Raw genomic sequence first — 230,686 nt, 5'->3', positions numbered from 1 at the left:
CCGGATCCCCGGAACAAGGAGCAGTGGAATGCGCATCACCCGCAGCGTTGCCGGTCGACGCCACAGAACCGCCCTCGTGGCCACCACGGGCCTCACGGTCACAGCCCTGCTGCTCACCGGATGCGGTGGCTCGTCCGACTCGGACAAGGGAGCCGACGCGGACGGGAACATCACTCTGACCGTCGCCGACTTCGGGCAGTTCGGTTACAAGGAGGCCGGGCTCTTCGAGAAGTACCACGAGCTGAACCCGAAGATCACGGTCAAGGAGGACACCACCGCCGAGGAGAAGAACTACTACCCCAAGCTCCTCCAGCAGCTGAACTCCGGCAGCGGCCTCGCCGACGTCCAGGGCATCGAGGTCGGCCGCATCAAAGAGATCGTCGACACCAAGGCGGACTCCTTCGCGGATCTCTCCAAGTCGATCGGCGTGGACGAGTGGGTGTCGTGGAAGGCGAAGCAGGCCACCGCCCCCAATGGCTCGGTCATCGGCGCGGGCACCGACATCGGCCCCATGTCGCTCTGTTACAACCGTGAGCTGTTCGAGAAGGCCGGGCTGCCCACCGACCGCGCCGAGGTCGCGAAGCTGACCGAGGGCGGCTGGGACGACTTCCTCGCGCTCGGTGAGCAGTACAAGAAGAAGGCCCCCGCCGGCACGTACTTCATGGACTCCGCGAGCGCCATGTTCAACGCCGTCGTCAGCTCCAGCCCCGAGCAGTACTACGACGCGAGCGGCAAGCCGATCTACGAGAAGAGCGCCAGCGTCCAGAAGGGCTGGGACCTCGCCGCCGAGGCCGCGTCCAAGAAGCTGACGCAGGGCCTGGCCCAGTTCGAGGACCAGTGGCAGGCGGCCCTGCGCAAGAGCACCATCGCCACCGTCGTCTGCCCCGCCTGGATGGCCGGCCAGATCTCCACGTACGCCGGTGACGCCAACAAGGGCAAGTGGGACATCACCAGCGCCCCCGGCAACACCTCCGCCAACTGGGGCGGCTCCTTCCTCGCCGTTCCCAAGTCCGGCAAGAACGTCGCCGAGGCCTCCAAGCTCGTCGCCTGGCTGACCGCTCCCGAGCAGCAGGCCGCCGTCTTCAAGGCGATCGGCGTCTTCCCGTCCAACCAGGGCGCCTACGAGCTGCCCGACGTGAAGAACGCGACCCTGCCGTACTTCAACAACGCCCCCATCGGCCAGATCTACGCCGACGGCGCGAAGTCCATCCCCGAGGCGGTCCTCGGCCCGAAGGACGGCGTGATCAAGGATCCAACATCAACCCAGACAACAACATCGGGAGCGGACACCGACCTGCCGACCGCCCACTCCCGCCGCCCCCTCCAGCCGCCCCTTCAGCCGCCCCGGCCGTCCGTCGGCGCACCCAGGGAAGGACTCCCCGCCCGTGGCAACCTCGACCTCCACCCGGGATGCGTACGCGAAAGCGCCCCGTGAACCGAAGAAGGAACCGCCCAGCGAGCGGCGGCAGTTGTGGCGCAGCCGACTGTGGCGGTTCGATGACAAGGCCTCCCCGTACGCGTACATCGCGCCGTTCTTCCTCGTCTTCGGCGCCTTCGGGCTCTACCCGCTCCTCTACACCGGCTGGATCGCCCTGCACCGGGTGGAGATGACCGGCCTGGACTCGATGGAGTGGGTGGGCTGGGAGAACTTCGACAAGATCCTGCACGACCCCGAGTTCTGGACCTCGGTCAGCAACACCTTCCTGATCGGCGTCATCTCGACCGTCCCGCAGCTCCTGATGGCGCTCGGCCTCGCCCATCTCCTCAACTACCGCCTGCGCGCCAGCACGTTCTGGCGGACGATCATCCTCACCCCGTACGCGACCTCGGTCGCCTCCGCCGCTCTCGTCTTCGCGCTGGTCTTCCGGGCGGACGGCGGACTGCTCAACTGGACCCTCGGGCTCGTCGGCTTCGACCCGGTCAACTGGGCCAACGGGCACTGGACGTCGAAGCTCGCCATCTCGATCATCGTGATCTGGCGCTGGACCGGCTACAACGCGCTGATCTACCTGGCGGCGATGCAGGCGGTCCCCAACGACCTCTACGAAGCAGCCTCGTTGGACGGCGCGTCACGCTGGCAGCAGTTCCGCAAGGTCACCATTCCCTCGCTGCGGCCGACGATCCTGTTCACCATCGTCATCTCCACCATCGGCTCCATGCAGCTGTTCGGCGAGCCGCTGCTGCTGGAGGGCGGCGCGCTGGGCGCCACCGGCGGCAACGAGAACCAGTACGAGACGCTCAGCATCTACCTCTACAACTACGGCTGGAACCTCGGGCACCTCGGCCCGGCCGCCGCCGTCGCCTGGGCGATGCTCGCCCTCCTGCTGATCATCGCCGCGGCCAACTGGTTCTTCGGCCGATTCGTCCGCAAGTCCGCGGTCTGACCGGGAGCGCATCCATGACCATGACCAGCCCCACGCACCCCGCCCCCGTGAAGCTCGCGCCGGCCCCGGACAGCCGTGCCCCGAAGCGCCCGAGCCGCTTCCGGATGGGCGCGGGACAGCAGCTGAAGGGCGGCCCGTTCGCGTACGTCGCGCTCGCCGTCGTCGGCTTCGGCTCGCTCCTGCCGCTCTACTGGACCCTGGTCGCGGCCTCCCGCACCCAGGACGAAGTCCTCGCCTCCACCCCGCCGTTCCTCCCGGGCGGCAAGCTGATCGAGAACATCCAGACCGCCTGGGAACAGGCCAACCTCGGCAAGGCGATCCTCAACAGCGTCATCGTCTCGTCCTCGATCACCCTCGCGACGCTCTTCTTCTGCACGCTCGCCGGCTACGCCTTCGCCAAGATGCGCTTCCGGGGCCGGGGTTGGCTGATGACCGCGGTCATCGCCACCCTCACCATCCCGCCGCAGCTCAGCGTCGTGCCGCTCTTCATGATGATGTCCGGCCTCGGCTGGGGCGGCCAGCTCGAATCGGTGATCTTCCCGACGCTGGTCAGCGCGTTCGGCGTGTTCTTCATGCGCCAGTACCTGATCGAGGCGCTGCCGTACGAGCTGATCGAGGCGGCCAAGATCGACGGCGCGAACAACTTCCGCATCGTGGTGAGCGTGGTGCTGCCGGTGGCGCGCCCCGCGATGATGGTGCTCGGGATGCTGACCTTCGTCCAGGCGTGGAACGACTTCTTCTGGCCCTACCTCGCCCTCAACCAGCAGAACCCGACCCTTCAGGTGGCCCTCGGCCAGCTCAGCGCCTCGTACACCCCCGACCAGTCCATCGTGATGGCGGGCGCGCTGATCAGCACGCTGCCGCTGCTGGTGGTGTTCGTGGTCTTCGGCAAGAAGATCGTCGGCGGGATCATGTCCGGCGCGGTCAAGGGCTGACCCGCCGGCCAGGGCCGACCGTCCCCCTGCTTCCCCCTTCTTCCTTCACCCCTCACCTCTCAGGGAGCGCTCCCGCATGACAGCCGTCCGACCCGACACGGTCCCGCAGCAGGCGTCCGCCGCCACGGCCCCCTTCCCGACCGGCTTCCTCTGGGGCGCGGCCACCGCCGCGTACCAGGTGGAGGGCGCGGCCGCCGAGATGGGCCGCACCCCCTCCATCTGGGACACCTTCAGCCACACGCCCGGCAAGGTCCTGAACGGCGACACCGGGGACGTGGCCGCCGACCACTTCCACCGCTACCGCGACGACGTCGCCCTGATGAAGCGCCTCGGCCTCCAGGCGTACCGCTTCTCCGTCTCCTGGTCCCGCGTCCAGCCCACCGGCCGCGGCCCCGCCGTGGAACGCGGCCTCGACTTCTACCGCTCGCTCGTCGACGAGCTGCTGGCGGCCGGCATCAAGCCCGTCGCCACGCTCTACCACTGGGACCTGCCGCAGGAGTTGGAGGACGCGGGCGGCTGGCCCGAGCGCGCGACGGCGGAACGGTTCGCGGACTACGCGGCGATCATGGCCCGCGCGCTCGGCGACCGGGTCTCGATGTGGACCACGCTGAACGAGCCCTGGTGCTCGGCCTTCCTCGGTTACGGCTCAGGGGTCCACGCCCCCGGCCGCACCGAACCGGCCGCCGCGCTGCGCGCCGCCCACCATCTCAACCTCGCCCACGGCCGGGCGGCCGAGGCGCTGCGCGCGAACCTCCCCGCTGCCGCGCAGACCTCGGTCACCCTCAACCTCCACCAGGTGCGCCCGCTGACCGACAGCGAGGCGGACGCGGACGCGGCGCGCCGGATCGACGCGGTGGGCAACCGGATCTTCACCGGTCCGATGCTGAAGGGCGCGTACCCGGAAGACCTGCTGGCCGACACCGAACGCCTGGTGAACTGGAGCGAGTTGGTCCAGGAGGGCGACCTCGCCGCCATCGCGGCTCCCATCGACGTCCTCGGCGTCAACTACTACACGCCGACCATCGTCTCCACGCCCGCCGACGGGGCCGGGGACACCCGCAACGACGGCCACGGCAGCAGCGACCACTCCCCGTGGCCCGGCTCGGAGCACGTCGCCTTCCACCTCGCCGAGGGCCGCCCGGTCACCGCGATGAACTGGTCGGTCAAGCCGGAGGGCCTGTACGACCTCCTCATGGACGTCTCGCGCGAACACCCGGACCTGGCGCTGATGGTCACCGAGAACGGCGCGGCCTTCGAGGACGCCCCCGACGCGGACGGCCGGGTCCACGACCCCGAGCGGATCGCCTATCTGCACGGGCACCTGGAGGCGGTCCGCCGGGCGGTCGTCGACGGCGCCGACGTACGGGGCTACTTCCTCTGGTCCCTGATGGACAACTTCGAGTGGGGCTACGGCTATGCGAAGCGGTTCGGCGCGGTGCACATCGACTACGCGACCCAGCGCCGTACGCCGAAGTCCAGTGCCCACTGGTACGGCGAGGTGATCGCCCGCCACGCACTGCCCCCGGCGGCCGCCCCGGACGCCTGACCTCGTGATCCAGCTGTGGGCCGGTCGCTCCCGACCGGCCCACAGCTCATTTCTCCCCCCGCTTGGGAGCGCTCCCAATACACTGTCCGTACGCTCGTCGAGGTGATCGATCCAGGACTTGGATTGACGTTGCGGCTGTGAGAAATTGACCGGGAACGGGGAGGCGGCCATGGCGGCAGCGCGAGTACGGAGCGGCGGGCGGCCCACGCTCGAAGAGGTGGCGGCCCGGGCCGGGGTGGGCCGGGGCACGGCATCCCGGGTCATCAACGGTTCGCCCCGGGTCAGCGACGCGACCCGGGAGGCGGTCGAGGCGGCCGTGGCCGAGCTGGGGTACGTCCCCAACCGCGCGGCCCGCGCCCTGGCGGGCAACCGCACCGACGCCATCGCCCTGGTGGTGCCCGAGCCGGAGACCCGCTTCTTCGCCGAGCCGTACTTCTCCGCGATCGTGCGCGGCGTCGGCGCGGCCCTGGCCGACACCGAGATGCAGCTGCTCCTCACCCTCGTCGGCAACGACCGCGAGCGCCGCCGCCTCGCCCAGTACCTCACCGCCCACCGTGTCGACGGGGTCCTCCTGGTCGCCGTGCACGCCGACGACCCGCTGCCGGAGCTCCTGGAACAGCTGGGCATGCCCTGCGTGATCAGCGGCGCCCGGCACGCGGCCGAGACGCTGCCCTCGGTCGACTCCGACAACTTCGAGGGCGCGCGGGCCGCCGTCGACCACCTGGTCGCCCGGGGTCGCCGTCAGGTCGCCACCATCACCGGCCGCCTGGAGGTCTACGGCGCCCAGCGCCGCCTGGACGGCTACCGCGCGGCCCTCTCCGCCGCGGGCCTGGCCCCCGACGAACGCCTCATCGCCCCCGCCGACTTCACCGAGGAGGGCGGCGCGCGGGCGATGCGCGACCTCCTGGCCCGCCGTCCCGACCTGGACGCGGTCTTCGTCGCCTCCGACGTGATGGCCGCCGGCGCCCGCCAGGTCCTGCGCGAGGCGGACCGCCGCATCCCCGAGGACGTGGCGCTGATCGGCTTCGACGACTCGGTGGTCGCCCGCCATATGCACCCGGCCCTCACCAGCGTCCGCCAGCCCATCGAGGAGATGGGCCGCCGGATGGCCCAGCTCCTCCTGGACGAGATCGCGGGCCGTGCCCCGGGCGACGAGCGCCCTTCGGTGGTGCTGCCCACGGAACTGGTGGTCCGCGACTCGTCGTGACCCCGTCCTCCGGGACGGCCTCCCCGACCGACTTTACGGTGGCTTGACCTCCGGATTTCACAAGTTCTTCACGCTCCCCGGCTCCGGCGGCTAATGTTCGCGGGGTACGGCGAATGTGTGACGCACCACACACGTCACACAGCGGGCTGCCGGAGTGCGTTCCGGGCGGCTGTGCATCTGGGGGGCCTCGTGCACGAGATGGTCAAGGGCGCCAACGTCGGTCTCGCGACGCTGAGCGAGGATGTCGGCTCCGTGGTGGTCAGCCTGGGGTGGAGCAGCGCCACGGGCGAGGGCGACGCCGACGTCTCGGTACTTCTGCTCGACGGCGACGGCAAGGTCCGCAGCGACGTCGACTTCTGCTTCTACAACAACCCCGTGGCCGGCAACGGAAGCGTGCAACTGCTCGGCAAGACGCCCACGGCGGACGGCAGCGAGGACCGGATCAGCTTCGATCTGGACGCCGTTCCGCAGGAGATCGACAAGGTCGTCGTCGCCGCCAGCCGCTACGCCGGCTCCCGCTTCGGCGAACTGGACGACCTCCGCCTCACCCTCGCGGACAGCACGGGCGACGGCCTGGTCCGGTTCGCCGTGGAGGGGACCGACGACGTCAGCGCGGTGATCTTCGGCGAGCTGTACCGGCGCTCGGGGGAGTGGAAGTTCCGCGCCGTCGGCCAGGGCTACGCCTCGGGGCTCGCCGGGCTGGCCACCGATTACGGCGTCGACATCGACGACGATGCGGCGGAGGAGCCGCCAGGGCCGGAGGCGGAAGCGGAACCAGGACCGGAAGCGGACGCGCCCGCGCCGCCCGCCGACACCGGGCCGGACGCGCCGGAGCAGCCCCCGGTGGTGCCCGCCCAGAGCCGAGGCGTCAGGGCGACGACCCCGGCCGCCGCACCGGCCGCACCGCAGGCGTCCGCCGCACCCCGGGCTCCCGCCGCGCCGGGACCCGCCGACCCCGCCCCCGTACCGAAGCCCGCGCGCCGCCCCCGTACGGCGAAGAAGAAGGTCACCCTTCCCCGTACGGCCAAGAAGAGCCTCGCCGACAACGAGTCGTGGCGGTCCGCCCGGCTGTTCCCCGTGTCGGCGCTCAAGAGCGACCGTGAGCGCGAGACGCGGGCCACCTCCGTCGTGCTCTCCGTGATGGCCCAGGTGCCGGAGTTCGGCCGCCGGCTCACCGCCGGATTCGGCGCACCGGCGGGCCGGATGGAGACGTACACCGAAGTGACCCTGCCGCACGGGGAGTCGCCGCGCCGCCCGGACGGGGTGGTCCGGGTCGAGCGGGCGGGCAAGCTGTGGACCGCGCTCGTCGAGACCAAGACCAACGGGAACGCGCTCAAGCCCGACCAGGTACAGGCGTACATGGACATCGCCGCCCGGCGCGGCTACGAGGCCGTGATCACCCTGTCCAACGACGTCGCGCTCGAAGGCAGCCCGCTCGTCGACGTGCGGATCGACCGGCGGCGCAAGCACAAGGTGGCGCTCTGGCATCTGTCCTGGGCGGAGGTCGTGCACCAGGCGCAGATGCTGATCCGCCACGAGGGGGTCGGCAACGCCGCGCACGCCTGGCTGCTCCAGGAGCTGCTGCTGTACCTCCAGCACGAGAACTCCGGCTGCCACGGCTTCCAGAACATGGGCGCGGCCTGGGTGCCCGTGCGCCGGGGCATCGACGACGAGACCCTGTGCCAGGGCGACGCCCGGGCCCTGGAGGTCATCGAGAACTGGGAGCGGCTGGTCCGGCAGGTGTGTCTGCGGCTGGGCGGCGAGCTGGGGCAGAAGGTCCTGCCGGTCCAGCGCGCCCGGCGCGGCTCCGACCCGGGCGCCCGCCGTGCCGAGCTGGCCGACCACCTCTGCGAGCAGGGCAGGCTGAACGCCGAGATCCGCATCGAGGGCACCCCGGGCGTCCTGGCCATCACCGCCGATCTGCGCACCGCCAAGCTCCGTACGTCCATCGAGGTGCCCGCCGAGGAGACGGGCTACCCCCTCACCCGGGCGAAGCGGCTGGTCCGGCGGCTCGCCGAGGCCCCCGCCGACCTGCACATCGAGACGCTCGTCGACGGCCAGGGCCCGGGCCCGCGCGGCACCCTGGAGCGGCTGCGCCCGGAGCCCGCCGACCTCCTCCCGAAGGACGGGGCGCAGATCACCGGCTTCCGGCTCTCCTTGTTCAAGGGCATGGGCAACGGCCGGGGCAGCGCCGAGACCGGCTTCATCCGCAGTGTCGACGAGGCCGTGGACCGCTTCCACGCCCAGGTCGTCGCCCATGTGGAGGCGCCGGCGGTCTGACCCGGGGCCCCGAACGGCCGGACGGCGGCCGTTCGGGGCCTTCTGCCGCCGTCTTCATTGGTATGGACATGACCATGATTCCGGCTCTAGCCTCGGTCTTGGTCTAGACCAAGCGCGGCGAGCCGTCGCCGGTCCGGCCACCGGTCCATCTGTCCGCACGCTCCACCCCTCACACAGGAGCACCACATGCGCAGAAAGATCACGTCCTTACTCCTCGGCCTCGGCATCGCCGGGGTCTCCCTGCTGGCCACCTCCGGCAGCGCACAGGGCCACGGGTACACCGACTCACCCGCCAGCAGGCAGCAGCTCTGCGGTGACGGCACCGTCCGCGGCTGCGGGCAGATCCAGTGGGAGCCGCCGAGCGTGGAGGGCCCCAAGGGCTTCCCGGCCGCCGGTCCCCGCGACGGTCTGATCTGCGCCGGGGGCAACCAGCGGTTCGCCGAGCTGGACGACCCGCGCGGCGGAGCCTGGCCCGCCTCCCGGGTGAGCGCCGGGGCCAGCCACACCTTCCGCTGGCGGATCACCGCCCGGCACGCCACCACCGACTTCCGGTACTACGTCACCAAGGACGGCTACGACCCGGCGAAGCCCCTCACCCGGGCGGACCTGGAGCCGCAGCCCTTCCTGACCGTGCCCTTCGGCGGCCGGCAGCCCGGCTCCACCGTCACGCACGCCGGCGCACTGCCGCAGAAGTCGGGCAAGCACCTGATCCTCGGCGTCTGGACCATCGCGGACACCGGCAACGCCTTCTACGCCTGCTCCGACGTCACGTTCTGACCCGACCGTCCGACCGTCCGAGCGCCTGACTGAAGGAGCGCATACGCGGAAGGGCCCCGGTCCGAAGACCGGGGCCCTTCCCTCAGGGTGAGTAACGGGACTTGAACCCGCGACATCCTGGACCACAACCAGGTGCTCTGCCAGCTGAGCTATACCCACCATGTCGTCCGGTCGTTTCCGACCGGCCGAGAAAAAGTGTACAGGGTCCGGGAGGGTGCTCGCGCCCCCGTTTCCCGGGGCCGGTCCACGGGCGCGTGCGCGCCCGTGACCAGCGGGTTCCTACGGTGCGGCCGGAGCCGCCAGACGCGCCGCGATCTCCTTGGCGCGCTCGGAGTCCGGGCCGGGCTGCGGCACGAAGACCGCCTCCCGGTAGTAGCGGAGCTCCGTGATGGAGTCACGGATGTCCGCCAGCGCCCGGTGGTTGCCGTTCTTGTCCGGGCTGTTGAAATACGCCCGGGGATACCAGCGCCGGGCCAGCTCCTTGACCGAGGACACATCCACGATCCGGTAGTGCAGATAGCTCTCCAGATCCCGCATGTCCCGCGCCAGGAACCCGCGGTCGGTACCGACCGAGTTTCCGCAGAGCGGGGCCTTGCCGGGCTCCTTCACATGCTCACGGACGTAGGCCAGGACCCGCTCCTCGGCGTCCGCCAGGGTGGTGCCCCCGGCCAGCTCGTCGAGCAGGCCCGAGGCGGTGTGCATCTGCCGCACCACCTCGGGCATGGTCTCCAGGGCCGCGTCCGGCGGGCGGATCACGATGTCCACCCCTTCGCCGAGCACGTTCAGCTCCGAGTCGGTGACCAGGGCGGCCACCTCGATGAGTGCGTCGTCCGCCAACGAGAGCCCGGTCATCTCGCAGTCGATCCACACCATGCGGTCGTTCATGAGCCCCACCCTACGGGGCACTCCGCTGTCCCGGCAGGGCCGGGCGACCGGGAACGTACGCGTCAGGACCCGGCAGGGAGTGCTCCCCGGGCCCCACCGACGCCGCCACGACGACGGGTGCGGAGGGCACGGGCGTGCCCCGGCGTCCGGACGGCGGCCCCTGGCTGGGCACCATCGTCTCGACCACCGTCGCGGCGCTCTCCGCCACCCCCTGCGGACGACGGGCCCGGTAGGCGGCCCGGTACGCGGCGGGGGAGGAGCCGAGCTGGCGGCGGAAGTGCCCGCGCAGCGCGACCGGTGAGCGGAAGCCGCAGCGGCCGGCGACCTCGTCGACCGAGTAGTCGGAGGTCTCCAGCAGCCTCTGTGCCTGAAGCACCCGCTGGGTGATCAGCCACTGGAGCGGTGCGCTGCCGGTGAGCGAGCGGAACCTGCGGTCGAAGGTCCGCCTGCTCATGTAGGCGCGCGCCGCGAGCGTCTCCACGTCGAACTGCTCGTGCAGATGCTCCAGCGCCCAGGCCACGACCTCGGCGAGCGGGTCGGACCCGATCTCCTCCGGTAAAGACCTGTCCAGGTAGCGCTCCTGCCCGCCACTGCGCCGCGGCGGCACGACGAGCCGGCGGGCGAGTGCCCCGGCGGCTTCCGTGCCGTGGTCGGTGCGGACTATATGGAGGCAGAGATCGATACCCAGCGTCGCGTACATGTGGTGGCCGGCCGGCCGTCCAGCAGGCCGGCGGCCGCGAGCACGAAGGCTCCCGTGCACAGACCGACGATGCGGGCGCCCTCCTCGTGGGCGCGCCGCAGCGCGTCCAGTGCCTCGGCGGGCGGCGGCGAGGTGATCGACCGCCAGGCGGGCACCACCACGGTGCCTGCTCTGCTGATCGCCTCCAGGCCGTACGGCGCGGTGAGTTCGAGCCCACCGGTCGTGCGCAACGGTCCTTCCTCGCCACCGCAGACCAGCAGGCGGTAGCGGGGAACTCCCGCGTCCTGCCGGTCGATTCCGAAAACGGAGAGCGGGATGGAGCTCTCGAAGATAGGGCCGCCGCTGAACAGCAGCACGGCAACGACTTCCCGGCGTCGCCGCCCGGTCAGCTTGCGTGCGGCCTCCGTCGCGGCGGCGGAGTCCTGGCTCATGACGCTAAGCCCCCCTCGGTGTTCGCGTCTCCCTGGTCCTTACGGGCCTGTCGCTCCTGCACGTTTCCCCTCGGTGTCGCACGTGTCCCCAGTCTCCGATTTCCAAGATCGAATCTACTGCGTCGCGTGGTCCCGCCGTGACACCTTCCCCCACCAGCTCAATGTCGATAAGGAAACGTGGCGTGAAGCGTTCGATCACGAAGCGTTTCACTCGCGAAGCGCACAGGGAAGTGCCCTTCGACAACGTGGCCCGTCCGCGTCGGGTGAAAGCGTACCGCGCGGTCCGTTCCTGCCTGGTGGGCGGTGGGGTGTCCGGCCATACGGCGAAGGGTTCGGGCCTCAGGTGAAGTTGGCTGAAAACCATCGGTTGTGTGTGCTGTATCCGGTCACGCCGGGCGCACAACCGGCCTGTGGCAGCCGCGCCGGTGCGCTCCCTGAACGCGGTGAACCATGGCGGGTTCGGGCTGCCGGGGGAAGGGTGGGGCGGGTTGTCGCGGTGTGGCCGGGGCCGCGGGCGGGGCGGAGTCACTCCTCGGGGTGATGGGCCGGCGGCGGTGTGGCCAACGAGGACCGGGTGCGGGTGTCGGAGGGCGGTGCGACGGGGGGCCGGAGGTCGTCGTGAAAAACAGGACGGCCGACGGTGTTCCAGGCCCCGGATGCGCGTGTACGACACATCCGGCATTGCCATCCCGGACAGCCTCGGGCATGCTCCCTCCAGCGTCGCGCACGCTTTTGCGGGGGTCTGGGCGGTGGAGGTATGACGCCGTACCCTTGGGGGTATGGGGTTGGGAAGATGATTCCCGGACAGAGCTTCACCACCTGCTGATGCACCTCTCGAAACCGTTCCCTCCTCACGAGGATTCTCTTCGCCGAGACACCGATGGCCGGTCACGAAATCCCTGAACCCAAAGACCGCAAGCCGCTAGCCGACCCCGGGTCGGAGCCGCGGACGGTCGAAGAAGCGCGCCATGCGTGCGATCCCGCCTTCCGGCACGGAGTCGTGGTCGGTTTCGACGGCTCCATGTCGAGCGAGCGGGCTCTCGCCTACGCCATCGGCATGGCCGGACGCTCCGGCTCCGGTCTGATCATCGTCCATGTCGCCAACCGGCTGCCGACCACGGTCTGGGCGGGCTGCGAGCCCCCCGTCTTCGTCGACGTCCCCGATCACCGCACCGAGGTCCTGGGCCTGGAGCTGGCCTGCGCGGACTATCTCTCCGAGGTGCCCTGGGTGCTGGTCGAGCGCGGCGGCGACATCTGCCACGAACTGGAGGAGGTCGGCCGGGAGTACGCCGCCGACGCCATCGTCGTGGGCTCCACGCACGGCATCGTCGGCCGGATCTTCGGATCGGTGGCCGGCCGCCTCGCCCGCCGCGCGCAACGCCCCGTCATCGTCATCCCCTGAGCGCCCCGCACGGGACCCGGGCGACCTGAGTGGCCGCCAGGAAGCCCTGGAGCGGCACGCGTTGGGCCCCGCACCGCCTGCCTGGCGGTACGGGGCCCAACGTCCGTGCGGAGCCGTCTACTCGACCGTCACGGACTTCGCCAGGTTGCGCGGCTTGTCGATGTCGCGGCCCATCGCGAGGGCCGTGTGGTACGCGAACAGCTGGAGCGGGATGCCCATGAGGATCGGGTCCAGCTCGTTCTCGTTCTTCGGCACGACGATGGTGTGGTCGGCCTTCTCCTGCACCTGGTGGGCGACGGCGAGGATCCGGCCGCTGCGGGCCTTGATCTCCTCCATCGCGGCGCGGTTCTTCTCCAGCAGATCGTCGTCCGGCACGATCGCCACGGTCGGCATCGCGGGCTCGATCAGCGCGAGCGGTCCGTGCTTCAGCTCGGACGCGGGGTAGGCCTCGGCGTGGATGTACGAGACCTCCTTCAGCTTCAGCGAGGCCTCACGGGCCACCGGATAGCCGCGCACCCGGCCGATGAACATCATCGACTTGGCGTCCGCGTACTCCGCCGCGAGCCGCTTGATCTCGTCCTCGCCCGCCAGGATCTCGCTGATCTGCTCCGGCAGCCGGCGCAGCCCGTCGATGATCCGCTTGCCGTCCGCGACCGACAGGTCACGGATCCGGCCCAGGTGCAGCGCGAGCAGCGCGAAGGCGACCACGGTGTTGGTGAAGCACTTGGTGGAGACCACGCAGACCTCCGGGCCCGCGTGGACGTACGTACCGCCGTCGGCCTCACGGGCGATGGCGGAGCCGACCACGTTGACCACGCCGAGGACGCGGGCGCCCTTGCGCTTCAGCTCCTGGACGGCGGCCAGCACGTCGTACGTCTCGCCCGACTGGGAGACCGCGACGTACAGGGTGTCGGGGTCCACGACCGGGTTGCGGTAGCGGAACTCGGAGGCCGGCTCGGCGTCGGCGGGGATCCGGGCGAGCTCCTCGATCAGCTGGGCGCCGATCTGGCCCGCGTGGTACGAGGTGCCGCAGCCGAGGATCTTGATCCGGCGCACCCCGCGCGCCTCCCGCGCGTCCAGGTTGAGGCCGCCCAGGTGCACGGTGGAGAACCGGTCGTCGATCCGGCCGCGCAGCACCCGGTCCACGGCGTCGGCCTGCTCGGAGATCTCCTTGTGCATGTACGTGTCGTGGCCGCCCATGTCGTACGACTCGGCCTCCCACTCCACGGTGGTCGGGGTGGCCGTCGTGGTCGAGCCCTCCGTGGTGTACGTACGGAAGTCGTCGGCCTTCAGGGTGGCCATCTCGCCGTCGTCCAGCGTGACGACCTGGCGGGTGTGGGCGACCAGGGCGGCGACGTCGGAGGCGACGAACATCTCCTTCTCGCCGATGCCGAGGACGACCGGCGAGCCGTTGCGGGCGACCACGATGCGGTCGTTGAAGTCGGCGTGCAGCACGGCGATGCCGTAGGTGCCCTCGACGTGGCGCAGCGCCTCGCGGACCTTCTCCTCCAGGGTCTCGGCCTGGGCGCGGGCGATCAGGTGGGTCAGCACCTCGGTGTCGGTCTCCGAGAGGAAGACGGTCCCGTCGGCGACGAGCTTGGCGCGCAGCTCGGAGGCGTTGTCGATGATCCCGTTGTGGACGACGGCGACCTTGTTCTCCGCGTCCAGGTGCGGGTGGGCGTTCTCGTCGCTCGGGGCGCCGTGGGTGGCCCAGCGGGTGTGCGCGATGCCGGTGGTGCCGGCGAACCGCTTGGGGACCTTGGCCTCCAGCTCGCGGACCCGGCCCTTGGCCTTGACCATCTTCAGCGTGCCCGGCCTGCCCGCCGCGGCCTTGTTCGTGATGACGATGCCCGCGGAGTCGTAGCCCCGGTACTCCAGCCGCTGCAGCCCTTCCAGCAGCAGCGGAGCGACGTCACGCTTCCCGATGTATCCGACGATCCCGCACATGGATTTCTCTGCCCCTCCATCGACGTACACGTATCTGCATGCGGTGCGGCGCCCCGCGCACGGGCGCCCGGCTCGCTCAGCCGTAGACGATGCGGCGCAGCTGGCGGAGCGAGAGCTCCGGCGGCGCCACGGCGCGGTGCGGCAGCTCGGCCGCGATCCGCTCGAAGATCTCCGTGTTGACCAGGCCGCCGGACTGCAGTTCGCGGTGGCGGCGGCGGACGAAGTCGTCGGTGCTCTCGTCGAAGTACGCCAGCACGTCGAGGATCACCCGGGCCGCCTCACCGCGCTGGAGCGCGGTGGAGCGTACGAGGTGGTCGATGAGGTCGTCGTGCGACGAGCGGCGTTCCAGCACCCGTCGATATTGCGTGCCGGGGCGCGCTTATGCAAGAAATCTGCCCGATTCCGGGCAGGGGGGTCGGGAAAGGCGCCCGGATCGGCTCACATGCTGCGCAGAACGGCCTGCTTCGCGGTGCTGAACTCCTCGTCGGTGAGGACCCCGGCCCGGTGCAGCTCGCCCAGCTCCCGCAGCCGCCGCAGCAGCGCGTCGTGGTCGCCCGCGGGCGGTGCCGCGGGCTCGGCCGCCTTGGTCAGGGCCGGGGGCGCCTCCGGGGCGGCGGGCACCGCACGGGCCCCGGGCAGCCGCGTCAGGACCGCCGCCGCGACCACGACCGCGGTGTACTCCTTCTTCGACATCCCCCACAGGTCCAGGGAGTACGTGTCGTACTTCGGCGGCGCGGAGGAGGGGCCCTCGGCCGGCTCGAAGCGCAGATAGCCGTTCTCCAGCCCGATCGCGGGCAGCCAGCGCACGCCCGCGATCCGGGACAGCGGGAAGGACGTCGGACCGGCCGAGGTCTTGGACTCCTCGGCCTTCCAGTTCCAGGTCAGCCGGACGGTCTCGCCGTCGAAGGACGCCGTGCCGTCGCCGCCCCCGCCGGAGACCGGCAGGGTGGGGCCGGGCAGCAGGAAGCGGTCCACGGGCCCGTCCGGCACCTGCTCGATCAGCAGCGCGTTGCGGACCTCGTCGACGAAGTACTCCGCGACCCCCGTGCGGTCCTTCTCCACGGTCAGGGCGTACGGGTCGGCGCCGTCCTTGAGCCGGCCGTCGGCGGCCCGCAGCACCGGGCAGGCGCCGCCGCGCAGCCGCAGCCGCAGCCGCCCGCCCTTGCGGTCCGGCTCGAAGGAGATGCCCGCCACCGCCTCCAGGGGCACGGCCGTCTCACCCAGCGCCTGCCGGACCGGGTGCGCCTTTCCGCCCGGCACGATGCGCACGGTGTCGCCGTCGAACGTCCACGTTCCGTCCCGCTGGATGATTTCCGCCATGGCCGCGATTCTGCCAGCCCGCCTCCGGGGCGCGCCCAAGAAGGTGAGCACCCGGGGGACCGTCCCCGGGCGCTCACCGGCCGGGAGGCCGCCGTGATCCGGCGGCCGGGCTCAGAACCCGGCGATCGGATTCTTCAGCCGGCCCACCAACTGCAGTGCGCCGGCCGGGTCGTTGAGATCGACCATCTGCTGGTTGTCGCGCAGCTGGAGGCGGTTGAGGCAGGAGAGCGCGAACTCCGCCTCGAACAGGTCGTACTGCTTGAACTTGTCCGCGAGATACGGCACCGACTCCTGGTAGTCGCGTACGCACGCGGCGACCGTCCGCCAGAAGGTGTCCTCGTCCAGGACGCCCTCGGTGGCCAGCCCCGCGCCCAGGAAGCGGAAGAAGCAGTCGAAGACGTCGGTGAAGACCGACAGCAGCTTCATGTCCTCGGGCACCTCGGCCCGGATCCGCTCGACCCGCGGCGGCAGCACCGCGTCCGGGTCCATCACCGCGATCTCCTCGGCGATGTCCTTGAAGATCGTCCGGGTGACGACCCCGTCCTCCACGACCAGGATCACGTTCTCGCCGTGCGGCATGTAGACCAGGTCGTAGGCGTAGAAGCTGTGCAGCACCGGCACCAGATAGGCGTCCAGGTAGTGCCGCAGCCACGCCTGCGGGTCCAGCCCCGACTCGGCGATCAGCGCCCCGGCCACCGAGCCGCCCTCGTGGTCGGTGTGGAGCAGCGAGGCCATCGTCGCGACCCGCTCGCCCGGCCGGAGGCCCGGCACCGGGCTCTCGCGCCACAGGGCGGCGAGCATCTTCCGGTACGGGGAGCCCTTGACGGTGGCCGCCTCGTAGGACCGGTGGTGGTAGCCGATCGCGGCCCGCTCCCGGATGATCGAGAACCGGGCCCCGCGCAGCAGGTCGTCGCGCTCGACGAGACCGGCCAGCCAGTCGTTGATCGCCGGGGTGGCCTCCATGTAGGCGGCCGAGAGCCCGCGCATGAAGCCCATGTTGAGCACGGACAGCGCCGTTTTCACGTAGTGCTTCTCGGGGTGGTCCGCGTTGAAGAACGTCCGGATCGACTGCTGGGCGAGATAGCCGTCCTCGCCCTCGCCGAGCACCACCAGATGCCGTTCGGCCAGCTCTCCGGCGAAGGTGACCGCGAGCTTGTTCCACCACTGCCAGGGGTGGACCGGCAGCAGGAAGTAGTCCTGCGGGTCGAGGCCGAGCCCGCGCAGCGCGCCGTCGAAGCGCTCCCGGGTCGCCTCGCTCAGTTCGTCCGTGATCAGCGTGTCGTAGTCGAGACCGGCGCCCGCGGTGAAGGTGGCCCGGTCCCGGCGGGCGGCCAGCCAGACCAGCCGGATCTCCGCGGCGGTCTCGGGGGCGTACGCCCGGTACTCGTCCACACCGAAGCCGAGCCGTCCGTTGTTGGCGACGAAGCACGGGTGGCCCTCGGTCATCCCGGTCTCGATGGCCTGGAAGCCGGCGGCGACGAGCTGGCGGGAGGTGGCCGGTTCCTTGGTGAGTTTGTAGGCGGTTCCGGCCAGGGTGGAGGAGACCTCCTCCAGATAGACCGGCAGGATCTCCTCGGAGATCCCGAGGGTGTGCCGCATCTCTGTGAAGAACTCCAGGGTGTCCAGCGGGAGTTCGGAGCCGTGCCGGTGCCGGGTGATGGTCTCGGCCTCGACCTGCCAGTGGTCCAGGGCGAAGAGGCGCGCGGTGAAACGGTACTCGGTGGAGGCGTCGTCGCTACGGACGGTGAAGCGGCCGTCGCCGATCGGGGTGGGAGCGAGTAGCCGTTCATGGCTGAATTCCGCCAGTGCTTTGCGTACCAGCAGTCGGTTTGCGGTGGCCCAGCGCTCCGGGGAGAGGTGGGCGACGCTGTCGGTGAGGGCGGTCGTCATCGGTCGTTACCTCCGGTTGCTGCTTCGAACTGCTCACGGGTGCAGGCGCTGAGCAGTGCGTCCTTCTCCGGTTTGGCGATCTCCCGGAGCACCTCGAAGCCGACGGCCTTGTTGAGGGCCTGGACGGCGCTGTTGGTCACGTCGGGCTCGACGACGACGCGGCGCACCGACGGGTCGGCGAACAGGAAATCCATCACGGCGGTGATCACGGCCCGGGTGAAGCCGTGCACCGGGGTGTCGGTGGGGGCGACGAGGAAGTGCATCCCGACATCGCCGGGCTCCGCCTCGTACAGCCCTTTCAGCTCGACTTCGGTGGGGTCGTACCGCTCGATCAGGAAGGCCGGCTCGCCGTCGTGCAGCCCGATGAACGCGTCGTGGTGCGGGTGGGCCGCGATGTCGCGGTACTCCCGCTCCACGTCCGGGAGTCCGGCGTCGCCCATCAGCCAGAACGCGGCTTTGGGGTGGGTCACCCAGCGGTGCACCAGCGCGGCGTCGGCGGCGGGGGCCAGCGGGCGGACGGTGAACGTGCCGAGTTCCTCGGCATGGCGTTTGTCGGGGCGGCTCATACGGCGAACTCCTGGAAGGCGATGGACTTCTCGACCGGGTAGTACTCGCGGCCGAGCAGTTCGCCGATGATGTACGCGTTGCGGTAGGCGCCCATGCCGAGGTCGGGCGAGGTGATCGAGTGCGTGTGCACCGAGGCGTTCTGGAGGAAGACCCCGCGCCCGGTGGTGTCGATGCTGTAGTTGCGGGCCACGTCGAAGCGGCCCCGGCTGTCGTGGCGCAGCCGGCCGGTGATCGGCGCGAGGAAGGCGGGCGCCTCGTAGCGGTAGCCGGTGGCGAGGATCAGGCCCTCGGTGGTCAGCTCGTAGTCCTTGCCCTGCTCCTCCTGGCGCAGGCCGAGGCTGTACGCACCGCCGTCCTCGTCGTAACGGGCGCTCACGAGGGCGGAGTTGGTGAGCAGCCTGGTCGGCACGGGGCCCGGCAGGTTCTTCTGGTAGAGCAGGTCGAAGATCGCGTCGATCAGTTCCCCGTCGATGCCCTTGAACAGCCCCTTCTGCCCCGTCTCCAGCCGGTGGCGGGTCTCCTCGGGCAGCGCGTGGAAGTAGTCGATGTACTCCGGGGAGGTCATCTCCAGCGTCAGCTTGGTGTACTCCAGCGGGAAGAACCGCGGGGAGCGTGTGACCCAGTTGAGCCGGTAGCCGTGGGTGTCGATCTCGGAGAGCAGGTCGTAGTAGATCTCCGCCGCGCTCTGCCCGCTGCCGACCAGGGTGATCGACTTCTTCTTCTGGAGTTCGGCTTTCCCGTCCAGATAACGGGAGTTGTGCAGGAAGTCGCCGCCGAGACCCTGGCAGGCTTCCGGGATGTGCGGCGGCGTTCCGGTGCCGAGGACCAGATGCCGGGACCGGAACGCCTCGCCGGAGACGGTGGTCACGGTGTAGAGCCCGTCGCCCTCGTCGTACGTCACCGTCTCGACGGTCTCGTCGAACCGGATGCTGCTCAGTTTCCCGGCGGCCCAGCGGCAGTAGTCGTTGTACTCGGTGCGCAGCGGGTAGAAGTTCTCCCGGATGTAGAAGGAGTAGAGCCTGCCGCGCTCCTTCAGGTAGTTGAGGAAGGAGTACGGCGAGGTCGGATCGGCCATGGTGACCAGGTCCGACATGAACGGCGTCTGGAGATGGGCCCCTTCGAGGAACATTCCGGCGTGCCACTCGAAGTCCGGCTTGGACTCCAGGAAGACGCCGTTCAGTTCGTCGATCGGCTCGGTCAGACAGGCGAGACCGAGGTTGAACGGGCCGAGCCCGATCCCGATGAAGTCGTGGGGTTCAGGAAGCGCGGTCAAGGGAGTCTCCCAGGTACTTCTCGGCGTGGCCGGAGATCAGGTCGAGGACCGCGGCGATGTCGTGCACGGTCGTTTCGGGGTTGAGCAGGGTGAACTTCAGGTACTGGCGCTCGCCCACCTTGGTGCCCGCGACGATCGCCTCGCCGGAGGCGAACAGCGCCTTGCGGGCGTAGAGGTTGGCGCGGTCGATGTCGCCCGGGGAGGTGACACCGGACGGGATGTAGCGGAAGACGAGCGTGGAGAGCCGTGGCTCGACGACCACGTCGAAGCGCGGATCGGCGGCGAGCAGCTGCCAGCCCTCGGCGGCCAGGTCGCAGACCTCGTCGAACAGTTCGCCGATGCCGTCCGCGCCCATGACGCGCAGCGTCATCCACAGCTTCAGCGCGTCGAACCGGCGGGTCGTCTGAAGGGACTTGTCGACCTGGTTGGGTATCCGCTCCTCGGCCATCCGGCGCGGGTTCAGATACTCCGCGTGGTACGTGGCGTGGCGCAGCGTGGCCCGGTCGCGGACCAGTACGGCCGATGAACTGACGGGCTGGAAGAAGGACTTGTGGAAGTCCACGGTGACCGAGTCGGCGTGCGCGATGCCTTCGAGGAGGCCGCCGCGGGCACGGGAGGCGAGCAGCCCGCAGCCGTACGCGGCGTCCACATGCATCCAGACGGCGAACTGCTCGCAGAGCGCGGCGATCTCGGGCAGCGGGTCGATGGAGCCGAAGTCCGTGGTGCCGGCGGTGGCGACGACGGCCATCGGCACGGCTCCTTCGGCGACGCACTGTTCCAGCGCGCGGGCGAGCCCCACGGTCCGCATGCGCTTGTCGCGGTCCACGGGCACGGAGACGACCGCGTCCGGGCCGAGGCCGAGGAGTTTGGCGGACTTCTGCACGCTGAAGTGGCTGCACTCGGAGGTGAAGATCCGCAGCCGGGTGAGGTGCTCCGGCCGGATCTTCGCCTCCTCCCGCGCCAGCAGCAGGGCCTGGAGGTTGGACTGGGTGCCGCCGCTGGTGAAGATCCCGTCGGCGGCCGGGCCGAGCCCGATCCGCTCGGTGGTCCAGTCGATCAGCCGGCGTTCGATGAGGGTGCCGCCCGCGCTCTGGTCCCAGGTGTCCAGGGAGGAGTTGATCGCGGAGAGCACGGCCTCGCCGAGCACGGCGGGTATGACGACGGGGCAGTTGAGGTGCCCCAGGTAGCGGGGGTGGTGGAAGTAGACGGCGTCGCGGAGGTAGACCTCGCCCAGCTCGTCCAGGGCGGCGGCGGCATCGCCCAGCGGCCGGTCGAGGTCGATCGCGTCGACGACGGGGGAGAGCTCGTCGACACCGACCCCGCTGAAGGGGCGATCGGTGGCGGCGAGCGTGGCCGCTACCCGTTCCACGCCTGCGGAGACGGTGCTCCGATAGTGCTCCGCAGTCGTGTTGTTGAGCAGGTGCGCACGCATAAAAGGGTCCTCCCGGGTGAGGGGAACTTCATCGCGGCCCTCCGGGCAGGAAGGGGGGACGAGGGCGCGATGCCGAAGTAAGGTGAGCCTAACCTAACTCGGAATCGATCATTCCCCGTGCCCTCTGGGAGCGGGCGGCTTGTCCGCTTTCCGCCCTCTATCCCTCCACTCGGCCCTCGCGTTTCCCTTCCGGCCGTTCCACGGCCCCGCTCCCGGCGGCCCGCGCCGTGGCGGCCGCCTCCCGCGACTGGTCCTCGCTGAGTCCGCGCCGCCAGTACTCCGCGCACGTCACCCGCTCCCGGCCGAAGCCCCGCTCCCGGATCAGGTGGTGGTCCAGTGCCCGCACCCCGGACGCCTCGCCCGCGATCCACGCGTACGGGGTGCCCTGCGGCAACTCGGCCGCGCGCACCGCCTCCACGCAGCGGGCCGCCCCTTCGCTCCGGACGAGCCAGCTGATCCGGGCCTTCGCCGCGGTGTTCAGCGCCTGCCGGTCCTCGGTGCACGGAATATCCAGCCAGACCCGGGCCGGCAGCCCCGCGGGCAGCCACTCCAGCGCGGCGGCCGCGGCGGGCAGGGCGGACTCGTCGGCCCGGATCAGCACCCAGTCGGTGTCGGCCGGCGGGTGGAAACGTACGGCGGTGTTGTCCGCCACCGCGGGCCCCAGCACCTTGAGCCGGTCGCCGGGCGCGGCCGTCCGTGCCCAGCGGGAGGCGGGCCCGCCGTCGCCGTGCAGGACGAAGTCGAGATCCACCTCGGTCGAACCGTCGGCCCGCAGCCGCTGGGCCCGTACGGTGTACGTGCGCATCACCGCCCGCTCGCCCTCGGGCAGCGCCCGCCACTTCTCGTGCCAGGTCCCGCTGTCGCCCGCCGGAACCACGGCCTCGTCCTGTCCCGGGCGGGGCAGCAGGACCGACAGGCTCTGGTCGCGGCCCCCGCCGCTGAAGCCCTCGATTCCCGCGCCGCCGAGCGTGATCCGCAGGATGGAGGGGCCCAGCCGCCTGGTCCGCAGAACGGCCAGGTCGAAGAGCCGGAACGGGGTGACTTCGGGGGTGGTGGCGGTCGTCGACGTCAACGGGGGCTCCTCCGGACGGGCCGGAGCGGCGGGCGGACGGGCCCGGCTTCCGACTGGGGCGATCCAAAGGAAGGTTAGCCTAACCTTGCTTCGTAAGGGGTGGTCGTCGACGCGCCTTCCTCAGACCCCGAACTCCGCCCGGCAGGCGTCGAGCCCCTCCACAGTCACGTCCACGCTCCGGTGCGCCTCCCACCGGGCCCGGTCCAGCCGCAGCCGCCGCAGCGTGACGGGAGCCCCGCGCACGACATCCGTCTCCAGGCCGTCGTCCGCGTATCCGAGCCGCCGCGAGACCCCCAGCGAACGCGGATTGTCGGTCATAGCAGCGGAGACGGCGTACCGCGCGCCGAGCCCGGCGAACGCGAGGTGCAAGGCGGCGGCGCGCATCTCCGTACCCAACCCCTGCCCCTGGTAAGGGAGTCCGAGCCACGACCCGGTCTCCGCCTGCCGCCGCACCCCGAAGCCGCGCGCCATCAGATCCTGCCGCCCGACGACCTTCCCCTCGTGCAGCACTGCCAGGCTGAGCGTCCAGTCGTCCACGGACCAGCCGGCCACGGTCCCCAGCAGATGCTGGAACACCGCCCGCCCCACGGCCTCGGGCGACCCGTCGGTCCATGCCACGCTGAACGGCATACGGTCCGGATCGTGCACCCCGTCGGCCGCCACGGAGGCCAGCTCGTCGAGGAGGTCGAGGCAGGGCAGGCGCAGTTCCAGGCGCGGAGTGCGCAGGCGGAGCCCGTAGAGCGGCCAGTGTCCGGGGGGGGTGGTCTCCCTGTGATCCATGACGGGACTCTGCCGGACGCGGGGGAGGGGTGTCGACCGAATAGGCGGCGACACGCGGTGGTGGGAACAGGCGGCGACACGCGGCGGCGGGGGCACGCCCGGATGGTCTCCGGCCGCACCCCCGCGCCCTTCAGCTCCTGCCTCCGCGCGTTCAGGCCCCGACCCCGGCGGGCTGCTCGACCCCGCCGGCATCGGCCGAGGCGCCGCTGCCCGGAGTCGTCGCCCGCCGCGTGCGCAGCCCGAACGCGCTGACGGCGGCGGCGACCAGAGCGGCGACCAGCGGGACGACCAGGGCCGCCCGGTAACCGTCGAGCAGTGCCGAAGGCGAACTCCCGTCCGTGGCAGCGATATTGACGGCGGCCACCGCGGACAGCCCCAGCGCGGCGCCGAACTGGAAGGACGTGTAGAGCAGACCGCCCGCCACCCCCTGCTCCTCCTCGGCGATGCCGTCGGTGGCCGTGATGGTGAGCGGACCATAGACCAGCGAGAAGGAGACCCCCAGGAGGAGCAGGCCCGGGAACATCGCCGCGTACGTCCAGTCGGCGGAGATCGGCAGGAACAGCGCGTACGACAGCGACGCGACGAGCAGCCCGCCGAAGATGACCCGGGCGTTGCCGAACCGGGCCACCAGCTTCGGGGTGAGCAGCGGCGAGAGGACCGCGTCCACACCGATGACGATCAGCGCGAAGCTGGTCTGCAGGGACGACCAGCCGCGCAGCTCCTGGAGGTAGAGCACGGCGATGAACTGGAAGCCGAAGAACCCGGCGGCGAACAGCAGCCCCGACACATTGGCGCGGACCAGCGCCCCGCTGCGGAAGATGCCCAGGCGCACCAGCGGCGAGGACGAGGCGCGCTCGATCAGGACGAACGCGAGGAAGAGCAGCAGGGCCGCGCCGATCGTGCCGACGGTCCAGCCGGCCGAGGCGTGCGTGGCCCGCTCGACACCGAGGACGAGCAGCAGGATCCCGGCGGTGACGGTGACCGCACCGGCCAGATCGACGCCCTTGCCGGTGCGGTCCGGGCGCGGCGGGGCGGGGATCAGGGCGAGCGCGGCGAGCAGGATGCCGAAGGAGAGGACGACCGGCGCGAAGAACACCCAGCGCCAGTCGACGGCGGAGAGCAGCCCGCCGACGACCAGGCCGATGGAGAAGCCGCCCGCGGCGGTGCCCGCGTAGACGAGCAGGGCCTTGTTGCGCTGCGGCCCCTCGGGGAATCCGGTGGTGATGATCGACAGGCCGGCCGGGGTCATGAAGGCCGCGGCGACGCCGGTGACGAACCGGGCGGTGATCAGCATCCAGCCCTCGGTGGCCAGCCCGCCCAGCCCGGAGAAGAGCAGGAACACCACGAGCCAGAGGACGAACATCCGCCGCCGGCCGAACAGATCGGCCGCCCGTCCGCCCAGCAGCATGAAACCGCCGTAGCCCAGGACGTACGCGCTCATCACCCACTGGAGCGTGCCGGTGGACAGGTCCAGATCCTCGCGGATCGCGGGCAGGGCCACATTGAGCATGGCCACATCGATGCCTTCGAGGAAGATCGCGCCGCACAGCACGAGCAGCACACCCCAGGCGCGCCCGGTCATGCGGTCGCTGCTCGATCTCGGAAGGGACGGTGATGAGGACACGGGACTTCTCCTTGGGCGCGGACGAAATGGGCATGGCGATCCGCCGCAACAGCGGTTGAATGAACAGGGGTTCGCGCGCGGAGGCCTCAAGCAGCGCGAGACAGAGTCGAGTTACCGGATCGCCGGTCGGTTCTCTCTTGTAACCACTCGAAGCTTGCGGCACCGTGGGGAGGTATGGAAGAAGGCACTTCGAAGTCACCGAGTCACTGCGCGGATACCGACGCCGGTCCGGACTACGACATCAGCCAGTGGGACGTCCGCGAGGGCTGCGAGGTGCGGCAGATCCTCGACCGCGTCGCCGACAAGTGGTCGCTGCTCGCCATCGCCCACCTGGAACGCCGCACCCTGCGCTTCTCCGAGCTGCGCCGGCTCATCGAGGGCATCAGCCAGCGCATGCTGACGGTGACCCTGCGCCAGCTCGAACGCGACGGTCTGGTGCGGCGCACGGTCTACCCCGTCGTCCCGCCGCGCGTGGAGTACGAGCTGACGGAGCTGGGCGCGACCCTGCACGCGACGATCAGGTCGCTCGTCGACTGGACCGAGAGCCACCAGCAGGAGATCGCGAAGGCGCGTGCCGACTACGACCGCCGTCAGGAGGCCGAGGCGGCGGCGGTCTCCTGAGGCCGCGCGGCAGCGCCATGTCCGTCCGGCCGCCGCCGCATTAAGGTGGAGCGGTGACCACACCTCCGCGAAGTGACTCGACGCGCGTGGGCGCGGACGACCGCGAGAGCGCGGTGCGGCGCGTGCGGGAGGCGTACGCCGAGGAGCGCATCGCGCACGAGGAGATGGACGATCGCCTGGGCCAGGTGCTCGCCGCCACGACCCGCGGCGAACTCGCGGCGGCCCTGGATTCCCTCCCGGCCGAGGACCCGGGCACCACATCCACGATCGCCGCCGCCGGTGGGCGGATCACGCGGCGCGGGGCCTGGCGGGTGCCTCGGGTCCTCAAGGTCGAGTCCGCCTTCGGGCGGGTGCGTCTGGACCTGTCCCGGGCGATCCTCGAACATCCGGTCATCGACATCGAGTTGAGCCTCGGCACCGGCAACGCGAACATCACGGTGCCGCGGGACGCGATCGTCGAGGTCGAGGACCTGACCACCGGCTGGAAGGACCTGCGCTACCGGCCCCGGCAGCCGTCCCGCCCCGACGCGCCGCGCATCCGCTTCTCGGGGGCGATGGGATACGGGCGGCTGAAGATCCGCCACGCCTGGCGCTGAGGCGTCCGGTCGGCCGGTGCGGAAGCCTCGGCGCCGCGCGCACGGAAGATCGCGGGAAACGGCCTGTTGGTCAGGGCTTCCCCTGGCGGCCCTCTCCGGGAAAACTGTGCCGAGCACTGTGGTGCACGCGCCCGGACGGGACCTGGACAACGTTGTCATCGCTTGACGTCGCTTGCCATCGCTGTCTAGCCCCCCGGCCCGGAGCGCGCGCTTCTGTCTGCTTCCGCCGCCCCCGAGAGGACCGCTCATGCGGGAACCCACCGCCGCCGCACACCCGCCGCCCCGGCCGAGACGGGGGCGGCTGCGCGCCGTCGCCGTGGCCGCGCTGACGTCGGGCGCGCTCGTCGCGGGCCTGGCGCCCGCCACGGCCACCGTCACCGCCCCCGCCGCGGACGCCACCCCGCGCGCCTCGGCCATCAGCCCGTACGACGCCGTCGACCCGTTCATCGGCACGGAGCTGGACCCGAAGCAGAACAAGGGCAACAGCGCGTACGGCAACACCTGGCCGGGCGCGACGACCCCGTTCGGCATGGTCCAGTCGAGCCCGACCACGTACCGCTCCTCGGACGGCGACCAGAAGGGCGGCTACGAGTACAGCGCCGACAAGATCCGCGGCTTCGGGATGACGCGGCTGTCCGGCACCGGCTGCGAGGGCCGGTTCAGCGCCTTCGACTTCCCGGTCCTGCCGTACACGGGCACGCTCGACGACGGCGCGCTGCCGACCAGCCCCGGCACGAAGATCGACCCGTACTACCTGGACTTCGACCACCGCGACGAGACGGCGGCGCCCGGCCACTACACGGTCGGCCTCGGCAACGGGGTGGAGACGGAGCTGACGGCGACGACGCGTACCGCCGTCAACCGCTACGAATTCCCGGCCCGCAAGGACTCCTCCACCCTCATCCTGGACGTCGCCGGCTCCAACAACCGGGTCTTCGACAGCGAGGTGAAGGTCGACGGCCGTACGGTCAGCGGCTGGGTCGAGACGGCGTCGGTGTGCGACGAGGGCGGCCGCTACCGGGCCTACTTCTCCTCGACGTTCGACCGCGCGTTCACCTCGTACGGCACCTGGCAGGGCGGCGAGGTCACCTCGGGCGCGGCGAGCGCGCGCGGCGGCGAGGCCAGGCACGGTTCGGGCGCGTACCTCGTCTTCCCGAAGGGCGCGACGGTCACCGCGCGGACCGGGCTGAGCTACGTCAGCGTGGCGAACGCGGCCCGCAACGCCGAGGAGGAGACCGGCGGTCGGACCTTCGACCAGGTGCGGAAGGCGACGGCGAAGGTCTGGAAGGACACGCTGGCCACGGTGAAGGCCACCGGAGGGACGAAGTCGGAGCGGGTGAAGTTCTACACGGCGCTCTACCACTCCCTCCTCCACCCGAACATCGCCGACGACGTCAACGGCCAGTACCCGGGCCACGACGGCACGGTCCGCAAGGTGGCGGCCGGCCGGCACCACTACGTGACGTACGCGGGCTGGGACATGTACCGGGGTCAGGCGCAGCTCATCGCGCTGCTCTTCCCGAAGGTCGGCTCCGACATCAACCAGTCCTTGGTGGACCTGGTGAAGCAGACGGGCGCGTGGCCCAACTGGCCGCATCTGAACCAGTCGCAGCAGAAGATGAGCGGCGACTCGCTCCAGGTGGTGCTGTCGTCGATCGACGCGTTCGGCAGTGTGGACTACGACCGCAGGGCGGCGCTGACGTCGATGCGGACGACGCAGTCGCTGCCCGCCGACACGACGAAGCGGGCGCACGCGCAGCAGTACTTCAGTGCCGGGTTCATCGACAACGGCAAGGGCGACTCGGCGACGTCGAAGACCCTTGAGTACGCGATCGACGACTTCGCGATCGCCCAACTGGCGGACCGCCTGGGCGAGAAGGCGACCCACGAGCAGTTCATGACCAGGGCGCAGAACTGGCAGAACCTCCTCGACCCGGAGACGGACCGGATCCGCCCGCGCGGTCGCAACGGCTTCGACCGGGGCTTCAACCTCGGTGAGCGCGGCAACCAGTTCGAGCAGGCGACGGGCTACCAGTACGGCTGGATGGTCCCGCAGAACATCGGCACGCTGATCGAGAAGCGCGGCGGCGTCGAGGCCGTCACCCGCGACCTCGACGAGCACACCAAGGCCCTGGACGCGGGCGTCTACAACACCACGGGCGCGTACCTCTCCAACCAGCCGAGCTTCTCGATGCCGTACGTCTACAACTGGCTGCGGCAGCCGCACCGGACGTCGGAGGTGCTGCGCCGGGCGACGGACGAGATGTACGGCACGACGCCGTCGGGCCTGCCGGGCAACGACGACCTGGGCTCGCTCAGTTCCTGGTACGTGTGGGCGAACCTCGGGATGAACCCGGCGGTGTACGGGACGGCGAACCTGGTGCTCAGCTCGCCGATGTTCGACAAGGTCACGATCGACAGCGCGGACAGCGACCGCCGGATCACGATCAAGGCGGCGGGCGCGGCGGCCGACAAGCCGTACATCACGGGCCTGAAGGTCAACGGAAAGCCCACGACGAAGTCCTGGCTGAACGAGGACTTCGCGCGGTCGGGCGGCGTACTGACCTACACGATGGGGGAGACCCCGAAGGCCTGGGGCACGGGTGCGGCCGACGTACCGCCGTCGTACACGGACGGCTCCGACGCCCGCAACAACATCGGCTCGACCCCCGACGGCCAGGGCAGGCTGGGCTCGCTCGACCTCAGCGACAACTCCCTCTCCCGCGAGAAGCTGGCGGCGGCGGGCGCGGCACCGGGCGCGAAGCTGCCGCTGGGCGACACCGGGGTCACCTTCACCTGGCCGAAGACGCGGCAGGCCGAGCCGGACAACTGGATCCCGCACGGCCAGCGCGTGGACCTCGCGGGCCGGAACGGCAAGGGCGTCAAGGCGACGGGCATCTCCTTCCTCGGCCTGGCGACGAACGGCCCCTCGCAGGGCCTGGCGACGGTGGAGTACGAGGACGGCTCGACGCAGAACGTAGCGGTGCAGTTCACGGACTGGACGCCCGGCACCAACTACCTCTACGGCAACGTCCCGTTGGTGGCCACGGAGGGCCGCAACAAGGTCAACGGCACGTCGGACACGACGCGCACGGTGGTCTTCGGCACGGTCCCGCAGGTGCTGGACGGTAAGAAGCGCGTGACGTCGGTGGTCCTGCCCCAGGGCACGGACCGCGGCATCATGCACATCTTCGACGTGGCGCTGACGACCGACCCGGACCTGGAAGCGCCGGGCGTGACCCCGGAGCGCATCGTCCTCACCCCGACGGAGACGCCCGCCACCTCCCAGGCCGTGACGTGGCGGACGGGCAGCGGCACGACGAGCGGCGAGGTGCAGTACCGCGAGAAGGGCTCCGACTCGGCCTGGCGCAAGGCGAAGGCGACGACGAACGAGGAGTTGCTGAGCAGCGGAGTCCCGACGCGGACGCACTCGGCGGTGATGGACCGGCTGAAGCCGGGAACGCCGTACGAGTACCGGGTGGGTACAGGAACCAAGCTGAGCGAGAGGTACACGTTCACTTCCGCAGGAAAGCCGGGCGAGGAGTTCACGTTCCTCTACTTCGGCGACGCCCAGAACGACCTGAAGGCGAAGTGGGCCCCGGTCGTCGACCAGGCGTACCAGCGCTTCCCGAAGGCGATCGGCAGCGTCAACGCGGGTGACCTGGTGGACTCGGGCGGCAACGACGGCCTGTGGGACGAGTGGTTCGGCGCGATGAACGGCCACAGCCAGACGACCAACGTGATCGCGGCGCCGGGCAACCACGAGTACAACGCGGACCTGTTCCTGAAGACGTGGAAGTCCACGTTCGCGTACCCGGCGAACGGCCCGACGGCGACACCGGCCAAGGACGAGTCACCTTCTGAACGCCAACGGGCGGCGTACGAGGCCCACATGGCGAAGTCGATCGTGGAGACGGCGTACTACACGGACTACCAGAACGTCCGCTTCATCACGCTCAACGCGAGCACGCACGACGCCCGCGAGCTGATGACCCCGCCGGACCTCCCGTCCTGCTCGGTCGACTGCCCGGACCCGCAGAAGCTGTGGCTGGACCTCCAGGCCCGCTGGCTCGACCACATCCTGGCGAACAACCCCAACAAGTGGTCGGTGGCCACCTTCCACCAGCCGGTCTTCTCGGCGGCGGTGGGCCGCGACGAGAAGCCGATCCGCGACGCCTGGCTGCCGGTCTTCCAGCGCAACGACATCGACCTGGTCCTGATGGGCCACGACCACGTGTACGCCCGCGGCTACGTCAACGCGGACGCGACGGACACCCCGGGCGTGACGACGGGCCCGGTCTACGCGGTCGCCATGGCCGGCCCCAAGTACTACGAACTGTCCCCGGCCGACGACAACGTCTGGACCCGCAACGGCGCGACCCAGGTGGCCCGCGCCGCCCACACGTCGACGTTCCAGGGCATCACGGTCTCGAAGGACACGATCCGGTACGAGGCGGTCATCGGCGCCAAGTGGGACGACAGGTCGACGACGGACAAGGAGGTGGGGGAGACCCTGGACGCGTTCACGATCACGAAGAACGACGCCGGCGTGAAGTACGTGACGGAGGACGGGGTGGCGGTTCCTCAGCCCATCGGGGCCCGGTAAAACGGAAGTTGACTGATGGTGTGGCCTCGCCGTTGATGTCTTCGGCGGGGCCACACCGCTGTGTGCCCGGTGCGGCTTCGCTCCGGTGCGTCGTTGCCGGGGTGACGGAGGGGCGGGTTGTGCGGTCGCGAACCCCATCCGTAGGGTGATGAGCTGATCCGATCAGGTGGTCCACGGGGGACATCGGTGTCAAGGACTGGGGCACGTTGAACCACCAGTCCAAGGACGACATCGGCGCCACGCAGCGCGAGGCGCGGCAGAGCTACATGGGCGGGCGTGAGCTCGCCTACGACGCTCTGCGCGAACGCAAGTAACAGGAGTGACGACCATGACCGGGCGAACAACACGGGTGCGCACAGCGACGATCCTTGCGCTGGTCTGCGCCGTCGTCATCGCCGGAGCAGGGCTGTTCGCCTGGTGGAACACCGACCTGCTCGGGCGGGACGACTTCTGTGCCGGTGCAGTGTCCGCCGACGACGCGGGAGCCGTACTGGACGGGCCCGGCCGGCTCACCCTCGCCTCGGCGGAGCCGCAGAAGGTGTCCGGCGACGCCTACGGTTTCGACTGCGTCGTCCAGCGCAGCAGCAAGCTCATCGGCGGCGATCAGGCCAGCCTCACCGTCGACCTGACGCGTCCGGACGCCACCTTCCCGTTCCGGACCCGACTGTGGAAGAACCCGGCGGCCATGTCCTACTTGGCCGACGGTGCGGCCGGTGCGGTCGACGACAGGCGGGCCTGGGTCATGCTGCCTGCCTCCTGCTGGGACAAGATCCCGTCGTCCGGCGCCAACGCCTCACCGGTGCTCGAACTGGAAGTGAGCAACGGGACGGCGGACCGGCAGGCACTGGCCGTCACCGCCGTGCACGCGGCCCGGCAGATCGCCGGGGACGTCGGTTGTTCGGCACCGGAGCTCTCCCGCCCGGTCCGCCTGCACGGCCCTGCGGAGAAGGGCGGGGCTGGCCGCACCGACACGGCGAACGCATGCGGGCTGAAGGGTTTCCGGCTGCCCGAGTCCGCGTTCTTCGACGGTGGAGCCACCCCGGGCAGCGAGCGTTTCACGGGGACGGGCGCCAGTGCGTGGGCCTGCACGCTCGACCTCGACGGGCCGGCCGAGCCGCAACTGACGTTCGCCCTCAGCCAGGACCGGACCCTGACGAAGTTCGCGGGCCGGGATCCGGCGGTCGCGGACCGGGACGGGGTCGCGCTTCTGGAATGCGCGGACGGCACCGCGTATGTGTCCATGCACCGCAATGACGCCTACGAGGACCTGTTGCTGGACAACAAGGTGCCGGGAGACCGCTGGAACGATCCCTTCCGTGCCTTCATCGACGCGGTGGCGAAGAAGCTGGACTGCGGCCCGGCGGCCGGAACATCGAGGTGACCGCCGTACGGGTCAGGTCGCCGCGGGCGCCGGGAACTTGCCGGTGAAGTAGAGCCCCGCAAGGTTCGCCTTGATCGTGTCCTTGTAGCTCTTGGAGAACTTGCCACCCGTCTTCTCACCGTAACGGGCAGCGTTCTCCTCGCTGTCCAGTGCCGCCGTGATCTCCTGCAGCAGCCGCTTCTCGTTGTCGTTCGCCTGTGCGGCCACATGTTGCTGCATGAGGTCCCAGAGCTTGGGGATGGGGGCCCAGCCGGCTTCCGTCATCCTGGCCCGCGTGTCCGAGGCGAGCGAGGAGTCGCCCCTTCCCGAGTAGAAGAAGCGGGGCTTCGCCTGGTCGTCTTCCGCGTGGGTCAGCACGTTCTCGTTGCAGATGATGTTGTGGTATTCGACCAGGGCCTTGCTGTTCGTCGTCTGGTCGATGTCGATGTTCCCCTCCTGCTGCTTCTGGTGGCCGAGCTCGTGCATGATCGTCTGATTCTTCGTGTAGTCGCCCGTCACCTCCTGGTTGATCAGCAGGATCCGATGCTTCTGGAGGTAGGCTCCGCCGCCCGCCGCGGAGACGATCTGTCCGGCGTCGGGTCCGTCCATGCCGGTGACCGTCTTCACGTTCAGGGCCGCGACCTCGGCGGTGAGGTTCATGCGGCAGTCCGCCGGATATTCGGAGAACGGCGTCTCCGATGACATGTCCGGCGGCACCTCGACGACCATGGGCGGGCTCTCCAGTCCGAGCCTCTCCTTCCAGCGGTCGATGTCCTCCGTGTTCAGAGCGCGTTGGACGGCCGCGTCCCCGGCCGCCGCCGGCCGCTGCTCCGGGGCCGGTTCCGAGGTCCGGCCGGTCCGAGGAGCGGGCACGGACATGACGCGGTTCGCCGTCGCCTCCGCCTCCCGTTCGAACCGGTCGGAGGGGTCGCTGACGCGTAGCCCGTCGCCCCGGGCGGTCCCGGCCACCGGCCCCCGGCGCTGCTGGATGACGTGGGTGAGTTCATGGGCCAGGGTGTGCTTGTCGGCGCCGCCGTCGCCGATGACGATGTTGCTGCCCGAGGTGTAGGCGCGGGCGCCGATCTCTCCGGCGGAACGCTGGGCGGTCGTGCCGGTGTGCAGACGTACGTCGGAGAAGTCCGCACCGAGGCGCGCCTCCATCTCCTGCCGCAGCGGCGTCGCCATGGGCTGCCCCGAGCCGCGCAGGACGTCGTGGACGGCGGAGCGCTGTACGGGCGCGGAGTCCTGCGGGTGGCCGCAGTCCGCGTCGTGCCGGTGCCGCGCCTCCTCGACCAGCCGGCTGACAGCGGCGTTGCCGAGTCTGCGCTGCAGGGCCGCGAGCGAGGCCCCGGGCGCACCTCCCTGCTGCCCTGCGGAGCCCGCGCCCGTACGGCGGCCCTTGGGTGCTCCGGGAGTCCTGTCCGAGTCCTGAGCGCGCATCAAGGGCCTTCCTGTGCAGTCGGGTTCGGGCCTATCTCCTGACTACATCACGGGCGCGTATTCACGGAAGTCCCGAAAGGGCAGCCCGGGGCGGCTGCCCGGGCAGTCCTGTCCTCGGACTCGGTGGGGCGAGGTGAGCGCGCCTGGCGCTCGTACCGCCGGAGGGCGAGAGCGAGGGCTGATCCACGGCCGACACGACGCACCCCGGCCGCCGTGAGCACATCCACGGCGGCCGGGGCGGCGGTCGGAGCGTCAAAGGGGCAAGGGGTCAGGTCGGCAGGCCCAACTCCCGGGCGATCAGCATCCGCTGGACCTCGCTCGTCCCCTCGCCGATCTCCAGGATCTTCGAGTCGCGCCACATCCGTGCCACCGGGTACTCGTTCATGAAGCCGTAGCCGCCGTGGATCTGCGTCGCCTCGCGGGCGTTGTCCACCGCGACCGTCGAGGAGTACAGCTTCGCGATGGCCGCCTCCTTCTTGAACGGTTCGCCCGCCACCAGGCGCGAGGCCGCGTCGCGCCAGCCGATGCGGGCCATGTGCGCGCGCATCTCCATGTCGGCGATCTTGAACTGGATCGCCTGGTTCGCGCCGATCGGCTTGCCGAAGGCGTGGCGCTCCGCCGCGTACTTCACCGACTCGTCCACGCAGCCCTGCGCCAGGCCCGTGGCCAGGGCCGAGATCGCGATGCGGCCCTCGTCCAGGATGCGGAGGAACTGGGCGTAGCCCCGGCCCTGTTCGCCCAGCAGGTTCGCCGCCGGGACGCGGACGTCCGTGAAGGACAGCTCACGGGTGTCCGAGGCGTTCCAGCCGACCTTGGAGTACGGGGCCGCGACCGTGAAGCCGGGGGTGCCGGAGGGGACGATGATCGCGGAGATCAGCGGGCGGCCGTCCTCCTTGCGGCCCGTCACGGCGGTGACCGTGACCAACTCCGTGATGTCGGTGCCGGAGTTGGTGATGAAGCACTTCGAGCCGTTGATCACCCACTCGTCCGTCGCCTCGTCCAGCACCGCCGTCGTGCGCGTGCCGCCCGCGTCCGAGCCGCCGTCCGGCTCGGTCAGGCCGAACGCGCCCAGCGCCTCGCCCGCGCACAGCTTCGGCAGCCACTGGCGCTTCTGCTCCTCCGTGCCGAAGAGATGGAGCGGCATCGCGCCCAGCGAGACCCCCGCCTCCAGGGTGATCGCCACCGAGGAGTCGACCCGGGCCAGCTCCTCCAGGGCGATCCCGAGCGCCAGGTAGTCGCCGCCCATGCCGCCGTACTCCTCCGGGAACGGCAGTCCGAACAGGCCCATCCGGCCCATCTCGCGCACGATCTCGTACGGGAACTCATGGCGCTCGTAGAAGTCGCCGATCTTCGGTGCGACCACGTCGTGCGCGAACGCCTCGACCGTGCGGCGCAGTTCCTCGTGTTCGGCGGTCAGCCGGTGGTCCAAAGGCATGGGTTGCTCACTCCTTGTGGGAGGCGGAAGAAGGGGGAGGGGTCAGGGCGCGGACCGTGCGGGATGGGCTCGGCCGGCCCAGGTGTTCGGCCAACCAGACGCTGGTTGCGGTCAGTTCGGCCAGATCGACGCCCGTCTCGATGCCCAGGCCTTCGAGCATCCAGACCAGGTCCTCGGTGGCGAGATTGCCCGTCGCGCTCTTCGCGTACGGGCAGCCGCCCAGGCCGCCCGCCGAGGCGTCGACCGTGGTCACCCCGTGCTGGAGCGCCGCCAGGGTGTTGGACAGCGCCTGGCCGTACGTGTCGTGGAAGTGGACGCCGATCGACGGGGTCGGGACTCCGGCCTCGTTCAGCGCCGACAGCAGTGCCGTCACGTGGCCCGGCGTCGCCACCCCGATCGTGTCGCCCAGCGACAGCTCGTCGCAGCCCAGGTCCATCAGCGCCTTGGCGACCTTCACCACCTGCGCCACCGGCACCGCGCCTTCCCACGGGTCGCCGAAGCACATCGAGAGGTATCCGCGCACCTGGACCTTGTCCGCCTTCGCGCGGGCCACCACCGGCTCGAACATCGCCAGCGACTCGTCGACCGTACGGTTCAGGTTGCGCGCCGCGAACGTCTCCGTAGCCGAGCCGAACACCGCGACCGACCGGGCTCCGAGCGCCAGCGCCCGGTCCAGTCCGCGTTCGTTCGGGACCAGGACGGGGAGGGATACGTCGCCCACGTCCGCGATGTCGCCGAGGAGGGGGAACAGCTGTTCCGCGTCCGCCAGTTGGGGCACCCACTTCGGGTGCACGAAGCTCGTCGCCTCGATCGTGGTCAGGCCCGCCACCGCCAGACGGCGGATGAACTCCGCCTTCACCTCGGTCGGGACGGTCCCCTTCTCGTTCTGGAGGCCGTCACGTGCGCCCACTTCGTGGATCCGGACCCGGGAGGGCAGACCCGGGGCCGGGACCTTCATGGGGAGTGCCGACGTGGTCATGCGTCCTCCCCGTCGGCGACCGGGACCACGACCGCCAGGATCTGGTCCATCGCCACCGTCGCGCCCGCCGTGACGTCCAGCTCGGTGACCGTCCCCGCGTGCGGGGCCGCGATCACGTGTTCCATCTTCATCGCCTCCACCACGAGCAGGCTCTGACCCGCCTCGACCTCGTCCCCGACGGCCACCTTCACCACCGTGACCGTGCCCGGCATCGGGGCCGCCAGCGTGTCCGCCCCGCCCCGGCCCGCCCCGCTCAGGGACGCCTCCACCGGGTCGTGGTCCTGGACGTGCCAGGCGTCGCCGTCCCGGCCGAGCCAGTCGCCGGAGCGGTGGAAGTGGACGACTGCGCCGTCCTGTTCGACCGTGACCCGGTCGGCCGTGACCGTCGCGGACGCCGGGGGGTTCTGAGTAACGGGTTCACGTCCCGCTACCCGCAGCGGGAACACCAGCGGCGCCCGCACACCCCCCGTCCGCCACCCGCTCGGCACCGAGAACGGGTCCGTCCAGCCGCCCGCGTCCGGCCGGGGCGCCAGGGCGTCGAGGCGCACCGCTGCGGCCGCCGCGTACACCTCGTCCGGAACGCCGTCCGGCACCAGGCCCTCCGCCTCGCGCTCCACCAGCCCCGTGTCCAGGTCGCCGGAGACCACGTCCGGGTGGGCCAGCAGGCGGCGCAGGAAGCCCGCGTTGGTCGGGACGCCCAGGATCACCGTGTCCTCCAGGGCCGCCCGCAGCTTGCGCAGGGCGGTCGCGCGGTCGGGGCCGTACGCGATGACCTTCGACAGCATCGGGTCGTACAGGCTGCCCACCGGCACGCCCTCGCTGAGCCCCGAGTCCGTCCGCACCCCGCCGCCCTGCGGCTCGCGCAGCGCCAGCACCGTACCGCCGGAGGGCAGGAAGCCGCGGGACGGGTCCTCGGCGCAGACCCTCGCCTCGATCGCCCAGCCGGTGAGCGTGATGTCCTGCTGGGCGTACGGGAGTCGCTCGCCGGACGCCACCCTCAGCTGCCACTCCACCAGGTCCAGGCCGGTGATCAGCTCGGTCACCGGGTGCTCGACCTGGAGGCGGGTGTTCATCTCCATGAAGTAGTACGAGGCCGGGTCGTTGCCCGGGACGATGAACTCCACCGTCCCCGCGCCGACATAGCCGCAGCTGCGCGCCGCCTGTACGGCCGCCTCGCCCATCGCCGCCCGGGTCTCCGCGTCCAGCAGGACGCTCGGGGCCTCCTCGATGATCTTCTGGTGGCGGCGCTGGAGCGAGCACTCGCGCTCGCCCAGGTGGATCACGTTGCCGTGGGCGTCGGCCAGCACCTGGATCTCGATGTGGCGCGGGCGGTCGATCCACCGCTCGACGAGGAGGGTGTCGTCGCCGAAGGAGGCGCGGGCCTCCCGTCGCGCCGCCGCGATCTCGTCCGCCAGCACCGCCGCGTCGCGGACCAGGCGCATGCCCTTGCCGCCGCCGCCCGCCGAGGGCTTCAGGAGGACCGGGGTGCCGATCTCCCGTGCCGCTTCCTCCAGTTGGGCGTCGGTCAGACCGCTGCCCGAGGAGCCGGGCACGACCGGGACGCCGTACGCCGCGACCGTCTCCTTGGCCCGGATCTTGTCGCCCATGAGCGCGATCGCCGAGGCGGGCGGGCCGATGAAGACCAGCCCGGCGTCCGCACACGCCTGCGCGAACTCCGCGTTCTCCGCCAGGAATCCGTACCCGGGGTGGACCGCCTGCGCGCCCGTGCGGCGGGCCGCCTCCAGCAGCGCCGCCACGTTCAGATAGCTCTCCGACGCGGCCGGCGGGCCGATCCGTACCGCCGTGTCCGCCTCCCGGACATGCCGGGCGTCCGCGTCCGCGTCGCTGAAGACCGCGACCGAGCGCACCCCCTGCTCCCGCAGGGTCCGGATCACCCGGACCGCGATCTCGCCGCGGTTGGCGACCAGAACGGTGTCGAACATCGTCATCTGTTCCTCACATCCGGAAGACGCCGAAGCCGGGGCCGGCCGGGTCCTTCTGGGGCAGCGGGGCATTGGCGCAGGCCGTGAGGGCGAGGCCCAGCACCTGGCGGGTGTCCACGGGGTCGATCACGCCGTCGTCCCAGAGCCGGGCGCTGGCGTAGTACGCCTTGCCCTGGGTCTCGTACTGGGCGCGGATCGGGGCCTTGAACTCCTCCTCGTCCTCGGCGCTCCAGTCGTCGCCGAGCTGGTCGCGCTTGACGGTGGCCAGGACGGAGGCCGCCTGCTCGCCGCCCATCACCGAGATCTTGGCGTTCGGCCACATCCACAGGAAGCGGGGGCTGTAGGCCCGGCCGCACATGGAGTAGTTGCCCGCGCCGTACGAACCGCCGACGACGACCGTCAGCTTCGGCACCCGGGTGCAGGCCACCGCCGTGACCATCTTCGCGCCGTGCTTGGCGATGCCGCCCGCCTCGTAGTCCCGGCCGACCATGAAGCCGGAGATGTTCTGGAGGAAGACGAGCGGGATGCCGCGCTGGTCGCACAGCTCGATGAAGTGCGCGCCCTTCTGGGCGGACTCGGAGAACAGGATGCCGTTGTTCGCGACGATCCCGACCGGGTGGCCGTGGATCCGGGCGAAGCCGGTGATCAGCGTCTGGCCGTACTCCGCCTTGAACTCCTGGAAGCGGGAGCCGTCCACCACGCGCGCGATCACCTCGCGTACGTCGTAGGGGGTGCGGGAGTCCACCGGGACCGCCCCGTACAGCCCTGCCGGATCCACCTTCGGCTCCTCGGCCGGCTCGACCGACCAGGGCAGCGGGGCCCGGTCCGGGAGGGTCGCGACGATGTTGCGGACGATCCGCAGCGCGTGCGCGTCGTCCTCCGCGAGATGGTCGGTGACCCCCGACGTACGGGAGTGGACCTCGCCGCCGCCCAGCTCCTCCGCCGTGACCACCTCACCGGTGGCGGCCTTCACCAGCGGCGGGCCGCCGAGGAAGATCGTGCCCTGGTTGCGGACGATGACGGCCTCGTCGCTCATCGCCGGGACGTACGCCCCGCCCGCCGTGCAGGAGCCCAGCACCGCCGCGATCTGCGGAATGCCCGCCCCCGACATCCGGGCCTGGTTGTAGAAGATCCGCCCGAAGTGGTCCCGGTCGGGGAAGACCTCGTCCTGCATCGGCAGGAACGCGCCGCCCGAGTCGACCAGATAGAGGCAGGGGAGACGATTCTCCAGCGCCACTTCCTGCGCGCGCAGGTGCTTCTTCACGGTCATCGGGTAGTACGTGCCGCCCTTGACGGTCGCGTCATTGGCGACGATCACGCACTCGCGGCCCGAGACCCGCCCGATGCCCGCGATGACGCCCGCGGCGGGCGCCTGGTCCCCGTACATCCCGTTCGCCGCCAGCGGGGCCAGCTCAAGGAACGGCGAGCCCGGGTCGAGAAGGGTGTCCACCCGGTCCCGGGGGAGCAGCTTGCCGCGCGCCTCGTGGCGGGCCCGCGCCTTCTCACCCCCGCCCAGCCGCGCCGTGGCGAGCCGTCCCGCCAGCTCGTCGGAGAGCGCGCGATGAGCCGCCTCGTTGGCCTGCCAGGCCTCCGAGGCGGGATCGGCCGCGCTCGCCAGGACCGGTGCCTGCTGCATCGTGTCGAGCCCCCTTGCCCGTACCGCAGTAGTGAAAAGCGTTGACGTGCTGTGACGACGTGCTGTTAATGAGCGTTAACGCGTTTCCCTCAGGTTAACGAGCGCTAACGACCCTGTCTAGAATGAATCCTCATGAGCACCCATGCCGCCGCCCGCGTCGCGGCCCCCACCCGCCGCGAGCAGATCCTCCGGGAGGCCGCCCGCCTCTTCGCCGAGCGCGGCTTCCACGGTGTCGGCGTCGACGAGATAGGCGCCGCCGTCGGCATCAGTGGCCCCGGTCTCTACCGCCACTTCCCCGGCAAGGACGCGATGCTCGCCGAGCTGCTGGTGGGCATCAGCGAACGCCTCCTGGCGGGCGGACGGCTGCGGGTGGCGGAGGACGAGGCCCGGGGCGACGGCTCCCCGGAGGCCCTCCTGGACGCGCTCATCGAGGGCCATATCGACTTCGCCCTCGACGACCGCCCCCTGATCACCCTCCACGACCGGGAGCTGGACCGGCTGCGCGACACGGACCGCAAGCGGGTGCGCCGGCTCCAGCGCGAGTACGTCGAGGTCTGGGTCGGCGTCGTCCGCGCCCTGTATCCGGCGCTGGCCGAGAACCGGGCGCGCGTCACCGTGCACGCCGTCTTCGGCCTGCTGAACTCCACCCCGCACCTGGCCCGCCCCGACGCCCTGCCCGGCCGGGCGGCGACCGCCGCGCTGCTGCACCGGCTGGCCCGGGGCGCCTTCGCCGCGGCGGAACCTTCCTGAGCAGCGGTTTCCTCGCGCGTACGACCCCGGGTTCCGGGCAACCACGGACGGGGTACGTACGTCTCTCCGGTCAACACGCTACGACCGGTCAACACGCTACGAATCGGGGAGCCGCACCGTGACCGTCTCACTGGGCGAAGAGATCATGCTGCTGTCGCTGGACGACGAGACCGGCGCGGCGAAGGGGGAGACCGCCGCCCGCTGGGGCGTGGCGGCCGGCATGCTCCTGGAGCTGGTCATGGCGGGCCGCGCCACGGTGAGGGGCGGCCGCGTCGAGGTCTTCGACCCCACCCCGACCGGCGACGCCCTCCTGGACGGCCGGCTCGACCGGCTGGCGCGCTGGGTCCACGGGGCCTCCACCAGCCGCAAGGTCACCGACTGGCTGACCCGGGACCACGCCAAGGGCTCGCAGGACGTCGTGGCGAGCCTCTGCGCCCGTGGCCTGGTGACCGAGGAGCGGCACCGGGCCCTCGGCGTCTTCCCGGTGCGGCGCTACCCGGAGGCGGACGGAACCGTCGAGCGCGAGCTGCGCGCCCGGCTGGCCGCCGTGGTGCTGCACGGCGCCGAGCCGGACGCCCGCACCAGCGCGCTCGTCGCCCTGGTGCACGCCACGGGCATGCACCCGCAGGCGTTCCCCGGTCTGCCGAAGAAGCAGATCGCCCCGCGCATGGCCGAGATCGCCGAGGGGCACTGGGCGGGCGTCAGCGTGCGCGAGGCGATCCGCAACCTTCAGGCGGCGATCTCCGCGGTGACCGTGGTGACGGTCCTCACCGTGGTGTCGTAGAACAGAGCCTGCGGGGTGCGCTCAGGCCTCCGGGCCGGGCAGGGCCCTAAGTGCGCTCTCAGGCCGTCGCCGCCGTCAGGTTCCGCTGTGCCCAGGCGGCGAACGAGGTCACCGGAACGCCGAGCTCCACGGCGTGTTCGGGGTAGGCCGGCTGTGTGATGGCGTTGCTCCACAGGTGACCGGCGCCCCAGGCCGGCATGCCCGCCGCGAGCGCCTCGTCGAGGTCCATCGACGGAGCCTCCACCGGTACGCCCCACGCGGCGGACAGCACCCCGGCCACCTGCTCCATCGTGAGCCGGTCGCCCGCGAGTTCCAGCTCCACCCCGTGGAAGCGGTCGGGCTCCTGTACGGCGTGGGCGACGGCCGCGCCGATGTCCTCGGCCGCCACCAGCGCCAGCGTGGTGTCCGGCCGGACCACCGTCGCCAGACCGCCTTCGGGCCCGTCGGGCGCCAGCTGGGGCAGGTTCTCCATGAAGAACGCGGGCTTGACCACGAACCAGCGGGCGAAGCCGGCCCCGCGCACCGTCTCCAGGATCGCCTGCTTGGTGTCGAAGTACGGCTCCATCGCCGCCCAGCGGCCCTCCGCCCAGCCCGGGGTCTCCGTGTGCCGGCCCACCCCGCTGGTCGAGGACTGGACGAACTGCGGCACGTCGGCGGTGCGGGCCGCCTCGATGAGGTTCGTCGCCTGCGCCAGCTCCCCGGCGAAGTCGACGCCGCTCTCGCTCATCGGCGGCATCTGCACCGAGAACACGGCCCGGACGCCCGCGCAGGCGGCGTCCAGCGAGGACCGGACGGTCAGGTCGCCGGTCACCAGCTCGGCGCCCAGCGCCTCGACGTCCTTGGCGCGTCGCGCCAGCGGGTCGCGCACCAGGGCGCGGACCGGCACGCCGGCGGCGAGCAGGGCCCGGGCGGTGGCCCCGCCCTGGCGTCCGGTGGCGCCGGTGACCAGTACGGGGGCGGATCGTGGTGCCATGGCGAGGTCTCCTGGGGGATCGGTGGCAGGACCGTGAACCGCAAAACGGCGGGGCCCGCCGTTTCGCCTTGGTTACGATATGGCGGGGCCCACCACTTAGCAACTGGAGAGAGAACGTGACCGGTCAGCGCTCGGACGCCCGCCGTAACTACAGCCGCATCCTGGCCGTGGCCGAGGCGGAGGTCGCCCAGCACGGTGCGGCGGCCTCGCTCGAACAGGTCGCCCGCACCGCGGGCGTCGGCTCCGCCACCGTGCGCCGCCACTTCCCCACCCGGCAGACCCTGCTCGAAGCCGTCTTCCAGGAACGCATCCAGGCCCTCTGCGCCCGCGCGGACGAGCTGGGCGGGGCCGAGGACGGCCGGGCCGCCCTGCTGGAGTGGCTGCGCGACTTCGTCGCGTACGCCGTTTCCGCCCGGGGCCTCGCGGACGCCCTGACCTACGAACCGCCCACCGACGTACCGGCCGACGCCGACGCGCCGCACTCCTGCGGCGCGGTGCTGGAGCAGGCGGCCACCCCGCTGCTCCACCGGGCCCTGCGCGACGGGGCGGTCAGGCCGGGCGTCACCTTCCACGACCTGATCACCCTCGTCGTCGGCATCGCCCTGGCCACCGAGCACCACGCCGAACCGTCGGTCCAGGCCGACCGCCTCTTCACCCTCGCCGTCGAAGGCCTCAGCCCGAGCCCGGGCCCGGGGCCGAACTCACCTGCCTGACCGAGACGGTAACGCGGTCGACCCGCACCGGGCGGCCGGCTCCGTCGCGGGGCCCGCCGTCGCGCCGTCCGCCTCCGGCGGCCTGCCGCCGATCGCCACGTTCAGGATCACGACAACAACCTCTCCCACCCCGTCGCCAACGGTGACCGCCACCGCCCGCCGCGACCGCCCGACGAGCAGGACGTCCGATGGCCGAGCGCTGCGGCGTCAACGACGACCCGGCGCACCGGCAGGGCCAGGACACCATCGACCCGGAGCTGACGGTCGACGGCCTGGAGCGGATGGCGGCCCGGCTGCGCAAGGCCGCCGACGGCCGCGAGCGGGTCCTGTTCGCCACCGGGCACCCGGGCGGCCTGCTGGACGTGCACCGGCAGACGGCGGACGCGCTGCGCCGCGCGGGCTGCGAGATCGTCCGCATCCCGTCCGGGCTGATCGCGGACGAGGGGCTCGTCGTCCAGTTCGCCGATGTCGCGATGCTGGAACGCGGCGCGACCCTCTGGCACACCCACTCCCCGGCCCCGATGGCCGCCATCCTGGACGCGATGGCCCACCTGGGCCGCCCGCTGCCCGACCTGGTCGTCGCCGACCACGGCTGGGCGGGCTGCGCCGGGCAGCGCGGCCTGGACGCGATCGGTTACGCGGACTGCAACGACCCGGCCCTCTTCCTCGGCGAGTCGGAGGGCACCCTCCAGGTCACGGTCCCGCTGGACGACCATGTCACCGACCCGCGCTTCTACGACCCGATGACGGACTACCTGCTGAACGCGGCGGGGCTGCTGGAGGAGGAGGCGGCGGAACCGGTCGCCGAGGAGCCGGCCGCGTAGGGACCCGGCCGGCGATGAGTTTCCGGCGCGGCGGGTGTCTGTACGGACAACAGCCGACGGAGACGAGGGGTGCGGGGCGCAAGGAGACCGGCATCGGCGGCGGTGACGCCATCGAGGTGGAGCTGACTCTCGACACCGCGCCGCGCACGGTCGAGCCGCCCGGGGACCTCGCGGCGGCACTGGCGGCGGCCCCCGGGGCGGCGGAGGCGTTCGCCGCGCTCCCGCCCAGCCGCCAGAAGGCGCACGTCACCTCGATCGAGGGCGCGAAGGCCCAGGAGACGCGGGAGCGCAGGATCGCGAAGACGGTGGCGGAGCTGACGCCGTAGGCCTCAGGATCTGACGCCGTGAGCCTCAGGGGCCGCCGCGCCGCATCCGCTGCGCCCGGCCCGGCGTCGGATCCAGATACACCCGCCGGACCGACGGGAACCGCTCGCGCAGCTGGGCCTCCGCCTCCTCGCAGGCCCACTCGACCTCCGCGGCGGTGGCCATGTCCCGGAAGTCGACCTTCGCGGCGATCAGGATCTCGGACGGCCCCTGGATCAGCGTGGTCAGTTCCAGTACGTCCACGATGTGCGGCACCGACAGCAGCTCCTCGCGCACCCCCACCCGCATCGCCCGGGGCAGCGGCCGCCCGATGAGCAGCTGCGCGTTGGCGCGGCCCAGCACCCACGCCACGTACACCAGCAACACCCCGATCAGGCAGGACGCGATGCCGTCCCAGACGCCGGAGCCGGAGAGCTGCCCGCCGAGCAGACCGCCCGCCGCCAGCAGCAGGCCGATCAGGGCCGCCGAGTCCTCCATCACCACGGCCTTCACCGCGGTGTCCGGGGTGTGCCGCAGGTAGTACGTGTCCGGCACCCGCAGCCGTGACGCCTCGCGTCGCACCTGCTTGACCCCGGTGCGCAGCGAGTAGCCCTCCAGCAGGAAGGCGACGCCGAGGACGATGTAGGAGACGAGCGGATCGCCCAGGTCCTCGCCCGCGACCAGGGTGTGCACCCCGTCGTAGATCGAGAAGACGGCCCCGCCGACGAAGGTGGCGATGGAGGCGAGCATCGCCCAGATGTAGCGCTCGGGGCCGTAACCGAGGGGGTGGTCCTCGTCGGCCGGCTTCTCGCTCCGCCGGAGCGCGGTGAGGAGCATGACCTCGGTGACGGTGTCGGCGACCGAGTGCGCCGCCTCGGAGAGCATCGCGCTGGAGCCGCTGATCAGCCCGGCGACGGCCTTCGCCACGGCGATGCCGAGGTTGGCGGCGGCCGCCACGATCACGGTGAAGGTGGACTCCCCGCCGTCGGCCGTTTCGTCGGCTTTCGCGTCACTCATGGTGGGGAGTATGTCGGAATCGCGGCTTAAGGGGCCGTTCATCCTCGCGGGATGCGCATCATCCTCGCGGGATACGGACCACGCCTTCCTGGATGACCGTGATCGCCAGGCGGCCGTCGGCGGTGTAGATACGGGCCTGGCCCAGTCCCCGGCCGCCGGAGGCCGACGGCGACTCCTGGTCGTACAGCAGCCACTCGTCCGCCCGGAACGGCCGGTGGAACCACATCGCGTGGTCCAGGCTCGCCCCGACCACGTCCCCGACCGCCCAGCCGCCCCGCCCGTGGGCGAGCAGCACCGAGTCGAGCAGGGTCATGTCGGAGACGTACGTGGCCAGGCAGACGTGCAGCAGCGGGTCGTCGGCGAGCTTGCCGTTCGTCCGGAACCACACCTGGGAACGCGGTTCGCGCGCCTCGCCCACCGTGGCGAACGGCGGCTCGTCCACGTACCGCAGGTCCACCGCCTGCCGCGCCTCGATCAGCCGGTCCACGACGCCCGGATCGCTGAAGCGGTCCGCGTACCGGGGCAGCATCTCGGCGGCCGTCGGCAGGGTCTCCGGGTCCGGGGCGGAAGGCATGGGGGCCTGGTGCTCCATGCCCTCCTCGTGCGTCTGGAAGGACGCGGAGAGGTGGAAGATCGGCTGCCCGTGCTGGACGGCGACGACCCGGCGGGTGGTGAAGGACCGCCCGTCGCGGATCCGGTCGACGGTGTAGACGATCGGCGCGCCCGGGTCGCCGGCCCGCAGGAAGTACGAGTGCAGGGAGTGGGCTCCCCTGTCGGCGGGGACGGTGCGGCCCGCGGCGACGAGCGCCTGGGCCGCGACCTGGCCGCCGAACACCCGGGGCACGAGCGCGCTGCGGCTCTCGCCCCGGAAGATGTCCCGCTCGATCTGCTCCAGGTCGAGCAGGTGGAGCAGATCGAGCAGGGGGTCGGGACTCTCGTTCATGGGGGAAAGGTAATCCCTTACAGGCCCATGGACTTGGCGATGATCGACTTCATGACCTCGCTGGTGCCGCCGTAGATGCGGTTGACGCGGTTGTCCGCGTACAGGCGGGCGATCGGGTACTCGTTCATGAAGCCGTAGCCGCCGTGCAGCTGGAGGCAGCGGTCGATGACGCGGTGCGCCACCTCGGTGCAGAACAGCTTCGCGGAGGCGGCCTCGGCCGCCGTCAGCTCACCGGCGTCCAGGGCCTCCAGCGCGCGGTCGGCGACGGCCTGGGCCGCGTCCACCTCGGCCTGGCAGGCGGCCAGCTCGAACTTGGTGTTCTGGAAGGAGGCGACGGTCTTGCCGAAGACCGTGCGGTCCTGGACGTACTCCTTGGCGAACCGGACGGCGGCCGCGGCCTGGGCGTACGCGCCGAAGGCGATGCCCCAGCGCTCGGAGGCCAGGTTGGTGCCGAGGTAGCCGAAGCCCTTGTTCTCCTCGCCCATGAGGTCCTCGACCGGGACCTTGACGTCGACGAACGCCAGCTCGGCAGTGTCGGAGACGCGCAGGCCCAGCTTGTCGAGCTTGCGGCCGACCGAGTAGCCCTCGGACTTGGTGTCGACGGCGAAGAGGGAGATGCCGAAGCGGCGGTCGTCCTCGCGCGGGGCGGCGGTGCGGGCGCAGACGATCACGCGGTCGGCGTGGACGCCACCGGTGATGAAGGTCTTGGAGCCGTTGAGGACGATCGGAGAGCTTGGCGGTGGTCTTCATGCCCGCGACGTCGGAACCGGTGCCCGGCTCGGTCATCGCGAGGGCCCACATCTCCTCGCCGCTCGCGAACTTCGGCAGCCAGCGCTTCTTCTGCTCGCCGGTGGCCAGCATCTTGATGTACGGGAGGCCGAGCAGCGTTCGGGAGCTCGACGCCCGCGACGTCGGAAGCTCGGTCATCGCGGGCTCGCCGCTCGCGAACTTCGGCAGCCAGCGTAGCTCGCCGGTGGCCAGCATCTTGATGTACGGGAGGCCGAGCAGGTGCCGCCGAAGGAGACGCGGGCGGTCTCCTCGTAGAACTCGTACTGCAGTCGATGCCCGCGAGGACCTCGTCGACCTCGATGCCGATGGTGCCAGCTCGCCCAGCTTGAGGTGGTCGCGCGGAACCTGGCCGCGGAACCACTCCAGGGCCTCCAGCGCGCGGTCGGCGACGGCCTGGGCCGCGTCCACCTCCGGCAGGCGGCCAGCTCGAACTGGTGTTCTGAAGGAGGCGACGGTCTTGCGAAGACCGTGCGGTCCTGACGTACTCCTTGGCGAACCGGACGGCGGCCTGGGCCGTACGCGCCGAAGGCGATGCCCCAGCGCTCGGAGGCCAGGTTGGTGCCGAGGTAGCCGAAGCCCTTGTTCTCTCGCCCATGAGGTCCTCGACCGGGACCTTGACGTCGACGAACGCCAGCTCGGCAGTGTCGGAGACGCGCAGGCCCAGCTTGTCGAGCTTGCGGCCGACCGAGTAGCCCTCGGACTTGGTGTCGACGGCGAAGAGGGAGATGCCGAAGCGGCGGTCGTCCTCGCGCGGGGCGGCGGTGCGGGCGCAGACGATCACGCGGTCGGCGTGGACGCCACCGGTGATGAAGGTCTTGGAGCCGTTGAGGACGTAGTGCGTGCCGTCCTCGGAGAGCTTGGCGGTGGTCTTCATGCCCGCGACGTCGGAACCGGTGCCCGGCTCGGTCATCGCGAGGGCCCACATCTCCTCGCCGCTCGCGAACTTCGGCAGCCAGCGCTTCTTCTGCTCGCCGGTGGCCAGCATCTTGATGTACGGGAGGCCGAGCAGCGTGTGCACGCCGGAGCCGCCGAAGGAGACGCCCGCACGGGCGGTCTCCTCGTAGATCACGGCCTCGTACTTGTGCGAGTCGATGCCCGCGCCGCCGTACTCCTCGTCGACCTCGATGCCGAAGATGCCCAGCTCGCCCAGCTTGAGGTAGAAGTCGCGCGGAGCCTGGCCCGCGGCGAACCACTCGTCGTAGACCGGCACGACCTCGGCCGCGATGAAGGCGCGGATGGTCTCCCGGAACGCCTCGTGGTCCTCGTTGAATACCGTACGGCGCACGGGATGCCTCCTGGGTCGGCGGTCGATGCGTGGAAATGCGCGGAAACTCGCGGAACATGGCTAAGCGCTTGCTCAGACTTCCTTCGAAGTTACCCGCCGGTTGCCGTCGCTGTCCAGGGTGATGCTCGGCACGCGACGGACCGGCGGAGGCCGAGGGACGGCCCGATTGTCAGTGGCGTGGGGGACTATCGGATGCAGACGGCGACGGACCACATCGGGGGAGCACCATGACGATCACGAACGAGCAGCTGGCGGGCCACACCTTCCTGGCCCTGCTGTACGAGGACGACTATTTCCCGGACCGCGTCCTGGACAAGGGCACGGCGATCCTGCGCGCCCTGTGCGAGCGGATCGAGACCGAGCGGCCCGCCGACCTCACCGCGCTGTACGCGCTGACCGCGGTGGCGACCGAGGCCTTCAACGACCTGGAGGCGGAGTTCGACGCGGCGGGCAGCGAGATCGAGACGGTGGCCCGCGAGGAGATAGGCGAGGCCTTCTGGGTCATCGCGACGGCGTACGGCTTCGCGGACGCGGACCCGGAGGAGCTGATCGCCGAGCGCGAGTGGTGAGTGGTCTGCGGAGGCCGGACCGGGCTTCGGCGGCCGTGGGAGGGTGCGGGACGACGGTGCGGGGAGGAAGGTGAGGGAGTGAGGCTGGAGGACCTGGTCCGGCTCCGTCGGGCCCGCGACCGCATGGACCGCGAGTACGCCGAGCCGCTCGACGTTCCCGCGCTGGCCCGCGACGCGCTGATGTCACCCGGCCACTTCTCCCGCAGCTTCCGCGCCGCCTTCGGCGAGACCCCGTACAGCTATCTCATGACCCGCCGCATCGAGCGGGCCAAGGCGACCTGCTCACGGACGCTGTTTCGCCGTCGGCGACCTCGTCGTCACGGAGCTGGTCGGCGAGACGCCGAGCGCCTGCTCGCCGCTCGGCACGTAGCGCATGGACATCAAGCAACTCGGATTCATGCGCGCCGCTTCACGAGACGTCCTGGAGGTCGGCGACGAAGCAGCCGACCGTCGGGTCTCCCGCGACCACCAAGGGGCTGCCCGCCACGCGGCCTTCGACGTCCTCCGGCGACCAGACGGCGTCCCATGCCCGCCTGCGTCCAACGATCTCACGCCGACCGGCTCCGCGCACCAGCAACGGCCAGTTATGGAGCACGAGCATCGGCCCCGATCCCGTCCGCGCACCAGCAACGGCGAACAACCTGAAGGATCACGCTGAAGGACGCCACGATCTCAAGCTCGGCTGAGTCCCTCACCGTCGACCGCCAGCAACGAGACCTACCCGCCTTCGTCCAGGGCTTCATCACCGTCGACGCGCGCAACGCCATGCGACCCGCGCTCCACCGTCGGCACCGACGCGCATGCCTTCAACGCGGTGACCGCACATCGCGACGTTCAGCCGCACCGGCGGCATGTGCCAGCGCTGCGAGGGCCGGGGCAGGGTCTCCGACATCGACCTCACCCAGCTCTACGACGACTCCAAGTCGATCGCCGAGGGCGCTTTCACCATCCCCGGCTGGAAGTCGGACAGCTGGTGGACGGTCCGGATCTACGCCGAGTCCGGCTTCCTCGACCCGAACAAGCCGATCGCCAAGTTCACCAAGCGGGAGATGCAGGACTTCCTCTACAAGGAGCCGACCAAGGTGAAGGTCGAGGGCTCCACCCTCACCTTCGAAGGGCTGATCCCGAAGATCCAGAAGTCGTTCCTGTCCAAGGACCGCGAGGCGATGCAGCCCCACATCCGGGAGTTCGTCGACCGCGCGGTCACCTTCGCCACCTGCCCCGAGTGCGAGGGCACCCGGCTCACCGAGGGCGCCCGCTCCTCGAAGATCAAGAAGATCTCCATCGCCGACGCCTGCTCCATGGAGATCCGCGACCTCGCGGAATGGGTCCGCGGCCTGGACGAACCCTCGGTCGCCCCGCTCCTCGAAGCCCTCCAGCAGACCCTGGACTCCTTCGTGGAGATCGGCCTCGGCTACCTCGCCCTGGACCGCCCCTCCGGCACCCTCTCCGGCGGCGAGGCCCAGCGCGTCAAGATGATCCGCCACCTCGGCTCCTCGCTCACCGACGTCACCTACGTCTTCGACGAGCCCACCATCGGCCTCCACCCGCACGACATCCGGCGCATGAACGACCTGTTGCTGCGCCTGCGCGACAAGGGCAACACGGTCCTGGTCGTCGAGCACAAGCCCGAAGCCATCGCCATCGCGGACCACGTCGTCGACCTCGGCCCCGGGGCCGGTACGGCGGGCGGCACCGTCTGCTTCGAAGGCACCCTGGACGGCCTCCGCGCCTCCGACACCGTCACCGGCCGCCACCTCGACGACCGGGCCGCCCTCAAGGACGAGGTGCGCAAGTCCACCGCCGCGCTGGAGATCCGCGGCGCGACCTCGCACAACCTCCAGAACGTCGACGTCGACATCCCGCTCGGCGTCCTCACCGTCATCACCGGCGTCGCCGGCTCCGGAAAGAGCTCACTGGTCCACGGCTCGATCCCGGCGGGCGAGAACGTCATCTCGGTCGACCAGAGCCCCATCAAGGGCTCCCGCCGCAGCAACCCGGCCACGTACACGGGCCTGTTGGAGCCGATCCGCAAGGCTTTCGCCAAGGCCAACGGCGTGAAGCCCGCCCTGTTCAGCGCCAACTCCGAGGGCGCGTGCCCCACCTGCAACGGCGCGGGCGTCATCTTCACCGACCTCGGCATGATGGCCAGCGTCTCCAGCCCCTGCGAGGACTGCGAGGGCAAGCGGTTCCAGCCCTCGGTGCTCGACTACCACCTCGGCGGCCGCGACATCAGCGAGGTCCTCGCGATGTCGGTCACGGAGGCCGAGGAGTTCTTCGGCTCCGGCGAGGCGGCCCTCCCGGCGGCCCACAAGATCCTCGACCGCCTCGTGGACGTCGGGCTCGGCTACCTCAGCCTCGGCCAGCCGCTCACCACGCTCTCCGGCGGCGAACGCCAACGCCTGAAGCTGGCAACGCACATGGGCGACAAGGGCGGCGTGTACGTCCTGGACGAGCCGACCACCGGCCTGCACCTGGCGGACGTGGAACAGCTCCTCGGCCTGCTGGACCGCCTGGTCGACTCCGGAAAGTCGGTGATCGTCATCGAGCACCACCAGGCGGTCATGGCCCACGCCGACTGGATCATCGACCTCGGCCCCGGCGCGGGCCACGACGGCGGCAAGATCGTCTTCGAGGGCACCCCGGCGGACCTGGTCGCGGCCCGCTCGACCCTGACGGGCGAGCACTTGGCGGAGTACGTGGGGGAGTGAGGCCCGGGCCTTCTCCGCCCGACTCCCGGGTCAGGCGGAGAAGGCCCCGCGCTTCACCGCGTCCACGAAGGAGGTCCACCCGGCGGCGGGGATGAGCAGGGCGGGCCCACCGGGGACCTTGGAGTCGCGGACGGGGACGGCGGTGGGGTGGTGGTCCTGGACCTCCAGGCAGCTGTCTTTGTCGGAGCCGCTGTACGACGACTTCCGCCAGTCGACGGGCGAGTTGGTGCCTTCACTCACGGTATCCGTACTCCTTCGCTGCTGCCCTGAGCACGTTCAGCGACTCGGCGAGGGGCAGTGCGTCGCTCATGGCCAGAGAGTATGCGCCCTGAATGGCCTCGACCAAGCTCGGCGCATCGTGCAACTTGGCCAACTGCGTGGCCTCGGAGTACGCCACCGGTGGCTGGTCAGCGAAGTACATCAGCGACACCATGCTCTGGTGCAGATTGCAGATGGGGCTGCCCAGGGGCAGCACATGGACGCGGATCCGGCCTCGTTCGGCCAGGCGTACCACGTGCATGATCTGCTCCGCCATGATGTCGGCGCTGCCTGCAACCCGCCGGAAGACGGCTTCGTCCAGCAGTGCCCAGACTACGGGAGACGTGGGGCGCTCCAGGATCTTGGCCCGCTCCAGCCGTGAGACAACGGCCTCGTCACGTTCCTCATCGCTGTACGGCGGAAAGGCGGTGCCCAGCACCGCATCCGCGTACCGGCGGGTCTGGAGGATTCCGGGAAAGTAGGCGACGGCGAATTCGCAGATGAACGTTGCCAGTTCTTCGAGTCTCCGGGCTCCCTTGAACCGTTCTGCGGTTGAACGGTCATCCTCCTGAGGCCGAAAGGTCGCCAGCACATCGCCCGTCCCCAGGGCCATGTCCAACCGCCGGGCATCCTCCTCGCTCGGCATGCGACGCCCCGCCTCGATGTGCGAGATGTGCGACCGCGTCATCAGTGCCAGGTCCGCGAGCTGCTGCTGGGTCAGGCCCGCCGCTTCCCGCTGCGCCTTCAACCATGTGCCATAGGTATTACTCACAGCCAACTCCCGTGCGACGAACGCGGTGTCACCACAAACCCTCTGGCGAGCCTAGCCGCGCCGATCGCACTCTGTGAGTGGATCGCTACGCAGCGAAGAATTCACCCCCACCGCACACGGAGTTGACGCCCTCATGAAGGAACAACCGCTGGACACCGTCCGCCTGCTCCCCTGGACCGGAACGGCCGGCAGGCCGTGTTACGTCGTCGGCAACGGCCAAGGCAAGGTCTCGCGCGAGGCCGACAAGGTCGAGGCCATGCAGCTAGGCATGGCGTACGAACTCCTCGACCACGCCGACGACATGGTCGCGGACGACGGGTCCACGGTCGTACAGCTCCGCCACGTCGCCGCCGCGCTGGCGCACTCGCTGCGGGACGTCCACCGGGTCGCCCGGAGCCGTGGTCTGAGGCTGGGCATTCCCGATGCGTTCGAGCCGGATCACCCGTCGGGCCCGGGGCTGGTCCGGCTGCGACCGTAAGGCGGCAGAGGCGGCAGAGGCGGCAGAGGCGGCAGAGGCGGCGGAGAGGGCCCGGTGCACGGGCCCTCAGACTCCGGCCGAGCAGAACACGCACACATCCCAGAACGGCAGCCCGTCCAGCACCCGGTGACGTACGCACGAGGCCATCGCGGCGCTCTGCGGCCCGGGCAGGACATCCGTACCGGCGTTCGCGGTCGCCGGGTCGAACTCCTCCACCATCGCCCGGTATGTACGCAGATAGCCCTCGGCCCGGGGCGGCTCGTACGTCAGCTCCTCCCACCGGTGGCGGGTGAGCGCCAGATCGAGGACGCGCAGCAGGAAGTCCTTCGCCGCGGCCCGCTCCCGAGGCGTATCGCCCCAGTCGAGGTCCGCCAGGTCGAAGCCGACGACCCCGCGCCCCATCATGCTCTGGTCCTGGAGCGTCAGCAGCGCGGCGAAGCGGAAGTCCCAGGGCTCGCGGGCCAGCGTGGACACGGAGAGCATCAGTACGTCGACGAACACGGCGGTACCGCCGTTGGTCATCTCCAGGTGGCGGCCGTCACCGCCGTAGAAGCTGTTCATGTTCCCGAGCGTAGAGAGCGCGAGCGAACGGCCTTGACGCGCGGGCTCGCCGCCGGGTGACCATGAGCCATGATCCGTACGTTGTCGACGCCTCCCGCCATGGCATCCGGCTGTCTCTCCCGTGCCCCGCAACCCGTGCTCCCGGCGGGCGGCGGTCTGCTGCTGCGCCCCTGGGAACGGGCCGACGCGGCGGCCTTCCTCTCCGTGTACCAGGACGAGGAGACCCGGCGCTGGCACACGCACCGTCCTTCTACGGTGGCCCAGGTGGAGGAGTGGTTCGACGGGTACCGCCTGGACTGGGAGCGCGAGAGGGGCTGTCACTTCGCCGTCGTCCGCGAGGACGGTGACGTGCTCGGCCGCGTGGCGCTGCGCGGCCTGGACTTCGACGACGGCGTGGCGAACGCCGCGTACTGGGTGCTTCCGGCAGCCCGTGGAGCGGGGGTGGCGACCCGGGCGCTCGCGGCGCTCAGCGCCTGGGCCCTGGACGACATCGGCTTCTGGCGGCTGGAGTTGGACCACTCGACGCGTAACGCCGCCTCGTGCAGGGTCGCGACCAAGGCCGGCTACCGGCTGGAGGGCACCAAGCGCAACGCGGCCGTGCACGACGACGGCCGGCACGACATGCATCTGCACGCCAGGGTCAGAGGTGACCGCTGATCCGGTCGCTCAGCCAGGAGTTGACGCCGTCGACCGCGGTGGCGGCCAGGGCGGTGGGGTGGCCGGTGAAGCCGTGGGGCGCTGCGGGGTAGACACGGAGGTCGACGTCGTTGCCGGCTGCCGCCAGCCGCCCGGCCATGGTCAGGTTGTCCTCCAGCAGGATGTCCTCGCCGCCGACGACCAGCAGCGCCGGAGGAAGGCCGCTCAGGTCGGCGTAGAGGGGCGAGATGTCGGGAAGGGTGCGGTCGCGGTCCGGCACGTGGCCGACGTACGCCTGGAGGAAGTACTCGTCCGCGATGAGGCGGCCGCTCGGGGTCCGCGCGCTCAGGTCCCAGGTGCCGAAGCGGAGAGCGGCCCCGGCGAACCGGTCGGCGACGCCCCGGTCCCGCAGCCGGAGCAGGGTCGCGAGGGCGAGGGTGGCTCCGGCGGAACTTCCGCCGATGGCGAGCCGCGAGGTCCCGAAGCGGGGTTCGGCCTGCTCGACGAGCCAGAGCGCCACGGCTTCGCAGTCGTCGGGGGCGGCGGGCCAGGGGTGTTCGGGCGCGAGCCGGTGGTCGACGCCGACGACGGCGATCCGGAGGGCGTCCGCGAGCGCGCGGTGGCGTGCGTCGTCCTGGGCGGAGGTGCCGAGGTAGAAGCCGCCGCCGTGGATGTCCAGGCAGACGCCCTGGGGCGGACCGTCGGCGGGCAGGAAGATCCGGACCGGAACGCGTACTCCGGCGGCCTCGACCGTCTCTTCGAGGGCCGGGGGATCGGCGGCGCGAGGTGCGGACGTCCTCGCCCGCACCTCCTTCAGCTCCTCGAAGCCGGCGGGCCCGCGGCCTGCGGCCCTGGCCCGGTAGAAGGCGCGGGCTTCGGCGATCTGCTCGGCGGGCACGTCGGCGAACAGTGCTTCCAGGGCGAATCGCACGCGTCGCTCCTCCTCCGCTTCTCATCCGCTCGGGTCTCCCCCGGATGCTAGCGGCGCTTCCGTGAGACCGGGCGGCCCTGCCGTACGCCCGGACGTGACGTCTGTCATGAACAGTGGTGACAGGGCGCACCGCTCTCCTCCGCCCGCGCGGGGCAGGCTGGGCGGAGACCCGCGCACCGGACGCCGACGGTTGGACAGAGGCCATGCAGAAGAAGAACGAGAACGAGAACGAGAGCGACCTGCTCATCGTCGAAGATCTGACGCTGCTGATGATGGACGACAAGTCCGGGGCCATCGCGGGGGAGGGCACGCTGTACTACACGCTGGGCGGCGCGGTCCTCGTGGAGCTGGGCCTCGGCGGTCACATCGCGGCCGACGAGAACGACCAGGGACTGAACGGCGTGAAGGTCCACGCCGTCAGCAGCCGTACGCCGTCGGATCCGCTGCTCCGGGCCGCTCAGGCGAAGGTCGGTGAGCGGGTGCGCGGCGTACAGACCCTGCTGATCGAGATCGGTACGGGGGTGGTGAAGCGGGAGACGGTGCTCGACCGGCTCGTGGAGCGGGGCATGCTGCGCCAGGAGACCAAGAAGACGCTGGGCCTGTTCCGTACGACGTCGACGACGGTCGCGGACACCGGGTACAAGAAGGCCCTGGTGGAGAAGGTCCGGGCCGTCCTGATCGACGGCGCGGAACCCGACGACCGTACGGCGGCGCTGACGGGACTGCTCTCCGCGAGCGGCACGCTGCCGACCCTGCACCGCTCCATCCCGTGGTCCGGCAAGGTCTACAAGCGGGCGAAGGAGCTGGAGCAGAGCAGTTGGGGCGCGGAGGCGGTGAACGCGGCGGTGATGCGGACGGTGGCGGCGATCTCGGCGGGGACGGTGGTCGCGGCGACCAGCTAGGGGTTGTCCGGGCGGTCAGGTGGCAGAGGCACGCCGAACAGCGTGCTCTCAGCCCGAACCGGCGACCAGTGCCTCGCCGAGCGGGGTGCGCCGGTAGAGCACCGACCGTCCGGACCGGGCGCGGACGAGCAGACCCGCCTCGCGCAGGATGGCGAGATGGTCGCCCACCGCGCCGGGTGCCATGGCGAGGCTCCGGGCGAGGTGGCTCGTACTGGCCGGGGCGTCCAGCGCCAGCAGCAGCCGGGCCCGGGCCCGGCCGACCAGGGCGGTCAGCGCGTCGGGCCGGGGGACGGTCTCCTGTTCGCCCCACAGGGCGGCGGTGCCGCGGGCACGGTAGACCAAGGTCCTGGGCCAGGGGTCGTCCATGTGGGCGGCGATGTGCCCGACGATGGTCGAAGGGATCACCAGGAGCCCGTCTCCGGCGAGGCGGACCGTTCCGCCCCGGAGGAAGCCGATCTCGATACCGCCGGCGCGCCAGGTGACGCCCGGGTGCAGGCTCTCGATGGCCGCGGCCCAGCCGTGTTCGCCGATCACTCCCACCCGGTGCACGACATCGCGCTCACAGATCGCGCGCAGTTGCGGCCAGTCCGCGGCGAGCAGTTCGTGCCACGCCCGGTCCATCGCCCCGGCGATCCGGGAGACGGCGTCCGGTGCGTCCAGCACCGCGCGTACGCGGGGATCACGGGCGGACGGGCCGGTCGCGTTGACGGCGATCTCGTGGCGGGCCGCTTCCAGCGGTGTGGCCCGGATCACGGCCAGGTCGTCGGCCCAGGTCTGGTTGAGGCCGCGCGGCGGCGGGGCGACGAAGTTCGGTCCGCCCCCGCGCTTGGTGTGCAGAGCGAGGACGGCGTTCAGTTCGGTCTCATGGCGAAGCCGTTCGAAGGCCGGCAGGAGCCGGGCCGCCCACGCTCGCGGCAGCGGCGGGTCCTGCCCGACGAGCGAGCGCAGCAGCAAGCAGAGGTCCAACGCGGGCGACAGCGCGAAGCGGCTGCGCAGCAGGTCCTCGACGGAGACTTCGAAGCGCAGCACGCGGCCATGCTACTGCGGGACGCCTGCTCGGATTCGTCCAGCGACGAATCATTGGTGGGTGGTGCGGGCGCACGGCGAGGCTGCGCGTCATGACTCCGACCGCCGGGCCCGCGCAGGGCGACCATCGAGCCACGTACCGCGAGGTGCTGGCCGAACCGCGCTTCCGGCTGCTGTTCTCGACCCGTACCGTCGCGATCACCGCGGACGCGCTGCGGATCACCACGTTCTCGGTTCTGGTCTTCTCGTCCACCGGCTCCGCGCTGCTGAGTGCGGTGGCGTTCGGCATCGGCTTCATCCCGCAGCTGTTCGGCTCGCTGCTGCTGGGCTCACTGGCCGACCGACTGCCGCCCCGCGCGCTCATCACCGGCGGCTACGCCCTGACGTGCGCCACCGCCCTGCTGCTCGCGGTGGTGCGCATGCCGGTCGCGGCGAGCCTCGGTGTCGTGGCGCTGGTTTCTCTCGCCACACCGGTGTTTCACGGCGCGTCGAGCCGGCTGGTCGCGCAGTCGCTGAAGGGCGACGCCTACGTACTGGGCCGTTCGCTGAGCAACATCGCCAGTGCGGGCGCGCAGGTGTTCGGCCTGGCGCTGGGCGGTGCGGCCGTCGCGGCACTCGGCCCGCGCCGGGCGCTCGCGGTCAGCGCCGTCCTCTATCTCGGCTGCGCGCTCGCCGTTCGACTCCGGTTGCCCCGGCTGCGGGCGGGGGAGACCGGCGGCACACCCGGCAGCACCGGGTGCGACAGCGGGGCCGACGGAGGGGGCGACAGCGGGGCCGATGGCGGGGCCGTCCGGGCAAGCCTGCGGGGTGCGGGCCTGCTGCTGCGCGACCGTACGGTGCGACGACTGATGGTGGCCCAGTGGCTGCCCGTCGCGTTCGTGGCGGGCGCGGAGGGCCTCATCGTCGCCTACGCGGGAGAACGCGGATTCGCGCCCGGCCGGTACGCGGTGCTGATGGGCTGCCTTCCGGTCGGCATGCTGGTCGGCGACCTGCTGGTGGGCCGATTTCTGCGGCCGCGTAACCGGGAACGGCTGGTGGTCCCGTTGGTCGCGCTGGCGGGGCTGCCTCTGCTCGGCTTCGCCGCCGAGCCCGGGGTGGGCGTCTCGTCCTGTCTGCTGCTGCTCAGCGGCCTCGGATACGCCTACGGACTCGGCCTGCAACGCCCGTTCCTGGACGCCCTGCCGGAGGACGGCCAGGGCCAGGCGTTCGGCTTGATCGGCTCCGGCAGCATGACGCTGCAGGGCGTCGGACCGGTCTGCCTGGGCGCGGTGGCCGCGGCCGGCACGGGAACAGGTGGCGCCATCGCCCTGGCGGGCGGCGCGGTGGTGCTCACGGCCGGCTGGATCCGCACCTGGCACCCGCGCACGTCCCCTGCCCCTTCGCCTGCCCCCTCACCTGCTCCTTCCCCTTCTCCCGCCGCTCACTGAACCGCTCGCTGGATCACTCGACAGAAAGACTCACGCCGCATGATTGATGACTTCGCGAAAGACAACCTGCACGGAAGGCTGCGGCGGGACCGCGCGACGCTGCTCTGGAAACTCGACGACCTGTCCGAGTACGACGCCCGCCGACCGCTGACGGCGACCGGGACCAACCTCCTCGGCCTGGTCAAACACGTGGCCACCGTCGAGGCCAGGTACTTCGGCGAGGTCTTCGACCGGCCTTCCCCGGAACCGCTGTGCCGGTGGCAGGACTCCGACGGCAGCGATCAGTGGGCGGCGGAGGACGAGACCCGCGAAGAGATCATCGCGTTCTACCGGCGTACGTGGGAACACGCGGACGCGACGATCGACAAGCTTTCCATCGACGCCCCCGGTCATGTGCCGTGGTGGCCGGAGCCTTATACCCACACGAACCTGTTCGCCGTCCTGGTGCATGTCCTCGGCGAGACCATCCGGCATACCGGGCAGGCCGACATCCTGCGCGAGGGCATGGACGGCAGGACCGGGCTGCGCCCCGAACAGGAGCAGCCGATCGACGAGGAAGCCCGCGCGGCCCACCGCACGAAGATCGAGCAGGCGGCGAAGGCGGCCACACGCGCACACTGACGCACGCGAACGACGTGGATGGTTCTCAGGCGGGGCGGCGGGCCATCCAGGTCTCGCGCGTGGACCGTACGACGAGGTCGTCGCGGTGGCGCACGTCCTCGGGCCCGCCGTCGACGAGCCGGTCGAGCGCGGCCAGATCCTCGGCGTCGACGCGCCCTTCGAGGGTGCCGCGGATCCGCTCGAAGACGAGGAAGGCGTACCGCCCCGCCCCCTCGGGCAGGGGCGCGCGCAGCTCCCACCGCTCGGCGCGCTCCTGCTCGACGGGGAGACCGGCGGCGGCCAGCAGGGCGCCCCAGTCGGCCCCGCGGTGCGGCATCCGCTCGGCATGCAGACCGTCGAGGGCCTCGCGGCAACGGGCCTCCAGCTCACCCCACGGTCCGTCCTCGGCCAGGAACTTCGGCATCCCGTCCACCTCGGCGACGGCCAGCAGCCCCCCGGGGCGCAGCGCGGCACGGATACCGGCGAGGGCGGCCGCGGGGTCGTCCAGGTGGTGCAGCGAGGCCGACGCCCAGACGAGGTCGGCGTCGACGACCCCGGGCAGCCCCGCACCGGCGTCGGCCTCCAGCGTGCGCACACGGTCGCCCAGCCCCCGGTCCCGGGCCGCCGAGGTGAGCCGCTCCAGCATGGCGGGCGAGCTGTCGACGGCGGTCACACGGGCGGTCGGGAACTGCTCCAGCAGGGCGAAGGTGCCGGTCCCGGTGCCCGAGCCGAGGTCGACGATGTGCCGGACGTCGTCACCGGCCAGACAGGCGATCCGCCCGGTGAGCGCGGTCAGATGCGGCGCGAAGAGGGCGGCGTCGAGGTCGAGGATCTCGGGCAGACCGTTGGGCGTCGCATCGGAGTCGTGGGCGTGGCTGTGGCCATGTCCGTGGGCGTTGCCGTGACCGTTGCCGTGGGTGTGGCCGTGATCGTGACGGTGGGCGGGGGCCGTGGTGTGTGCGTCGTGAGCCATGCCGTCGAGCGTACGGCTGGATTGCGTAAGGCGCATAGCGACTTGCCGATAACGCAAGGAGGAGGTGGTCGCGGCGGCCTCGCGCGCAAGGCGGGATACGAAACAGAGGGCGAGCCCGGTGGATCTCACCAGCCGGTACGGGGCGGCGCGAAGCTGTCGGTGGTCCGCTTCGGCAGCCGGTTGGGTCGAGGGGCTCCTGTGTGAGCGCCTAGGTGAGCCACCGGCGGACAAACGGAGCAGCCCCGAACACGAACAGGGCGAAAATGAAGACCCGTTGGAGCCCTGGCTCGACAAGAAGCTCGCTGTCACGGAGCCCGTATGTGGCGTACAGGTTGGCAGCCAGGTCTGTCGCCATGACCCCGCATGCGAGGTCGAAGCCGATCCGCTTGCCGCGCAGCAGAAGCACGGCGGCAAGCGGATCGAGGACGGCGAGCGACGACCAGTAGAGGTTGAGCCAGCCGGGAGCCCACGCATGGGCCCACAGCCCCTGGCGCGCGAGATCGCCGACATGCGCGACGCCACCCACAAGGATCAGCACGGCCGCGATCACCCAGATCACCACGACAACCGACCAGGGCGCCCGCACACGCCCCATCCACCCGCTGACGCCGGGCGCCGTTCCGCGTTCGCCCGCCCTCAACAACGCAGCCCGACAACGCCCCAGCCCCGCAGCTCCGCTTGGCTGATGACGTCGCCCCACCCCCGGAGCAGCCCGGCGAAGGTGTCGAAGTCATTGATCCGCCCGAAGTCGGCACGGGAGTGCTGATCGAACGGGCCACGCAACAGGCCCAGTTCAGGGCCGGCGGAATTCCAGAGAACCTTGAGTGAGGAGACGGCGGACGGCCGGCGCCACAACAGATGGCCGCTGTGCGCAGGAGCCTCGTCCGTCATCACGAGCGCCGGCGCCTCCCGGACGTCCTCCCGATCGGGCATGTACTCAAGCCCACCCCAGAAAAGAGGATCGATGAACCGGTCCACGCCCGACCGCAGCCCCGGCTCGACGAACGCCCGGATCTCCTCCCACCGCTCACCCGCCCAGAAGTGATCCTTGTACGAGGAGCCGACGACTCCGAAGTCGAACTTCCCGAACCAGCCGGGGGTCGGGGGAGTGGGCCAGAACCACTGGGGCTCGACGGACGCCGGCTGGTCCGGCCCGCTGGCCCACCACTCCTCGTCCACCGAGTCGGCGGCCTCGTACAGCACTGCGGAGTGCCGATCCTCCGGTACCGACATGAGGTGGTCCCAGTCGACGATCAGCACGTCCATGCATATGCCCATGACGGTAAATCGTAGACGGCGCACCACGAACCTATCCGCCATGCTGAACGTGATAGCCGGCGAAGTGCACGGAGAGTGAGGCCGCCCGGAACGGCAAGGACTTCCTGTCCTTCTTGAAGAAGGTGGTGAAACCGCACACCGGCAAGGATGCCCGTCCGCACGTCCACCCAGATCGAGATCTGGTTCGGAACCCTCCCCCGGCAATCGATCCGCCGCGTCATGTTTTCCAACGTCAACGTTCTGATCAAACAGATTCGCGAATACATCAACTCCTGGAACGAGAACGCCAACCCGTTCACCTGGGCTGCGGCCGCCGACGAGGTCCAGGCGAAGGTAAGAATCGTTGAGGTCAACGCGAAGAAACTCGTAAGTAACAACTCGGACTGGCGTGAACAGGATCGCGACCAGGAGGGAACTCAGGTGGGGAATTCGCCGATCCAGGTGCGTTCCAGGAGGTGCTTGGGGAGGTAGCCTGATTCGATATCGAGTGGGAACTCGGCGTCGGAGGCGAGGCAGGCGATGGCGAGGGGGCCGAGGGCGATGCTGCCGTCGATGTCTGTGGCGCGATCCTCGTTGAGGGTCCAGTAGGTCTTGTGGAGTTTGAGGGCGTCGGCGAGGGCGGAGGTGAATCCGTCTCGGTCGTTGCGGACGTAGTGGTAGAAGAGGTTGATCGGCGGGTAGAGCACCGCCTGGAGCAGATCTTGTGGTGCGACGCGGGCGATGGCTGGGTCGGATGCCTCGATGGTGGCGATGAGCTTGTCCGCGAGGCCGGGCCGCCGGAGCCACCAGCTCTGGAGGGTGTCGACCCAGTGGTAGATGTACTCGTCGTAGGAACCCTCGGGCGAGCGGAGCCGGTCCAGGGTGATCTCGCTGAGCTGGGTCATGCGTTCCTGGTCGCGGCAGATGACGGCCAGCCAGAACGCGGTCAGCCAGGTGCCGGCGTCGGCTGTGGACAGCGGGCCGATCGCAGGGATGGACCGCACCTTGCGGTTGATCCGGCACTCGACGGCGCCTTCCTGTATGGCTGTCACGGCGAACAAGGCTGAGCCGATCTGCAGGGCTTTGACCGTGGATTCCCATGTCTCGACGCCTGCCGCCCGGGGGTCGATCACGCACCTGGCGTGCAAGGTCAGGCGGGCAGACCCGAAGGCTGAGTCGATGAGTGCCGCCGTCTTCTCAAGATGAATAATTTCCTCGGCCAGATCTTCGTCAAGTCCTTCAGCGAGGCGTTCCGCATCGGCCCCGGTCGGCAGATCGTGGCGGGCAATCTCTACAGTCATTGGTAGGTTCCCATGTCCATTTCGGATCGCCCGATAAGGAGAGGTGCTGTCACAGTTCTACTGATTCTCATCCAGTGAGTCGAGATGGTCGGCGTCCAGAGAGGCAAGCGGCTGGCGATCGAGGTACTGATCCAGATTGGCCAGTCGGACGCGGTGGGCGACGAAGTCGATGAACCCATTTTCGATCCAGAATCCGCCACCTCGCTCGAAAAGGATGATCGGTGGTTCGAAAGGATCTGGGAGGTCAGATAATGTCGGGGGAGCTTCATCGGGAAGCGATACCCAATTCAAGGCGAAACGGCAGATCCGTCCAGTCAGTGGGTTGCTTGCATGTTCAGTTAGAAAACTATTCAACCGGAATGCGATTTCTGGATTTTAGGCTACCGAAGGATCTACCCGGCGTGCAATATCAACGAAGGGTCAGTCTTCGAATCGACCGAAACCGGAGATTGGGACTGAGGAACCCTTATTAAGCTCTTGTATCCGGATTGCGGATCGAAAGAGGCGCTCGCCCATAAGTAGAGCATGGGATGCGCCATGGATGAAACTACGTTCCTCCTTCAGTCGGCGAATCGCGAAGATTCGATCCGTGAGGGATTCTGTATCTATTTTCTTTATTGTAGACTAGTGCCCTTCGGCTTTTCATCGTCCCACTGGTCGTGGGCGATGATCCTGAGAATGTCAGGTCGTCAGGAACCAACCTCGCGCGCCCAACCGAAGTGGGAGGAACTCTCTCGTCAGGTAGTCCGACTCGACATCGATCGGGAATCCGCTGTCGTAAGCCATGCAGGCGAGCACCATGCGGCCGCTTGCAGAACCCGCAGTTTCCGCTGCGTTCGCTCGCCACCCACACGATATCGGTCTCTTTACGTAGGGAACTCTCCTGCCCAGTCCCGTTCCAGGAGGGCGATGGGGAGGTAGTCGGATTCCACGTCGATGGGGAGACCCAAGTCGTAGGCGAGGCATGCCATGGCGAGAGGCGGGAGGGCGACCAGGCCGGTAGCCTGGAGCGCGTTGTCTTCTGTGCTCCAGTACTCCTTGTGCCACTGGAGAGCATCGGTCAATGCTCTATTGAATCCGGCGTGATCGTCGCGGACCAGGCGGTGGAACATCTCCATCGGCGGGTAGAGGAGTTTCGCCGTTGTCTGAGAGTCGTTGAGCTGGCTGTTTTGGGGGTCCGTGCCATCGATTGCTGCCACCAATTTGGAACCCAGGTCTGGTCCACCGAGCCAGTAGGCCTGAAGGGTCTCTACCCAGTCGTAGATAAATTCGTCGTGAGGCGCCCCGGATTCCTTGAGCAGAGATACCGGTACCTGGCACAAGGTAGTCAGCCGGCCCTTCTCTCTGCAGACCATTGAGAGGTAGAAGGCCGTCAGCCAAGTTCCCGCGTGCGTGTAGCGCTGCGGACCAGTCGTTCGGAGTGTCCGATCCTTCTCCGCGATGCGGCAGTGCACCTCTTGTTCTGCTGTGTTCATTGTGGCGAACGTTGCGGAGCCTACCTGCATGGCGTTGACCCACGCCTTCCAGGTAGGCAGGAGGGATGCCTCGGTGTCCAGAAGGCAGTGTGACTTCGCGAGCGTGAGCGTCAACTGGAAGGCGTCGCCCAGGCGGGTGGAGTCGGCCTCCAAGCCTTCGATCAATCCTTCCGCGCTATTTTGGAGTACGGCAAGTCCTGCCGTCGCATTCCCTGTTCGGAAGGGGTGGCGGGAAACAGTGACCGTCAACGTACTTCTCCTCAGAAGATCTTGAAGTGCTTCATTTGAGCCCCAGCATACTTGCCATGGTTTTCTGTGGCCTGAACGAGAACGTACTGAAGGGATCTGTCCTCGATCGCGGCCCGAATCTCCGCGGCGTACTTGGCGTCAAGTGGGGATGTCAGGGCGCGTGATTCCATGTCGGCGAGGATGGTGCGGACGTATTCCAGGGTGCCCTGCTTCACCATGGTGCCACTGTCGAGATCTCCGCTGCCTTGTCGCCAGTCCAGGACGGCTTTAGGGCCCTTTGCCTCGACGATTACCAGTTTGCCCTCTTTGGTTCGCCAGAGCTGGTCGAACCTCTTGGAGCCATTAGGCGTTTGAGGAAGGTCTGTGACCTCCCGGGAGCCCGCGAACCTCTCCTGGAGCATGATGTGGCGACGAGCCGCCTCCTCGCCCAATGCCTCCCCTAGCTTGCTGTTGTTCGACACTCCTACGCCGACCGTTTCATCAAACCTTGCCTGTGCTTGGGCGAGCGCGTCGGCATTGCTGGTGGAGGGGTCGGTCTTGTAGTGCTCCTTCGCGGCGTTGAGATCCATGCCTGCCCTGCGCTTCGCTGAGACTTCGTCCAAGTGCTTCAGATCGTCGGGGCTGACGGTGGAGCGACCTCGGTGGATGGGTTCCAGCAGGAAGCTTTCCCCGCTCGCGTAAGGCAGGCCGTCCGCTGCCATCCAGCCGCCGCCCTCCCGGCGGGCGAGCTTGGGTAGGAGCTGGCCATCGACCTTTCGACGGGAACTCTCGCGACGGCCTATCTCGTCGTAGTTTTCGCGGAACCAAGACCCACCTTCGTTTGCCAGCCGTACGTGTTCCCGGGTGATTGCCGCTCGCTGTTCAGGTGTCCGGTCATGAGGAGGCACGTCGCGAGCCGCCTCATACTCCGCGATGGCCGCAGCTTCGTCCGGCGTTCGTGCGGGAACGTCGTGACCACGGGCATTCGCAGCCGACGCGTCCGGGACAGCGCTGTCAGTCGCAGCGCTGCCCGATCCGCCGTGACTGCCTCCTGCTGGAGGTATCTCCGCGTTGCCGTTGCCCGCGCTGGTGCCGTTTGTGTGGGATGCGCTGGACGTTCCCCCGTCCAGGCTGTTCGCCGGGACATGATCGCCCTGGCCGCCCCGCGGGCCACCGCCAGGCGTGCTGTTGTCCACGCTGTTGGTCGGCAGGTTGTTCGCGGTTCCGCCCGGTGACCTGTTGAGGTTCGAGGCGTCGTCGCCCGTACGGCCGAGGTCGTCGCCCACCCGCCCCGCGTCGCCCAGGTCCGAGCCCAGCCGTACCGTGTCGCTGCCGCCGCGTGCGCCCGCGCCGACGAGGGCCGACTGTTCGGCCGGGGTACGGGGCAGGGGGCTGTCCGCGTCCGTTCTGGCGGAAGCGCCGTCCGTCGGGTTCTCGCGTTGGGCTGCCGTGTGGTGCTGCTTGAGGGTGCCGTCCTCTCCGAGGATGTTGCCCTGGCGGTCGAGGTGGACGACGTTGCCGTCGGCGTCGACGCCTCTGAAGGTGCCCTCGGGCAGGGCGGTGGTGCCCTCCGGGAGCTTGAGGGCGCCTTCCTGGATCGGCAGGGAGCCCGCGGGCGGGGTCACGCCTTCGGGGAGGTGGTAGACGCCGTCGCCGAGGTCTACCGCTCCGGTGGGGATCTTCGCGCCGTCCGGGAGCTTGACCGAGCCCTTCGGGATCTCGAACGCGCCTTCCGGGGCAGCCGTGCCCTCGGGCAGATGCAGGGTGCCGTCGCCGAGTTTGAACGCGCCGTCCGGCAGCGTGATCGCACCGGGTGGCAGGGTCGGCACCTCGACCCGACCCATGCCCTTGATGCCGGCCATCACATCGCTGATCTTGGACATGCCCGCGCCGGCGCCCTTGAAGAGGTACGTGGTCGGGTCGACGACGCGGCTCGCCTTGTTCGCGAAGGAGATGGCCTTCGCCGCGGCGGCTGCCTTGCCCGCGCCGGAGACCCCGCCTCCCGCGCCGCCGGTGAAGATCGTTGTCAGGGCGTTGAAGGTGACCGCGCCGCCGGCCCGCGCCGGGTTCTCGCCCCACTGGTCGTAGGCGATCAGCGCTTTGCCGGTCTCCTTCATCGCGTTGCGCGCGTCCCGGGCGAAGCCCGGCAGGTCCTTCTCCGGGGTCAGCCACAGCACGTGCGGTGCGGCGACGGTGAGGATCACACCCGTGGCAAGGTTCCCCAGGCCGGTCCAGGCCTGCTTGGCCGTGTCCCAGCCCTCCGTGCCGAACAGGGTGCCCAGGCCCTTGACCGTGCCCCAGACGCCGTCGACGACGAAGCCCTTGCCGAAGTCCCAGACGTGTTCGTAGAACTGGTACCAGCGGGTCGACTCCTTGACCGGATCGCCCCAGGGCAGCCCCTTGGCCTGCTTCAGGGCCTCGGCGTCGTACCCGTACATGTGCTTGCCGTTGGAGCCGTCATTCGTCGTGAGCGGCTTGCCGCCCGGGACCATAGCGATGATCTTGTTGTAACAGGCGCGCTCCACCGCCTGGAACGCCGCCCAGGTTTCCCTGATCTCGTCGCGGCGGTGATTGTTCTCCTCGACCAGGTCGCCGTCCTCGCGCCACTTGTCGTCCGCGTTGACCTTGACGAGGAACGCACCCGCGTCCCGCTTGAGCTGCCTCAGCTTCTCGACCAGCGGGTGCGCCTCGTCCGAGTAGGCGCTCAGCGCACCGGTGATCGTGGCGAGGTCGGACTTCAGCGCCGCCCCGCGGTCGGCGACCGGTTTCGTCGTCGCGAACAGCTGATCGGCCTCGGGGGCCTGGTAGAAGGCCTGTAGACCGCCGAAGCTGCTGTGGATGTCGCCCGCGGCCGTGGCGATCTTCGCCCCGTCCTTGGTCAGCTCCTTGACCGTGGAGTCCAGCAGAGCGAGGTCGCCCGTGAAGACCGGGATGCCCTCCAGGACCACGGGCTGGTCATCACTCACTTCGCACCCCGAAGGTCCTTCAGCAGGTCCAGACGCACCGACTTCGCCGCGTTCTGCGCCTGCTTCGCCGTGTCGAGGTCGCCCTCCACATACTCGTTCGTCGCCGTCGCCGCACCCAGTACAGCCGCCTGGATCCGCTCCGACATCGACGTCAGCTGCGCCTGCCGCGCCGTCACGTACTCACCCAGCGCCGCCGCCACCGGCCCCGACGCCGCCCGCGACAACGGTGCCTGCCCCGGTGCCACCGGACCGTGCAGCGGTGTACTCGCAGCAGTTCCCGGAACCGCGGTCCCCGCCGACTGCGCGGCCTCCCCGAGGTCCTTCATCAGCGTGTTCAGCGCCTTCTCCAGCTCACCGGCATGCACCCCGACGACCTTCAACTGGCCCTGCACACCCTGCGGCTTGATATCCCACCCGGTCATCCCACATCCCCCGTACGCACACCAAAGCCGAGCCGCCCACCCGCACGACGGGCGGCAATACGAAGCCGGCCGGCGGTCAGCCGATGCTGTCGACGGCGGCCTTCGCCCGCGCCAGCGTCTGCGTGGCCGTTCCGTCGTTCTTCTCCAACGTCGTCCGCAGCAGCCGGATGATGTTCCGTACCTCCTGCGACGTCGCGTTCCACCGCAGTTCCTTGCCGTGGTACTCATCCGCCACGCCATCGGCCGCGAAATCGTTCATCGCCGCCTTCACCTGCGTGTCCCGCGCCGTGATCACCTGCTCCAGGCGACCGATCACCACCTGAAGCGCCGCCTGCACCTCCGTCGAAGCGCCCGTGTCGTACGAACGCCGGTCCGTGCTTCCCGCCATCACTCATCACTCCCCGTCAGACAAAAACCGTACGAAGCCCACACCGCGACCGGAGTCAGCGGCCGCCGAAACGTGCGGCGTCGAAATTCGCCGACGCCATCTGCGACTTCGCGTTCTCGCCCTGCTCCTGGTCACCCGAGCCGAACGCCGCGTCCATCCCCGACTGACCGCCCAGAATCCCCGACAGCGACGCGTTCAACGCCTTCGTGATCTCGTCCGAACGCGCCTTGAAGTCGTCGAACGCGACCTTCCCGGCTCCGTTGAACTTCCCCTCCAACGGCTCCGCGGCCGCGATCAACTGCTGGATCAGCGTGCCCAGATCCGTACTCGCGCCCTGCGAATCCGACAACAGCCTCGACAGGACCGAAGCCCCCATGTCGAACTTCATGACATCCCCCGCCCTACTGACACATCGAACGAACATGCGTATGCGTATGTCTCTGTCTATCAACCGCTACATCACTACTGCAATCTGCAATCAGCCAGATTGCGGCCGGTGAGCGTCTACGCCCCCTTGAGATGCCGCATCAGCCTCTCGAACTCCTGCCACCCTGCCAGATCCGAAGGGTCCCCCGGCAGCGGGTAGTACAGAGCAGGCCTGGTCCTCGGGCCGAGCCGCACCGGTTGCTCGGTCAGCGGCGTACGCCTCGCCCGGTCTCCCGGCATCGCGCGGACCTCCTCCGCGCCCAGCACGAAGGCCAGCGGGACCCCTGGTCCCTCGAAGCGTGGAGGTACGGCTACATCGCGGCGCGCTTTGCGAAGTTGTACGAGCATCGACTGGAGGTGGTGGCGTGTGGCGAGCGCCTCGGCGGCCGCGGGCAGGGCGTCCAGCGGAGGTTCCTCGCCGGCGCCGTAGCCGAACGCCAGCGTCACCTCCTCCTCCACGCCCGCCTTCGTCCGCGTGATGCGTACGGTCGCGATTCCCGGTCGCGAGCGGCTTCCGACCACCACGAGCCAGGTCGGTTCCGGCGCCCGCTCGTACGCCACGTCCGTCAGCCGACCGAGCGACCAGGGGAGGGTCGCAGGTTCCGATGTGCCCCAGCCGGCCGGCGGTTCGCCCGTCAGCTCCCGCCACACCGTCTCCAGGCCGCCGCCGAGCACCAGCCGCTCGTCCGCGGGGTGCACCATGCGGAAGGTCAGCCCCAGTTGGCGTTCTCCGGTGTCCCGGACCTCCCGGTAGGCGGCTGCCACCGGGGTGTGCGGGTCGTCCTCCGTGGCGTCGGGTGAGAGGACCGGGTCGAACGCGCCGTCCTGCCAGCGCAGTACCGCCCCCGTCAGGCCGTCGTAGTAGCCGTCGCGTTCGTCCTGGACGATCCAGCGGGACGGCCAGCCGCCCAGTGCGTCCCGTACGGCGGGGGAGAGCATGGTGCCCGCCGGGCTGACGATCTGAAGGCCCAGGCCCGCCTCCGCCGCCGCGCGGAACGCGTCCGAGAGCCAGGCCGTCATGGCCACCACCGGGCGGTCCTGGATGACGACAGCGACCTTGCCGGTGAGCACGTCGATGGCGGGCCGGTCCGCCACCGGTTCGGGGGCGACGCTCACGCCGTCGGTCTTCACCACGGCGATCGAGCCGGCCGCGTCCGGCGGCCAGGCAGAGCCGCCCACCAGCGAGGCCAGCCGGGCCGCGAACGTGCCCGCGAGCTGCTCCGCCTCCGCGACGCCCGTGGTGGCACGCGCCTCTGTCCACCAGTACGGGACCGGGGGCGCCGTGGTCCCGAGCAGCCGCTCGGCCTCGCCCTCGACGGAGACCAGCAGCGGCGCCTCCACGGAGACGAGTGGGCGGCCCTCCGCGTCGCAGAGCTGGATCACCGCCCCCTCGCCGCGGGTGCCCACCAGCTTGTCCGGGCCGCCCGAGAGCAGGCCCGCCAGTACGGCCCAGGGGTCGGGCATCCGAGAGGTGAGGGCGATGACGTCCTTGGTCATGGCGTGGTCGTCCGGTCCTTCGTCGATCGGTGGTGGGTGTGCGAGAGCAGTGCGCCGTGCCGTGGCCTCACATCGGCGCATACACCGTCTGGATCAGGCGGTTCGGCTGACCCCTGCGGATGAACACGCCCCGGCCGGGAGCTTGTTGAGAGGCGTACACGCCGGGGAACAGCTGGCCCTCGCTGCGGTCGCCCGCCATCAGCAGTGCCGAGGCCCCCGACTCCCGCAGCCCCTGCACCAGCGGCTCGTACATGCCGCGCGACGCACCGGCGACCCGCCGCGTCAGGACGAAGTGAAGGCCGATGTCGACCGCCGAGGGGATGTACGGGAGGAAGGGCGACAACGGGGACTGCCCGGCGGTCGTGAGGACGTCGTAGTCGTCGACCAGCACCACGATGCGAGGGCCCTTGCCCCAGTTGCCGGGTTCCAGGTCCTCCAGGCGCGCGTTCTCGTCGGGCAGCCGCTTCTCCAGTTCGGTGGCGATGCCGGCCGAAAGTCCCGCACAGAGCTTGGAGTTGTACGCGTAGCCTCCGTTGAACTCCTCCGGCACCACCCCGCGCAGCGAGCGCCGCGGATCCATCACGGCGAACACCAACTCGTCCTCGCCGTACCGGTCGATGAGGCCGTGTGCGACGGTCCGCAGCAGGTTCGTCTTTCCGCATTCGCTGTCGCCCAGCACCAGCAGGTGCTGATCGTGCTGGAACAGGTCGAGCAGTACGGGCGCGAGCGCCGACTGGTCGAGCCCGATCGGTACACGGGTGGGCTCGGCCGCCGGGCCCGGCAGCGAGTGCGGCTCCAGAAGGTGTGGCAACACCCGCACCGGCTGGGCCACTTCGCCGTTCCAGGTGGCCCGCACCGTGCGGGCCGTACGCTCCAGCACCGCGCCCAGGTCCGCGGTGTCGTCGACCCCGTCCGTACGGGGAAGTGCCACCTGGGCGAAGAGCTTCCCGTCGGTGAGGACGCGGCCGGGCTCGTCCGGCGACAGGGTCTCCGCGAGCTTGCGGTCGATGCCGGACTCGCCGGGGTCGTTGAGGCGCAGCTCGACGCGCGTGCCGAAGTTGGACTGGATGGCGATGCGCACGTCGTTCCAGCGCAGCATGCCCGCGACGACGTGGATGCCGTAGCCGCCGCCGCGCTTGAGGATGTCGGCGATCGCGTCGTCCAGCTCGTCGAAGTCGTCGCGGAGCGCGCCGAAGCCGTCGATGACGAGAAGGATCTCGGCCGACGCGAGTTCGGGCAGCCGGCCGGCCGCGTGCAGGGTGCGCAGTTGTTCGACCGAGTCGATGCCGTGCTCGCGGAAGAGGTCTTCGCGCAGCGCGAGCATCGTGCGGACCTCCTCGACGGTACGCGCCGCCCGTTCCCGGTCGGCGCGGCCCGCGATGCCGCCGACGTGCGGCAGACCCGACAGTGCCTGGAGGCCACCGCCGACGAGGTCGAGTCCGTAGACGCCGATCTCGCGCGGAGTGTGGGTGAGCGCGAGGGAGAGGACGAGAGTGCGCAGCAGTGTCGTCTTGCCCGACTGCGGTCCGCCGATCACCGCCGCGTGGCCGCCCGCCACCGTGAGGTCCAGGAACCACTGCCCCTGCCACTGCTTGGCCGGGTCGTCGAGCAGGCCGACGGGAACGCGAAGCGGCCTCCGGCGTCCTTCAACGGCCGCTCCGGTCAGCCGCATTCCGTGCGGCCCGATGTCCAGCGGACCGGCGACGGTGTCCAGCGCGGTGGCCGTGGGCAGCGGCGGCAGCCAGATGCTCCGTACGGCGGCGGCAGCTCCGGTCAACTGGTCGACCATGACGCCGAGTTCCGTAGGTCCTGTTTCGCGGCGGCGGGGCGCCGGCTCCGGGGACTGGCGTGCCTCGTCCGGTCCGGCCAACGTGTTGAACGCCTCGTACGGCAGCGCAAGAGGGCCGGTGTCCTCCTCGTCCCGGCTGCGGACCGGACCGCGGTAACCCCCCGACACGTAACCCGCTTTGAAGCGCGCGTAATGGCTCGTGTCGACCTTCAGATAGCCGAAGCCCGGCAGTGGAGGCAGGTGGAAGGCATCCGTGGTGTCCAGGACCGTTCGGGACTCGTCGGCGGAGAAGGTGCGCAGGCCGAGCCGGTAGGAGAGATAGGTGTCCAGGCCCTTGAGTTTGCCGCCCTCGATGCGCTGGCTGGAGAGCAGCAGATGCACACCGATGGAGCGGCCGATCCGGCCGATGGAGAGGAACAGGTCGATGAAGTCCGGTTTCGCGGTCAGCAGTTCGCCGAACTCGTCGATCACCACGAACAGGTGCGGCAGCGGGTCAAGGTCCGGCCGCTTCTCCGCGCGCAGAGCCGCGTAGTCCCCGATGTCCGCGACGTTCCCCGCGTCCTTGAGGGCCTGCTGGCGGCGCTTGACCTCACCGGCGAGGGAGGAGTGGACCCGCTCGACGAGCCCCGCCTGGTTCTCCAGATTGGTGATGACCCCGGCCACGTGCGGCAGTTCCGCGAACGGCGCGAACGTCGCCCCGCCCTTGTAGTCGACCAGCACCAGCGCCAGATCCTCCGGCGGATGCGTGGCCACCAGAGCGAGGACGAGCGTGCGCAGCAGCTCCGACTTCCCCGAACCCGTCGCTCCCACGCACAGTCCGTGCGGGCCCATCCCCAGCTCCGAGGACTCCTTGAGGTCCAGCAGCACCGGCTCGTGGGAGTCGCTGATGCCGATCGGGACGCGCAGGAAGGCGCGTTCGCCGCGCGGCGCCCACAGCCGGTCCAGGTCGAGCCGGGCCACGTCGTCGATACCGAGCATCGCCGCGAACTCCACCGGACCGGACAACGGCGCGTCCACCAGGGACTCGGCGGACAGCCGCAGGGGCGCGAGCATCCGGGCCAGCCCCTCGGCGAACGGAATGCCCGCCTCGTCGACCGTGCCCTGCGCCACCACCGGCTCCGGAGTCCTCAGGTCCTCGATGGTCACGTCAGTGCCGTCGACCGTGATCCGTACGCTGACCTGTCCCGGCTCCTGCACCCTCCGCTCCAGCAGGTGCAGCACGGTGACACCCATCTCGCGCAGACCGACGGCGTCGTCCGGGCGGGGCAGGTCGACGGCGTCCTCACCGTGTCCGTCGGTGACGACGAGCAGCCGGGAGTTCATGGACAGCGCGTCCCGGCCGGCCAGACCTCGGCGGACCTCTGCCGCGTAGGAGGCACGGCGACGCAGCTCCGCCCCGATCTGCCGGGCGAGCTGCGGGGCGGAGGGCGCGATGCGGCGGGCGGCGACAGGCCCGTCGTACTGCTCGGTGTCGAGCAGATGCGGCAGCCACTTGGCCCATTCCCAGTCAGCCAAGCGGTCGCCCGGCGCGGCGAGGGCGATCGCCACGTCGTCGGGGGCGTGCAGGGCGGCCGCCTGGACCAGCAGGGCGCGGGCCACCCGCAGGCAGTCCTCGCGGGGGCCGATCACACTGACATTGCCGATCCGGTCCAGCGGGACGGTGAGCGGTAGCTCGGTGCCGTTGCGGAACCGGTTCACCAGCGCCGACGCCTCGTTGAGCATGAACAGGTCGGGCGGCGTGAGCACCGTCGACCCCGGCTCGGCGATCTGCAGATCCCGTACGGGCATCTCGCCGGTGCCGACCCGCACCCGCAGGAAGTCGTCGTCGACCCTGCGCCGCTCCCAGAGGCGCGCCGGGTCCCGCACGATGTCGTACAGGGCGTACGGCGGTGGGTTGAGGACGTCGGCGCGCTCACGCCGTTCCCGCTCCTCGCCAGAGAGCTCCTCCCGCAGGTCCTCCACATAGGCGAGGTAGGCCTCGCGCTGGGTTCGGCGGGTGCGCTGGGCCTTGCCGCGCTGCGAGAAGAGCAGGGCCACGGAGCCGATGACGGTGACCACGAGGATGATCGCGCCGAGGGCGGCGAACTGGCTGTTGCGGATCACCGTCATCATCACGACGGACGACATGACTCCGGCGACCGGCAACAGCGACATCGCGATATTGCCCGCCTTCCCCTCGGGGAGGTTGGGCGGGGCCTCGATGGTGCGGGGAGCGGGCTCGGCCGGCGGCCGGGTGGTCCGGGCGGGGCGGTGGATCAGTCGGGTGCTCATGGGTGTTACCGGCGCTTCTGGGAGAGCTGGAAGACCTCGGCGGCCAGCCGGGTGGCGGCCAGCCGCGTCGGCCGGGCGAGCAGTTCGGTACGGAGTTCGCCGCCTGCCGCCAGATGCCGGTCGTGGGGAAGGACCTGGACGGCCGCACCGGTGGACCGGAGCTTCTCGGCGGCCGCCTCCACGTCGATGCCGGGTCGGGGCGTCGTACTGGTGAGCGCCACCACGGTCCCGGCGATCAGGTGGCGGGGCAGCCCCTGCATCCACTGGAGGACCGCGTATGTGCTGGTGATGCCGTCCAGCGTGGCGGGTGCGGCCAGCACCCGGGCCTGGGCGGCCGAGAGCGCGACCCGGGCGACCTCGGCGGGCAGCGTCTCGCAGTCGACGACAGTTACCCCGAAGTAGCGGCGCAGCGCCACCATGACCCGCTCGTACGCCGCCGTGTCCAGCATCGCCCCGATCCGGCCCTGACTGCCGGGCAGCAACCAGGCGTTGTCGGGGAGCTGGACGAGATAGCCGGTGACGTCGAGCAGCGACATCTGCGGCTCCACGAGCTCCGCCAGATCGGCCGTGGTCCAGCGCAGCGTCTCGGCGCCGAGACGCAGGGGCAGCGAACCGAGCGCCGGGTCGGCCTCGACGAGGAGGACCGGGTCGTGGCGGTAGTGCGCGTACGCCGTGCCGAGAAGGGCGGCCACCGTCGTTTTGCCCGCCCCGCCCCGGATGGAGGTGACGGCGATCTGCCGGCCCGTCGTCACCGGCTGCTGGAGCGCCTCGGCGGTCCGGGTGATCTCGGCGACCTCGCGCGCCGCGGACGAGGAAACGATCCGGCGTATCGCGCGCGATATGCGCGCGGCGGCCGGCTCGCCCTGCCGAGGGCGCCGTGCCGTACCGGTCAGCGCGCTGTCCACGACGGGGCGTGAGTCGGGGGAGCGGGCGGGCCGTCGGGCGCGCGCCGGGGGAGTGGCGGGGGCGCTCCCCCGGCTCGGCGGCTGCGCCCCTGAAGACTCCGTCGCCGTACGCTCCTGGGGCTGACGCTGGGGCTGGTGTTGCGCCTGCGCCGGGCCTTGCTCCTGCGCCGGGGCAGGGCCTTGCACCGAGCCGTGGTTCTGTGCCGGAGCATGACCGTGTGCCGGGCCCCGGCCCGTCGCGCTCTGCGGAGGCGTACCCCTCAGGTCGCGCAGCACATCACCCTGCCAATTGTCCGCGTTCGGCATGTCTGCCCTTCCCCTCCGCTCCGATGCCCCGACCGGAGCCGCCCGCGCATGAATGTCAGAACTTGTCGAGCAACTGGCCGTACATGCCGAACACGCCGATGGCGAGCGGGAACAGCCCCACCATGCCGATGGACTCGACCAAGTCGGCGGTGCGCCGCAGCCGCACCCGTACATGCTCGGGCGGCTCCACCGACAGGGCGAGCAGCGGCAGCAGCGCCGCCACACCGAGCACGACGACGGGGCCCGCACCCCCGGACGCCTGCTCCATCCACAGCATGACGAGGCGTACGAGGAGGACCGTCGCAGCGGCGAACAGCGCCACCACCTCGGCCACCAGAGGAAACGCACGGGCCCTCGACAGCAGGACCACCGCCACCAGCGAGGGCAGGAGCACGGTCCACACGGTCGGCCGCGCGGTCAGGGTGAGCAGCCAGCCCGCCGCCGTCGCCGATACCGCGGTGACCACGGTCGCGAGGGCGAGCCCGCGGTGCGTGGCGGCCAGGGCGTCGGCCACGTCGTGGCGGCTGACCGACACCCCGCCCGACCGCCGGTCGTCGAGTGCGGTGAGCCCGGACGCCATCAGGGCGAGCCGGGGCAGCATGCCGAGCAGCACCACGGAGAACACCGCCATCACGGCGCCCAGTCGGGCCGGATCCGACTCCACCGCGGCGACGGCCTCCCACACCGCGGCGACGGCCGCCGTGGCACCCGCGCCGATCAGGCCACCGCGGCCGAGCGGTGAGAAGAAGCCGAGCAGCAGCAGCGCCAGTGCCACCGCCGTCGCCACCGCGGCGAGCCGGGCCGGTCCCGACCAGTCGTACGCGTCGGCCGCGGTCCAGGCCGTGAGGACGCCCAGGCCGCCCGAGACGAACAGCAGAGCGGTCGCCAGTCCGCGGTTGCCCGTCCCGATGCGGGCGAACAGCGCGCCGCCCACCAGAAGGACGCCGGTGGCGACCGCCAGCGCGACGGCCAGGGTGTCGAGCGGAACCTCACGGCGGGCCAGCAGGGCGGCGATCACCGCGAGGGCCACGGTCGACGCCCCGGCGGCGACCCTGCGCGCGGCCGGACGCCAGCGCCAGGCCTGGAGATCGAGACTGTCGGCCACCAGGTCCGTGACGTCGTGGACCACCGGGGCGGGCGGCGCGGCGTGGGTTCTGACCAGGCGCAGCACGGCACCGTCGCTGACGCCGGCCGAGGCGAGGGTGCTGTCGTGCGGCAGGGCCGAACCGTCGGAGGTGATCAACTGCCTCGTCAACGGCTTCGATGCCGCCCGGTCATCCAGCAACTGCAGGATGTCCGGCAGCAGTTGGCCGATGGGGGTGTCCGAGGGCAGCACGATGTCGGCCCGGCGCCGCTCACCGACCAGGGTTACCCGGCTCAGTTCCGAGCGGGACGTCATTGCTGTGCTCACCACTTACGGAAACCTATCATCGTGATGTTCCGATATTTCGGGCCAATTGGGCAAAGTGCGTGGTGCGACAGGCGTATTTCCGAGTTCGGCGAAATATCGCCTGCAACGCGTATCCGGTGAATTTCCGGCCACTTGGTCGTCCTTCGGCCGTGTCTCGGCTGCTTCCCGGCCGGAGCTGATCAGGGGCCCTTCTCCGTGCCGGAAGATCCGGAGGGGCCGGAAGAATGCGGCGGCGCGTACCGCTGGGCTTGCCGCTGCTGTTGCTGCTTCTCCTGCTCAGCTTTCTGTTTGTCCAGCGTGTGCTGGAGGAAGGACCAGCCGACGCAACCGGCGCAGAGTACAGCGGTGATGGCGATGCCCGCGAATACCTTCCCGAGCCGCTCGTCGGCGGTGCGTCGTGCGCGCCCCGCACCGAAGAGCAGGGCATCTCGCATCCTGCGGCGGCGTACCCCCACCGATTCCAGCAGTTGACTGTCGTAATCCCGTGCCACGCGACCCCCCTTTGCCACTGCAACATACCGAGCGGTGGTCGCGGAGTACACACCAGGGGTACGGAGGCGAGGGTGCGCGGTGTTTCACGCCCGGCCGGGGCGCGTCCAGTCGCGGCTATCGCGTACGACGGTAAATCCGGCCGATCGGTAGAACGCTATGGCTGCGTCGTCGGCGGCCGGAGTCAGGACGGCCACAGCACTCGCACCCGCGCTCGGCGCGGAGCCAGTGCCCCGGTCCGGCCCCGGTCATCCGGCAATGCGCTCCTCCAGGTGGACCGTCACGCTGTCTCCCTCCTCCTTGCCGATCGCCTTGCGTACGTCCGCCTTCACCGGCAGCTTGTGCGTACCGTCGCCCAGGGCCATGAACGAGCTCCGGAACGGATGGCCGTCGATGGTGCCCCGGACCTTCACCAGGCCACGGGTGCCGAAGAACTCGGCCGACTCGGGCCACACGACGTAGGTCCAGCCGCCCTTGCTCGGACTCTTCCGCAAGGTCGCGGTGAATTGCTCGTCCATCGTCGATTCGCTTCCTTCCCTCATCGTGGTGTTCACCAGTAGGACGGGGGTGGACGCGGAAACTCATCGGCGGTCGCGGAGAGCGGTCGCAGGGCCCCTGTGTCCTGCGGGTTCAGCCTTGCCGCAGGGCGAACCACAGCTCCGTCCGTACGTCCATGTCGTCCAGGTCCATGCCCAGCAACTCCCCGCACCGCCCGATGCGTTGGCGCACGGTGTTGCGGTGAACGGCCAGGGCCACCGCCGTACGGTCCCAGTTGCCGTGGAGCGAGAGCCAGCAGCGCAGGGTGTCGGCCAGCGGCGCGGTGAGCGGGGCGAGGAGGGCGCGGGCGTGGGCGGCCGCCTGTTCGGGCGGGACCAGGGCGGCGAGGCCGTTCGCGGGGGCGTCCGTCGTCAGCGCGGCCCGGGTCGCCTGTGCGTGGGCCAGGGCGCGGGCGGCCTGGTGGTCGGCGGCGTCGAGGGCGGTGACCGGGGTGGGGGCGGATGCGCCGAGCGTCCAGCCGGGCTGTGGGGTGACCCGGGGCGGTTCGGGGGCGCCCGGCAGCAGTACCCGTACCGGTTCGCCGTCCCCGCGGCCCGCGTCGACCAGGGCCGTGCCCAGCGATGCGCCCAGGGCCCCGGCGGTCAGGGCGTCCGCCGGGGCGCCGTTCGTGCGGCGGGCATGGATCACCGTCCAGGGGCCGGTGGCGCCGAGGAGCGGGGCCGCCTCGGCGGGGGAGGCGCCCAGGAGCATGCGGACCAGGGCCGCCGAACGGCCCGCCGCGTCCGCGCCCTGGTGCGGGGCGGCCAGGAGCGAGAGGAGGACCACCGCGATGCCCGCCACCGTGTGGTCGCCGGGCTCCCGTCGCCGGGTCGCGAGCGCCAGGACCAGGCCTTCGGCGCCGCCCAGTGCGTATGCGGCCAGGTGGGTGTCGCCGTGGGTGTCGGTGGCCGAGGTGGGGGCGCCGGGGCGTTCGCGGGCCACCACCCGGGCCAGGCGGGTCAGGGCTGCCGTCGTCCGCGGTGCGGGGTGGCGTCCTGCCGTGGGGGTCTCCTCGGCCGGCGGGCGTCCTGCCACGGGGGTCCCCTCGGTCGGCGGGCGGCTTGCCGTGGGGATCCCCTCGGCAGGCGGGCGTCCTGCCGTGGGGATCCCCTCGGCAGGCGGGCGTCCTGCCGTGAGGTTCCCCTCGGCCGGCCGGCGGCCCGTCGCGGAGGTTGCCTCGGCCGGGGCGCGGCCCGCCGCGTGGATCTCCTCGCCCCGTGCCGTCAGCAGGGCCGCCCGGCCGCCGAGCTGCGCCGCGAGCTGGTGGAGCACCGCCGGTACGGGGTCGGGGCGGGCCGCGGCCGTCGCCAGGGCCTGCTGGGCGCGGGTCACCCGGCGCAGCTCGCGGTGGCGTGCCTCGGCCATCAGACGCCACACCGCCCGCGCGATCGTCGTGAACGGGGTCGCGGGCGGCACCTCCAGCAGCGGCAGGCCGTGCCGGTCGCACGCCTCGATCAGCGCGGCCGGCACCGTCTCGTGCACCGGGCGCACCCCGAAGCCCAGCGCCGCCGCGCCCGCCTCCACCAGCCGGCCGACGTAGTGGTCCGGGTCCGTCAGCAGCACCCCGGCGCTCAGCAGCAGCTCGCCGCCGAGGAGGTACGGATACGGGTCCGCCATCTCCGAGGTGTGCACCCAGAGCAGATCGGCGTCGGCCGGGCCCGCGATCCGGCGCAGGCCCAGCTCCTCCCGGGACAGGAGTTCCGCCAGCGGGATGGGCGGGGTCGGCGGGCCGGGCGGTGAGGCCGGGGGCGGGGTCGGCATGGATGGTTCGTCCATTCGGGGCGTCGTGAATGGAGGAAACGTACACTTCAGCGTCGGCTTTCGGCCACCTACCGTCTTCCTCGCACGTACATCTGTTTGCGCGAGACGGAGGGAAGCCCATGGCTGTCGACTACGCCGTGATCGTCGTCTACCTGGCCGGCATGCTCGCCATGGGCTGGTGGGGCATGCGCCGCGCCAAGTCCAAGAGCGAGTTCCTGGTCGCGGGCCGCCGCCTCGGGCCGGGCATGTACTCCGGCACCATGGCCGCGATCGTCCTCGGCGGCGCGTCCACCATCGGCGGTGTCGGGCTCGGCTACCAGTACGGTCTCTCCGGCGCGTGGATGGTCTTCACCATCGGCCTCGGGCTCCTCGCGCTCTCCGTCTTCTTCTCGGCGCGCATCGCCCGGCTGAAGGTCTACACCGTCTCCGAGATGCTCGACCTGCGCTACGGCGGGCGGGCCGGGATCATCTCCGGCGTCGTCATGTGGGCGTACACGCTGATGCTCGCGGTCACCTCGACCATCGCGTACGCCACCATCTTCGACGTCCTCTTCGACGTGAACCGCACCGTCGCGATCGTCCTCGGCGGCACCATCGTCGTCGCGTACTCGACGCTCGGCGGCATGTGGTCGATCACGCTCACCGACATGGTCCAGTTCGTCGTCAAGACCATCGGGGTGCTGCTGCTCCTGCTGCCCATCGCCGTCGTCAAGGCGGGCGGCTTCAGCGAGATGAAGGCCCAGCTGCCGACCGAGTACTTCGACCCGCTCGGCATCGGCGGCGAGACGATCTTCACGTACGTGCTGATCTACACCTTCGGCATGCTCATCGGGCAGGACATCTGGCAGCGCGTCTTCACCGCGCGCAGTGACACGACGGCGCGGTGGGGCGGGACGGTCGCCGGTACGTACTGTCTCGTCTACGCCATCGCCGGGGCGGTCATCGGCACCGCCGCCAAGGTGATGTACCCGAACCTGGCCAGTGCGGACGCGGCCTTCGCGACGATCGTCAAGGACGAGCTGCCGGTGGGCGTGCGCGGGCTGGTGCTCGCCGCGGCGCTGGCCGCCGTGATGTCGACCTCCTCCGGGGCGCTGATCGCCTGTGCCACGGTCGCCAACAACGACATCTGGTCCCGGTTGCGGGGGGTCGTCGGCGGGGGCGGGGGCGGCGACGAGCCGCATGACGAGGTCAAGGGGAACCGGGCGTTCATCCTCATCATGGGCGTCGCCGTCATCCTGATCGCCATCGCGCTGAACGATGTGGTGGAGGCGCTGACCGTCGCGTACAACCTGCTGGTCGGCGGACTGCTCGTGCCGATCATCGGCGGGCTGCTGTGGCGGCGCGGTACGGCGGCCGGGGCGTTGTCGGCGGTGTGCGTGGGGGGTGTGACGGTGGTCGGGCTGATGTGGCACTACGGGATCCTCGCCAATCAGCCGATCTACTACGGGCTGCTGGCGTCGCTGGCCGTGTACGTCGTGGTCTCGCTGGCCACGCCGCCTACGGATGCGGCTGTGTTGGCCGCGTGGCGCGAGCGGTTGGCGGGGCGCGGCGCCCCCGAGGCCGGGGCCGACGCCCCGGTCCCGGCCCACTCCAGCCCGTCCGCCACCTCCAGCCCGTCCGGCGTTTGAGGACGGAACCCTTGCGCCGGATCACCCCAGCCCGTCCGGCGTTTGAGGACGGAACCCTCGGGCCGGATCTGGCCGCCCTCAGAGATGCCCTCAATCGCCGGGCGGGCTGGGGGTGGACGTCCTCAAACGCCGGGCGGGCTTGGTTTGGCCGGGCTTGAGGGCGGAGCGGGTGCCGGGCGCCCCCGGCACCCCACCGCAACCCGCACACTTGACACCGTACGAAACCTGTACGAATCCAGAAACGAAAGGCACACCCCCCATGAGCAGCACCGATTCGCCGCGCGGCCCCATCGACTCCTCCCGCGTCCCGCGGTACGCCGGGCCCGCGACGTTCGCCCGGCTGCCCCGGCTCGACGAGGTCGGGCGGACCGATGTCGCCGTCGTCGGCGTGCCCTTCGACACCGGGGTCTCCTACCGGCCCGGCGCCCGCTTCGGCGGCAACGCCATCCGTGAGGCGTCCCGGCTGCTGCGCCCGTACAACCCGGCCCAGGACGCCTCCCCGTTCGCCCTCGCCCAGGTCGCCGACGCCGGCGACATCGCGGCGAACCCGTTCAACATCAACGAGGCCGTCGAGACCATCGAGGGCGCGGCCGACGACCTCCTGGGCACCGGCGCACGCCTGATGACCCTCGGCGGCGACCACACCATCGCTCTGCCCCTCCTGCGCTCCGTCGCCAAGAAGCACGGGCCCGTCGCCCTGCTCCACTTCGACGCGCACCTGGACACCTGGGACACCTACTTCGGCGCCGAGTACACCCACGGCACCCCGTTCCGCCGGGCCGTCGAGGAGGGCATCCTCGACACCTCCGCCCTCTCCCACGTCGGCACCCGCGGCCCCCTTTACGGCAAGCAGGACCTGACCGACGACGAGAAGATGGGCTTCGGCATCGTCACCTCCGCCGACGTCATGCGGCGCGGCGTCGACGAGATCGCCGACCAGCTCCGTCAGCGCATCGGCGACCGGCCGCTCTACATCTCCATCGACATCGACGTGCTCGACCCCGCGCACGCCCCCGGCACCGGCACCCCCGAGGCCGGCGGCCTCACCTCCCGTGAGCTGCTGGAGATCCTGCGCGGGCTCTCCTCCTGCCACCTCGTCTCCGCCGACCTGGTCGAGGTCGCCCCCGCGTACGACCACGCCGAGATCACCTCCGTGGCCGCCTCCCACGCCGCGTACGAGCTGACGACGATCATGTCCCGGCAGATCGCGGCCTCCCGGAGCCCCCAGAGCGCCGAGGACGCCAAGTGAGCCACGACCACGACGACCGGCCGCAGCTCACCGCCGCCCAGGCCGCCGCCGCACTGGATCCGCCGGCCGGCCGCAACGGCGGCGACCTCGTCGTCGAGTCCCTCCAGGGCCTCGGCGCGACCACCGTCTTCGGGCTGCCCGGCCAGCACGCGCTCGGCATGTTCGACGCGCTGCGCCGCTCCTCCCTCTCGTACGTCGGACTCCGCGTCGAGAACAACGCGGGCTTCGCCGCCGACGCGTACGGCCGGATCACGGGGGAGGTCGCGCCGCTGCTCCTGTCCACCGGGCCCGGTGCGCTCACCTCGCTCGCCGCGCTCCAGGAGGCGGCCGCCGCCTCCGCGCCGGTGCTCGCCATCTCCAGCCAGATCCCGACGGCGGGGCTCGGCGGCGGGCGGCACGGCTATCTCCACGAGCTGCGCGACCAGCAGGCCTCCGTCCGCGACATCGTGAAGTCCGTGCACACCGTGCGGACCGCGTCGCAGATCCCGTCCGCCATCGCCGCCGCCTGGGAGTCCGCGCTGACCGCCCCGCACGGGCCGGTCTGGGTGGAGATCCCGCAGGACGTGCTGCTGGCCGAGACCACGCTGCCCGTCGTCAGTGCCATGGACGCCACTCCGCGCGAGCTGTACCCGCGGCCCGAACTGACCATCGCCGCCGCGCATCTGCTGTCCAACGCCGAGCGGCCCGTGATCATCGCGGGTGGCGGAGTCGTACGCTCCGACGCCTCCGGCAAGCTCCTCGCGCTGGCCGAGAAGATCGACGCGCCGGTCGTCACCACCTTCGGCGGCAAGGGCGCGTTTCCCTGGGAGCACCCGCTGTCGCTGCGGTCCTGGCTGGAGGACCGCCACACCACCGACTTCCTGGAGGACGCGGACGTCCTGCTCGTCGTCGGCTCCGGGCTCGGCGAACTCTCCTCGAACTACCACACCTTCCGCCCGCGCGGCCGGGTGATCCAGATCGAGGCGGACGCCGGGAAGCTGGAGTCCAACCACCCCGCCCTCGGTATCCACTCCGACGCCCGTGAGGCCCTGGCCGACCTGCTGGAGGCGGTCGAGCGGCGCGAGGACGCCGGTGCCGCCGAACGCGTACGTACGGTGCTGGAGAAGGTACGGGTCCGGATCGAGGACCAGGAACTCACCCTGGAGCAGCAGGTCCTCGCCGCCGTCCGCGAGGCGCTGCCCGACGCCGCGCCCAGCTTCTGGGACATGACGATCCTGGCGTACTGGGCCTGGTCCGCCTTCGACGCCCGGCGCCCCAACACCATGCACTCCGCCCAGGGCGCGGGCGGCCTCGGCTACGCCTTCCCGGCGGCCGTCGGCGCGGCCGCCGCCGACCCGACGAAGCCCGTGCTCGCGGTCTCCGGCGACGGCGGCGCGATGTACTCCATCGCGGAGCTGGCCACCGCGCGTCAGTACGACCTGCCGCTGACCTGGCTGATCGTCGACGACGGCGGCTACGGCATCCTGCGCGAGTACATGACGGGGGCCTTCGGCGAGGCCACCGCCACCGAGCTGTCCCGCCCGGACTTCGTCGCGCTCGCCGAGTCCTTCGGCGTACCGGCCGTGCGTACGACACCGGAGTCGCTCGCCGCCGACCTGGGCAAGGCGCTGGCGGCCCCGGGGCCTTCGGTCGTCGTGCTTCCGGCGCTGCTGCGGATGTTCGAGCCGACGCATCTGTAGGCCGCTCGGCGGCTGTGAGGCAGGGGTGGCGCGCACCGCGTGCGGGCTACCCCTGCGCCGCCTGCGGGGTCTGGTCGTCGACGGCTTCGGACTCCTCCGGGCCGGAGCCCCGCCCGGCCGCCGCCTTCGGTGTGTCACCGTCGAGGTCGGTGAACGTCACGTGGCTGCTGCTCCCGAACAGCTCCATCCGGAACACCGCCTCCATGGCACGGGCCAGCCGTGCCAGCAGAGGCACGGTGGGCACCGTGCCGCCGAGCTCCAGCTTCGAGACCTGCGGCTGGGTCATACCGGCGCGCCGGGCCAGCTCGGTCTGTGAGATGCCGAGGGCGGTCCGTCGGTCGTACACGGCCTGCCCGAGGTCGAACGCGAGAGAGATCTCCTCGCGGCGCCGCTCCACCTCGGGGTCCTCGGCGATCCCCTGGGCGACCTTCTCGTCGCGGGCGAACTTCCAGCGTGCGTGGCTGACCATTACCGCTTCTCCTTCTCCTCGTCGGCTGTGCGCGTGTACACATCGTGAGCCGGTTGGTGCTCGGTCGCGCAGAGCACCTTGGCGCGCTTGGCACGGGCGACCTCGGCCGTCTCCCGCTGCCGGGTCTTGCGGAAGACGGTAAGCAGGACGATCCGCCGATCCGGTGCGAGCCAATAGGGAATCCGGGTCGCGAACCCCTGTCGGCCAAGGCTGAACCGCAGCTCGCGGACGCCGTCGCCGAGGTGCCGGGAGTACGGCTCCCCGAGCGTCGTGGGGCGCTCCCGCAACAGCTCGGCGACGTGTTCGACCACGAGGAAGTCGTTGAACGGCAGGTTCATCAGCCACAGCCGAACCTCGGGTTCGATCTCGATCACATAGGGCGTATCCATATATCGGAACGTATAGATACTCCAGTGTATGACGCCCGTCTTCCCGATGCAGTCACCCGCAGGGGTGATCTGCCCCGATCGGTTGTCGCACCTCGCCCCGCCCCGATTGTTGCGGAGGGATGAAATCCGCTCCCCGCCGTGTTGGTGCCTCCGGAAGATCGAACGGGACGGACCGAACGGGACGGGGAGGCAACGCGTGACGAGCGCAGAGCAACAGGGCTGGGGCCGACGGCTGACCGGGTACGCGTGGCGGTACCGGCGGAACGTCGTGCTCGCTCTCGGCTCGTCGCTCGCCGGTATGGGCGTCATGGCCCTCGTGCCGCTCATCACCAAGGTGATCATCGACGACGTGGTCACCGACCACACCCGGTCGCTCGTCGTCTGGACCGGCCTGCTCATCGGCGCGGCCGTCCTCGTCTACATCGCCACCTACATCCGCCGCTACTACGGCGGCCGGCTCGCCCTCGACGTCCAGCACGATCTGCGTACGGACATGTACGCCACCGTCACCCGGCTCGACGGGAAGCGTCAGGACGAGCTGTCCACCGGGCAGGTCGTCGGCCGGGCCACCAGCGACCTCCAGCTGATCCAGGGGCTGCTGTTCATGCTCCCGATGACCATCGGGAACGTCCTGCTCTTCCTCATCTCCCTGGTGATCATGGCGTGGCTCTCGCTGCCCCTGACCCTCGTCGCGCTCGCCGTCGCCCCCGCCCTCTGGTTCATCGCCCGCCGCTCCCGTACCCGCCTCTTCCCCGCCACCTGGTACGCCCAGAGCCAGGCCGCCGCCGTCGCCGGAGTCGTCGACGGGGCCGTCTCCGGGGTCCGGGTCGTCAAGGGGTTCGGGCAGGAGGACCAGGAGACCGGCAAGCTCCGCGAGGTCGGGCGGCGGCTGTTCGCCGGGCGGCTGCGCACCATCCGGCTGAACTCCCGCTACACCCCCGCCCTCCAGGCCGTGCCCGCCCTCGGCCAGGTCGCCATGCTCGCCCTCGGCGGCTGGCTGGCCACCCGGGGCGAGATCACGCTCGGCACGTTCGTCGCCTTCTCCACCTACCTCGCCCAGCTCGTCGGCCCGGTCCGGATGCTCGCCATGGTCCTCACCGTCGGCCAGCAGGCCCGCGCCGGCGTCGAACGCGTCCTGGAGCTGATCGACACCGAGCCCTCCCTGCGGGACGGTACGAAGGAGCTGCCCGCCGACGCCCCGGCCGGGATCGAGTTCGACGACGTCACCTTTGGATACGAGGACGACCGGCCCGTTCTCGACGGGTTCTCGCTCACCGTCGAACCCGGCGAGACCGTCGCCGTCGTCGGCGCCTCCGGCAGCGGCAAGTCCACCGTCTCGCTCCTGCTGCCCCGCTTCTACGACGTCTCCCACGGGGCCGTCCTCATCGGCGGCCACGACGTCCGCGAACTCACCCAGGCCTCCCTGCGCGCCGCCATCGGACTCGTCCCCGAGGACAGCTTCCTGTTCTCCGACACCGTCCGCGCCAACATCGCCTACGGCCTGCCCGACGCCACCCAGGAGCAGATCGAGGCGGCCGCCCGCGCCGCCCAGGCCCACGGGTTCATCTCCGACCTGCCGAACGGGTACGACACCACCGTCGGCGAGCACGGCCTCACCCTCTCCGGCGGCCAGCGCCAGCGCGTCGCCCTCGCCCGCGCCATCCTCACCGACCCCCGGCTCCTCCTCCTCGACGACGCCACCTCCGCCGTCGACGCCCGCGTCGAGCACGAGATCCACGAGGCGCTGAAACAGGTGATGGCGGGGCGCACCACCCTGCTCATCGCCCACCGGCGCTCCACCCTCCAGCTCGCCGACCGCATCGCCGTCCTGGACGGCGGGAAGCTCGCCGCGGTCGGCACCCACCAGGAGCTGGAGCGCACCTCCGCGCTCTACCGCCGCCTCCTCACCGACCCCGACGAGCTCGGCGGCACCTCGCCCGGCCACCGGCCGCCGCGCACCGGGACGGACCTGGAGGACGACCGCGCCCTCCAGGAGGAGCTGGACGCCGAGTTCGACGCGGAGCGCGGCATCACCCCCGAGCTGTGGATCCGCAAGGAGGAGGAGCGGGACACCACCGTCGCCGGTATGCCCGCCACGCCCGAACTGCTCGCCCAGGTCGAGGCGCTGCCGCCCGCCACCGACACCCCCGAGGTCGACGAGGCCGCCGCGGTGCGCCCGGAGGAGTCCTACGGGCTGCGCCGGCTGCTGCGCGGGTTCGGCGCGGCCCTGCTCATCAGCCTCGGGCTCGTCGCCGTCGACGCCGGCATGGGCCTGCTGCTGCCGGTCCTCATCCGGCACGGCATCGACGAGGGCGTCAGCCAGATCTCGATCGGCGCGGTGTGGGCGGCCTCCGCGCTCGCACTGGTCGTCGTGCTCGTCCAGTGGATCGCCCAGACCGGCGAGATCCGGATGACCGGCCGGACCGGCGAACGGATCCTCTACGCCCTCCGCCTGAAGATCTTCGCCCAGCTCCAGCGCCTCGGCCTCGACTACTACGAGCGCGAGCTGACCGGCCGGATCATGACCCGGATGACGACGGACGTCGACGCGCTCTCCACGTTCCTCCAGACCGGACTCGTCACCGCGTTCGTCTCCGTGGTCACCTTCTTCGGCATCATGGTCGCGCTGCTCGTCCTGGACATCCAGCTCGCCCTGGTCGTCTTCGCCACCCTGCCCGTGCTGATCATCGGCACCTTCTTCTTCCGGCGCAGCAGCGTCAAGGCGTACGAACTGGCCCGGACCCGCATCAGCGCCGTCAACGCCGACCTCCAGGAGTCCGTCTCCGGCCTCCGGATCGTCCAGGCCTTCGGCCGCGAGCACGACGGGGTCGCCCGCTACGCCGAGCGCAGCGACCACTACCGCCAGGCCCGGGTACGCGGCCAATGGCTGATCTCCGTCTACTTCCCGTTCGTCCAGCTGCTGGCCTCCGTCGCCGCCGCCGCGGTGATGATCGTCGGCGCGGGCCGGATCGACAACGGCACGCTGACCGTCGGCGCCCTGGTCGCCTACCTCCTCTACATCGACCTGTTCTTCGCCCCCGTCCAGCAGCTCTCGCAGGTCTTCGACGGCTACCAGCAGGCCACCGTCTCGCTCGGCCGCATCCAGGAGCTGCTGCGCGAGCCCACCTCCACCGCCGACCCGGACGAACCGCTCGACGTGCTCTCGCTGCGCGGCGAGATCGCGTTCGAGGACGTCTCCTTCGCGTACGGCTCCGACGAGGAGGCCCTCACCGGCGTCGACCTGCGGATCCCGGCCGGTCAGACGGTGGCGTTCGTCGGGGAGACCGGGGCCGGGAAGTCGACCCTGGTCAAGCTCGTCGCCCGGTACTACGACCCCACCGGCGGCCGGGTCACCGCCGACGGCACCGACCTCCGCCGCCTCGACATGACCGCCTACCGGCACCGCCTCGGCGTCGTCCCGCAGGAGGCGTACCTCTTCGCCGGTACGGTCCGCGACGCCATCGCCTACGGGCTGCCCGACGCCACCGACGCCGAGGTGGAGGCCGCCGCCCGCGCGGTCGGCGCGCACGAGATGATCGCCACGCTGGAGGACGGCTACCTCCACGAGGTCGCCGAGCGCGGCCGCAACCTCTCCGCCGGACAGCGCCAGCTCATCGCGCTGGCCCGCGCCGAGCTGGTCGACCCGGACGTGCTGCTCCTGGACGAGGCCACCGCCGCCCTCGACCTCGCCACCGAGGCCCTGGTCAACCAGGCCACCGACCGGCTCGCCGGCCGCCGTACCACGCTGGTGGTGGCCCACCGGCTGACCACCGCCGCCCGCGCCGACCGGGTCGTGGTGATGGACCACGGGCGCGTCGTCGAGGACGGTACGCACGACGAACTGCTCGCCCGGGACGGGCGGTACGCCCGGCTGTGGCGCACCTTCATCGGCGAGGGCATAGGGGAGGACGAACCGGCGGGCGTCTGAGCCCGCCGTGCAACCTCCCACCCGCCCGCTGCGTCGTAGTCAGGAACGCACTGGTGCGTACAGACGTCAGGTGGGGGCGAATGTGTTCGACATAGCTGCGGGACCGGCGAGACGGACGGCCGCGAAACCGGCGGACGTGCGACCGGCGGACGTGCGACCGGCGGACGTGCGACCGGCGGACGTGCGACCGGCGGCCGCGAGGAAGCGGTCGATGCCGGTCCGCCTCCTCGTCCTGCCCCTGCTGCTCGGACTCGTCCCCCTCCTCGGCGCCCCCGGCACCGCCCAGGCCGCCTCCGTCTGCACCGGCCGTCCGGCGAAGACGGTCGGGAGCTCGCTCGGGACAAGAGCGCGCCCCGTCTGCGCACCTCGCGCGGTGACCGTCGCGGCAAACGGCGGACGATGAGCGTCACGCTCCAGCCGCGCGGCGGACGCACCGTCTCCGACAAGGGCTCGTACACGAAGATGGCCGGCCCGGTCACGGTCAACGCGCTGAACCGCTGCGTCCGGGCCACCGGCGGGATCGGCAAGAAATCGGTCTCCACCGGATGGATCCTCTGCTGACATCCTGTGCTGACACGGACAACCAGGTCTGGCGTGGCGTGTGTTGCCCCGATAAGTTCACGGCGACTGTTGTGAATCAAGGGGAGAGTGCATGCGCAAGTCACTCACAGGGGTTCTCTCGCTCGCCGTGCTCATAGGTACGGTCGGAGCCACGGGGGCCTCGGCCGGTGCGGCCACCGCCGCGGAGCCGGCCGCGAAGCGGAGCAGCGGCGCCGTCGGCGGCGAAGCGGGCAACGAGGACATCAAGGACCGCATCCTGGCCATCCCGGGCATGAGTCTGATCGAGGAGAAGCCGTACGCGGGCTACCGCTACTTCGTCCTCAACTACACCCAGCCGGTCGACCACCGGCGCCCGTCCAAGGGCACGTTCCAGCAGCGCGTCACCCTGCTGCACAAGGACGTCTCCCGCCCGACGGTCTTCTTCACCAGCGGCTACAACGTCTCGACCAACCCCAGCCGCAGTGAGCCGACGCAGATCGTCGACGGCAACCAGGTCTCGCTGGAGTACCGCTTCTTCACCCCGTCCCGGCCGGCCCCGGCCGACTGGTCCAAGCTGGACATCTGGCAGGCCGCCAGCGACCAGCACCGGGTGTTCACGGCGCTGAAGAAGATCTACGACAAGAAGTGGCTGGCCACCGGCGGGTCCAAGGGCGGCATGACCGCCACGTACTTCGAGCGCTTCTACCCGAAGGACATGGACGGCGTCGTCGCCTACGTCGCGCCCAACGACGTCGACAACAAGGAGGACTCGGCGTACGACCGGTTCTTCCGCAACGTCGGCACCAAGGAGTGCCGCGACAAGCTGGCCGGTGTGCAGCGCGAGGCGCTGATCCGCCGGGCCCCGCTCCAGAAGAAGTACAAGGAGCAGGCCGCCGCCAACGGCTGGACGTTCAACACCATCGGTTCGCTCGACCGCGCCTACGAGGCCACGGTCATGGACTACGTGTGGGCGTTCTGGCAGTACAGCCTGGTCGCCGACTGCGTGGACCTGCCGGCCGACGCCAAGAAGGCCACCGACGACGACATCTGGAACTCCGTCGACGCCATCTCCGGCTTCTCCGCCTACGCCGACCAGGGCCTGGAGACATACACCCCGTACTACTACCAGGCGGGCACCCAGCTCGGGTCGCCGGACATCAAGCAGCCCTGGCTCGGCAACCTGAGCCGCTACGGCTACCAGCCCCCGCGCAACTTCGTGCCCCGCTCCATCCCGATGACGTTCGACCGGGGCGCCATGCGGGACATCGACAGCTGGGTCAAGCACAACGCCCGGCGGATGATGTACGTCAACGGCGAGAACGACCCGTGGAGCGCGGAGCCGTTCCGCCTCGGCCGCGGCGCGAAGGACAGTGCCGTCTACACCGTCCCCGGCGGCAACCACGGCTCGAAGGTCTCCGGCCTCCCCGAGGCGCAGAAGGCGAAGGCCACCGCCGACATCCTGCGCTGGGCGGGCGTCGCCCCGGCGGCCGTCGAGGCGGACCCGTCGAAGGCGAAGCCGCTGGCGAAGTTCGACAAGAAGCTGGACCAGCGCAACGGTGAGATCGAGCGCGACGAGGCCACCCTGCGCCCGTAGCGGTCAGCCGGTCCTGACGTGATCCGGCTCCGGAGTCGCCCGGTTCCGGAGTCGCCCGGTTCCGGCGTCGCCCGGATTCGGCGTCACCCACGTGGGCTGGGTCCGCCGGTCACCTCCCCGGTGACCGGCGGGCGCAGCCCACCGGCGTGTCCCCGCCCAGCGCGACGAACAGATCCGTGGTGCCGGGGCACTGCGCCCGCCGCTGCACCGCCGACTCCACCCGGTAGCGCGGGGCGCGGCCGCCCGCGTCCTCGCAGGCGGTCTCCGTGACCTGGCCCGCGCGCGACGCCGTGACGCAGTCCCCGACCACGGTCAGCGGACCGCCGCCCTGCCCCGGGTCGCCCGGATGCGGGGGCTCCAGATTCCGCATGCAGGCATAGCCGGTGGTGAGCCGGGAACGGGCCCCGGTGCCCGTCTCGGAGACATGCAGGACGAAGTCGGTGGGGCCCGGGCAGGGCGGGCCCGAGTCCGGGGTGCCGAGGTGCCGGGCCAGCACGGTGGCCGCCGCCTTCTCGCTGCGGCAGGACACCTCCCGGATCTCCGGCCCCCGCGAACTGCAGTCGCCGGGCCCGAGGAACACCACGCCGTACGGTGACGGGCCGGGCTGGGCGGGTACGGGCCCCCGGTCGTCGGTGACCGTTCCGTCGTCCGGGATCCGGCAGGCCGTCAGCAGGAGCGCGGCCACGGCGACGGCGACCGTCAGGACCGCGCCCAGGACCGGCAGCGGGGCGGGCGGCCGGCGCCGGGCCCCCGGGGAAGTGTGCTCGTCCATGAAGAAACCCCCGATACGTCCGTAAAGACGTACACCCGGCGCGGCCCGCCGGAGCGGGGCCACGCCAGGTGCGCGGGGAGCTTTGCGTCTGCGGCCGGATGGCGGTGCCGTCCGGCCGCCGTAGGGCTAGTACGTCAGTCCGTGGCCCACCGGATACAGCACCTGCGTCGGGTCGTCCGCGCGCTGCACCGGAACCGGGAGGGTGCCCTCCGGATCGGCGCGGCCCGCGATCACCCGGGCCGCGGCGCGCAGTTCGACATCGGTCCAGGAGTACGCGGCGAGGCTCGCCGCGACTCCGGTGCCGGTGAGGTGGGCGACGTCGTACGGGTTGCGGACGGCGACGGTGATCACCGGGACGCCGGTCGCCACGAGGGCCGTGACGAGCGTGCGCTGCGAGCTGGTCGCGGTGACGTTGTACGTCGCCACGACCACCGCGTCCTTGCCCTCGGCGGCGGCTACGGCCTCGGCGATCTTCGCCCGGTCCGGAGCCGTGCCGGTGGACAACGCCCGTGCGGTGAAGCCCAGTTCGCCGAAGGCGTGGGCCAGGGTGCCGGTGGGCGGGCCCGTCGTCCCGGACGGCGAGGCCGGATCGGCGCCCACCACCAGCAGCTTGCGGTGGGTGCGGCGGGAGAGCGGCAGCAGCGTGCCCGGGTCGGCGAGCAGGGTCGTCGTGCGCTCGGCGATCCGGTCGGCGGCGGCCCGGTGGGCACGGCTGCCCACCGTGCGCTCGACGCCCCGGTGGCTGACGAACGGGTCCCGGAACAGGCCGAGTCCGCTCTTCAGCCGCAGGATCCGCAGGATCGACGCGTCGATCCTCGCCTCGCTGATCTCGCCGTTCCGTACCGCCTCCAGCACGGCGTTCCAGGCGACGGAGAGGTTCGGCGGGTTCAGCAGCTGGTCCACGCCCGCCAGCAGGGCGAGGACCGGCACGCGGTCGTCGCCGTACTTCGTGCGCACCCCCTCCATGCCGAGCGAGTCGGTGACCACCACCCCGTCGTAGCCCAGCTCCTCGCGGAGGATGCCGGTGAGGATCGGCCGGGAGAGCGTGGCCGGGTCCTCGGACGGGTCGAGTGCGGGGACCACGATGTGCGCGGTCATGATCGAGTCGATCCGGGCCCGGATCGCGGCGCGGAACGGCGGGGCGTCCAGCTCCTCCCACTGGGCGCGGGTGTGGTTGATGACGGGCAGTCCGGTGTGGCTGTCGGTGTTCGTGTCGCCGTGGCCGGGGAAGTGCTTGGCGGTCGAGGCGATGCCCGCGCCCTGATAGCCCTTCACCTGCGCGGCGACCAGGTCGGCCACCGCGTCGGGGTCGGAGCCGAAGGACCGTACGCCGATGACCGGGTTGGCCGGGTTGACGTTGACGTCGGCGTCCGGCGCGTAGTTCTGGTTGATGCCGAGCGCGGCCAGCTCCGCGCCCGCGATCCAGGCGGCCCGCCGGGTGTCGGAGCGCGAGCCGCCCGCGCCGAGGGCCATCGCGCCCGGCAGCAGCGTGGCGGGTTCGCCGACCCGGCAGACGATGCCGTGCTCCTGGTCGGTGGAGACGAGGAGCGGCACCCGGTGGCGCTCGGCGAGCGCGGCGCGCTGGATCCCGTTGGAGAGGCCGGCGATCTGGTGCGGGTCGCGGGTGTTGTGCGCCCAGGTGAAGTAGATGATGCCGCCGACGTGGTACGTGGAGATCAGCTCGGCCGCGGTACGGACCCCGATCTCCTTGAGGTTCGCGTCGATGTCGGCCTGGTCGGGCTCGGTGGCGGAGTGCCCGTAGACCCGCATCACGAAGAGCTGGCCGACCTTCTCCTCCAGGCTCATCCCGGCGATGATCCGCCGCAGCCGATGGTCGGTGAAGCCGTCCGCGGAGTGTGCGGAGGCGGCGGTGGGGGCGGCGAGGACGCCGGTGGCGGCCGCCGCGGTGGCGGCGGCGGTGGCGGTGAGGAGGGTGCGTCTTGAGGTGCGGTGGGGCACGTGAGCTCCTTCCCGGGGTGAAAGAAACTTCCAAGGAAGTACGCTTATAGGGAAAGTAACTTCCGGTCAAGGGGCCTGGCCGGGACCGGGGGTGACGTGCCGCCAGAAGAGTGGGCGGCCGGAACCGGTGCGCGGGGGCGCCGGCCGGAACCGGCGGGCGGGGGTGCCGGCCGGAAGCGCCGCTCACACCAGTCCGGCCGCCGCGCCGTGGGCCCGCAGCGCGTCCACCGCGGCCGTGATCGCCGGCCGCCGCGCCGCCTCCGTACGCCACAGCGCGTACAGCCGGCGCTCGGGCACCGGGTCCAGCCGCACCGCCACCACCCCGTCCGGGAGCGGCCCCCGCCCCAGCCGGGGCATCATCGCGATGCCCAGACCTGCGGCCACCAGGGCGAGTTGGGTGTGGTTCTCCTCCGCCCGGTGCCGGATGTCGGGCTCGTGCCCCGCCGTGCGCAGCGTCCGCACCAGCCAGTCGTGGCACACCGTCCCCGGCGGCTGGCAGATCCACCGCTCGCGCGCCAGCTCCTCGCGCCGCACCCCGTCCCGCCCGGCCAGCGCATGGCCCCCGGGCACCAGCAGATCGCACCGGTCGACCCCGATCACCGCCTGGGCCAGGCCCTCCGGGGCGGGCAGCGGGGCGATGTCCCAGTCGTGCGCCACGGCCAGATCCACGCCCCCCTTCGCGGCCAGGTCCACCGACAGATGCGGATCCACCTCGTCCAGCCGGACGTCCAGCGCCGGGTGGTCCCGGTCCAGCCCGGCCAGCACCCCCGGCAGCAGCCCCCGCGCGGCCGAGGCGAACGCGGCGATCGTCAGCCGCCCCGTCGGCAGCCCCCGGCGCTCCTCCAGCTCCGTCTCCGCCTGCTCCATGATGGCCAGCAGCCGCTGGGCCGTGCCCGCCAGCCGCAACGCCTCCTCGGTCAGCGCCACCCCGCGCCCCCGCCGCTCCAGCAACGTCGTCCGGGTCTCCCGCTCCAGCTTGGTGATCTGCTGGGAGATCGCGGACGGGGTGTAGCCGAGGGCGGCCGCCGCACCCGCGACGGAGCCGTGGACGGAGACCGCGTGCAGGGCGCGCAGCCGGGCCAGATCGAGCACGGTGACCTCATCCTTCGGGGCGTCTTCCGGGGGAATTCTTCAGCAGCGCTGAATTCCATCATGAAGGAATCGGTGCTGGTGCTACACGGTCATCCTGCTGAATGCTCGCCCCATGCGTCCACGCCATATCGCCCTGGCCGTGCTCGTCGCGGCACTCTGGGGCGTGAACTTCGTCGTGATCGAGCTGGGGCTCGACCACTTCCCGCCGCTCCTCTTCTCCGCGCTGCGCTTCCTCGTCGCCGCCGTGCCCGCGATCTTTCTCCTGGGCCGGCCGTCGGTGGCCTGGAAGTGGGTCGTGGGCGTCGGACTGGTCCTGGGGGTGGGGAAGTTCGGGCTGCTGTTCATCGGCATGGACCAGGGGATGCCCGCCGGGCTCTCCTCCCTGGTCCTCCAGGTCCAGGCCGTCTTCACCGCCCTGTTCGCCGCCCTCGCCCTCTCCGAGCGGCCCGGCCGGGTCCGGCTGGCGGGCATGGCCGTCGCGCTCGCGGGCATCGGGGTGGCCGCCGTGGACGAGGGCGCGGGCGGCCCGGTCCTCGCGTTCGTCCTCGTGGTCGGCGCGGCGGCCTGCTGGGGCGTGTCCAACGTGCTCACCCGCCGGGCCGCCCCCAAGGACGCGCTGACCTTCATGGTCTGGGTCTCGGCCGTTCCGGTGCTGCCGCTGCTGGGCCTGTCGCTCCTCTTCGAGGGCCCGGACCGGGACGCGGAGGCGCTGGCCGCGCTCGACTGGAGCGGGGCGGGCATCATCCTGTTCGTCGCCTGGGTGAGCACGGTGTTCGGCTTCGGGGCCTGGGGCTTCCTGCTCCGGCAGTACCCCGCCTCGTCCGTGGCGCCCTTCACCCTGCTCGTCCCGGTCTTCGGGATGTCCTCGGCGGCGCTGGTGCTCGGCGAGGAGGTGAGCCCGCTGCGCTGGTGCGCGGCGGCGCTGCTGGTGGGCGGGGTGGCGCTGACCTCGGGCGTCGGGCCCGGCACCGCGGCGCGCCGGCCGGAGCCCGCCGCCGGGGGCGTGGCCGAGGGTGTCGCGACCGCCGCCGGCGCCGCCGCGACGACCGCCGGATCTGCTGCGACGCCCGCCGTCGGTGCCGCCGCGACGCCCGCCGCCGGATCCGCTACCGCTACTGCTTCGGTGCTCCGAGCCGCAGCAGATACTCACGCCCCGCGCCCAGCAGACCCGGCAGCTCCGCCGCCCCCGGGTGCCAGCGCTTCTCGTACTCCCAGCACACCCACGTCTCCGGATCCAGCCCGTCCAGGCACTCCGCCAACGGCAGCGCCCCGGCCCCCGGTGCGAGCGGAGTGAGGTCCTCCGCCGACGCGACGTCCTTCACCTGTACGTAGCCGAGGTGCGGGGCCAGCACCGCATGGCTCGCGGCCGGCTCCTCACCGGCGAGCCAGGTGTGCAGGACGTCCCAGATCGCGCCGACCCGGGGGTGCCCGACCGTGGCGACGACCCGGGCGACGTCGAGGCCCGCCCGGTGCGAGTCATGGGTCTCCAGCAGGATGCTCACGCCCATGTCGGCGGCGGCCGGGGCCGCCGCCCCGAGCCGCCGGGCGGCCGTCGCGTCGGCCTCCGCCTGCTCCTGGTCGCCGCCGCCGGGGAACACCCGGACATAGGACGCGCCCAGGTCGCGGGCGAGCTTCACCAGCTCGGCCAGTTCCGCGAGGACCGCCTCGTCGTCGCCCTCGGCGGCCGCCTTCACATAACCGGCGAGCGCCAGGATCTCCACCCCGCCGGCCTTGAACGCCTCGACCACATCGGCCCGTTCCAGCGAGGAGAGCCCCAGGTGCACCGGCTCCTCCGGATGGACGCGCAGCTCCACCCCCTGGTAGCCGTGGTCGGCGGCGAGCCGGACGACCTCGGCGACCGGCGTACCGGGCACTCCGAGCGTGGAGAAAGCGAGCTTCATCGTGCGTGTCCTTCCCTTGGTGCCGACGCCCCGCTCCTGCCCGCCGGGCCGGTGGCTACTCCCGGACGCCGGTGGCGCCGGTGACCTCAGCCGACGCCCCGCAGCAGTCGCTCCAGGCTACCCAGCAGTTTCAGCGCGTCCTCGCGCCGCGCACCCTCCAGCGCGCCCCCGGCGGACACCGCGCGCTGCTCGGCCTCGCGCACCCGCTCCGGCGTGAGCACCCGCAGGGCGGCGGCGGCCTGCCGGGCGAACATCGCGAGCAGATCCAGCTCCCGGACGCCCGACCGGGCCTGCGGGGACGGATCCAGCACCTCCAGGACGCCGAGGATCCGGGCGTCGCTGATGAGCGGGGCCGCCATCAGGGCGTTCGGCACATACGCGGTCGACTCCGCCAGCGAACGGTCGAAGGACGGATCGGCGCTCAGGTCGTCCACCACCATCGGCTCGCCGGAGGTCGCCACCCACCCGGCGATCCCGCGCCCGGCCGGGAACCGGCGGCCCACGAGGAACTCCTCGCCCTGCCCGGACACGGCCTGGAAGACCAGCTCGTCCGCCTCCTCGTCGAGCAGGAAGACCGAACTGGCCTCGGCCCCGAAGATGGCGCGGGCCACGTCGACGACCGACTGGAGCAGCTCGCTGCGCGGCGCGTCGGCGACCGTGGCGGTGGCGGAGAAGGAGGTGGCGGAATCAGTTCTCGGAGTCATCACGGATATCTCCTGCCGGAGTGGAAGAAGGACGCGGTGCGGGGCGCACATTGGCCGCGGACAGATAGAGGGCGTTCTTGAGCTGGAAGGCCGTCATCCGCGGATGCGCGGACAGGACGCGGGCGCAGAGCCCGGCGACGTACGGCGTGGCGAAGCTGTTCCCCGTGGTGCGGATCGTCCGGCCGCCCAGCCACGGCACGGTCACGTTCTGGCCCGGGCCGAAGAACTCCACCGGGGGATCCGGGTTGTACAGATGCAGTTCGGGATCGTCCTCCTGGTGGCTGCCCACCGAGATCACCGAGGCGAACCGCCAGGGGAAGCTCTCCACCGGGGTGTTGTGGGCCGAGGCGACGATCACCGTACGGGCGAAGTAGGCGCTGTCGGCCAGGCTGTGCAGCTCCTGCGCGAACCGGGTACGGGTCGTCGACAGACTGAGGTTGACCACGTCGAAGCGCTGCTCCACCGCCCAGCGCAGCCCGGCCATGAGGACGTCGCCGGTGCCGGAGAACCGCTCCCCGAGCACCCGCACACTGTGGATCTCGCACTCCGGGGCGGTCCGGCGGACGATGCCCGCGCACGCGGTGCCGTGGCCGCAGGTGTCCCCGGTGGTCGTCGGCTCGACCGCGATCTCGCCGCTCTCCCCGTCCTTGACGACCACCCAGGAACCGGCCAGCGGGCCGATCAGCGGATGGTCCCGCTCCACACCCGAGTCCACCACGCAGACGCGTACGCCGCGGCCGGTGGCGGGCCCGGTGGGGCGGCCGAGCGGGGGTCCGGCGTCCGCGAGCACCGGTACGTCGTCGGGGCCGCGCCCGCGCAGACTCCAGGTCAGGCCCTGCCCCGGGGCCGTACGCGCCCGGGGCCGTACCGATTCCGCCTGTGCCTGCGCCGGTGCCGGTTCCGTGGTCGTCATCGGTCAGCTCCTCTCCCTCGTCGTGGCCATGGCCAGAGGCGGGTGCGCGAGGAACCCGGAGACCCGGCGCACCCCCGGCAGATGCCCCTTGCCCGTGAAGTGCGCCCCGGCCGACCGGGCCGAGGCCCCGGCCTCCGGCCACCGGCCCAGGGCGGCGAGCGTGTGCGCCCGGTCCAGCTCGGCCGTCGCCTGCACCAGCGGTGAATCGGTGAGCAGCGAGGCCCGGACCGCCCGGTCCGCGTGCCCGGCCGCCTCCTCGGGGGCGGACCGGGCCGCCAGCCGGGCCCGCAGCCCCGCCAGATCCACCGCGTCCGCCCGGCTCAGCCCCGAGGTGTCGCCGACGCCCGCCAGCCGGGCGGCGGCCAGGTCCTCGCGGCCCTCGTCCAGCTCCAGGCGGGCCGCGTCCAGCGCCACCGCCGTCCGCATCCCCGCCGCACCCGTGCGCCGGGCCGCCGCGTCCGCCCGGCCCAGCAGCTCCAGCGCGGCGGCGCTCCGGCCGGACAGCGCCTCCACCGTCGCCCGGAACACCGGCAGGAAGACCTCCGCCTCCGCGAACCCCAGCTTCCCGGCCAGCCGTTCCGCCTCGGCCAGGCAGCCCCGCGCCTCCTCGGCCCGGCCCTGGAGCGCGTACAGCACCGCCAGCGGGCAGTTGAGGGTGATCCGGACCGTGGGCCGGCCCGCACCGTGCGCCGCCAGCAGCGTCCGGCAGCGAACCACCGCGGCGGGCACCGGAACCGGCCCGCGCCACAGCGAGATGCCGATCGCGCCGAGCGCCCCGGCCCGCTCCGGCTCCGCACCGGCCAGCACGGCGTGCTCCAGCGCCCGCGCCTGGTCCCGCTCCGCCTCCTCGTGCCGCCCGGACCGCTGGAACTGCTGGGCGAGCCGCAGATGCGCGCGGGCCCGGCCGGTCGAGTCGCCGGCCGCCTCGAAGACCGGCAGTACGGTACGGGCCACGGCGGCGGGGCCGGGCGCGGCGGCCGGATCCAGCACCGCGAGCGCGAGCCGGGCGTGCGCCGCCTCGACCGCGTCGGCCCCCGAGTCCCGTACCCGGCGCAGCAGTTCGGCCCCTTCTCCGGTGCGGCCCAGCGCGACGCGGACCTCGCCGAGCCGCCGTGCCGCCGCCGGATCGCCTGGGCACAGGTCCACCGCGCGTTCCAGCAGCCCGTGCGCCCAGTGCAGGTCGGACCGGGCGGCGGCCTGCGCCCCGGCCCGGCCCAGCGCGGCGGCGGCCCGGTCGCGCAGCCGCCGGGCCGCGTCGTCCAGCAGACCCAGCTCGGCGCGGTAGCGGTAGGCGCGCTCCAGATGGCCGCCCACCGCACCGTCGCCGGCGCGCAGCACGCTGGGCAGCTCCGCCGCCCAGGCATGGCGGTCCGCCTTGGCCCGCTTGGACAGCGAGGCGTACGCGACCTCGTGGACCAGCCCGCTGCTGAACCGGTACGCCGCCTCCTCCCGGCCGCCCGGCGGCCCCGACTCCACCAGCCGGCGGCGGCCCAGCACCGCCAGCGCCTCCTCGACGCGCCGCCGGTGTTCGGGGCCGGCCGCGCCCGTGAGCGGACCGGGGCCGTGGCCCTCCCCGGCCTGCACGGAGAGCTCCAGCCGGACCAGCTCCGGCGCGGTGAACTCCCGGCCGATCACGGCGGCCAGGTCCACCACCCCGCGCTCCGCCCGGGCCAGCGCCCCGATGCGGGCGCCGAGGAGGGCCTGGAGCGTGGGCGGCAGTTCCTCGCCGGGGGCCGGGCCGCCGCCGGGGCGGGAAGCGGTCGCCGGGTCCTCCCGGTCGCCGACCAGGAGCTGTTCCAGGTAGAGCGGATTGCCGCCGGCCCGTGCCAGGACCCGGTCGTCCACCGGGGCAGTCCCGCCGTCCGCACCGGCGAGACCGGCGGCGAGCCGGGCCGCCTCCTCGCGGGGGAGGCCGGTGAGCTGGAGGTGGCCCGCACCGGCCGGGGGTTCGCTGTCCTCGCCCGGTCCGTCCGGCCGCCCGGCGCAGAGCACCAGCACGCCCGCGCACCCCGAGCCGTCCGTCAGCCGGTGCACCGTGCGGACCAGCAGCGGGGCCGCCGCGTGCCAGTCGTCCAGCACCAGCACGACCGGGCGGATACGGGCGGCCCGTTCCAGGACCGCCGTCAGGGCCGCGCACATGTCCTCGAAGGGCGCGTTCGGCGTGCCGTCGCGCAGCAGGCCCCCGGAGAGCAGGGCCATCGCGTCGTCGACCGCCAGCCCGTCGACCGCCGGCCCGTCGACCGCCGGCCCGTCGGCTCCGCCCTGCGCTCTGTCCACTGCCGGATCCACCGCCGGACCCACCGCAGGAACCGCCGACTGACCCGCCGACCGACCTGCCGGAGGGCCTGCCGACTGACCCGCCGGGGGACCGACCAGTGAACGCACCGCGTCGGCCAGCGCCGCGAGGGTGCCGTGGTCCCCGTAACTGCGGCACCGCCCCGCCCCGTACACCAGCGCCCCGGACGCGGACCGCCCCGCCAGCCACTCCCGTACCAGCCGGGTCTTGCCGATGCCCGCCTCCCCGGTGACCCGCAGCAGCCCGGCGCCACCGCCGTCGACGGCCCGTTCCAGGGCGGCGTCCAGCGCCTGCCGCTCGGCGTCGCGGCCGACGAAGGGGACGTCGAAGCGGCGCAGCAGCTCGGGGTCGTCCGCGCCCAGCGCGAGCAGCCGGTAGGCCTCCACGCTGTCCCGCTTGCCCTTCAGCCGCAGCGGCCCGGTGGGCTCGGCGCGCACCGTCGGACCGGCGGCGAGCAGCGTCCCCGGGCCGATCAGGATCTCGCCCCGGCCCGCGTTCTGCTCCAGCCGGGCGGCGATGTTGACGGTCTCCCCGGAGACCAGGGCCTGCCGGGCGGTCGCGTCCGAACCCGCCACCACCTGACCGGTGTTGACGCCGACGCGGGTGGCCAGCTCGATGCCGAGGGTGGCGGTCAGCTCCTCGTTCAGCCGGGCCAGCGCCCGGCGCATCCCGAGCGCCGCCGCCAGCGCCCGGCGGGCGTCGTCGTCACGGACCACCGGCACGCCGAACACCGCCATCACCGCGTCCCCGATGAACTTCTCCGGAGTGCCGCCCCGCGCCACGATCTCCGCGCTCATCGCCTCGAAGTACCGCAGGGTCACCGTCCGCAGCGTCTCCGGATCGAGCACCCCGGACAGCGCGGTGGACCCGACGAGATCGCAGAACAGCACGGTCACCGGCTTGCGTTCGTCACCGGCCGGGGCGACGGCGGAAGCGGTCGCGGCGGCAGCCGGCGGGCCGGCGGTGTCCGTGGCACCCGCGGCGGTCGCGCACGGTGTTCCGCAGGAGGAACAGAAACGGGCCGTCGGCGGCAGATCCTGCCGGCACGCGAGGCAGTTCATGGCGGGTCCTTCTCTCCGATGTCGGGCGGGTACGGGCCCGCTACCGGCGTTCGATGGCCGGCTACGGGCCCGTACCGCTGATCGGTCGCCGGTCAGAACAGCGCGCCGCCGGCGATCTCGCCGTGCGCCTGTACCTCGGGACCGACGGCGTCCAGCCGGCTCTTCACATCGAGCAGCAGCGCCAGTTCCTCCGGCGTCAGCCCGCTCAGCACCTCGCGCTGCTCCTCGGTGAGGAGGTCCACGGGGAAGCCCGCTTCGTACAACGCGTCGGGCAGCACGGTCCGTTCGCCGTTCTCGGGTGGTCCGGTCATGGTGTGACTCCCATCGGTGGGACAGGTCCGGCTCCCCGCAGCGACGGCGCCGGTGCGGAGCGCCCGAGCCGGACGAACAGCCGGGTGAGCGCGTCGAGGGAGTGCAGCGCGCTGACCGCCACGGCGGCTTCCCGCTCCCGGCCGAGCGGCAGCCGGTCCAGCAGCGCGTACAGCTCGTCCAGGTGCTCCGTGTCGAGCACCGAGTGCTCCCGTACGGTCCGCAGCGCGGCGGCGGGCAGTCCGGTCAGCCGGGCGATGCGGCCGGTGAGGCCGGGGGCGGGCGCGTAGCCCTCCAGTACGGCGATGTAGCCGAGCAGGGCGACCGGGTGATGGTGCTCGATCCAGTAGTACTGGGACCCGACGAGCGAGGCGGTCAACGGCGAGGGCAGCGGGCCGAGCGCGTCCTCGGGCGTGCCGCCCGCCGCCCGGAGGTCGTCCAGCAGCCAGTCGTCGTGGCCCGCCTCCTCCCGGATGTGCTCCTCCAGATACGCGGCCAGCGGCGCCGCCAACAGGTCGCCGGAAGCATCCAGTTGGCGGGCTCGGCGCAGGGCCAGCTCCATCAGCGGGACGGAGGCGCGGATGACGGCGTGCATGGTGCACAGATACGTCCGGTAGCGCGGCAACAGCCCTTCGGTGCGCCACATGTGGTGCGTCGCGTCCCGGAACTCCGGCTCCAGCAGCAGGAGTTTGACCCGCAGACGTGCGGAGGCCCCGGTACGCCCGAGTGATGCGCCCGCGGAGGTGGGGGCGGGTGCGCTCATCGGACCTCCTCCGCTTCGCTCTCCGGCAGGGCCGGCCCGCCCGCGACGACCAGCGGTGCGTACGCCGCGCAGCCGTGGCGGCGCACGACGCCCTGCGCGCCCTCGCGGGACCCGCGCACCGCCGCCGTCAGGTCCAGCAGCGCACCGGCCGCACCGCCCGCCACCGCCTGGGCCCCGGCCATCGCCGCCTCGTCGCCGCCCAGCGCCCGGCAGCCGTCGCAGTAGGAGCCCGCCGGGGGGCCGGAGCCGTACCGGGCGGCCAGATGCGTGGGCCCGACCGTGCGGAGCATCCGCAGCACCGGGGACTCCAGCGCCCGGCGGCGTACGGTCGCCCAGTCGTCGGCGCCGATGTGCCCGAGGTCCAGATGGGCCGGGACCGGCCGCCGGTCGACGGTGTCCTGGTTGCAGCAGGCCAGCACGCGGCCGTCGAAGGCGACCACCGGCCAGGCGGCCATCGAGCACGGCGACGCCGCCGCCGGGTCCGGGCCGCTGCGGGCGGGCCGGGCCCAGGAGGCGGCCCGGCCGAACGGCCGCACCTCGTTGACCAGGCACGGGACCTGCCCGCCGAACTCCTCCTCCACCGCCCGGGTGAGGCCGGCGAGATACGGATCGGCCGCGCCGGTCCCGGTCAGGTGCAGGCTCACGGCCACGCCCTCCGCCCGGATCCGGTGCAGGGCGCGGAACACGTCGGCGCGCGGGACCTCGCGTTCGTGGTGGACGTCGAGGGAGGCCGAGAAATGGTCGACCGAGCGGATCGCGCGCAGGATCGCGGGAGGAATCGCCGCACCGCGCCGACCGCCGTACCGCCCACTGCGCCGCCGCCCGGTGCTCCCGTCCCTGGCGCTCCCGCTCCGGCCGCTTCCGCTCCGGGCGAAGAACATGCCGCTGAGCAGTGCGGTACGGGACCCGGCGCGGCGTGCCAGCGTGCTCAGCCGCTCCGCGAGCGCGGGCAGCAGCAGCGGCTCCCCGCCGGTGAGCATGACGACGTCGGGCCGGTTCTCCTCGGTGAACGAGCCGACGAACCGCTCCAGTTGACCGCCGTCCGGCTCCTGTCGGGTGAACAGGTCCGACCCGGTCGAGCAGTGCGCGCAGCGCAACGGGCAGCGCCGGGTGAGGCCGATGAGCAGACCGGCGGCCGGGAAGGGCCGCCGTGCGACGAGTTCGGCGAGTTCCATGCGGGCCGCCTCCTTCGGGGCCGGTGCGCGTCGGGCGCGTACCCAGGCTGTGCGGAACCGGTTCGCGGACGGTCCGGAATCGCTTCGGAGGCGGTATGGGCCCAGGTCGGGGCGGATGTCCGGACCGCCGCCGGAGGCTCGGGAGGCGGTCCCGGCCCGCTCCGGACGGGCCCGAACTGGCCCGATACCGACGCCATACCGCCGCCGAAGCGATCACCAGGCCCGGCTTCCTAACTTTCTCGGCAACGGCAGGCACCGGCCCGCCGCACCGGACACCGAGGGGCGTTCCCCACGGGCCCCGGTCCCGCAGTGACGAGTGGATGGAGACCACCATGTCCGAGAACACGAAGCCCGCCGCCGACGACGCCAACGAGACCCCCGAGGTCGAGGCGCACTCCGTCCTGGACCTCCAGGAGACCGCCGTCCACGGCGACCGCGACATCATCGCGCCCCCCGGCAACTGCATCAGCGTGCTCAGCGTCGTCGAGAACTGACCCCGCAAACCGGACGCCCAAGGCCCTTCCGCAGCCGGGGAGTCCGGTCGTTCCGCAGTGACCAAGTGACGAGTGGATGGAGACGACCATGTCCGAGAACACCAAGCCGGCCGGCGACGAGACCAACGAGACCCCCGAGGTCGAGGCGCACTCCGTCCTGGACCTCCAGGAGACGTCCGTCCAGGGCGGCGACACGACCGACGGCAACTGCATCAGCGTGCTGAGCGTCGTCGAATCGCAGCGCTGACCGCAGGCGCAACGCGGCGCCGATCGCGGCGCCGGGCACACCGGGCCGTGCGCCGCGGCGGGCCGAGGCCGACGCCTCGCCCCCGCGGCGCCCGGCCGGCGGACAGGCGGGGACAGGCGGTACGGGGCGGCTCCGCGAACACCGGAGCCGCCCCGCCGCGCTTCGTACGCCCCTGCCCCGCCACCTCACCCATGTCCTCACCCATGTCCTGACCCGCGTCCTGGCCCTAGTCCTGACCCGAGTCCTCGCCCATGCCCTGCAATGCCCTGTCCGCCGACCTCCGGGAGCCCCCGATGGCCACGCCGCTCCGCTCCAACCGGGATTTCCGGCTGCTCTGGATGAGCGGCCTCTTCGCCGTTCTGGGCAGCCAGATGGGCGCCCTCGCGCTGCCCCTGCTGATCCTCCGGGAGACCGGATCCGCCGTGCAGGCCGGCGCGGTGGGGACCGTGTCCGTCTGCGCCGTGCTGATCACGATGCTGCCCGGCGGGGTGATGGCCGACCGGGTCGAACGCCGCCGGCTGATGCGGCTGTGCGACGTGGGGAGTCTGGCGGCGGTCACCGCCCTGACCCTCGCCGTGTGGAACGGGCACGCCCCCATGGCGCTCGTCCTGCTCGTCGCGACCGCCGGCGCCGTGCTGAACAGCGTCTACGCCCCCGCCGCCTTCGGGCTGATGCGCGCGGTCGTGCCGCCGGACCAGATGGGCACGGCGACCGCCCGGCTCCAGGCGCGTACCTCCACGGTCCGGCTGGTCGGCCCGCTGGTCGGCGGTGCGCTGTTCGGCGTGCACCAGGCCCTGCCGTTCGTCGCCCAGTTCGTCGGACTGCTCATCTCGACCGTCTGCGTGGCCCTCGTGCGGACCCGCTCGGAGGCCAGGACCAAGGCCGGTTCGGTGTTCAGCCGCCGCGAACTCACCGCCGGGCTCGCCTTCCTGTGGCAGCTGCCCTATCTGCGCACGGTGCTGCTCGTCTTCGGCCTCGGCATGAACTTCGCGTTCGGCGCCCTCACCTTCACCGCGCTCGCCGTCTTCTCCGAGGGCGGGCGCTCCGGCCTCGGCGGCGGGTTCGTCATCACCTGCGTCTCGGCGGGCGCCCTAGTCGGCGCCCTGCTCGCGCCCCGGCTGGCGCCCGACCGCCATGTCCGGACGCTCATCGTCATCACCTGCTGGAGCTGCGTCCTGACGGCCGCCGCGCTGGCCTGGGTCAGCAGCCCGCTGCTGGCCGGCCTGCTCTGCGCGCTCTGCATGGGCCTCTCGACGGTCGCCAGCATCGGCTTCCTCTCCACCCTGCTGATCGTCACCCCGGAGGACCGGCTCGGCCGGGTGCAGAGCGCGGCCTCCTTCCTGTCCTCGGTGGTCCAGCCGTTCGGGCCGCTGGCGGGCGGCGCGCTGCTGACCGCCCTGGGCAGCAGCGCGGCCTTCGGGGTGACCGGGTGCGTGCTGGCCGTCTCGGCGGCCGTGGTGACGTTCGCCCCCTCCGTACGCGCCGGGGCGGTTCCGGTCCCCGGCCGCCCGGCGGAAGAGCCCCGACCCGCCCACGACACCGCCGGTCGTCCCGGCGCACTCTGAGGAGGAACGCCGTGCCCGGACCGCAGCAGACCCAGCTCTACTGCCTCGCCGACCGTACGTACTACGACACCCCGGCCCGGCTGCCGGACGAGGAGACCCGCTACCCGCTGGACTCGGCCCCGCCCCCCGAGGGCTGGTGCCGGACCCCGGGCGGCCTGTGGACCTCGATGGTGCCCGAGCACGGCGAACCGGCCGCGCAGGGCTGGAAGATCCATGTCTCCACGGTCCCGGAGGAGGCGGAGGCGACCCTGCGCGACACCACCCGGGTCTGCCTCGCCCACGGGGTGCCGTTCAAGTTCCTCCGCAGCGAGCAGGCGCTGCTGCTGATGTCCGGCAAGTACATGTCCCGCTCCGGCGCGGGGAAGTTCCTCACGCTCTACCCGCCGGACGAGACCGTCTTCCTGCGGTTGCTCGACGAGCTGACCCGGGTCCTCGCGGGCCGCAGCGGTCCGTACATCCTCAGCGACCTCCGGATCGGCGACACCCCGGTGCACGTGCGGTACGGGGCGTTCACCGCCCGCTGGTGCCGGGACGCGAACGGCGAACGGGTGCCCGCCCTGCGCCATCCGTCGGGCCACCTGGTGCCCGACGAGCGCGGCGTGGTGTTCCGGGTGCCGCCGTGGGTCACCGTGCCCGGGGCGCTGCGCCCGCATCTGGCCGCCCGGGCGGCCGCAGGCGACGCCGCGTTCCCGTACACCGTCACCAAGGCCCTCCAGTTCTCCAACGCCGGTGGTATCTACCTCGCCCGGCACCGGGACACCGGCCGGCAGGTGGTGCTCCGCGAGGCCCGGCCGCACTGCGGGCTCGACGGGGCGGGCGACGACGCGGTGACCCGGCTGCACCGGGAGCACCGGGCCCTGACCGCGCTGGCCGGACTGGACTGCGTACCGAAGGTGCACGGCGTGACGACCGTGTGGGAACACCACTTCCTGATCGAGGAGCACATCGAGGGGAACACCCTCCTGGAGGAGATCGTCGCCCGCTTCGCCCTCGTGCGCGGGGCGGGCACGGCCGCCGAACTCGCCCCGTACACCGCTTGGGTGGACTCGATCACCGCACAACTCACCAGCGCGATCGCGGCTGTTCACGCCCGGGGGCTGCGCTTCGGCGATCTGCACCCCAACAACATCATCGTCCGCCCCGACGGCCGTGTGGCCCTCATCGACTTCGAGTACGCCGTGGGCCTCGACGACGAGGACACCCCGCTGGCGGGCGCGCCGGGCCTCCAGGCGCCCGTCGGCACCCCCGGCGCCGAGGCCGACGGCTACGCGCTCTGGGCGACCTGGCTCAGCATGCTGATGCCCCTGATGGAACTGGCCGGGCACGACCGGGCCAAGGCCCTGACCCTGGAACGCTGGGCCCGCCGGAGGTACGGCCTGGCGTCCGACGCGGGCCCGCGCCGCCCCGCCGTCCTGCGGACCGTGGCGGACGACCGGGAGCGCGAGATCGCGGCCCTCCTCGACGGCCCCGCCCCCGACTGGGCGGGCCTGCGCACCCGGCTGCTCGCCGGAATCCACGCGGGCGCGACACCCGAGCGCGGCGACCGGCTCTTCCCCGGCGACCCCAAGTCCTTCGCCACCGGCGGCAGCGACCTGGCGCACGGGGCCGCCGGTGTCCTGTACGCCCTCCACCGCGTCGGCGCCCCGGTCCCGGACGCCTGGACGGACTGGCTGGTGGACGCCGCCCGCCATCGCGACCCGGCGTCGCCCGGCGGCCTGTTCGACGGATTGCCGGGCACCGCCGTGGTGTTGGCCCGGCTCGGCCGCCCGGACGAGGCGCGGGAGCTGTTCGCCCGGACCGCCGCCTCCGCGCACCCCTCCGCCTGCGCGGACCTGCTGACCGGCCGCGCGGGCACGGCCCTGGCCGCGCTCCGCCTGGCCACGGCCGGCACGTCGGCCCCGGGCACGGGCGCGGTGGACGGTGCTCCGGATCGGGCCCCGGCCCCGGACCCGGAGCTGCTGGAGACGGCCCTGCGCACCGCCTGGGATCTGGACTGCCTGGTCCGGGGCGAGGGCGGGGCGGGCGGCGGCCTGACCGCCCCGCCCTCCGCCGGACTGCTGCGCGGACTGAGCGGCGTTGCTTTGCTGCACCTCGAACTCCACGCGCTCACCGGCGAGGAGTGGCTGCTGCGCGCCGCCCGCACCGCCCTGTACCGGGACTCCGGCCACTGCGTCGCGATGCCCGACGGCACCGTCCAGGTCAAGGACGGCCGCCGCCACCTGCTCTACCTCGACCAGGGCAGCGGCGGCTTCGCCCTGGTCGCCCACGCCTATCTGGCCCGGCACGAGGCGCCCGCGCTCGCCGCGCTGCTGCCCGGGGTGCACAAGGGCTGCACCAACGAGTTCGTCCGGGAGCCGGGTCTCTTCACCGGCCGGGCCGGACTCGTCGCCACCGCCCGTCAGTTGGAGCGGGGCCCGGCCGGACCGGGGGTGCTCGCCTCCGTACGCAACCTGTCCTGGCACCTGATCGCCGACGGCGACCGGCTGCTGGTGCCCGGGGCGGGTCTGCGGCGCTGCTCCGCCGACCTGGCCACCGGGGCGGCCGGGCTGCTGCTGGCCCTGCACTTCCTGGCCGGTGCGGACAGTAAGGACGGTACGGAGACCGGGGGGACCACCCACGGAGCCCCCGCCGACGACCGCCCGCACGACCTGCTGAAGCTGCTCACCCTGGGCTGAGCGGACCGGCCGCCACGGCCGCACGGGCGGGCGCGGCGGCCCGGTCCGGTACGCCACCGGCCTGATCGGTTACGCCACCGGCGCCCGCCCCGCCGTCCCGTCCCGACGCCCCCCGCTCGCGGGCGTACAGGCCGAGCAGGCGCGGCACTTCGTACAGCGCGGCGTGCGCGGTGACCTCTCCGGCGGGCGAGGTCACCGCACCGGCGTCGATCAGCGACTCCACGGCCCGGATCGCCGTCCGCTCCTCGCAGCCCAGCGCCGTCGTGGCCCGGTCCAGGGTGAAGCCCCCGGCCTCGGCGAGCCCGGCCAGCCGGCCCAGCACCCACCGGTCGCCGTCCGCCAGGTCCTGCCAGCCGGACGCGACCCGGTGGCGTACGGAGACGTCCCCGGCGACCAGTTCGTCCAGCGCGGCCGACGGATCCTCCAGCCGGGCCGCGTACTCCGCCAGCGGGAGATGCCGCAGCACCGCCAGCCGCATCCCGCTCACCTCCACCGCGAGCGGCAGCGCCCCGCAGGCCCGGACGATCCGCAACGCCGCCGCCGGGTCGGTCCGCAGCCGCCCGATCCCGATCAGCTTGCCCAGCAGTTCCAGGGCCTCGCTGTCCGCCAGCACGGGCAGCGCGATCCGGTGCACCGGGGCGAGTCCGGCCAACTGCCCCCGGGCGGTGACCAGTACGGAGCACGCGCCCGACCGGGGCAGCAGCCCCCGTACGGACGCCTCGTCCGGTACGCCGTCCAGCACGACCAGCGCCCGGTGCCGGGCCAGCCACTCCTGCCAGGCGTCCTCGGGGGCGGCATTCCCCTCCGGCACCCCGCACAGCCGGCCCAGCTCCGCCAGGATCTCCGTCCGGCCGCGCGCCGTGCCGTCCTCCCGGCGCACCCGCACCTGGACGCGGCCGTCGGGGAACCGGTCGGCGAGCAGATGGGCCGCCCGGACCGCCAGCGCCGACTTCCCCGCACCGGCCGGGCCCGAGACGACCACCACACGCTCCTCGCCGCCCAGCACATCGAGCAGATCGCGCAGTTCCTCGCGGCGGCCGGTGAAGGCCCCGGTACAGGCGGGCAGCGCCACCGCGCTCACCGTCTCCCGGGCGGCGGCGGGCCGCCGGGCCTCGCGCCCCCGGCCGAGCATCGAGCGGTAGAGCGCCGCCATCGCCGGACTCGGCTCCAGGCCCAACTCCCGTGCCATAAGCTGCCGGTAGTCGTCGTACACCGCCAGCGCCTCGGCCTGCCGGCCGGACTGGTGCAGCGAGTTCATCCAGGCGGCCCGCAGCCGCTCCCGCAGCGGATGGCGCTCCACCAGGTCCCGCAGCCCGTCCACCGCGACGGCCGCCCGGCCCAGTTCGATCTCGGCCTCCGCCCAGTCCTCGTAGACCGTCAGACAGCGGGCCTCCAGCCGGTCCGCCTCCTCGGCCACCCCGGCGGAGTCCCGCAGATCGTTCAGCGGCGGCCCCTCCCAGAGGTCCAGCGCCTCCCGCAACAGCCGGGCGGCGGACCGCAGATCGCCCCGCCCGGCCTCCGCCCGGCCCGCCCGGGCCAGCGACCCGAAGCGCAGGGTGTCCAGCTCGCCCTCGGCGATCCGCAGCTGATAGCCCCCGCACCCGTGCACCACCCGGTCCCGGCCCCCGTCCTCGGCCGGACCGAGCAGGGCGCGGGCGGCACTGACGTACACCTGGAGGTTCTTGCGGGCGGTGCGCGGCGGGTCGTCCGGCCACACCGCGTCGGTCAACACATCGACCGGTACGGGGGTGTTGGGGCGGGCCAGCAGGGTGGCGAGGACCAGGCGCTGTTTTCGCGGGCCGAGCGGCAGCTCGCGGCCGTCCAGCCGGGCCGTGAGCGGGCCGAGCAGCGAGAAGTACACCGCACCTGCGGAACCGGTACGGGCGGGAGGTCGGGTCATCAGCGGGCCTCCGGAAACGGGGGACGGGCGGCGGAGTGGGCCGTACGCACGCCCCGATCCTGCTGCCGGTCCGGCCCCCGCACATCGGGGCCCCGCCCGCATTTTCCGCCCGCGTACCCGACCGAAACCGCCCGACGCCCCCATGTTGCCCGCGTCGGCCCCCATGGCCCGGGTGCACAGGTTCCGCCCGCCCCTGACGCGAGGCCTCAGACCGCCTCGCCGGCGCACTCGGCCGCGAACTCGCACAGCGCCGCCCGGTCCGCGCGCCCCGTCTTGCTGAGCAGGCTGGCCATGTGCTTCTCCACCGTGCGCGGCGAGATGGACAGCCGCCGGGCGATCTGCTGGTTCCCGGGCCGCTCCGGCAGCAGCACGAATACCTCGTACTCGCGCGGCGTCACCCCGCTGGTCCGCAGCGGCGACGGGATCCGGTCCCAGCCGCCCCGGTGCTGGCCCACACTCGCCCCGGCCTGCCGCAGCGCCGCCCGGCACGCGGAGGCGACCGGCTGCACCCCGGCCCCGTAGAAGTACTCCTCGGCGGTCCGCAGCCACGCCACCGGCTCGCCCCACCCGTCCGCGCGGGCCGCGTCCGCGACCAGCCGCAGCCCCAGGTGGTGGGCGACCGGGAAGGGCGCGGAACACGCCCCGAAGGACGCCATCAGCCGGGCCGCCCCGGCCGGGTCACCCGCCCGCCCCAGCAGCACCGCGTCGGCCAGCTCCAGGAACTGCCGGTTCCAGGCGAGGCAGCCGCCGGGCGCCGCCCGCGCCTCCTCCAGCTCCGCCCGGTCCGCCTCGCCCGCCAGGACCCGCAGCATCGGGCGCAGCCCGTACCGCCCGCTCAGGTAGTAGTAGCTCGGATGGTCCAACTCCCAGGCCAGCGCCTCGTCCAGACCGGCCACCGCCCGCTCCCGGTCCTCCTCCAGCAGCGCCCCGAACGCCCGGCACAGCCCCGACCGGAGCGGCACCAGCAGCGACTGCTCGCCCCCGGCCCGCCGGAACGCGGCCAGCGCCCGGTCCATCTCCCGCCGCCGCCCCCGGTGCGCGGCCATCGTCGCCCCGGCCAGCAGCAGATAGCGGTGGGCCGACAGATCGCCGACCCGGGCGCTGGCCTCCGCCGAGCGGTCGACGATCTCCTGCGCCTCCTCCCAACGGGCGCACAGCACCGCGTTCATGGCGAGCAGCCCGTCGACCGTACGGGTCAGGAGCAGCGCGCCCAGTTCGGTGGCGGCCGCCCGGGCGGAGAGCAGCCGGGAGGCGTCCCCGGTGCGCATGAACGCGTTGGCGCCGAGCCGCACCAGCGCCTCCACCCGCCAGACCGGCAGGGCGTGTTCGGTGGAGATCGACAGCATCCGCTCCAGTGCGGCGTCCGCGGCGTCGAAGCCCTCCTCGCGCCGCAGCAGCGCCAGCAACTGCCAGGCCTGGCAGGCGACCACGGGCAGCCCTTCGGCCTCGGCGGTCTCCGCCGCCTCCCGCACGGCCTGCTCGGCCTCCGCCGGGTCCGGGGGCTTCTGCCCGGGGCCGGGCTCATGGCCGGGAAGCAGGGACAGATAGCCGTCGACCACCGCGAGCGCGGCCCGGCGGCCGGGCGGCGGCGACGCGCCGAGCAGGGCCCGGGCCGCCTCCACCTGGAGCGCCGCGTCGGCGGTGCGCTCCGCCATGACCGCCGCCCAGGCCAGCTCGACATGGGTCCGGCCGCGCCGGGCGGCGGCCTCGGAACGCGCCGGAACCGGCGGCAGCGCGTCCGCCAGCGCCAGCGCGCCGTCCAGATCGCCGCCCTCGGCCCGGGCCACCGCCAACGACTCGGCGACGGCGGCCCGGTCGCCCTCGGCGGCCAGCGGGTGCGCCCGCTCCAGCAGCACCACGGCCGAGCCGTGCGCCCCCGAAGCGAGCATCCGTCTGCCCGCCTCCGCGAACTGGCGGGCCGCCCCCGTCCGGTTGCCCGCGGCCAGCTGCAACGACGCCACGAGCTGCCGCCCGTCCTCGTCCAGCGGCTCCCCGGAGTGCTCGATGGCCCCGGCGGCGCGGCGGGCCAGCGAGGCGCGTTCGGCCGGGGCCAGCGAGGAGATCAGGGCCTCGGCGGTGAGCGAGTGCCGGAAGGTGTAGCGGTCGGGGGCCGCGCCGTCCGGGGCGATGACACCGGCCTCCACCGCGGACCGCAGATGGGTGAACAGGGCCCGGTCCTCGAAACCGGTGACGGTCTGGAGCACGGTCACCGAGAACTGGCTGCCCAGGGTCGCCGACGCCAGTAAGAGGTCCCGCACCGGTTCGTCCAGCCGCTCCAGCCTGCGCGCCCAGCTGCGGACGATGTCCGAGGGGACCGCGGCGTCGGGCTGTTCCGCCGCCTCCCACCCGTCGTCGGTCCGCCGGAGCCGGCCGGTGTCCAGCAGGTCCGCCAGCAGCACTTCCAGCAGGTACGGGTTGCCCGCGGCGCGTTCGGCCAGCCGCCGGTGCACCGCCTCGGGTATCTCCTGGGGCCGCGCCTCCAGACAGGCACCGGTCAGCGCCCGCACCTGGGCGTCGGGCAGCGGGCCCAGCTCCCGCACGGTGGCGGTGTGGCGGCGCTCGGCGGAGCGTACGAGGTCCAGTGCGGCGCCCGGCTCCGGGCGCAGGGTGCCCAGGAACAGGATCGGCAGATCGGCGAGGTTGTCGATGACGTACTCGACGACCGCGACGGTCTCCGTGTCGCAGTCGTGCAGATCCTCCAGCAGGATCGCGCAGCCCGCCTCCCGGCCCAGCACGGACAGCAGCCGCAGCAGCGCCTCGGCCAGCTCGACGACCGTCTCCGGATAGCCCGGCGACCCGCCCTTGCGCCATTCCGGGACCAGCCGGGCCAGCGCCGGATGGTACGGCGCGAGCTCCGGATCGGTCGGGGTGCCCGCCGCCCGGAACCGCGAGGCCAGCGCCTCCGCGAGCGGGCGGAACGGGACGACGAGCCCGGTCGAGGTGGCCCGGCCGCGCAGCACCGGCATGCCCGCCCCGTAGGCCCGGTAGGCGCATTCGCCCACCAGCCGGGACTTTCCGATACCGGCTTCCCCGACGAAGAACAGCGCGCGCCCCGAACGCCGTTGTACGGCGTCCAGGGCGCTGCTCAGCAGTCCGATCTGCTCGTCCCGCCCGACGATGACCGGCGAAGTGGCTCGCATGGCCGCACATTACTGGAGTGACAACTCCCACGGCAGCGGACCAATTCGGCTCAATTGGCGTCGAGTTGGCTGGATCCGGTCACCAGGGGGCCGTCATGGTGGTCCAGGGGAGGTCGTGGCTGTAACCGCTCTCGCCCTCCGAGGCGCTGAGGAGTCTGCTGCGCGCACCGAGGCCTCCGGTGGAGCCCAAGGAGATCTGCCCGGCCGGGTGTTCGGGCGAGCCCTCGTGCGCGATGTCGCCGGACGCCTGCAGGGCCGATTCGCGGAACTGCTTCATCTCTGCCTCATCCTTTGTTGGTCGGTGCGGTGATCAGCAACGGTGCGTGGTCATCGGGAACGGTGGTCGGGGGTGGGTCAGGGCGCCCGGGAGGGGCGCAGGAGCAGGGCGGAGCCGATCCGGTCGGGGAACCCGGCCCGGAGCAGCCCGTGCCCGATCCCGGAGAGCCCGGTGAGCAGCCCCGGGTGCGGCACCCGGCCGGGCGTCCCGCACTGCGGTCCGGCCCGGTCCGCGGCGGCCAGCATCGTCCCGGCCCGGCGTACCCACGCGGGCCGTGCGGCGGGCAGCGCCCGGTGGCCGAGGAGTTCGAGCAGCCCCGACTCGCCGTGGCACAGGCTGTCGTCGGCGAGCGGACCGATGTCCGCCAGTTCGCCGGAGCGCGCCGCCAGCCAGCCGGCCAGCTCCGGGTCCGCCAGCGCGTCGTGGCTGTCCGCGATCGCCAGCGCGATCCCGGCCGCCCCGTCGCACCAGGCGGGCCCGGCGGCCGGAGCCGTGGGTTTCGCCGCCGCGGCTTCCGTCGGGGCGGCGGCTTCGCCGTCCGCTCCGGCAAGGGCTCCGGGGTTCGCCAGGGCGGTGGTACCGCCGGCCGCTCCGGCGGTGGCGCCGCCAAGGGCTCCGCCGGTGGCCCCGGGAACGTTCCGGCCTGCCGCCCCGGCTTCCGCGAGGGCCGTCGCCAGGCGCAACGCCCGCAGCCCGGCGTTCCGGTGCCGTACGTCGCCCCCGGCCCCGGCGAACCGCAGCAGCGCCCAGCCGATCCCCGCCGCCCCGTCGGCGAAGCCCGCGGAGTCGGGGAGCGGGGCGGCGGCGATCCGCTCGGCGCAGCGCTCGGCACCACGCCAGGCCTCCGGGCGGCCGGTGGCGCGGTACACCGCGAGCAGCGAGACCAGCCCGCCCGCCACCCCGCCGCGCACCCCGTACCCGTCCTCGGCCATGCTCGCCGCGCAGCTCAGCCGGACGGCCGGACCCGCGAGCTCCAGGACCTCCCGGTCGCCCAGCAGCGTGCCCACCTCGGTCAGCGCGTACGCGATGCCGCCGAGGCCCGCGAAGGCGCCGGAGCCCAGGGGGCCGAGCTCGTCGGCCCGCCCGTGCAGCGCGTCCAGCAGCCCCGGGACCGGGGCGAGCGCCTCACGGGCCGCCTCCGCGTACCGGGCGGCGCCGGTGAGCGCCGCCAGCTGGGCGAGGAAGAGTGCGGGGCCGGTGTAGCCGCCCGCGAGGTCCGCCGCCATCGGCGTCAGCCGCCAGTAGCGTTCGCCGAGCAGTTCGAGGCCGATCCAGTTGGTGCGGCCCTCGTGCCGGTAGGCGAGCGAGACGAGCTGGTCGCCCACCGACCGTGCGGCGGACAGCAGTTGCTCGGGCTCCGGCGCGGTCGCCGCGCTCGGGGCCCGGCCGCCCGGAACCGCCCGGTGCGGCGGCTCGGGCGAGGTGCTCACCATGGCGGCCCGGATGATCCGTTCCTGGTCCTGCCGGTCCACGGTGTCCATCGCGCGCACCTTCGCCTCGACGCGCGCCAGCCCGCTGAGGAGGGCGGGATCGTGCGGGGCCGCGGCAGGGCGGGGTCGGGCCGGGGCGGTGTCGTGCGAGGAGAGGCCGGGGGCCGGCCCCGCGACCGTACGGCCGGTGCCGCTCCACAGCTCCGTGCCGCCCGGCCGGGTGCAGAACACCGGCACATCACCGGACCACAGCTCCGCGATCTCCTCGTCCTCCACCCCGGGCAGCGCGGGCACGCCCAGGAGCGGGGTGCGCAGCAGCGACAGGACCTGGTGCCGTTCGGCGGCGTCCCGCATCAGATCGGGGTGGGTCGACTCGTCCAGCAGCGTCGTGTACGTCCAGGTCGGGCGCGGCACGACCCGTACCTCGTCGGCGCCGAAGAGCCACAACAGCCCTCCCTCGCCCAGGAGTTCGTTCCGGTGCTCGCTGATCGCGTTGTACCCGGCGCGGAATCCGTCGCAGAGGGCGTCGGTGTACGCGGAGGGGTCGGCCGCCACGCCGCCCAGCCGGGGCCGGTTGGCGGACTCGGTGAACCGGCCCGCCCGCCGCACCAGCCGCATCCGGTCGGTTCCGGGATCCGCCCAGTCGGCGGTCTCGATCGGCGACGAGGCGGCCCGGCCGCCGCCGATGGCGGACATGTCGAGCGCGGACGTGTCCCCGACGAGCAACTGCGGGAGCAGGCCCACCCGGTGGACCGAGTCGTGCAGGGCGCGGGCGGCCGGGTCGGTGGAACCGGCGGGCCCCAGCGGCGGGTGGAACAGGGTCTCCACGTCGACCAGGACCGGGTGCGGGCCGCAGGCGATCAGGTTCTCGTGGTGCAGATCCGTACCGTCCAGCGCGTGCAGCAGGGCCAGCAGGGCGCCCTGCCGCCGGTAGAACCGCCGGGTCTCCGTCACCGAGGCACAGGGCCGCTCCTCGACGAACTCGGCCCAGCCGTACTCTCCCCGGTCCAGCACCCGCAGCACCCGCAGCGCGGGGGCGCCCGGCAGCGAACCGAACCACTCGGCCAGGGTGTTGAAGTGCCGGTGGGCCGCGAGCGGGCGCGGCTTGTAGACCAGCCGGGTGCCGTCGGCGAACCGCAGCAGCATCACCGACCGGCCTCCGCGATGACTGTCGCCCGCCCCGGCCTCGACGCCGGTGAGCACCCCGGGTCCCGCGCTCCCGCCGAGCGCCCCGTCCGGAGCGCCGGCCCGGTGGCCGAGCACCCCGGCAGGGGCGAGCAGGTGCCGGTCGGCGGCGAGCCGTACGACCATCTCCGCGAACGCGTCGCCCGCGTTCAGGCAGGCCGTGGCGAGGAGGCGGGCCAGCACGGGGTAGCCGGTGACGAGTTCGGCGAGCCCGTCACGCCGGGCGGTCAGCCGCACGAAGTCCCGGAAGCGCTCCTCGGTCCCCGCCCCGCTCAACCGGCCCAGCCGCCGCGCCTCGTGCAGCTCCGTCACGAGGGTGCGCGCCGCGATCCGGCAGAGCCGACGCGTCAACTGCCGCCGGAAGTCGCCGAGTACGGTCGAGGAACCCTCCGGCAGAGGACCGTCCGCCACGGGACCGCCCGCCACGGGGCCATCCGTCACGGGGCCATCCGCCACGGGACCGCCCACCACGGGGCGATCCGCCACGGGACCATCCGCCGAGGGACTGCCCACCGCAGGACCGTCCTCCTCCGCGGGCGCCTCCTCGGCGAGCGTGCCGCGCAGCCGCTCCGCCGCCGCCTCGACGAACGGCGCGAGGACCGGCCCGAAACCGCTGAGCCCGGGGTACGCACGGTCGGCGACCACCACGTCGTGCGGGGCCGACGCCACGGCCTCCCGGGCGAAGACCGCCCAGCGGGGTTCGCCGGAGGGCCTGCCGCCGACGACACCGGGAAGCCACCACGGCTCTCCGGCCGCACCCTCGAACAGGGCGGTGGCGGGGGAGGAGACGGCGGAGGCGGCCGGGTCATCGCCGTACGCGACAGCGGCGGCAGCGGGGGCGAGGCGACGGCTCGTCCCTCTGTCGATCAGATCCTTCTCCGCCACCGCTCCGCACCTCCCCGCTCCTGGGCCCGGTCCCGGTCGGGCCGCCCGGGACCATCGTGCTGGGGGAGCGGCGCGGGCGCATGGGGGAGTCGCCCCCATCTTTCGCGTCCTGGCCCGCACGGCGTGCCAACGGACGGTGATTCAGGGCGAATCGGCCGGCGGCCGGGTCACTGTCCGGCGGCCATGGAGTCGAAGGTGTTTTGCATCGTGCGATCGATGCCGCCGGGCTGCCCGGCCAGGGAGTCGAAGAGGTCGGCGAGCAGCCACAGCACGAAGCCGTGCACCAGAGCCTCCTCCGGCGGAATCGGCCCGAACCGGTCGCGCCACTCCACGGTGTCCATGCCCATCGCGGCGGCCATGAGGACGCCGGTGGCCATCGGAAGCTGAGCCGGGTCGGCCGACTCGAAGGCGGGCAGCCTGCGGATCACGGCGGGGATCAGATCGCTGAGCGGATCAAGGCGGTCCTCGCCGCCGGACTGTTCGGCGATCAGGAACCCGGTCAGCACGCCCACCAGGAACACGGTCCCCCGGGACACCTCCGCACGCCCGTAGGCGTCCACAGCGGCCTGGACCCGCCGCCGTGCCTCCTGGCGTTCCCCGTCCGGAGTCCGCTTCTCCAGGACCCGGTAGGAGTCCCACGCCGCGCGGATGGCCTCAGGCGCGATTACGTCGTCACTGGTCATGAAGCCGACCGTAGACGAAGCGAGGCGAGACGAGATCCGCCGGAGAGCCGTCGCACACCGACCGGCTCACTCCGGGAGCCGACGGCCGGGCCTCACCCCCGAGGCGCGGCCGTCGACCCCCGGATCATCAGCTCCGCCGCGATCGTCGCGATACCGCCCGGCGGCGGGTTCTCCTTGCCCATCGCGAGCCGTCCCGCCCGCGCGCCCGCCTCGAAGAGCGGCAGCCGGACCGTCGTGAGGGCCGGTACCGCGTCCACCGAGAACGGCAGGTCGTCGAAGCCCGCGACCGAGATGTCCTGGGGGATGCGCATGCCCTGGTCCCGTACGGCCGCGCACGCGCCCAGCGCCACGGTGTCGTTGGCGGCCACGATCGCGGTCACGTCCGGTGCCCTGCGCAGGAGTTCGAGGGTGGCCTCGTAGCCCGAGCGCCGGTCGTAGGGCCCGTGCACGGTGAGCCGGTCCTGATCCCCGGAGCCGGCCGCCCCGCCCCCGGTTTCCGCACCGCTGTCGGACCCGGCTTCCGCCCCGCCGTCCGGAGCCGCGTCCAGCCCCGCCGCGCGCAGCGCCTCGCGGTGGCCCTCCAGGCGGTGCCGGGTGGTGGTGCGTTCCGGGGGCCCGGCGACGTAACCGATCCTGCGGTGGCCGAGCGAGATCAGGTGCTCGGTGAGCCGGCGTCCGCCGCCGCGGTTGTCGAACGCGAGCGCGGCGACGAGCGCGTCGCCCTCCGGCAGCGGGGGCCGCCCGCAGAAGACGATCCGGGTGCCCGCGTCCGCGAGCTTCGCCAGCTTCGCCGCCATAGCGGCCTGGTGCGCCGGGTTCTCGACCGCGCCGCCGGTGAGGACGACGGCGGCGGCGCGCTGGCGCTGGAGGAGCGTGAGATAGGTGAGTTCGCGCTCCGGGGAGCCGCCGGTGTTGCAGATGACGGCCAGCTTCTCGCCGCCCGCCCGTCCGGAACCGTCCCCCGGCCCGCCGATCTGCGTCTGGGCCGCCCCCGCCATGATCCCGAAGAACGGGTCGGCGATGTCGTTGACCAGGATGCCGACCAGGTCCGAGGTGGCCGCCGCGAGCGAACTGGCGGGCCCGTTGAGCACGTAGTCCAGGTCGTCCACCGCGCGCAGGACCCGCTCCCGGGTCGAGGCCGCCACCGGGTAGTTGCCGTTCAGCACGCGGGAGACGGTGGCCGGGGACACCCGGGCGCGGGCCGCCACATCCGCCAGGGTGACTGTCATCGCTGTCCTCCGTGAGGTCACGTGCGGCCCCCTCTTGTCCGGCCGCTGTCGGCAGGCTAGCGTCATCTCCGATAGAAAGCGCTTGCTACGGCTGTATGGAGGGACCTTCGTGACACGCAGGACAGTGCGCATCGCCATGAACGGCGTCACGGGACGCATGGGATACCGACAGCACCTGGTGCGCTCGATCCTCGCGATCCGCGAACAGGGCGGCCTGGATCTCGGCAACGGCGAGGTCCTGTGGCCCGAGCCCGTGCTCGTCGGCCGCCGCGCCCACGCCCTGGAGGAACTCGCCGGGCGGCACGGCCTGACCGAGTGGTCGACCGACCTGGACGCGGTGCTCGCGGACGACACGGTCGAGATCTACTTCGACGCCCAGGTCACCTCGGCCCGGGTGGAGGCGATCAAGAAGGCCATCGCCGCGGGCAAGCACGTCTACACCGAGAAGCCGACGGCCACGGACGTCGAGGGCGCCCTCGACCTGGCCCGGCTCGCGCGGGACGCCGGCATCAAGCACGGTGTCGTCCAGGACAAGATCTTCCTGCCGGGCCTGCGCAAGCTGAAGCGTCTGATCGACGGCGGCTTCTTCGGCGAGATCCTGTCCGTGCGCGGGGAGTTCGGCTACTGGGTCTTCGAGGGGGACTGGCAGGAGGCCCAGCGACCCTCGTGGAACTACCGCGCGGAGGACGGCGGCGGCATCGTCGTCGACATGTTCCCGCACTGGGAGTACGTGCTCCACGAGCTGTTCGGCCAGGTCACCTCCGTAACGGCCCAGGTGCACACGCATGTTCCGCGGCGCTGGGACGAGCAGGGCAAGCCGTACGAGGCGACCGCCGACGACGCCGCGTACGGCATCTTCCAGCTGGCGGGCGGGGCGGTCGCGCAGATCAACTCCTCCTGGACGGTCCGGGTCAACCGCGACGAGCTGGTGGAGTTCCAGGTCGACGGCACGCACGGCTCCGCCGTCGCCGGCCTGCGCAACTGCCGTGTCCAGCACCGCTCGGCGACCCCGAAGCCGGTCTGGAACCCGGACCTCCCGGTCACCGAGTCGTTCCGCGACCAGTGGCAGGAGATCCCGGACAACCAGGAGTTCGACAACGGCTTCAAGGCGCAGTGGGAGCTGTTCCTGCGCCACGTGGCCCTGGACACCCCGTACACCTGGGACCTGCTGGCCGGCGCCCGGGGCGTCCAACTCGCCGAGCTGGGCCTGAAGTCGTCCGCCGAGGGCCGCCGTTTCGACATCCCGGAGCTGACCCTGTGACCCGCGCGACCGGTGCGCCGCGCGGTCGGAGGACGCTGCCATGACGACCATCCACCTCCCGCAGGGCCCCTACACGCCTCGCACCACCCCGCTCGACCTCGCGCCGGGCGCGACGGCCCCCGCCTCCCGCACGGTCTTCTCGGCCGCCCATGTGGTCGCCGACCCGTACGCCGACATCGCCCCCGGCGACCCGGCGGCCGTCGACTGGGAGTCCACGCTCGCCTTCCGCCGCCACCTGTGGGCGCACGGCCTGGGTGTCGCGGAGGCCATGGACACCGCGCAGCGCGGGATGGGCCTGGACTGGGCGGGCGCGGCCGAACTGATCCGCCGCTCGGCCGCCGAGGCGAAGGCGGTGGGCGGCCGGATCGCCTGCGGCGTCGGCACCGACCAGCTCCCCGACGACGGCACCGCGCCCACCCTGGCCGAGGTCAGGTCGGCGTACGAGGAGCAACTGGCCCTGGCCGAGGAGCACGGCGCCCAGCCGATCCTCATGGCCTCCCGCGCGCTGGCCCGGGCGGCGAGCGGTCCGGAGGACTACCTCGCCACCTACGCCCACCTGCTGCGCCAGGCGTCCGAACCGGTGATCCTGCACTGGCTGGGCCCGATGTTCGACCCGGCCCTGGAGGGCTACTGGGGCAGCTCCGACCTGGACGCGGCCACGGACACCTTCCTGAAGGTGATCGCCGAGCACCCGGACAAGGTCGACGGCATCAAGATCTCCCTCCTGGACGCGGCCCGCGAGATCGACGTCCGCCGCCGCCTCCCGGGTGGGGTGCGCTGCTACACGGGCGACGACTTCAACTACCCGGAACTGATCGCGGGAGACGAACGCGGCTTCAGCCACGCCCTGTTGGGCATCTTCGACCCGCTGGGCCCCTTGGCGGCGCACGCGGTACGGGTCCTGGACACGGGTGACGTGGACGGCTTCCGGGCCCTCCTCGACCCCACCGTCGAACTCTCCCGCCACCTCTTCCAGCGGCCCACCCGCTTCTACAAGACGGGCGTGGTGTTCCTGGCCTGGCTGGCCGGCCACCAGGACCACTTCACGATGGTGGGCGGCCTCCAGTCGGCCCGCTCGCTGCCGCATCTGGCGAAGGCGTACGAACTGGCGGACAGGCTGGGCCTGTTCCCGGACCCGGAGCTGGCCGAACACCGTATGCGGGCCCTGCTGGCGGTCCACGGAGGCGCACGATGACGAACGACGACGGCGGCGGCGGCGACCTGTCCCGCCTGAGCATCAATCAGGAAACGCTCAAGCAGTGGTCGTTGCCCGAGCTGGTCGAGGGCTGCGTCAAGGCGGGCATCGACAAGGTGGGCCTGTGGCGGGCCCCGGTGCAGGAGTACGGCGTCGAGCGCACGGCACGGCTGCTCGCCGACGCCGGGCTCACGGTCACCAGCCTCTGCCGGGGCGGCTTCTTCACCGCCCTCGACCCGGCCGAACGCGCCCGCGCCCTGGACGACAACCGGGCGGCGATCGACGAGGCGGCCGGCCTGTCCACCGACACCCTGGTCCTGGTCTCCGGCGGCCTCCCGCCCGGCAGCCGCGACCTCCACGGGGCCCGCGAGCGGGTGGGCGAGGCGCTGGCGGAACTGGCCCCGTACGCGGCGGCCCGCGACGTGCGCCTGGCGATCGAACCGCTGCACCCGATGTACGCCGCCGACCGCTGCGTGGTCTCCACCCTCGCCCAGGCCCTGGACCTCGCGGAACGCTTCCCGGCCGAGCAGGTCGGGGTGGTCGTCGACACCTACCACCTCTGGTGGGACGACCAAGCGCCCGCGCAGATCGCCCGCGCGGGTGCGGGCGGCCGCATCCACTCCTTCCAGCTGGCCGACTGGATCACCCCGCTCCCGGCGGGTGTGCTGCTGGGCCGGGGCCAACTGGGCGACGGAAGCGTGGACTTCCGCGCGTTCCGCCGCTGGGTGGAGGACGCCGGGTTCGACGGGCCGATCGAGGTGGAGATCTTCAACGAGGCGCTGTGGGCCCGCGACGGCGCGGAAGCGCTGGCGGAAGTGGCGGACCGCTATGTGCGACATGCCTGCTGAGAGCCCCGCACACCACCAAAAGTAAAGAGATCGTAAAGGGCTGCAACCTTTGCGTACCCTCCCGTGTCACACATGGCGTCGGGACTTCCGGGGAGGGGTCCGGGGGGAACGGGAAGGCCCGACGGGAGGGGAAAGCGAGGGGGGTCCGGCCGCGAGGCCGGGCCCCATTCCGCTTTCCCGCCGTTCGTTAGGATCTGCCGCCATGACGCAGAGCGACGCAGCGGAAGCCTGGCCCGAACCTCCCCTCGCCGGTACGGAGGCGGCAGCCGTCCTCGGCGCGCTGGAACGCCAACGGGCCACGCTGGCCTGGAAGACCTCGGGCCTGGACGCGGCCGGGCTGCGGGCCACGGTCGGTGCGTCCACCATCACCCTGGGCGGCCTGCTCAAGCATCTGGCACACGTCGAGGACAGTCACTTCGCCCGCCTCTGGCTCGACACCCCGGTCGGCGCGCCCTGGAACACGGTCGACTGGGACAGCGACCCCGACTGGGCCTACCGCACCGCCGCCCAGGACACCCCCGAGCAACTGCGCATGCTGTGGCGGGAGTCGGCGGCCCGCTCCCGGGCCGTCGTCGACCAGGCGCTGAGCACCGGCGGCGGCCTGGACCAGCTCGGCGCGTACGTCACCCGCAACGGCGAACGCCCGAACCTCCGCCGTATCCTCCTGGACCTCATCGAGGAGTACGCCCGCCATGTCGGCCACGCCGACCTGATCCGGGAATCGGTCGACGGCCTGACGGGCGAGGACCCGGGGTGACCTGAGGGCCGGGGGTGTCCGAGGGCCGCCCGGCGGTCACCGGGCGGCCACAGGATCACGGGATCACGGGATCACAGCGCGAGCATCGCCCGGACGGGGATCTCCGCGTCCGCGAGCGGTCGCAGCGCCAGCCGGACGAGCGCCAGCGCGTTGTCGTCGCCCGCGATGCGGTTGGCGCTGAGCCGTCCGCAGGTGAGGCAGTGGTGGATGAGCATCCACTCCCCGTCCTGCCGCACCGACAGGCTCAGGGCCACCATCCGCCCACGGCACCCCGCCGCCCGGTCGCCCGGAACCCGGCCATCCACATGCAGGCTGACCAGGCAGGACGGGCAGTGATTACGGTGGGCGGTGCCCGGCGCCGCCAGCGGGACGTCGAGCCGGCAGCCGACGCACCGGAACGCGTCGCCGCGCGCCCCGGCCGGTCCGTGCAGCACGTCCTTGGCCCGCTGCGGACGCCGTCCTGATCCCCGCCGGGGCTTGCGCCGCGTCATCGGAGCCTCCCGTTCGCCCGGTTCACAGGTCACCGAAGGCTTCGAGCGGGAAGGGCGGCTGGGCCAGCGGACGTACGGCCATCCGCATCAGGATCAGCTGATTGTCGTCCCCGCAGACCGGGTTCGAGGTCAGCTCGTCGCACCGGGTGCAGCGGTGGACGACCATCCAGTCGCCGGTGCGCAGCACCGCGATGGAGATCGGGGCCATCCGGCCCTCGCAGTCGGAGCGGCCGCCCTCGACGTGGTCGACGAGGTGCTGCGAGTGCAGGCAGCTGGGGCAGTGATTGCGCCGGCTGCCGTCGGGCGCGTACGCGGCGACGGTCAGTCCGCAGCGCACGCAGGTGAAGGTGTCCAGTGAGGACATCGAGGATGAGGCGGACATGCCTGAGCGGTGCTGGGGGTTGTCGTGAGACACCCGGATACTCCTTGCCGAGGATGAGGAACGAAGCAGCAGGGAAGTACCGAGCACCCCTCGCGTCAGGGACGTACGGGGGAGCGGGGCCGGACGGCTCCGGGACGGCAGCCGGCCGTGAGGTGTCAGCAGTCGGCCGCGTACGGCGGCCGCGGACGGTCAGGCCCGGTCACCCCGACGTCACAGGCGCGACGAGGGAGGCTCGGAGTCACTGTCCGGGGCATACATCAACTGCTTTCCAGGGCTCACGCCCAGAGATCACCCGCGGTCGGAGCCCGCGGTCGAGGAGCGAGCACCGTAACAAGGGGGCCGAGGGACCGGCCACCGAATTAGCCGACGCCCGGCTCGTCCTCCCTTCCCCCCTCTCCTCTCCTGTCCTTTCCCTCCCTCCCTCTCCCCGTCTCAGCCCCGAAGCTCCGCCAGCCTGGCCAGCGCATCGCCCGCCAGGGTCTGCTGATCCGCGTCGAGTCGGACCGCCGCCGCTTCCTCCAGCAGCGCTGCCGCCCGTTCCACATCGCCCATCCGCTGGGCGATGTCCCCGCGCAGGACGAGCAGCCGCAGGCGCTGTACCGGGGTCGGCTGCTCGTCCGTCAGCCCCAGCACCCGGTCGATGATCTTCGCCGCACCCGGCAGATCCTGCTTGGAGTCCGCGAAGAGGTCCGCCATGTGCAGGGCGCGGGCGAACGTCTCCTTCGGGGCGGGCCGGTGGCTCGGGTCGTCGCTGATCGCCTGGCCGATCCGGATCGTGTTGCCGGTCGGGTCGGTCATCAGGAACTGCCGTACCCCGTACGACATGTCCTTCAGCGGGCCGATGCGCGGCAGCCCCCGCGTCGGGACGCGCCCGTAGGCCGCCTTGAGCCCCGCCCGGAACGCCGTATGCAGGCCGTCCACATCGTCGGTGAGGACGTAGCACCCGGAGTGGGAGGACGCCGGGTCGTAGTCCTTCATGCCGTACAGCTGGAGTTCGACCGCTCCCCGCTCGACGACGGCGTACGCGTACGGGCTCTTCTGCAGGTACGTCGTCTCGAAGCCCAGGGCGGTGTAGAAGTCGACGGCGGTCTCGATCAGCGAGGTCCGGCAGGGCAGCAGAGGGATCGTCGTCTCGGTCATGCGATGCACTCTAGTCAAATTTGAACAGTTAGCGCCAGTGTCGAGGGGGAGGGGGTCGGCCGTGCTCTGCGGGCTGGGCCCGTGGGCCCAATCTCGGTCCCAAATAGTGGTGGGGCGAGCTGTGTTGACCTGCTGATCTCCTTCTCGGTCGGCAGGTGCGACCTTGACGGACGGATGGTCGCGCCGGTTCTCTGGCGGCGAGCCCCCCACCCCTTCCGCGGGCGACGGGCGGCCTCCGCCCGTCGCCCGCGGGACTCATCAGAGGAAGCCCGATGCTCCCCAGAACCCCTCTCAGATCCCTCGGGCCGGCCCTGCTGGCCTCCCTGGCCGCCGTCCTCATGCTGGGAGCCCTCCCGGCCGTGGCGAACCCCGCGTCCGCGGCGGTCCCGGCGCCCGGTGCGGCCGCAGAGGTCTGCAACAAGCACTGCGACGCCCGCGATCCGGCGAGCGCCACCGCGGACCGGGTCCCCGTCCATGCCTCCGTCCATGGGCGTTCCATCGCCCTTCATCTCTCCGACAACGATGTCATGGGCTGGGCCTCCATCGACGACGGAGCGGCGGGCGACGAGACCTGGCTGGACCGCTCCTTCGACGGCGGCCGCACCTGGGCCTCCGGCAGCAAGCTCGGTGCCACCGCCGTGCCCTCCGGCCGCACCGGCTGGCGCTCGCAGATGTACAACGTGGACGACTGGAACACCGGCGGCATCGGCGCGCTCCGTGCCTGCGGAAAGGCGGGCGACCGGTCGGAGATCGCCTGCACCGGCTGGGCCCGCGTCAACTGGAACGCCGGAAGCCGGAGTACGGCCGCGGCGACGGCCCTGATGATGAACTACGACCGGAACTCGGGGAAGTTCGCCGGCTGGTGGACCTCCGCCACCGCGCTCACCTCGCTGATCGACAACATCCGGATCAGCCACATGCCCAGTTACACGTACGCGATCTCGAACACCTACGAGAAGCTCATCGGTGCCGAGGGCGGCGACTTCACCAACTCCTACCTGGACGACACGGGTTGGTGGGGCCTCGCCTGGGTGGCCGCGTACGACCTGACCGGCGAGCGGCGTTACCTGGACACGGCGCGCAAGGACGCCGACCACATGGCCGCCTACTGGACCGGCACGTGCGGCGGCGGGGTGCAGTGGGCGACCGACAAGCCCTACAAGAACGCGATCACCAACGAGCTGTACATCCAGCTCAGCGCCGCACTCCACAACCGTATCGCCGGGGACACCACCTACCTCCGGCGTGCCGAGGACGGGTGGAACTGGTTCAAGAGCAGCGGCATGATCTACTCCGGTAACACGATCAACGACGGCCTGAGCGAGAACTCCGACGGCACCTGCTCCAACAACGGCGACACGACCTGGACGTACAACCAGGGCGTCATCCTGGCCGCCCTCGCCGAACTCAACCGCGCCACCGGCGACGCGTCGCTCCTGGACAGCGCCCGCACCCTGGCCGACGCCTCCACGACCTCCTCCTACCTCAACCCCGGCGGAACGCTCCACGAGCCGTACGAGCCGGACTCCGACTGCACCACGGACGGTGACTCCTTCAAGGGTGCTTACGCCAGGGGCCTCGGCGTCCTCAACAAGGCGCTCCCCGACCGCCCGTACAGCGCCTATCTCGACCGGCAGGCCGACACCGCGCACGAGAAGAACCGCAACAGCCTCGACCAGTACGGCGCCCACTGGGCAGGTCCGCTCACCCGCACGGGCAACGGCTGCCAGCACAGCGCGCTCGACCTGATGAACGCGGCGCAGGACAGCTGAGTCCACGCCCGCCCGCGACGCCATGACATGAGACCGGTGGAGACCACGCGTGACCGCGTGTCCTCCACCGTCTCTTCCTCCCGCCCGTCCCGCCTCCTCCCTCCTCAAGGAGTCCCATGCCCGCAGTACGGCCGACCCCGCGCGGACGCGCCCTGCGCCGCGGCCTGACCGTCATCCTGTCCGCGGCCACCCTGGTCCTGGCCTCCGCGACCATGGCCCACGCCGCGCCGCCCCCGCCCCTCCCCGGCAACGCGGACGACCTGGAGCGGACCTTCCAGCCGGCCATCGACTACGACAAGGACGGCTGCTACGCCACCTCGGCCATCGGCCCCGACGGCACCATCGCGCCCGGCCTCAAGCTCGGCGGCGCGGTGTACGGGGACTGCCGTGACCGGTCCGACCTGGACAGCAGCAACGCCTACTCCCGCTCGACGTGCGACAACGGCTGGTGCGCCGTCCTCTACACGTACTACTTCGAGAAGGACCAGGTGGCTCCCGGCGGCCTCTTCGGCGGCCATCGCCACGACTGGGAGCACATCGTGGTCTGGGTGCACGACAACAAGGCCGAGTACGTGGCGACTTCGGCGCACGGGAACTTCACCGTGCACAAGGCGGCCGACGTCCCCTTCGACGGCTCGCACCCCAAGATCGTCTACCACAAGGACGGCGCGAGCACCCACTGCTTCCGCAAGGCCACCGCCAAGGACGAGCCTCCGGAGAACCACCTCGGCACCTGGCACCGCGCACCGCTGGTCGGCTGGAACGGCTATCCGGACGGCCTGCGCGACAAGCTGCTCGCCGCCGATTTCGGCAAGGCGACGATCGGCATCCGGGACGACCGTTTCACCGGACATCTGACGAAGGCGCTTCCGGAGGGGGTGCCGTTCGACCCCGCCGCCGGCTGAGCGGAAGGAGAGGACGGGCGCCGGACCGCCGCGAGCGGCCTTCAGACCTTCAGAAAATGAAAGTTCTCGCGGCTCCGGCGCGTTCTCGCAGGTCGGGGGCGACGGCACAGGTGTAGACCAAAAGGGCCCTTTACGCCTTTCTGTGCCCGTGCCTTACTCGTGACATGTGCATGGCATCCGATTATCGGATGCCACTCGGGTGCCATGCCGTGCGCATCCCGTCCTCGTCAACGTGCCCGGAGGTGGCCATGCTTGCGTACCGTTCTCCGTCCCGCCGACTCAAGAGATCCCGAGGAGCCCTGCTGGCCGGAGCCCTCGGCAGTGCCGTGGCGCTGATCCTGACCAGCCCGGGCACGGCCGCCGCCGCGCCGCCCTCGCCCGACGAGCCGGTCCGGTCCGGGCAGGCGTGGATGGGCGCCGGCACCCGCATCGAGCAGGGCCTCGCGGCCTCGGCGGCGGGCGGCGTGACGCCGATGGACACCAGCGGCGTCCAGGGCATCGACGTCTCGCACTGGCAGGGGTCGATCAACTGGGGCTCGGTGAAGGCCGCGGGCATCGACTTCGCCTACATGAAGGCCACCGAGGGCACGTCCTTCAAGGACAGCAGCTTCAACGCGAACTACACCGGCTCCTACAACGCCGGTCTGATCCGGGGCGCGTACCACTTCGCCCGCCCCAACGTCTCCAACGGGGCGACGCAGGCAGGCTACTTCGCGAGCAACGGCGGAGGATGGTCGAAGGACGGCAAGACCCTCCCCGGGGTGCTGGACATCGAGCACAACCCGTACGGAGCCATGTGCTACGGCCTCTCCACGACCCAGATGCGCACCTGGATCAACGACTTCTACAACACGTACAAGGCGCGCACGACCCGGGACGTCGTCATCTACACAACGGCCAGCTGGTGGAACACCTGCACCGGCAGCTGGACCGGCATGTCCGCCAAGTCCCCGCTCTGGGTGGCCCACTGGGGCACCAGCAGCCCGAACATCCCGGCCGGCTTCCCCACCTGGACGATCTGGCAGTACTCGGCCACCGGCCGGGTCAGCGGGGTCTCCGGCGACGTGGACCGCAACAAGTTCAACGGCAGTTTCGCGCGGCTCCAGGCCCTCGCCAACAACACGGCGTAGCCGACCCGCCCGGGCGGGCGGCCGGGTGAGACCGCAGGCGGCTCACCCGGCCGCACCCCCCACCGTGCGCCCACCCCTTCACACCAGGAGCCCGCCATGAACCTTCCGCAGCCGTCCCGTCGCCACGTCCTCCTCGCCGGTGCCGGAGGCCTGGCCGCAGCCGCCTTACCGGGCACGGCCCACGCCCGCGACGCCTTCGACGCCGTGGAACCGGACATCGACGGCACGGCGCAGTGGAAGGCCCGCGCGCCCCAGAGCCCGGTGAGCCTGGTGGGCAAGCGGCCGACGAAGATCATCGTGCACCACACGGTCAGCGACAACACCACCGACGTCTCCCGCGCCCAGGCCCACCGACACGCCCACTGGGTCCAGGACCTGCACATGGACCAGAACGGGTGGACCGACACCGGCTACCACTTCCTCGTCAGCCGGGGCGGCTGGATCACCGAGGGCCGCCACCGCAGCCTCAGTACGCTGCGCGGCGGCAGCGACTTCGTCCTCGGCGCGCACACCTCCGGCCAGAACGGCCAGGCCATCGGTATCGCCAACGAGGGCGCGTACCACGACGGCGCACAGCCGCCGCAGGCCCAGTGGGACGTCCTGGTGGCGCTCTGCGCGTACGTCTGCGGGCAGTACGCCATCGCGCCGAGCAGCCTGTACGGACACAAGGACTTCGGCGACACCCTCTGCCCGGGAATCTTCCACGACAAGCTGCCGCAGCTCCGGAGTGAGGTCGCGGCGAGCATGGGCTAAGCGATCAGGCGCAGAGGCGTCCGCTCTTGAGCGCGATGAGGAACGAGGACCAGCCGTCGACGGAGAAGACGACGGCCGGACCGTCGGCGGCCTTGCTGTCGCGGACGGGGACGGTGGCGTGCCCGCGGGCGACCTCAAGGCACTCGCCCTGGTCCCCGCCGCTGTAGCTGGACTTGAACCAGCCCGTGAGGGTGGACGCGTCCGCGATCCTCCGCCTACTGCTGACCATGTTCGTGCTCCTCCGCTGCGGCCCGTACGCGGGCCGCCGACTCCTGGTGCGACAACGCATCGCTCAGAGCAAGATCGTAGGCCGTGCGACTGGACGCGACCAACGTCGGATCATCCATGAAGTTGCCTGTCTGGAAGCCTTCGACGTACGCCACCGGAGCGGAGTCCGCGAAGCTCATCAGAGTCAGCAGGCTCTGCTGGAGAGAGTGGGCCCCGGCCGCGAACGGCAGCACATGCAACCGCAGCCGTCCGGCCTCCGCCATGTCCGCGATCTTCCGCAGCTGCCTGGCCATCACCTGGGGGCCGCCGACCTGCCGCCGCAGCACAGCCTCGTCCAGCAGGGTCCACACCACCGGATTCAACGGGCCGTCGAGGATGCGGGCGCGCTCTGTGCGAATGACAACCTCCTGGTCAACCTCTTCCCTGCGGTGGTTGGGCCGGTAGGCCTGGAACAGGGCCCGTGCGTACTCGTCGGTCTGCAACAGCCCTGGCACGAGCGTCAGCGCGAACTGCTGGATGAGTACCGCCTGCTGCTCCAAGTCCGCCACGGCGGCGAAGTGGTCGGTGTACTTGGTCTCCAGGTCCTGCAGCCACCGCTCGAAGAACCCGTCCGTGTCCAGCGCCCGGTCGATCCGCCGTGCGTCCTCCGGGCTCGGGAGCCGCCGCCCGGCCTCCCAGTGGCTGACGAGGGTCGGAGAGCAGACGACCTGTTCGGCCAGCGCATCCTGCGTCATTCCGGCGGCCAGGCGGCGCAGCCGCAGCTCGTCGCCGTACTTCTGCCGTGCCGTACGCGGCTTGCCGTTCGGTTTCATCCGCACCCAACTCCTCGCCCTGACCAGCGTGCTGTCATGCCCGACCCCCTGGCAGCGTAGCGACTCATGACCCCATTCTGTGATGGATTCGCTACGGAACGAAGCGAAGCCCGTACGTCGACGCACCCCGGAAAGCAGGCCCCCATGAAGCACACCGCCCACGCCGACGCCCCCACGATGCGGCTCCTGCCCTGGACGGGCACGGGCGGGAAGCCCTGTTACGTCGTGGGGGACGGCACCGGCTATGTGTCGCGGAAGGCCGACGAGGTCGAGGGCATCCAGCTCGACATGGCGGACGAGCTGCTCGGTCACGCCGCCGACCTGCTGGCCGACGACGAGTCCACCGCGCCGCAGGTCCGCTTCCTCGCCGGCCGGCTGACCGAGTCGCTGCACCAGATCGTGCGCGTGGCGGAGAGCCGTGGTGCGCGGCTGGACGCGCTCCTGCCGGCCGACGACATGCCGTGAGCCGGGCGTCCGCCCCGTCTTGTCCCGCGCGCCCATCCGCCGATCGGTACAAGTCCGCGTCTGCGACCGGTCGTTCTGTGCCGTTCGGCAGAGAGCCCGGCCGCATCCCACCCCCGTACGCTGATCGCCATGGGGGAATTGACCGGCCCGGCCGTCATGGTGCTCGGCGCCTTGCCGTCGTTCGCGGCAGCGGGCTCACTGGGGTGGGCCGTCGCCTGCCGCCGTTCCGTGGCGCGTCAGCGGTTCGGCCGCCTCGCCCACCCGGCCACGGTGTGCGCGGTTCTCTCGTTGACCACCAGCTTCGCTCTGCCGCAGGCCGGCTCCGGCTGGAAGCTGGTGGAGGCTGCTCTCCTGCTGCTCCTCGTGGCCGTGGTCACCCGATGGTCGCCTCTGCGTGAACTCGCTACGGCCCTCCCGGTGGCCGCCCTCGCGGTGACCCTCTGGCCGCTGCCGCTGGTCACCGGTGAGTCCTTTCTGGAATCCATCGGGATCGGCGCCTTCTGGCTCCTTCCCGTGGTCGGCGCGGTGGCGGTCGGCGCCTATCCCCGCCGCCAGGAACTGCGTCGTCGGCGTGCGGTGGCCGAGGCTCGCCGCACTCAGCGTCTTCAACTCTCGCGCGACCTGCACGACTTCGTCGCCCACGACATCAGCGGGATCGTCGTCCAGGCGCAGGCGGCCCGCTTCGTCGCCGCCACCGACCCCTCCCACGCGGTGCTCGCCCTGGAACGCATCGAGAAGGCGGGGCTGAGCGCCCTGGCCGCGATGGACCGGACGGTGCGGATGCTGCACGGCCCGGAGGCGGCCGCCACCGAACCGCTCCCCGATGTGTCCCAACTTCCCTTCCTCGTCGAAAACTTCACCGCGGCAGGAGCCACCGAGGCATCTCTCGACCTGCCCCGACCGGTCGCGGAGCGGCTCTCCCGCGAGGCGGGCTCCGCCGCGTACCGCATCGTCGTCGAGGCATTGACCAACATCCGCCGGCACGCCCCCGGCGCCTCGCGCGCCACCGTCGTGTTCACCCCCAGGGCCACGACGGTGGAAATCGAGGTCACCAACGACCGTGGCGCGGGGGAGGCTTCGGCCCGGCACGGCTCCCGGGGCGGCCTCGGGATCCCCGCGCTCACCGAGCACGCCCAGGCCCTCGGCGGAACCCTCTCGGCGGGCCCCCACGGCGACGGCGGCTGGCGGCTCACCGCCGTCCTGCCCGCCGACGTGCCCGCCGACCTGCCCGTCGCGCTTCCGAAGGAGAAGACCCCATGACGGCGCCTCTCGGCCCGACCCGCATCCTGATCGCCGACGACCAGGAGGACGTCCGCAGCGGGTTCCGCCTCATTCTCGGCTCGCAGCCCGACATGACCGTGGTCGGCGAGGCGGCGGACGGCCTCACCGCCGTCGACCTCGCCCGCTCCCTCCGTCCCGACCTGGTCCTCGCCGACATCCGGATGCCGGGCCTGGACGGTCTCGAACTGACCCGCCGCCTCGCGGGCCCCGGCGTGCCCGACCCGATGCGTGTCCTCGTCGTCACCACCTTCGACCACGACGACTACGTACGTACGGCCCTGCGCGACGGCGCCTGCGGCTTTCTGCTCAAGCGCTCGGGCCCGGGGCTGCTGATCGAGGGGGTGAGGGCGGCGATGGCGGGGGACATGCTCATCAGCCCCCAGGTCACGGTCCGGCTGCTCCGGAGCCTCGCCCCCGCCGCAGCCCCCGCCCCGGCGGCGGCCCCGGCTCCGTCGGCTCTCACCGCCCGGGAGCAGGAGATCGCCCGGCTGGTCGCCGAAGGCCTCACCAACGCCGAGATCGGCGAGCGGCTCTTCATCACGGCGGGCACCGCCAAGACTCACATCGCCAACGTCCAGGCGAAGGTGAGGGCCCGCAACCGGGTGGGCATAGCCGCCTGGTCCTGGGAGACCGGACTGGCCGGCCCGGCCCCACGGGAGTAGCGCGCGCGGGCCACGGTCACTCCGGCGGCCGAGCCGAAGCCCGCGGGCCCCGGTCCTCCCCGCGAACTCCCGGCCCCACGTCCGTGGGCGGCCTCGACCCCGCGTCCGTACACACCTTCGCCTCCCTTCCCGAACATGCCTTCGCCCCGGCTCCCGTACGGGCCTTCGGCGCCATGAACAGCGTCGCCGCCAGCGCCAGGAGGAGCAGCCCCGCGCAGACGTACCCGGAGAGCTGGACGCCGGCCGCCATCGCCTCGCGGGCCGCCTCCGCCGCCGATGCCGTACGCGGCTCCGCGGCGAGGGTCTCGATCACCGATCCGGCGCTGTCCGTCACCACCCCGCCGAGCCGTTCCGCTTCGGCCGTCGTGACGCCGTCCCGGGTGAGCCGGTCGGTCATTCCGGCGGCCAGGGTGCTGAAGAACAGCGTTGTCAGAAGGGCGATACCGAGGGCCGACCCCAGCTCACGGGCCGCGCTCTGGATGCCCGACGCCTGGCCTCCACTGCGTTCCGGTACGTCCACGAGGACGATGTTGGTGACCTGCGCCGTGGCGAAGCCGACGCCGATCCCGTACACGAACAGCGCGAGCGCGATCAGCCACCAGGAGCTGTCCGTCGACGCGATCAGGGCCAGCGTCGTCAGCCCGGCGGCCTCCAGGACGAGACCGATCCGGACCTGTGCGAGCGCGGGCACGGTCGCGGCCATCGGGAAGCTCGCCCCGGAGGCGGCGAAACTGCCGACGGCCAGGGCGACGAGCGCGAGACCCGCCTCGAACGCGCTGTAGCCGAGGGCGAATTGCAGCCAGAGCGGCAGCACCGCGATGATGCCGAACTCGCCGAGACCGACCATCAGCGTCACGAAATTTCCGTTGCGGAACGAGCGGATGGAGAACAGCCGCACGTCCATCAGCGGCTCGCCGCCCGCCCGGCTCAGCACGGCCTGCCGGTGCCAGAACACCGCCAGCGCCAGTACGGACAGGAGCAGCGCGACGAAGACCGGCGAGAGTCCGCCGGACCAGGAGAAGCCCCCGATCTCCAGCGGTTTCGTCGTCATCAGCCAGCCGTACGTTCGTCCCTCGATCAGGACGAAGGAGAGCAGGCCCAGGCCCACCGCCGACAGCGCCGCGCCGACGCCGTCGATACGGCCGCGGGTGCATGGTGACGCGTCCAGATACCGGAGCACCCCCGCCACGACGATCGCGACCAGCGGGATGTTGATGCCGAAGGCCCAGCGCCAGGAGATGTCGGCGAGCCATCCGCCCAGCAGCGGGCCCACGGCCGCCGCCGCTCCGATGGTCGAGCCCCACACGGCGAACGCCTGACCGCGCGCCCGCCCGGTGAACGTGGCGTTGAGCAGGGCCAGCGAGGTGGGCAGCATCATGGCCCCGCCGACGCCCTGGACGAACCGGGCGAGGATCAGCAGGCCGCCGCTCGGGGCCAGCGCCGCCAGCAGGCTCGTCGCGCCGAACGCGGCGAGGCCCAGCAGGAAGATCCGGCGTGCGCCGTAGAGGTCGCTGAGGCGTCCGGTGACCAGCAGGAGCGCCGCGAACGTGATCGCGTACGACTCCTGGATCCACTGAGCCTCCGACGAACCGATGGAGAGGTCCTCGATGATCGGCGCGAGGATCACGTTGACGATCGTCAGATCGACGACGATCAGGGCCACTCCGAGCGCCACGGCGACGAGGCCCAGCCACTGACGTGCTGTGGGCGGGGCTTCTGCGGGTTCGGTCACGGTGCTTCGACTCCCGTCGATTGCTTTGCCGTAAAGGGATCTATCTTTGCGGCAAAGGTAAATAGCGCGAGGTAGGTTGTCAAACCGGAAGCGGACCGATAGCGGAGCGGAAGCGGGAGTGCGCAGTGCCGATGACGAACGGGCCCGGGGCTGACAGGCGACGGCGCGGGGCCGACGGGCCGGGCGGGGGCGACCGGGAGGCCGTGCGGGTCGACCGCGTGATGGACGGCCTGCGCGCCTTCGGGGCCAACTACACCGAGTTCACCCGCCGCTTCGCCGCCTGGCTCGGGCTGCACTCCACCGACGCCGCCGCCCTCGTCGAGATCCTCTACGCCGAGGACCAGGGCACGCCCCTCTCGCCGGCCCGGCTCAGCGAGCGCGTCTCGCTCTCCTCCGGCGCGACCGCCATCCTCCTCAAGCGGCTGGAACGGGCGGGCCACATCGTCCGTACCCGCGAGAGCACCGACCGCCGGGTGGTGACCCTGCGCAGCAGCCCCGCCATCCGGCCGCGCGCCATGGCGTTCTTCGGGCCGTACAGCGAGCGGATGGCCGAGGCGATGCAGGCGTACTCACCGCAGGAGATCCAGCGGTTCGAGCAGTTCCTCGGCACCCTGCGCTCCACCATGGACGGGCTGTTGGCGAACGAGTACGAGAACGGCGGCCCGACGCCCTCCGCCCCCTGACCTCCCCGCCCCCTGTCCGGTGCTCTGCCGCGAACCGCGCTGTCAGTGGCACCCGGTAGCGTCGGGTCATGTCCAACATGGCCGTCCTCGAAGGGGTCCTGGAGCGGATCACCTACGCCAACGAGGAGAACGGGTACACGGTCGCCCGCGTCGACACCGGGCGCGGAGCCGGGGATCTCCTCACCGTGGTCGGTGCGCTGCTCGGCGCGCAGGTCGGCGAGTCGCTGCGGATGGAGGGCCGTTGGGGCTCGCACTCCCAGTACGGCAAGCAGTTCACCGTGGAGAACTACACCACCGTGCTGCCCGCCACCATCCAGGGCATCCGCCGCTATCTGGGCTCCGGGCTGATCAAGGGCATCGGGCCGGTGATGGCCGACCGGATCACCACCCACTTCGGCGTCGACACCCTCGACATCATCGAGCAGGAACCGAAGCGGCTCGTCGAGGTCCCCGGCCTCGGTCCCAAGCGTACGAAGATGATCGCGGCGGCCTGGGAGGAACAGAAGGCGATCAAGGAGGTCATGGTCTTCCTCCAGGGCGTCGGCGTCTCCACCTCCATCGCCGTCCGCATCTACAAGAAGTACGAGGACGCCTCGATCTCCGTCGTGAAGAACCAGCCCTACCGGCTGGCCGCCGACGTCTGGGGCATCGGTTTCCTCACCGCCGACAGGATCGCCCAGGCCGTCGGCATTCCGCACGACAGCCCCGAGCGGGTCAAGGCCGGCCTCCAGCACGCCCTGTCCCAGTCCTCCGACCAGGGGCACTGCTACCTCCCCGAGGAACGGCTCATCGCGGACGGCGTCAAGCTGCTCCAGGTCGACACCGGGCTGGTCATCGAATGCCTGGCCGAGCTGGCCGCCGACCCGGAGGGCGTCGTACGGGAGAAGGTGCCGTCCCCGGAGGGCGGCGAACCGATCACGGCCGTCTACCTCGTCCCCTTCCACCGCGCCGAGCTGTCCCTCGCCGGGCAGGTCAGACGGCTGCTGAACACCGGCGATGACCGGATGCCGGCCTTCCAGGACGTCGACTGGGGCAAGGCCCTGGCCTGGCTCGCCTCGCGTACGGGGGCCTCGCTCGCGCCCGAGCAGGAGGAGGCCGTACGCCTCGCACTCAGCCGGAAGGTGGCCGTTCTGACCGGCGGGCCCGGCTGCGGGAAGTCGTTCACCGTCCGGTCCATCGTCGAGCTGGCCCGGGCGAAGAAGGCCAAGGTGGTGCTCGCCGCCCCCACCGGGCGCGCCGCCAAACGCCTCGCCGAGCTGACCGGGGCCGAGGCCTCCACCGTGCACCGGCTGCTGGAGCTGAAGCCGGGCGGGGACGCGGCCTACGACCGGGACCGTCCGCTGGACGCCGATCTGGTCGTCGTCGACGAGGCCTCCATGCTCGATCTGCTGCTCGCCAACAAGCTGGTGAAGGCGGTGGCACCCGGTGCCCACCTCCTTCTCGTGGGTGACGTCGACCAGCTGCCCTCGGTCGGGGCGGGGGAGGTGCTGAGCGATCTGCTCGCGGAGGGCGGCCCGGTCCCGGCCGTCCGGCTCACCCGGATCTTCCGCCAGGCCCAGCAGTCCGGCGTGGTCACCAACGCCCACCGGATCAACGCCGGACAGCCTCCGCTCACCGAAGGGCTGAGCGACTTCTTCCTCTTCGTGGAGGACGAGACGGAGGACGCGGGCAAGCTCGCCGTCGATGTCGCGGCCCGCCGCATTCCGGCCAAGTTCGGCCTCGATCCACGCCGTGACGTGCAGGTGCTCGCCCCGATGCACCGGGGCCCGGCCGGTGCCGGCCATCTCAACGGGCTGCTCCAGCAGGCCGTCACCCCGGGCCGCCCCGACCTCCCCGAGAAGCGGTTCGGCGGCCGGGTCTTCCGGGTCGGCGACAAGGTCACCCAGATCCGCAACAACTACGACAAGGGCGAGAACGGCGTCTTCAACGGCACGGTCGGCGTCGTCACCGGCCTGGACGTGGACGAACAGACGCTCACCGTCCGCACCGACGAGGACGAGGAGATCGGCTACGACTTCGGCGAACTGGACGAGCTGGCCCACGCCTACGCCATGACCATCCACCGCTCCCAGGGCAGTGAGTATCCGGCCGTCGTCATCCCCGTCACCACCAGCGCCTGGATGATGCTCCAGCGGAATCTGCTCTACACCGCCGTGACACGGGCCAGGAAGCTCGTCGTGCTGGTCGGGTCCCGTAAGGCGATCGGCCAGGCGGTCCGCACGGTTTCCGCAGGCAGACGCTGTACGGCACTGGATTTCCGGCTCCGGGGCGGCTCGGGAGAAGACTTCTCGTGACCCGTGCACAAAAATGATCGATCAAATCGGTGGGAAACATCACGGAGGTCTTCCGGAACCGCAGTCAAGGGGGCAGGATGAGTAAGTTGGCGGCACTCAGTGCCGTCAGTAGGTCCAATGGACGACCCCGAGTGCACTCTCCTGAGCCGAATGGGGGAGGGTGGAAGACAGTCAGGGCACCTCGAAGAAGAGGCACTACGTCGGTGAGGGATGACGTGAGCGAGCACACCAACAACGCTGTAGTACTGCGGTACGGCGATGACGAGTACACCTACCCGGTGATCGACAGCACCGTCGGCGACAAGGGCTTCGACATCGGGAAGCTCCGGGCCAATACCGGCCTGGTGACGCTGGACAGCGGATACGGCAACACCGCCGCCTATAAATCCGCCATCACGTACCTCGACGGTGAGCAGGGCATTCTGCGCTACCGCGGATACCCGATCGAGCAGCTCGCCGAGCGCTCGTCGTTCCTCGAGGTCGCGTACACGCTGATCAACGGCGACCTTCCGCAGGTCGACCAGCTGGCGACCTTCAAGAACGAGATCACCCAGCACACGCTGCTGCACGAGGACGTCAAGCGGTTCTTCGACGGCTTCCCGCGCGACGCCCACCCGATGGCCATGCTGTCCTCGGTCGTCAGCGCGCTGTCCACGTTCTACCAGGACAGCCACAACCCGTTCGACGAGCAGCAGCGTCACCTGTCGACGATCCGCCTGCTGGCGAAGCTGCCGACGATCGCGGCGTACGCCTACAAGAAGTCGATCGGCCACCCCTTCGTCTACCCGCGCAACGACCTCGGGTACGTCGAGAACTTCCTGCGCATGACCTTCTCGGTCCCGGCCCAGGAGTACGAGCTGGACCCGGTCGTCGTCTCGGCGCTGGACAAGCTGCTCATCCTGCACGCGGACCACGAGCAGAACTGTTCGACCTCCACCGTGCGTCTGGTCGGCTCCTCGCAGGCGAACATGTTCGCCTCGATCTCCGCCGGCATCTCGGCGCTGTGGGGCCCGCTGCACGGTGGCGCCAACCAGTCGGTCCTGGAGATGCTGGAAGGCATCCAGGCCAACGGCGGCGACGTCGACTCCTTCATCCGCAAGGTGAAGAACAAGGAGGACGGCGTCCGCCTGATGGGCTTCGGCCACCGGGTGTACAAGTCCTTCGACCCGCGCGCCAAGATCATCAAGGCTGCCGCCCACGACGTGCTGTCCGCGCTCGGCAAGTCCGACGAGCTGCTCGACATCGCGCTCAAGCTGGAGGAGCACGCGCTCTCGGACGACTACTTCGTCTCGCGCAACCTCTACCCCAACGTGGACTTCTACACCGGTCTGATCTACCGGGCCATGGGCTTCCCGACCGAGATGTTCACCGTGCTCTTCGCGCTCGGCCGCCTTCCCGGCTGGATCGCCCAGTGGCACGAGATGATCAAGGAGCCGGGTTCCCGCATCGGCCGCCCGCGCCAGATCTACACCGGCGAGGTCCTGCGCGACTTCGTCCCGGTCGAGGGCCGCTGACCCGGACCTCGTGTCGAGGACGCTGATCCGGACCTCGTACCGCAGGGCTCCGCACCGCCGGAACCCGCACCCGTACCGCCCGTAGTGCCCGGCCTCTTCGGCCGACTGCCTTCGCCCCGCGTACCGCGCTTCGCACAGAGCGCGGTGTCCGGGGCGATTCGGCGTTCTGGGGGCGCGAGAGGGGGAGAGGGGCGAGAGGGGGAGGAGGGGCGAGCTGGAGTGGGCAGGAAGCGAGAAACGCCCCGCCGCCGATCCCCCCACGGGTCGACGGTCAGGGCGCTTCCCATATCCCGGAGCGGATTCCCCCCACGGGATCCGGCCGGGCGTCTGGCAGGGAGCCGAGGCTCCCGTGTTCTGTTGTGTTCCCTTGTTGTGCTGCGATCCGCCGGGGTACGTACGCACGGGAGGGCCGCTCAAAGCTCCCCGGTGCACGTGCCCCGGCCAAACGCTTGCCACAGGAGCGTCCCCCAAGACACTCCATCGGACGTCCCCCAAGACATCCTTGGCATCGCACTCTAAGACTCACGAACCCACCGGATGGTTACCCTGAATTCGGTGTGATCTAAATCTCTTTGTGGAAGTTACGTGAAGGCACGCAACCGTAGGCTGTTCGTGACGACGAACACGGACGAAAACGCCATGGCGGCTCCCGCGATCATTGGGTTGAGCAGGCCACTTGCAGCCAGGGGCAAGGCCGCAACGTTGTACCCGAAGGCCCAGAAGAGGTTGCCCCTGATGGTGGCCAGCGTACGCCTGGAGAGGCGGATTGCGTCAGCTGTCACCTTGAGATCTCCACGAACCAGCGTGAGGTCGCTCGCCTCGATCGCCGCATCCGTCCCGGTGCCCATCGCCAGTCCCAGATCTGCCGTGGCCAGCGCGGCGGCGTCGTTCACCCCGTCGCCGACCATGGCGACGACCCGGCCCTCCGCCTGAAGGCTCTTCACGACGTTCACCTTGTCCTCCGGAAGTACCTCCGCATGGACCTCGTCGATGCCCACCTCGCGCGCCACGGCCTCCGCCACCGCCCGGTTGTCGCCGGTCAGCAGGACGGGCCGCAGCCCCAGGGCACGGAGCTCGGCGACGGCCTCCGCGCTGCTGTCCTTGACCGCGTCCGCCACCCCGAACACACCCCGCGCCTCGCCGTCCCAGGCCACGACGACCGCCGTACGGCCGTGCCGCCCGGCCTCTGCCAGGGCCTCCGACAGCTCGGCCGGGAGCGGGATCGCCGCATCGGCGAGGAGGCGGGGACGTCCGACGAGGACGGCGTGGCCCTCGACGGTGCCCTGGACGCCGAGCCCGGGGATGTTGGCGAAGTCGTCGGGGGTGGGGAGGGGGCCGGTGGCGTCGGTGGCGGCGGTGGCGATGGCCTGGGCGATGGGGTGTTCTGAGGCGTGTTCGAGGGCTCCGGCGAGCCGCAGCACTTCGTCCTCGGTGGTGGTGTCGGTGGTGTGGGTGGTCTGGAGGGTCATGCGGCCGGTGGTGACGGTGCCGGTCTTGTCGAGGACGATGGTGTCGGCGCGGCGGGTGGTCTCCAGGACTTCGGGGCCTTTGATGAGGATGCCGAGTTGGGCGCCGCGGCCGGTGCCGACCATGAGGGCGGTGGGGGTGGCGAGGCCGAGGGCGCAGGGGCAGGCGATGATGAGGACGGCGACGGCCGCGGTGAAGGCGGCGGTGAGTCCGGCGTCGTTGCCGAGCCAGAAGCCGAGGGTGGCCAGGGCGAGGGCGATGACGATGGGGACGAAGACGGCGGAGATGCGGTCGGCGAGGCGTTGGGCCGATGCCTTGCCGTTCTGGGCGTCTTCGACGAGGCGGGCCATGCGGGCGAGTTGGGTGTCGGCGCCGACGCGGGTGGCTTCGACGACGAGGCGTCCGCCGGCGTTGAGGGTGGCTCCGGTGACGGTGTCGCCGGCCGAGACCTCCACGGGCACGGACTCGCCCGTCAGCATCGAGGCGTCCACGGCGGACGAGCCCTCGACCACGGTCCCGTCCGTCGCGATCTTCTCCCCGGGACGCACGACGAAGCGATCGCCGACGACGAGCTCGCCCGTCGGGACACGTACCTCCCTGCCCGCCCTGAGCACGGCGACGTCCTTGGCGCCCAGATGCATCAGCGCCCGCAGCGCCGCGCCGGACTTCCGCTTCGCGCGGGCTTCCAGGTAGCGGCCCAGCAGGATGAACGTGATGACCCCGGCCGCCACCTCCAGGTAGATCGTCGAGGTGGCGTCGGCGCGCGAGACGGTGAGGTCGAAGCCGTGGCGCATGCCGGGCATGCCCGCGTCGCCGAGGAACAGGGCCCACAGCGACCAGCCGAACGCGGCGAGCGTGCCGAGCGAGACCAGGGTGTCCATCGTGGCCGCGCCGTGCTTCGCGTTGGTCCAGGCGGCGCGGTGGAAGGGCAGGCCGCCCCAGACGACGACGGGCGCGGCGAGGGTGAGGCTCAGCCACTGCCAGGAGTCGAACTGGAGGGCCGGGATCATGGCGAGCAGGACGACGGGGACGGCGAGCACGGCGGAGACGACGAGACGCTGCCGGAGGGAGTCGGAGTCGGTGGAGGCGTCCGGTTCCGCGACACCGCCCGGGGCGGCTTCTGCTTCCGCTTCCGCCTCCGGTTCGGGTTCCGGTTTCGTCTCTGCTCCTGCTTCTGTTCCTGCTCTGGCTTCGGCTTTCGCTTCCGCGTTCGGTGCCGGTGCGGCTTCCGCTGCTGGTGCCGCCGCTGCCGGCGTCTTCCGCTCCGGTCGGGTGACGGGGCGGGCCGTGTAGCCGGTCTTCTCGACCGTGGCGACGAGGTCGCCCAGCTCCAGCCCCTCCCCGAAGGTGACGCGGGCCTTCTCGGTCGCGTAGTTCACCGTGGCGGTGACGCCGTCCATCCGGTTGAGCTTCTTCTCGACGCGGGCCGCACACGAGGCGCAGGTCATCCCGCCGATCATGAGCTCGGCCTCGGAGGCGTCGGCGGCCGGGTGGTCGGCTGCTGCTGTGCTGGCCATGTCCGGAACTCCTGAGAAACGCAGATCGGGCCGTACCCCACCAGTATCGGCTGGTGAGGCCGGCCCGACGACGAACGAGGTGCTGCTGCTCCGGGCAGGCCTTCAGGCGGCCGGGCCGAGGAGCTCGTACCCGGCCTCGTCGACGGCGGCACGGACGGCGTCCTCGGTCAGCGGGGCCTTGGAGGTGACGGTGACCAGGCCGGTGGCGGCGACGGCCGCGACCGAGGTCACGCCCGCGAGCGCGGAGATCTCCTCCGACACGGCGCCCTCGCAGTGGCCGCAGGTCATGCCCTTGACCTCGTACACGGCGGTGACCGCGTCGGTCCCCTCGATCCGCACGTCGGCCGCGCCGTCGTGGCAGGAGCCGGTGGGCGAGCAGCAGGAGCCGGTGGACTGGGCGGTCTCGGTCTCGGCGGTCATGACGTTCTCCTCTTCGCGGACACGTTTCGGCGGCACGGCGGGGCGCATGGGGCCGCAGAGGCCTCCGTGGCGCCCCGTCCACTCCACACTATACCCCTAGGGGGTATGAATGCGCTCCGGTGGTGCCGTGTGTCGGTCGGTGACGGTCCACGGTGGTGGCCGGTGGCGGTCTACGGCGCGTGCGGCGCCTGCTGCGGCACGGCGTCGCAGACCAGGGGGTCCAGGTAGCGGAACATGACCGTCTTCAGCTCCTGGGTGTAGGCCTCGCGCTCCTCGCCCTCGTGGGCCATGATCAGGTCCAGCCCGGCCTTGAAGATCATGAAGGCCATGTCGGCGATCCGGTGGACCTGCTCGGCGGGCGCGTCCGGGAGGTAGCCGGCGAGGACCGATTCGACCCGCGTCAGCATCGTGGCGTGCAGCGTGTCGTGCTCCTCGGTGATCCGGCCCGGGATCTCCGAACCGTGCATCAGGACGGAGAAGGCCGGGTTCTCGCAGTTGAAGGCGATCAGCGGGTCGAGGATGGCGTCCAGCATGCGGTCGAGCGGCAGCTCGATATGGCTCTGCGAGAAGGCGGCGCCGTAGGTGTCCCGCCAGCGGTTGAGCAGCTGGTCGCCGAGCTCGACGGCGATGGCCTCCTTGTTCGGGAAGAACTGGTAGAGCGTGCCCGGCGACACCCCGGCCTCGCGGGCGATGGCGTTGGTGCTGGACGCGGTGTAGCCGCTGGTGCAGAAGACGTCGGCGGCGGCCCGGAGCAGCTGGGCGATGCGGGCCTCGCCGCGGGCCTGGCGGCGGCGAGGGCGGGCGGAGCCCGGCGCTCCGTCGGCCGCATGGGCGGTGGATCCGCCGTCTGCTCCGTCTGCTCCGCCCGCTGCGGCGCCCTTGGTGGCTTTGGCCTCCGACACGGTCAATCCCCGGCTCTCATGATGCGGTTGACAAACACGAGTGGTCGCTCGCATTCTAGTGGAACGCGAGCGACGACTCGTGTTTGCCAGGGTAAGTGGCAATGACCGACCCATGCTGCCTTGTGCTGCCCGGGTCTCGGTGAAGGGGACACCGCACCATGTCCGAAGTCAACCGTTCCGCGCCGCCTTCGGTCGGCGGCTGGACCCGGTTCGTCACCGCCCGGCCGCGGCTCGCGCTGCTGGCCGCGCTGGTGATCACCGCACTCGCCGTGTTCGCCGGGAGCGGGGTGGCGGACCGGATGGGCAGCGGCGGCTGGCAGGCTCCCGACGCCGAGTCGACCTATGCGACCGAGGCGCTGGCGCGGGAGTTCCCCGCCTCCCAGCCCAATCTGCTCCTGCTGGTGGACAGCGGCTCCGCGACGGTCGACGACCCGGCGGTGGCCGCCGAAGCCGCTCGCCTCGTCGAGCGCCTGGAGGCCGAGCAGGGGATCTCGGGCATCGGGTCCTACTGGGGGACGCAAGCGCCCGCGCTGCGCTCCGAGGACGGCCACGAGGCGATCATCGCCGCCCGGATCGGGGGCGACGAGAAGACCGCCGGTGAGACCCTCGACCGGATAGCCCCGGCCTTCGCGGGGGAGCGGGGGCCGGTGACGGTCTCCATCGGCGGGCCCGTCGCCGTGCAGCACGAGATGCAGACGATCATCCAGGAGGATCTGCTGCGGGCCGAGCTGATCGCCCTGCCGGTGACGCTCGTCCTGCTGGTCATGGTCTTCGGCAGTGCCGTGGCCGCGATTCTGCCGCTCGGCGTCGGCATTGTCGCCATCCTCGGTACCAACGCGGTGCTGCGGGGCCTGACGGAGTTCACCGACGTCTCGGTCTTCGCCATGAACCTCACGACGGCCCTCGGCCTCGGACTCGCCATCGACTACGCCCTGTTCATCGTCCGCCGCTTCCGCGAGGAGCTGGCAGGCGGGGCGGACCCCCGGACGGCGGTGGGCACGACCCTGCGGACCGCCGGGCGTACGGTGCTGTTCTCCGCGCTGACCGTGGCCGTGTCGTTGTCGGCCATGCTGGTCTTCCCGCAGTACTTCCTGCGGTCCTTCGCCTACGCCGGGATCGCCGTGGTCCTGCTGGCCGCCGCTGCCGCGCTGATCCTGCTGCCCGCGGCGCTGGTCCTGCTCGGCCACCGGATCAACTCGCTGGACCTGCGCCGGCTGCTGCGCCGCCGCAAGAAGGACACCTCCACCGAGGGCGACTTCGCGGGCACGGGCGCGAACGCGGGCGCGGGCGCTTCGCCCGGCCGGGGCTGGGCGAAGCTGGCGGCGCTGGTGATGCGCAGGGCGCCCGTCTTCGCCGTCGTCACCACCGTCGGGCTCCTGCTGCTCGGACTGCCGTTCCTGGGAGTCAAGTTCGGCACCGCGGACGACCGTCAGCTGCCGGCCGGCGCGGAGTCCCGGGTCGTCCAGGAACACATCCGCGACGGATTCCCCGGCAGCCCCGGCGGCGGCCTGGAGGTGCTGGCCGAGGGACAGGGTTCTCCCGCCGAGTACGCGGACCTGAAGAGCCGGATCGAGCAACTGCCCGGCGTCCTGCGGGTCGACGGCCCGGTCACCGCGGACTCCGTGGCCTACTACAGCGTGCTGCCCGAGGGCGAAGCCGTCGGCGAGGAGACCCAGCAGCTCGTACGGGACCTGAGGGCGGTGCCCTCCGCGGCCTCCCTCGACACCTCGGTGACGGGCACGGCGGCGGTCCTCGTCGACTCCAAGGACGCCATAGCCGACCGGCTGCCCTGGGCGATGGCGATCATCGTGGTCGTGACCCTGCTCCTGGTCTTCCTGCTCACCGGCAGCGTGCTCATTCCGCTCCAGGCGGTCGTGCTCAACGCCCTCAGTCTGACCGCGATGTTCGGAGCGGTGGTCTGGGTCTTCCAGGACGGACATCTCTCCGGACTGCTCGCCTTCACCAGTACGGGCGACATCGAGACGACGCTGCCCGTCCTGATGTTCTGCGTGGCCTTCGGACTCTCCATGGACTACGGGGTCTTCCTGATATCCCGGATCAAGGAGGAGTACGACCGCACCGGCGACCACGAGCACTCCGTCACCTTCGGACTCCGCCACACCGGCGGGCTGATCACCGCGGCCGCCGTCATCCTCGCGGTCGTGATGGTGGCCATCGGCACCTCGCGGGTCACCAACACCAAGATGCTGGGGCTCGGTATCGCCCTCGCCGTCCTGATGGACGCCATGGTGGTGCGCAGTCTGCTGGTTCCGGCGGTGATGAAGCTGATGGGCCGCTCCACCTGGTGGGCCCCCGCGCCTCTGCGGGCCTTCCACCGCAGGTTCGGCCTGAGCGAAGGGGATGCGGCCCCGGCCGGGCCGGCCGCTCCGGAGACTCCGGGCGAACGGGGTGGCCCCGGGGGCGCCGGGCCCACGGCGGAGGTCGAGGAAATATCGGGCGCGGGCGCGGAGATCGCCGAACCGGCGAGACGCTGAGACCGACGAGACGCCGAGATCGGCGAAAGGAAACCGGTTCGGAAACAGCCCTCGGGGAAGCCGGGAAGGGCCTCGGGGCGCCGCGTGACGGGCCCGCGTGGCACCGAACGGATGGCGGGCGGGGGCCGGGTTCCCCGCCCGCTCCGGAAGGCGTCAAAGCCCCGTCGGTGGCATCGGTGAAGCGCCGCTGACCTCGGCTTTCATGCTCATCGAGTCTAAAATTCCCTCAACGGAAAAAGGGGGCCCGGATGGACCGGAACGTTCGTACGGCGGACGACGTATTGGCTTTGATGGACGGTCTGTTCGCTCCGGAGGCGGACCGGTGGACGACCGGTGGGGCGTCCTGGTGGGACGCGTTCTACGCGGACCGGTCGAAGCCGGTGCCGTTCTTCGCGGACAAGCCCGACGAGAACCTCGACGCGTATCTCCGCCGGGGGTGGGTCGCCCCGGGCCGTGCGCTCGAACTGGGCTGTGGGCCTGGCCGTAACGCGCTCCACCTGGCGTCGCTCGGCTTCGATGTCGACGCGGTCGACCTCTCCCCGGCAGCGCTGGCCTGGGCCCGCGAGCGGGCCGAGAAGGCGGGAGCCGGCTCCATCCGGTTCCACCTCGGTGACGCGTTCGCCCTGACGGCGGCGGGGGCGCCCCTGGCCGGACCGTACGACCTGATCTACGACTCCGGCTGCTTCCATCACCTCCCGCCCCACCGGCGGATCAGCTACCTCGCTCTCCTGGAGCGCTGCCTCGCACCCGGCGGTCACTTCGCGCTCACCTGCTTCGCCGCCGGGGAGGGCGGGATGGGTTCGGAACTTCCGGACTCCGAGCTTTACCTGACGGGTGGTCTGCACGGCGGGCTCGCCTATACGGACGACGAGCTGCGCCATGTCTTCTCCGGCCTGACGGAGACAGAGGGGATGGAGGAGGTAGAGCTGCGCCGGATGAACGACGAGGCGCCCGGATCCCCGCTCTTCGGGGAGCCGTTCCTGTGGACGGCTCTCTTCCGCAGGGCGGCCGGCCAGGGGTAGCGAGGTAGCGGGGGCCTGGAACAGCCGCGAGTGCCGAGGTGTCCTCGCCGGGCGTCAACGGCCCCTGTTGCGGGGCCGGGAGGCGACCCAGGCGCGGACGGTGTCGCCGTACCAATACGGCTTCCCGTTCTTCACCTGGTCGGGCGGCGGAAGGAGCCCGTGCTTGCGATAGGAGCGGACGGTGTCCGGCTGGACCTGGATGTGCGCGGCAATGTCCTTGTAGGACCAGAGCGTTCTGTCCGTCATCGGTGACACCTCTCTGCACTTCTCAAGCCGACGATCACTCAGCCTGTGCTCGGTTGAACGACCTTGGCCGACAGGCGGGGTGGGGCTGTCGACCGGCTGTGACAGAAAGCCCGCGTAACGGAGATATGTGTACCGAAACGGTTACTGCTGTGGCAGAAAGGATGAACCGGGGCCGGTGTTGCGGATCGCCGCCACTGTCGGACCCGGGTGCCACGATGAGGGCCATGAGTACTTCCGAACGTCCGATGCCCCCGCTGCTCGCCGACGAACGCACCTCTCTGGAGAGCTGGCTGGACTTCTACCGCGCCACCCTCGCCCAGAAGTGCGCCGACCTGCCCGAGAAGGGCCTGCGTGAGGCGGCCGCCGCGCCCTCGCCGATCACCCTGCTCGGACTGCTCCAGCACCTGGCGGAGGTCGAGCGGAACTGGTTCCGCCGGGTGCTCGCCCAGGAGGACGTCCCACCGCTCCACGCCCCTCCGGCCGGCGGCGGGGACGGGACTCAGGGCCACGCGGGAGGCTGGGAGCTCGCCGAGGACTCCACCCACGAGCAGGCGCTCGCACGGTGGGAGGCCGAGGTGGCGAGGGCCCGGCAGAACTGCGCGGCCCGAGCGCTCGACGACACCAGCCCGTTCATGGGCGGGCAGGTCACGCTGCGCTGGATCTACACGCACATGATCGGCGAGTACGCCCGGCACTGCGGCCACGCCGACCTGATCCGCGAACGCGTCGACGGCCGCACGGGAATCTGACCCGGGGGCCTTGGGGGGACTTGGAGGCCTCGGGTGCCTCGGGGGACTCGGGTGCCTCGGGGCGGAGGCCTCAGGACGCCGGGCCGGGCGAGCGGGTGCCGCCGCAGTTGCGGAGGAACTCGCGGGTGCGGCGCGCGATGGGAAACGGCTTGTCCGGCGGGCAGGGGTACATGTCCTGCTCCACGATCGCGAACAGGTCGACGTCCAGGGCGCGGGCCGCGTCCAGGACCGGTTCCAGGGCGGGGACTCCGCCGGGCGGCTCGCACATCACGCCCCGCGCCACCGCCGGTCCGAACGGCACCTCCTCCGCCACCACCGTTGCCAGGATCTCCGGATCGACCTGCTTGAGATGGAGGTAGCCGATGCGTTCCCCGTACGTCTCGATGAGCTTGACGCTGTCGCCGCCGCAGTAGGTGTAGTGCCCGGTGTCCAGGCAGAGCGAGACCAGGTCCGGATCGGTGGCGTCGAGGAAGCGGTTGACGTTCTCCTCGGTGTCGATGTGGGTGTCGGCGTGCGGATGGACGACGATCCGCAGCCCGAACCGCTCCCGGACCTCCCGGCCCAGCCGCTCCGTCTGGGCCGTCAGGTCCCGCCACTGGGCGGGCGTGAGCGTGCGGTCCTCCAGTACCTCGCCCGTCTTGTCGTCGCGCCAGAAGGAGGGGATGACGACCAGGTGTTCGGCGCCCATGGCCCGGGTCAGTGCGGCGATGTCCGCGACATGCGCCCAGGTCCGGTCCCAGACGTCCGGTCCATGGTGCAATCCGGTGAAAACGGTGCCGGCGGAGACCGTGAGCCCCCGGCTGCGGGTCTCGTCGGCCAGCCTGGCGGGGTCGGTGGGCAGATAGCCGTACGGGCCGAGCTCGATCCACGCGTACCCGGCCTCGGCCACCTCGTCGAGGAAGCGTTGCCAGGGCACCTGCTTCGGGTCGTCGGGGAACCACACGCCCCAGGAGTCGGGAGCCGAGCCGATACGGATGCGGGCCGAGGAGCGGACGGAGGGGGTCATAACGCCCAGCCTCGTGGCGGGTGCGGAAGGGTGTCAAGGGTTCGTCCGAATGTCCGGACAAAATATTGACAGGGTTCCCGGGAGGGGACTAGACCTGGGACCAGCCGGCCACCGGCGGGGCGGACCGGCGGTCCGAAGGGATGCGTATGCCTGAGCCGTACGACGTGATCACCATGGGGCGGATCGGGGTGGACCTCTACCCGCTGGAGGTCGGGGTCCCGCTCGCCCGGGTCGAGACGTTCGGCAAGTTCCTCGGCGGCTCCCCGACGAACGTCGCGGTGGCGGCGGCCCGGCTGGGGAGGCGTACGGCCGTGATCACCCGGACCGGGCAGGACGCCTTCGGCACGTATCTCCACCAGGAACTGGAACGGTTCGGCGTGGACGCCCGCTGGGCGGCGGCCGTGGCGGAATATCCGACCCCGGTCACCTTCTGCGAGATCTTCCCGCCGGACGATTTCCCGCTCTACTTCTACCGGCAGCCCAAGGCCCCTGACCTGGAGATCCACGCCTCGGACCTCGATCTGGACGCGGTGCGCGCGGCCAGGATCTTCTGGATGACGGGCACCGGCCTCAGCGCCGAGCCGAGCCGGTCCGCCACGCTGGCCGCCCTCGCCGCGCGCGGCACCGGCCCGGCGGACGCGTCGGGTACGGCGACGGCGACCGTCTTCGACCTGGACTGGCGGCCGATGTTCTGGGACGGTGGCGACGACAGCACCGAGGCGCCCGCGCGGTACCGCGAGGCGCTGGCCCATGCCACGGTCGCCGTCGGCAACGTCGACGAGTGCCGCATCGCGACCGGCGAACGCGAACCGTACGCGGCGGCCCGGGCGTTGCTCGCGGCCGGGGTGGAGCTCGCCGTCGTTAAGCAGGGCCCGAAGGGGGTGCTCGCCGTCCACCGCGACGGCACCACCGCCGATTGCCCGCCGCTGCCGGTGGAGGTGGTCAACGGCCTCGGCGCGGGCGACGCGTTCGGCGGCGCGCTCTGCCACGGACTCCTCGCCGGGTGGCCGCTGGACCGCCTCGTGCAGTACGCGAACGCGGCCGGCGCGATCGTCGCCTCCCGGCTGGCCTGCTCGTCCGCGATGCCGTTCCCGGACGAGGTCGAGCGAGCCGTCGAGGCCGGCGCCGTCACCGCGGAGCCCGGCGCCCGGGCGGCCCAGGCCGACCTCAGCACTCCGGTCGGCCCTGGCGCAGCGCCGGACCTCGGTGCCCAGACGGCCCGGGAGGCGCGGCAGCCCCCGCCGGACCCCGGCACTCCGCCGCACCCCGGCGCCCAGCCGGCCCCCGGCACTCCGCCGGACCCCAGCGCCCAGCCGCACCCCGGTGCTCCGGCCGACCCCAGCGCTCCGGCGACCCGGCAGGCCCCGCCGGACCCCGGCACCCCGCCGGACCCCGGCACCCCGCCGGACCCCGGCACCCCGCCGGACCCCGGCACCCCGCCGGACCCCGGCACCCCGCCGGACCCCGGCACCCCGCCGGACCCCGGCACCCCGCCGGACCCCGGCGCTTCCGCCGCCCCCCACACCCCCGCGGCCCCCCGGACCGGAGCCGACTCATGACGCCGCTCGCGCCTTCGCTCTCCGAGCTGGTCCGGCTGCGCGCCGAGCGGCCGGAAGCCGTGGCCGAGGCCGCCGCGCGACGGAAGCGGCGGCGGCTGATCCGTGCCACCGGCGACCGGTTGATGATCATCGCGGCCGACCATCCCGCGCGCGGCGCGCTCGCCGTCGGGGACCGGTCGCTCGCCATGGCCAACCGCTTCGAACTGCTGGAGCGGCTCTGCCTCGCCCTCTCCCGCCCCGGCGTCGACGGAGTGCTCGCCTCCGCCGACGTCCTGGACGATCTCCTCCTCCTCGGAGCCCTGGAGAACAAGATCGTCATGGGCTCGATGAACCGCGGCGGGCTGGCCGGCGCCGCGTTCGAGCTCGACGACCGGTTCACCGGATACCGCCCCAACGACCTGGTCCGCCACGGGTTCGACGCCGGGAAGCTGCTGCTCCGCATCGACCACGACGACCCCGGTTCGCTGGACACCCTGCACACCGCCGCCCGGACCATCGACGCGATGGCCGCGCACCAACTGCCCGTCTTCGTCGAGCCGTTCCTCTGCCGCCGCGTCGACGGCCGCCTCCGCAACGACCTCGGCGCCGCCGCCGTGGCGACTTCCATCGCCATCGCGTCGGGCCTCGCCGGGACCTCCGCGTACACCTGGCTCAAGGTCCCCGTCACCGACGACCCCGACGCCATGGGCCGGGCGATGGAGGCCTCCACCCTGCCCGCCGTCCTGCTCGGCGGCGAGGTCGGCGACGACCAGGACGCCGCGTACGGGAAATGGCGCGACGCGCTGCGGCTGCCCACCGTGCGCGGGCTGGTCGTGGGGCGCTCGCTGCTCTACCCGGTCGACGGGGACGTGGCCGGCGCCGTCGACACCGCCGTAGCGCTGCTCCGGACGGGTAAGGAGGGGGCATGACGACGCATCATCCCCCTCCCGACCGAGGGCAGCGGCACACGTTCCACCTCCCGGCCGGCAGCGCCGCACGCGGGGCGTACGCCGTCGACATCGATCCCGCTCGGGCCGGCTGGGACCGCTCGTCCCTGCGGGTGCTGGAGCTGGAGCCGGGCGGTGTTCACACGCTCGTCACCGGCGGTAGTGAATGGATCGTCCTGCCGTTGGCCGGTGGCTGTACGGTGCATACAGCAGGTGGGACCTTTGAACTGCTGGGCCGGGAAAGCGTGTTCAGCGGGGTATCCGACTTCGCCTACGTACCGCGCGACGCCCACGCACAGATCTCCTCCGGCGCAGGAGGCCGCTTCGCCCTGGCAGGAGCGAAGTGCGAGCGACGACTCCCCGCTCGCTACGGCCCCGCGCCGGAGGTACCCGTCGAGCTGCGCGGCTCCGGGACCTGCTCGCGACAGGTGAACAACTTCGCCGCCGCCGACACCTTCGACTGCGACCGGCTGATCGCCGTGGAGGTCCTCACCCCCGGCGGCAACTGGTCCTCCTACCCGCCCCACAAACACGACGAGCACGTGCCGGGCGAGGAGTGCGAACTGGAGGAGATCTACTACTTCGAGGTGCAGGACGGCGGTCTCGGCTACCACCGCGTCTCCCCGTCGCGCGACGGCGGTACGGACGTCCTCGCCGAAGTGCGCGGCGGTGACGCCGTCCTCATCCCCGACGGCTGGCACGGCCCGTCCATCGCCCCGCCCGGCCGGACGCTGTACTACCTGAACGTGATGGCCGGGCCGGGGGAGGAGCGCGCCTGGCTGATCCGCGACCATCCCGACCACCGCTGGATCCGCGACACCTGGCCAGGCGAGCCGATCGACGCCAGACTCCCGCTGTACACGGCGCATCCGTCGCCCGGCCCGGAGGTAACGCCTTGAGCCCGACGAGTCCCGCGAGCCCGACGAGTCCCGCGAACCCCCACTGTCCCACCCGGCGGCTGACCACCGCTCAGGCACTGGTGGCCTTCCTGGCCCGGCAGTACACCGAGCGCGACGGCCGCAGGCAGCGGCTCATCAGCGCCACCTGGGGCATCTTCGGGCACGGCAACGTCGCGGGCATCGGCCAGGCGCTCGTGGAAGCGGCGGCGGGCGGCGGCCCCGGCGGCCCCGGTGGCCCGGGAGGCCCCGGCGGAACCACCCACGGCACCCCCACCCCCACCAGCCCAGGCCACCGCATGCCCTACCTCCAGGGCCGCAACGAACAGGCCATGGTGCACGCGGCCGTGGGGTACGCCCGTCAGTCGGGGCGGCTCTCGGCGCACGCGGTGACCACGTCCATCGGCCCGGGGGCCACTAACCTCGTCACCGGGGCCGCCCTCGCCACGATCAACCGCCTGCCCGTCCTCCTCCTGCCCGGCGACACCTTCGCGACCCGGCCCGCCGACCCCGTACTGCAACAGCTCGAAGTGCCGTACGCGGGTGACGTGTCCGTCAACGACTGTCTGCGCCCGGTCTCGCGCTACTTCGACCGGATCACCCGGCCGGAGGCGCTGATTCCGGCCGCCCTCCAGGCGATGCGCGTCCTCGCCGACCCGGCCGAGACCGGGGCCGTCACGCTCGCGCTGCCGCAGGACGTCCAGGCGGAGGCGTACGACTGGCCGGAGGAGTTCTTCGCCGAGCGCGACTGGCACGTCCGCAGGCCCGCCCCCGACACGTTCGAACTGGAGGCGGCGGTACGGGCGGTCCGCTCCGCCCGCCGCCCGCTGATCGTCGCGGGCGGCGGGGTCCGGCACAGCGCCGCCGAGGAGACGCTCGCCGCGTTCACCGCCGCGACCCGCATCCCGGTCGCCTCCACCCAGGCCGGCAAGGGCGCGCTCCGCCACGACCACCCGGCCGACGTCGGCGGCATCGGCCACACCGGCACCGCCACCGCGGACGAACTGGCCCGCACCGCCGACCTGGTGATCGGCGTCGGCACCCGCTTCTCCGACTTCACCACCGCGTCCGGCACGCTCTTCGCCGATCCGGCGGTCCGCTTCCTCCACCTCAACATCACCGGCTTTGACGCCCACAAGCTGGCCGCCCTCCCGCTGGTCGCCGACGCCCGCGCGGGCCTGGAGGCGCTGACGGCGGCGCTCGCCGGACGCGGCTACCGGGTCGACCCGGCGTACGAGACGGAGTACACCGGCGCGAAGGAGGCGTGGGAGGAACGGGTCGAGGCATCCTTCGCCACCCCCGCCCCCGCCGCGCGCCCCACCCAGACCCAGGTCCTCGGCCTCCTGGACACCCTGGTCACCGAGGACGACATCCTCATCAACGCCGCCGGCTCCCTCCCCGGCGACCTGCACAAACTCTGGCGCGCCCGCTCCCGCGACCAGTACCACGTCGAGTACGGCTACTCCTGCATGGGCTACGAGATCCCGGCCGCGATCGGCGTCCTGCTCGCGACCGGAAGCCAGGGCCGTGCGGGCCGTCCCGTCTGGGCGCTCGTCGGCGACGGCACGTATCTGATGAACCCCACCGAGATCGTCACCGCTGTCCAGGAGAACCTGCCGCTCAAACTGCTGATCCTCCAGAACCACGGGTACGCCTCCATCGGCGGCCTCTCCGAGGCGGTCGGCGCCGAGCGCTTCGGTACGGCCTACCGCCACCGGGACGCCGACGGCGGCTTCACCGGCCCTCCGCTCCCCGTCGACCTGGCCGCCAACGCGGCCTCCCTCGGCCTGCGGGTCCTGCGCGCCACCACCGTCGACGACCTGCGCAAAGCCCTCTCCGAGGCACGCGACGCGGAGGGCCCCACTTGTGTCTACGTCGAGACCGAAACGCCCGACACAGTGTCGGGCCCGCCTCCGGCACAGGCGTGGTGGGATGTTCCGGTAGCCGAAACCGCGAGCCGACCGGCGGCGGTCAAGGCCCGGGAGGAGTACGACCGGCAGGTCGCCGCCCGACGCCGCCACCTGTGAGACCGGCCCCCACGCCTGCCTGAAGCCTGAAGGAGTACGTCATGACGAAGACCGTCAACCACTGGATCGGCGGCAAGACAGTGGAGGGCACGTCGGGTCAGTACGGTCCGGTCACCGACCCGGCCACCGGCGCGGTCACCACGCAGGTGGCGCTCGCCTCCGTCGAGGAGGTCGACGCGGCGGTGGCGGCGGCGAAGGCCGCGTACGCGACGTGGGGCACCTCCTCGCTCGCCCAGCGCACCGCCGTCCTCTTCCGCTACCGCGCGCTGCTGGACGCCCACCGCGACGACATCGCCGCGCTGATCACCGCCGAGCACGGCAAGGTGCACTCGGACGCGCTGGGCGAGGTCGCCCGCGGTCTGGAGATCGTCGAGCTGGCCTGCGGGATCACCACCCAGCTCAAGGGCGAGCTGTCCACCCAGGTGTCCAACCGGGTCGACGTCTCCTCGATCCGCCAGTCGCTCGGCGTCGTCGCGGGCATCACCCCGTTCAACTTCCCGGCCATGGTGCCGATGTGGATGTTCCCGCTGGCCATCGCCTGCGGCAACACCTTCGTGCTGAAGCCCAGCGAGAAGGACCCCTCGGCCGCCAACCTGCTGGCCGAGCTGGCGTCGGAGGCGGGCCTTCCGGACGGCGTGCTCAACGTCGTGCACGGCGACAAGGTCGCGGTGGACGCCCTCCTCGCCCACCCCGACGTGGCCGCCGTCTCCTTCGTGGGCTCCACCCCCATCGCCCGCTACATCCACGCCACCGCCTCCGCCAACGGCAAGCGGGTCCAGGCGCTGGGCGGCGCGAAGAACCACATGCTCGTCCTCCCGGACGCCGACCTGGACGCGGCGGCCGACGCGGCGGTCTCGGCGGCGTACGGCTCCGCCGGTGAGCGCTGCATGGCGATCTCCGCCGTCGTCGCGGTCGGCGCGATCGGCGACGAGCTGGTCGCCAAGATCCGCGAGCGGGCCGAGAAGATCACGATCGGCCCCGGCAACGACCCGGCCTCCGAGATGGGCCCCCTGATCACCGCGGCCCACCGCGACAAGGTCGCCTCCTACGTCACGGGCGCCGCCGCCCAGGGCGCGGAGGTCGTCCTCGACGGCACGGGCCACACGGTCGAGGGCTTCGAGGACGGCCACTGGATCGGCCTGTCCCTCCTGGACAAGGTCTCCACCGACTCCGACGCGTACAAGGACGAGATCTTCGGCCCGGTGCTGTGCGTGCTCCGCGTCGACACGTACGAGGACGGCGTCGCCCTCATGAACGCCTCGCCGTTCGGCAACGGCACCGCGATCTTCACCCGCGACGGCGGCGCGGCCCGCCGCTTCCAGCTGGAGGTCGAGGCCGGCATGGTCGGCGTCAACGTCCCGATCCCGGTCCCGGTGGGCTACCACTCCTTCGGCGGCTGGAAGGACTCGCTCTTCGGCGACCACCACATCTACGGCAACGACGGCGTGCACTTCTACACCCGCGGCAAGGTCGTCACCACCCGCTGGCCCGACCCGGCCGACGCCCCGGCCGGCGTCGACCTGGGCTTCCCGCGCAACCACTGACCGACGCACCCCCCGGCCGCGCCCGGGCATCCGGCGAAAACCGGATGCCCGGGCGCGCCCGCGTCCCGCATCCTGGGGCACATGAACACCCCGCCCCACCCGCCCCGTTACGAGATCCGCGCGCTCCACACCGCCACCACGGTCACCGTCTACCAGGCGTACCGCCCCGCCATCGGCCTGCCCGCCGCTCGCGACGGACGGTTCCCGGCGGAGTGGAAGCGCGACCGGATGACCTGGATCAAGCCCAGCTTCCTGTGGATGATGTACCGCTGCGGCTGGGGCACGAAGGAGGGCCAGGAGGTCGTCCTCGCCGTCGAGATCGACCGGAGCGGCCTGGAATGGGCCCTCGCGCACGCCGAACTCTCCCACTACGTACGCAAGGTGCACCCCGACCAGGCGTCGTGGAAGCGGAGCCTGCGCACCGCCCCGGTCCGGGTCCAGTGGGACCCCGAACGCGACCTCGACCTGAACCCGCTCCCGTACCGCTCCCTCCAGCTCGGCCTGAGCGGCGAGGCCGCCCGGCGGTACGCGGACGAGTGGACCGTGTCCGTCCGCGACGTCACCCCGCTCGCCCGCGAGGTGCGCGCGGCGGTCCGGGCGGGGGAGCGGGAGCGGGCCGCCGGCCTGCTGCCGGTGGAGACGCCGCTCGACCTCGCCGCGCCCCGGCCGGTGCCCGCCGGCTCCTGAGCCGCCTCAGGCCACCTCCGCCAGGGAACGTGTCGCCCTGCGTACGTCGGCGAGGTACGTGACCACCTGCGGGTCCCTGCGCCACGGTTCCAACGACCGTCCGTAGACGCGCAGATACTCCATTCCCCGCAGGCTTCCCAGCCGGGTGAAGAGAGCCAGGGACTCACGGCCCAGGTGCAGGCTCTGGGCGAGGTCGCCGTTCTGGGCGTGCGCGGAGGCCAGGACCGAGAGCCGTACGCTCCGGGAGCGGACGAAGGCGTCCGACGGCATGGGGCCGGCGGCGTTCCACGCGCTCGTCGAGCGCTCGTCGCCCGCGCGGGCGTGCGACCGCGCCTCGATCAGCTTCGCGAAGCCCGCCACGCGGGGATCGAGGGTCTGCCCGCGCCGGTACGCGCCCTGCGCCCTGTCGATGGCCTCGGACGTGAAACCGCGCATCAGCGACTGCATCGCCATGGTGGCGAGGATGTACGAGCCCAGGTCGGCGTCGCCGCCGGCCCGGGCCGGCCGGAGCGCCTGGATGAAATGGCGTTGGGCGATGAGCTGCCGTGCAGCAGCGGCGCGGCCCGCCCGTACAGGTATTCCGTGAGGGAAGCCGACTTCCGGTTCGCCCCGCCGAAGCGCGAGTCCCACGGGCGCGCATGGTCGGCGGCCTCCCTGAGCTCCGCGATGTGCGCCCGGTCGACCAGGGGGGCCGGTCTCGCGCGCCCGGGTCGCTTCCGCCGGGTGAGGAACTGGCGGCGGTGCGCTTCAACAAGCAGCTGCTTCGGTCACGGCGTCGTCCTGACGCCGGGCGAACTCCGGACCCAGCAGACTCGGGTCGCGCACCAGTTGGCCCCGGACGTGTGGGTGTACCGGCCCGCCTGCCCTTCGCGGGCTCCGAGTTCGTTCACCCCGTGGGGTTCCTGCTCTATGCGATCTTCTCGCGTGGTTCCCGAAAACAGTTCCGCCGGGTGGCGCCCCGCCTACCGCGACGCACCGCCCCCGAACTCCCACACCAGCCCCCGGAACCCGCCGTCGTTCCGCGCCCCCGCCGCCCCGTACGTCGCCAGCGCCGCCTCGTTGTCGGGCTCCACCCCGACCCACACGTCGTAGCACCCCCGCTCCCGGGCGAGGTCCACCAGCGCCCGTGTCAGGGCCCCGCCGATGCCCCGGCGGCGGAACGGTTCGTCGACGCCGAGTTCGTACAGGCACATCTCCGTGCCCTTGTCCGGGTGCAGCATCTCGATGCCCGAGACGAAGCCCGCCGGGACGCCGTCCACGTACGCGATCAGCATCACGTGACCGTCCGCGGCGAGGAAGCGGGTGGCCCAGACCTCGCGGGGCGGTGCGTCGAAGAGGTGGCCGGCGGCCAGGAGTTCCGCGACGGTCGAAGCGGGGCGAATGTCCACAAGGGCCTCCCGGGGTAAGGGTTTCCGTGCGCGTTCCGTACCGCGTCCGGAGTACGGCGGGGGCGGAGCGTACCTCTCAGGGAGGCCGTTCACCTCCCCCTGGCGGCACGCAACCGGCTTGCGTCCTCCGTTTAGGGTCGAGGGATGGAGACCCCTACTGCTCGACGGTGGCGCCTGCTGCCCCGTACCCGTGGTCGGTGGGCCGCGGCCGTGGCCGTGCTCGCCGTGCTCGTGGGCGGCGGCACCTGGACCGCCGTCGCCGACGACGGCTCGCCCGCCGTGCAGCGCGAGGACCGGACGCTGCGCATGGACGGGGTGCCGATCGACACCTCGTACTTCCACGCCAAGGGTTCCGGTAAGCGGCCCGCCGTGCTCATCGGCCACGGTTTCGGCGGCAGCAAGAACGACGTCCGGGCCCAGGCCGAGAAGCTGGCCGCCGACGGATACGCCGTGCTGACCTGGTCGGCGCGCGGCTTCGGGAAGTCCGGCGGGGAGATCTCCCTCAACGACCCGGACCACGAGGTCAAGGACGTCTCCCGGCTCATCGACTGGCTGGCGACACGCCCCGAGGTGGAGCTGGACGGCAACGGCGACCCCCGGGTCGGTCTCACCGGCGCCTCCTACGGCGGGGCCGTCTCCCTGCTCGCCGCCGGGCACGACGAGCGCGTCGACGCCATCGCGCCCGTGATCACCTACTGGAACCTCGCCGACGCCCTCTTCCCCGACGGCGTCTTCAAGAAGCTCTGGGCCGGCATCTTCATCACCACCGGCGGCGGCTGCGAGAAGTTCGAGAAGCGGCTCTGCGCGATGTACGAGCGCGTCGCCGTCAGCGGCAAGCCCGACGCCGAAGCGGTGAAACTGCTCACCGAGCGGTCGCCGTCCGCCGTCGCCGACCGGATCAAGGTGCCCTCGCTCCTCCTCCAGGGGCAGTCCGACTCCCTCTTCCCGCTCGGCCAGGCCGACGCCATGCAGAATGCCATCAGCGCCAACGGCGCGCCCGTGTCCGTCGACTGGATCTCCGGCGGGCACGACGGCGGCGACAGCGAGACGAGCCGGGTCGAGGGGCGGGTCGGGGACTGGTTCGACCGGTATCTCAAGGAGGACACCGGCACCGGCACCGGGCCCGCCTTCCGCGTCAGCCGGACCGGCGGCGTCGACTCCACCGACGGCGCCGCCCTCCTGCGCGGGGCGAGCAGCGACACCTACCCGGGGCTGCGCAGCGGCGGCCGGGACATCGCGCTCGGCGGCGGGACCAAGACCTTCCGCAACCCGGCCGGGGCCGCGCCGCCCGCCATCTCCGCCGTGCCCGGCGTCGGCGGCGGACTCGCCCAGCTCTCCTCCCTCGGCGTCGGGCTCTCGCTCGACTTCCCCGGACAGTTCGGCCGGTTCGAGTCCGCCCCGCTGGACACCTCCGTGCGCGTCACCGGCACGCCCACCGTCACGGTGAACGTGACGGCGAACGGCGACCGGGACGCGGTGCTCTTCGGCAAGGTGTACGACGTGTCGCCGGACGGCAGGCAGCAGGTACTGCCCCACCAGCTCGTCGCCCCCTACCGGATCACCCCCGACCGGCAGGGCAAGCCCATCGAGCTGGCGCTGCCCGCCGTGGACCACGAGTTCGACGCCGGACACCGGCTGCGCCTCGTGTTCTCCGCGACGGACCTCGGTTACGCCTCTCCGGCCGAGCCCGCCACCTACAGCGTGACCGTCGACGGACCGCTGACGATCCCCACCGCACCCGCCGTGGAGACCGCCGCTGCCGCCCTCCCCTGGTGGACCTGGGGCCTCCCGGCCGCAGCCCTCGTCATCGCGGCCGCACTCCTGCTCACCGCCCGGCGGCGGACCGCGACGCTCGCCCCGGACCCCGAACTCACCGACGTACCGCTCCAGATCACCGGGCTCTCAAAGAAGTACGCCAAGTCCGTCGACCGGTACGCCGTGCGCGAGCTGTCCTTCCGCGTCGAGAAGGGCCAGGTCCTCGGACTCCTCGGGCCCAACGGCGCGGGCAAGACGACCACCCTGCGCATGCTCATGGGGCTCATCACCCCCGACGAGGGCGAGATCCGCGTCTTCGGGCAGGCCATCCGGCCGGGTGCCCCGGTCCTCTCCCGCGTGGGCGCCTTCGTCGAGGGCGCGGGCTTCCTGCCGCACCTCTCCGGGCGCGCCAACCTCGATCTGTACTGGCAGGCCACCGGCCGGCCCGCCGAGGACGCCCACATCGACGAGGCGCTGGAGATCGCCGGGCTCGGCGACGCGCTGGCCCGGGCGGTGCGGACGTACTCCCAGGGCATGCGGCAGCGGCTCGCCATCGCGCAGGCCATGCTCGGCATGCCGGATCTGCTGATCCTGGACGAGCCGACCAACGGGCTGGACCCGCCGCAGATCCGCGAGATGCGGGACGTGATGATCCGGTACGCGGCCGGGGGCCGGACCGTCATCGTCTCCAGCCACCTCCTCTCCGAGGTCGAGCAGTCCTGCACCCACCTGGTCGTCATGGACCGGGGCCGGCTCGTGCAGGCCGGTCCGGTCGCCGAGATCACCGGATCCGGCGACATGATCCTGGTGACCACGGCCGATGAGGTGTCCGAGCCGCTGGCGGAGAAGGTCGCCGCCCTGCCCGGCATCGGCTCCGCCGTCCGCACCGACGACGGGCGCGGGCTCCTCGTCCGCCTCGACGGGGCCACCACCTCGCGGCTCGTCGCCGACCTCGTCCGGCTCGACGTCCCGGTCACCGGCGTCGGACCGCACCGCCGCCTGGAGGACGCCTTCCTCACCCTGATCTCCGGAGGAGCAGCATGAGCGCCCCCGTCCAGCCGCCCGCGGTCCGGGTGGAGACCGAGCACCCGGAGGCCGCGGGCTACCGCGCCGGGCGCACGCTTCCCCTCCGCGTCGAGGCCATGCGGCAGCTGCGCCGTCGCCGCACCCTGCTCATGGGCGGGGTGCTCGCCGCCCTCCCCTTCATCCTGATCATCGCCTTCGCGATCGGCGGCACGCCGGACGGCGAGGACGGCGGCGGGGGCCGGGGCGGCGGCAGCCGGATCAACCTGATGGACGTGGCGACCGAGTCCGCCGCGAACTTCGCCGCCACCTCGCTGTTCGTCTCGGCCGGATTCCTGCTGGTCGTGCCGGTGGCCCTGTTCTGCGGGGACACCGTCGCCTCCGAGGCGAGCTGGTCCTCGCTGCGCTATCTGCTCGCCGCACCCGTGCCACGCGTCCGGCTGCTCTGGTCCAAGCTCGTCGTCGCGCTCGGCTTCAGCCTGGCCGCGATGGTGCTGCTGCCGCTCGTCGCGCTGGCGGCGGGCACGGCGGCCTACGGGTGGGGGCCGCTGAAACTGCCCACCGGGGGTGCGCTGGCCGCCGGGGACACGGTGCCGCGCCTCGCGATCGTCGTGGCGTTCATCTTCGTCTCCCAACTGGTCACCGCGGGCCTGGCGTTCTGGCTGTCCACGAAGACGGACGCCCCGCTCGGCGCGGTCGGCGGCGCGGTGGGCCTCACCATCGTCGGCAATGTCCTCGACGCGGTCACCGCGCTCGGCTCCTGGCGCGACTTCCTGCCCGCGCACTGGCAGTTCGCCTGGGCCGACGCGCTCCAGCCGCAGTTGGAGTGGGGCGGCATGATCAAGGGCGCGGCCGTATCAGTGACCTATGCCCTGATTCTGTTCGCGCTGGCCTTCCGGGGGTTCAGTCGTAAGGACATCGTGTCCTGAACCTGATGTTCCGCCGGTTTCCGTCCGCGGGTGGCCCGCTGTTGCCGCATCGAGACGGTTCCGCAACGCTTTCGTCGACTCCGGTCGGCGGTCCCGTACGTCACATTCACAGGTGTCGAGGACACCGTGACGACGTGGGGGGTTACGTATGTATCGGATCAGCCGACGAGACGAAGAGCGCGCGGGGGGCCGGGCGGGGCGCCGGGCCGGAGGCATGGCACTCCTCCTGGCCGGCGCCCTGCTGATCACCGCCTGCAGCGCGAGCGACGGAGGCTCGGGAACCACCCGGGACCTGAGCTCGGGCAAGCGCGACGGGCAGGGACCGACCGGCGGCGGGCAGCCCGCGCCGGACGTGGCGGCGCCCGAGAAGGGCCGGCAGTCCGGGGAGAACGGGGCCTCCGCCGCGCCGGACGTCAAGGCGCCCGACTATCTCTCCACCTTCGCCCTGGACGTGGACACCGCCAGCTACGGCTACGCGCGCCGCACCCTCGGCGACGGCAGCCTGCCCAACGCCCAGGACGTACGCCCCGAGGAGTTCGTCAACAGTTTCCGCCAGGGTTACGAACGGCCGAAGGGCCCCGGCTTCTCGGTGAACGTCGACGGCGCGCGCATCGACGGCGGGAAGGACGGGAAGAGCGCGAAGGGCGGCGGAACCGGAGCCTCCGACTGGTCGCTGCTACGGGTCGGGCTGGCCACCGAGGCCGCCCCGTCCACCGCCGAACGGCCGCCCGCCGCGCTCACGTTCGTCGTCGACATCTCGGGGTCCATGGCCGAGACCGGCCGCCTCGACCTGGTCAGGAAGTCGCTGAACATCCTCACCGACGAACTGCGCGACGACGATTCCATCGCTTTGGTCACCTTCAGCGACGAGGCCGAGACCCGGCTGCCGATGACCCGGGTGAAGGGCAACCGGAACCGGATCAAGGACGCGGTCGAGGAGATGCAGCCGGCGCAGTCCACCAACGTCGAGGCGGGCATCACCCTCGGCTACGAGAAGTCCGTCGACGGCCACCGCGAAGGCGCCACCAACCGGGTGGTGCTCCTCTCCGACGCCCTCGCCAACACCGGTGACACCGAGGCCGAGTCCATCCTGAAGAAGATCGACTCCGCCCGCCGCGAGTACGGCATCACCCTCTTCGGCGTCGGCGTCGGCAGCGACTACGGCGACGCGTTCATGGAAACGCTCACCAACAAGGGCGACGGGAACACCACCTACGTCGGAGACGAGGAGCAGGCCCGCAAGGTCTTCGTCGACCAGTTGCCCGCCCACCTCGAAATCCAGGCTCGCGACGCCAAGGCCCAGGTGGCGTTCGACCGGAAGACCGTGCAGCAGTTCCGGCTGATCGGCTACGAGAACCGCAAGGTCGCCGACGAGGACTTCCGCGACGACAGCGTCGACGGCGGCGAGGTCGGCCCCGGCCACACGGTGACCGCTCTGTACGCCGTACGGCTGCGCGAGGGCGCGTCCGGCACCGTGGCCAAGGCCACCGTGCGCTGGCTCGACCCCAAGACCCGCAAGGCCCAGGAGAAGACCGGAACGGTCACCACCGGGGCGATCGACGGCCCGCTGTGGAGCGGCGAGCACGACCGGCTGCAAGTGGCGGCCGTGGCCGCCTACTTCGCCGACCACCTGCGCCACGGCGACCTGCCCGGCGCGCCCGGCCTCCGCGAACTCGCGTCCCGCGCCTCCGCGCTGGCCGAGACGACCGAGGACAGCGCCGTCAGGAAGCTGGCCACGGCCATCGGGCAGGCGGACCGGCTGGAGGGCGGCGCCGGCACGGACGACGGACCGGAACCGAGCGAGGGCGAGATCGGCTGATACGGGAGCGACGGGAGCGACGGGAGGGATAGGAGGGGCAGGGGCGTCCGGCGAGGGCCGGGCGCCCCTGCGCTGCGCCCCGGCCGGCCCTGCCCCGGCTCGTACGCGCATACGAGAAAACGCCGGTGCGGGCCGCCCCCGCAGGTCATGATGTCCGCCATGACCTCCCTGTTCCTGGTGCTCTCGGCGATCGTCAACGGCCTCTACGCGGGCTTCCTGCTGACCTTCCTGATCGCGGTCATGCCCGGTCTGGCCGAGCTGACGGACGAACAGTTCACCGCGGCCATGCGCCGCTTCAACGAGAAGGTCCCCGGGCCCGTCTTCCTGGTCCTGTTCGTCGGGGCCGTCGCGCTTCCCGCCGCCGCGTTCTTCACCGGTCTCGGCGAGCACGACGAGACCACGGGACCGGCCGTCCTGGGAGCGCTGATCTGCGTGGTCGTCAGCCACCTGGTGACCATCGCCGGCAACGTCCCGCTCAACAACGCCCTCGCCGCCGCCGAGGGCGGCGACGACAGCACCGCCCGCGCGGCCTTCGAGTCCCGCTGGAACACCTTCCACCAGGTGCGCACCGCGTTCAACCTGGTGGCGTGCGTCCTGCTGGCGGTCGCGCTGTAGGAGTCAGCCGGCCGCCCGCCCGTCCGCCTCGGCCCGTTGCGGGTGGCGGGGTCCGAGCAGCACGACGAGGGCGGCCGCGCCGGGCACGCGGGCGCCGATCCGCCGCCAGCCGGTCCGCTCGTACAGGCGCAGCGCCGCCTCGGCCCGTACGGAGGTCAGCAACCAGCAACGGCCGTCCGGGGCGGCCTCGGTCACCGTGTGCAGCAGCGCCGCGCCGATCCCCGCGCCGTGGGCCTCCGGCGCGACCGCCAGTTCGTTCACCTCCAGCGCGCCGCACAGCCAGGCCCGCGTGCGCCCGGCCCCGAGCGCCTCGGCGACCTGCCCGTAGCTGCGGTCGGCCGGAAAGACCTCCGGGGTGATCCAGGCCGTGGCGAAACCGGTCACCGTGCCCCCGGCCGTCGCCACCGCCGCCGTGAACCCGGGCCGCAGGGCGTCCCGGGCGAGCCGCTCCGCGTAGGCGTCGGCCGTCGCCGGATCCTCGTTCCAGGGCGGGGCCGCGAACGCCCGCGCGTACACCTCGCGGATCCCGTCGGCGTACCGGTCCAGCTCTCCGGCCCGCACCGTTCGTACCTCGGTTCGTACCTCAGCCGTCATCGCACCGTCCTTCACCGTCATGAGCGGACCCTAGAGGGTGAACTGTCGTACGAGGCACAACCCTTCGCCCGGTACGCCGGTCTCAGGAAGTACGAGCGGCCACTCGACACCCACCCCAGCAGAAGGAGTCCCCGTGACATCCCGAGCACTCGGCACCGGTGTGGTCCTGGCCCTCACCCTGGCCACCGCGATCGTCGCCCTGCCCGCCACCGCCCATGCGGCCCCCGCCCCGGCCCCCGACCCCCACGGCCCGCGCGCCGACTTCAACGGCGACGGCTATCCGGACCTGGCGTTCGCCGCGCCCGGCGCGACCGTGAAGGGGTTCAAGGGCGCCGGATACGTCGGCGTGGCCTACGGATCCCGCAACGGAATCAAGGACTCCGCGAAGCGGGTGTTCACCCAGGCATCGGCGGGCGTGCCCGGCACCCCGGAGGCCGGTGACACCTTCGGCGGCGCCGTCGCCTCCGCCGACCTCGACCGGGACGGCTACGCGGACCTGGTCGTCGGCTCGCCGGGCGAGAAGATCGGCCCGGCCGTGGGCGCGGGCGGCATCACCGTCCTGTGGGGCGGTCCCAACGGACTGGCGGGCGGGGCGAACCTGCTGGCCGGGGAGGAGTACGCGGGCATGGGCCGGCAGCTCGCCGTCGGTGACTTCGACGGCGACGGCGCCCCGGACATCGCCGCGGCGGGCTACGCCGATCTGTACGCGCTCAGCGGACCGTTCACCCGCGACGGCGCCGCCGCCCGGACCACCGAGGTCCCGAACCGCTACGACCACCGCTATCTCGACCTGGCGGCGGGCGACCTGAACGGTGACGGCCGCGACGATCTCGCCGCCGTCTCCAACAGCGGTGACGAGTACGACGACCGGCGCATCGAGACCGGCCTCGGCGGTCCGGACGGCCTCGGCGCCGAGCTCACCGTGGTCAGGGGCGAGGACGGCTACCGGCTGGAGGGCGGCGAGCACATCGCCGTCGGCCATGTGAACAACGACCGGTACGCCGACCTCGCCGTCGGACGCGGGGTCGGGGGCTACGACAGCGACCTCGACCTGCCGCTGTCCAAGGGCGGCATGCTGACGTACGTACCGGGCAGCGCGACCGGACCGCGGGGCACCGAGGCCACCGTCCTCAACCAGGACTCACCCGGTGTTCCCGGCGCGGCCGAGCACGGCGACGGCTTCGGTTCGTCCGTCGCCATCGGGGACACCGACGGCGACGGCTACGGCGAGATCGCGGTGGGCGTGCCCGGCGAGGCGCTGGGCACGGTCGAAGCGGCGGGCGGCCTCGTCATCCTGCCCGGAACCGCCACCGGCCCCACGGGCACCGGCAGTTATGGCTTCAACCAGGGCACGCCGGACGTCGTCGGGGCCGTGGAGAAGGGCGACCGCTTCGGCGGCGCGGCGATCCTGCGCGACCTGAACGGCGACGGCCGCACCGAACTGGCCGTGGGCGCCCCCGGCGAGAACGCGGGCGAGGGCTCCCTGTGGGGGTTCCCGGCCACCGCCTCCGGCCTCGTGGCCAAGGGCTCGTTCAGCTTCGGCCACGGGACGCTCGGCACGGTCGCCACGAAGGCGCAGCTGGGCAGCGGCTTCAACCGCTGATCCGCGCCCGGCTCTCCTCCCCTCGGAGAGGAGAGCCGGGCCGGCTGTCCGTACTACACGTTGGGCACCTTGAGCCGGTCCCAACTGCTCTTCCCGGGAATGCCGTCCGCGTCGGAGCCCGAGTAGCCCAGCTTGCGCTGCCAGGCGGCGTACGACTTCCGGTCGGCCTCGGACCAGGCGGGACCCGGACCCACCGTGTACCGCCCGCAGCCCTCGGCCACCAGCCGCTTGCCCATCGCCGTGACGATCGCGCTGTTGCGGCCGACCTTGAAGAACGCGGCCCCGGGGAACGGTTCGTACGTCGGCTTCGGCGGCGGCTTGGAGGGGCCGTCGGGGGCGCCGCCGAGCCGCTTGCCGATCCGGGTGCGCATCGAGTTCATCGTGAACCCGCGCGGATCGACCTTGCCCGGCTGCCACTCCAGGTGCCCGATCACCGACCGCTGCGACCAGCCGTGCGCCCGGCAGACGGCCGCGGCGGCCCGCTCGATCGCCAGCAGCTGGGCCGCCGGCCAGGGATCCTTGCCGTCGCCGAGGTTGACGCACTCGAAGCCGTAGAAGTGCCTGTTGCCGTCGGTGTTGGCCTCGTTGTCCGGGGGCAGCGCCTTCTCCGCGATGACGGCGCGCAGCACGTCGTCGTCGCCGAGCCCGGCGTGGTTGGCCCGCCCGTTCCCCACGAGGTGGACGGTGCCGTCCTTGGCGATGACCCCGTGGCAGAGCGGACCGGGCAGGGCGGAGTGGCCGTTGTAGCAGAGCTCGACGGAGGACGCGGTGCCCGAGGTGACGGTGTGATGGATCATCACCCCGTGCGTCGGACCCCAGGGGCCTTTGTGGTTCCGGTTGTTGGTACGCCAGCTCCGGTGTTCGACGACGTGGAGGCCTTCGTCGCGGAGGGCTTTGAGCAGCTTGTCGGCGGACAGCGGCGTCGCCATCGCGGCGCTCCTTTCCCTGATGGTGCGTAGATCACGCGGGTGCTCCGGTGTGGGGGCGGCGGGACCGGTGGACGGACGGCGGCGCGGAGCCGCGTACTCCCGCCGGATGTCGGGGCGGTCGGGAGCGCCTGTGGTGGGGATTCCGCCTTCGGGCCCCCTGATCGATTTGCCCGCTGCCGGGCCCCGCCGAACGTCCCGTCGGGCGGAAGGTTTCCCCGGACTCGAACCCCCGTCCGGGTTTGCCCGAACTCCTGCCCGATGTGCATGGCCGATGTGCATGCCCGATGTGCATGGCCGATCCGCGTGGCCGCCGAAGCCGCCCCGACGCCACATCCGTGGCTACTCCCGCTGTCGTATGCGGCCGGACGTCCCGCCTCCTACCGTGAGGGGGTGATGACCTTCGACCGCCTGGCCGCCCGTGCGCGCGCCCTGCCGCCGATCGTCGCGGATCTGCTGGTGGTGGCGGTGGTGGGGGCGTTCACCACCGCCGACGCGGCCGTCAACGAACCCGGCTACCGCCAGGCGGACGCGCTGACCTGGACCCTCCTGGCGGTCTCGCTGGCGGCGCTCGCCTGCCGACGCCGTTGGCCCGTTCCGGTGGTCTGCGTGACCGGGGCGGCGTGTGCCGGGTGGGCGCTGCACGGGCACATCGGCGAACTGCTGAACCTCCCGGTGATCGTGGCGCTGTACACGGTCGCGGTGCTGGGCGACCGCAGGCGCACGCTGTGGACCGGGGTGATCGCGGCGACGGTCTCGGGCGCGGTGGCGCTGAAGGTCGGCCGGGACGTGGTCAATCCGCAGGGGCTGCCGGTCCTGGAGATGGTCTGGCCGCTCGTTCCGCTGCTCCTGGGCGAGGTGGTGCGGACCCGCCGGGAGCTGCTGGCGGAGTACGCGGCGCGCGCCGCCCGGGCCGAGGAGGACCGGGAACGGGAGGCCGCCCGCCGGGTCCGCCAGGAGCGGGTGCGGGTGGCCCGGGAGATCCACGACATCCTCGCCCACACGGTGAGCGCGATGACCGTGCAGGCCGGGGTGGCGCTCGACGCGCTGGACGCCGCGCCGGAGGTGTCACGGCGGGCGATGACCCAGGTGCGCGCCTCCGGCAAGGAAGCCGTACGGGAACTGCGCGCCACGCTCTCCGTCCTGCGCGAGGCGGAGTCCACGGCCCCGGCGCCCCGCCTCGACCAGCTGGACGAACTGGTGGCGGGGGTCGAGGCGGGCGGGGTGCCGGTCAGCCTGCGGCGGGACACGGGGGACGCCGCCGTCCCGGCGGTCGTCGAGGCGACGGCGTACCGGATCGTGCAGGAGGCGCTGACCAACGTGGTGAAGCACTCGGCGGCGCGGCACGCGGCGGTGTCGGTGACCCGCGCCGCCGGCCGGCTGACCGTGGAGGTGGTGGACGAGGGTCCGCCCGTTCCGCCGCCGGCCGCCCCGCCCGCCGACCGGGGCTTCGGCCTGATCGGCATGCGGGAGCGGGCGGCCGCGGTGGGCGGCGGCGTCACGTACGGTCCGGTGCCGGGCGGCGGATTCCGCGTCCACGCCGTGCTGCCGGCCGAGGGAGCGACACCATGACACGACCTGCGCCAGAGGGCGGGAGCAGGCCCGTCCGTGTGGTCCTCGCCGACGACCAGACCGTCGTACGGGCCGGATTCCGCGCTCTGCTCGACCTCACCGACGACCTGGTCGTCGTCGCGGAGGCCGCCGACGGGGCCCGTGCCGTCGAGGCGGTCCGCACGACCCGCCCGGACGTCGTGCTGATGGACATCCGGATGCCCGGCGTCGACGGCCTGGAGGCCACCCGCCTGATCGCCGCCGACCGCACCCTCGACCGGGTCCGCGTGGTCATGCTCACCACGTACCAGGTCGACGCGTACGTCTTCGAGGCCCTCCGCCACGGTGCCGCGGGCTTTCTGCTCAAGGACATCGAGCCGGACGACCTGCGCACCGCGATCCGTGACGTCGCGGCGGGCCGGAGCCTGCTCGCCCCCGCTGTCACCCGCCGGGTCATCGAGGAGTTCGCCCGGCTGAAGGCCCCCGAGGCGGCCGGCGCCGAACGGCTCGCCGTCCTCACCGGGCGGGAACGCGAGGTGATGGCGCTCGTCGCCGCCGGGCTGTCCAACGAGGAGATCGGCAAGGAGCTGATCATGAGCCCGCTGACCGCGAAGACCCATGTCAGCCGGACCATGACGAAACTGGGCGCCCGCGACCGGGCCCAGCTGGTGGTCATCGCGTACGAAACCGGCCTGGTGAGACCGGGCGAGCGCTGAGCGGGGAGGCGGCTACTCCCGCCGGAGTAGCCCCCGGCTCCCGCCGGAGGATTCGCGACCCGGGGCCCGCTCGTAGCGTCGGCCGCATGATCGAAGCAACGGAACTCACCAAACGCTACGGCGGGCGGACCGCCGTCGACCGGCTCTCGTTCACCGTCCGGCCCGGCCGGGTGACCGGCTTCCTCGGCCCGAACGGCGCCGGGAAATCGACCACCATGCGCCTGATCCTCGGCCTGGACTCCGCGAGCGCGGGGCGCGTCACCGTGGGCGGAAAGGCCTACGCGGACCTGCCCGTACCGCTGCGCGCGGTCGGCTCGCTGCTCGACGCCAAGGGCGTCCACGGCGGCCGCTCCGCCTACCACCACCTGGCCGGACTCGCCGCGAGCAACGGCATCCCGCGCCGCCGCGTCGAGGAGGTGCTGGACCTGGTGGGCCTGCCCGCCGCGACGGCCCGCAGGCGCACCAAGGGCTTCTCGCTCGGCATGGCCCAGCGGCTCGGCATCGCGGCGGCGCTGATCGGGGACCCGGAGGTGCTGATCCTCGACGAACCGGTCAACGGCCTCGACACCGAGGGCATCCGCTGGATCCGGGGACTGATGCGGTCCCTGGCGGCGGAGGGCCGCACGGTCTTCCTCTCCAGCCACCTCATGAGCGAGATGGAGCTGACGGCCGACCACATCGTGGTGATCGGGCAGGGCCGGCTCATCGCGGACACGACGATGCGCGACTTCATCGAGGCCAACTCCCGCGCGCACACGCTCGTACGGTCCCCCGAGCCGGAGAGGCTCCGGGCACTGCTGGAAATGGTGGGGGCCCGGGTCCGCCTGGACGCCACGGGCGGCTGGCGGGTCGAAGGACCGGACCCGGCCACCATCGGCGACCTGGCCCGCGACCACGGCGTCGCCGTCCATGAACTCACCCCGGCCCACTCCTCCTTGGAGGAGGTCTACACGGCGCTCTCGCAGTCCTCGGTGGAGTACCGGGCCGAGGACCGGACCGAGGACCGGGCCGCCGCGCCCGGCCGGAAGGAGACAGTCCGATGACGACACCCGCTCTCGGATCCCGGGCCCTGGCCTACGAGTGGATCAAGTTCCGCAGCGTGCGCTCCACGGTGTGGACGACGGTGGCGACCGCCGTACTGCCCGTTCTGGGCGCGGTGTTCGTCGCCACGACCGGAAGCCTCCAGTCCGACGACACGGTCCTGGGCGGCAGCCTCACCCTCTCCGTCGTCGCCCAGATGCTGGCGGCGGTGGTGGGCGCGCTGGTGGTGACGGGGGAGTACAGCAGCGGCACCATCCGTACGACGTTCGCCGCCGTGCCCGGCCGCACCACGGTGCTCGTCGCCAAGGCCGCCCTGGTGGCGGGCGTGATGTACGTCCTCGCCCTGGCCTCCTGCACGGCCGCCTACCTCGTCGGCGACGCCCTGCTCCCCGATGGCCGGTACGCCCAGGGCGAGCCGCTGCCCGCCCTGTTCGGGATCGCCGCGTCCTTCGCGGTGGCCGCCGTGCTGGGCCTCGCCGTCGGCACCCTCGTACGGCACTCGGCGGGCGCGGTCACCACGGTGATCGGCCTGCTGCTCCTGCCGTCCCTGTTCGGCCCGCTCTTCGGCGACGCCGAACGCTGGATCGCCGGCCTCTCCCCGACGGCCGCCCTGGAAAAGCTCACCCAGACCTCGGACGCCGCCGCCGGTACGGTGGGCAGCCTGGGCCCCTGGCCCTCCCTGCTCCTGGTCGCCGCCTGCACGACGGCGCTCGCGCTCGGCGCACTGGCGCTGCTGCGGCGGCGGGACGCGTAGCGCGCTTACGCCGCCATGACGCCGTGCTCGCTAACGTCCCCCTGAGCGACGAAAAGGCCCTCCGGTGCGGAGGGCCTCACGGTCGTGCGGTCGTTCGGTCGGTGCGCCCCCGGCAGGACTCGAACCTGCGGCCAAGCGCTTAGAAGGCGCCTGCTCTATCCACTGAGCTACGGGGGCCGGGAGTCCTGATCGGTGGTTCCGTGGCCGTGCCGGGACAAGGATAGGGCTCCGATCCCCTGGACCCGGTTGCTTCACCTGCGTGGCACGATGTGGAGGTTCGGTGAAGCGAACCGATAATCGCAGGTGGGTGCGATTCCTGCATCGGTTTTCGCTTTCCACGCGCCGGGTGTTGTGCACTCGTTATGCCCCTGCCCCACTCGTCCCCTCTGTCCTGACTCTGTCCAGAGGGTGGAACCGCCGCGCAGAGGGGGCTATACGCTTCAAAAAGGCTTCAAAATTGGGCATTCTTCGCATGTGGTGACCATGGACGTACGGCCTCAGCTCATCGACGCACTTTCCGCCCTGCGCGACCGTGTCGCCGCCGTGCGTCTCCCACTGCCCCTGCCGGGGGCCGAACGCGCCCGGCAGACCAGGGTCGAACTCCTCGCCCAGCTCGACGACTACCTCCTGCCACGCCTCAAGGACCCCGAGGCCCCGCTGCTCGCCGTGATCGGCGGATCCACCGGGGCCGGGAAGTCCACGCTGGTCAACTCGCTGGTGGGGTGCCGGGTCAGCCAGGCCGGGGTGCTGCGGCCCACCACCCGGACCCCGGTGCTCGTCTGCCACCCGGACGACCACCACTGGTTCGCGGGCGTACGGGTGCTGCCGCAGCTCACCCGGATCTGGCTGCCCCCGGGGCAGGCGCCCGACCCGGACGGGCTCGACGACCTCGCCGCGCGGGGAGCGGACGAGGAGACCGCGCTGCGGGTGGAGACCGCGGTGAGCCTGCCCCGCGGGCTCGCGCTGCTGGACGCCCCCGACATCGACTCGCTCGTCGTCCGCAACCGCGTCCTGGCCGCCGAACTGATCTGCGCCGCCGACGTCTGGGTGATGGTCACCACCGCCTCGCGCTACGCCGACGCGGTGCCCTGGCATCTGCTGCGTACCGCGAAGGAGTACGACGCGGCCCTCGTCACCGTCCTCGACCGGGTGCCCCACCAGGTGATCGCCGAGGTGTCCCGGCAGTACGCGGCGCTGCTCACCCGGGCCGGACTCGGGGACGTACCCCGGTTCACCATCCCCGAACTCCCCGAGTCCGCGGGCGGCGGCAGCGGACTGCTCCCCACCACCGCGGTCGCCCCGCTGCGCGCCTGGCTCGCCCACCGGGCCCAGGACCCCGCCGCCCGGCAGCAGGCGGTGGGGCGTACCGCCTCCGGCGTCATCGAGTCGCTCAACGTACGGATGCCCGGACTGGCCTCCGCCGTCGCCGCCCAGTACGCCGCCTCCGTACGGCTGACCGGAGTGGTCGAGGACGCCTACGGCAAGGAGGCCGCCCGGATCCGGCGCCGCCTCAAGAGCGGGGCGGTGCTCTCCGGGGACGCGCGGACCCGGTGGCGCGGCTACCCGCTCTACAGCTCGCCCGAGGAACTCCTCGAAGCCCTCGTCGACAGCCTGGTGGCCCTGCTCCAGTGCTCGGTCTCCGCCGCCGACGAACAGATCCGCACCCACTGGCGCCGCGAACCCGCCGGAACCCTGTTCCGCTTCGAGGAGGCCGGGCGGGAGGCCGGGGGCTGGGGGCCCGCCGAGGACGTCGAAGGGCGGATCGCCGTCGCCGTACGCCGGTGGCGGCGGGTCCTGGAGGAACTGGCCGAGGAGGAGGTGCGCCAGCTCGACCGCAGCGTGGCGCCCGCCCCCGAGAGCGTCGCCGCACTGCTCGCCGCCGCCCTCCTCGGCGGACGGCGCGCCCGTACGGCGGGGGAGCAGCTCGCCGAACGCATCGGCGCCCAGGGCGCGCTGCGCCTGCGCGACAAGGGGGGTGAGCTGCTGACCACCTACCTCGACCAGGTGCTCGGCGGCGAACGCGACCGCCGCCTCGCCCCGCTCGACGCCCTCGACGTCGCCCCCGAACCCCAGGCCGAACTGATCGCCGCGCTTTCCGTACTGCAGAAGGAGAGGTGGCAGCGATGACTGCCGTCACGGACGAGGACCAGGGCCCGGGGAACGTCAAGGGCAAGGGCAAGGGCGAGGGGAAAAGCAGGGGGAGAGGTACGGGGAGAGGCGCGGGGGCGGGGGCTTCGGACGGGGCCGGGGCCGGGCGCAAGGACGGGCGCTGGGACGACGGGCTCATCGCCCGGCGCGCCGCGGCGGCCGAGGCCCGCGAGGCCCGCGAGGCCGGGGAGTCCGCACCGCGCACGCCCGACCAGGACGAGGCCCAGCCGCAGGTCGAGGCCTACACCCCCGCCGACGGGCCGCTGCCCACCCGGCTCGACGCCCTGCGCGAACTCGTCGGACTCTCCCGCGCCCGGCTCGACCGGGACACCCTCGCCGAGGCGGGCCGGGTGCTGGACGAGGCCGCCGCCCGGCAGCGGCTCTCCTCGCGGCACACGGTCATCGCCATCGCGGGAGCCACCGGCAGCGGCAAGTCGACCCTGTTCAACGCGCTCGCCGGGGCCCCGATCTCCGACACCGGGCTGCGCCGGCCCACCACCTCCCAGCCCATCGCGTGCAGCTGGACCGACGGGGCCGCCGGACTGCTGGACCGGCTCGCCGTCCCCGGCCGGCTGCGGCGCAGGCCCCACCCCGGGCCCGCCGCCTTCGACGAGGCGCTCCAGGGGCTCGTCCTGGTCGACCTGCCCGACCACGACTCGGCCGCCACCGAACACCGCGACCAGGTGGACCGGGTCCTGGCTCTGGTCGACGCGGTGATCTGGGTCGTCGATCCGGAGAAGTACGCCGACGCCGCCCTCCACGAGCGCTACCTGCGCCCGCTCGCCGGACACGCGGAGGTCACCTTCGTCGTCCTCAACCAGACCGACCGGCTGCCCGGCGAGTCCGCCGACCTGGTCCTCGACGATCTGCGCCGCCTCCTCGACGAGGACGGCATCGCGCTCGGCGAGCACGGCGAACCCGGCGCCACCGTCATGTCCCTGTCCGCGCTCACCGGCGATGGGGTGCCCGAACTCCGCGAGATGGTCGGCCGCTTCGTCCAGGACCGCACGGCCGCCACCCGCCGGCTCTCCGCCGACATCGACGCGGCGGCGGCGCGGCTGCGCCCGGTGTACGTGGCCGAGGGCCGGCCCGGACTCGGCGAGCGGGCCCGCGAGGAGTTCACCGACCGGCTGGCCGAGGCCGTCGGCGCGGCGGCCGCCGGGCAGGCCGCCGAACGCGAGTGGCGCCGCAACGCGAGCCGGGCCTGCGGGACACCGTGGCTGCGGCTCTGGCGCTGGTACGAGAACCGGGGCCTGCCCGGCAGCCTCGACCGGATGGGTCAGGCGCTCACCCCGCCCGAGGAGGAGCTGACGGCCCGGCAGCGGGTCGAGCAGGCGGTACGGATCGTCGCGGACGGCGCCGCCGACGGGCTGCCGGGCCCCTGGGCGCAGGCGGTGCGCGAGGCCGCGTTCACCGGGGCGCGGGGGCTGCCCGAGGCGCTGGACGAACTGGCCGTCAAGGCCGGGGCCCCCGCCCCGTCCAAGCGGGGCGGCGGAACGGAGGCCGGACCGGCCTCCGTCGCCGGCTCACCGCTCGGCGCACCGCCCGGTGGCCGCCCGGCCAAGCCGCCCCGGCCGAAGTGGTGGCCGGCCGCGGTGCTGGCCCAGGTGTCGATGACGCTGCTCCAGATCTTCGGCGGCCTGTGGCTGGTCGGCCAGATCATCGGCGTCCTGGAGCCGGGGCTCGTCACGCCCGCGCTCATCATGCTCGCCGGAGTCGTGGGCGGCCCGCTGGTGGAGTGGTCCTGCGCCGCGGCCATCCGGGGTCCGGCCAGACGGTACGGGCAGGACGCCGAGCGGCGGCTGCGCGAGGCGGCGGCCGGGTGCGGCCGGGCCAGGGTGCTGGATCCGGTCGCGGCCGAGCTGGTGCGCTACCGGGAAGTGCGCGAGCGCTATGTGACGGTGACGGAGTTTTCCACAACCGGCCGGTAGTCCACAGGCCCCGACGCGATTCCCGCCCGGCGTCCACCCTGGAGATCGCACACCGTACGGAGTCGCCCGACTCCGTACGAAGCGGTGCGACAAGGAAAACGGGGGCCGGAAAATGAACGAGACCTTGGTGACCCTGGTGGGAAACGCCGCCACGGCGGTGGAGTTCCGGGAGACGGCCACCGGTGGAATGGCGCGATTCCGTTTCGCCGTCACTCCGCGCCGCTGGGACCGTGAGAAACAGCTCTGGGCCGACGGCCGCACCAGCTTCTACACCGTCTGGTCCTGGCGCACGCTCGCCGCGAATCTGGCCGGTTCCGTTTCGGTCGGAGAACCCCTGGTCGTGCACGGCCGGTTGAAGGTCCGCGAGGAGGAACAGGCCGGTCAGCGAAGGACGTTCGTCGATGTCGAGGCCGTCGCCGTCGGTCACGACCTCAGCCGGGGAACGGCCGCCTTCCGGCGGGCGGCCAGAGCCGAACCCGTTCTGACGGAGCGTCCGGGACGGGTCACGGACGGCGACACGGAGGCCTCGCCGAAACAGCCGGAACAGGTAGGCGCAATGGCGGCAGTGTCCTGAAAAGACTGATCGGCGCCACGGCCGACGGCATCCCGCGATAACGATTCCGATTCGGAATGGTTGTACAAGGGCAGTACGGGGGACTGCTCTTCGCCCGTTCTTTAGGATTCCCAGTGCTCATGGGTCACTTGGGTCTGCTGGCGAGGCATTCCCCACACGCGCACCACGCGCGAGGGCCTCGCCCGGAGGGGAATTCTGTGTTTTCTGCGTCTTCAGCGTCCGCTGCGCCGTCCGGCACGACAGGGGCGCCTCCGGGCCGCGGGATCCTCCGCCCGGTCGCCGCGCTGCTGCTCTCCGGTCTCGTCGCGGCTGCCGCACTCGTCGGCGCCGGACCCGCGGTCGCCGACGACCCGGGCCGGCACCACGGCGGCGCGGCCGCGGTGCTCGACGGGCTGAAGACCTTCGACAGCGCGGTGCTCCGCGTCGCGGGGAAGAACGGGGCGCCCGACCGGACCCAGGAACTGCCCGCCGGGCTGTTCGAGATGACCGTCGACGGCGGCGGCAAGCTCAAGACCTACTGCATCGACCTCCACAACCCCACCCAGGACCAGGCGAAGTATCTGGAGACCCCCTGGGCCGAGACCTCGCTCGGCGGCAACCGGAACGCGGGGAAGATCCGCTGGATCCTCCAGCACTCCTACCCCCAGGTCGACGACCTGGCCGCGCTCGCCGACGCGGCCGGCACCGGCCCGCTGACCGAGCGGACCGCCGCCGCCGGAACCCAGGTCGCCATCTGGCGCTACTCGGACGACGCCGATGTCACCGCATCGGACAAGCAGGCGGAGAAGCTCGCGGACTGGCTGGAGCGCAGCGCCCGCGACACCAAGGAGCCGCGGGCCTCGCTCACCCTGGAACCCGCCGCTGTCGCCGGGCGGGCCGGTGAACGGCTCGGCCCCGTGACCGTACGCACCGACGCGGACCAGGTCTCGGTGTCGCCCCCGGTGGACGCGGCGGCCAGCGGCATCACGGTCACGGACGAGAAGGGCGCCCCCGTCACCGCCGCGGCGGACGGGGACCGGCTCTACTTCGCCGTACCGAAGGACACCGCCGACGGAACCGCGTCGCTGGCGGTCCAGGCCACCACCTCCGTGCCGGTCGGCCGGGCCTTCGCCGGGGCCGGCCGCACCCAGACCCAGATCCTGGCCGGCTCCAGCGAGTCCACGGTCTCCGCCCGGGCGAGCGCCACCTGGGCCGAGACCGGCGCCGCCCCCGCGCTGACCGCCCGGAAGAACTGCGCCGCGGGCGGTGTGGACGTCACGGCCGCCAACCGGGGCGACCAGCCGTTCACCTTCGAGCTGGCCGGCACCGAGCACACCGTCGCCGCCGGGGCCACCAGCACGGTCACGGTCCCGGTCGCCGAGGACCAGGCGTACGACTTCACCATCACCGGGCCGGCCGGATTCGCCAGGACCTTCACCGGGGTGCTCGACTGCGCCACCAGCGGCAGCGTGCTGGAGAAGGAGAGCCAGGAGGCGGGCGGCGCGGGCAACGACGTCGGCACGCAGAGCGCCCAGCAGTCCGTCCCGGCCACCACCGGCTCCACCACCTCGGGGCTGGAGGGCGACCTCGCCGCGACCGGCGGCTCCAGCGCCACCCCGATGCTCGCCGCGGTCGCCATCGGACTGCTCGTCGTGGGCGGCGGCGCGGTCTTCCTCCTCCGCCGGAAGCAGCCGGGCGCCGACGGTGAGTGAGCGCCCACGCGCATGAGGTGACCGGTGCTCCGGTGCCGGTGGGTGGACGGGTTTCCGTCCGGGGGCGGGTGTCAGGCAAGATGGGTGTATCTGCCCACACCTCTATTGCTGCCGGACGGTTTCTCTTGGCTGAGTACATCTACACCATGCGCAAGACGCGCAAAGCGCACGGCGACAAGGTGATTCTCGATGACGTCAATCTGAACTTCCTGCCCGGCGCGAAGATCGGTGTCGTGGGCCCCAACGGCGCCGGTAAGTCCACGGTGCTGAAGATCATGGCGGGCCTGGAGCAGCCGTCCAACGGCGACGCCTTCATCTCGCCCGGGTTCAGCGTCGGCATCCTCATGCAGGAGCCGAAGCTGGACGAGGAGAAGACCGTCCTGGAGAACGTCCAGGACGGCGCCGCCGAGATCATGGGCAAGCTCCACCGCTTCAACGAGGTCGCCGAGCTCATGGCGACCGACTACTCCGACGCGCTGATGGAGGAGATGGGCAAGCTCCAGGAGGACCTGGACCACGCCAACGCGTGGGACCTGGACGCCCAGCTGGAGCAGGCCATGGACGCCCTGGGCTGCCCGCCCGGCGACTGGCCGGTCACCAACCTCTCCGGTGGCGAGAAGCGCCGCGTGGCGCTCTGCAAGCTCCTCATCGAGGCCCCGGACCTGCTCCTCCTCGACGAGCCCACCAACCACCTGGACGCCGAGTCGGTGAACTGGCTGGAGCAGCACCTCTCGAAGTACGCGGGTGCCGTCGTCGCCGTCACCCACGACCGGTACTTCCTGAACAACGTCGCCGAGTGGATCCTTGAGCTCGACCGCGGCCGCGCGATCCCCTACGAGGGCAACTACTCCACCTACCTCGACAAGAAGGCCGCCCGCCTCAAGGTCGAGGGCCGCAAGGACGAGAAGCGCCAGAAGCGCCTCAAGGAGGAGCTGGAGTGGGTGCGGTCGAACGCCAAGGGGCGCCAGACCAAGTCCAAGGCCCGTCTCGCCCGGTACGAGGAGATGGCGGCCGAGGCCGACAAGATGCGGAAGCTGGACTTCGAGGAGATCCAGATTCCGCCGGGCCCGCGGCTCGGTTCCATCGTCGTCGAGGTCGAGCACCTCTCGAAGGCCTTCGGCGACAAGGTCCTCATCGACGACCTGTCGTTCACGCTGCCCCGTAACGGCATCGTCGGCGTCATCGGTCCGAACGGCGCGGGCAAGACCACGCTGTTCAAGATGATCCAGGGCCTGGAGACGCCGGACAGCGGTTCGGTCAAGATCGGCGACACGGTCAAGATCTCCTACGTCGACCAGTCCCGCGCCAACATCGACCCGAAGAAGACCCTCTGGGCCGTCGTCTCGGACGAGCTGGACTACATCAACGTCGGCCAGGTCGAGATGCCGTCCCGCGCCTACGTCTCCGCGTTCGGCTTCAAGGGCCCGGACCAGCAGAAGCCGGCCGGCGTCCTGTCCGGTGGTGAGCGCAACCGCCTCAACCTGGCGCTGACGCTCAAGGAGGGCGGCAACCTGCTGCTCCTCGACGAGCCCACCAACGACCTCGACGTCGAGACGCTCTCCTCGCTGGAGAACGCCCTGCTGGAGTTCCCCGGTGCCGCCGTGGTCATCTCCCACGACCGCTGGTTCCTGGACCGCGTCGCCACGCACATCCTCGCCTACGAGGGTGACTCCAAGTGGTACTGGTTCGAGGGCAACTTCGAGTCGTACGAGAAGAACAAGGTCGAGCGCCTCGGCGCGGACGCGGCCCGTCCGCACCGTGCCACGTACAAGAAGCTCACGCGAGGCTGATCGTCTTGGCTCGTCACCTCTACAGCTGCCCCCTGCGCTGGTCGGACATGGACGCCTTCGGCCACGTCAACAACGTGGTCTTCCTCCGCTACCTGGAGGAGGCGCGCATCGACTTCATGTTCCGGCTGGCGCCCGGGGACGGTTCGCCGTCGTTCTCCGGCGGGTCCGTCGTGGCCCGGCACGAGATCGACTACGTACGGCCGTTGGTCCACCGGCACGAGCCGGTGACCGTCGAGTCGTGGGTCACGAAGATAGGCGCCGCGTCCCTGACGATCGCCTATGAGATCAAGGACGCCGACCAGGTGTACGTACGCGCCTCGACCGTCGTCGTGCCCTACGACCTGGCGGCGGAGCGGCCCCGGCGGATCTCCGCCGAGGAGAAGCTCTTCCTCCAGCAGTACCTCGCAGAGGAGCCCGCCGCGGCATGACCGTGCCCGTGCAGTCGCTGCGGTTCGCCGACGCGAGGGAGGCGGCGGATCTCGCCGCCTTCCTCGGTCGGCTGCTCCACTACGACCGGGCCGCCGCGGTCCGGTTGCAGGCGGGCGGCGGCGACGCGTTGGCCGTGTTCGGCCGGCCGCCCTCCTTCGAGGTCCTCGCCATCCGCACCGCCCGCCTGGACCGCCCCGAGACGCTCGACGTCACGGTGTCGGCCGGGGAGTTGCTGGAGTCCCTGTCCCTCGACGTCTCCGGTGGGGCCGGTGCGGGGGGTTCGCTGCCCGCGCCCGTCACCGGGCCGCCCTGGACCGGTGTCCTGCCGCCCCGCGGGCCCTGGCGGGAGCAGACCGGGCTGCCCGGCCCCGACGCTCTGCGCGCCGCCCTCGACACGGCCGTCGCCGAATTCCGTACGCGGGACGAGGCGCTGCCCGATGAGCAGCGCACCCGCGCCGAACGCGACCGGATCGGCCGCGAGATCTGGTCCCGGCCGGTCGGCGCCACGGACCTGCCGCTGCGCGCCGTGCACGCCGCCCAGTCCCTCGGCTTCCTGCGCCCCGACCCGGAGTTCCCCGTCTCGCTGCTCTCCGCGGGCGGCTGGCTGCGGCTGCGGACGCCGTTCGGCTCGATCGCGCTGCGCCGCGACCCGGCCGGCGGGCTCGGTGGGCTCGGTCTGTCGGTCGAGCCCGGTTGAACCGCCGGACCGGCTGACCGGTCGCCTCCGCCGTTGCGTCCTACTGCTCCTGCTGCTCCTGCGGGTCCGAGGCCCCCTCCGGCTTCTCCGGAGCCCCGTGCGCGTCCGGCCAGACCCCGATGTGGTCCTGCTCCAGCTCCAGCAGCACCCGGTGTTCCATGCCCAGCGTCTGCGTGTAGTCCGCCGGCAGCTGGAGCCGTCCCGCCCGGTCGAGCATCGCGTACTCCCGGGCCACCTGCGACTCCTGGCCCGTCGCCGCGTCCACCTCCGTGCGGCGCAGCACCTCGGAGGACGTACGGCCGTCGCGGATGGCGACCGTACGCCGCACCTCGTTCGCGACCGCCTGGTCATGGGTGACGATCACGATCGAGGTGCCCAGTTCCTCGTTGGCGCGCCGGAACGCGGCGAAGACCTGTTCCCCGGTGGCCGAGTCCAGCTCACCGGTCGGCTCGTCCGCCAGCAGCACGGACGGGTTGTTGGCCAGCGCCACCGCGATGGCCACCCGCTGCTGCTGCCCGCCGGACAGTTGCTGGGGCCGCCGGTCGCGGCAGTCCGCGATGTCCAGCATGGCGAGCAACGACTCGGCGCGGGCGGCCCGTTCGCGCTTGCTCCCACCGCCGCGCAACTGCATGGGCAGGGTGATGTTCTGGATCGCGGAGAGATACGGGAGCAGATTGCGGGCGGTCTGCTGCCAGACGAACCCGACCACGTCCCGGCGGTAGCGCAGCCGTTCCTTCGGGCCCATCGACAGCAGATCGCAGCCCGCGACCTTCGCCGAGCCGGCCGTCGGCACGTCCAGGCCCGCCAGGATGTTCATCAGCGTCGACTTGCCACTGCCCGACGCGCCCACCAGGGCCATCAACTCGCCCTCGGTGACCAGCAGATCGAGCCCCTGGAGCGCCTGCACCTCCACCCCGTCGGTGGTGAAGATCCGCACCACCCGGTCGCAGGCGATCAGCGCGTCGTGCCCGTAGGAAGGGCGGTCCCGGCGGGCCGCGGCCCGCTGCTCCAGCTCCGCCAGCGTCGTGCCGGCCGCGCGGGCCGTGTCTGCCGTCTCGGTGGACGAGGTCATCGGGAGTCTCCTGCCCTGAGTTCGGTGATCGATCCGCGGCGGCTCGCCCACCACGCCTGCACACCCGCGACCGCCGCCGCGAGCGCCACGACCCCCGCGGCCGGCAGCCCCAGCGACCAGAGGTCGGTGCGCAGCGGAACGGGGCCGGTGTCCGATCCGGCGACGCCGGCGAGCGCCAGCGGGACCAGATCGACGCCGGGGGAGAGCAGGGCGATGGTCGCCCAGCCGGTGAACAGCCCGCCGCCCGCCGCCAGCAGCGCCTGCGGCGTCGCCTCGAAGGCCAGCAGCCGCCTGCCCTGTGCGGTGGTGAGCCCCATCGTGCGCAGCCGGGCCAGCAGCGTCTTGCGCTCCGGCGCGGTCTGGAGCAGCGACAGCAGGACGGCCAGCAGCGCGTATCCGGCGCCCGCCGCGACCGCCGCGAGGTAGATCCGCTCGGCCCCCGCCTGCATCGGGGTGTTCACGTACCGCGCGCGCTCCTCGGAACGCAGCTGTACGACGAACTTCTTGCCGTTCTCGTCGACGGCCGCGCGCAGCTTCCCGGGGTCCGGTGCGCCGGCCAGGAGCAGGGTGGTGGGCGCCTTCTGCTCCAGCGAAGCGGCGTTCACGATCAGGAAGTTGGTGGAGGAGACCGCGGCGACGTGCGCGGTGGTCCCCACGACCTGGACCCGGAAGTCCCCGGACAGCGTCCGTACCGCGCGCGGCTCCTTGCCCAGCCGGGCCGCCACCGCCGGAGAGGCGATGGCCGGAAGGACCCGCTCCGGGCCGGCCTCCGTGCCCTCGGGCAGCGGGGCCGAGGGGCCGGTGGCCCGCAGCCGGGCGGCCGGGAAGGCGGGCAGCCCGTGGGTACGGGCCAGCCGGGCGTACGAGGCGGGCTCGACGCCCACCAGGGCCGCGGTCGCCGCGTCGCCCGCGTCCGCCGCGTCGTCGCCGGCCGTGCCCGTATCCGCAGCCGTGTCCGTACGCGTACCGGCGCCGTCACCGGCCGCCGCCTCCGGCATCGTCACGCTGTACTCGACCCGTACCGGCGCGGCGTCCCGCACGCCGTCCAGCCCGCTCACCGTGCGGACCAGCTCGTCCGGCAGCGTCGCCCGGTCGCCCATGCCGCTGACCCGGGCGTCCGCGCCGACGGACGCCAGCGCCGCGTCGTCCCGTGCGTCGCCGATGCCCGCGATCACCGAACCGCCGAACGCCGCCGTGGCCAGCGCCAGCAGCAGCGCCAGCAGTGGCAGCGCCCCGCCGGCCGACGACCGGCCGGCGCGGGCCAGCGAGAGGAAGCCGATCGCCCCGCGCAGCCGGGCCATCGGCCGGGCCGCGAGTCGCAGGGGCAGCGGGTAGATCCTCACCAGCACCAGCGCCGCGATCAGTGCGACCAGCACGGGCGCGGCGCTGACCAGCAGATCGGTACCGCCCCCGGTCGACGTACCGCGACGCCGCAGCGCCGTCACCGCGCCCACCGCCAGGACGAGCAGGGTCAGTTCGGCCACGGTCCGGCGGCGCGAGGGCCGGGCGCTCACCATGTCCTCGCGGGCGCCGTGCAGTGTGGGCCGGATGTGCTGGAGCGTCGTCCGCACGGGCAGGGCGACGCACACCAGGAGGGCGACGCCCGCCGCGGCCAGCGCTCCGGGCCACCACCGGCCCTCGTCCACGAGCAGCACCGCGAGGAGCAGCCCGAGTGCGCTCGCGGGCAGCACGGTCACCGCGGTCTCCGCGAGCAGCCGGCCGCCGATGCCGCGCAGCGAACCACCGCGCGAGCGCATCAGCGCCAGTTCGTCGCGGCGGCGAGCGGCGATCAGGGCGCCGGTCATCAGCAGGACGACGGCGGCCACGGAGCCGATGCCGAGGCCGGCGACCGCGATCACCGGACCGATCGCGTCGCGCATCCGGGCGTTGGCCTCCACGATCGTGCCGAGTCCGGTGCCGACCACCGCGGTGCCCCCGGCGATCCTCCGCACCTTCAGCAGCCCGGGGCCGCTCTCCAGCGAGGCGATGACGGACGTCAGCCGGGAGCCGTCGGGGCCGGTCAGCCCCGTCGGGTCGGGCGGGAACCGCCAGAAGACCACGGGCTCGGCGGCCGTGCTCAGGAGCACCGGACCGGTGTCTTCCGCCAGCAGGACGGTGCCGGTCCAGAAGTTCACCGGGAAGGAGCTGCTGGGGTCCGGGACCAGCGACGGGCTGCGCAGCAGCGGATCGGCCGACCAGTAGCTGCCGTTCGGATCGCGCGGAGCCACGATGCCGGTGATCGTCACGGTGATGGGCTCCTGGGCCGCGGTGAGCAGGGTGATGGTCGCGCCGACCTTCACCTTCAGCTCGGCCGCCGTCTCCTCGGTGACCGCGCCCTGCACCGCACGGGAGTCCTCGGTCACCCCGTCCGGTGCCGTCGGCCAGGCGCCGGAGGCCAGCGTCGCGTGGTCCTTCAGCCCCGACTGCGCCACGTACGTGAGCTTCGGCGGCACCGCGTCGGGCCTCGGCAGCCAGGGCTCCGTCGCGACGGACGGCTTCGTGGTGCGCACGCCGTACGCGACCGACGAGGCGTCGGCGCGCAGCGGTGCGGGCAGGGCCTTCAGCAGCGCCGTGCCGACCCGCGTCAGCTCGGGGTTCCGCGTCTCGGCCTCCCGCTGTTCCTGCGGCAGTTCGAGACCGGGCTGCGGGCGGGCGATCTCCACGGTGCTGTGGCCCGCGTCCGCCGTCGCGATGTCGTGGCGCAGCCCCTTCGACTCGTACGCGTCCACCGCCCGCGGGAACGCCGCGGCGAGGAACGCCGTCACCAGCACCAGCACCGCGAGGGCCGTCGCCGCACCGGGCGCGGTGCGCAGCCGGGTACGGATCCACGGGGCGGAGGCCGCCCGCTTGTCGTTGCTCATATCAGTGGTCCCCCTGGTGGCGCAGCGTGACCGCCGGGTCCCCGCGGCGCAGCGCCATCGTCGCGACGATCACGAGCGGCAGGGCGGCGACCCCGGCCAGCAGCGCCGCGACCTGCCCGGCGGGCAGCTCGACCAGCACCGGCGGAACGGGCCGGTCCGCCTGCCCGGTCAGCACGATCAGCGGAACGACGGCCCGGGTCAGCACCGTGCCGATGCCGAGCCCGATCAGCAGCGCGAGGGCGATCAGCACCCCCTGCTCGGCGGCGATCATGTGGGCCAGCTGGCGGCGCGGAGCACCGAGCGCCCGCAACACGCCGAGTTCGGCGGACCGTTCGCGCCGGGACCCGGAGGCGCTGACCGCGAAGCCGACCGCCGCCAGCGCGGCGGCGACCACCGCGACGGCCGGCAGCGCCGACTGCGGACCCGCGCCCAGCGGGTCGTCCACCAGCCGCTGGGCGGCCTCCGCGCGGACCAGCACCTGGGCCGGGTCGGTGTCCGGCACGGCCCGCAGGGCGGCGGCCGCCTTCGCGGCGTCGCCCGGGGCGGTGCTCAGCCACCACTCACTGGCCTCGATCGTCGCGGTCGGCCGGTGGGCCAGGACCTCGGTGACGGCCTTGAGGTCCAGCAGCAGCGCACCGCCGCTCGCCGCCGGGTCCGCGGCGCCGGACAGCTCGGCGGCCTCGGTGGTCGGCAGCCGGCGCACCGACTCCGCCAGGGCCACCCGGATGGTGTTCCCGGCCAGGGTGATGTCGATCTCGTCGCCCAGCTTCGCGTTCGTGGTCTTGAGATAGGCGTCCGTCGCGACCGCCTTGACCACCGCGGCCTTCGGCCGGGCGGCGGTGATCCGCAGGAGGCCGCTGGTCGGCTCCCAGGTGTCCTCGCTGTCCACACCGGTGTCGTACGTGAAGTCCGGCAGACCCGATGCGCCGTGGCGGACCGGCTCCTCGCCCGGCCGGTCCTCACCGAACTCGGTGAGCGTCATGGAGGCGTCCCAGCGCACCGGCTCCGCCGCCGGCACCGGGCGTTCCGCGCCGGAACCGGTGACCACCCGTACATCGCTCACCGAGACCCTGCGCTGCTGCGCGGAGCCGAACGGAGCCTCGCCGTCCACCTCGATGCCGGTCAGCGCCAGACCGCCCGCCGCCGACACCGGCAGGGACACCGCGACCGGGTGCCCGTCCACCGGCACGGCGCCCGCCAGGGCCCGGTAGGGCAGGCCGTAACGGTCCTCCAGGAGCACCGTGACCACCGGTGGCGCGAGGTCCGCGGCAGCTCCGGAGCGCTTCGGCGACACCGTGGTGATCCGCACGTCCAGCTTCAGCCGGGTGCTGTCCTTCGGCAGGACGAGTCCGGGGCGCGGGGCCGGCTCCGGGGCGATGGTCTCGAACATCCGGCGCGGGCTCGTCGCGGCGAGGTCGGAGCGCATCAGCATCCGCTCGTCCGCGTGGGCCGTGTCCAGGGCGAGGACCTCGGCCATCCGTCCGCCGGAGACCTCCACGTCCGCCCGGTAGGCGGGCGCCGCCTGCCGCACCCCGTCCAGGGCGCTGTAGGCGCCGGCTGTCGCCGCGCCGCCGCCCTGCCCGCCCACCAGCCGGACCGAGGCGCCGGAGCCGAAGTCGGCCTGGTCGGACTGCGAGCGGTCCCAGGAGGCGCTCTGCCCGATGGCCAGCATGCCCATGGCGACCGACAGGACCAGCAGCAGTACCGGACCCGCGCCGCGCAGCGGGCGGCGGCTGAACTGCCAGCCCGCCAGGGCCGCGGGCAGCCCCCGGCCCTTGGCCGCACGCCGTTCGGCGAGCTTCGCGGCGGGCGGCAGCAGACGCAGTGTGAGGACCGTTCCGGCGAGCAGCGCCAGCGCGGGTGCGGTGACCAGCAGGGGGTCGATGCCGAGGTTGCCCGCCCGGTCGCCGGTGAGCGCCCCGCTGCCGGACTGCCGGTCCAGCTGCCAGTACGCCACCGCCGCGACGAGCAGCAGCCCGAGGTCCGCGCCCGCCCGCACCGGACCGGGCAGCGCGGCGGCCCGGGACCTGCGGCCGCTCGCCCCGGCCGTCAGCGACGGGGCCACCACCGCCAGGGCGCAGGCCAGGGCGACGGCCGCCGAGACCAGCCACACGGTCCCGGTCGACGCCTCCCCGACCTTCAGCCCGATCCGGGACAGGGCGCTGCGCTCGGCCAGCAGCCCGGTCAGCGGCCCCGCGAGCAGCGGGGCGACCACCGCGGCGGGCACCGCGAGCAACAGCGCCTCGATCGCGGCGAACGAGGTGATCCGGCCCCGCGAACCTCCCCGGGCCCGCAGCAGTTCACGCTCCCCGTCCCGCTCGCTGTTCAGCAGCCGGGCCACCAGCAGCAGGGCGTACGCGGCGAGCAGTACCAGCTGCACCGCGACGATCATCAGTGTGGAACGGGAGACCAGCAGCGCCCGGTCGAGCTGGTCGAGCACGGTGGGCAGCGAGGTGCGCGCGGTGACACCGGACGCGAACACCGGTGCGGCCGTCAGCGCCTTCGGGGCCTGTGCCGACGCGTTCCGCAGCCCCTCCATGGAGCCGGTGGTCAGCGTGGCGAAGTCGGCGGCCGCCAGCCAGGACGTCTCGCCCTTGCCGAGCGCGCCGGAGGCGAGCACCGAGGGGTCGGTGAGCAGCGGACCGTACGTCGTGAACGCCAGCTTGCGCACTCCGCGCCCGCCGAGCGGATCCAGCTGCCAGTACGGGTCGGACCGGTCGGCGGCCTCGTAGACGCCGGTGACCAGGACCGGCTGCTTCTTGTCGCGCAGCCGGTCGGTGACGGTGAGCCGGGCGCCCGGCTTCAGCTTCAGGGCCTCGGCGGCGACGACGGGCAGCGCGACCTGGACGGGCCCGGCGCCGGTGGCGGCCTCGGGCGCCTTGCCCTCGGTGATCCGCACCCGGCCCCGGTCGAGGGCGGCGAAGTGGGTGAGGTCCGGCTCGCCGCGCCGGGCGGCCGAGTCCTGGAGGCTCCGCGGCAGCGCGTACGACCCCGAGCTCTCCAGCTTCCCCACGGTCACGGGCAGTCCGTCGAACGCGTCGCGGGAGGCCTCGCGGACGGCGTCGTCGGCCTCCGCGCGCTTCTCGTGGTCCACCGAGGCGGAGACGACGAGGGCGGCGGACGCGGCCGATCCGTGGGTGAGCGTGTGGCGCAGGGCCGCGTCGCCCACCGAACCCGAGAACGCTGTGAGCGCGGCCAGGACGGATGTGGTCAGCAGGACGGCGAGCACCGCCGCGGAGAGCAGAAGGCGATGAGCCCTCACCCGCAGAAGGACGAAACCCGTCACCTGATCCCCCAGCCCCGGAAACACCGCATGCGCACGCCCCCCGGCGTACCCGTGATGCTTTCAGAGGCAACAGGTTCTGGTAACCGCTTGCCCCCGCACCTTGATGCGATCGTGATCGTTATGCGGGGTTGGAACGCCGAATTCCGGAGTTGTCCGGTCACGGATCGTCGCGGAGCGGTCCGGAACCCGGTGCGTGGTGGTCCGGAACGCGGTGCGCAGCGCTCCGGAACCGATCAGTCCGCGGTGTTCACCATCGAGGCGGCGGCGTACGTCAGGTAGTCCCACAACTGCCGCTCGTGCTCCGGCGCGAGCCCCAGCTCGTCCAGCGCGACCCGCATATGGCCGAGCCAGGCGTCATGCGCCGCCCGGTCCACCCGGAACGGCGCGTGCCGCATCCGCAGCCGCGGGTGCCCCCGGTGGTCGCTGTAGGTGCGCGGGCCGCCCCAGTACTGCATCAGGAACAGCGCGAACCGCTCCTCGGCCGGGCCCAGATCCTCCTCCGGGTACATCGGCCGCAGCAGCTCGTCGCCCGCCACGCCCTCGTAGAAGCGGTGGACCAGGCGCCGGAAGGTCGCCTCGCCGCCGACCTGCTCGTAGAAGGTCTGCTCCTGAAGCGTGTCGCGCGGAATCTCAGTCACCCGTCCATGGTCGCAGACGCACCGGCCGAGGACAGGGGTCCTAGGACCAAGGGCCGGGAACCCCCGGTCCTCCGGTCCGCCGCTCGCCCGAGCGGCTCCGGCGCAGGACAGTGGAGAGATGGGAGCGATGGGAGAGAAGCCCGTTCGCGACGCCGAGGCCGACGCGGCGCGCGAGGCCCTGGTGCGGGAGATCGCCGCGCGCGGCGGATTCGCCGACCCCGCCTGGCGTACGGCCTTCGCCGAGGTACCCCGCCATCTGTTCGTGCCGTTCTACTACGAGCACGGAATCGGCGGCTACGAACGCCTCTGGGGCGAGGACCCCGACCCCGGCCGGCGCTCCCACTGGCTGCGCGGCGTGTACACGGACGGGGCGCTGGCCACCCGGCTCAAGGACGGCGAACTCGTCTCGTCCTCCAGCCAGCCGTCCCTGATGGCCCTGATGCTCGACGCCCTCGACGTACGGGACGGGAACACGGTCCTGGAGATCGGCACCGGCCCCGGCTACAACGCGGCGCTGCTCGCCCACCGGCTCGGCGACGCCGCCGTGACCAGCGTCGATCTGGACCCGGAGATCACGGAGTCGGCCCGCGCCCACCTCGCGGCGGCCGGATACCACCCGACGGTGATCACCGGCGACGGGGCCCGGGGCTGTCCGCAGCGCGCCCCGTACGACCGGATCATCGCGACCTGCACCCTGCCGTCCGTACCGCAGAGCTGGCCGGAACAGTGCCGTCCGGGGGCGCGGATCCTCGCACCGCTCGCCACCGGACTGGTCTCGCTCCAGGTCCGTGCGACGGCGCACGGACCGCGCGCCGAGGGGCACTTCCTGCACACCCCGGCGTACTTCGTGCCCCTGCGCGGGGCGCTCCCGCTGCCCGGCGGGCTGCCGTATCTCGGCGGACTGCCGCGCCGGGTGGCCGGGGACGATCTCTTCCGCTTTCTCCTGACCCTGACCGCGGGCACCCTCGATCCGCACGAGGCCCTCTCGCTCTGGGAGCGCGAGGAGCGACCGGAGCGGGAGAGGTACGGCGTCACGGTCGGCCAGGGGCGGCAGTGGGCCTGGCTCGACGACCCGCAGGGCCCGTACACCTGGCCGCTCGCCACCGGGTGAGGCGACGAGCGGCCGGACGTACGGGAGGGCGCCTGCGGCGGTGTGCGCTCAGTCCCGGCGGACCGTGATCGTCGTCCATGCCCCGACGTGCACCTGGTCGCCGTCCTGCAGCGGTACGGGGACGTAGGGCTGGATCGGGTCCTCGGCGCCGTTCAGCGTGGTGCCGTTGGTGGAGTTCTGGTCGACGACCGCCCAGCCGCCGTCGGGCTGCTGGACCAGCACCGCGTGCTGGTGCGAGACGCCCGGGTCCTCCGGGGGCACCGACAGATCGACGTCGGGGGACTCGCCGGTGCTGTGCCGGCGGCGCCCGATGGTGATCTGGCTCCCGAGGAGCGGAAGCCGCTGCTCCGGGGAGTACGCGGGCAGGTTCAGCCCGGTCGCCTCGGGGCCGCTGCGCTGCATCATCGCGAGGAAGTACGCGCGGTCCGGGGCGATCACGGCGGTCCAGGAGGCGGGCTGCGGAGGCCGGCCCTGGCCGGGCACCCCACCGTGCTGCTGACCCTGGTCGTAGCCCTGGTCCTGCCCGTGCTGCGGCCGGCCCTGGTCGTAGCCCTGCCCCGGGTCCTGGCCCGGGCCCTGCTGGCCCTGGCCCTGGTGGGGGCTCGGGGGCTGCTGGAAGTGCTGGGGCGGCTGCGGCGGCTGGGCCTGCGAAGGCGGCGGCAGCATCCAGTCGTCCTCGCCGCCGGTGTGCCCCGACGGCTGCGGCGGCGCGGGCGGCGCCGACTGCTGCTGCGGAGGCGCGAAGGGCGAGGCCTGCTGCGGCTCGAACGGCGAGCGCGTCGAGGGCGCGGCCTGCTGCTGAGCGGGCGGCTGGTGGCCCTGCTGCTGGAACGAGGGCGGCGGCGGAGGGCCCTGCTGCTGGAAGGACGGCGGAGGCCCGCCCTGACCACCGTTCCCGCCCTGACCGCCGTTTCCGTGCGGGCCGTTCTGCTCGGGAGCGAGCGGCTCGGCGGGGCGGTTCATCTGCGAGGGGCGCGAGCCCTGGTAGTCGAACGGGTCGCGCGGCTGCGGTGCGCCGGGCGGACCGCCCTGCGCACCGGGACCGCCCTGGCCGCCGGGGCTCTGCGCCTGGAATCCGGGCGGCAGGTTGAGGCCGGGCGGAGGGCCGCCGGGCGTGCCGTGCTGCGGGGCCAGCGGGGTGTACGAGGTCGCCGTGTTGGTGAGGAAGTTCCAGCGGCACTCCTCGCAGAACGGAGCCATCGCCTCACGCGGTGTACGGCACTGCGGGCAGAGCTCCGCCTGCATGGTGGGCCCGCCACCCTCGGAACCCTGCTGCGGGTAGCCGTAACCGGGTGCGGGCGGCGGCGGAGGGGGAGGCGGGGGCACGGCACCCGCGGGCGCACCGCCGGTGGCCATGCGGTGTCCGCAGACCTCGCACCAGTCCTCGGAACCCGACTGGTGTCCGTTCGGGCAGGTCGGCATGTCGGCGCTTCCCCCTCTCCTCTTCCGGCCGCGGAGGCCGCATGCTGTCGATCGCGGCACCTGGTCCGCGAGGTGATCGAGTGGTGATCGTGTGCTGCTACTTCTTGACACGAACGGTCTTGGTGGAGCGCGTTTCGAGGGTCATCTCGTCCGCTTCCGCGACCTTCGCCTTCAGTCGCACAGTACCTGTCGCGGCATCGACGACGTCGACCACCTTCGAAAGCAGCTTCGCGGTGTCCTGGTTCCCGGACGCCGACGCCAGCTGCACCGCACGGCCCAGCTTCGCCGTCGCGCCGTCGAAGTCGCCCGACTTGCGTGCGTCCAGCCCCTGCTGGATGACTTGTGCCAGTTCCGCCTGACCTGTGTAGTGCGCGACCTGCGGATTGATCGAGGTCGAGGCCGCCATGTCGTCCGTCCACACGGCCCGGACGAGCCCCTGCGACAAGGTCTGCGGGGCGCCCGCGCCCGAGGGGTCGGGCAGGATCAGCGAGACCCGGGCGGCCAGCATCTCCTGGCCGATCCCGGCCTCCGGCACCTGGACGCACACGTGGTAGTCGCGGGACTCGTCGCCCCAGGAACCGGTCGGATAGTCCCCGGCCCGGGGCCCCGCCTCGGTGCGCCGCCCGGTCAGGTCCGCGACGGTGGGCGCGACCTGCTTCACGAACCGGATCTCCACCCCCACCGGCGTCCAGAGCCGCAGCGCCACGTCCGCGATCTCCTTGCCCATGGCGTTCTCCATCATCCGCGTGAAGTCCGCGGCCAGGCCCGCCGGGTCGGCGACGATGTCGGCCGTGCCGAGGAGGGCGGCGGCGATGCCGGTGACCTCCTTCACCTCCCAGTCGGTGCCCACCCCGCGGGCGTCGCAGGTGAACCGGCCCGCGCAGGAGTCCAGGGCCGCCCGCAGGTCCTCCGGCGCCTCGTGCTCGTTGCGGCCGTCGGTCAGCAGGATGCCGTGCCGGATGGACACGTCCGCGGAGTTCAGCAGCCGGTCGGCCAGCCGCAGCCAGGTGCCGATCGCGGTGCCCCCGCCCGCGCTCAGCTTCCGCAGGGCGTCCTTGGCCTGGGCCTTCGTCTGCGCGTCGGCGACCGCGAGCCGCCCGTTGCCCGGATAGACGTCCTTGGCCACATGCGTCCCCGCGACCACCGCGAACCGGGTGCCCTCGCGCAGCGTGTCGATGGCCGCCGCCGTCGCGTCGCGGGCGTTGCGCATCTTCGTCGGCGGATAGTCCATCGAGCCGGAACAGTCGACCATCAGCACCACGGCGGCGTCGGGGGACTGCACCGGTACGTACGCGGGCGAGGCCGACGCACCCGCCAGCGGTATGCCGCCGGTGGTGCCGCCACCGGTCGAGGTCACGGTGACGATCGCGTTGACCTCACGGCCGCCCTCGGGCAGGAACTCGTTCTGGTACACCTCGACGGAGAACTGCGGCACGTTCGACTTGGAGAAGTTGGCCATCTGGTCGGCTCCTTGAGGGTTAAGCGGTTTCGCAGGCCGATCCTGCCCCTTGGGGCCGTACGGCGAACGGCAGAAGTGCCACTGTTACGTTGTCGTGGCCCCCGCCGTCGAGTGCGTGTCCGACGAGTACCCGGGCGGCGTGCAGCGGTCGTTCCGCGGCGTCGGCCGGCACGGCGGCGGCCATCTCCTCGGCGGATTCCGCGTAGTTCCACAGGCCGTCCGTGCAGACGACCACCAGGCCGGGCCGGTCCGGCTTGAACGCGGCCGTGTGCGGCTCCAGTTCGTACGCGTCGGCGCCGAGCCAGCCGGTGATGGCGTGGGCGCGCTCGTCCGCGTACGCCTCCGCCTCGTTCATCAGGCCGGCCGCCACCATCTGCGCGGCCCAGGAGTCGTCCTCGGTGAGCCGGGCGGTCGGCCGGGTGCGGTCCTCCGGCACCCAGTAGACCCGGCTGTCGCCGACCCAGCCGACGATCAGCAGTTCGCCCGCCGCGATCGCGCCGACCAGGGTGCAGGCCGGGGCGTTCTGATGGCGGTGGGCGTCGTGCTCCATCGCCCCGGCCGGCTCCTGCGCCAGGGCGTTGACCGCCTCCGACGCGGCGACGATCGCCTCGTGCATCGCCTGCTGCGGATGCGTACCACGCGGCAGGGACTCCAGCAGCGCCTCGTTGGCGGCGCTCGCGGCGGCCGCGGAGGCCTCGTCGGGGCGGCTCGCCGAGGAGACGCCGTCGCAGACGATCGCGACGACGGCGGGCGAACCGTCGGGCAGCGCGGTCGAGGACACCGCGAAGGAGTCCTCGTTGCGGTGGTGGCGCAGGCCCCGGTCGCTGACGGCGGCCACCGCGTCGAGCTCCTGCTCCATGTGGTCGCGCTCACGGGGCTGGGCGTGCCCGCAGTTCTCGCAGTAGCCGTCGGGGTCCACCCGGCCGGAGCGGCAGGCCACACAGACCTTCGCCCCGGGGGCCGGAGCGGCGGCGGACGCGGCTGCGTGCTCCGCCGTACGGGGATCGGGCGCGGCCAGCGCGAAGTCACCGGAATCCGCCGCGTCGCCCGGAACCGCCCGGTCGTCGTGGCGCACCGGAACGGGCCCGGCCGCCGCGCCCGGCTCGGGATCGACGTCCTGCTCCGCCACCGGCTGACCGTGCTCCGGCTCCGCCAGCGGCCTGCCGCCCGAGTCCGTCCCCGGCAGGTCCGCCGGATGGTGCACGGGCGCGGGCAGGTCCGAACTGTCGGTCTCCGCGGCGGCGGGCCACTGCACCGCCCCGGCGGCCGGAGCGGCCGGAGGCACGGTGATGGCCATCGTGGGCCGGTCGTCGGGGCGTGCCGGAACGGCCGAGAGGTCGTAGCCGCACGCCCCGCAGAACAGATCGCCCGCGGCCGGCGGCTCGGCGCAGCCCGGGCACTTCGACAGGGCGGGCTGCTGGTGGCTCTGAGACATCTTCACACCCACGTCCGGGGGCGGAAACGGTTGGCCCGCTCCACCAGTTCGATCCTCTCGTCGCCCCGCTGCGCGAGCCGGGCGAGCATCCGGTACGAGCGCTCCAGCCCGAACCGCAGCCCCCGCTCGTTCAGTTCGGCGCCGAGCAGCTTGCGGGCGTCCGGCGAACCGGCGGCCGGTCCGCTCAGCCCCGGGACACCGGGACAACCGGAGAGTACCCAGTCCAGTGCCTTGCCCAGTACCTCGGTCGACAACTGCTCGTGGCGCACCGGGTCCAGCCCGAAGGCGGCCAGCGCCGCCACCTGGATCCCGGCGGCCGTCAGGTCGACCAGCAGCGGCTCCCGGTGCGAACGCTCGCGCAGCCGCGCCCGGACGGCGGCGACCCGGGCCGCCGTGTAGTGGATCGAGGCCTCCGGCACCGACTCCAGGGTGCTCACCGCCGCGGCCCGCTCCCCGGCGGCGATCTGCACCCGGGCCAGGCCGAACGCGGCGCTGACGAAACCCGGATCGGTCGCCCACACCAGGCGGTAGTACTCGGCGGCGTTGTCCAGCTGACCCAGCACCTCCGCACAGATCCCGAGCGCCAGCTTGGGCGCCATCTCCCCGGGGAACGCGTCGTAGACCGCGTCGAAGGAGAGCGCCGCCGTCTCGTGGTCGCCGGTCACCAGCGAGGTGACGCCCCGATACCAGACGACCCGCCAGTCATCCGGGTGTTCACCCTCCAGGGTGGTCAGCGCACGCGCGGCCGAATCCAGCTCCCGCATCTCCAGCCGGGCCCGCAGCTCCCGCAGCCGGGTCTCCAGCGAGGGGGCCGGCACCGCGTGCAGGGCGGTGATCAGCTCGGTCGGGGCGGAGGCCATCAGACCGGCGAGGAAGCCGGCGTTCGGGTCCAGCGCGTCGACCCGGGGGACCGGCAGCGCCAGCGAGGTCGCCCGGGTGTCGAACAGGGCGAGCCGGACACCCCCGGCGGTCGCCCCGAAGGGGCCGTACGGGGCGACCGCGACGTACGGTCCGCCCTGCGCCTGCTCCGCCGCCCGGGGCGCCGGAACCTGGGCCGGGGGAGCGTACGCGAGCGGCGCGCCGCCCTGCGCGGAGCCCCGGACGTGGGTCGGCGGCGCCGCCAGCGGAGCGGCCCCCGCCGGACCCGACGGCTGCGCGCCCACCGGCAGCGCCCCGGCCACCGCGGAGGCCACGGCCCCCGGCGCGGCCGGCGCCGTACCGCCGTGGGGCTGCCAGGTGCCGCCCTGGCCCGGAACACCGGGCGACGGTCGGCCACGGCCCTTGCGGCGGCCGAGCAGCCCGCCCCGCCCGGAGCCGGTGTCCCGGCCGCCGAGCCGCGAGACGTCGTCCGTCTGCCGGGCGAACAACTCCGTGTCGATCACCCGCAGTTCCGCGCCGAACAGCGTCGACAGGGCCGGGCGCGGCCGGCCCGTCTGGAGCGCCACGACCTCCCGCAGCACCCCCGTCAGCTGCTCGGCCATCTCCGCGGCGGAGGCGAACCGCCGGGCCGGGTCCGGGTCGGTGGCCCGCACCAGCAGCCGGTAGAACGACTCGTAGGTGCGGAACACCTCGATGTTGTCCGGGTCCGGCAGCGAGTCCACGAAGACGTTCGTGTACCCCTGGAAGTCGAAGGTGAGGACCGCCAGCGTCCGGGCCACCGTGTACAGATCGGAGGCGACCGACGGACCGACCTCCGCGACCTCGGGGGCCTGGTAGCCGACGGTGCCGTAGATCGCCGACTCGTCGTCGTCCATCCGGCGCACCGCGCCCATGTCGATCAGCTTGAGCTGGTCCTCGGTCTGGATCGCGTTGTCGACCTTGAAGTCGCAGTAGAGGAGGTTGCGGCTGTGCAGATGACCGAGCGCCTCCAGCGCCTCGATCCCGTACGCGCAGGCCTGCTCCACCGGCAGCGGGTCGCGCTTCCCGGCCGGGGTGCGGCGCTCGTTGGCGATCTCCTTGAGCGCCTTGCCGCCGACGTACTCCATGACGATGTAGCCGTCGAGCGAGCCGGTGCGCTGGTCGAGGTGCTCGACGAAGTTGTAGATCCGCACGATGTTGGAGTGCTCGATCTCGGCGAGGAAGCGGCGCTCGGAGATCGCGGCGGCCATCGCGTCCTGGTCGCCGGTGTCCAGCAGGCCCTTGAGGACCACCCAGCGGTCGGAGACCGCCCGGTCCACCGCGAGATACACCCAGCCGAGACCGCCGTGCGCCAGACAGCCCACGACCTCGTACTGACCGTGCACGATGTCGCCGCCGGTCAGCTTCGGCACGAAGGAGTACGGGTGACCGCACTTGGTGCAGAACCCCTCGGTGCGGCCCTCCCGTTCACCGCGCGAACGGCCCACCGGCGCCCCGCAGTCCGAACGCGAGCAGAACCGCTTGCGCTCCGGCACCTCCGGGTTCTCCATCACCGCCGTGCGCGGGTCGGGCCGCGGCACGTCCGGGACCTCCACCAGGCCGACGCCGAGCCGGCCCCGGGCCGAGGTCGCCGACGTGGAGCCCGAGGAACGCACCGACACCGAACGGGAGGTGGACGAGCCGGACAGCGAGCGCGACAGCCGGCCCGAGACCGAACGGCGCGAGGTCGACGAACGGGACGAGGACCGGGCGGAAGCGCGGGAGCCCGAGCGCTGCGAGGAGCTGTCCCTGCTGCTCGCCCGGCCGCCCCCGGCGATCCCGGTGGGCGGTGAGGAGACCATGCCCGTCGGCGAGACGACCGGGGCCAGACCGCAGGTGTCGCAGTACAGCTCACCGCCGCCCATGTCCTCGTAGTTCCCCTCGCACGCGGGGCGCTGGCACTGCGTACTCATCGTGTCTCCCCCTGCTGTTCGCCCGTGCCCGTCCCCGTGCCCGGCCGGTCCTGCGGTCCGTCGGGCCGGCGCGGCGCCAGCACGTCCGCGACCGCGTGCTGGTAGCGCAGGACGGCCTGCTCGGCGACGCGCAGATCGCACGGCGCGCTCCACAGCATCCGGCGCGCCGCGTCGTACCGCTCGATCAGCACCGGATCCTCCGCCAGGCCGTGCCGGGCCACCTTCGCCTTGTACGCGTCGAGCCGGCCGCGCAGCTCGGCGCGGACCGCCAACGGGGCCGTCACCGAGGTCAGCGACTCACGGGCGCGCAGCAGTTCGTCCTCGGCCTCCTGCTCCAGCGCCTCCAGCAGCGGTGAGAGCCGGTGCCACTGGGCGTACCTGCGGTGGTCGGCCGCGGCCGCCAGACGCTCCTGGAGGGCGGTCGGCGGACCACTGACCGCGGGCACCTCGGAGGCGGCGATCTTCGCCAGCACCTCGCCGCGCGCCGCCCGGGCCTCCGTCAGGGTGCGGTCGGCCCGCGAGAGCACGTCCCGCAGCCGCACCAGCCGCGCCTCCGCGTCCTGCCGGACCGCGAGCACCGCCTCGATCTCCCGCCGTACGTCCTCCAGGGCGCGGGCGGCCCGGTCGTAGCGCGAGGTGTCCGGGCGGCCGCCGCCGGGCGCGGCGCTGCCCGGACCCGGCAGCCAGAACGCCAGCGGGTCGGAGATCACCTGCACCCGCAGCGTGGTCAGCTCCTCGGTGATCTCCGCCAGATCGTCCCCGGCCGGATGCTCACCGGGCCGCACCCCCACGGAGTGCGCCAGCGAACGCGTCCGGTGCAGCTCGGCCGCGAGCAGGTCGATCCGCGCGGGCAGCGCCGACCAGACGGAGTCGGAGGCCACGACCATGTCCAGGGACCGGGCGTACAGCTCGTTCATCCGGGCGACCAGCTCCTGGAGCGAGAACCGCTCGGAGAGCCTGGCCGGGCCCGCGACCGAAGGCGGCGGCACGGCGCCCGGGTTGGCCACGGTGACCGACTCGCCGCGCAGCAGGTCGGTCAGGGCCACGAGGTCCTCGCGGTTCGGGTGGCGGCGGCGCGCCCGGATCTCCCGGGCCTCGGACAGGGCCCCCGCGTACGCGTCGAAATACCCCCACAGCAGGGTGATCGACTGCTCGGTCGTGGCCCAGCGCTCCCGGGTGAGACCGGTCAGCTCGGCGCCCTCCAGGAGCCGGCGGCCGGCATGGTCCTGGAGCGCGAGGAGCGAGGTCTCGATGGCCTCGTGCTCCGCACCGAGCCGGCCCAGCGCACGGTCCGCCTCCTCCCGGTCCATGACCGGGCCGGGCGGCCTCCCCGCGAAGCTGGGGAAGGATCCCGCGACGCCCATCGATCACCTCTCCGCTCTCCCCGCCGGGCCGGTGGGCCCGGCGGGATCGGTTGCTTCGGTCTGCTCCGGCCCGCTGCGACCGGTGCGTCCTGTCGTGCGCCGAGGTCAGTCGGTGCGGTACTTGGGCGCGGGCGGCCCCTTGATGCCGGGCAGCCCGGCCGCCAGCCACTCCTGGTAGGACGTCATCCAGGGGCTGTTCGCGCCACCGGCGCGATAGTCCACGAGGACCTTGTTCACCCGGGCGACCAGGTCGTTCGCGCCCTTCTTCGTCGCGACGCCGTAGTACTCCGTGGTGAACGGGGCCTTCCCCTTGAGCTCCACCGCCGGGTCCTGCGCCGCCTGACCGGCCGCCAGGGCGTTGTCCGTGACGATCGCGTCGACCTCGCCGAGCTGGAGCCGCACCAGGCAGTCCAGCTGGTTGGGCACGGTCAGCAGGTCCGGGTCGCGCTCGGTGCCGTCGTAGTCGTCCTTGTAGAGCGCCCCGAACGACTTCTTCTCCAGCGCCTCGTACGCCGTGGAGCCCTCGGCCGAGCAGACCCGCTTGCCCTTCAGCGAGGCGTCGTAGCCGGTGATCGCCGAGTCCTTCGGGGCGAGCACCTGCTGTCCGGCCTGGAAGTAGGCGGTGGAGAAGGAGACCTGCTCCAGCCGCTTGCAGTTGATCGTCATCGTCCGTACGACGACGTCGACCCGGTCGTTCTCCAGGGCGGCGATGCGCTGGTTGGTGGGGATCGCGCGGAAGATCACCGCGTTCGGGTCGCCCAGGATGTCCTTGGCGATGGCCCGCACCAGGTCGATGTCGAACCCTTCGAGCTCACGGCTCTCCGGATTGCGGTAGCCCCAGCGGAAGCTGTTCTGGTCGACGCCCGCGATCAGCTTGCCGCGCTGCTTGATCGTGTCGATGTTCGGCCCGTCGTCTCCCGAAGCGGGCAGGCTCGCCTCCGGATCGGTGCACTCCTCGGCCCGGGTCTGGACGGCCGTCACCGCCCCGCCGCCCGAGGCGCCGCTCCCGGCAGCCGCGTCGCCGTGGTGGGCCAGCGGCAGCAGGGTGAGCGCCGCGGTGACCGCGCAGGCCGCCGCCATCGCCGTCACGCCGCCCCAGCCGCGCAGGCCGCCGCGCCCGGGCCGGTCCTTCGACCTGCTCATCGCTGCCCCTCTCACCGGTACTCCGAGAGCCTGCGGTTGACCCCGACGATCACGGCGGCGGCCCCCAGGACCGCCAGCGCCGCCGCCCCGGCCGGCAGACCCCGCAGGGCCCCGCGCCCGTCCTTCGCCGCCGAGGTGAACTCGCTCTGCTCATGGGCGAGCGCCTTCTCCAGCGCGGCGTCCACCTGCTGGAAGGACTGCCCGGTGGACTTGTCGGTCCCGATGATCTGCTCCAGGGCGCCGTCGTAGTCGCCGTGGTCGTCCGTGGCCCGGGCCTCGCGGTGGCGGACCTGCCACTCGGCCACGCCCTTGCTCGCGTCGGCCACCGGCGCGCTCCCGCGCTCGTCGTCCGCCAGCTCCGAGGCCTTCTCCAACTGGCCCTTCAGCGCCTTCATCCCCGTGGTGTAGTCCGCCTCGTACTGGTCGGCGGAGCCGTCGGGGGTCAGCACCGCGCCGCGCGCCACCAGGGTCAGGTTCTCGTTGGCACGCGCCTTCAGAGAGCTGATCCGGGCGTCGTTGAGCACATCCAGGGACGCCTGGCCGTGCACCATCGCCGACCGCAGCTCCGCCCGGGCCACCGCGTGCCCCACCGCCATCCAGAGCACCACCACCGAGGCGGCGGCCGTCGCCGCCAACAGCCCGTGGTTCAGCACCCGGTTGGTCCGGCGGTAGGTGCGCCGCTGCATCCACGCCAGGGCGCCGAGCACCACGATCCCCGCGCCGAGCGAGAGGAGCGGCCACTGCCGGGCGTCGGCGGAGTCGCTCTCCAGCCGGCCCGACTCCGCCGCGTACAGTCGCTCGGCGGCCGGCAGCATCTCGCCGGTCATCTTCTGGTTCGCGTACCGGAGATAGGCGCCGCCCAGCGGCAGGCCCTGGCGGTTGTTGGCGCGGGCGCGCTCGATCAGGCCCGTGTAGACAGGGAGCAGCTTGTTGAGGGTGGCTATCTCGCGGCTGGACGCGCTGTCGGATTCGGTGCTGCCCGACGCCTTCACCAGCAGCCGGGCGGCCTCCTCGATGTCCTTCCGATACTGCTCGTGCACGGCCTCCGGCTCCTGCGCGCCCGCGAGGAAGCCACTGGCCGCCGTCGTGTCCGCGTCCGCCAGGAAGCGGTAGATGTCCGCCGCGTCGGCGCTCAGCGGCTGACTGCGGCTGACCACGTCGTCGGCCGAGGAGGCGCGCGAGGAGATCTCCAGCGTCGTCACCGCCCCGAACGCCACGACCAGCAGGGCCAGGACGGCCCCGATGATCTGGAGCCGGCCGGGCTCGGTCGTCGCCACGGCACGCAGCCGCCCGGTCCGCGCGGCCCAGCTGGTGCGGCGCTGTGCGGGCACGCCGACGGGCGCGGACACCGGGTCCGGCGTACGCGACGTCTGCGTGCCGCCGCTCGGCGGGTGTGTCACTCGACCTCCCCCTCGGTCACTGACGGCGGTTCCCCTCACCGGTCACCGCATTCGATCAGGACGGACGCGGCCGATCAAGGCAAGCGGTGCAACGTGCCCGTATACATCCCCATAAGCGACGGACTTGAGTGAACGGCGTGAGCGAACGGACTTTCCATCAGGTACACGTTCCGGAAGCCCGATCGGTTCCCTCGCGCACCTCGTGCGCCGGGCGTTCACCCGTACGAGGAACGCACGAGAAGCGTCCCCCACGCACATCGCGCGGGGGACGCTCCCTGCCTCACGGCTCACCGCGAAGGGCCTCAGGCGTAGTGCGCGCGCAGCCTCCGACGGGCCTCGGGTCCCGCGCCCGTACGGTCCAGGCCCAGCAGCGCCGCGCCCAGCACCGGCGGCTCGGACACGACGCGCACCTCGGCCTTCGGGGCGCGGGCGGCGAGGAGTCCGGCGATCCGGTCGTTCAGCTGCGGATGGCGCGCGGCCAGCACGCTGCCGCCGAGCAGCACCGGAACCTCCTCCTCCAGCAGACCGAGCCGGTTCAGCGCGACCGAGGCCATCGCCACCACCTCCTCGGCCAGCCGCTCCACCAGCGCGCCGGCCACCGGGTCGCCGCCCGCCGCCGTGGCGAACAGCACCGGCGTCAGCTCGTGCCGCCGCTCCAGCGGGATCCCGCCCCGGTGCAGCGCCTCGATCAGCCCGTACATCGAGTCGAGGCCGAAGTGGGCCGGCAGCGTACGGGACAGCTCGGACGGCTCGCCGCGCCCGTCCTCGGCGCGCGCGGCGAACCACAGCGCCTCCTCCGCGAGCCCCGAACCGCCGCCCCAGTCACCGGATATCCGCCCGATCGCGGGGAAGCGGGCGGTCCGCCCGTCCGGGGTCATGCCCACGCAGTTGATCCCGGCCCCGCACACCACCGCGACGCCCCGGGGCTCGTCCACCCCGGCGCGCAGTATCGCGAAGGTGTCGTTGCGCACCTCCACCGAGGAGCCCCATCCGCGGGACTCCAGCGCGGTGGCCAACTCGGCCTCCTCGACGGGCAGATCGGCGTTGGCCAGACACGCGGAGACATGGCCGGAGAGGACGGGCGGAGCCGGCAGCTCCGCGACCGCCCGCTCCAGGGCGGCGGCCAGCACGTCGATCGCGGCCTCCACCCCGACCACGGGCGGCTGGAAGCCGCCGCCGCGCGCCGTGGCCAGCACCGCTCCGTCCTCGCCGATCAGCGCCACGTCGGTCTTGCTGTTGCCCGCGTCGATGGCGACGACCGACACGTTCACGCCCACGCCAGGTGCTCCCGGTTGTGCGCGATCAGCCGGTCGGTGAGGCCCTCGGCGTAGTCGAACTGGCCGATCAGCGGGTGGGCCAGCAGCGCCTTGAAGACCCGGTCCCGGCCACCGCGCAGCGCGGCCTCCAGGGCGAGGTCCTCGTACGCCGTCACGTTGGCGATCAGACCGGCGTACAGCGGGTCCAGCGCCGGGACGGCCAGCGGCGTCGCGCCGTCGTGCCCGACCCGGGCCTGGACCTCGATCACCGCGTCGTCCGGGAGGAACGGCAGCGTCCCCTTGTTGTACGTGTTGACCACCTGGACCGGGGAACCGCCGTTGCCCAGCAGCGAGGCCGCCAGGTCCACGGCCGCCTCGGAGTAGAACGCGCCGCCGCGCTTGGCGAGCAGCTCCGGCTTCTCGTCCAGCGTCGGGTCGCCGTACATCGCGAGCAGTTCCTTCTCCATCGCCGCGACCTCGGCGGCCCGGGACGGCTTGGTGCCGAGCTCCCTGACCACCTCGTCGTGGGCGTAGAAGTAGCGCAGGTAGTAGGAGGGCACGACGCCGAGCCGGTCCACGATCCGCCGGTCCATGCGGAGGTCGTCGGCGATGGTGTCGCCGTGCTCGGCGAGGAGCTTGGGCAGGACGTTCTCGCCGTCCGGGCCGCCGAGGCGTACGCCCAGCTCCCAGGTCAGGTGGTTGAGCCCGACGTGGTCGAGGTGCACCTGGCCCGGCTCCACCTCCAGCAGCCGGGCGAACTTCCGCTGGAAGCCGATCGCCACGTTGCACAGGCCGACGGCCTTGTGCCCGGCCTGGAGGAGGGCGCGGGTGACGATGCCGACCGGGTTGGTGAAGTCGATGATCCAGGCGTCCGGGTTGGTGCGGCGGACCCGCTCGGCGATGTCCAGGACGACCGGCACGGTGCGCAGCGCCTTGGCGAGGCCGCCGGCGCCGGTGGTCTCCTGGCCGACGCAGCCGCACTCCAGCGGCCAGGTCTCGTCCTGGTTGCGCGCGGCCTGTCCGCCGACCCGCAGCTGGAGCAGGACCGCGTCGGCGTCGGCGACGCCCGCGTCGAGGTCGGTGGTGGTCGTGATCTTCCCGGCGTGGTCCTGCTTGGCGAAGATCCGCCGGGCGAGACCTCCGACCAGCTCCAGGCGGTCGGCCGCCGGATCGACGAGCACCAGCTCCTCGATCGGCAGCGTGTCCCGCAGCCGGGCGAATCCGTCGATCAGTTCAGGGGTGTAGGTGGACCCGCCACCCACTACTGCGAGCTTCATGTCAGCCCTTTACTCCGGTCAGTGTGACGCCCTCGACGAATGCCTTCTGGGCAAAGAAGAAGACGGCTATCACGGGGGCCATGACCAGAACGGTCGCGGCCATGGTCAGGTTCCAGTCGGTGTGGTGTGCGCCCTTGAAGGATTCGAGGCCGTAACTGAGCGTCCAGGCGGCCGGGTTCTCGGAGGCGTAGATCTGCGGTCCGAAGTAGTCGTTCCAGGCGGCGAAGAACTGGAAGAGGGCGATGGCCGCGATGCCCGGCTTGGCCATCGGCAGGACGACCTTCATCAGCGTGCGGAACTCGCCGCAGCCGTCGACCTTGGCGGCGTCCAGGTACTCGTTCGGAATGGTCAGCAGGAACTGCCGCAGCAGGAAGATGGAGAACGCGTCGCCGAAGGCCATCGGGATGATCAGCGGCCACAGCGTGCCGGACAGGTCCATCTGCTTCGCCCAGAACAGGTACATGGGGATGATGACGACCTGCGGCGGCAGCATCATCATCGAGATGACGAGCATCAGCGACAGTTTGCGGCCCCGGAAGCGGAACTTCGCCAGCGCGTACGCCACCGGGACCGATGACACCACGGTGAGGACGGTGCCGACGCCCGCGTACAGCAGGGTGTTGCGCCACCAGGTCAGAAAGCCCGGGGTGTTGAAGACCCGCTCGTAGTTGCCCCACTCCCAGGTGTTCGGGGTGAGGTCGCGGGTCAGCGCCTGCTGGTCGCTCATCAGCGAGGTCAGCACCACGAAGACGAACGGCAGCACGAAGAAGAGCGCGGCGGCGATCCCGAGCGAGTGCACGGCGATCCAGTGCAGCAGCGCCTTGCGGCGGGCGGTGCGCGCGGCGGGCGTCCGCGAGGGGCGCTCGGGGGAGGCGGCAGCGGTGTTGCGGACAGGGTCGAGGAGATGGGTCATGACTCAGTCACCGGCCGAGATCAGGTTGTTGCGGCCCCGCATCAGCAGCGCCGTGAAGGCCATGGCCAGGGCGAACAGGACGAGGGCGACGACACAGGCGGCGCCGTAGTCGAAGCGCTGGAAGCCCAGGTTGTAGACGAGCTGCGGAAGCGTCAGTGTCGACTTGTCGGGATAGCCGGGTTCGAAGGACTGGCCGGAGCCGCCGATGATCCCGGAGGCGACCTTTCCGGCGACCAGCGGCTGGGTGTAGTACTGCATCGCCTGGATGACGCCCGTCACCACGGCGAACAGCACGATCGGCGAGATGTTCGGCAGGGTCACGAAGCGGAACTTCTGCCAGGCGGACGCGCCGTCCAGCTCGGCCGCCTCGTACTGCTCGGTCGGCACGTCCAGCAGCGAGGCCATGAAGATCACCATCAGGTCCCCGATGCCCCACACCGCGAGCATGGTGAGCGCCGGCTTGGACCAGGTGGCGTCGTTGAACCAGCCGGGCGTCGGCAGCCCGAACTCCCCGAGGATCGCGTTGACCGGCCCGGTGCCGGGGTTGAGGAGGAAGACGAAGGCGAGCGTCGCGGCGACCGGCGGGGCCAGATAGGGCAGATAGAACAGCGTCCGGAAGACTCCGGTACCCGTTTTGATCCTCGTGATCAGCATCCCGACGCCGAGCCCGAAGACGACCCGGCAGGTGACCATCACGAGCACCAGCCACAGCGTGTTCCGCAGCGACGGCCAGAACATCGGGTAGTCGCTGAAGACGTACGTCCAGTTGGTCAGCCCGTTGAAGACCGGCGCCCCGAAACCGTCGTACTGCGTGAAGGAGAAGTAGACGGTCGAGACCATCGGGTAGGCGAAGAAGACCGAGAATCCGATCAGCCACGGCGACATGAAGGCCGCCGTGCGCAGCGCCGACCTGCGGCGCTTCGAGCGGAGCGTGTGCGTCGTCATCGGGGGCTACTTGGCCTTGGCGATGTCGGTGTCGATCTGCCGCGCGGTCTTCTCCAGACCGGCCTGGAGGTCCTTCACCGCGCCCTTCTCGTACTGGTAGCCGAAGTCCTGGATCGTCTGCTGGTACGTCGATCCGTTGACGGCCCCGTCGGGGGTGTTGGACTTCGGGTGCTGCGCGATCTCCAGGAACGTCTTGAAGCGCGGGTCGAACTTCAGGTCGGGCGACTTCAGCGCCTCGAAGGTGGAGGGCACATTGCGGATGCCGTTGGCGAAGTCGACGACCGCCTTGGTGTCGCTGGTCATGAACTTGACCAGCTCCCAGGCGGCGTTCTGCTTCTTGCTGGCCGGGGCGATGCCCACGATGGTGCCGGAGAGGAAGCCCTTGCCGTAGCTGTCGGCCTCGTCGTCGGCGACGGGCATCGGCGCGACACCGATCTCGAAGCCGGCGCCGGCGTCCTCCGCCATGCCGAGCCGCCACTCGCCGTCCAGCTGCATGGCGACCTGACCGGTGTGGAAGGGGTGCTTGGCGCCCCACTCGTCACCGAAGGTGCCGCGGTACTTCTCCAGCTTGTCGTAGCCGCCGAGGTCCTCGACGAGCTTCTTCTGGTACGTGAACATCTCCGCGAACGCCGGGTCCTTGGCGATGTTGGACTTGCCGTTCTCGTCGAAGTACGTGTGGTCCCAGGAGGACAGGTAGTGGTCGGCGACGGTCTCGTAGCCGTGGAAGGTCGGCATGAAGCCGAGCTGCTCGTAGCTGTCGCCCTTCTCCACCGTGAGCTTCTTGGCGACGCTCGCCAGTTCCGACATCGTCCTGGGCGGCGCGGTGATCCCGGCCTTCTTGAAGGCGTCCTTGTTGTAGTAGAGGCCGTAGGCGTCGGTGAGCAGCGGCAGGGCGCAGCGCTTGCCCTCGAACTGGGTGTAGTCCAGGAGGACCTTCGGGAAGGTCTTCTCCAGGTCCAGCTTCGACTTCTCGATGAACGGCTTCAGATCGGCGAAGGCGCCGGACGAACAGAACTTGCCGACATTGGCGGTGGTGAAGGAGGAGACCACGTCGGGCCCGTTCGAACCGCCCGCGCGCAGCGACTGGTTGAGCTTGTCGTCGTTGATGTTGCCGGAGACCTTCACCGTGATGTTCGGGTGGGCCTTCTCGAACCGGTCGATGTTGTCCTGGACCGCCTTCACCTCGGCGGGCGAGCTCCAGCCGTGCCAGAAGTTGATCGTGGTCTTCGCGTTCGGGTCGTCGGAGGCGCCGGCCTCGGACTGGCCGGTACACGCGGTGGCGAGCACCGATATCGCGGCGACGGCGACAGCGGTGGCGGTGAGACGGCTTGTGCGCATGACAAAGCTCCCAGGGACGGGGAAGAGGCAGACGACGGGGAATGGGGAAGGGGCGGTTCAGCGCGAGGTGTCGAACACTTCGTCGCGGGTGTCGGCGAGCGCCCGCTCCAGGGCGCCGCGCAGAACGGGTTCACGGTCGATCTCGCCGACCACCAGCCGGGGCCGGGAGGCGGCGAGCTCGGCCAGCTCGGACTGGATCAGGGAGCGGAGGATCTCGCCGCCCGCCGCGACCGCCTCGCCGGAGAGCACGATCAGCCCGGGGTCCAGGACGGCGGTGACGGAGGCGAGCCCGGTGGCGAGCCGCTGGGCGTACTGGCGCAGCAGCTCGGTGAGCGCCTCGTCCTGCTCGTACGCGTCGGCCGCCCGCGTCAGCAGTTCGGCGGCGACCTTCGCGTAGGGCTGCTGCGGGGTGTCGATGCCCAGCGCCTTCGCGAGCCGGGGCACCGCCTGGGCGCCCGCCAGCTCCTGGAAGCCGCCGCTGTTGGCCCTGACGACCTGGCGGACGAGGGGGGTGCCCGGCACCGGCAGGAAGCCGACCTCGCCCGCGCCGCCGGTGAAGCCGCGGTGCAGCCGGCCGTTGATGACGAGGGCGGCGCCGAGGCCCTCCTCGTTCCACAGCAGCACGAAGTCCTCGTGGCCGCGGGCCGCGCCGAGGCGCTGCTCGGCCACGGCGACGAGGTTGACGTCGTTCTCGTACTCCACCGGCATCGGCAGGAACGCGGCCAGCTCGTCCAGCAGGGTGGGGGAGTGCCAGCCGGGCAGATGCGAGGCGTACCGCAGCCGCCCGGTGCCCGGGTCGAAGGCGCCCGGGGTGCCGATGACGAGCCGGTGGACGTCGGCGCGGGTCAGCCCGGCGTCCTTCACCGCCCCGTCCAGCGCGTCGGCGACCTGCCGCACCACACGGTCGGCGCGCCGTCCCGGCGTCGCCAGCTCGAACCGCCCGACGGTCCGCCCGGTCACGTCCGCGACGGCGGCGATGATGCGCTGCGCGTTCACATCGAGCCCGGCGACATGGGCGGCCCGCGCGTTCACGGTGTAGAGCTGCGCGTTGGGCCCGGGCCGCCCCTCGCTGGTCCCGGTGGCGACGACGAGCCCGGCCGCCTCCAGCCGGGCCAGCAACTGGGAGGCGGTGGGCTTGGAGAGCCCGGTCAGCTTCCCGATCCGGGTCCGGGAGAGCGGCCCGTGCTCCAGCAGCAGGTCGAGGGCGGCCCGGTCGTTCATGGCCCGCAGCACCCGAGGGGTGCCCGGTGTGCCGGGTGGGCCGGGAGTGGTTCCCGCCATCGTGGATGCACCGCCCTCTGTCAGGAACTCGCGTCCGTGACTCTGTTAGGAAAGTTTCCTATTCGGTTGAGAGGACGGTAGGGCGCAGGTCACCGGGGCGTCAATGGGTGCCCCCTGTCCGGCAATCAAAGCGTTACCTGACACGGCACCCGGCACGACGACGCCCCCGGCCACCGTCCTGGGGTCCAGGGGGCGGGCGGGGGCGTCGGAAAGGCGAAGGGGCCTACTTGTTCAGGTTGGCGGGCGGCGGTATCGGCGTCGCCGCCAGCGACTGCGGGGAGGTCGCCGACGCGTACGCCGACGGCGCGGCCACACCCGCCGTCGGGTCCGCCGAGGACTCGCCCTCCACCTGGAGCGGGATCGCGCCGATCATGCGGATGCCCGCGTCGTCCAGCGCCTGCTTGATGCGCCAGCGCAGCTCGCGCTCCACGCCCACCGACTTGCCCGGCATCGTCTTCGCGGTGACCCGGACCGTCATCGAGTCCAGCAGGACCGCGTCCAGGCCGAGCACCTCCACCGGGCCCCACAGCCGCTCCGACCAGGGCTCTTCCTTGGTCATGGTCTCGGCGGCCGCGGTGATCGCCTTACGGACCTGCTCCAGGTCCTCGGTCGGACGCACCGTGACGTCGACCCCGGCCGTGGACCAGCCCTGGCTGAGGTTGCCGATCCGCTTCACCTCGCCGTTGCGGACGTACCAGATCTCGCCGTTGTCGCCGCGCAGCTTGGTGACGCGCAGCCCCACCTCGATGACCTCGCCGGAGGCCACCCCCGCGTCGATGCTGTCCCCGACCCCGTACTGGTCCTCCAGGATCATGAAGACCCCGGAGAGGAAGTCCGTGACCAGGTTGCGGGCGCCGAAACCGAGCGCCACACCCGCGACACCGGCCGAGGCGAGCAGGGGCGCCAGGTTGATCTTGAAGGCGCCCAGGACCATCAGGGCGGCCGTGCCCATGATCACGAACGAGGCCACCGAGCGCAGCACCGAGCCGATCGCCTCCGAGCGCTGGCGTCTGCGCTCGGCGTTCACCAGCAGCCCGCCCAGCGCGGTGCCCTCCACCGCCTGGGCGCTGCGGTTCATCCGCTCTATGAGGTTGGTCAGGGCGCGCCGGATCAGATAACGCAGCGTGATCGCGACCGCCACGATCAGCAGGATCCGCAACCCGGTGCTGAGCCAGGTGGACCAGTTCTCCTCGACCCAGCCCGCGGCGTTCCCGGCGTGTTCGGCGGCTTCGTCCAGCGAGCCGCCCGGCTCGGGAGACGGGGCTGCGGCCAAGAGGGCGGACAGGGACACGAGAGGGACCTCCACGGGGACGACGGCTGGTCAACAACAGTAACGAAGCCGGGGGAGTGGATCGTTGCCGTCGCGCGAGGAGAGACAGGTCTCACCGGGAACACCTCCGCTGTGGCCGATCGCACAGCGCGGAAGGCCGCCCTGGTGAGGCTGTCGTCCGGCGCCGCGGAACGGAGTGCGGGGCCCGGGGTGAGAAAAATCCTCCCGGCCCGTTACCCGTACGTGGTGGCGCTTTGACCAGGCATGAGGAGAGACTGAGATCGGATCGTCCCGGCGCGAGCCACGCGCCGCCGGCGTACAAGGAGGCATCCACCGTGCCGCACGTCCTGGTTCTCAACGCGTCGTACGAGCCGCTCGGCGTCGTACCGCTCCGCCGCGCGCTCGTCCTCGTCCTGGAAAACAAGGCCATCTGCCTGGAGGAGTCCGGCTCCTTCCTGCACAGCGCCACCCGCGCCGTGCCCGCTCCCAGCGTGGTCCGGCTCAAGCGCTTCGTCCGGGTCCCCTACCGGGGGCCCGTTCCCCTGACGAGGCGGGCGCTGTTCGCCCGGGACGGCGGACGCTGCATGTACTGCGGGGCCGCCGCGACCAGCGTCGACCACGTCATCCCGCGCAGCCGGGGCGGGCAGCACGCCTGGGACAACGTGGTGGCGGCCTGCCGCCGCTGCAACCACGTCAAGGCCGACCGCCATCTGCCCGAGCTCGGCTGGCGGCTGCGCCATCAGCCCGCCCCGCCGACCGGCCTGGCCTGGCGGATCATCGGGACCGGCCACCGCGACCCGCGCTGGCTGCCGTACTTGCAACCGTTCGGCGCGGACGACGTGATGGCCCGGATCGACGGCGTGTCCGCCTAGGACCCGTTGTCACCGGGCCTTCGTCGACTCCGGGCCCGCGGCACGGCTCAGTCGTCCGCGACCGCGTACGCCTCCACCGACCAGAGCGAGTAGCCGTACTGCGTCCCCCGGCTCTCGCCCTGCACCCGGATGAACCGGGCGTCCTTCTCGTCCATCCGGACCGACTCGCGCCCGCCCCGGCCCTCCGTCACGGTCGCGGCGGTGCGCCAGGTGCGGCCGTCGGCGGAGACCTGTATGCGGTAGCGGGAGGCGTACGCGTCCTGCCAGCTCAGCACCACCTGGCCCAGCCGCACCGGCTTCTCCAGCTCGGTCTGCCACCAGGCCCCGTCCTCCACCGGCGAGGACCACCGGGTCTCCGGGTCGCCGTCGGAGGCCGCCGCGGCCGGGAAGTCCGGGGTCTCGTCGCCCGACGACGAGGCCTTCGCCGTACGCGCCAGATCCGGGCCGCCGGTACGCGGGAAGGCCCGCACGGTCAGCGTGGACTCCTGGCCGCCGAAGGTCAGCGGCACCTCGTACTCGCCCGCCGGGGTGTCCTTCGGGACGGTGATGTCCACGGGCACCTCCGTACGCGATCCGCGCGGCACGGTCGTCTGCTTCGGGACCCGCACCTCGATGCCCTCCGGGGCCTTCGCGGTGAGCTTGCCCTTCACCTCGACCGGGCGTCGCCCGGCCAGCCGCGCCGCGACCCGCTGGGGCTCGCCGCCGATCTCCGCGTCCGTCTCGCCGTGCGTCAGGTCGAGCGTGGCGGCGGGCTCGTCGCCGAACCACGGCACCAGGGCGCGCACCTGCGGGGCGGACGTCACGAAGGCGGGGGCGGGCGGCAGGGAGGGGCTCAGATACGAGGGCCGGGCGCTCCGGGCGGCCTCCGGCACGGTGACCCGTACGGCGTCCGCCCGCAGCCCCTTCGCCGCGGTCTGGGTCCAGCCGCTCGGTGAGAGCCGCCCCAGGGCCCGCCAGCCCTCACCGGGCACATGGGCCTCCACGACCGCGTCGCCGAGGGCGGCCCCGGGCTCGGCGAGCGCCGTGACGGCCTCCACCGGGCGGGTCCGGTCCAGCCGGACCGTATAGCTGTGGGCGTCCTTCGTGACCCGGCCCGAGGCGCGGTCGGCGCCGTTCCACCCGGCGGCCACCTTCGCGGCCTTGTCCAGGAACGGGTCCAGCACGCCCTTGCCGACCGTGGCCCGGCTCGCCCTGATCTCCTCGCGCAGCGGCTCCAGGGCCAGCTCGGTGCGCCAGGCGGCGGCACCGTCCCCGGCGGCCTGGGCCTGGAGCAGGTCCACCACGAGCTCACCGGCCCGGCCGTAGCGGGCCAGCTGCTCGGTCCAGGGCCGCACCTCGTCGGTCAGCCGGCCCTCCGCGGGGGTCTTCAGCCGCTCGGGGGCCTGCCGCATCACGGAGAACGCCGCGCGCAGCTCTGCCGCCGCCCGGTCGCGGCGGGAGGCGTCGGCACGGGAGTTCCAGAAGGCGTCGAACAGGGGCTGGAGGTAGGCGGACTCCTCCGCGCCGAGCACCGAGCCCGCGCTGTTCCCGGCCAGCGCCAGCAGCGCGTCCCGGGCCCCCGCGTCCCCGCCCGCCAGATCCTCGATCGCCGCCCGCCAGGACGCGCCGGGGTCGTACCCCTTCGGGTTCCAGGCGAAGTCGGCGGCGGTGAAGAGGGGAATGCGGGAGACGGACGGCTGCTCCATCGCATTGGCCAGCAGCGCCGCGGAACCGCTCGCCACCGCCGGGTCCCGGCCGGTGTACGGGCCGAGGAAGATGCGGTCCTGGGCGTAGTCGTTGACCGGGTAGTTGTCCATCGTCACCAGCGGGTGGCGGAACGCGGCGCGGGCCCCGGCCAGTTCACCGCCGGTGATCTTCTTCGGCACCACCCCGACACCGGTCCAGGCCACCTGCACCCGGTCGTCCAGCTCGGCCGCCAGCGCGGTGCGGTAGTCCGTGGCCCCGTCCTGGTAGAACTCCGTCGGCAGCACGGACAGCGGCGCCGCGTCCGGGTGCCGCTCCTCCAGATGCCGGGCGAGGGCGCCCGCGACCCGGGCCTGGGCGCGGGCCGCCGCCTTCGGACCGCTGCCGAAGGTCTCCGCGTCCAGGTCGCAGTGCCACTCGCTGTAGCTGACGTCCTGGAACTGCAGCTGGAAGACCCGGACGCCCAGCGCCCACATCGCGTCGACCTTCTTGGTCAGCGCCCTGACGTCCTGGTCCGATGCCATGCACATCGCCTGACCGGGCGAGAGCGCCCAGCCGAGCGTGACGTGCTCGGCGCGCGCCCGCTCGGCCAGCGCCCGGAAGTCGGCCCGCTTGTCGGCCGGGTACGGCTCGCGCCAGCGCGCCAGCCGGAAGGGGTCGTCGCCCGCCGCGTAGAGATAGCGGTTCTGCTTGGTGCGGCCCATGAAGGAGATCTGGTCGAGCCGCTCCTCACGGGTCCACGGCTGTCCGTAGAAGCCTTCGGCCATGCCGCGTACGGCGGTTCCCGGCCAGTCCCGTACGGTCACGCCGGCCACCGAGCCGTCGGTGACCAGTTGCCGCAGGGTCTGGACGGCGTGGAAGAGGCCGTCGCCGCCGAGCCCGTCCAGCGCGACGGTGGCGCGTCCGGCGACCTTGCCGACCGCGATCCGGTAGCCGCCCGACGGCAGATCGGCCCGGTCGGGAGCGCGCAGCGCCCGCAGCGCCTCACCGGCCCCCGTGCCGCCGAGGCGGACCACGGGCCCGCCGCCGGGAAGGCTCTCGTGCAGGGTCGTGACGCCCGCCGCGCGCAGCAGCGAGCGGGTCTGCTCGACGGCGTACGGATCGGAGCCCGGCGCGGCGACGAGGGTGGCCTCGGAGCCCAGCTCCACGGCGGGCCCGGTGGTCTTCATGCTCTGCGGGCGGGGCCACACGGACGGCGGGCGCGCGCTGTCGGCGCGGTCGGCCGTGCCGGCGACGGGCCGGCCGGGATCGGCGGGGGCGGCCGTCGCGGCCGGAGCGACGGAGACGGATCCGATGAGTCCGCCGATCACGGCGGCGGCCACGGCCGTCGCCTGCCTTCTGCGCCCGATCCGCACGTCGCACTTCCCTTCCGTACGTACCCACTGCCGGCACGGGAACGCCGTGCCGACCCCCTAGGCCCGCAGCCGGTGGACCCCGGCGGGGTCCGAGCCCACCACCCGCGCGCGAGGGTGTCAATGCGCGTGGCCGTTGTGCCGTATTTGCCGGGAATAGCGGCACCTTCGGGCCCGGTGGGGCTGGTGTGGCGGACGGGAGTGGCTGAAAACGGGCCATAGCTGGCAGTCGGGGGAACGAAGTGTGACCCAGAGCACGTTGGGCTCGTTGTCATAACGCCTGCATCACGTCCACGTCTGCCGGGGCGAGGCCTGGGTAGGCCTGCTGTGTCCTGTTCTCCATGGCCAGGAGGCCACCATGCCCGCTGCCGCGCAGCTTCTGCTCTCCGCCCTTTCCAAACAGGTCCCCGCCCAGCCCGAGCCCGCCCCGCTGACCAGCGAACTTCCCCTCGCCGAAGTCGCCCATCTGATCAGCGGTCCGCCGCTCGCCGATGTCTCCCTCCTGCTCGGCGAATCCTCGTTCGCCGATTCCGCGCCGCTGACCAGCGAGCCTCCGCTCGCCGATGCCACCCCTCTCACGAGCGAGCCTCCGCTCGCCGCCGTCGCCCCTCTGACCAGCGAGCCGACCGCACCCGGCACCGCAGGGGGCTTGGAGTTCCCAGGAGTCTGAATGGGCTTGTCCCGGCTCGCCGCACTGCACGGTGTCGCCACCTCCTACTCCCCGTCGCCGGATGTCACGGTGTCCGTCCCCGACGACACGGTCATCGCCGTGCTCGCCGCGCTGGGCGTCGACGCCGGCACTCCGGCGGACGTACGGAAGTGCCTCGTCGCCGCGGAGTCCCGCTCGCGCCTGCTGCCGCCGACCGTGGTGGTCTGGGCCGGCGAGCCCCTGCCGCCCGCCCTGGCCGGACTGCCTCCCGGCTCGACCGTCACGGTCGAGCCGGAGCCGGCCGAGACCCCGGGACACCTCGCGGGCCGCCCGCCCGCCCCGCTGAGCATGCGGTCCCGGGCGGCGGCCCCTGCCGCCCCGGTGACACGGCCGCACGGGACGGCCCCGGGAAGCGGCACTTCCGCTTCCGCCGCGCCCGCCGCGTCGCCCCTCGCGGCCCCGGATGCCACACCCGCCGCTTCCGCCGCGTCGCCCCTCGCGGCCCCGGACACCGCCACCGCCTCCGCGCCCGCCTGGTGGATCCCGCCGCCGCACGGTGTCCACCGCATCCACGTCCGTACACCGGACCACCGCCGGGCCACGGCCGTCCTCATCGCCGCCCCGGCCCGCGTCCCGCAGCCGCCCGAGCGGTCGCACGGCTTCCTGGTCCAGCTCTACTCCCTGCTCTCCGCCCGTTCCTGGGGCATGGGCGACCTCGGCGACCTGGCCGACCTCGCCGGCTGGGCCGGGCGCACCCTCGGCTCCGGGTTCGTCCAGGTCAACCCCTTGCACGCGGCCGTTCCGGGCCGGCCCACCGACCCGTCCCCGTACCGCCCCTCCTCGCGCCGCTTCCCCGACCCGGTCCATCTGCACGTCGAGTCGATCCCCGAGTACGGCCACGTCCGCGACCGGGCCACCCTGGACGACCTCCGGCAGGACGCCGCGGCCCTCAGCGAGGCCGTGCTGAACAAGGGCGCGCTGATCGACCGGGACGCCGTCTGGGAGCTGAAGCGCCAGGCCCTGGAGCTGGTCGTCGAGGTGCCCCTCACGCCCGGCCGCCGCGCCGCCTACTGCGACTTCCTGGCCGAGCAGGGCCAGGCGCTGGAGGACCACGCCCTGTGGTGCGCGCTCGCCGAGGTGCACGGCCCCGACTGGCACGCCTGGCCCGAGGCCCTGCGCGACCCCCGCTCCCCGGGAACCGCCCGCGCCCGGGCCGAGCTGCTGGACCGGGTCGACTTCCACTGCCGCCTCGCCTGGCTGACCGCCACCCAGCTCGCCGCCGCCCAGCGGTCCGCCGAGGACGCCGGGATGGGCATCGGGATCGTCCACGACCTCGCCGTCGGCGTGCATCCGGCCGGCGCCGACACCTGGGCCCAGCAGGACGCCTTCGCCCCCAGCATGTCCGTCGGCGCGCCGCCGGACGCCTTCAACGCGCGCGGCCAGGACTGGGGCCTGCCGCCCTGGCGCCCCGACGTCCTCGCCGCCACCGGTTACGCCGCCTACCGCGGCCTGCTCCGCGGGCTGCTGGCCCGGGCCGGAGCCCTGCGCATCGACCACGTCATGGGCCTGTTCCGGCTCTGGTGGGTGCCCGAGGGCCGCCCGCCCACCGACGGCACGTATGTCACCTACGACGCCGAGGCGATGCTCGCCGTCCTCGCCCTGGAGGCCCACCGGGCCGGGGCCGTCGTCGTCGGCGAGGACCTCGGCACCGTCGAGCCCGGCGTCCGCGAGGCGCTGGCCCGGCGCGGTGTGCTCGGCACCTCGGTGCTCTGGTTCGAGCGCGACTGGGAGGGCGGCGGTCGCCCGCTCGCCCCGGAGAAGTGGCGCCGGGACTGCCTGGCCACCGCCACCACCCATGATCTGCCCTCCACCGCCGCCCGGCTGACCGGCGATCATGTGACGCTGCGCCACCGCCTCGGCCTGCTCACCCGCTCCCTGGAGGAGGAGCTGACCGAGGACGCCACCGACACCGCCGAGTGGCTGGCCCTCCTCGCCCGGCTGCGGATGCTCCCCGAGGGCGACGGCGACGAGGAGGCCGCCGTCCGGGCCGTCCACCGCTTCCTGCTCCGCACCCCCGCCCGGATGACCGGCGTCTGGCTCCCCGACACCGTCGGCGACCGCCGCCCGCAGAATCTCCCCGGCACCTGGGACCAGTACCCCAACTGGCGCCTCCCGATCGCCGACCCGGAGGGCCATCCGGTCACCCTGGAGGAGATCACCGCCTCGCCCCGGCTGCACGCGCTGATGGAGGTCCTCAGGCCCCGAAAGCCTCATACGGCACCCCCGGGCGAGCGCCGCCCGTAGGCGTTCGCTACGTTGGCACCGTGGACAAGAAGAACGCTATGCGCGCCGGCGTCGTTGCGGCCGGGACGACGCTGATGATGCTGCTCATGTCGGCCCCGGCGCTCGCGCTCACGCCCGACGACGGTGACGACCCGGCTCCGCGCCTGAGCGCGATCGAGACCATCGGTCTCTACGTGGTCGCGCCCATCGCCCTGTTCGTGGTGATCACGGGCCTGGTCATGGTCCTGGACAAGTCCAAGAAGCAGGTCTGATCCCGCACACGTACGACATGCGTGACGGGTGCGCCGCCGGTACTGGCTACCGCGCGGCGCATCCGTATGTCCGGGCCCGGACGTGCGCGGGGCCCGCGCACCGCCGGTAGGTTGCGCCCATGACCGAGTGGGACGTCAAGAAACTCCGCATCCTGCGCACCCTGCGCGACCGGGGCACGGTCACCGCCACGGCCGAGGCGCTCCTGATGACCCCCTCCGCGGTCTCCCAGCAGCTCACCAACCTGGCCAAGCAGCTCGGCGTGGACCTCCTGGAGGCCCAGGGCCGCCGGGTCCGCCTCACCGACGCCGCCCACCTCGTCCTGCGCCACGCCGAGGCGGTCTTCGCCCAGCTGGAGCGGGCCGAGGCCGAACTGACCGGCTATCTGCGCGGCGAGGCGGGAGAGGTCAGGGTCGCCGCGTTCTCCACCGCCGTGCCCGCCCTCGTCGTCCCCGCCGTCCGGCTGCTGCGCGCCGAGGACCGCCCGGGGCCCGACGTGCGCGTCCGGGAGGCCGAGGCCGCCCAGGCGTACGAACTGCTCACCGCGGGCGAGGTGGACCTGGCCCTGTCGCTGGCCGCCCACGCGCCCACCGCCCGCGACCCCCGCTTCAGCCTCTTCCCGCTGCTCGCCGACCCGCTCGACGTGGCGCTCCCCGCCGACCACCCGCTGGCCGAAGCGCCCGGACTGCGCCTCGCGGACCTGGCCGCCGAGCGCTGGATCTTCGGCGGCTCCGGGCCCTGGTCCGAGATCACCACCGCCGCCTGCGAGGCGGCCGGCTTCGTTCCCGAGCAGGCCCACAGCGCCGCCGGCTGGACCGCGATCCTCGCCCTGGTCGAGGCGGGCATGGGCGTCGCGCTGGTGCCCCGGATGGCCGCCCGGGAGCGCCGCGAGGGCGTGGTGATGCGGGTGCTGGAGGCGGACCGGCCGCGCCGCCATGTGGTGGCGGCGGTCCGGCACGGGGCGGAGAGCGGGCCGGCGGTGGCGCGGGTGCTCGCGGCCCTCACCGAAACCGCCCGATCATTCAGCTGAGCTGAACGGTATCTGCGAAAACTTTCGATGGACCTGATGGGTCCGGTGGCGCGAAGGTGGGAGCCATGACCTTCGACGCGAGCGAGACCACATTCCAGGACACCGACACCGACCCCCACGCCAATGACGCCGCGCCCTACGGCGGCGGCGACCCGTACGCCGACTACCGCGAAGCCGGAGACCTCCCCTTCACCGAGCTGGTCGACCTCGCCGACCGCCGCCTCGGCGCGGGCGTGATCGCCGCCAACGACGAGTTCTTCGCCGAGCGCGAGAACCTGCTGATCCGTGAGCGCGCCGTCTTCGACCCCGAGCACTTCGGGCACAAGGGCAAGATCATGGACGGCTGGGAGACCCGCCGCCGCCGCGGCGCGGACGCCGGCCACCCCTTCCCGGCCCCCGAGGACCACGACTGGGCCATCGTCCGCCTCGGCGCGCCCGGCATCGTCCGCGGCCTGGTCGTGGACACCGCCCACTTCCGCGGCAATTACCCGCAGCGCGTATCGGTGCAGGCCACCGCCATCGAAGGCGCTCCGAGCCCCGAGGACCTGCTCGCCGACGACGTGAAGTGGGAGGAGATCCTTCCGCCCACCCCCGTGCGCGGCCACGCCGCCAACGCCTTCGAGATCACCGGCGGCCGCCGCTACACCCACCTGCGCCTCTGCCAGCACCCCGACGGCGGCATCGCCCGCCTCCGCGTCCACGGCGAGGTCGTCCCCGACCCGGCCTGGCTCGCCGCGCTCGGCACGATCGACCTGATCTCGGTCCTCAACGGCGGTACGTACGAGGACGCCTCCGACCGCTTCTACTCCTCGCCCACCCAGATCATCCTGCCGGGCACCTCCCGCAAGATGGACGACGGCTGGGAGAACCGCCGCCGCCGGGTCCGCGACACCAACGACTGGGTCCGCTTCCGCCTTCCCGCCCAGGGCGCGGTCCGCGCGATCGAGATCGACACCGCCTACCTCAAGGGCAACTCCGCCGGCTGGATCGCCCTCCAGGGCCGCAACGGCGACACCGGCGAGTGGTTCGAGATCATCCCGCGCACCCGCCTCCAGCCCGACACCCCGCACCGCTTCGTGCTGCGCGCCCAGGCCGTCGTCACCCACGTCCGCCTGGACGCCTTCCCCGACGGCGGCGTGGCCCGGATGCGGCTGCACGGCACCCTCACGGAGTCCGGCACCGCCGAACTGACCCGCCGCTACGAGGAGTCGGGCGCGTAACCCCGTAACCACGCCACCGCGCCACCGCGCCACCTCGGCACCCCATGCTCCGCCCGGCGGACGGCTGCGCTCCAGAGCCCGTCCGCCGGGCGGTTTCCAGCGGAACCGGCGGCTCAGGCGGCGTACGCGCTCCAGCGCAGCGTCTTCGCCAGCACCCGCCAGGTCCCCCACGCGAACGCCCGGTTCACCCCGTTGCAGAAGACCTCGCCGGTGCAGTCGGTGGGCCGGTCCTGCCAGGCCCGGACCGTCATCGTGTGGAAGCCGAGGGTCCGCGAGAACGCGAAGCGGATGTGCATGCCCCGGCCCAGCTGGTGCCCCGGCAGCGTGTTGATCTGGAAGAAGTCGTTCCCGATGTACTCCACCTCGACCGGATTGCCGCCCAGCAGCTCGCAGCGCGCCCCCGCCCGGATCCGCCCCGCACAGCCACCGCTGACCGGGAACAGCCAGAAGTGGTCGGTCAGCTGCCTCCGTACGGCGTCCGGGCCGGTGAACGGATGCAGCCCCAGGCTGTACCCGTACGTGTAGAGGCCGTAGCAGCCCGCCGGACCGGCCCGGCAGTCCGGGCGGTCGGTCACCGGCGCGGCGGGGCCCGCCAGCAGCCCCGCGCACAGGGCCAGCGCGACCGGCACGGCGGCGAAGCCGGGCATCCGAACCCTCCCGTGGCCTGCGACCGAAGCATCATGCGACGACCCTTCGGACCGTAGGCCACGGGAGACCCCACCGCGCGCGGGCGTACGCCGAAGGGGCGCCCCCTCCGCCGCAGCGAAGAAGACGCCCCCCGGGTGCCGCGTGTGTCAGGCCGTGGCCGCCGCGGCGTCCGCCGCCTGGGCCTTCAGGGCGCGCTCCACACCGGACCGCGACTCCGACATCAGCCGGCGCAGGGCCGCGCTCGGCTCTGCCGAGGCCAGCCAGGCGTCCGTGGCGTCCAGGGTCTCCTGCGAGACCTGGAGGGCCGGGTAGAGGCCCACGATGATCTGCTGGGCCATCTCGTGGCTGCGCGAGTCGGAGACGCCCTTCACCGAGGCGAAGTACTTCTCCGTGTACGGGGCCAGCAGCTCACGCTGGTCCGTCTGGACGAAGCCGCTGATGACCGCTTCCTGGAGCGAGTTCGGCAGCTCGCCGGAGTCCACGACCGAGGCCCAGGCCCGGGCCTTGGCCTCCTCGGACGGCTGGGCCGCCCGCGCGGAGGCCGCGTGGCGCTCGCCCGCCGCCGTCCTGTCGCGCTCGTACTCGGCGGCGATCTCCTCCTCGTCCAGCAGACCGGCCGCCGCCAGCCGCTGCACGAACGCCCACCGCAGCTCGGTGTCGACGGTCAGGCCCTCGATCGCCTCCGTGCCGTCCAGCAGCGACTGGAGCAGATCCAGCTGCTGCGGGTTGCGGGCCGTGGCCGCGAAGGCGCGGGCCCAGGCCAGCTGGTGGTCGCTGCCCGGCTCCGCGGCCTGGAGGTGTGCCAGCGTCGCCTCGGTCCACTGGTTGAGCGCGCCCTCGCGGGTCTCCGGCGCGGCGTACAGGTCCAGCGCCAGCTTCACCTGGCGGTGCAGCGACTGGACGACGCCGATGTCCGACTCCTTGCCGATGCCCGAGAGCACCAGCGAGAGGTAGTCGCGGGTCGCCAGCTCGCCGTCGCGCGTCATGTCCCAGGCCGAGGCCCAGCTCAGGGCGCGCGGCAGCGACTCGGTGAAGTCGCCCAGGTGCTCGGTGACGACCCGCAGCGACTCGGCGTCGAGGCGGACCTTGGCGTACGACAGGTCGTCGTCGTTGAGCAGGACGACCGCCGGACGGGCCTTGCCCACCAGGGCGGGCACCTCGGTGCGCTCGCCGTCGACGTCCAGCTCGATCCGGTCGGTGCGGACCAGCTTGCCGTCCGCGTCGAGGTCGTAGGCGCCGATGGCGATGCGGTGCGGGCGCAGCGTCGGCTCGCCCTTGGCGCCGGCGGGCAGCGCCGGGGCCTCCTGGAGCACGGTGAAGGAGGTGACGACGCCGTTCGCGTCGGTCTCGATCTCCGGGCGCAGGATGTTGATCCCGGCCGTCTCCAGCCACGCCTTCGACCAGGTCTTCAGGTCGCGTCCGGAGGTCTTCTCCAGCGCGCCCAGCAGGTCGGAGAGGCGGGTGTTGCCGAAGGCGTGCGCCTTGAAGTACGCCTGCACGCCCTGGAAGAACGCGTCCTTGCCGACGTACGCCACGAGCTGCTTCAGCACGGAGGCGCCCTTGGCGTACGTGATCCCGTCGAAGTTGACGAGGACGTCGTCCAGGTCGCTGATGTCCGCCATGATCGGGTGCGTGGAGGGCAGCTGGTCCTGCCGGTACGCCCAGGTCTTCATGGAGTTGGCGAACGTGGTCCAGGAGTGCGGCCACTTCGAGCCCGCCGCGTCCGCCTGGCAGGCGATCGAGGTGTAGGTGGCGAACGACTCGTTCAGCCAGAGGTCGTTCCACCACTCCATCGTCACGAGGTCGCCGAACCACATGTGGGCCAGCTCGTGCAGGATGGTCTCGGCGCGTACCTCGTACGCCGCGTCCGTCACCTTGGAGCGGAAGACGTACTGGTCGCGGATGGTGACCGCGCCCGCGTTCTCCATCGCGCCCGCGTTGAACTCCGGCACGAAGAGCTGGTCGTACTTGGCGAACGGGTACGCGTAGTCGAACTTCTCCTGGAACCACGCGAAGCCCTGCCGGGTGACGGCGAAGATCTCGTCCGCGTCCAGGTACTCCGCCAGCGACGGGCGGCAGTAGATGCCGAGCGGGACGGACTGGCCGTCCTTCTCGTACGTGCTGTGCACCGCGTGGTACGGGCCGACGATGAGGGCCGTGATGTACGTGGAGATGCGCGGCGTCGGCTCGAAGGCCCAGACGTCGTCCTTGGGCTCCGGGGTCGGCGAGTTCGAGATGACCGTCCAGCCGGCGGGGGCCTTCACGGTGAACCGGAAGGTCGCCTTCAGGTCCGGCTGCTCGAACGAGGCGAAGACGCGGCGGGCGTCCGGGACCTCGAACTGCGTGTACAGATAGGCCTGCTCGTCGACCGGGTCGACGAACCGGTGCAGGCCCTCACCGGTGTTGGTGTACGAGCAGTCGGCGACGACCTTCAGCTCGTTGGCGCCCTCGCGCAGATGCGGCAGGGCGATCCGCGCGTCGCGGAACACGGCGGCCACGTCCAGGTCCTTGCCGTTCAGCACCACGTCGTGGACGGCCGGGGCGACCAGGTCGATGAAGGACTCCGCACCCGCCTCCGCGCAGTCGAAGCGCACGGTGGTCACGGACCGGTAGGTGCCGCCCTCCTGCGCTCCGGAGAGGTCGAGATTGATCTCGTACGCGTCCACGGTCAGCAGGCGCGCCCGCTCCTGTGCCTCTTCGCGGGTCAGATTCGTGCCAGGCACGCGGTCATCTCCTAGGTGTGCGACTTGATAAGCGGCGTTTCCGGCCATCCTTCCACGTACCGTGCTCCCAGCGCGATGTCCGTTTTCCGCCGGACACGGACGGCGCGGCACGGCACGCTCGCACCATGACCGGACACCAGCCACGCCCCATCGGCCCCACCGCGCTCGCCGAACTCCGCGCCACCGACGACGCGGGCCGGCCCTGCCGCCCGTACACCGCGACCGAGGGCGGTGAGCCCCTGCGCTGCTGTCTGCGCGGCGGCGAGCCGGGGGAGCGCATCGCCCTCGTCTCCTACGCCCCGCTGCGCCGCTGGGCCGCCACGACCGGGGCGAGCCCGGGGGCGTACGACGAGCAGGGGCCGGTCTTCATCCACGCCGAGGCGTGCGCGGGCCCGGACCCGCAGCGCGCCGGATATCCCTTCGCACGGGCGGGCGCGCTGCGCACGGTCCGCCGCTACGACGCCCGCGGCCATATCGTCGGCGGCCGGCTGCTGGAGCTCCCGGTCGAGCCGGGGAAGGGCTTCGACGCGGCCCTGGACGAGGCGTTCGCGGACCCGGAGGTGGTGCTGGCGCACGTACGGGCCGTGGAGTACGGGTGCTTCCACTTCGAGGTGCGCAGGGACTGAGGACGTACGCGAAAGGGGCGGCCACCGGTGCACTCCGGTGGCCGCCCCTTCCCGTACGCGTACGGGTGTCGCCGCTGGTCAGCCCTTCAGCTCGGCCGCCACCAGCTCCGCGATCTGCACGGCGTTGAGCGCCGCGCCCTTGCGGAGGTTGTCGTTGGACACGAACAGCGCGAGACCGTTGTCCACGGTCTCGTCGACCCGGATGCGGCCGACGTAGCTGGCGTCCTTGCCGGCCGCCTGGAGCGGGGTCGGGATCTCGGACAGCTCGACGCCCTCGGCGTCCTTCAGCAGCTCGTAGGCGCGCTCGACGCCGATCGGACGGGCGAAGCGGGCGTTGATCTGGAGCGAGTGGCCGGAGAAGACCGGGACCCGGACGCAGGTGCCGGAGACCTTCAGCTCCGGGATCTCCAGGATCTTGCGGGACTCGTTGCGGAGCTTCTGCTCCTCGTCCGTCTCGAACGAGCCGTCGTCCACGATCGAGCCCGCCAGCGGCAGCACGTTGAAGGCGATCGGGCGCTTGTAGACGGCCGGCTCGGGGAAGTCCACGGCCTCGCCGTCGTGGACCAGCTTCTCGGCGTCGGCGACGACCTTGGCCGCCTGGCCGTGCAGCTCGGAGACGCCGGCGAGCCCGGAGCCGGAGACGGCCTGGTAGGTGGCGACGGTCAGCGCTTCGAGACCGGCCTCGTCGTGCAGCGGGCGCAGCACGGGCATCGCGGCCATCGTGGTGCAGTTCGGGTTGGCGATGATGCCCTTGGGGCGGACCTTGGCCGCGTGCGGGTTGACCTCGGAGACGACGAGCGGGACCTCGGGGTCCTTGCGCCAGGCGGAGGAGTTGTCGATCACCACGGCGCCCTGGCCGGCGACCTTCTCGGCCAGCGCCTTCGAGGTCGCGCCGCCGGCGGAGAACAGCACGATGTCCAGGCCGGTGTAGTCGGCCGTGGAGGCGTCCTCGACGGTGACGGCGGAGCCCTTGAAGTCGATCGTGGAGCCCGCGGACCGGGCGGAGGCGAACAGGCGCAGCTCGTCGACCGGGAAGTTGCGGTCGGCCAGGATCCCGAGCATGACTGTGCCGACCTGACCGGTGGCGCCGACGATTCCGACCTTCACGAGGACTCCTCTGTTCTGTACACCTGTGTGTCTGTGCGGTCCGTATGCCGCTCCATGATGCGTATGTCCCGGCCCGCCTTGTCCAATCCATTGTCCGACCTGCGGACTCTTCGTGCGAGGACCGCAGATTCTGCGATGCCCGTGCCCGCGTGGGGAAACATCTGCGGCGGCGTGCGCGGCCTGTGACGAGGAACACGTACAGCGGGGCGGGTGCTCGTGAGAGCGCCCGCCCCGCCGTCCTGCCGGTGGAATCCGTTACGGCGTGACCTTCTCGATCACGACGCTGCCGGTGCCCGCGGCGGTGCCGCGCGCGTTGACCACCTGGACCTCGCCGAAGAACTGACGGCCCTCGGGGGCCGCTCCGGCGACCACGACCTCGGCGCCGACCTGGGCCGAGGCACCGTTGGCCAGGTTCACGGCCTTGGTGGAGTCGACCTTGATCGTGCCGAGCGAGGGTGCGTAGAACACGTCGCGGTAGTCGTACGTGGTGGTCCCGGCCGGGACCGAGTAGCCGTCGATGACGACCGTGTACGTGCCCGCGGCGGGCTTGACCAGGCTGACCGACTCGTCCGAACCGGAGGTGGTCGAGCTGGCGACCTGCGTGGCGCCCCGGAAGACGTACAGGTCGATGTCCGCGTTGGCGTCCGAGGTGCCTCCGACGGCGATGTCGAGCTTCTCGACACCCGCGCCGATGGTGACCGTGGTCTCACGGGTCTGACCCGTGGAGATCGACGGCTTGTCCACCTTGGCCGAGCCCAGCGAGCCGCCCTGGAGCTTGCCCTGGAGGGCGGCGGCGCCGTTGGTGACCGTCCAGCTCACCGGGGCCGGAGCGCCGACCTTCGCCTCGGCGATGGTCTGCACCGCCGGGTCGAAGGAGACGCCGAGCAGCGAGACGTCCAGCTTGAACGGGTTGTCCAGGAGCGGCGACGTACGACGCGCCTCGACCTCGATCTCCCAGACGCCGGGCTGCGGGTTCTGGTAGGAACGCACGTCCGGGCGGCAGGTGTTGGCCGGGTTCTCGTAGTTCGGGTAGCAGAACGTCGTCGTGGTCGGGTCGACCGGCGTCCCGTACGGGTGCAGGGCGACGAACCGGGTCTGGCTGCCCGAGCGCAGAGCGCTGATGGCGACCTCGAGGTTCTTCGCGCCCTCCGGCACGTTGACGAAGTACGACGTGGTGCCGTTGCGCTGCACCGAGCCGGACGACTTGAAGGCGTAACCGGGCTGCTGGAGCTCGTGGGCGATGACGACCGTGGTCATGATCTGGTGGTCGACGCCGGAGGTCTTCTTGTCGTCGAGCTGCAGGATCGCGCTGTGCACCCCGGCGGTCTTCGCCTTCGCCTTGACCTTGAGCTTGACGGGCGTGTCGAGCGGCAGCGAGACGTACTGGGGGCTGCTGAGCTCGAAGGTGCCGTCGTTGTTCTTCCACGTCAGCTTGTGCTGGACGTTGCGGTCCGGGCCGGTGGTACGGGTGACGACGACGTCGTAGACCTTGGTCTCGCCGACCTTCAGGCCGCCCTCGCGGTCGTACAGGCCGGTGCCGAAGCCCGGGTCCTTGAGCGCGAAGTCGATCGCGGTGTCGACCGGGGCCTTCACCGAGAACTCGTGCGCGGGCTTGCCCTGCTTGGCGATCTGCTTCCACGCCTTGACGATGTCGATCAGACCGGAGCCCTGGACGTGCGCGGGCACGTCCTTGATGTGGCTCGCGGTGCTGGTCAGCGCGGTGCGCAGGTCGGCCGGGGGAAGCTCGATGTCCTGCTGCTTCGCCTTCGACAGCAGCAGCGCCGCGGCGCCCGCCACCTGCGGGGAGGACATCGAGGTGCCCTGGAGCATGGAGTAGCCGGCCGGCAGGTCGTAACCCGCCTCCTTGACCGGACCGCCCGGCGCCCAGGTCTGGGTGGTGTTGATGGACGCACCCGGAGCCGAGATGACCGGCGTGAAGCCGCCGTCCTCACGCGGACCGCGCGAGGAGAAGGGCAGCATGTCGTACTTCTTGGTGACGTTGGAGCCGTAGTTGGCCGCCCACGTCTCCTTGGAGATCGACGCGCCCACCGAGATCACGTGGTCGGCGACGGACGGGTCGCCGATGGTGTTGAGCCCCGGGCCGCTGTTGCCGGCCGAGATGACCAGCTGCACGCCGTAGATGTCGATGAGCCGCTTGTACAGCTCGGCGCGCGCGTTGTTGCCGTCGTTCAGCGGCGGCAGGCCGCCGATCGACATGTTGACGATGTCGACGCCGCGGTTGACGACGAGGTCGATCATGCCCTCGGTCAGCGCGATGTTGGTGCAGCCGCCGGACCAGGTGCAGGCACGCGAGGAGACGATCTTGGCGCCGGGGGCGGCGCCGTTCATCTCGCCGCCGAACAGCCCGTTGGCCGCGGTGATGCCCGCGACGTGCGTGCCGTGCGCGCCCTCGATGACACCGATGTTGACGTAGTCGGCCTTGGCGCCGGCCGCGTTGTAGACGACACCCTTGCGGGTCTCGACGACGAACGGGATCCGCTCGACGACCTGGGTCCGCGGGTCGTCCTCACCGAAGTAGGAGACCTGGAACTTCTCCTTGTACGGCTTGAGGACCTTGTCGTCGGAGAAGTCCGCGTTGTTGTTCAGGTCGACCCGCGTGGTGCCGGTGACCGGGTCGTACAGCACGCCCCAGACGTCGGTGGTGTCACCGTCGCGGTTGAGGTCGCCCGCCATCTCGCCGCCGGTGGTGGCCGCCTCGGCGAAGGTGGCGAACTTGTAGTTGCCCGCCGGGGCCGAGTAGGTCTTCCCGCCGGACGTGAACGTCGGGCCGGTGACGGACTCGGTCATCCGCAGCCAGGTGCCGTCGCCGTCGCTCACCGGGTCGGTGGCGGTCACCCAGTCGACGATCTTGCGCTCGCCGGTGGTGGTCTTCTTCAGGGCCGGGTGGCCGAGGTCGACGCCGGAGTCCAGGATGCCGATGGTGATCCCACGGCCGTCGGCCTTCGGGTTCTTCGCGACGAAGTCGACCGCGCCCGTCTCGAAGGACGGGTTGTACGGGTTCTTCGCCGGGGTCTTCTTGTTCGGCGCCGCGTAACTGCCCGTGGCCTTCAGCTGCTTCGCCCCGGCGGCCCGGTCGCCCTTGGGCGTCGGGTCGTCCAGCTTGATCTCCTGCTTGAGATCGATGCCGAGGACGGAGGAGAGCTTCGAGGCCGCCTTGATGGTGGACTCGGCGCGCTTCGTCGGGACCGTCGCCCGGACGTAGCCGAGCTTGTCGTAGGTCTGGCCGAGCACGGAGCCCTCGACGGCGTCCAGCTGCTTGCTGACCTGCTCGGTCGCCCCGGGGGTGGTGGCGACCATCATGGTGATGTTCTTCTCGCCCTTGGCCTCGGCCTTCGCCAGGAGATCGGCGTCGGCCTTGCCGAGCTTGTCGCCCCGGTCGCTGGTGGCGGCCGGTTTGACGGGTGCCGGAGCCGGGTCGTCGACGGCGAAGGCCGGTGCGGCGCCGGAGGCGGCGAGTGCCGCCGCCAGACCGGCAGCGGCCGCGATACGAGCCGCGCGTCTCGCCCCGGGTATGGAGCTGGGGGATTCCTTGGTCATCAGCATCCCTGTAATTGAAAGAGAGAGTCCGGAATTCGGTACCGGATGACCGCTCAGCCTGTCTTAAATGACAGGGGTTTGTGGAGAGTTGACGGAGACGAGTCAGGGACATGGCATAGATCCGCCATGGGGCGCGATATGCCACGAGGGAGGAAAGTGGCCAAACGGTACGCGGGTGGCGCCCGGTGCGGGGTGGTGGTCCGGACCAGGGGTCATCGCGGGCCCGCGTGCGCGGCGTCCGTCGTCCGCCTGCCCCCCGCACGTTCCGCCCGCCCGTCCGCTCAGCGCGGCAGCACCATCACATACGCGGCCGGCTCGCGGTCGGCCGCCGCCATCAGCGCCGTCCGTACGACCGTCGCCTGCTGGTCCACCGCCTCGCGCAGCTTTCTCGGCGTGAGGTGGACGACCGTGATCCCGAGCCGCTCCAGATGCTCGCGCTTCGCGGCGTACGCGGACCACTGCGGGTCCTCCTCGGTCCGGCCCCGCCGCCCCGGCACGCCGTACCGGGGCGCCCGGGTGTCCAACTCCACCGCCACCGCCTGGTCGGGCCAGTAGGCGTCGACCCCGCCGAGCCCGGGCCCGCCCGGCTGCCGCAGCTCCACGTTCCAGACCGGCTCCGGCAGCCCGTGCTCGCGCACCATCGTGTACAGCCGCGCCTCCGCCACCGTTCGCCCCTCGGCCAGCAGCGCGTCGACCGCGCCCACCACGGCGGGCCGCCCCAGCAGCTTCGCCTCGCTCAACTCCCTTACCACGGCAGCCGGTTCGCAGTGCCCGCCGCGCACCGCCTCGGTCAGCAGCCGCCGGACGTCCGCCGCGTCGTCCGCGCCCGCCACCGCGTCCGCCAGGGCCCGCTCCACCGGGGCGACGGGCACCCCGCCCACCCGCACCGCGTTCGGCATCGAGGCGGTCCGCAGCACCTCCACGAACCGGGTGGACCGCAGCCGCCGGGTGCGCGGGACCAGCACGTCGATCCGGTGCAGCGCCCCGAGGTCACCGGCGGTGGCGAAGCCGTACAGCGCGAGCGCCGCGATCCCGGTGACCATCGCCTCGCCGTACCCCGCGTCCGAAGGCTCCGCCGGTGCGCGCCGCGCGGAGACCGGCGGACGCCCCGCGTACAACAGCGCTCCGTGCAGCCGCTCCTGTCCGGTGGGCGGACCGGGATGCAGCAGATAGACGCTCGGCAGCAGATGCTGCCAGGGGCCGCCGGGCAGACACTGCGCGGACGTCTGCGCGGCGGACACGCCCCGCGCCCTCAACTGCGCGGCGGACAGGACACGCTGCGTGACGTCCCCGGGGTGGAGAGGGAGCCGGGAGAGCGGGGCGGGAGCGGAGAGGCCGGGGGAGAGCGGGGTGTTCTTCTGGGTCATGACCCGGGGTTTCCCGCCCGGGGAGGGGGCCCTAACCCCTGTTACACGCCCGTCGACATTCCCGGACAACGCCGTCCTAAAGTACGGACGTTCGACAACCGAAAAGGGCCGTCGCGCCGGGAATCGGGGGCGGGGCGTCTCGGGCAGGTGTGCGAGCGCCGCTTTCGCGCTGCACGCACGCCCCGCCCGAGCGCCCCCCTCATACCCTTCCGGTCACGCCGTCGCGGACCGGTCGCACTCCTGGCCGCGCAGCGCCCGCGCGAGATCGTCGCGGGCCTCCAGCACCAGCCGCCGCAGCGCCGGGGCCGCGTCCTCGTGCCCGGTCAGCCAGGCGTCGGTCGCCGCGAGGGTCTCCGGGCCGTCCTGGAGCCCGGGGAACATCCCGCGCACCACGCTCATGCCGATCTGGATGGACCGCTCCGCCCAGATCCGCTCGATCACCTCGAAGTAGCGGTGCGCGTACGGCGCGAGCAGCTCCCGCTGGGAGGGCTGCCCGAAGCCGTTGATCGTCGCCTCGACCAGCGCGTTGGACAGCTTGTCCGACTCCACGACCGCCGCCCACGCCTGCGCCTTGACCGCTTCGGACGGCCGCGAGGCGAGGCACCGTACGTGGTGGCGCTTGCCGGTCGCCGTGTCGTCGCGGGCCAGTTCGGCGTCGATCGCCGCCTCGTTCGCCACCCCGTGCGAGGCCAGCGGGGAGAGGAAGGACCAGCGCAGTTCCTGGTCGACGTCGAGACCGTCGACCTTCGCCGTGCCGTCCAGCAGCCCGCCGAGCAGCTGGAAGTCGTCCTCGGACGAGGCGACCGCCGCGAAGAAGCGGGCCCAGGTCAACTGGTGCTGGCTGCCCGGCTCGGCGCCCCGCAGCTCGCGCAGCGCGCCCTCGGCCGCCGCCCGGCCGCCCTCCTCACGCCACTCCCGGGCCGCGTAGTTGACCAGCGCGGACTGCGTCCAGGCGTGCAGCATCTGGAGCACGCCGATGTCGCTCTCCCGCCCGGCGTGCGTCAGCACCAGTGCGACGAAGTCGCGGGCCGGCAGAGCTGCGTCCCGGGTCAGGTTCCACAGCGCCGACCAGCACAGGGCGCGGGCCAGCGGGTCCGTGATCCCGCCGAGGTGGTCGCGGAGCGTGGCCAGCGACCGCTCGTCGAAGCGGACCTTGCAGTAGGTGAGGTCGTCGTCGTTGACCAGGATCAGATCGGGCCGCTCGGACCCGGCCAGTGCGTCCACCACGGTCCGCTCACCGGCCACATCCACCTCGGCGCGCGCGTAACGCGTCAGCTGGCCCTCCGGCGTACGCCGGTACAGGCCGACCGCGACACGGTGCGGGCGCAGCTCGGGGTGCGAGGCGGCGGCCTCCTGGACGACGGCCAGCTCGGTGAGCGTGCCCGCCGCGTCGTACGTCGGCACCGGGGTGAGCGTGTTGACGCCCGCCGTCTGGAGCCAGGAGCGCGACCAGGCGGTCATGTCCCGCCCGGAGGTCTCGGCGAGCACGGACAGCAGGTCCCCGAGCCGGGTGTTCCCGTAGGCGTGCTGCTTGAAGTAGCGCCGGGCGCCTTCGAGGAACGCGTCGCGCCCCACGTACGCCACGAGCTGCTTCAGGACCGAGGCGCCCTTGGCGTACGTGATCCCGTCGAAGTTCAGCTTGGCGTCCTCCAGGTCACGGATGTCGGCCGTGATGGGGTGCGTGGAGGGCAGCTGGTCGGCGCGGTAGGCCCAGGCCTTGCGGTTGTTGGCGAAGGTGATCCAGCCGTTGGTGAAGCGGGTCGCCTCGACCATCGAGAAGGAGCCCATGAAGTCCGCGAAGGACTCCTTGAGCCACAGGTCGTCCCACCACTCCATGGTGACCAGGTCGCCGAACCACATGTGCGCCATCTCGTGCAGGATGACGTTGGCACGCCGCTCGTAGGCCGCCGTGGTGACCTTGCCGCGGTAGATGTACTCCTCGCGGAAGGTGACCATGCCCGGGTTCTCCATGGCCCCGAGGTTGTACTCGGGCACGAACGCCTGGTCGTACTTCCCGAAGGGGTACGGGTAGTCGAAGTGGTCGTGGAAGAAGTCCAGGCCCTGCTTGGTGACCAGGAAGACGTCATCCGCGTCGAAGTGCTTGGCGAGCCCCTTGCGGCACATCGCGCCGAGCGGGATCTCCAGCGTGGAGCCGTCGTCGAACGTACGGCTGTAGTGATCGCTCACGTAGTGGTACGGACCGGCGACGACGGCGGTGATGTACGTGGAGATCGGCCGGGTCTCGGCGAAGGTCCACACCCCGTCCTCGTGCGACTCCTCGGCACCGTTGGACCAGACCCGCCAGTCCGCCGGGGCGGTCACCCGGAAGCGGTAGGGAGCCTTCAGATCGGGCTGTTCGAAATTGGCGAAGACGCGGCGGGCGTCGGCCGGCTCGTACTGCGTGTAGAGATAGACCTCGCCG

General features: G+C 72.1%; 177 protein-coding genes, 2 tRNA genes and 11 pseudogenes (1 of these 190 cut by a window edge). 85 read left to right on the top strand and 105 right to left on the bottom strand.

Annotated elements, in window-relative coordinates:
* Nucleotides 1–28: 28 nt before the first annotated feature.
* The 7 genes and pseudogenes from KV381_RS12150 to KV381_RS12120 form a co-directional block, all read left to right on the top strand.
* A pseudogene (locus tag KV381_RS12150) lies at nt 29–1,267 on the top strand (ABC transporter substrate-binding protein); the annotation flags it as partial.
* 118 nt (nt 1,268–1,385) lie between these two features.
* A complete protein-coding gene (locus KV381_RS12145; RefSeq protein WP_030085319.1) occupies nt 1,386–2,384 on the top strand; it encodes a carbohydrate ABC transporter permease in 999 nt (332 codons plus the stop codon).
* 14 nt (nt 2,385–2,398) lie between these two features.
* Nucleotides 2,399–3,319: a carbohydrate ABC transporter permease gene (locus tag KV381_RS12140; protein WP_030085321.1), complete on the top strand. Its 921-nt coding sequence runs from the start codon at nt 2,399–2,401 to the stop codon at nt 3,317–3,319.
* 76 nt (nt 3,320–3,395) lie between these two features.
* The gene (locus KV381_RS12135) at nt 3,396–4,865 is read left to right on the top strand and encodes a GH1 family beta-glucosidase (protein WP_086779578.1); all 1,470 of its coding nucleotides are present in this window, start codon (nt 3,396–3,398) and stop codon (nt 4,863–4,865) included.
* Nucleotides 4,866–5,034: 169 nt separating this feature from the next.
* On the top strand, nt 5,035–6,072 hold the full coding sequence (locus tag KV381_RS12130; protein ID WP_218785200.1) for a LacI family DNA-binding transcriptional regulator: 1,038 nt from the start codon (nt 5,035–5,037) through the stop codon (nt 6,070–6,072).
* Between the two features lie 198 nt (nt 6,073–6,270).
* A complete protein-coding gene (locus KV381_RS12125) occupies nt 6,271–8,352 on the top strand; it encodes a TerD family protein (RefSeq protein WP_218787206.1) in 2,082 nt (693 codons plus the stop codon).
* Between the two features lie 186 nt (nt 8,353–8,538).
* The gene (locus KV381_RS12120) at nt 8,539–9,129 is read left to right on the top strand and encodes a lytic polysaccharide monooxygenase (RefSeq protein ID WP_218785199.1); all 591 of its coding nucleotides are present in this window, start codon (nt 8,539–8,541) and stop codon (nt 9,127–9,129) included.
* An 86-nt stretch (nt 9,130–9,215) separates the two neighbouring features.
* Here the strand turns inward: KV381_RS12120 and KV381_RS12115 are convergent.
* The 4 genes and pseudogenes from KV381_RS12115 to KV381_RS37060 all read right to left on the bottom strand — a co-directional run.
* Nucleotides 9,216–9,288 (bottom strand) — tRNA-His (locus tag KV381_RS12115).
* Between the two features lie 120 nt (nt 9,289–9,408).
* Nucleotides 9,409–10,014 carry an oligoribonuclease gene (orn, locus tag KV381_RS12110; RefSeq protein WP_030085331.1) on the bottom strand — a complete coding sequence of 202 codons (606 nt, stop codon included), beginning with the start codon at nt 10,012–10,014 and terminating at the stop codon, nt 9,409–9,411.
* 10 nt (nt 10,015–10,024) lie between these two features.
* Nucleotides 10,025–10,702, bottom strand: a pseudogene (locus tag KV381_RS37065) (GlxA family transcriptional regulator); the annotation flags it as partial.
* Between the two features lie 14 nt (nt 10,703–10,716).
* Nucleotides 10,717–11,145 (bottom strand): annotated as a pseudogene (locus tag KV381_RS37060) (AraC family transcriptional regulator); the annotation flags it as partial.
* Between the two features lie 880 nt (nt 11,146–12,025).
* Between KV381_RS37060 and KV381_RS12100 the strand changes: the two are divergent.
* Complete coding sequence (locus tag KV381_RS12100; protein ID WP_030085335.1) at nt 12,026–12,547, top strand: universal stress protein; 522 nt, start codon at nt 12,026–12,028, stop codon at nt 12,545–12,547.
* A gap of 117 nt (nt 12,548–12,664) precedes the next feature.
* Here KV381_RS12100 and glmS read toward each other — a convergent pair whose 3' ends face one another.
* From glmS to KV381_RS12050, 10 genes are all read right to left on the bottom strand, one after another.
* Nucleotides 12,665–14,494, bottom strand: coding sequence for a glutamine--fructose-6-phosphate transaminase (isomerizing) (gene glmS / locus KV381_RS12095; protein WP_030085336.1), 1,830 nt, complete (start codon nt 14,492–14,494; stop codon nt 12,665–12,667).
* A 76-nt stretch (nt 14,495–14,570) separates the two neighbouring features.
* Entirely contained in the window at nt 14,571–14,846 is a 276-nt protein-coding gene (locus KV381_RS12090; protein WP_003968990.1) for a hypothetical protein, read from the bottom strand.
* Nucleotides 14,847–14,932: 86 nt separating this feature from the next.
* Nucleotides 14,933–15,814: a DUF4429 domain-containing protein gene (locus KV381_RS12085; RefSeq protein WP_030085339.1), complete on the bottom strand. Its 882-nt coding sequence runs from the start codon at nt 15,812–15,814 to the stop codon at nt 14,933–14,935.
* A gap of 111 nt (nt 15,815–15,925) precedes the next feature.
* Nucleotides 15,926–17,704 (bottom strand): IucA/IucC family siderophore biosynthesis protein, encoded by a 1,779-nt coding sequence (locus KV381_RS12080; RefSeq protein ID WP_218785198.1) that lies wholly within the window; start codon nt 17,702–17,704, stop codon nt 15,926–15,928.
* Nucleotides 17,701–18,270: a GNAT family N-acetyltransferase gene (locus KV381_RS12075; RefSeq protein WP_098023851.1), complete on the bottom strand. Its 570-nt coding sequence runs from the start codon at nt 18,268–18,270 to the stop codon at nt 17,701–17,703. The genes KV381_RS12080 and KV381_RS12075 overlap by 4 nt, the downstream gene beginning before the upstream one ends.
* A complete protein-coding gene (locus KV381_RS12070; protein WP_098023852.1) occupies nt 18,267–19,544 on the bottom strand; it encodes a lysine N(6)-hydroxylase/L-ornithine N(5)-oxygenase family protein in 1,278 nt (425 codons plus the stop codon). The genes KV381_RS12075 and KV381_RS12070 overlap by 4 nt, the downstream gene beginning before the upstream one ends.
* On the bottom strand, nt 19,528–20,976 hold the full coding sequence (locus tag KV381_RS12065) for an aspartate aminotransferase family protein (protein ID WP_086778900.1): 1,449 nt from the start codon (nt 20,974–20,976) through the stop codon (nt 19,528–19,530). Before KV381_RS12065 ends, KV381_RS12070 begins: the two co-directional genes overlap by 17 nt.
* 157 nt (nt 20,977–21,133) lie before the next feature.
* Entirely contained in the window at nt 21,134–22,048 is a 915-nt protein-coding gene (locus tag KV381_RS12060) for a siderophore-interacting protein (protein ID WP_218785197.1), read from the bottom strand.
* 120 nt (nt 22,049–22,168) lie between these two features.
* Nucleotides 22,169–22,828, bottom strand: coding sequence for a GNAT family N-acetyltransferase (locus KV381_RS12055; RefSeq protein WP_218785196.1), 660 nt, complete (start codon nt 22,826–22,828; stop codon nt 22,169–22,171).
* Between the two features lie 151 nt (nt 22,829–22,979).
* Nucleotides 22,980–24,410 (bottom strand): MFS transporter, encoded by a 1,431-nt coding sequence (locus tag KV381_RS12050; protein WP_030085353.1) that lies wholly within the window; start codon nt 24,408–24,410, stop codon nt 22,980–22,982.
* 216 nt (nt 24,411–24,626) lie between these two features.
* Between KV381_RS12050 and KV381_RS12045 the strand changes: the two genes are divergently transcribed.
* The 4 genes from KV381_RS12045 (at nt 24,627) to KV381_RS12030 (ending at nt 31,656) form a co-directional block, all read left to right on the top strand.
* Nucleotides 24,627–25,073 carry a helix-turn-helix domain-containing protein gene (locus KV381_RS12045; RefSeq protein ID WP_098023856.1) on the top strand — a complete coding sequence of 149 codons (447 nt, stop codon included), beginning with the start codon at nt 24,627–24,629 and terminating at the stop codon, nt 25,071–25,073.
* Nucleotides 25,074–25,126: 53 nt separating this feature from the next.
* Nucleotides 25,127–25,669 (top strand): DUF1707 domain-containing protein, encoded by a 543-nt coding sequence (locus KV381_RS12040; RefSeq protein WP_230543661.1) that lies wholly within the window; start codon nt 25,127–25,129, stop codon nt 25,667–25,669.
* Nucleotides 25,670–25,916: 247 nt separating this feature from the next.
* Nucleotides 25,917–30,275 (top strand): GH92 family glycosyl hydrolase, encoded by a 4,359-nt coding sequence (locus KV381_RS12035; RefSeq protein ID WP_218785195.1) that lies wholly within the window; start codon nt 25,917–25,919, stop codon nt 30,273–30,275.
* A 328-nt stretch (nt 30,276–30,603) separates the two neighbouring features.
* Nucleotides 30,604–31,656 (top strand): hypothetical protein, encoded by a 1,053-nt coding sequence (locus tag KV381_RS12030; RefSeq protein ID WP_218785194.1) that lies wholly within the window; start codon nt 30,604–30,606, stop codon nt 31,654–31,656.
* A gap of 12 nt (nt 31,657–31,668) precedes the next feature.
* Here KV381_RS12030 and KV381_RS12025 read toward each other — a convergent pair whose 3' ends face one another.
* The 5 genes from KV381_RS12025 to KV381_RS12005 form a co-directional block, all read right to left on the bottom strand.
* A complete protein-coding gene (locus KV381_RS12025; RefSeq protein ID WP_086778908.1) occupies nt 31,669–33,075 on the bottom strand; it encodes a DUF4157 domain-containing protein in 1,407 nt (468 codons plus the stop codon).
* Nucleotides 33,076–33,343: 268 nt separating this feature from the next.
* Complete coding sequence (locus KV381_RS12020) at nt 33,344–34,510, bottom strand: acyl-CoA dehydrogenase family protein (RefSeq protein ID WP_030632017.1); 1,167 nt, start codon at nt 34,508–34,510, stop codon at nt 33,344–33,346.
* 7 nt (nt 34,511–34,517) lie between these two features.
* Entirely contained in the window at nt 34,518–35,489 is a 972-nt protein-coding gene (locus tag KV381_RS12015; RefSeq protein ID WP_218785193.1) for a hydroxymethylglutaryl-CoA lyase, read from the bottom strand.
* Nucleotides 35,486–37,438: an acetyl-CoA carboxylase biotin carboxylase subunit gene (locus tag KV381_RS12010; RefSeq protein WP_218785192.1), complete on the bottom strand. Its 1,953-nt coding sequence runs from the start codon at nt 37,436–37,438 to the stop codon at nt 35,486–35,488. Before KV381_RS12010 ends, KV381_RS12015 begins: the two co-directional genes overlap by 4 nt.
* A gap of 7 nt (nt 37,439–37,445) precedes the next feature.
* Nucleotides 37,446–39,068: a carboxyl transferase domain-containing protein gene (locus KV381_RS12005; protein WP_218785191.1), complete on the bottom strand. Its 1,623-nt coding sequence runs from the start codon at nt 39,066–39,068 to the stop codon at nt 37,446–37,448.
* Nucleotides 39,069–39,200: 132 nt separating this feature from the next.
* Here KV381_RS12005 and KV381_RS12000 point away from each other — a divergent pair, with 132 nt between their 5' ends.
* Nucleotides 39,201–39,818, top strand: coding sequence for a TetR/AcrR family transcriptional regulator (locus KV381_RS12000; RefSeq protein ID WP_098023862.1), 618 nt, complete (start codon nt 39,201–39,203; stop codon nt 39,816–39,818).
* Between the two features lie 118 nt (nt 39,819–39,936).
* Nucleotides 39,937–40,602: a GPP34 family phosphoprotein gene (locus tag KV381_RS11995; RefSeq protein WP_218785190.1), complete on the top strand. Its 666-nt coding sequence runs from the start codon at nt 39,937–39,939 to the stop codon at nt 40,600–40,602.
* 58 nt (nt 40,603–40,660) lie between these two features.
* On the opposite strand, the gene KV381_RS11990 is transcribed toward KV381_RS11995, so the two are convergent.
* Complete coding sequence (locus KV381_RS11990; RefSeq protein WP_030632025.1) at nt 40,661–41,575, bottom strand: NmrA family NAD(P)-binding protein; 915 nt, start codon at nt 41,573–41,575, stop codon at nt 40,661–40,663.
* Between the two features lie 116 nt (nt 41,576–41,691).
* Here KV381_RS11990 and KV381_RS11985 point away from each other — a divergent pair, with 116 nt between their 5' ends.
* The 3 genes and pseudogenes from KV381_RS11985 to KV381_RS11975 all read left to right on the top strand — a co-directional run bounded on the left by KV381_RS11985 (nt 41,692) and on the right by KV381_RS11975 (nt 43,438).
* Nucleotides 41,692–42,288 carry a TetR/AcrR family transcriptional regulator gene (locus KV381_RS11985; protein ID WP_218785189.1) on the top strand — a complete coding sequence of 199 codons (597 nt, stop codon included), beginning with the start codon at nt 41,692–41,694 and terminating at the stop codon, nt 42,286–42,288.
* 111 nt (nt 42,289–42,399) lie between these two features.
* Nucleotides 42,400–43,112: pseudogene (locus KV381_RS11980) on the top strand (phosphatase); the annotation flags it as partial.
* A gap of 14 nt (nt 43,113–43,126) precedes the next feature.
* Nucleotides 43,127–43,438 carry a YdeI/OmpD-associated family protein gene (locus KV381_RS11975; protein WP_256995052.1) on the top strand — a complete coding sequence of 104 codons (312 nt, stop codon included), beginning with the start codon at nt 43,127–43,129 and terminating at the stop codon, nt 43,436–43,438.
* A gap of 25 nt (nt 43,439–43,463) precedes the next feature.
* Here the strand turns inward: KV381_RS11975 and KV381_RS11970 are convergent, their stop codons facing one another.
* The 4 genes and pseudogenes from KV381_RS11970 to KV381_RS11955 all read right to left on the bottom strand — a co-directional run.
* Complete coding sequence (locus KV381_RS11970; protein WP_218785188.1) at nt 43,464–44,432, bottom strand: cation diffusion facilitator family transporter; 969 nt, start codon at nt 44,430–44,432, stop codon at nt 43,464–43,466.
* 58 nt (nt 44,433–44,490) lie between these two features.
* On the bottom strand, nt 44,491–45,375 hold the full coding sequence (tesB, locus tag KV381_RS11965) for an acyl-CoA thioesterase II (protein ID WP_030085387.1): 885 nt from the start codon (nt 45,373–45,375) through the stop codon (nt 44,491–44,493).
* 17 nt (nt 45,376–45,392) lie between these two features.
* Nucleotides 45,393–46,275 (bottom strand): annotated as a pseudogene (locus KV381_RS11960) (acyl-CoA dehydrogenase family protein); the annotation flags it as partial.
* Between the two features lie 141 nt (nt 46,276–46,416).
* Nucleotides 46,417–47,449: pseudogene (locus KV381_RS11955) on the bottom strand (acyl-CoA dehydrogenase family protein); the annotation flags it as partial.
* 227 nt (nt 47,450–47,676) lie between these two features.
* On the opposite strand from KV381_RS11955, the gene KV381_RS11950 reads away from it, so the two are divergent.
* Nucleotides 47,677–48,018, top strand: a complete 342-nt coding sequence (locus KV381_RS11950) for a DUF5713 family protein (protein WP_030085391.1) — start codon at nt 47,677–47,679, stop codon at nt 48,016–48,018.
* 78 nt (nt 48,019–48,096) lie between these two features.
* A pseudogene (locus KV381_RS37055) lies at nt 48,097–48,294 on the top strand (AraC family transcriptional regulator); the annotation flags it as partial.
* A gap of 133 nt (nt 48,295–48,427) precedes the next feature.
* Here the strand turns inward: KV381_RS37055 and KV381_RS37050 are convergent.
* The gene (locus KV381_RS37050; RefSeq protein ID WP_218785187.1) at nt 48,428–48,619 is read right to left on the bottom strand and encodes a hypothetical protein; all 192 of its coding nucleotides are present in this window, start codon (nt 48,617–48,619) and stop codon (nt 48,428–48,430) included.
* 226 nt (nt 48,620–48,845) lie between these two features.
* On the opposite strand from KV381_RS37050, the pseudogene KV381_RS11940 reads away from it, so the two are divergent.
* Nucleotides 48,846–50,729: pseudogene (locus KV381_RS11940) on the top strand (ATP-binding cassette domain-containing protein); the annotation flags it as partial.
* 30 nt (nt 50,730–50,759) lie between these two features.
* Here the strand turns inward: KV381_RS11940 and KV381_RS11935 are convergent.
* Nucleotides 50,760–50,969, bottom strand: a complete 210-nt coding sequence (locus tag KV381_RS11935; RefSeq protein WP_218785186.1) for a DUF397 domain-containing protein — start codon at nt 50,967–50,969, stop codon at nt 50,760–50,762.
* A complete protein-coding gene (locus KV381_RS11930; RefSeq protein WP_218785185.1) occupies nt 50,962–51,759 on the bottom strand; it encodes a helix-turn-helix transcriptional regulator in 798 nt (265 codons plus the stop codon). Before KV381_RS11930 ends, KV381_RS11935 begins: the two co-directional genes overlap by 8 nt.
* 133 nt (nt 51,760–51,892) lie before the next feature.
* On the opposite strand from KV381_RS11930, the gene KV381_RS11925 reads away from it, so the two are divergent.
* Nucleotides 51,893–52,237: a hypothetical protein gene (locus KV381_RS11925; RefSeq protein WP_086777967.1), complete on the top strand. Its 345-nt coding sequence runs from the start codon at nt 51,893–51,895 to the stop codon at nt 52,235–52,237.
* A gap of 66 nt (nt 52,238–52,303) precedes the next feature.
* Here KV381_RS11925 and KV381_RS11920 read toward each other — a convergent pair whose 3' ends face one another.
* Nucleotides 52,304–52,798: a hypothetical protein gene (locus KV381_RS11920; protein WP_218785184.1), complete on the bottom strand. Its 495-nt coding sequence runs from the start codon at nt 52,796–52,798 to the stop codon at nt 52,304–52,306.
* 69 nt (nt 52,799–52,867) lie between these two features.
* Here KV381_RS11920 and KV381_RS11915 point away from each other — a divergent pair, with 69 nt between their 5' ends.
* Nucleotides 52,868–53,455 carry a GNAT family N-acetyltransferase gene (locus KV381_RS11915; RefSeq protein ID WP_218785183.1) on the top strand — a complete coding sequence of 196 codons (588 nt, stop codon included), beginning with the start codon at nt 52,868–52,870 and terminating at the stop codon, nt 53,453–53,455.
* On the opposite strand, the gene KV381_RS11910 is transcribed toward KV381_RS11915, so the two are convergent.
* Nucleotides 53,439–54,365, bottom strand: coding sequence for an alpha/beta hydrolase fold domain-containing protein (locus KV381_RS11910; RefSeq protein WP_193463254.1), 927 nt, complete (start codon nt 54,363–54,365; stop codon nt 53,439–53,441). The two genes, KV381_RS11915 and KV381_RS11910, sit on opposite strands and share 17 nt — an antisense overlap.
* Before the next feature lie 203 nt (nt 54,366–54,568).
* On the opposite strand from KV381_RS11910, the gene KV381_RS11905 reads away from it, so the two are divergent.
* A complete protein-coding gene (locus KV381_RS11905; RefSeq protein ID WP_030085412.1) occupies nt 54,569–55,267 on the top strand; it encodes a GPP34 family phosphoprotein in 699 nt (232 codons plus the stop codon).
* A 48-nt stretch (nt 55,268–55,315) separates the two neighbouring features.
* Here the strand turns inward: KV381_RS11905 and KV381_RS11900 are convergent, their stop codons facing one another.
* Entirely contained in the window at nt 55,316–56,296 is a 981-nt protein-coding gene (locus tag KV381_RS11900; RefSeq protein ID WP_193463253.1) for a winged helix-turn-helix domain-containing protein, read from the bottom strand.
* Nucleotides 56,297–56,385: 89 nt separating this feature from the next.
* On the opposite strand from KV381_RS11900, the gene KV381_RS11895 reads away from it, so the two are divergent.
* Entirely contained in the window at nt 56,386–57,720 is a 1,335-nt protein-coding gene (locus tag KV381_RS11895; protein ID WP_193463252.1) for an MFS transporter, read from the top strand.
* A gap of 39 nt (nt 57,721–57,759) precedes the next feature.
* Nucleotides 57,760–58,341: a DinB family protein gene (locus tag KV381_RS11890; protein ID WP_030085418.1), complete on the top strand. Its 582-nt coding sequence runs from the start codon at nt 57,760–57,762 to the stop codon at nt 58,339–58,341.
* Nucleotides 58,342–58,366: 25 nt separating this feature from the next.
* On the opposite strand, the gene KV381_RS11885 is transcribed toward KV381_RS11890, so the two are convergent.
* The 3 genes from KV381_RS11885 to KV381_RS11875 all read right to left on the bottom strand — a co-directional run bounded on the left by KV381_RS11885 (nt 58,367) and on the right by KV381_RS11875 (nt 60,571).
* The gene (locus KV381_RS11885; RefSeq protein ID WP_218785182.1) at nt 58,367–59,293 is read right to left on the bottom strand and encodes a trans-aconitate 2-methyltransferase; all 927 of its coding nucleotides are present in this window, start codon (nt 59,291–59,293) and stop codon (nt 58,367–58,369) included.
* Between the two features lie 208 nt (nt 59,294–59,501).
* Nucleotides 59,502–59,852, bottom strand: a complete 351-nt coding sequence (locus tag KV381_RS11880) for a hypothetical protein (RefSeq protein WP_030085422.1) — start codon at nt 59,850–59,852, stop codon at nt 59,502–59,504.
* Nucleotides 59,853–59,929: 77 nt separating this feature from the next.
* The gene (locus KV381_RS11875; protein ID WP_030085424.1) at nt 59,930–60,571 is read right to left on the bottom strand and encodes a hypothetical protein; all 642 of its coding nucleotides are present in this window, start codon (nt 60,569–60,571) and stop codon (nt 59,930–59,932) included.
* A gap of 147 nt (nt 60,572–60,718) precedes the next feature.
* On the opposite strand from KV381_RS11875, the gene KV381_RS11870 reads away from it, so the two are divergent.
* A complete protein-coding gene (locus KV381_RS11870; RefSeq protein ID WP_030085426.1) occupies nt 60,719–61,042 on the top strand; it encodes a hypothetical protein in 324 nt (107 codons plus the stop codon).
* On the opposite strand, the gene KV381_RS11865 is transcribed toward KV381_RS11870, so the two are convergent.
* A complete protein-coding gene (locus tag KV381_RS11865; protein ID WP_306438620.1) occupies nt 60,988–61,683 on the bottom strand; it encodes an immunity 49 family protein in 696 nt (231 codons plus the stop codon). The two genes, KV381_RS11870 and KV381_RS11865, sit on opposite strands and share 55 nt — an antisense overlap.
* A gap of 252 nt (nt 61,684–61,935) precedes the next feature.
* On the opposite strand from KV381_RS11865, the gene KV381_RS11860 reads away from it, so the two are divergent.
* Complete coding sequence (locus KV381_RS11860; RefSeq protein WP_158688319.1) at nt 61,936–62,103, top strand: hypothetical protein; 168 nt, start codon at nt 61,936–61,938, stop codon at nt 62,101–62,103.
* 614 nt (nt 62,104–62,717) lie between these two features.
* Here KV381_RS11860 and KV381_RS11855 read toward each other — a convergent pair.
* From KV381_RS11855 to KV381_RS11800, 12 genes are all read right to left on the bottom strand, one after another.
* On the bottom strand, nt 62,718–63,479 hold the full coding sequence (locus KV381_RS11855) for an immunity 49 family protein (RefSeq protein WP_234024657.1): 762 nt from the start codon (nt 63,477–63,479) through the stop codon (nt 62,718–62,720).
* A gap of 107 nt (nt 63,480–63,586) precedes the next feature.
* A complete protein-coding gene (locus KV381_RS11850; RefSeq protein ID WP_103537456.1) occupies nt 63,587–66,520 on the bottom strand; it encodes a hypothetical protein in 2,934 nt (977 codons plus the stop codon).
* Nucleotides 66,517–66,942 (bottom strand): DUF6507 family protein, encoded by a 426-nt coding sequence (locus tag KV381_RS11845; RefSeq protein WP_030085435.1) that lies wholly within the window; start codon nt 66,940–66,942, stop codon nt 66,517–66,519. The genes KV381_RS11850 and KV381_RS11845 overlap by 4 nt, the downstream gene beginning before the upstream one ends.
* Nucleotides 66,943–67,018: 76 nt before the next feature.
* Nucleotides 67,019–67,330 (bottom strand): pore-forming ESAT-6 family protein, encoded by a 312-nt coding sequence (locus tag KV381_RS11840; protein ID WP_030085437.1) that lies wholly within the window; start codon nt 67,328–67,330, stop codon nt 67,019–67,021.
* Between the two features lie 55 nt (nt 67,331–67,385).
* Nucleotides 67,386–67,718 carry a hypothetical protein gene (locus KV381_RS11835; RefSeq protein ID WP_030085439.1) on the bottom strand — a complete coding sequence of 111 codons (333 nt, stop codon included), beginning with the start codon at nt 67,716–67,718 and terminating at the stop codon, nt 67,386–67,388.
* A gap of 116 nt (nt 67,719–67,834) precedes the next feature.
* The gene (locus KV381_RS11830) at nt 67,835–69,253 is read right to left on the bottom strand and encodes a DUF6177 family protein (protein WP_030085441.1); all 1,419 of its coding nucleotides are present in this window, start codon (nt 69,251–69,253) and stop codon (nt 67,835–67,837) included.
* A gap of 67 nt (nt 69,254–69,320) precedes the next feature.
* Nucleotides 69,321–73,313 carry a type VII secretion protein EccCa gene (gene eccCa / locus KV381_RS11825; protein ID WP_218785181.1) on the bottom strand — a complete coding sequence of 1,331 codons (3,993 nt, stop codon included), beginning with the start codon at nt 73,311–73,313 and terminating at the stop codon, nt 69,321–69,323.
* A 5-nt stretch (nt 73,314–73,318) separates the two neighbouring features.
* Complete coding sequence (locus KV381_RS11820; protein WP_256995049.1) at nt 73,319–74,524, bottom strand: MinD/ParA family protein; 1,206 nt, start codon at nt 74,522–74,524, stop codon at nt 73,319–73,321.
* A gap of 55 nt (nt 74,525–74,579) precedes the next feature.
* Nucleotides 74,580–75,923 carry a type VII secretion integral membrane protein EccD gene (eccD, locus tag KV381_RS11815; protein WP_218787205.1) on the bottom strand — a complete coding sequence of 448 codons (1,344 nt, stop codon included), beginning with the start codon at nt 75,921–75,923 and terminating at the stop codon, nt 74,580–74,582.
* Between the two features lie 191 nt (nt 75,924–76,114).
* Nucleotides 76,115–76,426, bottom strand: a complete 312-nt coding sequence (locus KV381_RS11810) for a hypothetical protein (RefSeq protein WP_032787508.1) — start codon at nt 76,424–76,426, stop codon at nt 76,115–76,117.
* 246 nt (nt 76,427–76,672) lie between these two features.
* On the bottom strand, nt 76,673–76,942 hold the full coding sequence (locus KV381_RS11805; RefSeq protein ID WP_030632095.1) for a DUF1905 domain-containing protein: 270 nt from the start codon (nt 76,940–76,942) through the stop codon (nt 76,673–76,675).
* Between the two features lie 112 nt (nt 76,943–77,054).
* Complete coding sequence (locus tag KV381_RS11800; protein WP_086779072.1) at nt 77,055–78,737, bottom strand: PucR family transcriptional regulator ligand-binding domain-containing protein; 1,683 nt, start codon at nt 78,735–78,737, stop codon at nt 77,055–77,057.
* Nucleotides 78,738–78,841: 104 nt separating this feature from the next.
* On the opposite strand from KV381_RS11800, the gene KV381_RS11795 reads away from it, so the two are divergent.
* The 3 genes from KV381_RS11795 to KV381_RS11785 all read left to right on the top strand — a co-directional run bounded on the left by KV381_RS11795 (nt 78,842) and on the right by KV381_RS11785 (nt 83,278).
* The gene (locus KV381_RS11795) at nt 78,842–80,350 is read left to right on the top strand and encodes a sodium:solute symporter (protein WP_193463243.1); all 1,509 of its coding nucleotides are present in this window, start codon (nt 78,842–78,844) and stop codon (nt 80,348–80,350) included.
* A gap of 259 nt (nt 80,351–80,609) precedes the next feature.
* The gene (speB, locus tag KV381_RS11790; protein ID WP_006124663.1) at nt 80,610–81,599 is read left to right on the top strand and encodes an agmatinase; all 990 of its coding nucleotides are present in this window, start codon (nt 80,610–80,612) and stop codon (nt 81,597–81,599) included.
* A complete protein-coding gene (locus KV381_RS11785) occupies nt 81,596–83,278 on the top strand; it encodes a thiamine pyrophosphate-binding protein (protein ID WP_030085460.1) in 1,683 nt (560 codons plus the stop codon). Before speB ends, KV381_RS11785 begins: the two co-directional genes overlap by 4 nt.
* Nucleotides 83,279–83,324: 46 nt before the next feature.
* Here the strand turns inward: KV381_RS11785 and KV381_RS36435 are convergent, their stop codons facing one another.
* Together KV381_RS36435 and KV381_RS11775 are read right to left on the bottom strand one after the other, a co-directional pair.
* Nucleotides 83,325–83,747, bottom strand: a complete 423-nt coding sequence (locus tag KV381_RS36435; protein ID WP_050505022.1) for a helix-turn-helix domain-containing protein — start codon at nt 83,745–83,747, stop codon at nt 83,325–83,327.
* Nucleotides 83,747–84,136, bottom strand: coding sequence for a type II toxin-antitoxin system RelE/ParE family toxin (locus tag KV381_RS11775; protein ID WP_030632104.1), 390 nt, complete (start codon nt 84,134–84,136; stop codon nt 83,747–83,749). The genes KV381_RS36435 and KV381_RS11775 overlap by 1 nt, the downstream gene beginning before the upstream one ends.
* A gap of 196 nt (nt 84,137–84,332) precedes the next feature.
* Here KV381_RS11775 and KV381_RS11770 point away from each other — a divergent pair, with 196 nt between their 5' ends.
* The 3 genes and pseudogenes from KV381_RS11770 (at nt 84,333) to KV381_RS11760 (ending at nt 90,198) form a co-directional block, all read left to right on the top strand.
* Complete coding sequence (locus KV381_RS11770) at nt 84,333–88,064, top strand: ABC transporter ATP-binding protein (RefSeq protein WP_218785180.1); 3,732 nt, start codon at nt 84,333–84,335, stop codon at nt 88,062–88,064.
* Nucleotides 88,065–88,275: 211 nt separating this feature from the next.
* Nucleotides 88,276–88,625, top strand: a pseudogene (locus KV381_RS11765) (hypothetical protein).
* 91 nt (nt 88,626–88,716) lie between these two features.
* Nucleotides 88,717–90,198, top strand: coding sequence for a S28 family serine protease (locus KV381_RS11760; protein WP_103539004.1), 1,482 nt, complete (start codon nt 88,717–88,719; stop codon nt 90,196–90,198).
* A gap of 109 nt (nt 90,199–90,307) precedes the next feature.
* On the opposite strand, the gene KV381_RS11755 is transcribed toward KV381_RS11760, so the two are convergent.
* The 3 genes from KV381_RS11755 to KV381_RS11745 form a co-directional block, all read right to left on the bottom strand.
* The gene (locus tag KV381_RS11755; RefSeq protein WP_218785179.1) at nt 90,308–90,970 is read right to left on the bottom strand and encodes a hypothetical protein; all 663 of its coding nucleotides are present in this window, start codon (nt 90,968–90,970) and stop codon (nt 90,308–90,310) included.
* 126 nt (nt 90,971–91,096) lie between these two features.
* Nucleotides 91,097–92,929, bottom strand: a complete 1,833-nt coding sequence (locus tag KV381_RS11750) for a glycoside hydrolase family 3 protein (protein WP_218785178.1) — start codon at nt 92,927–92,929, stop codon at nt 91,097–91,099.
* Between the two features lie 183 nt (nt 92,930–93,112).
* Nucleotides 93,113–94,021: a LysR family transcriptional regulator gene (locus KV381_RS11745; protein ID WP_218785177.1), complete on the bottom strand. Its 909-nt coding sequence runs from the start codon at nt 94,019–94,021 to the stop codon at nt 93,113–93,115.
* A gap of 112 nt (nt 94,022–94,133) precedes the next feature.
* Between KV381_RS11745 and KV381_RS11740 the strand changes: the two are divergent.
* Nucleotides 94,134–95,012 (top strand): annotated as a pseudogene (locus tag KV381_RS11740) (EamA family transporter); the annotation flags it as partial.
* Nucleotides 95,013–95,133: 121 nt separating this feature from the next.
* Here the strand turns inward: KV381_RS11740 and KV381_RS11735 are convergent.
* From KV381_RS11735 to KV381_RS11705, 7 genes are all read right to left on the bottom strand, one after another.
* Nucleotides 95,134–95,922 carry a sugar phosphate isomerase/epimerase gene (locus KV381_RS11735; protein WP_193463239.1) on the bottom strand — a complete coding sequence of 263 codons (789 nt, stop codon included), beginning with the start codon at nt 95,920–95,922 and terminating at the stop codon, nt 95,134–95,136.
* An 86-nt stretch (nt 95,923–96,008) separates the two neighbouring features.
* Nucleotides 96,009–96,626 carry a GAF domain-containing protein gene (locus tag KV381_RS11730; RefSeq protein WP_030085479.1) on the bottom strand — a complete coding sequence of 206 codons (618 nt, stop codon included), beginning with the start codon at nt 96,624–96,626 and terminating at the stop codon, nt 96,009–96,011.
* A complete protein-coding gene (locus KV381_RS11725) occupies nt 96,610–97,539 on the bottom strand; it encodes a S8 family serine peptidase (RefSeq protein ID WP_030085481.1) in 930 nt (309 codons plus the stop codon). Before KV381_RS11725 ends, KV381_RS11730 begins: the two co-directional genes overlap by 17 nt.
* Before the next feature lie 3 nt (nt 97,540–97,542).
* Complete coding sequence (locus tag KV381_RS11720; RefSeq protein ID WP_218785176.1) at nt 97,543–100,896, bottom strand: adenylate/guanylate cyclase domain-containing protein; 3,354 nt, start codon at nt 100,894–100,896, stop codon at nt 97,543–97,545.
* Between the two features lie 92 nt (nt 100,897–100,988).
* The gene (locus KV381_RS11715) at nt 100,989–101,207 is read right to left on the bottom strand and encodes an aroma-sacti cluster domain-containing protein (RefSeq protein ID WP_030085485.1); all 219 of its coding nucleotides are present in this window, start codon (nt 101,205–101,207) and stop codon (nt 100,989–100,991) included.
* On the bottom strand, nt 101,204–101,968 hold the full coding sequence (locus tag KV381_RS11710) for an iron-containing redox enzyme family protein (protein ID WP_218785175.1): 765 nt from the start codon (nt 101,966–101,968) through the stop codon (nt 101,204–101,206). The genes KV381_RS11715 and KV381_RS11710 overlap by 4 nt, the downstream gene beginning before the upstream one ends.
* Nucleotides 101,965–103,143, bottom strand: a complete 1,179-nt coding sequence (locus tag KV381_RS11705; RefSeq protein WP_218785174.1) for a radical SAM protein — start codon at nt 103,141–103,143, stop codon at nt 101,965–101,967. Before KV381_RS11705 ends, KV381_RS11710 begins: the two co-directional genes overlap by 4 nt.
* 332 nt (nt 103,144–103,475) lie before the next feature.
* On the opposite strand from KV381_RS11705, the gene KV381_RS11700 reads away from it, so the two are divergent.
* From KV381_RS11700 to lanKC, 4 genes are all read left to right on the top strand, one after another.
* A complete protein-coding gene (locus KV381_RS11700) occupies nt 103,476–103,637 on the top strand; it encodes a hypothetical protein (RefSeq protein WP_170994579.1) in 162 nt (53 codons plus the stop codon).
* 88 nt (nt 103,638–103,725) lie between these two features.
* Nucleotides 103,726–103,884: a hypothetical protein gene (locus KV381_RS11695; protein WP_165891054.1), complete on the top strand. Its 159-nt coding sequence runs from the start codon at nt 103,726–103,728 to the stop codon at nt 103,882–103,884.
* A gap of 293 nt (nt 103,885–104,177) precedes the next feature.
* On the top strand, nt 104,178–105,449 hold the full coding sequence (locus tag KV381_RS11690; protein WP_030632136.1) for an MFS transporter: 1,272 nt from the start codon (nt 104,178–104,180) through the stop codon (nt 105,447–105,449).
* 11 nt (nt 105,450–105,460) lie between these two features.
* A complete protein-coding gene (lanKC, locus tag KV381_RS11685; RefSeq protein WP_218785173.1) occupies nt 105,461–108,124 on the top strand; it encodes a class III lanthionine synthetase LanKC in 2,664 nt (887 codons plus the stop codon).
* Here the strand turns inward: lanKC and KV381_RS11680 are convergent.
* From KV381_RS11680 to KV381_RS11655, 6 genes are all read right to left on the bottom strand, one after another.
* Nucleotides 108,111–110,024 (bottom strand): BTAD domain-containing putative transcriptional regulator, encoded by a 1,914-nt coding sequence (locus KV381_RS11680; RefSeq protein ID WP_256995048.1) that lies wholly within the window; start codon nt 110,022–110,024, stop codon nt 108,111–108,113. The two genes, lanKC and KV381_RS11680, sit on opposite strands and share 14 nt — an antisense overlap.
* Before the next feature lie 206 nt (nt 110,025–110,230).
* Nucleotides 110,231–113,164 carry an AAA family ATPase gene (locus KV381_RS11675; protein WP_218785172.1) on the bottom strand — a complete coding sequence of 978 codons (2,934 nt, stop codon included), beginning with the start codon at nt 113,162–113,164 and terminating at the stop codon, nt 110,231–110,233.
* Between the two features lie 79 nt (nt 113,165–113,243).
* Nucleotides 113,244–113,441 carry a hypothetical protein gene (locus KV381_RS11670; RefSeq protein WP_030085499.1) on the bottom strand — a complete coding sequence of 66 codons (198 nt, stop codon included), beginning with the start codon at nt 113,439–113,441 and terminating at the stop codon, nt 113,244–113,246.
* A gap of 77 nt (nt 113,442–113,518) precedes the next feature.
* Nucleotides 113,519–116,941 (bottom strand): type 2 lanthipeptide synthetase LanM family protein, encoded by a 3,423-nt coding sequence (locus KV381_RS11665; protein ID WP_256995047.1) that lies wholly within the window; start codon nt 116,939–116,941, stop codon nt 113,519–113,521.
* A gap of 167 nt (nt 116,942–117,108) precedes the next feature.
* Entirely contained in the window at nt 117,109–117,624 is a 516-nt protein-coding gene (locus tag KV381_RS11660) for a hypothetical protein (protein WP_218785170.1), read from the bottom strand.
* A gap of 92 nt (nt 117,625–117,716) precedes the next feature.
* Complete coding sequence (locus KV381_RS11655; protein ID WP_086778433.1) at nt 117,717–118,853, bottom strand: LacI family DNA-binding transcriptional regulator; 1,137 nt, start codon at nt 118,851–118,853, stop codon at nt 117,717–117,719.
* A gap of 109 nt (nt 118,854–118,962) precedes the next feature.
* On the opposite strand from KV381_RS11655, the gene KV381_RS11650 reads away from it, so the two are divergent.
* The 4 genes from KV381_RS11650 (at nt 118,963) to KV381_RS11635 (ending at nt 122,914) form a co-directional block, all read left to right on the top strand.
* Complete coding sequence (locus KV381_RS11650; protein WP_030085508.1) at nt 118,963–120,114, top strand: Gfo/Idh/MocA family protein; 1,152 nt, start codon at nt 118,963–118,965, stop codon at nt 120,112–120,114.
* 40 nt (nt 120,115–120,154) lie between these two features.
* The gene (locus KV381_RS11645) at nt 120,155–121,309 is read left to right on the top strand and encodes a dihydrodipicolinate synthase family protein (protein ID WP_218785169.1); all 1,155 of its coding nucleotides are present in this window, start codon (nt 120,155–120,157) and stop codon (nt 121,307–121,309) included.
* Nucleotides 121,306–122,157 carry a sugar phosphate isomerase/epimerase gene (locus KV381_RS11640; RefSeq protein WP_218785168.1) on the top strand — a complete coding sequence of 284 codons (852 nt, stop codon included), beginning with the start codon at nt 121,306–121,308 and terminating at the stop codon, nt 122,155–122,157. The genes KV381_RS11645 and KV381_RS11640 overlap by 4 nt, the downstream gene beginning before the upstream one ends.
* Before the next feature lie 202 nt (nt 122,158–122,359).
* Nucleotides 122,360–122,914 carry a DinB family protein gene (locus KV381_RS11635; protein WP_086778435.1) on the top strand — a complete coding sequence of 185 codons (555 nt, stop codon included), beginning with the start codon at nt 122,360–122,362 and terminating at the stop codon, nt 122,912–122,914.
* 71 nt (nt 122,915–122,985) lie between these two features.
* Here the strand turns inward: KV381_RS11635 and KV381_RS11630 are convergent, their stop codons facing one another.
* The 3 genes from KV381_RS11630 to KV381_RS11620 form a co-directional block, all read right to left on the bottom strand.
* Complete coding sequence (locus tag KV381_RS11630; RefSeq protein WP_030085521.1) at nt 122,986–123,405, bottom strand: RNHCP domain-containing protein; 420 nt, start codon at nt 123,403–123,405, stop codon at nt 122,986–122,988.
* A 22-nt stretch (nt 123,406–123,427) separates the two neighbouring features.
* Complete coding sequence (locus KV381_RS11625; RefSeq protein ID WP_098025683.1) at nt 123,428–123,787, bottom strand: RNHCP domain-containing protein; 360 nt, start codon at nt 123,785–123,787, stop codon at nt 123,428–123,430.
* Nucleotides 123,788–124,219: 432 nt separating this feature from the next.
* Entirely contained in the window at nt 124,220–124,927 is a 708-nt protein-coding gene (locus tag KV381_RS11620; protein ID WP_218785166.1) for a VOC family protein, read from the bottom strand.
* A 338-nt stretch (nt 124,928–125,265) separates the two neighbouring features.
* Between KV381_RS11620 and KV381_RS11615 the strand changes: the two genes are divergently transcribed.
* The 4 genes from KV381_RS11615 to KV381_RS11600 all read left to right on the top strand — a co-directional run bounded on the left by KV381_RS11615 (nt 125,266) and on the right by KV381_RS11600 (nt 129,487).
* Nucleotides 125,266–126,699 (top strand): glycoside hydrolase family 76 protein, encoded by a 1,434-nt coding sequence (locus tag KV381_RS11615; RefSeq protein ID WP_218787204.1) that lies wholly within the window; start codon nt 125,266–125,268, stop codon nt 126,697–126,699.
* 116 nt (nt 126,700–126,815) lie between these two features.
* On the top strand, nt 126,816–127,604 hold the full coding sequence (locus KV381_RS11610; RefSeq protein WP_086779723.1) for an NPP1 family protein: 789 nt from the start codon (nt 126,816–126,818) through the stop codon (nt 127,602–127,604).
* A 248-nt stretch (nt 127,605–127,852) separates the two neighbouring features.
* The gene (locus KV381_RS11605; RefSeq protein ID WP_030085531.1) at nt 127,853–128,734 is read left to right on the top strand and encodes a lysozyme; all 882 of its coding nucleotides are present in this window, start codon (nt 127,853–127,855) and stop codon (nt 128,732–128,734) included.
* A gap of 96 nt (nt 128,735–128,830) precedes the next feature.
* Entirely contained in the window at nt 128,831–129,487 is a 657-nt protein-coding gene (locus tag KV381_RS11600) for a peptidoglycan recognition family protein (RefSeq protein WP_030085533.1), read from the top strand.
* A gap of 4 nt (nt 129,488–129,491) precedes the next feature.
* On the opposite strand, the gene KV381_RS11595 is transcribed toward KV381_RS11600, so the two are convergent.
* A complete protein-coding gene (locus tag KV381_RS11595; protein ID WP_103537782.1) occupies nt 129,492–129,716 on the bottom strand; it encodes a DUF397 domain-containing protein in 225 nt (74 codons plus the stop codon).
* On the bottom strand, nt 129,703–130,527 hold the full coding sequence (locus KV381_RS11590) for a helix-turn-helix transcriptional regulator (protein WP_103537783.1): 825 nt from the start codon (nt 130,525–130,527) through the stop codon (nt 129,703–129,705). The genes KV381_RS11595 and KV381_RS11590 overlap by 14 nt, the downstream gene beginning before the upstream one ends.
* Before the next feature lie 177 nt (nt 130,528–130,704).
* Between KV381_RS11590 and KV381_RS11585 the strand changes: the two genes are divergently transcribed.
* The 3 genes from KV381_RS11585 (at nt 130,705) to KV381_RS11575 (ending at nt 132,935) form a co-directional block, all read left to right on the top strand.
* On the top strand, nt 130,705–130,992 hold the full coding sequence (locus KV381_RS11585; protein ID WP_086779727.1) for a hypothetical protein: 288 nt from the start codon (nt 130,705–130,707) through the stop codon (nt 130,990–130,992).
* A 129-nt stretch (nt 130,993–131,121) separates the two neighbouring features.
* Nucleotides 131,122–132,252 (top strand): sensor histidine kinase, encoded by a 1,131-nt coding sequence (locus KV381_RS11580; RefSeq protein ID WP_256995046.1) that lies wholly within the window; start codon nt 131,122–131,124, stop codon nt 132,250–132,252.
* Nucleotides 132,249–132,935, top strand: a complete 687-nt coding sequence (locus tag KV381_RS11575) for a response regulator transcription factor (RefSeq protein ID WP_218785165.1) — start codon at nt 132,249–132,251, stop codon at nt 132,933–132,935. Before KV381_RS11580 ends, KV381_RS11575 begins: the two co-directional genes overlap by 4 nt.
* 16 nt (nt 132,936–132,951) lie before the next feature.
* Here KV381_RS11575 and KV381_RS11570 read toward each other — a convergent pair whose 3' ends face one another.
* Nucleotides 132,952–134,667: a DHA2 family efflux MFS transporter permease subunit gene (locus KV381_RS11570; RefSeq protein WP_193463227.1), complete on the bottom strand. Its 1,716-nt coding sequence runs from the start codon at nt 134,665–134,667 to the stop codon at nt 132,952–132,954.
* A gap of 131 nt (nt 134,668–134,798) precedes the next feature.
* Here KV381_RS11570 and KV381_RS11565 point away from each other — a divergent pair, with 131 nt between their 5' ends.
* The 3 genes from KV381_RS11565 to KV381_RS11555 all read left to right on the top strand — a co-directional run bounded on the left by KV381_RS11565 (nt 134,799) and on the right by KV381_RS11555 (nt 139,158).
* The gene (locus KV381_RS11565; RefSeq protein ID WP_218785164.1) at nt 134,799–135,350 is read left to right on the top strand and encodes a MarR family winged helix-turn-helix transcriptional regulator; all 552 of its coding nucleotides are present in this window, start codon (nt 134,799–134,801) and stop codon (nt 135,348–135,350) included.
* A gap of 68 nt (nt 135,351–135,418) precedes the next feature.
* The gene (locus KV381_RS11560; RefSeq protein ID WP_218785163.1) at nt 135,419–137,644 is read left to right on the top strand and encodes an ATP-dependent RecD-like DNA helicase; all 2,226 of its coding nucleotides are present in this window, start codon (nt 135,419–135,421) and stop codon (nt 137,642–137,644) included.
* 215 nt (nt 137,645–137,859) lie between these two features.
* On the top strand, nt 137,860–139,158 hold the full coding sequence (locus KV381_RS11555; protein WP_030085548.1) for a citrate synthase: 1,299 nt from the start codon (nt 137,860–137,862) through the stop codon (nt 139,156–139,158).
* Nucleotides 139,159–139,739: 581 nt separating this feature from the next.
* Here the strand turns inward: KV381_RS11555 and KV381_RS11550 are convergent.
* The 3 genes from KV381_RS11550 to KV381_RS11540 form a co-directional block, all read right to left on the bottom strand.
* A complete protein-coding gene (locus KV381_RS11550) occupies nt 139,740–142,142 on the bottom strand; it encodes a cation-translocating P-type ATPase (protein ID WP_218785162.1) in 2,403 nt (800 codons plus the stop codon).
* 102 nt (nt 142,143–142,244) lie between these two features.
* Entirely contained in the window at nt 142,245–142,562 is a 318-nt protein-coding gene (locus KV381_RS11545; RefSeq protein WP_030077564.1) for a heavy-metal-associated domain-containing protein, read from the bottom strand.
* Between the two features lie 170 nt (nt 142,563–142,732).
* Complete coding sequence (locus tag KV381_RS11540) at nt 142,733–143,464, bottom strand: TetR/AcrR family transcriptional regulator (protein ID WP_193464762.1); 732 nt, start codon at nt 143,462–143,464, stop codon at nt 142,733–142,735.
* Nucleotides 143,465–143,622: 158 nt separating this feature from the next.
* On the opposite strand from KV381_RS11540, the gene KV381_RS11535 reads away from it, so the two are divergent.
* Both KV381_RS11535 and KV381_RS11530 read left to right on the top strand, forming a co-directional pair.
* Nucleotides 143,623–145,959, top strand: coding sequence for an MMPL family transporter (locus KV381_RS11535; protein WP_218785161.1), 2,337 nt, complete (start codon nt 143,623–143,625; stop codon nt 145,957–145,959).
* Nucleotides 145,960–146,207: 248 nt separating this feature from the next.
* On the top strand, nt 146,208–146,981 hold the full coding sequence (locus tag KV381_RS11530; protein ID WP_030625836.1) for a class I SAM-dependent methyltransferase: 774 nt from the start codon (nt 146,208–146,210) through the stop codon (nt 146,979–146,981).
* A 54-nt stretch (nt 146,982–147,035) separates the two neighbouring features.
* On the opposite strand, the gene KV381_RS11525 is transcribed toward KV381_RS11530, so the two are convergent.
* Nucleotides 147,036–147,227: an AlpA family transcriptional regulator gene (locus KV381_RS11525; protein WP_010064909.1), complete on the bottom strand. Its 192-nt coding sequence runs from the start codon at nt 147,225–147,227 to the stop codon at nt 147,036–147,038.
* 224 nt (nt 147,228–147,451) lie between these two features.
* On the opposite strand from KV381_RS11525, the gene KV381_RS11520 reads away from it, so the two are divergent.
* The gene (locus KV381_RS11520; RefSeq protein ID WP_193464764.1) at nt 147,452–147,976 is read left to right on the top strand and encodes a DinB family protein; all 525 of its coding nucleotides are present in this window, start codon (nt 147,452–147,454) and stop codon (nt 147,974–147,976) included.
* A gap of 70 nt (nt 147,977–148,046) precedes the next feature.
* Here KV381_RS11520 and KV381_RS11515 read toward each other — a convergent pair whose 3' ends face one another.
* Nucleotides 148,047–148,982 carry a sugar phosphate isomerase/epimerase gene (locus KV381_RS11515; protein ID WP_193464765.1) on the bottom strand — a complete coding sequence of 312 codons (936 nt, stop codon included), beginning with the start codon at nt 148,980–148,982 and terminating at the stop codon, nt 148,047–148,049.
* Nucleotides 148,983–149,128: 146 nt separating this feature from the next.
* Between KV381_RS11515 and iolC the strand changes: the two are divergent.
* The 6 genes and pseudogenes from iolC to KV381_RS11485 form a co-directional block, all read left to right on the top strand.
* A pseudogene (iolC, locus tag KV381_RS11510) lies at nt 149,129–150,238 on the top strand (5-dehydro-2-deoxygluconokinase); the annotation flags it as partial.
* Nucleotides 150,239–150,537: 299 nt separating this feature from the next.
* The gene (locus tag KV381_RS11505; protein ID WP_030625842.1) at nt 150,538–151,449 is read left to right on the top strand and encodes a hypothetical protein; all 912 of its coding nucleotides are present in this window, start codon (nt 150,538–150,540) and stop codon (nt 151,447–151,449) included.
* The gene (gene iolB, locus KV381_RS11500) at nt 151,446–152,366 is read left to right on the top strand and encodes a 5-deoxy-glucuronate isomerase (RefSeq protein ID WP_030077587.1); all 921 of its coding nucleotides are present in this window, start codon (nt 151,446–151,448) and stop codon (nt 152,364–152,366) included. The genes KV381_RS11505 and iolB overlap by 4 nt, the downstream gene beginning before the upstream one ends.
* Nucleotides 152,363–154,390, top strand: a complete 2,028-nt coding sequence (gene iolD, locus KV381_RS11495) for a 3D-(3,5/4)-trihydroxycyclohexane-1,2-dione acylhydrolase (decyclizing) (RefSeq protein WP_218785160.1) — start codon at nt 152,363–152,365, stop codon at nt 154,388–154,390. Before iolB ends, iolD begins: the two co-directional genes overlap by 4 nt.
* 41 nt (nt 154,391–154,431) lie before the next feature.
* A complete protein-coding gene (locus KV381_RS11490; protein ID WP_086780146.1) occupies nt 154,432–155,934 on the top strand; it encodes a CoA-acylating methylmalonate-semialdehyde dehydrogenase in 1,503 nt (500 codons plus the stop codon).
* A gap of 81 nt (nt 155,935–156,015) precedes the next feature.
* Nucleotides 156,016–156,621: a DUF4291 domain-containing protein gene (locus KV381_RS11485; RefSeq protein ID WP_103536324.1), complete on the top strand. Its 606-nt coding sequence runs from the start codon at nt 156,016–156,018 to the stop codon at nt 156,619–156,621.
* A 6-nt stretch (nt 156,622–156,627) separates the two neighbouring features.
* Here the strand turns inward: KV381_RS11485 and KV381_RS11480 are convergent, their stop codons facing one another.
* The gene (locus KV381_RS11480; RefSeq protein WP_218785159.1) at nt 156,628–157,251 is read right to left on the bottom strand and encodes a hypothetical protein; all 624 of its coding nucleotides are present in this window, start codon (nt 157,249–157,251) and stop codon (nt 156,628–156,630) included.
* 332 nt (nt 157,252–157,583) lie between these two features.
* Nucleotides 157,584–158,009 carry a GNAT family N-acetyltransferase gene (locus KV381_RS11475; RefSeq protein ID WP_218785158.1) on the bottom strand — a complete coding sequence of 142 codons (426 nt, stop codon included), beginning with the start codon at nt 158,007–158,009 and terminating at the stop codon, nt 157,584–157,586.
* Between the two features lie 144 nt (nt 158,010–158,153).
* Between KV381_RS11475 and KV381_RS11470 the strand changes: the two genes are divergently transcribed.
* The 4 genes from KV381_RS11470 to KV381_RS11455 all read left to right on the top strand — a co-directional run bounded on the left by KV381_RS11470 (nt 158,154) and on the right by KV381_RS11455 (nt 164,150).
* Nucleotides 158,154–160,808 carry an alpha/beta fold hydrolase gene (locus KV381_RS11470; RefSeq protein WP_218785157.1) on the top strand — a complete coding sequence of 885 codons (2,655 nt, stop codon included), beginning with the start codon at nt 158,154–158,156 and terminating at the stop codon, nt 160,806–160,808.
* Nucleotides 160,805–161,716 (top strand): ABC transporter permease, encoded by a 912-nt coding sequence (locus tag KV381_RS11465; protein WP_030077599.1) that lies wholly within the window; start codon nt 160,805–160,807, stop codon nt 161,714–161,716. Before KV381_RS11470 ends, KV381_RS11465 begins: the two co-directional genes overlap by 4 nt.
* 214 nt (nt 161,717–161,930) lie before the next feature.
* Nucleotides 161,931–163,535, top strand: a complete 1,605-nt coding sequence (locus KV381_RS11460) for a von Willebrand factor type A domain-containing protein (protein WP_256995045.1) — start codon at nt 161,931–161,933, stop codon at nt 163,533–163,535.
* Nucleotides 163,536–163,682: 147 nt separating this feature from the next.
* A complete protein-coding gene (locus KV381_RS11455; protein ID WP_086777196.1) occupies nt 163,683–164,150 on the top strand; it encodes a DUF1772 domain-containing protein in 468 nt (155 codons plus the stop codon).
* A 3-nt stretch (nt 164,151–164,153) separates the two neighbouring features.
* Here the strand turns inward: KV381_RS11455 and KV381_RS11450 are convergent, their stop codons facing one another.
* Nucleotides 164,154–164,765, bottom strand: coding sequence for a GNAT family N-acetyltransferase (locus tag KV381_RS11450; RefSeq protein ID WP_230543978.1), 612 nt, complete (start codon nt 164,763–164,765; stop codon nt 164,154–164,156).
* A gap of 112 nt (nt 164,766–164,877) precedes the next feature.
* Here KV381_RS11450 and KV381_RS11445 point away from each other — a divergent pair, with 112 nt between their 5' ends.
* Nucleotides 164,878–166,347, top strand: a complete 1,470-nt coding sequence (locus tag KV381_RS11445) for an FG-GAP and VCBS repeat-containing protein (protein ID WP_218785155.1) — start codon at nt 164,878–164,880, stop codon at nt 166,345–166,347.
* Between the two features lie 53 nt (nt 166,348–166,400).
* Here KV381_RS11445 and KV381_RS11440 read toward each other — a convergent pair whose 3' ends face one another.
* Nucleotides 166,401–167,276, bottom strand: coding sequence for a peptidoglycan-binding protein (locus KV381_RS11440; protein WP_030625862.1), 876 nt, complete (start codon nt 167,274–167,276; stop codon nt 166,401–166,403).
* Between the two features lie 393 nt (nt 167,277–167,669).
* On the opposite strand from KV381_RS11440, the gene KV381_RS11435 reads away from it, so the two are divergent.
* From KV381_RS11435 to KV381_RS11420, 4 genes are all read left to right on the top strand, one after another.
* Entirely contained in the window at nt 167,670–168,845 is a 1,176-nt protein-coding gene (locus KV381_RS11435) for a sensor histidine kinase (protein ID WP_218785154.1), read from the top strand.
* Complete coding sequence (locus tag KV381_RS11430) at nt 168,842–169,540, top strand: response regulator transcription factor (protein WP_050495497.1); 699 nt, start codon at nt 168,842–168,844, stop codon at nt 169,538–169,540. Before KV381_RS11435 ends, KV381_RS11430 begins: the two co-directional genes overlap by 4 nt.
* An 86-nt stretch (nt 169,541–169,626) precedes the next feature.
* Nucleotides 169,627–170,583: an ABC transporter ATP-binding protein gene (locus tag KV381_RS11425; protein WP_030077615.1), complete on the top strand. Its 957-nt coding sequence runs from the start codon at nt 169,627–169,629 to the stop codon at nt 170,581–170,583.
* Nucleotides 170,580–171,335, top strand: a complete 756-nt coding sequence (locus KV381_RS11420; RefSeq protein ID WP_030077617.1) for an ABC transporter permease subunit — start codon at nt 170,580–170,582, stop codon at nt 171,333–171,335. The genes KV381_RS11425 and KV381_RS11420 overlap by 4 nt, the downstream gene beginning before the upstream one ends.
* Before the next feature lie 104 nt (nt 171,336–171,439).
* Here the strand turns inward: KV381_RS11420 and KV381_RS11415 are convergent.
* Nucleotides 171,440–171,512: transfer RNA gene (locus tag KV381_RS11415), tRNA-Arg, on the bottom strand.
* 306 nt (nt 171,513–171,818) lie between these two features.
* Between KV381_RS11415 and KV381_RS11410 the strand changes: the two genes are divergently transcribed.
* The 7 genes from KV381_RS11410 (at nt 171,819) to KV381_RS11380 (ending at nt 180,595) form a co-directional block, all read left to right on the top strand.
* Nucleotides 171,819–173,462, top strand: a complete 1,644-nt coding sequence (locus tag KV381_RS11410) for a dynamin family protein (RefSeq protein ID WP_030077619.1) — start codon at nt 171,819–171,821, stop codon at nt 173,460–173,462.
* Nucleotides 173,459–175,414: a YfjP family GTPase gene (locus tag KV381_RS11405; protein ID WP_030077621.1), complete on the top strand. Its 1,956-nt coding sequence runs from the start codon at nt 173,459–173,461 to the stop codon at nt 175,412–175,414. The genes KV381_RS11410 and KV381_RS11405 overlap by 4 nt, the downstream gene beginning before the upstream one ends.
* A gap of 112 nt (nt 175,415–175,526) precedes the next feature.
* On the top strand, nt 175,527–175,988 hold the full coding sequence (locus tag KV381_RS11400) for a single-stranded DNA-binding protein (RefSeq protein WP_030077623.1): 462 nt from the start codon (nt 175,527–175,529) through the stop codon (nt 175,986–175,988).
* Nucleotides 175,989–176,185: 197 nt separating this feature from the next.
* Nucleotides 176,186–177,679, top strand: a complete 1,494-nt coding sequence (locus tag KV381_RS11395; protein WP_030077625.1) for a Cys-Gln thioester bond-forming surface protein — start codon at nt 176,186–176,188, stop codon at nt 177,677–177,679.
* A gap of 125 nt (nt 177,680–177,804) precedes the next feature.
* A complete protein-coding gene (ettA, locus tag KV381_RS11390; protein WP_078845927.1) occupies nt 177,805–179,469 on the top strand; it encodes an energy-dependent translational throttle protein EttA in 1,665 nt (554 codons plus the stop codon).
* Between the two features lie 5 nt (nt 179,470–179,474).
* Nucleotides 179,475–179,897: a thioesterase family protein gene (locus KV381_RS11385; protein WP_030077631.1), complete on the top strand. Its 423-nt coding sequence runs from the start codon at nt 179,475–179,477 to the stop codon at nt 179,895–179,897.
* Nucleotides 179,894–180,595 carry a hypothetical protein gene (locus KV381_RS11380; protein ID WP_086779781.1) on the top strand — a complete coding sequence of 234 codons (702 nt, stop codon included), beginning with the start codon at nt 179,894–179,896 and terminating at the stop codon, nt 180,593–180,595. Before KV381_RS11385 ends, KV381_RS11380 begins: the two co-directional genes overlap by 4 nt.
* Before the next feature lie 40 nt (nt 180,596–180,635).
* On the opposite strand, the gene KV381_RS11375 is transcribed toward KV381_RS11380, so the two are convergent.
* The 4 genes from KV381_RS11375 to KV381_RS11360 all read right to left on the bottom strand — a co-directional run bounded on the left by KV381_RS11375 (nt 180,636) and on the right by KV381_RS11360 (nt 188,452).
* Nucleotides 180,636–181,667 carry an ABC transporter ATP-binding protein gene (locus KV381_RS11375; RefSeq protein ID WP_098027144.1) on the bottom strand — a complete coding sequence of 344 codons (1,032 nt, stop codon included), beginning with the start codon at nt 181,665–181,667 and terminating at the stop codon, nt 180,636–180,638.
* Complete coding sequence (locus KV381_RS11370; protein ID WP_218785153.1) at nt 181,664–184,528, bottom strand: ABC transporter permease; 2,865 nt, start codon at nt 184,526–184,528, stop codon at nt 181,664–181,666. The genes KV381_RS11375 and KV381_RS11370 overlap by 4 nt, the downstream gene beginning before the upstream one ends.
* A 1-nt stretch (nt 184,529) precedes the next feature.
* Nucleotides 184,530–187,814 (bottom strand): FtsX-like permease family protein, encoded by a 3,285-nt coding sequence (locus tag KV381_RS11365; protein WP_218785152.1) that lies wholly within the window; start codon nt 187,812–187,814, stop codon nt 184,530–184,532.
* A 233-nt stretch (nt 187,815–188,047) separates the two neighbouring features.
* Nucleotides 188,048–188,452 carry a globin gene (locus tag KV381_RS11360; protein ID WP_030077640.1) on the bottom strand — a complete coding sequence of 135 codons (405 nt, stop codon included), beginning with the start codon at nt 188,450–188,452 and terminating at the stop codon, nt 188,048–188,050.
* 118 nt (nt 188,453–188,570) lie between these two features.
* Here KV381_RS11360 and KV381_RS11355 point away from each other — a divergent pair, with 118 nt between their 5' ends.
* Complete coding sequence (locus KV381_RS11355; protein ID WP_218785151.1) at nt 188,571–189,563, top strand: methyltransferase domain-containing protein; 993 nt, start codon at nt 188,571–188,573, stop codon at nt 189,561–189,563.
* A 48-nt stretch (nt 189,564–189,611) separates the two neighbouring features.
* Here the strand turns inward: KV381_RS11355 and KV381_RS11350 are convergent, their stop codons facing one another.
* The 14 genes from KV381_RS11350 to KV381_RS11285 form a co-directional block, all read right to left on the bottom strand.
* The gene (locus tag KV381_RS11350) at nt 189,612–190,985 is read right to left on the bottom strand and encodes an FHA domain-containing protein (RefSeq protein ID WP_218785150.1); all 1,374 of its coding nucleotides are present in this window, start codon (nt 190,983–190,985) and stop codon (nt 189,612–189,614) included.
* A gap of 97 nt (nt 190,986–191,082) precedes the next feature.
* Nucleotides 191,083–192,444 carry a VWA domain-containing protein gene (locus KV381_RS11345; RefSeq protein WP_030625887.1) on the bottom strand — a complete coding sequence of 454 codons (1,362 nt, stop codon included), beginning with the start codon at nt 192,442–192,444 and terminating at the stop codon, nt 191,083–191,085.
* A 19-nt stretch (nt 192,445–192,463) separates the two neighbouring features.
* Nucleotides 192,464–193,879: a protein phosphatase 2C domain-containing protein gene (locus tag KV381_RS11340; protein WP_030625888.1), complete on the bottom strand. Its 1,416-nt coding sequence runs from the start codon at nt 193,877–193,879 to the stop codon at nt 192,464–192,466.
* A gap of 2 nt (nt 193,880–193,881) precedes the next feature.
* A complete protein-coding gene (locus KV381_RS11335; protein ID WP_218785149.1) occupies nt 193,882–196,689 on the bottom strand; it encodes a serine/threonine-protein kinase in 2,808 nt (935 codons plus the stop codon).
* Entirely contained in the window at nt 196,686–198,053 is a 1,368-nt protein-coding gene (locus KV381_RS11330; RefSeq protein ID WP_218785148.1) for a hypothetical protein, read from the bottom strand. Before KV381_RS11330 ends, KV381_RS11335 begins: the two co-directional genes overlap by 4 nt.
* A 105-nt stretch (nt 198,054–198,158) precedes the next feature.
* Nucleotides 198,159–199,196: a glutamate ABC transporter substrate-binding protein gene (locus tag KV381_RS11325; RefSeq protein WP_030625894.1), complete on the bottom strand. Its 1,038-nt coding sequence runs from the start codon at nt 199,194–199,196 to the stop codon at nt 198,159–198,161.
* Between the two features lie 11 nt (nt 199,197–199,207).
* The gene (locus tag KV381_RS11320) at nt 199,208–200,596 is read right to left on the bottom strand and encodes a hypothetical protein (protein ID WP_218785147.1); all 1,389 of its coding nucleotides are present in this window, start codon (nt 200,594–200,596) and stop codon (nt 199,208–199,210) included.
* Between the two features lie 302 nt (nt 200,597–200,898).
* Nucleotides 200,899–201,873 carry an N-acetylglucosamine kinase gene (locus tag KV381_RS11315; protein WP_086778320.1) on the bottom strand — a complete coding sequence of 325 codons (975 nt, stop codon included), beginning with the start codon at nt 201,871–201,873 and terminating at the stop codon, nt 200,899–200,901.
* On the bottom strand, nt 201,864–203,129 hold the full coding sequence (locus KV381_RS11310; RefSeq protein WP_030625900.1) for a 6-phospho-beta-glucosidase: 1,266 nt from the start codon (nt 203,127–203,129) through the stop codon (nt 201,864–201,866). Before KV381_RS11310 ends, KV381_RS11315 begins: the two co-directional genes overlap by 10 nt.
* A gap of 1 nt (nt 203,130) precedes the next feature.
* The gene (locus KV381_RS11305; protein ID WP_030625902.1) at nt 203,131–204,042 is read right to left on the bottom strand and encodes a carbohydrate ABC transporter permease; all 912 of its coding nucleotides are present in this window, start codon (nt 204,040–204,042) and stop codon (nt 203,131–203,133) included.
* A 3-nt stretch (nt 204,043–204,045) separates the two neighbouring features.
* The gene (locus tag KV381_RS11300) at nt 204,046–204,987 is read right to left on the bottom strand and encodes a carbohydrate ABC transporter permease (protein WP_030625904.1); all 942 of its coding nucleotides are present in this window, start codon (nt 204,985–204,987) and stop codon (nt 204,046–204,048) included.
* Nucleotides 204,988–204,993: 6 nt separating this feature from the next.
* Nucleotides 204,994–206,325 (bottom strand): ABC transporter substrate-binding protein, encoded by a 1,332-nt coding sequence (locus KV381_RS11295; RefSeq protein ID WP_030077668.1) that lies wholly within the window; start codon nt 206,323–206,325, stop codon nt 204,994–204,996.
* A gap of 57 nt (nt 206,326–206,382) precedes the next feature.
* The gene (locus tag KV381_RS11290; protein ID WP_218785146.1) at nt 206,383–207,606 is read right to left on the bottom strand and encodes an ROK family transcriptional regulator; all 1,224 of its coding nucleotides are present in this window, start codon (nt 207,604–207,606) and stop codon (nt 206,383–206,385) included.
* 223 nt (nt 207,607–207,829) lie between these two features.
* Nucleotides 207,830–208,897 carry a mechanosensitive ion channel family protein gene (locus KV381_RS11285; protein WP_103536303.1) on the bottom strand — a complete coding sequence of 356 codons (1,068 nt, stop codon included), beginning with the start codon at nt 208,895–208,897 and terminating at the stop codon, nt 207,830–207,832.
* Nucleotides 208,898–209,211: 314 nt separating this feature from the next.
* Here KV381_RS11285 and KV381_RS11280 point away from each other — a divergent pair, with 314 nt between their 5' ends.
* Entirely contained in the window at nt 209,212–209,748 is a 537-nt protein-coding gene (locus KV381_RS11280) for an HNH endonuclease (RefSeq protein WP_003969129.1), read from the top strand.
* Nucleotides 209,749–209,795: 47 nt separating this feature from the next.
* Here KV381_RS11280 and KV381_RS11275 read toward each other — a convergent pair whose 3' ends face one another.
* Complete coding sequence (locus KV381_RS11275; protein WP_218785145.1) at nt 209,796–212,786, bottom strand: beta-N-acetylglucosaminidase domain-containing protein; 2,991 nt, start codon at nt 212,784–212,786, stop codon at nt 209,796–209,798.
* Between the two features lie 355 nt (nt 212,787–213,141).
* Here KV381_RS11275 and KV381_RS11270 point away from each other — a divergent pair, with 355 nt between their 5' ends.
* The 5 genes from KV381_RS11270 (at nt 213,142) to alc (ending at nt 218,235) form a co-directional block, all read left to right on the top strand.
* On the top strand, nt 213,142–213,453 hold the full coding sequence (locus tag KV381_RS11270; protein ID WP_030077680.1) for a hypothetical protein: 312 nt from the start codon (nt 213,142–213,144) through the stop codon (nt 213,451–213,453).
* Entirely contained in the window at nt 213,454–215,736 is a 2,283-nt protein-coding gene (gene malQ, locus KV381_RS11265) for a 4-alpha-glucanotransferase (RefSeq protein ID WP_218785144.1), read from the top strand.
* Between the two features lie 38 nt (nt 215,737–215,774).
* Nucleotides 215,775–215,987, top strand: a complete 213-nt coding sequence (locus KV381_RS11260; protein ID WP_030077684.1) for a hypothetical protein — start codon at nt 215,775–215,777, stop codon at nt 215,985–215,987.
* Nucleotides 215,988–216,106: 119 nt separating this feature from the next.
* On the top strand, nt 216,107–217,015 hold the full coding sequence (locus KV381_RS11255) for a LysR family transcriptional regulator (protein ID WP_030077686.1): 909 nt from the start codon (nt 216,107–216,109) through the stop codon (nt 217,013–217,015).
* A 65-nt stretch (nt 217,016–217,080) separates the two neighbouring features.
* A complete protein-coding gene (gene alc / locus KV381_RS11250; protein ID WP_103539022.1) occupies nt 217,081–218,235 on the top strand; it encodes an allantoicase in 1,155 nt (384 codons plus the stop codon).
* 113 nt (nt 218,236–218,348) lie between these two features.
* Here the strand turns inward: alc and KV381_RS11245 are convergent, their stop codons facing one another.
* Both KV381_RS11245 and pepN (KV381_RS11240) read right to left on the bottom strand, forming a co-directional pair.
* On the bottom strand, nt 218,349–218,882 hold the full coding sequence (locus KV381_RS11245; RefSeq protein ID WP_218785143.1) for a hypothetical protein: 534 nt from the start codon (nt 218,880–218,882) through the stop codon (nt 218,349–218,351).
* A gap of 147 nt (nt 218,883–219,029) precedes the next feature.
* A complete protein-coding gene (gene pepN, locus KV381_RS11240) occupies nt 219,030–221,606 on the bottom strand; it encodes an aminopeptidase N (RefSeq protein ID WP_218785142.1) in 2,577 nt (858 codons plus the stop codon).
* 125 nt (nt 221,607–221,731) lie between these two features.
* Between pepN (KV381_RS11240) and KV381_RS11235 the strand changes: the two genes are divergently transcribed.
* Nucleotides 221,732–222,232, top strand: a complete 501-nt coding sequence (locus KV381_RS11235) for a DUF1203 domain-containing protein (protein ID WP_218785141.1) — start codon at nt 221,732–221,734, stop codon at nt 222,230–222,232.
* 78 nt (nt 222,233–222,310) lie between these two features.
* Here KV381_RS11235 and KV381_RS11230 read toward each other — a convergent pair whose 3' ends face one another.
* The 4 genes from KV381_RS11230 to pepN (KV381_RS11215) form a co-directional block, all read right to left on the bottom strand.
* The gene (locus KV381_RS11230) at nt 222,311–223,339 is read right to left on the bottom strand and encodes an aspartate-semialdehyde dehydrogenase (RefSeq protein WP_030625923.1); all 1,029 of its coding nucleotides are present in this window, start codon (nt 223,337–223,339) and stop codon (nt 222,311–222,313) included.
* Between the two features lie 255 nt (nt 223,340–223,594).
* Nucleotides 223,595–226,903 (bottom strand): S8 family serine peptidase, encoded by a 3,309-nt coding sequence (locus KV381_RS11225; RefSeq protein ID WP_030625925.1) that lies wholly within the window; start codon nt 226,901–226,903, stop codon nt 223,595–223,597.
* 275 nt (nt 226,904–227,178) lie between these two features.
* Nucleotides 227,179–228,264, bottom strand: a complete 1,086-nt coding sequence (locus tag KV381_RS11220) for a hypothetical protein (protein WP_098025824.1) — start codon at nt 228,262–228,264, stop codon at nt 227,179–227,181.
* Nucleotides 228,265–228,477: 213 nt separating this feature from the next.
* A protein-coding gene (pepN, locus tag KV381_RS11215) for an aminopeptidase N (RefSeq protein WP_103539018.1) crosses the window boundary here: on the bottom strand, nt 228,478–230,686 show its 3' portion. It continues 398 nt past the right edge of the window; only the last 2,209 of its 2,607 coding nucleotides appear in the window; its start codon lies beyond the right edge, outside the window; it ends in the stop codon at nt 228,478–228,480.

Source organism: Streptomyces sp. WY228 (assembly GCF_019287315.1).
GTDB lineage: Bacteria > Actinomycetota > Actinomycetes > Streptomycetales > Streptomycetaceae > Streptomyces > Streptomyces caviscabies.
This window is presented reverse-complemented; position numbering and strand designations above follow the sequence as displayed.

Excerpts from the sequence above, each read along its gene's own strand:
- KV381_RS12140 (WP_030085321.1), top strand. The coding sequence starts at position 2,399 with ATGACCATGACCAGCCCCACGCACCCCGCCCCCGTGAAGCTCGCGCCG.
- KV381_RS12135 (WP_086779578.1), top strand. The coding sequence starts at position 3,396 with ATGACAGCCGTCCGACCCGACACGGTCCCGCAGCAGGCGTCCGCCGCC.
- KV381_RS12130 (WP_218785200.1), top strand. The coding sequence starts at position 5,035 with ATGGCGGCAGCGCGAGTACGGAGCGGCGGGCGGCCCACGCTCGAAGAG.
- KV381_RS12125 (WP_218787206.1), top strand. The coding sequence starts at position 6,271 with ATGGTCAAGGGCGCCAACGTCGGTCTCGCGACGCTGAGCGAGGATGTC.
- KV381_RS12120 (WP_218785199.1), top strand. The coding sequence starts at position 8,539 with ATGCGCAGAAAGATCACGTCCTTACTCCTCGGCCTCGGCATCGCCGGG.
- orn (WP_030085331.1), bottom strand. The coding sequence starts at position 10,014 with ATGAACGACCGCATGGTGTGGATCGACTGCGAGATGACCGGGCTCTCG.
- KV381_RS12100 (WP_030085335.1), top strand. The coding sequence starts at position 12,026 with ATGGCCGGTCACGAAATCCCTGAACCCAAAGACCGCAAGCCGCTAGCC.
- glmS (WP_030085336.1), bottom strand. The coding sequence starts at position 14,494 with ATGTGCGGGATCGTCGGATACATCGGGAAGCGTGACGTCGCTCCGCTG.
- KV381_RS12085 (WP_030085339.1), bottom strand. The coding sequence starts at position 15,814 with ATGGCGGAAATCATCCAGCGGGACGGAACGTGGACGTTCGACGGCGAC.
- KV381_RS12080 (WP_218785198.1), bottom strand. The coding sequence starts at position 17,704 with ATGACGACCGCCCTCACCGACAGCGTCGCCCACCTCTCCCCGGAGCGC.
- KV381_RS12075 (WP_098023851.1), bottom strand. The coding sequence starts at position 18,270 with ATGAGCCGCCCCGACAAACGCCATGCCGAGGAACTCGGCACGTTCACC.
- KV381_RS12065 (WP_086778900.1), bottom strand. The coding sequence starts at position 20,976 with ATGCGTGCGCACCTGCTCAACAACACGACTGCGGAGCACTATCGGAGC.
- KV381_RS12055 (WP_218785196.1), bottom strand. The coding sequence starts at position 22,828 with ATGGATCACAGGGAGACCACCCCCCCCGGACACTGGCCGCTCTACGGG.
- KV381_RS12050 (WP_030085353.1), bottom strand. The coding sequence starts at position 24,410 with ATGACCGGGCGCGCCTGGGGTGTGCTGCTCGTGCTGTGCGGCGCGATC.
- KV381_RS12045 (WP_098023856.1), top strand. The coding sequence starts at position 24,627 with ATGGAAGAAGGCACTTCGAAGTCACCGAGTCACTGCGCGGATACCGAC.
- KV381_RS12035 (WP_218785195.1), top strand. The coding sequence starts at position 25,917 with ATGCGGGAACCCACCGCCGCCGCACACCCGCCGCCCCGGCCGAGACGG.
- KV381_RS12030 (WP_218785194.1), top strand. The coding sequence starts at position 30,604 with ATGACCGGGCGAACAACACGGGTGCGCACAGCGACGATCCTTGCGCTG.
- KV381_RS12025 (WP_086778908.1), bottom strand. The coding sequence starts at position 33,075 with ATGCGCGCTCAGGACTCGGACAGGACTCCCGGAGCACCCAAGGGCCGC.
- KV381_RS12020 (WP_030632017.1), bottom strand. The coding sequence starts at position 34,510 with ATGCCTTTGGACCACCGGCTGACCGCCGAACACGAGGAACTGCGCCGC.
- KV381_RS12015 (WP_218785193.1), bottom strand. The coding sequence starts at position 35,489 with ATGACCACGTCGGCACTCCCCATGAAGGTCCCGGCCCCGGGTCTGCCC.
- KV381_RS12010 (WP_218785192.1), bottom strand. The coding sequence starts at position 37,438 with ATGACGATGTTCGACACCGTTCTGGTCGCCAACCGCGGCGAGATCGCG.
- KV381_RS12005 (WP_218785191.1), bottom strand. The coding sequence starts at position 39,068 with ATGCAGCAGGCACCGGTCCTGGCGAGCGCGGCCGATCCCGCCTCGGAG.
- KV381_RS12000 (WP_098023862.1), top strand. The coding sequence starts at position 39,201 with ATGAGCACCCATGCCGCCGCCCGCGTCGCGGCCCCCACCCGCCGCGAG.
- KV381_RS11990 (WP_030632025.1), bottom strand. The coding sequence starts at position 41,575 with ATGGCACCACGATCCGCCCCCGTACTGGTCACCGGCGCCACCGGACGC.
- KV381_RS11975 (WP_256995052.1), top strand. The coding sequence starts at position 43,127 with ATGAGTTTCCGGCGCGGCGGGTGTCTGTACGGACAACAGCCGACGGAG.
- KV381_RS11970 (WP_218785188.1), bottom strand. The coding sequence starts at position 44,432 with ATGAGTGACGCGAAAGCCGACGAAACGGCCGACGGCGGGGAGTCCACC.
- tesB (WP_030085387.1), bottom strand. The coding sequence starts at position 45,375 with ATGAACGAGAGTCCCGACCCCCTGCTCGATCTGCTCCACCTGCTCGAC.
- KV381_RS11950 (WP_030085391.1), top strand. The coding sequence starts at position 47,677 with ATGACGATCACGAACGAGCAGCTGGCGGGCCACACCTTCCTGGCCCTG.
- KV381_RS37050 (WP_218785187.1), bottom strand. The coding sequence starts at position 48,619 with ATGCTCGTGCTCCATAACTGGCCGTTGCTGGTGCGCGGAGCCGGTCGG.
- KV381_RS11925 (WP_086777967.1), top strand. The coding sequence starts at position 51,893 with ATGAAGGAACAACCGCTGGACACCGTCCGCCTGCTCCCCTGGACCGGA.
- KV381_RS11920 (WP_218785184.1), bottom strand. The coding sequence starts at position 52,798 with ATGAACAGCTTCTACGGCGGTGACGGCCGCCACCTGGAGATGACCAAC.
- KV381_RS11915 (WP_218785183.1), top strand. The coding sequence starts at position 52,868 with ATGATCCGTACGTTGTCGACGCCTCCCGCCATGGCATCCGGCTGTCTC.
- KV381_RS11905 (WP_030085412.1), top strand. The coding sequence starts at position 54,569 with ATGCAGAAGAAGAACGAGAACGAGAACGAGAGCGACCTGCTCATCGTC.
- KV381_RS11895 (WP_193463252.1), top strand. The coding sequence starts at position 56,386 with ATGACTCCGACCGCCGGGCCCGCGCAGGGCGACCATCGAGCCACGTAC.
- KV381_RS11890 (WP_030085418.1), top strand. The coding sequence starts at position 57,760 with ATGATTGATGACTTCGCGAAAGACAACCTGCACGGAAGGCTGCGGCGG.
- KV381_RS11885 (WP_218785182.1), bottom strand. The coding sequence starts at position 59,293 with ATGGCTCACGACGCACACACCACGGCCCCCGCCCACCGTCACGATCAC.
- KV381_RS11875 (WP_030085424.1), bottom strand. The coding sequence starts at position 60,571 with ATGGGCATATGCATGGACGTGCTGATCGTCGACTGGGACCACCTCATG.
- KV381_RS11870 (WP_030085426.1), top strand. The coding sequence starts at position 60,719 with ATGCCCGTCCGCACGTCCACCCAGATCGAGATCTGGTTCGGAACCCTC.
- KV381_RS11860 (WP_158688319.1), top strand. The coding sequence starts at position 61,936 with ATGGTCGGCGTCCAGAGAGGCAAGCGGCTGGCGATCGAGGTACTGATC.
- KV381_RS11845 (WP_030085435.1), bottom strand. The coding sequence starts at position 66,942 with ATGACCGGGTGGGATATCAAGCCGCAGGGTGTGCAGGGCCAGTTGAAG.
- KV381_RS11840 (WP_030085437.1), bottom strand. The coding sequence starts at position 67,330 with ATGGCGGGAAGCACGGACCGGCGTTCGTACGACACGGGCGCTTCGACG.
- KV381_RS11835 (WP_030085439.1), bottom strand. The coding sequence starts at position 67,718 with ATGAAGTTCGACATGGGGGCTTCGGTCCTGTCGAGGCTGTTGTCGGAT.
- KV381_RS11830 (WP_030085441.1), bottom strand. The coding sequence starts at position 69,253 with ATGACCAAGGACGTCATCGCCCTCACCTCTCGGATGCCCGACCCCTGG.
- eccCa (WP_218785181.1), bottom strand. The coding sequence starts at position 73,313 with ATGAGCACCCGACTGATCCACCGCCCCGCCCGGACCACCCGGCCGCCG.
- KV381_RS11820 (WP_256995049.1), bottom strand. The coding sequence starts at position 74,524 with ATGCCGAACGCGGACAATTGGCAGGGTGATGTGCTGCGCGACCTGAGG.
- eccD (WP_218787205.1), bottom strand. The coding sequence starts at position 75,923 with ATGACGTCCCGCTCGGAACTGAGCCGGGTAACCCTGGTCGGTGAGCGG.
- KV381_RS11805 (WP_030632095.1), bottom strand. The coding sequence starts at position 76,942 with ATGGACGAGCAATTCACCGCGACCTTGCGGAAGAGTCCGAGCAAGGGC.
- KV381_RS11800 (WP_086779072.1), bottom strand. The coding sequence starts at position 78,737 with ATGGACGAACCATCCATGCCGACCCCGCCCCCGGCCTCACCGCCCGGC.
- KV381_RS11795 (WP_193463243.1), top strand. The coding sequence starts at position 78,842 with ATGGCTGTCGACTACGCCGTGATCGTCGTCTACCTGGCCGGCATGCTC.
- speB (WP_006124663.1), top strand. The coding sequence starts at position 80,610 with ATGAGCAGCACCGATTCGCCGCGCGGCCCCATCGACTCCTCCCGCGTC.
- KV381_RS36435 (WP_050505022.1), bottom strand. The coding sequence starts at position 83,747 with ATGGTCAGCCACGCACGCTGGAAGTTCGCCCGCGACGAGAAGGTCGCC.
- KV381_RS11775 (WP_030632104.1), bottom strand. The coding sequence starts at position 84,136 with ATGGATACGCCCTATGTGATCGAGATCGAACCCGAGGTTCGGCTGTGG.
- KV381_RS11760 (WP_103539004.1), top strand. The coding sequence starts at position 88,717 with ATGCGCAAGTCACTCACAGGGGTTCTCTCGCTCGCCGTGCTCATAGGT.
- KV381_RS11755 (WP_218785179.1), bottom strand. The coding sequence starts at position 90,970 with ATGGACGAGCACACTTCCCCGGGGGCCCGGCGCCGGCCGCCCGCCCCG.
- KV381_RS11735 (WP_193463239.1), bottom strand. The coding sequence starts at position 95,922 with ATGAAGCTCGCTTTCTCCACGCTCGGAGTGCCCGGTACGCCGGTCGCC.
- KV381_RS11730 (WP_030085479.1), bottom strand. The coding sequence starts at position 96,626 with ATGACTCCGAGAACTGATTCCGCCACCTCCTTCTCCGCCACCGCCACG.
- KV381_RS11725 (WP_030085481.1), bottom strand. The coding sequence starts at position 97,539 with ATGACGACCACGGAACCGGCACCGGCGCAGGCACAGGCGGAATCGGTA.
- KV381_RS11720 (WP_218785176.1), bottom strand. The coding sequence starts at position 100,896 with ATGAACTGCCTCGCGTGCCGGCAGGATCTGCCGCCGACGGCCCGTTTC.
- KV381_RS11715 (WP_030085485.1), bottom strand. The coding sequence starts at position 101,207 with ATGACCGGACCACCCGAGAACGGCGAACGGACCGTGCTGCCCGACGCG.
- KV381_RS11710 (WP_218785175.1), bottom strand. The coding sequence starts at position 101,968 with ATGAGCGCACCCGCCCCCACCTCCGCGGGCGCATCACTCGGGCGTACC.
- KV381_RS11705 (WP_218785174.1), bottom strand. The coding sequence starts at position 103,143 with ATGGAACTCGCCGAACTCGTCGCACGGCGGCCCTTCCCGGCCGCCGGT.
- KV381_RS11700 (WP_170994579.1), top strand. The coding sequence starts at position 103,476 with ATGTCCGAGAACACGAAGCCCGCCGCCGACGACGCCAACGAGACCCCC.
- KV381_RS11695 (WP_165891054.1), top strand. The coding sequence starts at position 103,726 with ATGTCCGAGAACACCAAGCCGGCCGGCGACGAGACCAACGAGACCCCC.
- KV381_RS11690 (WP_030632136.1), top strand. The coding sequence starts at position 104,178 with ATGGCCACGCCGCTCCGCTCCAACCGGGATTTCCGGCTGCTCTGGATG.
- KV381_RS11680 (WP_256995048.1), bottom strand. The coding sequence starts at position 110,024 with ATGACCCGACCTCCCGCCCGTACCGGTTCCGCAGGTGCGGTGTACTTC.
- KV381_RS11675 (WP_218785172.1), bottom strand. The coding sequence starts at position 113,164 with ATGCGAGCCACTTCGCCGGTCATCGTCGGGCGGGACGAGCAGATCGGA.
- KV381_RS11670 (WP_030085499.1), bottom strand. The coding sequence starts at position 113,441 with ATGAAGCAGTTCCGCGAATCGGCCCTGCAGGCGTCCGGCGACATCGCG.
- KV381_RS11660 (WP_218785170.1), bottom strand. The coding sequence starts at position 117,624 with ATGACCAGTGACGACGTAATCGCGCCTGAGGCCATCCGCGCGGCGTGG.
- KV381_RS11655 (WP_086778433.1), bottom strand. The coding sequence starts at position 118,853 with ATGACAGTCACCCTGGCGGATGTGGCGGCCCGCGCCCGGGTGTCCCCG.
- KV381_RS11645 (WP_218785169.1), top strand. The coding sequence starts at position 120,155 with ATGACGACCATCCACCTCCCGCAGGGCCCCTACACGCCTCGCACCACC.
- KV381_RS11640 (WP_218785168.1), top strand. The coding sequence starts at position 121,306 with ATGACGAACGACGACGGCGGCGGCGGCGACCTGTCCCGCCTGAGCATC.
- KV381_RS11635 (WP_086778435.1), top strand. The coding sequence starts at position 122,360 with ATGACGCAGAGCGACGCAGCGGAAGCCTGGCCCGAACCTCCCCTCGCC.
- KV381_RS11630 (WP_030085521.1), bottom strand. The coding sequence starts at position 123,405 with ATGACGCGGCGCAAGCCCCGGCGGGGATCAGGACGGCGTCCGCAGCGG.
- KV381_RS11625 (WP_098025683.1), bottom strand. The coding sequence starts at position 123,787 with ATGTCCGCCTCATCCTCGATGTCCTCACTGGACACCTTCACCTGCGTG.
- KV381_RS11620 (WP_218785166.1), bottom strand. The coding sequence starts at position 124,927 with ATGACCGAGACGACGATCCCTCTGCTGCCCTGCCGGACCTCGCTGATC.
- KV381_RS11615 (WP_218787204.1), top strand. The coding sequence starts at position 125,266 with ATGCTGGGAGCCCTCCCGGCCGTGGCGAACCCCGCGTCCGCGGCGGTC.
- KV381_RS11610 (WP_086779723.1), top strand. The coding sequence starts at position 126,816 with ATGCCCGCAGTACGGCCGACCCCGCGCGGACGCGCCCTGCGCCGCGGC.
- KV381_RS11605 (WP_030085531.1), top strand. The coding sequence starts at position 127,853 with ATGCTTGCGTACCGTTCTCCGTCCCGCCGACTCAAGAGATCCCGAGGA.
- KV381_RS11600 (WP_030085533.1), top strand. The coding sequence starts at position 128,831 with ATGAACCTTCCGCAGCCGTCCCGTCGCCACGTCCTCCTCGCCGGTGCC.
- KV381_RS11595 (WP_103537782.1), bottom strand. The coding sequence starts at position 129,716 with ATGGTCAGCAGTAGGCGGAGGATCGCGGACGCGTCCACCCTCACGGGC.
- KV381_RS11590 (WP_103537783.1), bottom strand. The coding sequence starts at position 130,527 with ATGAAACCGAACGGCAAGCCGCGTACGGCACGGCAGAAGTACGGCGAC.
- KV381_RS11585 (WP_086779727.1), top strand. The coding sequence starts at position 130,705 with ATGCGGCTCCTGCCCTGGACGGGCACGGGCGGGAAGCCCTGTTACGTC.
- KV381_RS11580 (WP_256995046.1), top strand. The coding sequence starts at position 131,122 with ATGGGGGAATTGACCGGCCCGGCCGTCATGGTGCTCGGCGCCTTGCCG.
- KV381_RS11575 (WP_218785165.1), top strand. The coding sequence starts at position 132,249 with ATGACGGCGCCTCTCGGCCCGACCCGCATCCTGATCGCCGACGACCAG.
- KV381_RS11565 (WP_218785164.1), top strand. The coding sequence starts at position 134,799 with ATGACGAACGGGCCCGGGGCTGACAGGCGACGGCGCGGGGCCGACGGG.
- KV381_RS11560 (WP_218785163.1), top strand. The coding sequence starts at position 135,419 with ATGTCCAACATGGCCGTCCTCGAAGGGGTCCTGGAGCGGATCACCTAC.
- KV381_RS11550 (WP_218785162.1), bottom strand. The coding sequence starts at position 142,142 with ATGGCCAGCACAGCAGCAGCCGACCACCCGGCCGCCGACGCCTCCGAG.
- KV381_RS11545 (WP_030077564.1), bottom strand. The coding sequence starts at position 142,562 with ATGACCGCCGAGACCGAGACCGCCCAGTCCACCGGCTCCTGCTGCTCG.
- KV381_RS11535 (WP_218785161.1), top strand. The coding sequence starts at position 143,623 with ATGTCCGAAGTCAACCGTTCCGCGCCGCCTTCGGTCGGCGGCTGGACC.
- KV381_RS11530 (WP_030625836.1), top strand. The coding sequence starts at position 146,208 with ATGGACCGGAACGTTCGTACGGCGGACGACGTATTGGCTTTGATGGAC.
- KV381_RS11525 (WP_010064909.1), bottom strand. The coding sequence starts at position 147,227 with ATGACGGACAGAACGCTCTGGTCCTACAAGGACATTGCCGCGCACATC.
- KV381_RS11520 (WP_193464764.1), top strand. The coding sequence starts at position 147,452 with ATGAGTACTTCCGAACGTCCGATGCCCCCGCTGCTCGCCGACGAACGC.
- KV381_RS11515 (WP_193464765.1), bottom strand. The coding sequence starts at position 148,982 with ATGACCCCCTCCGTCCGCTCCTCGGCCCGCATCCGTATCGGCTCGGCT.
- KV381_RS11505 (WP_030625842.1), top strand. The coding sequence starts at position 150,538 with ATGACGCCGCTCGCGCCTTCGCTCTCCGAGCTGGTCCGGCTGCGCGCC.
- iolB (WP_030077587.1), top strand. The coding sequence starts at position 151,446 with ATGACGACGCATCATCCCCCTCCCGACCGAGGGCAGCGGCACACGTTC.
- KV381_RS11490 (WP_086780146.1), top strand. The coding sequence starts at position 154,432 with ATGACGAAGACCGTCAACCACTGGATCGGCGGCAAGACAGTGGAGGGC.
- KV381_RS11485 (WP_103536324.1), top strand. The coding sequence starts at position 156,016 with ATGAACACCCCGCCCCACCCGCCCCGTTACGAGATCCGCGCGCTCCAC.
- KV381_RS11470 (WP_218785157.1), top strand. The coding sequence starts at position 158,154 with ATGGAGACCCCTACTGCTCGACGGTGGCGCCTGCTGCCCCGTACCCGT.
- KV381_RS11465 (WP_030077599.1), top strand. The coding sequence starts at position 160,805 with ATGAGCGCCCCCGTCCAGCCGCCCGCGGTCCGGGTGGAGACCGAGCAC.
- KV381_RS11460 (WP_256995045.1), top strand. The coding sequence starts at position 161,931 with ATGGCACTCCTCCTGGCCGGCGCCCTGCTGATCACCGCCTGCAGCGCG.
- KV381_RS11455 (WP_086777196.1), top strand. The coding sequence starts at position 163,683 with ATGATGTCCGCCATGACCTCCCTGTTCCTGGTGCTCTCGGCGATCGTC.
- KV381_RS11450 (WP_230543978.1), bottom strand. The coding sequence starts at position 164,765 with ATGACGGTGAAGGACGGTGCGATGACGGCTGAGGTACGAACCGAGGTA.
- KV381_RS11440 (WP_030625862.1), bottom strand. The coding sequence starts at position 167,276 with ATGGCGACGCCGCTGTCCGCCGACAAGCTGCTCAAAGCCCTCCGCGAC.
- KV381_RS11435 (WP_218785154.1), top strand. The coding sequence starts at position 167,670 with ATGACCTTCGACCGCCTGGCCGCCCGTGCGCGCGCCCTGCCGCCGATC.
- KV381_RS11430 (WP_050495497.1), top strand. The coding sequence starts at position 168,842 with ATGACACGACCTGCGCCAGAGGGCGGGAGCAGGCCCGTCCGTGTGGTC.
- KV381_RS11425 (WP_030077615.1), top strand. The coding sequence starts at position 169,627 with ATGATCGAAGCAACGGAACTCACCAAACGCTACGGCGGGCGGACCGCC.
- KV381_RS11420 (WP_030077617.1), top strand. The coding sequence starts at position 170,580 with ATGACGACACCCGCTCTCGGATCCCGGGCCCTGGCCTACGAGTGGATC.
- KV381_RS11410 (WP_030077619.1), top strand. The coding sequence starts at position 171,819 with ATGGACGTACGGCCTCAGCTCATCGACGCACTTTCCGCCCTGCGCGAC.
- KV381_RS11405 (WP_030077621.1), top strand. The coding sequence starts at position 173,459 with ATGACTGCCGTCACGGACGAGGACCAGGGCCCGGGGAACGTCAAGGGC.
- KV381_RS11400 (WP_030077623.1), top strand. The coding sequence starts at position 175,527 with ATGAACGAGACCTTGGTGACCCTGGTGGGAAACGCCGCCACGGCGGTG.
- KV381_RS11380 (WP_086779781.1), top strand. The coding sequence starts at position 179,894 with ATGACCGTGCCCGTGCAGTCGCTGCGGTTCGCCGACGCGAGGGAGGCG.
- KV381_RS11375 (WP_098027144.1), bottom strand. The coding sequence starts at position 181,667 with ATGACCTCGTCCACCGAGACGGCAGACACGGCCCGCGCGGCCGGCACG.
- KV381_RS11370 (WP_218785153.1), bottom strand. The coding sequence starts at position 184,528 with ATGAGCAACGACAAGCGGGCGGCCTCCGCCCCGTGGATCCGTACCCGG.
- KV381_RS11355 (WP_218785151.1), top strand. The coding sequence starts at position 188,571 with ATGGGAGCGATGGGAGAGAAGCCCGTTCGCGACGCCGAGGCCGACGCG.
- KV381_RS11350 (WP_218785150.1), bottom strand. The coding sequence starts at position 190,985 with ATGCCGACCTGCCCGAACGGACACCAGTCGGGTTCCGAGGACTGGTGC.
- KV381_RS11345 (WP_030625887.1), bottom strand. The coding sequence starts at position 192,444 with ATGGCCAACTTCTCCAAGTCGAACGTGCCGCAGTTCTCCGTCGAGGTG.
- KV381_RS11340 (WP_030625888.1), bottom strand. The coding sequence starts at position 193,879 with ATGTCTCAGAGCCACCAGCAGCCCGCCCTGTCGAAGTGCCCGGGCTGC.
- KV381_RS11335 (WP_218785149.1), bottom strand. The coding sequence starts at position 196,689 with ATGAGTACGCAGTGCCAGCGCCCCGCGTGCGAGGGGAACTACGAGGAC.
- KV381_RS11330 (WP_218785148.1), bottom strand. The coding sequence starts at position 198,053 with ATGGGCGTCGCGGGATCCTTCCCCAGCTTCGCGGGGAGGCCGCCCGGC.
- KV381_RS11325 (WP_030625894.1), bottom strand. The coding sequence starts at position 199,196 with ATGAGCAGGTCGAAGGACCGGCCCGGGCGCGGCGGCCTGCGCGGCTGG.
- KV381_RS11310 (WP_030625900.1), bottom strand. The coding sequence starts at position 203,129 with ATGAAGCTCGCAGTAGTGGGTGGCGGGTCCACCTACACCCCTGAACTG.
- KV381_RS11305 (WP_030625902.1), bottom strand. The coding sequence starts at position 204,042 with ATGACCCATCTCCTCGACCCTGTCCGCAACACCGCTGCCGCCTCCCCC.
- KV381_RS11300 (WP_030625904.1), bottom strand. The coding sequence starts at position 204,987 with ATGACGACGCACACGCTCCGCTCGAAGCGCCGCAGGTCGGCGCTGCGC.
- KV381_RS11295 (WP_030077668.1), bottom strand. The coding sequence starts at position 206,325 with ATGCGCACAAGCCGTCTCACCGCCACCGCTGTCGCCGTCGCCGCGATA.
- KV381_RS11290 (WP_218785146.1), bottom strand. The coding sequence starts at position 207,606 with ATGGCGGGAACCACTCCCGGCCCACCCGGCACACCGGGCACCCCTCGG.
- KV381_RS11270 (WP_030077680.1), top strand. The coding sequence starts at position 213,142 with ATGCCCGCTGCCGCGCAGCTTCTGCTCTCCGCCCTTTCCAAACAGGTC.
- malQ (WP_218785144.1), top strand. The coding sequence starts at position 213,454 with ATGGGCTTGTCCCGGCTCGCCGCACTGCACGGTGTCGCCACCTCCTAC.
- KV381_RS11260 (WP_030077684.1), top strand. The coding sequence starts at position 215,775 with ATGCGCGCCGGCGTCGTTGCGGCCGGGACGACGCTGATGATGCTGCTC.
- KV381_RS11255 (WP_030077686.1), top strand. The coding sequence starts at position 216,107 with ATGACCGAGTGGGACGTCAAGAAACTCCGCATCCTGCGCACCCTGCGC.
- alc (WP_103539022.1), top strand. The coding sequence starts at position 217,081 with ATGACCTTCGACGCGAGCGAGACCACATTCCAGGACACCGACACCGAC.
- KV381_RS11245 (WP_218785143.1), bottom strand. The coding sequence starts at position 218,882 with ATGCCCGGCTTCGCCGCCGTGCCGGTCGCGCTGGCCCTGTGCGCGGGG.
- KV381_RS11235 (WP_218785141.1), top strand. The coding sequence starts at position 221,732 with ATGACCGGACACCAGCCACGCCCCATCGGCCCCACCGCGCTCGCCGAA.
- KV381_RS11225 (WP_030625925.1), bottom strand. The coding sequence starts at position 226,903 with ATGCTGATGACCAAGGAATCCCCCAGCTCCATACCCGGGGCGAGACGC.
- KV381_RS11220 (WP_098025824.1), bottom strand. The coding sequence starts at position 228,264 with ATGACCCAGAAGAACACCCCGCTCTCCCCCGGCCTCTCCGCTCCCGCC.